Here is a 222,665-nt window from a genome sequence, read left to right as displayed (position 1 = left end):
TCGCGCTTCGCGGCGCACCACAGCAAGCGGGTCGACGACGTCGATCTCCTGCTGGATCAGGGAGTCGACGCCGACCTCGGGGAGCGGTGGAACGCGGTTGTCGCGGCCTCCGTCGCCCTGACCGACACGCCCAGCACCTTCGGCGCCGACGGGATCGCCCGGCTGCGGGCGGCGGGACTCGATGACCTCGAGATCGCCGACGTGATCCACGGTGCCGCGTTCTTCAATTGGGCGAACCGTCTGATGCTGTCGATCGGGAGGCCGGTCGCGCCCGCCTGATCGGTCGAGAGATCAGCACCGGCCCACCTCTGACGTGTCACCGTCGGGGGTGGGCTGGTGTCCTTTTGCGAGAGTATCGGCATACTTCTTGCTGTCTCCATATGACGACGTATCGCTTGCTAACGTCGACGCATGGCAGTCGCGGGCGGAGCATTCTACGAAGTCGATACCGACGTGCTGCGTGCGATGGCGTCGAAGGCACGTCGCATCGTCGGCGAGCTGGGCTCGTCCGATGCCGCGAAGCCTGCTGACGCCGGACACGAGTGGGTCGTCGCAGCCGCGACGCGTTTCAGCAGCGCATGGTCCGACGGGCTCTGCGTCCGTGTGGCCGACACCGAAGACTTCGCAGACAGGTTGAGCACGACCGCTCGGATCTTCGACGAAGGCACCGATGCGGCGAAGGTCGAAGTCGACGCGATGATCTGGGACGACTGATGGAGCTGGGGCAGACCCAGTCGGCGGCGGACCTCGTGCCGGGCTCGGTGTCCGAGGTCAGGGCGACCGCGGAAGCGTGGAAGGCTCGTGGCGCTGAAGCGACCCGTGTACGCGATGACCTCGCCACGCTGGATGACGACGGCACGTGGAGAGGCGCTGCCTACGACGCCTACCTCGACCGGTTCGAGCGGCAGCTGCTGCACTGGAAGCATGCGGGCGAGGCGCTCCGCGCGGGTGCGAGCGTACTGTTCACGTGGGCCGACGCGTTGCAGTGGGCGCAGGACGAAGCCGACCGTGCGATCACTCTCTGGAACGAGGCAGAGCAACAGGCTGCTGCGGCGCTGGCCGCCCACCGTGCACACGTGCGGGAGTTGCGCGTCGGGCAAGGGCTCCGGCACCCCGAGGCCGACGTGCCCTTCGTCGATCCGTCAGGTCCTGCACACGATGAAGCGCGGGAGGTCCTGTTCAACGCCCGGGCGACTCTCGAGGTCTATGCGCGCGACTGCGCGATCCGGTTGGACGATGCCGCGGATGCGGCGCGGATTCCGCTGACCGACGCGGAGGCCGCGACACGAACACAGCACGCGACGACCGAGGTGATCGTCAACCTCGCTGTCGTCCAGCCGTTCCGAGCCGCGATGGACATGCTCGCGATCTCGGCGCAGACGCTCTGGGAACACCCCGATATCATCCTCGAACTCCTGGGCGGCGCTGCAACCTTCCTCGGCGGCGCGGCGCTGGCAGCCGGAGGCGGCGCCATCACCGTCACCGGAGCCGGTGCGCTGGCAGGTTCGCCCGCACTGGTCGTCGCCGGAGTCGGAGTGGCCGGTGCAGGCGCGACGATGATGGGCGACGCCGCCGGCCGATGGCTCACCGAGAGCTACGGCGTCAGCGACCGAGTCCGCGGCCTCGACCGCGGCGATGGACGCGACGACGCGGGGACGTTCGCGAATGGCCAGAAGGATCCGCTGTGGGTTGATAAAGAGAAGATCGGCCTCACGGAGTATGCCCAAGACTTCGAAGTCGAGGTGATCCGCTCGAAGATCAAAGTCGACTACGAGGGTTCTCCGCAGAATGGGCGCTTCTACGACGGGCTTGTGAAGAATACCGACGGGCCGAATACCTATACGGGTGTGGAGGTGAAGTCCGGCAGTGCTATCGAGGCATACAACAGGCCAGGAAGCACGCAGCGACAGTTCGATGACGTTGTGAACGCGGGTACACCAGCGCACGGAAAGATGGACGGCGAGGACATCCTCCTCACACGGGTGGACAGTAAGGACATTCCATGAGAGCACCGTTTACGCACGGCGAGCAGTCTCCCAGCGGGATGCGGGGGTGGGTGACGGACGGTTATCGCCCGATCCCCGATCACCTGCGCCTCATGCTGGGACATCTTGACGGCGACGGTAAGTACACGTACATCATCTGGCCGGGCTCCGATCCTTCGAGCACCATCGGATTCCGCGTGCCGGCAGATGATTCGTTCATGCAGGCCGCAGGCTCCGCGGACGCTATGACTGTCGAGGTGCGGCTTCCCGGCCCCGACGGTGAGTCGCACCTGTACTCGGTCGGACGGCCCGAGCCCGCAGACGGCACGACCACCCTCATCCCCATCAGCGACGACCGCGCGGTGCGCGTGTTCTCGAACGAGATCTTCACCGCCGACGAAGCCGCAGTGATCTTCTACACGTACTACCTCACCGATGCCGTCTCGCAGCCCTACGTGCTTCGCGAGCTGGATCTCTCCAACGAACTCTCGGAGGAACGATGACGCTCTATGGACCCTTCGTCCAGGCCGCGAACGACGGTCGCACCGGCTGGCTGGCCGACGAGCATCTCACGATTCCCGAACGGCTCCGACGCACGCTGGAGTGGCTGGACGCCCGCAAGGACTACACGTACTCGATCTGGCGCGGCGCTGACCCCACAAGGATCGACGGCTACCACGAGCAGGCGAATGAATTCTTCATGCAGGCCGCGGGCTCGGCTGATGCGATGACGGTGGAAGCGCGGCTCCTCGGCGCCGACGGGGAGAGCCATCTGTACACGATCGGCCGGCCCGAGACCGCTGACGGCACGACCACTCTCATCCCTATGAGCGACGACCGCGCGGTACGAGTGTTCTCGAACGAGATCTTCACCGCCGACGAAGCCGCGGAGATCTTCTACACGTTCTACCTCACCGAAGCCGTCTCGCCGCCCTACGTCCTGCGTGAGCTCGACCTCGCACTGGAACTCTCGGAGGAACGATGAAGGTCGCTGTTCGTCACGATGCCGTGGCACAGACCGTCGCCGAGCTCGCGCTCACCGTGAAAGCCATCGAGCACGAACTCGACGCCCTCGATTCCGAGGCGACGCTACTGAAATCGACCTGGGACGGGGAAGCGCAACGGGCCTATGACCGTGCCCAGCGGGAGTGGTCGAACGCGCTCGAGAGCATGAGAGCATTGCTGACGGCGTCCACGGCTGCCCGCGTCTGGTCCTGAGCGGCCTACGGGATCAGCACGATCTTGCCCGAGGCGGCTCCGGACTCCATGAGCTCATGAGCGCGTGCCGCCTCGCTCAGCGGCAGTTCGGGGCCGAGCTCGATCGTGAAGTCGCCCGCCGCCAGCAGGTCGACGGTCGCGCCGAGGGCCTCCGCGCGCCACGCGAGCTCCTGCTCAGTGAGCGGCACGGGTGAACCGCCCGAGAACGCCCGGATGCCGAACGACGCGGCATCGGGGCCGCGGACGATCGTCGCGATGCGCTCGCGGTCGGCGACGAGCTCGAGCGACACCTCGATGGCCTCATCGGTCCCCGCGCAGTCGAGCGCGACCGTCACCCCGACGGGTGCGGCCTCGCGTACGCGCTCCAGCAGCCCGTCTCCGTATGCGACCGGGATCGCACCGAGGTCACGCAGCTGATCGTGTCTGGCCGGGCTGGCGGTCGCGATGACGGTGGCGCCCCAGGCGACGGCGAACTGCACGGCTGCCTGGCCGACCGAGCCCGAACCACCGTGCACGAGCAGCACGTCGCCGTCCGTGACTCCGAGCGAGCGGAGCGCCTGATAGGCGGTGCCGGCGGGGATGCCGATGCCGGCACCCTCCGCTGCGGTGACGGAATCGGGCAGCGCGACGAGCTTGTCGACCGGCACGGCGAGCATGCTCGAGTAGGTGCCGACCGTGTCGCGGATCGCGACGCGGTCGCCCACCGCGAATCCGTCGACGTCGTCGCCGAGAGATTCGATGACCCCGGCACCGTCGAACCCGACGGCACGCGGCTCGGTGATCGGCGGCGAGGGGCGCTTCGCGCTGCGCAGCTTGGCGTCGATCGGGTTGGCACCCGCCGCCTCGATGCGCACCACGGCCTCGCCGCTGAGCGCGATCGGATCGGGGATCTCGATCAGGTGCAGCACATCAGGAGAACCGAACTCTGTGTAGACGATCGCGCGAGCCATGGATTCAGGCTACCCCCGAGACGACAGCACCTTCATGATCCGCTGCGGAGAGACGGGCTGCGCGGTGCCGAGACGCTGCGCGAACACGCTCACCCGGTACTCCTCGAGCAGCCAGCGGGTCTCGACCAGGGCCGGCGGCGCGTCGGCGGGCAGCGGGATCGCGCCCCCGGCAGCCTCGAAGGCCTTCGCCATGCGCTCGAACTCGCTCATGCGGGTGCGGTCCTTGCCGGGCTCGTTCGCGAGCGTCTTCAGCCGCTCGAGCATCCCGTCGAGGTATCGCGGGAAGTGCGTGAGGCGCTCGACGCCTGCCGCCGAGACGAACCCGGGGTGCAGGAGTCCCGAGAGCTGCGTGCGGATGTCGTTCAGCGGCCCGAGCAGTGCGAGGGAGTTCTGCGAACGGATGCCGCGCTCGACATCGCGGGTCTTCGTGAGGATGCGAGCGACGAGCGACACGCAGGCGAAGAGGTCGTCGACGAGCGACGCCGACACCGCGTCGCGCACGCGCACGAACTCGGCCTCGGTGCGCACGAGGCCGCCCGGCGCCAGCCGATCGATCGTGCTCTGGACGACCGCGGCCCGGCAGTCCTCGATGAGCGCGGCGGCCGACTGGTAGGGCGACGCGGCGAGTGCGAGCTTCTCCTGGCTGGTGAGGTGCTGCTGCACGTACGACGAGGGCGAGGGCACACCGAGCAGCACGAGGCGCAGCACGCCCGCCCGCGTGGCGGTGGCGGCGGCATCCGCCGTGGACTCGACGCGCACCGAGACGGTCTTCCCCTGGTCGACGATCGCCGGGTACCCGCGCACCACTCCGCCGGCCACGCGGGTGTCGAGCACCTCGGGCAGTTCGCCGAACGTCCAGGCGGTGAGGCCGTCCTTCTCGATCGAGGTGGCGACGGCAGCGGGCTGCGGTCCCTTCGAGGGGCCGGGGCGGCGGGGCGGGGTCGCGATCGACCGGGCCACGCTGCTGCGCGCACGGTCGGCGAGCTCGGCCTGCAGCGCACTGAGGTCGCGGTTCGATCCCGCGACGCGCCCGCGCTCGTCGACGGCGCGGAAGTTCATCCGCAGGTGCGCGGGCACGCGATCGTCTTCGAAGTCGGCAGCCGAGACGAGCTGATTCGCGAGCGGCTGGATGAGGCGTGCCAGCGCCTCTTTGAGCGTGCGATGAGGAAGGCCGCCGTGCGACTCGGGGCCGTCTCCGGCGAGCTCGGCACCGAACTTGTCGGCCCAATCGGCCGCAGGCACCACGTGCCGTCGGATCGCCTTGGGCAGTGCGCGGAGCAGGCCGGTGACGAGTTCGGCGCGCAGCCCCGGCACCTGCCAGTCGAAGCCCCTGTCCTCGATCTGCGCGAGCAGAGGCAACGGGATCACGACGCTCACGCCGTCGTCGGCCGCCCCCGGCTCGAAACGGTACGCGAGCCCGAGCACCTGGTCGCCCTGCGTCCACCGGGTGGGGAACTCGCTCTGATCGGCCCTGCTCTCGTCGTCGAGCAGGTCGGCCTCGCGCATCACGAGCAGCTTCGGGGTCGCGGCCAGCGCGTCGCGCCACCATTTCTCGAACGAGCGCACGTCGAAGACGTCGGTCGGGATCCGCTCGTCGTAGAAGCGGAACACCGCTTCGTCGCCGGCCAGGATGTCGCGACGCCTCTCACGTTCCTCGAGCTTCTCGAGGCGCTTGCGCAGTTCGGCGTTGCTGCGCCAGAAAGCGCTGACCCGCTTGTCGATGCGCGTCGGATCCCATTCGCCCTCGACGAGGGCGTGTCGCACGAACATCTCACGCGACGCCGCCCGGTCGATGCGGGCGAACTGCACACGGCGCCGGGGGATGATCTCGACCCCGAACAGCGTCACCTTCTCGTACGCGACCGCCGCGCCGGCATCCTTCGACCAGTGCGGCTCGGTGACCTGGCGCTTCGCGAGATCGCCCGCGAGCGCCTCCGCCCAGGCGGGGTCGATCGCGGCGACCGTGCGGGCGTAGGTGCGTGAGGTCTCGACGATCTCGGCGGCCATGACCGCCTGCGGGGCCTTCTTGCGCAGGGCGGATCCGGGGAAGATCGAGAAGCGGATGCCGCGGGCGCCACGGTATTCCGCCATCCTCTTCTTCTTCGGATCGAGGCCCTTGCCGGTGTTGCGCTCGTCGAGGATGCCGATCTGCGACAGGAGTCCGGCGAGCAGAGCCCGATGGATCGCATCCGGATCCGCGGTCCCCCCGCGCGAGGAGTCCTTCTCCCGCACGAGCGACCGCAGCTGACGGTGCACGTCGAACCATTCACGCACCCGGACGTAGTTGAGATGCTCCGAACGGCACAGGCGACGGAAGGCGCTCGAACCGAGCTCGCGCTGCTGCTCCCGGAGGTGGTTCCACAGGTTCAGGATCGACAGGAAGTCGCTCGTCGGGTCGGTGAAGCGCGCATGCATGCGGTCGGCTTCGTCGCGCACGCTCTGCGGCGCCTCCTGCGACGGCCGCTCGCGCACGTCCTGGATCGACATTCCGGCGACGATCGCGAGCACGTCACGGGTGACGTCGGCGCCGCCGGGGCGTCCGGCCTCGATCAGCATGCGGGCGAAGCGGGGGTCGATCGGGATTCGGGAGATGTCTCGACCGATGCGGGTGAGTCGAGGTGCGTCTCCGCTGCCGGTGACGGCGCCCAGCTCGGTGAGCAGGTCGACGGCGGCCTTGACTCCCCGGGAGTCGGGCGGGGTGAGGAACGGGAAGGCGGTGATGTCGCCGAAGCCGAGCGACAGCATCTGCAGGATCACCGAGGCGAGCGAGGTGCGCAGGATCTCGGGTTCGGTGAACTCCGCGCGCTTGTCGAAGTCCTCCTCGCTGTACAGGCGGATCGCGATGCCGTCGCTCGTGCGCCCGGCGCGGCCCGAACGCTGGTTCGCGGAGGCCTGCGAGATCGCCTCGATCGGCAGCCGCTGCACCTTCGAGCGGTTGCTGTATCGCGAGATGCGCGCGGTGCCGGTGTCGATCACATAGCGGATGCCGGGAACGGTGAGGCTGGTCTCGGCGACGTTCGTGGCGAGCACGACCCGGCGCCGCACACCGGCGACGCGGCTCTTCTCGAACACCCGGTGCTGCTCCGCCGCCGACAGCCGGCCGTACAGGGGCAGCACCTCGGTGGGGGAGCGGTCCTTCGCGTACGCGCCGCGCACGGCATCGGCGGCATCCCTGATCTCTGCTTCGCCCGGCAGGAACACCAGCACGTCGCCCGGCTCCTCGCGGTCGAGTTCACGGAGGGCCGCGACGATGGCGGTCACCTCGTCGGACTCCTCGGTCTCCTCCGTCTGCTCGCGGTAGCGGATCTCGACGGGGAAGGTGCGGCCGGACACCTCGATCACCGGCGCGGGCACACCCTCGGGCGTCGCGAAGTGTCGGGCGAAGCTCTCGGGATCGATCGTCGCCGACGTGATGATCACCTTGAGATCCGGTCGTTCGGGAAGGATCCGCACGAGGTATCCCAGCAGGAAGTCGACGTTGAGCGAGCGCTCGTGCGCCTCGTCGATGATGATCGTGTCGTAGCGGCGCAGCAGCCGGTCGCGGTGGATCTCATTGAGCAGGATGCCGTCGGTCATCAGCGCGATGCGCGTGTCGTCGGACACCTTGTCGGTGAAGCGCACCTTGTATCCGACGAGGCCGCCGAGCTCGACCTGCAGCTCCTCGGCGACGCGCTCGGCGATCGTGCGGGCGGCGAGTCGTCGGGGCTGCGTGTGCGCGATGCGCTCGCGCCCGAGATCGAGGCAGATCTTCGGCAGCTGCGTCGTCTTCCCCGAGCCCGTCGCTCCGGCCACGATGACGACCTGGTTGTCGCGGATGGCGTCGGCGATCTCCTCCCGCGCAGCGCTGACCGGCAGCTCGGGAGGATAGAAGATCACAGGGGAAGGCATAGAACTCCCATCGTACGATTCATCCGTGAGCACTGTGTCGAAGCCTCCTCCCGCATCGCGGTGGTTCCACGAGTTCGGGCGGGCTCCGCGCATCCTCGGACTCGACGTCGCCCGAGGGCTGGCGATCCTCGGCATGGCCGGAGCGCACATCGGCGAGACCGAGGCGTTCGATCCCTTCGACCTGTCGACCTGGACCGACCTGGTGCACGGGCGATCGTCGATCCTGTTCGCCGTGCTCGCCGGCGTCTCGATCGCCCTGATGACCGGCCGCAGCGTGCTGCCCGATCCCGAGCGGATGCCGAGCCTCCGCCTGCAGCTGATCGGTCGCGGAGCGGTCATCTTCCTGATCGGTCTGGCGCTGGAGATGCTGAACACGCCGATCGCGGTGATCCTCACGCTCTACGGACTGCTCTACGTCGCCGTCATCCCGTTCCTCCGGTGGCAGCCGTGGAAGCTGCTGATCGCCGCCGGCATCCTGGCACTCGCGGCACCGGCGCTGCTCGCGTTGCTCGCCGCACTCACCCTGAACCCCACCGGCGCGGGCGTCAGCCTCGTCCTCTACGGCTCGTATCCGATCACCGCGTGGCTCGCGTTCGTCTTCGCCGGCATGGCGCTCGGGCGCCTGCGTGTCGAGAAGCTCGAGAGCGCGGCGATCACGCTGGGCGCGGGCGTCGGACTCATGGTCATCGGCTACGGACTGGGCCTCGTCGGAGGAGTCACCCGCCTCGGCTCCGGCTCGGCGATCTTCGGCGGCGAGCCCGCCGCGGGGTGGAGCACCTACTCCGACGCGCTGGCCGCAGCGGATCCGGCAGGGGCCGTCGTCCGAGCGATCTTCGCCGTCGAACCGCACTCCGGCGGAACGGCCGAGATCCTCGGCTCGGGCGGGTTCGCACTGTCGGTCATCGCGCTGTGCGTGCTGCTCAGCGGGCCGTTGCGTGCGGTGCTCCTTCCGCTCGCGGCGTTGGGGTCGATGCCCCTGTCGGCCTACAGCGTGCATGTCGTCTCGGTCGCGCTCGTGGCAGGACCCGGAGGCTTCTTCTCGAGCAACGCCTTCTGGTTGGCGACGGCCGTCGCGCTGCTTCTCGCGACCACGCTGTGGTCGATCCTGTTCGGGAGGGGCCCGCTCGAGAGGCTGGTCGGCTGGGTCGCCTCGAGGATGGCGGCGGTTCCTCCTGGTCGACCTGTCATCACAGGTCGTAGGGTGGATTCATGACGATTCCTGCACTCGAACTGAACGACGGCCATTCCATCCCGCAGCTCGGCTACGGGGTGTTCAAGGTTCCGGCCGACGAGACCGAGCGCGCCGTGAGCGAGGCGCTCGAGATCGGCTACCGCCACATCGACACGGCCGCCATCTACGGCAACGAAGAGGGCGTCGGGGCGGCGATCGCCTCTTCCGGCATCCCGCGCGACGAGCTGTTCATCACGACCAAGCTCTGGAACGACCGCCACCACGACGACGAGCCGCGTGCGGCGATCGGCGAGAGCCTCGAGAAGCTCGGGCTGGATGCCGTCGACCTCTACCTCGTGCACTGGCCCACTCCGGCGAAGGACGACTACGTGCACGCCTTCGCTCGGCTCATCGAGCTGCGCGAGGCAGGACTGACACGCAGCATCGGCGTCTCGAACTTCCTCGTTCCGCACCTCGAGCGCGTGGTGGCCGAGACCGGCGTGACGCCGGCGGTCAACCAGATCGAGCTGCACCCGGCCTACCAGCAGCGCGACGTCGTCGACTGGGCGACCGAGCACGGCATCCGCATCGAGTCGTGGGGCCCGCTCGGCCAGGGCAAGTACGACCTGTTCGGCACGCCGGCGGTGGCCGAGGCGGCGGCGGCGCACGGCGTCACCCCCGCGCAGGCGGTGCTGCGCTGGCACCTGCAGCGCGGATTCATCGTCTTCCCGAAGTCGGTGCGCGCCGAGCGCCTGCGCGAGAACCTCGACGTGTTCGGGTTCGAGCTCACCGACGCCGAGGTCGCGGCGATCGACGCCCTCGACCCGCTCGACGGCTCTGGTCGGGTCGGATCGCACCCCGACGACGTGAACTGACACGCTCCGTGTCGACAGATGACGCCCCGTGTCGCTTCCCGCGACACGGGGCGTCGTCGTGAGTAGCGTCGTCCGCATGACAGCTCCCTACCGCGTCGTCGCCGTCTCCGGATCTCTGCACGAGCCCAGCAAGACCACGGCGCTCATCCGTGCGATCGCCGGGGCGATCGCCGAGCGCGCCGAGGTCGAGATCGAGGTCATCGAGCTCACCGACATCGGCCCGTCGCTCGCAGGAGCGCTGCGTCGCGACCAGCTTCCGGCGCGCGTCGAGGAGAAGCTGGTGGCGATCGAGGCGGCAGACCTGCTGATCGTGGGCAGCCCCGTCTACCGCGCATCCTTCACCGGCCTCTTCAAGCACCTGTTCGACTTCGTGGGTCAGTACGAGCTCGTCGGCAAGCCGGTGCTGCTCGCGGCGACCGGCGGCGGCGAACGCCACGCGCTCATCATCGAGCACCAGCTGCGGCCGCTGTTCGCGTTCTTCCAGGCGCTGACGCTGCCCCTGGGTGTCTACGCCAGCGACACCGACTTCGACGGCTACGTGATCGCCTCCGACGTGCTCCACGCGCGCATCGCCCTCGCGGCCGAGCGTGCGCTGCCGCTCGTCGGCTATGCGGCATCCCGGCCGGCGGAGCTGCTCGTCTCCTGACCGTCTCGTCAGACGCCGATCGGCGTAGCGTGGACGTATGACGAACCGGCTCGCCGACACGCTCAGCCCGTACCTCCGCGCCCACGCCGACAATCCTGTCGACTGGTATCCCTGGGGCCCGGAGGCCTTCGCCGAGGCGCAGCGCCGCGATGTGCCGCTGCTGATCTCGATCGGGTATTCGACCTGCCACTGGTGTCATGTGATGGCCAGGGAGTCGTTCGCCGACCCCGACACGGCTGCGCTGATCAATCGCGACTTCGTCGCGGTGAAGGTCGACCGCGAGGAGCATCCCGACGTCGACGGCGCCTACATGGCGGCTGCCTCGGCGTTCACGCAGAGTCTCGGTTGGCCCCTCACCGTCTTCACGACGCCGCGGGGCCGCACGTTCTACGCCGGAACCTACTGGCCGCCCGAGGCGCGACAGCCGATGCCCGCGTTCCGTGACGTGCTCGCCGCGGTGCAGGAGGCGTGGACCCAGCGCCGTGCCCAGGCCGAGGAGTCTGCGGATGCCGTCACGGACGCCCTCGCCCGCGCAGGCGCCTCGACCCCCTCCGATCTTCCGGACGCCGATGCTCTCGCCGGCGCGGCGCGGACGATCGCGGCTCGGGAGGATCGCCGCTTCGGCGGTTACGGCGATGCGCCGAAGTTCCCGGTCGCGACGACCCTGAGGATGCTGCAGACACCGCTCGTGCGCAGAGAGGCCCCGGATGCCGCCGAGTCGGCCGACCGGGCGCTCGCCGCGATGGCCGCCTCCGATCTGCGCGATGCCGATGGGGGGTTCTTCCGCTACGCGACCCGACGCGACTGGAGCGTGCCGCACTACGAGCGGATGCTGACCGACAACGCGCAGCTGCTCGACGTGGCGCTCGACGCGGGTGACGACGCGACCGCACGCGGCATCGCCGACTTCCTCCTGGGCACGCTGCGCAGGGCGGGCGGCGGGTTCGGCGCGGCTCAGGACTCGGAGTCGTGGATCGACGGCGAACGCAGCGAGGGCGGCTACTACCTGCGACCGCCCTCCGAGAGGACCGGTCTCGAGCTCCCTGCCGTCGACGGCAAGGTCATCACGGGATGGAACGGTCTGGCCATCACCGGTCTCGCCCGCGCGGGAGCTTCTCTGGCGGAAGGGTCCTGGGTGCGGGCCGCGGCCGAGGCTGCCGAGTACGTGCTGCGAGTCAACAGGGATGCGACCGGGGCTCTCGTGCGGGCCTCGCTCGACGGGGTCGCCTCGGGTGCGGTCGCCACCGCGGCCGATGTCGCTCTCCTGGCCGACGGGCTGTTCGCGCTCGCCGCGGCCACGGGCGAGGCGGCGTGGGCGGTGGAGGCACGCACACTGCTCGACGCGGCGATCGAGGGCTTCGAGGGCGACCCGCTGCTCGCCGAGCACGGCATCGCCGCAGCGCCCGATCAGACCGACGGCGATCTGCCGTCGGATGCGGCGGCCGTGGCTGCGGCATCCCTCACCGCCTGGCGTCTCGGCGCGGGGGATCGGTATCGCGAGGCAGCCGCGGAACGCGTGCGCGAGCATGCCGCGCCCGCCATTGCACAGCCGTTCGCGCACGGCAGCCTGCTGCGCGTGGCAGCGGGTCTCGTCGATGCGCCGAGGCAGCTCGTCGTCGTCACCGAGACGCCCGAGGGCGCACTCGCCTCGGCAGCCCGCAGGGCCGACGCGGACGTCGTCGCGATCGTCACCCCGGAGCAGGCCCAGGCATTCGCGGATGCCGGCTTCGAGCTGTTCGACGGCAAGGGCGACGCGATGGAGCAGGCGTTCGACTGCCGCTCGTTCGTGTGCCGGCTCCCGGTGCGCGACCCCGCAGACCTCCCGCTCGCGCGGTGAGCTCAGGCTGCGATCCTGGACGGCGGGCGGAGCCGCGTAGGCTGAGCAGTCTGCTCATCGCACGCAGGAGGCACGCGCATGACCGAGGTTCCCACCACGACGACCACGACCAAAGGTCTGCACCCCGGGCTGACCCGTCGGCAGATCTCGATGATGGGACTCGGCGGGGCGATCGGCGCCGGACTGTTCGTCGGGTCGGGACAGGCGATCAGCATCGCCGGTCCTGCCGTGCTCATCTCGTACCTCGTCGCCGGCGGCATCGTCGTGCTGATCATGGCGATGCTCGCTGAGATGGTCGCCGCCCGCCCGAGCTCAGGAGCCTTCAGCTCATACGCGCAGAAGGCGATGGGCCGCAGCGCCGGCAGCGCGGTCGGCTGGCTCTACTGGATCCAGCTCGTCGTCGTGATCGCCGCCGAGGCCACCGGCGCCGCCGGGATCATCGCGGCCTGGATCCCCGGCATCCCGGCCTGGGTGTGGGTGCTCGTCTTCGTCGTCGCCCTGACCGCGGTCAACCTCTTCGGGGTGCGCAATTACGGCACGTTCGAGTTCTGGTTCGCGGCGATCAAGGTCGCGGCGATCATCGTGTTCCTCGTGGTCGGCGTGTGCGCGATCCTGGGCTTCATCCCCGGCGTGCCCGCGACCGGCATCGGCAATCTCGTCGACAACGGCGGCTTCGCCCCGAACGGCCTCACGGGCATCGCGGCGGCGCTCCTCATCGTGGTCTTCGCCTTCGGCGGCACCGAGGTCGTCGCGATCGCGGCGGCGGAGTCCGACGACCCCGCACGCAACATCCGCCGGATCGTGCGCGAGGTCCTCGTGCGCATCCTGATCTTCTACGTCGGCTCGATCTTCGTGATCGTGTCGGTGCTCCCGTGGAACGATCCCGCCGTCAAGGACGGTCCCTTCTCCGCAGTGCTCGACACTCTGCAGCTGCCGGGCGTCGGCCTCGTGATGGACCTCATCGTCGTGATCGCGCTGCTGTCGGCGATGAACGCGAACATCTACGGCGCGTCGCGGATGGCGTACTCGCTCGGTGAGCGCGGGCTCGCACCTCTCGCGGCGACGCGCACGACGTCGACGGGCGTGCCGGTCGTGGCCGTGCTCGCCTCCGTCGCGTTCGGCTTCATCACGGTCGGGCTGAACTGGGCGTTCCCCGATGTGGTGCTGCCGGCGCTGCTCAACGTGGTCGGATCGACGCTGCTCATCATCTGGACGGCGACGGCGGTCTCGCAGATCATCCTCCGCCGCCGTGCCGATCGTGAGGGTGCGGCGATGCCGATGCGCATGTGGGGCTTCCCCTGGCTGTCCTGGCTCTGCCTGGCGCTGCTCGCCGGAGTGATCGCGCTCACCATGATCGACGAGGCTGCGCGTGTGCAGCTGCTTCTCACGATCGGCCTCACTGCGGTGCTGCTGGTCGTCGCCCGCCTGACACGCGGTGTCTCTCGCCCGGGGGTGGCCGGCGAGCGCGACGGAGTGGTCGAGGGCTGACCGCGCGCACGTGCTGCCGCTGGTCGGGTCAGATCCAGCCGGGCAGCCAGTTGTGCAGGAGCCAGAACTGGTAGGGCACGCTCATGCCGGTCCACACCGGGTAGAAGAATGCGGAGACCAGCACCACGACGGCGAGGAAGACGATCACGGTGCGCTCGCCCGACTGCCGGCGGTGCAGCGGATCCTCCCGGCGTCCCGCGATCTGACGGAGAACGACCGCGAGTGCGAGCACGAGGAACGGCGCCATCGCGACCGTGTAGAACTGGAAGATCGTCCGCTCAGGGAACAGCAGCCAGGGCACGTACGTCGCTGCGAGCCCGACCAGGGGGAACGTGAGGGCTGGACCGACGGGGCGACGTTCGGCCCACCCGCGCACGAGGCGGTAGAGCAGGTAGAGAGCCGCGGCGACACCGGCGTACCAGATCAGCGGGTTGGGGATCGTCGAGATCACCGCGATGCAGTGATCGACGCCGCAGGGCCCGGGGTCGCTGCCCACCCAGACGGCTGTGGGGCGCAGCAGCAGAGGCCACTCCCACGCGGGGCTCGCGTACGGGTGGCCCTTGCTGAGACCGACGTGGAAGTTCAGGATCGCCTCGTGGTAGTTCCACAGCGCGATCAGCGGATTCGGATCGCTCTGCCGCGCATAGCCCCCGGCGGTGACGAGCCACCCCGTCCAGCTGGCGAGGTAGGTGGCGAGCGCCGGCAGCACGAGCAGCACGAAGGAGACCGGTCCCTGACGGAAGGCGGCTGCGGTGGGCCAGAGCACGACGCCCGCGCGGCGTCGTGCCAGGGCATCCGTCACCACGACGTACAGGCCGAAGGCCGCGAGCGCATAGAGCCCCGACCACTTCACGGCGCAGGCGGCGCCGAGCGCGACACCTGCGGCGATCAGCCACGGACGCCGCCAGAGCACAGGACCCCACATCGGCGCGGGGGAGTCGGAGTCGGTATCGGGGTCTGCGCGTTCCAGCACGGGGATCACCCGGTCGCGGTCGATCAGGATGAAGAGCGCGCCGAGCATGAGGAAGAACGTCAGAGGGCCGTCGAGCAGGGCCGTGCGACTCATCACGATGCTGAGGCCGTCGATCGCCAGCAGGGTGCCGGCGACCGTCGCCACCACGATCGAGCCGGTCAGGCGGCGGGCGACCAGATAGACGAGCAGCACGGTGGCGGCGCCCAGCAGTGCCGTCGCGATGCGCCAGCCCACCGTGTTGTCGGGTCCTCCGATGGCCATCCCCAGGGCGATCAGCCATTTGCCCAGGGGCGGATGCACGACGAACGACCCGGCATCCGACAGCGGCAGCTGCGGCAGTGTGATGAACGCCTCGTTCGCATCCTTGCCCCAGGTGCCTTCGTATCCGAGAGTCCACAGCGACCAGGCGTCCTTGACGTAGTAGGTCTCGTCGAAGGCGAGCTGGTGCGGATGGCCGAGGTTGACCAGGCGCAGCACGGCGGCCAGGGCCGTCACCACGAGCGGCGCGAACCAGCGCACCATGCGCCCCCAGTCGGGGTCCTGCAGCACGCGGTCGCGCAGTCGCTCGTAGCGCGTCAGTCGCTGCTCGGGCGGAGGCAGCAGAGGCAGGGGCGCGGTCACCGCACCAGCCTAGACACTCCGCCGATGGGCGCCGCCTAAGCTGGGCGGGTGATCATCCTCGCCGCAACACCGATCGGAAACCTCGGGGATGTCTCGCGTCGCCTCGTCGAGGTGCTGGAGAACGCCGAGGTCGTCGTCGCGGAGGACACGCGCACCACGCAGCGGCTCATGCAGGCTCTGCAGATCTCGAACCGCCCCCGGCTGATCGCACTGCATGATCACAACGAGAAGCAGAGAGCGGCGGAGCTCGCCGCACTCGCGGTCGAGACGGATGTCGTCGTCGTGAGCGACGCGGGGATGCCGGCCATCAGCGACCCCGGGTACGGGCTCGTCGCCGAGGCGGTCGCTCAGGGAGTGACGGTGACGGCGATCCCGGGGCCGAGCGCAGTGCTGATGGCGCTCTCCATCTCGGGACTGCCGACCGACCGCTTCACGTTCGAGGGGTTCCTGCCGCGCAAGCCCGGGGATCGGCGCTCGACGCTGCGGGCGCTCGCCGCAGAGCCACGCACCATGGTCTTCTTCGAATCTCCCGCCCGCCTGGCGTCGTCGCTCGCCGATATGGGCGCAGCCTTCGGCGACGACCGCCGCATCGCCGTCTGCCGCGAGCTGACCAAGTTCTACGAAGAGGTGCGCCGCGGCACCTCCGCCGAGCTCGTCGAGTGGGCCACGGCGGGCGTCAAGGGCGAGATCGTCGTGGTGGTCGAGGGCGCCGCGCCTCGTGAGGCGTCGGCGGAAGACGCTCTCGCGCAGGTGCAGCGACTCGTGGCATCCGGCGTGCGTCTCAAGGAGGCCTGCGCCGAGGTCGCCGCGGCGACGGGCCTGTCGTCGCGCGACCTGTATCAGGCAGCGCTCGCCGCGCGCAGCTGATGGAAGGCGCCTCGGACGCGGGCGTCGCCGCTGCCTACGACGCGCGGGCCGCGGAGTACGTGGAGCTCGCCGGTGCGATCGAGCAGATGGATGCCCGGGATGCTGCGGTCATCGAGGCCTGGCGTGACACGGCCCCCGGCCTGCTGCTGGATGCCGGCTGCGGGCCCGGGCACTGGACCCAGCTCCTGAGTCTCGGCGAACGCGTGGCGCAGGGGATCGACCTGTCGGAGGAGTTCATCGCGACGGCGAGGAAACGGCATCCGGGCATCTCCTTCGACGTCGGCTCGTTCCGCGACCTGCCGTTCGCGGCGGGGTCGGTCGGAGGCATCCTCGCCTGGTACTCACTGATCCACACCTCGCCTGCTGACATCCCCGGGATCCTCGAAGAGTTCGCCCGCGTGCTGGCTCCCGGAGGCCGATCCTGATCGGCTTCTTCGACGGCGAGCCGCGTAAGCCGTTCGCGCATGCCGTCGCGCCGGCGTACTTCTGGTCTGCCGACGCGCTCGCCGGTCTTCTCGCCGACGCGGGCTTCGAGGTCGTGACGAGTGACACCCGGGGCCGCGAACCCGGCGAGATCAGCGCCCGCCCTCACGGCTCACTCGAAGCACGCAGGCGGTGACTCGCTCGCCGGGTAGCCTGGTGCACACGCAAGCGGAGGAGGACCGAGCGTGAGCAAGAGGGCGACCGTCTACGACGTCGCAGACCGCGCCGGAGTGTCGATCGCGACGGTCTCCCGCGTGCTGCGGCAGCCGGATGCCGTGCGCCCCGCCACGCGGGAGCGCGTGCTCGACTCCGTCTCGGCGCTCGGCTACGTGCCCAGCGGCAGCGCGCGCGGTCTGGCCGAGCGCCGCACCGGCGTGCTCGGGCTGTACTTCCCCGGTTTCGATGCCTCGGAGGACGCGCCCGTCCTCGACGTGCTGGCCGATGACCAGGGCGAGGCGCCGCCGTTCACGGTCGAGCAGGCGTCCGCCGACGCGGGCGCACCGCATCCGACCATGCTGTTCCTCGACGAGGTGCTGCGCGGAGCGGAGCTCGAAGCCTGGAAGCAGGGTTTCGTGCTCATGATCGGCGTCGGCCGCGACGATCCGACGCGCGAGACCGTGCGGGACATCGCCGGACGCGTCGACGGGCTGATGGTGCTGGCGCAGAGCGTGCCCGACGACGTGCTCGCCCGGCTCGCTCAGCGGATCCCCGTGGTGGTGCTCTCGGGGCCGGCGCGCGGCGACAGCTACGACCACGTGACCGTCAGCAACGCCGAGGCGATGTCGGAGCTGACCAGACTGGTGCTCGCGCAGGCCGATCAGGGGACGCTCGCTTTTCTCGCCGGCCCCGAGGACTCGCCCGACGGCGCCCAGCGCTGGGAGGGTTTCGCCGCGGCGGTCGCCGAGGCGGGCATCGCGACGGATGCCGTGACGGTGCTGCGCGGCGACTTCACCCGCGCATCCGGGCGGCGGGCGGCTGAGCAGCTGATCGCCGACGGCGTCCCCGCCGCACTCATCGCCGCGAACGACCAGATGGCCCTCGGGGCGATCGACGCGTTCCGATCGGCCGGCATCCGCGTGCCCCACGATGTCCGGGTCACGGGCTTCGACGGCATCGAGGCGGCGGCGCTGTCGCGTCCCGCCCTCACCACCGTCCGCCAGCCGATGATCGATCTCGGGCGGGCCGCCGTGCAGCTGCTCTCGCGACGTCTCGAGAACCCGGACGGCGAGCCGATGACGGTGCGCCTGCCCGTGCAGATCCTCGTCCGCGAGAGCTCCCAGCGCCCCGACTGATACGGGGTGTGACACCGCTCCCACGCCGGTCGTCGCAGGGGAGTGGGGGCTCTCGGAGTCATGCGAGGGGGTTGCAGCGGTCAAATGTATGCGCTTACAATTGCTGATGCGGCTTCGGCCGCGGGGTGCCCCGACCCGTGGGACCCCCTTCATGACACAGACGACATGAGGTGGCAGTGTGGCGAAGACGCACATGCTCCGGCGCTGGCGGAGAGCCGCGATCGTGGGACTGGCGGCAGCGGCCGTCGTGCTCAGCGGTTGCAGCATCCAGATCAGTTCGCAGCCCGATCCATCGATCGGCGACGACACGATGCTCATCAACGCGGACAAGGGGAACCCGTTCTTCACGCGGAACTTCAACCCGTACCTCACCAACACGCGCACCGCGTCGCGGTGGATCTATGAGCCCCTGATCCTGGTGAATCCGCTCGACGGAACCGAGAACCCGTGGCTCGCGAGCGAATGGTCGCAGCCCGATGCCCGGACGGTCGTGATGACGATCCGCGATGACGTCGAGTGGAGCGACGGCGAGAAGCTGACACCCGACGACGTGGCGTTCACGTTCCAGCTGCTGAAGGACAACCCCTCCCTCGACATCAAGGGCGCCTGGCAGCACCTCGAGACCGTCGAGGTCGACGGCGACGACGTCATCATGCACCTGCAGACGGATGACGCGCCCTCGCTGCCGATCCTCGGCCAGACCATGATCGTGCCGGAGCACCTCTGGTCGGACGTGAAGGACCCGGGCACGTACCGCAATGAGAACCCGGTCGGCACCGGCCCGTTCGTGCTGGGCAACTACAACGACCAGCAGTACTCGATGGACAAGAACCCCGACTACTGGCAGGCCGACAAGATCGAGATCGAGCACATCATCCTGCCGTCGACCAACTCGCAGCTCGACACCGTCACCCGCGGCTACGACTGGGCGTACTCGTTCATCTCCGACGTCGAGGGCACGTGGGGTGCGGCCAGTGAGAACAACGACTGGTGGTTCCCGCCGGGAGGCGTGATCGCGCTGATGCCCAACCTCGAGGTCGCGCCGTTCGACGACGTGAACGTGCGCCGCGGCATCGCCCTCTCGCTAGACCGCGAGGAGATCGCCGAGACCGCCTCCGAGGGCTACATGGAGCCCGCAGGGCAGACCGGCCTCGTGCTCCCGAACCAGGAGGAGTTCCTCGACCCCGGCATCCCCGATCAGGGCATGATCACGCAGGACAGGGATGCCGCACTCGCGGCCTTCGCCGAGGCGGGGTACACCCTCGACGGCGACCGGCTGGTGAGTGCAGACGGCGAGCAGCTCGAGTTCGCGCTCACGACGGCCAACGGATTCTCCGACTGGACCCGCGCGGCGCAGACCGTGCAGAGTCAGCTCGCCGACGTCGGCGTCAAGGTGACGCTCAAGCTCCCGCAGCCGGCCGGATACCAGAGCGCCATCAGCAACGGCGACTTCGAGATGGCCATCGGCGGCATGGGCAACGGCGACGTCTACCAGGCATACAACAACCTGCTCTCGAGCGAGTTCTACGTGCCGTCCGGCGAGACGACCGCGAACAACTTCGAGCGGTATCGGTCGGATGAGGCCGACGCGCTGCTCGCCGAGTATCGCGAGACGGTCGACCCCGCCCGCCAGACCGAGATCGTGCAGGAGCTGCAGGCCATCGTCTACGAGGAGATGCCGGTCATCGGCCTCTACTACGGCGGCATCTGGGGCCTGTTCAACGACTCCAAGTTCACCGGCTGGCCCTCAGAGGATGACCCGTACATGATCCCGCAGAACTACGACTCGGCACCGCTGGGCATCTTCACCCGGCTCGAGCGCGTGAAGGAGGACGACCGATGAAGTACGTCTTCCAGAAGATCGGGCTGTTCGTCCTCACGCTGTGGGCGGCCATCACCCTGAACTTCTTCCTTCCGCGGCTGATGCCCGGCTCGCCTGCCGACGCCGCCATCGCCAAGCTCTCGCAGAACGGCCCGGTGTCCGATGCGACGCGCGCCGCGATCGAGGCGCAGCTCGGTGTGCCGACCGGCTCGATCTGGGATCAGTACGTCGCCTACCTCGGTCAGGTCGCACGACTCGACTTCGGTGTCTCGTACACGTTCTACCCTCAGACCGTGTCGAGCATGGTCTCGACCGCGCTGCCGTACACGATCGGCCTCGTCGGCATCGTCACGATCCTCGCGTTCGTGATCGGCACCCTGATCGGCACCGCCGCCGCCTGGCGCCGCGGCACGTGGCTGGACTCGCTGCCGACGCTGACCGGCTCCTTCCTCAGCACCTTCCCCTACTTCTGGACAGCGCTGCTGCTGCTGTTCTTCTTCGGGTACGTGCTGCACTGGTTCCCGACCACCGGCGCGTATTCGGCGACGACCACGCCGGGCTTCACCTGGGACTTCTTCGTCGATCTCGTGCAGCATGCGGTCCTCCCGGCGGTCACGATCCTGTTGACCTCTCTCGGCGGATGGATCATCGGCATGCGCAACGCGATGATCAACACCCTGGGTGACGACTACGTGACGTTCGCCGAGGCGAACGGCCTGCACGGTCGCACCATCGCCCTCCGCTATGCCGCACGAAACGCGATCCTGCCGAACCTCACCGGCTTCGGGCTCACGCTCGGCGGCGTGGTCGGCGGATCGATCCTCGTGGAGCAGGTGTTCGGCTATCCCGGCATCGGATACCTCCTCTTCAACGCCGTGATCGGGCAGGACTACCCGCTCATGCAGGCGCTCTTCCTGATGATCACCGTCAGCGTGCTCGTCGCCAACTTCCTCGTCGACATCCTGTACGGCGTGCTGGATCCAAGGACCCGCCGATGACCTCCACCATGAATGTCAAGGTTCCCTCCGACCGGATCGCGGCTCCCAGCCCGTGGCGCTCGTTCGCCCGGATGGTGGGCACCCTCTGGTCCAACGGCAAGGCCCGTCTGGGCCTCATCATCCTCGGTCTGTTCGTGCTGGTGGCGGTGTTCGCTCCGCTGCTCGCCCCGTACGGACCGAAGGAGAACACCTTCGAGCGCAACGCCGACGCGTCGGCCGCGCACTGGCTCGGCACCACCGCCGCCGGCGAAGACGTCCTGAGTCAGCTGATCTACGGCTCGCAGATCAGCCTCCTGGTCGGCATGGCCGCCGGCATCCTCTCGACGATCGTCGCAGTGCTGATCGGGCTCAGTTGGGGCTACATGCGCGGATTCCTGGGCGAGGTGGTCGGCTTCATCGTCAACCTCTTCCTGGTGATCCCCGGTCTGCCGCTGATGATCGTGATCGCCGCGTACCTGCAGAACGGCGGCATCCTGATGATCATCGCGGTGATCGTCGTCACCGGCTGGGCCTGGGGTGCGCGCGTGCTGCGCAGCCAGACGCAGTCGCTGCGAGGCAACGACTTCGTCACCTCGGCGCAGTTCTCGGGTGACAGCAGGGCGCGCATCGTGTTCCGCGAGATCCTGCCGAACATGACCTCGATCATCGCGGGCACGCTCTTCGGAGCGGCGACCGCGGCGATCCTCGCAGAGGCGGGCCTCGAGTTCCTCGGGCTCGGCGACTCGAGCATCGTCAGCTGGGGCACCATGCTCTACTGGGCGCAGAACTCCAACTCGCTGCTCACCGGGCAGTGGCTGCTGCTGTTCGCCCCTGGTCTCTGCATCGCCCTGCTCGCCCTGAGCCTGACACTGATCAACTTCGGCGTGGATGGGATCTCCAATCCGCGCCTGCGAGAGGGGAAGGGCCGATGAGCGCCATGGAAGCGAACATCCCCACGGATGACGTGCTGCTCGATGTCCAGGGCCTGTCGGTCGAGTACGCCTCGCCCGGCACCACGCCGGTCACCGCCGTCGAGGACGTCTCGTTCACGCTGCGTCGCGGCGAGTTCGTCGGTCTCGTCGGCGAGTCCGGCTCGGGCAAGTCGACGCTCGGCTTCGCGCTGACACGGCTCCAGAAGCCGCCGGCTCGCATCAGCGGCGGGCGCATCCTGTTCGACGGGCGCGACATCCGCGAGCTCGACGCCGAGGAGCTGCGCCGTCAGCGCCAGGGCGGGTTCGCGATGGTGCTGCAGTCGGGCATGAACGCGCTGAACCCGGTGCGCACGATCGGCAACCACTTCCGCGACATCTTCGCCGCGCACGGACACGTGGCCCGCGACGATCGGGATGCGAGGGCGCGCGAGCTGATCGGCAAGGTCGGTCTCGACCCCGCAGTGCTGGCCAGATACCCGAGCGAGCTCTCGGGCGGCATGCGGCAGCGCACCTCGATCGCGCTGGCACTGTCGCTCGAGCCGCAGCTGATGGTGTTCGATGAGCCGACCACGGCGCTCGACGTGCTCGTGCAGCACGCCGTCATGGACACCATCAAGGATCTCCAGCGCACCGAGCACTTCACCGCGATCCTCATCAGCCACGACCTGGGCATCGTGCTCGAGGCGACCGATCGGGTGATGGTCATGCATGAGGGTCGGATCGTCGAAGACGCGCCGAGCCTCGACATCCTGCAGCGTCCTCAGGACGAGTACACGCGGATGCTGCTGAGCCACTACGCCGATCCTCGGGCCGAGTCGATCTCGATCCCCGGGTTCGTCGACCTCGGCACGCGCCGTCGCGAGGGGCGCTCACGCACCGACCTGACCGAGACCCTGCCCACCGTGTCGCAGCGCGACACGCGCCGGGCGGACGCCGCGATCGTGGTCGAGGGCGTGTCGAAGCGGTATCCGGCTCCGCGTCGGGGCGAGCAGCCCGTCACCGCGGTCGACGATGTGTCGTTCCGACTCGAACCCGGCGAGGCCCTGGCACTCGTTGGCGCCTCCGGTTCGGGCAAGTCGACGATCGCGAAGCTGATCACCGGTGTCGAGAAGCCGACCGAGGGCACGGTGCGCTTCGGCGATGTCGACGTCGCGGCCCTGCGCCGTGCGGGCCTGCGCGACCTGCGCAAGGACGTGCAGATGGTGTTCCAGGATCCGTATGCCGCGCTCAACCCGCTGCACACGGTGGAGTACGCGCTGAGCCGACCGATCCGCAACTACACGCCGTTGCGCGGTGACGAGGCGAGAGCCCGCGTGCTCGAGCTCCTCGAGACCGTGGGCCTGACACCTGTCGAGCAGTTCGCGGCCAAGCTGCCGCATCAGCTCTCAGGCGGTCAGCGTCAGCGCGTGGTCATCGCCCGGGCGCTCGCGAGCGATCCGCAGGTGCTGATCGCCGACGAGCCGGTGTCGATGCTCGACGTGTCGCTGCGTGCCGGAGTGCTCGCGCTGCTCGAAGACCTGCGCGAGAGGTGGGGCATCAGCATGCTCTACATCACGCACGACCTGCTCAGCGCGCGGCTCGTCACCGAGAACATCCTCGTGCTCAACGGCGGTCGCGTCGTCGAGCGCGGTGAGACCTCTCAGGTCCTCCAGCATCCGGAGGACCCGTACACGGTGCAGCTGCTCGACGCCGTGCCCAACCCATCCCGAATCTCGAAATAGAGAGGAGCACTCGTGCTCACATTCCCTGACGGCTTTCTCTGGGGCGCTGCGACCGCAGCCCATCAGGTGGAGGGGAACAACACGACCAGCAACTGGTGGGCCATGGAGCATGCTCCGGGCTCGACGATGGTGGAGCCCTCGGGCGATGCCGCCGACCACTTCCACCGGTACCCGGAGGACATGCGGCTGCTGGCGGATGCCGGTCTGAACTCGTACCGCTTCTCGATGGAGTGGGCGCGCATCGAGCCCGAGCGCGGCTTCGTGTCGCGGGCGATGCTGGATCACTACCGCCGCATGATCGACACGGCCCGGGAGAATGGTCTGGACCCGACGGTGACGCTGATGCACTTCACGGTGCCGCAGTGGTTCCAGAAGGACGGCTTCTGGCGTGCGGACGACGCGGTCGACCTGTTCTCCCGCTACGTCGAGACCGTGCTGCCGATCCTCGAGGGCGTGACCTACGTCTGCACGATCAACGAGCCGAACATCGCGGCGATGCTCGCCGGGGGAGAGGACGCCTCGAACCTCGTCGCCTTCGGACTGCCGAACCCCGACCTCGCCGTCGCGGACACGCTGCTCGACGCGCACCACCGGGCCTCCGAGATCCTGCATTCCGTCTCGGGCGTGCAGGCCGGATGGACGATCGCGACGCAGGCCTTCCACTCGACCGGTGAGCCGGGGGCGGACGAGATGCTGGCCGAGTACGGCGACCCCCGCGACCACTGGTACCTCGATCAGTCGGCCGGTGACGACTTCGTCGGCGTGCAGGCCTACACCCGCACCTTCATCGGCCCCGAGGGTCCGCGTCCGGTCGCCGACGACGTCGAGACCACGCTCACCGGCTGGGAGTTCTTCCCCGAGGCACTCGAGATGGGCGTGCGCAGCGCGTGGGAGCGCAGCGGCGGCGTGCCGGTGCTCGTCACGGAGAACGGCATCGCGACCGGCGACGACACGCGGCGCATCGCCTATACCCAGGGCGCTCTCGAGGGACTCCACCGTGCCATCTCCGACGGCATCGAGGTCAAGGCCTACCAGCACTGGAGCGCACTCGACAACTACGAGTGGGCGAGCGGATTCCGCCCGACCTTCGGCCTGATCGGCTTCGATCACGAGACGTTCGAGCGTTCGCCGAAGCCCTCGCTCGCCTGGCTCGGAGAGGTCGCACGTCGCAACGGGCTCTGAGCCGCACGACCCCGGGGCCCAGCCCCGGGGTTACGCTCTGATCATGACCCACGCAGTCCGCGCGAAGCGCGGAGACAGGCTTCGATCGGCGGCCGCCGGCTTGAGCGCGGCCGTCGTCGCGGTCGGCCTGGCAGAGCTGGTCGCAGCGATCGTCGAGCCGAGCGCGAGCCCCTTCGCCGTGATCGGCAGCGGTCTCATCGATCTCGCCCCCAGCTGGGCGAAGGATGCGGCGATCGCACTGTTCGGCACCGGCGACAAGGTGGCGCTGATCACCGGGATAGCGGGGGTCCTCGTCGGGGTCGCCGCGCTCGCCGGCATCCTGGAATTCCGCCGCGCGGGCGTGGGATCCGCGATCCTCGCCGCTCTCGGCGTGCTGGCGCTGGTGGCCGCGATGATCCGTCCGGGCGCGGGCCCCTTCGCCTGGCTCCCCGGTCTCGTCGCCGGCGCGACCGCGGTCGTCGCGCTGCGGCTGCTCATGCGCAAGGTGCATCCGATCCCCTATCTCCGCGCCGAGCATGAGGAACGCCGCCAGTTCCTGCTGTGGACCGCCGGCGTCGCCGCGACCGGCGTCGTGGCGCTCGTCATCGGCAGCGCAGCCCGCGGCGCGACGAGGTCGATCGAGGCGATCCGCTCGACGTTGCGGCTGCCGAAGGCTGCCGCCCCCGCGCCGATGGTGCCGGCCGGTGCAGAGCTCGACATCCCCGGCCTGGCTCCTGTCGTGACCTCCAACGCCGAGTTCTACCGCATCGACACCGCACTGATCGTGCCGCGCATCGACCCGGCCGACTGGTCGCTGCGCATCCACGGGATGGTCGATCGCGAGATCGTGATCACGTGGGACGAGCTGGTCGCGCTGCCGATGCAGGAGTCGCACGTCACCCTCGCCTGCGTGTCGAACCAGGTCGGCGGGGACCTGATCGGCAACGCCCTCTGGCTCGGGCATCCGGTGCGCGATCTGCTCGCGAGAGCGGGAGTCGATCCCGACGCCGACATGGTGCTGTCGACCTCATCCGACGGGTTCACGGCCTCGACGCCGATCGAGGCGCTCACCGACGAGCGCGATGCCCTGCTCGCGGTCGGCATGAACGGCGATGCGCTGCCTCTCGAACACGGCTTCCCGGTGCGCATGGTGGTGCCGGGCCTCTACGGCTATGTGTCGGCGACCAAATGGGTGACGGACCTCGAGGTCACCCGGTTCGACCGCACGACCGCCTACTGGACCGACCGCGGATGGTCGGAGCGCGGACCGGTGAAGCTGCAGTCGCGCATCGACGTGCCCCGGCGGGGGACCAGGATCGAGGCCGGCGACGCCGTCATCGCGGGCATGGCGTGGCAGCAGCACGTGGGCGTCGAGGGTGTGGAGGTGCGGATCGACGACGGTGAGTGGCGTCGCGCCGAGCTCGGCGCCGCGATCTCCGACGACACCTGGGTGCAGTGGCGTCTCGACTGGGCGGCCGAGAGTGGAGCGCACACGATCGAGTGTCGCGCGATCAGCGCCGACGGGGAGACGCAGACCTCGGATCCGGCCGATGTCGTGCCCGACGGCGCCCAGGGGTGGCACCGCATCGAGGTGTCTGTCGCCTGAGCGTAACGACCCCCTGCATCCCACCTAGAATTGTCCCCATGCCCGCAGGCGAATCGTTCTACATCACCACGCCCATCTACTACCCCTCCGATGTGCCCCACATCGGTCATGGGTACACCTCGGTGGCGGTCGACGCGCTCGCGCGCTGGCACCGGCAGGGCGGCGATGACACCTGGATGCTGACGGGCACCGACGAGCACGGCCAGAAGATGCTCCGTGCCGCGGCCGCGAACAACGTCACTCCGCAGGAGTGGGTCGACAAGCTCGTCACCGAGGCGTGGTTCCCCCTGCTCGAGACGCTCGACGTCGCGAACGACGACTTCATCCGCACGACGCAGGAGCGCCACGAGACCAACGTGCAGACGTTCTTCCAGCGTCTCTACGACCGTGGCTACATCTATGCGGGCGAGTACGAGGCGCTGTACTGCGTGGGCTGTGAGGAGTTCAAGCCCGAGTCCGAGATCGTCGACGGCACCGGTCCGTTCGAGGGCCTCAAGGTCTGCGCCATCCACTCGAAGCCGCTCGAGCTGCTGCAGGAGAAGAACTACTTCTTCAAGCTGAGCGAGTTCCAGGACCGTCTGCTCGAGCTCTACAAGACCCAGCCCGACTTCGTGCGCCCCGATTCGGCGCGCAACGAGGTCGTCTCCTTCGTCAGTCAGGGTCTCAAGGACCTCTCGATCTCGCGCTCGACGTTCGACTGGGGCATCCCGCTGCCGTGGGACGAGTCGCACGTCATCTACGTCTGGGTCGATGCGCTGCTCAACTACGCCACCGCCGTCGGCTACGGCTCCGATCAGGAGACCTTCGACCGCCGCTGGCCCGCCTATCACGTGGTCGGAAAAGACATCCTGCGCTTCCACGCGGTGATCTGGCCGGCTCTGCTGATGGCCGCAGGGCTCGATGTGCCCAAGGGCGTGTTCGCGCACGGCTGGCTGCTCGTCGGCGGCGAGAAGATGTCGAAGTCGAAGCTCACCGGCATCGCGCCGACCGAGATCACCGACGTCTTCGGATCCGACGCCTACCGCTACTACTTCCTCTCGGCGATCGCGTTCGGCCAGGACGGCTCGTTCTCGTGGGAGGACCTCTCGGCCCGCTACCAGGCGGAGCTCGCCAACGGCTTCGGCAACCTCGCCTCGCGCACCACGGCGATGATCGAGAAGTACTTCGAGGGCATCGTGCCGCCGCCCGCCGACTACACCGAGAAGGATCTCGAGATCCAGAGGATCGTCGCGGATGCCGCCTCGAATGCAGATGCCGCGATCGAGCAGTTCCGCATCGACGAGGCCATCTCGTCGATCTGGACGATCGTCGACGCTCTCAACGGCTACATCACGGAGAACGAGCCGTGGGCATTGGCACGCGACGAGGCTCAGCGCGGCCGTCTCGGCACCGTTCTCTACACGTGCGCCGAGGGACTTCGCGCGCTCGCCGTGCTGCTCTCGCCCGTGATGCCGCAGTCGACGGAGAAGCTCTGGGTCGCCCTCGGCGCCGCAGAGAGCCTCGGACGTCTGCAGGACCAGCCGATCCGCGAGGCCGGAGCCTGGGGCGTGCTGCGTCCCGGCACCAGCGTCAACGGTCTCACCCCGCTGTTCCCGCGCGTGGAGTCCACCGCCTGAGCATGACGTACGTGCAGCAGCGAGACGGCGACGGACGCAAGGATCTCCGGTACCCCGCGGCTCCGGAGCCCCTTGCCGTGCCCGTCTACGACAATCACGCGCATCTCGAGATCCTCGACGGCGATGAGCCGCTCTCGTTGACCGAGCAGCTCGATCGTGCGGCGGCCGTGGGCATCGCCGGGGTGGTGCAGGCATCGGGTGACATCGATTCGTCTCGGTGGGCGGTCGAGGCCGCCGAGTCGGACCCGCGCGTGCTCGCGGCTGTCGCGATCCACCCGAATGATGCGCCCGCCTACGCCGAGGAGGGTCGTCTCGATGAGGCCATCGCGGTGATCGACGAGCTCGCGGCGCACCCGCGAACGCGGGCGATCGGCGAGACGGGTCTCGACTTCTTCCGCACCGAGCCCGAGCGCCGAGCGCCGCAGTTCGAGTCGTTCGAGGCGCACATCGCGCTGGCGAAGAAGCACGGCATCGCGATGCAGATCCACGACCGTGACGCGCATGACGCGGTGCTCGAGACGCTGAGTCGCGTCGGGGCGCCCGAGCGGACGGTCTTCCACTGCTTCTCCGGCGACGATGCGATGGCAAGGATCTGCGCGGATGCGGGTTACCACCTGTCCTTCGCCGGCAACGTCACGTTCAAGAACGCGCAGAACCTGCGCGACGCGCTGAATGTGACGCCCCTGGACCGCATCCTCGTCGAGACCGATGCGCCGTTCCTCACCCCGACGCCGCTGCGCGGTCGACCGAACGCCCCCTATCTCGTGCCGATCACGGTGCGGTTCATGGCGGCGGAGCTCGGCATCGAGGTCGACGAGCTGTCGACCCGGCTCGCCGCGAACACCCTGCGGGTCTACGGCTCGTTCACCGACTGATCCGCCGGTGCGGCACTGACGATCTGCGAGATCGGCTTCCAGACCAGGACAAGGGTCAGCGCGGCGCCCACGAAGGCGAACCACCACGGAGCCGTGAGACCCCAGACCTGGGCGATCACCCCGCCGAGGGCCTGGCCGATGACCATTCCGCCGAACACGCCGACCATGTTGACCGAGGCCACGCGGCCCTGCAGCTCGGCGGGGACCAGACGCTGACGGACGGTCGTCGAGATCGTGCCCCACACGAACGCGTAGGCGCCGAACACGAACATGATCACGAGCGCCACCCAGCCCGCGGTGGTGAGTGCGAACGCGAGGTGCATCAGCACCTCGAGCGAGAGGACGACGCGCATCAGCGTCGCGAACGACACGTGGCGTTCGAGCCAGCCGAAGCAGAGGGTGGCGAGGATTCCTCCGGCCGCCGAGGCGGTCGTCAGGGCGCCGTAGCCGACCGCGCCCATGTTCAGATACTCCGTGGCATAGAGCACGAGCACGCCCCACGGGGCCGCCCAGGTGACGTTGAAGACGAGGATGATCAGCACCAGCATCCGCACCGGCGGGTTCTGCCACAGCCAGCGGAGTCCCTCGCCGATGTCGGTGTGCACGTGCGACTTCACGCCGTCTCCCGTTGACCGGGGCGGCACGGGGGTGCGGGCCATGCGCGAGATCAGCACGACCGCGAGGAGGACGCAGAGGATCTCGAGCAGGAACGGCCACGCCGCGCCGGCGGCGAAGAGGAACGCGCCGAGCGGCGGCCCGGCGAACTGGTTCGCGACCAGATACCCGGCCTGCAGCCGCGCGTTGCCGATGCCGAGGTCGGCCGGCTTCACGAGCATCGGCAGCAGCGTGCTGCCGGCGGTGTCGACGAAGACCTCCGCCGTGCCGTAGAGGAAGGCCACGGCGAGCACGATCCAGATGTTCGCGGTTCCGGTGAGCAGGAACGCGCAGAGCCCCGCGAGCACCACGGCCCGTGCCGCGTTGGCGAACATCACGAGGCGCCGACGGTCGAACCGGTCGGCGATGGCTCCGGCGTGCAGCCCGAACAGCAGCCACGGGAGGAACTGCAGGATCGCCCCGGCCGCGACGAGGATGGGCGACGACGTCATCGACGCGATGAGCAGGGGAGCGGCCGCGAGGGCGACGCCGTCTCCGACGTTGCTCGTCCACGATGACGCGAGCAGCCAGCGGAAATCCCTGCCCATGCGCCGTGGTGCGATCAGTTCACCGAGGGAGGGCATCACAGCAGACTACTGGGCGGCTCGGACACCGGCGGGGGTGGGGGACAATGGAGCAATGACAGTCACCCTGCTCGGCGCCACCGAGATCCGCCGCCTCGCCGCTGAGCTCGACGTCACCCCGACCAAGAAGCTCGGACAGAACTTCGTCGTCGACGCGAACACCGTGCGCAAGATCGTGCACGCCGCCCGCGTCCAGCCGGGGGAGCGGGTCGTCGAGGTGGGCCCGGGGCTCGGCTCCCTCACCCTTGCGATCCTCGAGGCCGGCGCATCCGTCACCGCTGTCGAGATCGATCACCGGCTCGCCGCCCGGCTCGCCCAGACCGCCGAGGAGCATGGCGTTCCCGCCGACATGCTCACGGTCGTCGACGCCGACGCGCTGCGCATCACGGAGCTGCCGGGCGAGCCGACCGTGCTGGTCGCGAACCTGCCCTACAACGTCTCGGTCCCCGTGCTGCTGCACTTCCTCGAGAACTTCTCCTACCTGAAGCGCGGTGTCGTGATGGTGCAGGCCGAGGTCGCCGAGCGCATCGCGGCCAAGCCGGGCTCCAAGATCTACGGCACCCCGAGTGTCAAGGCCGCCTGGTACGGCGAGTGGAAGCTGTCGGGCACCGTGTCCCGTCAGGTCTTCTGGCCGGTGCCCAACGTCGACAGCCTCCTCGTCGGCTTCGACCGGTCGGAGGGCGAGCGCGGCACAGAGGACGAACGCCGACTCACCTTCAAGATCGTGGATGCCGCCTTCAACCAGCGCCGCAAGATGCTGCGACAGGCGCTGTCCGAGCTCTTCGGCAGCTCCGCCGCGGCATCCGAGATCCTGATCGCGGCCGGAGTCGCGCCGACCGCTCGTGGCGAGGACCTCACGGTCGAGGACTACCATCGTGTCGCTCAGCATGTCGCGCAGATCGAAGACGCCGCCGTCACCGGCTAATCTGGCACGGTGACCGAGTCCCCCCGCTTCCGTCCGAACGTCCCTGAGCTCCACCGGCCGTACGCCGCCGATGAGAGCCGCTACCAGCAGTTCGAGTACCGCCAGGTCGGCACCTCGGGGCTGTTCCTGCCGCCCATCTCGCTGGGCCTGTGGTGGAACTTCGGCGACAACATCCCACTCGACAACCAGCGCGCGCTGCTGCGTCACGCCTTCGACCGCGGCATCACGCACTTCGATCTCGCGAACAACTACGGCCCGCCCTACGGCTCGGCCGAGAAGAACTTCGGTCGCATCTTCGCCGAGGACTTCCGCCCCTACCGCGACGAGCTGATCATCTCGTCGAAGGCGGGCTGGGACATGTGGCCGGGTCCGTACGGCGACTTCGGCAGCCGCAAGTACATCCTCGCGAGCGCCGAGCAGTCGCTGACCCGCATGGGCCTCGACCACGTCGACATCTTCTACTCGCACCGCGCCGATCCCGTGACGCCGGTCGCCGAGACCATCGGGGCGCTCGACACGCTCGTGCGCCAGGGCAAGGCTCTCTACGTCGGCATCTCGTCGTACAGCGCCGAGCGCACGGCCGAGGCCGTCGCCGTCGCCACCGACCTCGGTACCCCGCTCGTCATCCACCAGCCCGCCTACTCGATCCTCAACCGCTGGGTCGAAGACGGCCTCACCGACACCCTCGAGCAGTCCGGCGTCGGCGCGATCGCGTTCACACCTCTCGCGCAGGGGCTCCTCACCGACAAGTACCTCGGCGACGGCACGGCCGCCCGTGCGCAGAAGCGCGGTTCGCTGCCGGATGCGCCGCTGTCGGATGCCGCCGTTCAGACCCTCCGCTCGCTCAACGCCATCGCCGAGCAGCGCGGGCAGTCCCTGGCGCAGATGGCGATCCAATGGACGCTGCGCAACCCGGTCGTCGCCTCCGCGCTGGTCGGGGCATCGCGTCCCGAGCAGCTCGACGAGAACATCGCCGCCGTCAACGGTCCGGCATTCACCGACGACGAGCTCGGCCGCATCGACGAGGCGGCCGGTGCCATCGACGTCGACCTGTGGGCGACGTCGACGGAGCTGTGACGGGAACACCGACATGAGCTTCGCCGCCCCCGTCGACTCCGTGCACGTGCGCGCGCCCGGCAAGATCAACGTCTATCTCGGTGTGGGCGGCCGCCACGACGACGGGTATCACGCGCTGGCCACGGTGTTCCAGGCGGTCTCGCTCTATGAGGACGTGATCGCCCGGCACGCCGACGACTTCTCGATCACCGTCTCGGGCGTCGACGACCCCGACACCGTGCCGCTGGACGATCGCAACCTCGCGATGCGCGCCGCCAAGCTGCTCGCGACCGCCGCCGAGTACGACGGCGGGGTGGCGCTGGAGATCCGCAAGAGCGTGCCTGTCGCCGGAGGCATGGGCGGCGGGTCGGCGGATGCCGCGGCCGCTCTCGTCGCGTGCGACGCACTGTGGGGCACCGGGTTCTCGACCGCCCGCCTGCATGAGCTGGCCGCCCGCCTCGGCGCGGACGTCCCGTTCGCGTTGCACGGCGGCACCGCCGTCGGAACCGGCCGAGGAGATCAGCTGAATCCCGCGCTGGCGAGGGGGCGGTTCGACTGGGTGCTCGTCCCGAGCGATGACGGGCTGTCCACGCCCGTCGTGTATGCGCGACTCGATGCGCTGCGAGACGCTGAGGGCTCGCTCGCCGACGATCCGCCGCTGTCGCTCGAGGTGCCGGCTCCCGTGCTGCAGGCGCTGCGTTCCGGCGATCCCGAGCTGCTGTCCGAGAGCATCTACAACGACCTGCAGGAGGCCGCCCTGTACGAGCGGCCCGAGCTGGAGACCACGATCCTGCGCGGCATCCACGCCGGCGCTCTGCAGGGCATCGTGTCGGGTTCGGGACCCACCGTCGCTCTCCTCTGCGCGAGCCCCGAGGGTGCGCAGGAGGTCCAGTCGCTGCTGCGTGAGCACGGACTCGAGTCGCTGCACGTGCACGGGCCGGTGCCCGGCGCGCGCATCCTCGCCTGACCCGGCCCGCCCGCATCCTCGCCTCGGCGAGGTGCGCTCCGCGCGCCTGGCATACATAATGAAGAGACGATGTGACCGTGCACATACAAGGAGGTCTGTGATGTCGACTGCCTCCGAGCGTGCCCGGATGCCGAGCATCCGCGACGTGGCGAGACTCGCGGGGGTGTCGCACCAGACCGTATCGCGGGTGCTGAACGACCACCCCAGCATCCGTCCCGAGACGAAGGCGAAAGTCCTCGACGCCATCGCCGTGCTGGACTACCGCCCCAACCTCGCGGCGCGGGCGCTCGTCACGAGCAAGTCCAACATGCTCGGCATCCTCTCGGCCACGGTCGGTGAGTTCGGACCGACGTCGTCGATCGTCGGCATCGAGGACGCCGCTCGCGAGGAGGGGTACTCGGTCTCGACCCTGAACCTCTCGGCCACGACGCCCGAGGCGATCGGCAACGCTCTGCGGCAGCTGGCACGCGAGCAGGTCGACGGCATCGTGGTGCTCGCCCCGCAGGTCCGGGCGTTCCATGTGCTGAAGGGCATGGCGGTCGAGATGCCGTTCGTCTCGCTGCAGACGGCCTCCGGCTCCGACGGGGTGACCCTGTCGGCCGACCAGGTCGCGGGCGCGCGCACCGCCACCGAGCATCTGATCGGGCTCGGACACAGCGACATCATCCACATCGCCGGGCCGCAGGACTGGATCGAGGCCGAGTCGCGCATGCGCGGATACCTCGATGCTCTGCGGGAGGCCGATCTGCCCACCTTCCCGCCGATCCGCGGAGACTGGACGGCCGACTTCGGCTATTTCGCGGGGCAGGAGCTCGCCCGACGGCGTGACTTCACGGCCGTGTTCGTCGCGAACGACCAGATGGCGATCGGGCTGCTGCACGGGTTCAGGGATGCCGGCATCCGCGTGCCCGAGGACGTGAGCGTCGTCGGGTTCGATGACATCCCGGTCGCGGCGCATGTCGCACCGACGCTGAGCACGGTGCATCAGGATTTCCCCGAGCTGGGTCGCCGCGCCGTGCGCATCCTGCTCGCGCAGATCCGTGGTGAGCAGGTGCCGCAGTTCGGGCCCCTGCAGACGACCCTTCGAACGCGGGAATCGTCCGCGCCTCGATAAGGCCACATTTTCGCGAGTGGTCTTGACACCGTCTCAGCGAGCGTAGACTATGTAATCCAATGTGAACGGTCACATCGAAGGTGACCGCCCGTCGCGAGGAAGATCTTGTGAGCACCACAGCAACGTTGCCGGTCGTGTCAGGCCCCATCCTGGAGATGCGCAGCATCACCAAGGAGTTCCCGGGTGTCAAGGCGCTGTCCGACGTGTCCATCACCGTCCGGGCCGGAGAGATCCATGCGATCTGCGGCGAGAACGGCGCCGGGAAGTCGACCCTGATGAAGGTCCTCTCCGGCGTGTACCCCTACGGCACGTACGAGGGGGAGATCCTGCTCTACGGCGAGGAGCAGCGCTACCGCGACATCGCGGCGAGCGAGCAGGCCGGGATCGCGATCATCCACCAGGAGCTCGCGCTGATCCCTGAGCTCTCGATCACCGAGAACATCTTCCTCGGCAACGAGATCCGCCACTTCGGCGCGATCGACTGGCGCGCCCAGCGTCAGCGCACGGTCGAGCTGCTGGCCCGCGTCGGCCTGCGCGAAGACCCCGACGTCGCCATCAAGACGCTCGGTGTCGGAAAGCAGCAGCTGATCGAGATCGCGAAGGCCCTCAATAAGGACGTCAAGCTCCTCATCCTCGACGAGCCCACCGCGGCACTGAACGAGAACGACTCGCAGCACCTCCTCGACCTGATCCTGGGTCTGAAGGCCAAGGGCATCGCGTCGATCATGATCAGCCACAAGCTCAACGAGATCGAGCAGATCGCCGACGAGATCACGATCATCCGCGACGGTCGCACGGTCGAGACGCTCGACATCTCGCGCGGCGAGATCAACGAGGACCGCATCATCCGCGGCATGGTCGGCCGCTCGCTCGAGAGCCGCTACCCCGACCGCACCCCCGAGATCGGCGACGTGTTCTTCGAGGTCAAGGACTGGTGGGTGCAGCACCCGACCGTGTCTGAGCGGATGGTCGTCAAGGGGTCGAACCTCAACGTGCGTCGTGGCGAGGTCGTCGGCATCGCCGGTCTGATGGGCGCGGGCCGCACCGAGTTCATGATGAGCATCTTCGGTCGCTCCTACGGCACGTTCCTCGGCGGACAGATCGTCAAGGACGGCCAGGAGATCACCATCCCCGACGTCTCCTCGGCGATCAAGCACGGACTCGCGTACGTCAGCGAGGACCGCAAGGTGCTGGGGCTCAACCTGCTCGACACCATCAAGCGGTCTGTCGTGGCGGCGAAGCTGTCGAAGATCTCGAAGCGCGGCGTCGTCGACGAGCGCGAGGAGTACTCGGTCGCTGAGCGCTACCGCAAGGCGCTGCGCATCAAGACGCCCAGCGTCGAAGAGGGCGTCGGCAAGCTCTCGGGAGGAAACCAGCAGAAGGTCGTGCTGGCCCGGTGGATGTTCACCGACCCCGACCTGCTGATCCTCGATGAGCCCACGCGCGGCATCGACGTCGGCGCGAAGTACGAGATCTACGCGATCATCAACGAGCTCGCCTCCCAGGGCAAGGGCGTCATCGTCATCTCCAGCGAGCTGCCCGAGCTGCTCGGCATCTCCGACCGCATCTACACAGTCTTCGAAGGTCGGGTCACCGACTGCATCCCGGCCGACCAGGCGACACCCGAGGCTCTCATGCGCAGCATGACCTCCGCGACTCAGAAAGCATCCGCATGACCACCGACCTCACGACAACGAAGCGCGGCTTCCACTTCGGCGACATCCGCAAGATGTTCGGAAGCAACGGCACCTCGTCACTGCGCCAGTTCGGCATCCTGGGCAGCCTCATCGTCATCATCGTCCTCTTCGAGGTGCTGACGCTGCTGCGCAACGGACCGAACGGCGCGACGCTGACGTCGGGCAACCTGATCAACGTCATCAACCAGTACTCGTTCATCCTGATCCTCGCGATCGGCATGGTGATGGTCATCATCATGGGGCACATCGACCTGTCGGTCGGCTCCGTGGCGGCCTTCACCGGCATCATCGTCGCGAAGTCGATGGCCGACTGGAACCTCCCTTGGCCGCTGGCGATCCTGCTCGGCCTCGGCGTCGGTGCCCTGGTGGGCGCCTGGCAGGGGTTCTGGGTCGCCTACGTCGGGGTGCCCGCGTTCATCGTGACGCTCGCCGGCATGCTCTTCTTCCGTGGCGCGCAGCAGTGGATCGGTGACGCTCAGACGATCCCGGTGCCCAAGGGCTTCCAGGTGATCGGCACCGGCTACCTTCCTGAGGTCGGGCTCCCGCTGGACTTCAACGTGCCGACCATGATCCTCGCGCTGGTCGCGGTGGCGTGGCTGGTCTTCTGGGAGATCCGCACCCGTCGCCAGCAGCACAAGATGGGCTCCGACAGTGCGCCCCTCTGGGTCAGCGTCGTCAAGGTCGTGCTGCTCTCGGTCGTCGTGCTCGCCGCTGCGTGGATGTTCGCGACGGGTCGCCCGGGCACGAGCTTCCCGGTTCCGGGTCTGATCCTGCTCGCCCTCGTGATCATCTACTCGTTCATCACGCGGAACACCGTCTTCGGTCGCCACATCTACGCCGTGGGTGGCAACCGCCAGGCCGCACGCCTCTCCGGCGTGAAGGACCGCTGGGTCGACTTCTTCGTCATGATGAACATGTCGATGATGGCCGCACTCGCCGGCATGATCTTCGTCGCCCGTTCGCAGGCATCCGGACCGAACGACGGCACCGGCTGGGAGCTCGACGCGATCGCGTCGGTGTTCATCGGTGGTGCTGCGGTCGCCGGTGGTATCGGTACCGTGATCGGCTCGATCATCGGTGGTCTGGTCATGGCGTTCCTCAACAACGGTCTCGCTCTGCTCGGCCAGGGTGCCGACGTCGTCTCGATGATCAAGGGCCTCGTGCTGCTGCTCGCGGTCGGCATCGACGTCTGGAACAAGCAGCAGGGCCGTCCGTCGCTCATCGGTCTCCTGACCCGCCGGTCGGGCCGCAGGAGCGACCCGGAGGCCACCGCGACCTTCGAGCCCAACAGGACTTACCAAGCCCCTCCCGTCGACAAGACGAGGGCCGAGTAAGCGGACTCTCCGCGCAGTGCTCGCACGCAGAATCCGTCACATCACACAGAAAGAGATCACATGAAGAAGATCATCGTCACAGCGACAGCGCTCGTCGCGACGGCTGCCTTCGCACTCACGGGCTGCTCCGGTGAGCGCGGCGGCGGAACCGACACGGGATCCGGCGAAGAGGCCGAAGCAGGCTTCGCCGCCGACTCCTCGATCGGTGTCGCCCTTCCCGACAAGACCAGTGAGAACTGGGTCCTCGCGGGTCAGCTCTTCACGGACGGCCTGGAAGAGGCCGGCTTCAAGGCAGACGTGCAGTACGCTCCGGCGAGCAACACGGTCGCCGAGCAGCAGAACCAGATCCAGGCCATGGTCACCAACGGCGCCAAGGTCATCATCATCGGCGCGAAGGATGGCAAGCAGCTCGCCACCCAGGTGCAGGCGGCCAAGGATGCCGGCGCGTACGTGATCGCGTACGACCGTCTCATCGAGAACACCGAGGCAGTCGACTACTACGTCGCGTTCGACAACTTCAAGGTCGGCCAGCTGCAGGGCCAGGCCCTGCTCGACGGTCTCGCCGAGCGTGCGGGCCACGAGGCTCCGTACAACATCGAGCTCTTCTCGGGCTCGCCGGATGACGCCAACTCGAAGGTCTTCTTCGACGGCGCCATGGACGTGCTCCAGCCGGAGATCGACAACGGCAACCTGGTGGTCGTGTCGAAGCAGACCGAGATCGCGCAGACCGCGACCGAGGGATGGCTTCCGGAGAACGCGCAGAACCGTATGGACACGCTGCTCACCTCGTCGTACAGCGGTGACACCGTGGTCGACGGCGTGCTGTCGCCGAACGACACCCTTGCTCGCGCCATCATCACCTCGGTGCAGCAGGCCGGCAAGCCGGTTCCGGTCGTCACGGGTCAGGACTCCGAGGTCGAGTCGGTGAAGTCGATCATGGAGGGCATCCAGTACTCCACGATCAACAAGGACACCGCACTGCTCGTCGAGCAGTCGATCAAGATGGTCGGCCAGCTGCAGAAGGGCGAGACCGTCGATGTCAACGACGAGGAGTCGTACGACAACGGCGCCAAGGTCGTTCCGGCGTACCTGCTCGACCCGATCATCGTCACCAAGGAGAACGCTGCTGAGGCGTACGCCAACGTGCCGAGCCTCCTCGAGATCGTGAAGTCGTACCAGTAAGCGACATCGCACTCACCGCTGACGAGCCGTCCGGACCTTCGGGTCCGGGCGGCTCTTCGCCATGTCGGGTCGACTTTTCACACCGCGCGCGGACGAGCCGCTGGCGGAAAGCGGACGTCCTGTCGGAGGACGTCCGCACACGGCGCTAGCCCCAGACGGGGTCGTCGGGATCGGGAGAGTCTGTGCCGTCGGCATCTGTCATGATGCGCGCTTCAGCGATCCACGACGTCAGAGGGCCATCGCGGAGGAGATGAGGCCGCGGTGTGTCGAGCAAAACGGAGGCGGCGACCTTGTCCAGCGGCTCATCGCTCGCGAAAATGACGACGTTGCCGAGTGGCCCTTCCGCATCTTCCGGCTCTGCATCGAGCACGACAGCGACGTGCTCGAACACGGTGCTCAGGGTCGCGGCCTGTCGTCGTGAGTATTCGAACGGATGCCCGTCGAGCAGGTTCACGGCGACCACGCCCGCTGCTGCGGAGCGCGCGGCGACCCGACGATAGAACTCCTGGCTGGCCACACGATGCCGGATGACGGCGGCATCCCAGAGATCGACGACGGTGAAGCACGCCTCCACCCAATCGGTGTCGATCGCGGTGCGATAACTCGCTGCGTCGTCAAGTCCGGGGGACGGAGATGACTGCACCGGCGATGTCTTCTCATTCGGAAAAGCGGCGTCCGCGACCGTCCGAGCGTCACCGAGGATGACTCGTATGTCAGACCCGTGAGGCAATGGCAGCGCGTCGATGACGGCGGCGTAGAGCGCGGGTTCGAACTCCACCACGAGCTGAGGTGATCCGGCGCGCGTCGCCTGGACGTAGCGTGCCAGCGTGAGTGCTCCGGCCCCCAGATGCACGGTGAACAGCGGCGCGTCAGGCTCGGCGGCGGCATCCATTGCGCGGGCGATGTGTTGGGTGTAGCTGTACTCGAGGTCGGTCGGCTCGGTCATCGAGACGACGGACTGCGCAATTCCATCCACGCTGAGCTCGAAGCGACCGGGTCGCCTTCTCGACTGCACCAGCTTTGCCGTGCGGTCGGCTAGTGAGAGCGAGAACACCCGGCGACTCCATGGCACCTGTCTAGTTTAAGCCGGAGGGGATCGGTCGGCGGCTGCCTCTGGAGGAGCAGAGCGCCGTAGGCGAAGTCGCTCTCGGAAGGCCGAGCCTCCTTGAGATCGTCGGGTCGTACGAGAAAGCGATCAGCCATCGGGCAGAAGAGGGCCGCTCGGACCTTCGGGGCCGGCGGCTCTTTCTTGTTGTCGTGCTGCTGTGGTGCGTTCTTCAGCAGCCGACGCCGGCCGGGTTCTCGTGGCAGGTGTGGGCGACGAGCGCGGTGCGGGCCTCGAGGATGCGGATCTCCTGCGTGGCGCCGCTGGTCGTGAGCTGCCCGGGAATGTCGATCCATCCGCCGCCGAGGTCCACCCGCGCGGTGAATCGGATGTCCACGCGGGCCGGGTACACGCCGGGTTCGCGGTAGACGTGGCTGGTCGGGGTCGGCGTGAACTGCGCCTGACCGAGCGCCTCCCACGTCTGACCCGGCGTGGTCACGGTCGCGGAGCTGCCGTCGCCGTACGTGTAGTCGTATCCGGCCGGGACAAACCGCACGCGCAGTGGCACGCCGAACAGCTCGCCGTCTTGGATCTGCGTGGATGCTGCGGCCGTGAAGTTCGTCGGCATCCCGGCGATCCCGACGTTGCCGGGTTCGGCGGTCGCACGGACTGATGCCGGTGCGAATCGCGCCAGGTCGGAGATGGTGATCGTCGGGGTGCCCGGCGTCGACGGAGCGGAGGCCGGGGGAGCGGGCCGGTTCGGGCGCGGCGCACAGCGCGTGGTGCCCGAGTCGTCCATGCATGCCGCGAGGTCGATCGCCTCCTGGCTCGGTCCCGACGGTTCACCCGGACCCGTACCGTCGCCCGGACCGCCATCACTCCAATTCGAATCGGTGCCGGGATCAGTGCTCGGCTGCTGCTGGGTGCCGGAGATGGTGAGGGAGGAACCATCCGTCGAGCCGCAGACTCCGACGGAGGCCAGTTCGCCGGTGCATGAGCTCATGTCGACCCGAGGCGCGGGGACTGAGACCGAAACGCAGATCACGGTGGCCATGCACAATGCTGCTCCGGCTGTCAGCACGTCGTCGTCTCCGCGGTCGCCTCGTGCGCAATAACGAGGGACATTGTCGAAACAACAAACTCAACCCTTTGGGCGACTATGTCGCCACGCTCGGGCGGAGTCACGTTCACACCGGCCTCGCTCATGAGCGAGACCCCAGAAACGTCAATGCAGACCAGACCTACTACACGCGGATGGTCGGTCTGAAGCTTGGCGGATTCCTCTGCGAACGAAGTCACCTCGGCAGTGCCTTCAATTCGAAGGCCCTCCGCGCGTAGGACATTTTGTCCGTCGATATCGCTCTCCAGTGCGACTCCGGTGAGGTACTGCTGCGGATCAGCGCCGGATACTCCTTTGCGCCGGTCGTTCAGCGCATCGTTGTACGCCCGGTACACCTTCTCCGCTGCAGCGAACGCCTCCTCCTCGTTGGCGAAGGCCGCGGTGGGCGTAGGGGCGGGCTCGGGTTCAGTGGTGCATCCCGCGAGAGCGCCAACCCCCAACGCCACTACGGCGACAGCAACTATGCGCGCGCCCAACCGTGGAACTGCCGCACCACGGCCTCTGCCGCGACGAATCGCAAGAACGGACAAGGGGCGCAATGGAGAAGGAGTCACCGCGCCACCGTAGTGAAATCGGCCAGGCTCGCGTCGCGTTTCTCCACAGGTCCGCGCCAGCGCGAACGTCTCCGCTCAGAACGGCGCGCGCACGGCATCCGATTCGGTGAAGGTCACCGTGTTCGGTGCAGGGGGAGTGTCGATGTACGTCCGCCCGATGGGACTCGTCCACTCCATGACCCCGCCGGGCTTCGGCTCGACGTGCCATGGCGTGTGATGTTTCAGAACGTGATGTCGGCGACAGAACGATGCCAGATTCGATTCGCAGGTCGCGCCACCCGTCGAGGCAGCATGGTGGTGGTCGAGGTCGCATTTCCGCGCCGCCACTCCGCACGCCGGGAAGCGACATCGCTGATCTCTTGCCCGTAGGTGCCTGCGCAGGTGGCGGCTCGGTCGGTATCGGTCGACGGCGAGGACGCGACCGGTGATCGGATGCGTCAGCACCCGTTCCCATCCCTTCGTCTGCCCGGCCAATCGGCGCGCAGTATCGACGTCGATCGGAATCACGCCGTCGAGCTCGGCGGGCGGCGCCGCCTCGGCATCCGGAGCACCCGACCCCTCGTGCGCATCGTCGTCCATCAGGGTCGTCACCGGAACGGTGATCTCGATGCGCGCACTGATGGCCGCCAGCAGTCCGTCTTCGCTGTCGTGCCCGGTCGGCTGGCCGCTGAGCACGAGGTCGGCGAGCAGGTCGGCGCGGATCTCGTCGACCGTCCGATCATCCGCCTCGAACTCATCGCCGTCGCGAGCCGCCCGCCGCTTCGCGCGAAGGTTCTCGACGCGCAGTGCGTGCGCCATCTGCGAGAGACGATCGAACATGCCGTGGACGAGCGCGGCAGGCGCGTGCGTGTGCAGCGTCGCCATCCCGTCTTCGCCATCCGTCACCCAGACTCGCCGCTGAGACCTGGCGCGACGATGCCGCTCCGACACTGTCGTCGGGGCGAACCGCTCAGCGACTCGCCGTGCCAGCGCGCGCAGTCGGTTCGGCGATTCCACCTCCGCCAGCGGAAGGATCACCGCGGAATATGCCTCGCGGTGATCGGGCGACTCGAGGCCCGAACCTGCGTCGACGATGACACGGGAGTGCGCGGCGCTGATCCGCCCCGCTCCCTGTGCGGCCCAGACGGCGGGGAACCGATCGACCAGCAGCTCCGCCGCCGCCATCCGGCGCTCGATGGTGCGATCGCTGACATGCTGCACGGCTCCGATCTCGGCCGCGATGGTCCTGATCGAATGGTCTCCCCGGTCCGGGTGATCCCCCTGCTTCGCGATGTCGACCGCGAGCCGACCGGCGATCGCCAGCAGCCCGTCGCGCGCGGCGCTCATGCTGCTCAATGTCGCCTCTGCGACTTGCAACGCGGCGACGAGATCGGCGAGATTCGCGATCTGCGTATCCGTCGCGTCGAGCAGTGCTGTCATGTCTCCGAGTAGATCACGGACCACCGACATTCGAACAAAGCTTCGAGACATTCCCGAACCGACATGATCCCGGAAGAGTGATGACTCATGCGACACTGACGTCATGCTCCTTCACGCCGTCGACGTCGGCGACGGCCCCCGTACGGTGGTTCTGCTCCACGGGATGATGGGCTCGGCCGACAGCTGGTGGCGTGTGATGCCGGTGCTCGCTGCACAGGGCTTCCGTGTGCTGGCGATCGATCTCCCCGGTCACGGTCTGTCACCGCGAGACCCGCGTCTGACGATCGAGCGGGCCGCATCGTCGGTGGTCGAGACCGTCCGAAGTCTCGCCCCGGGGCGGCCGCTCGCGGCCGTCGGACACTCCTTCGGTGCGAGCGTGCTCGCACAGGCGGCCCCGCTGCTCCGACCTGAACCGGGCATCTATGTCGATGCCGCACTCGTCCTCCCCGGCGGCAGCGACCGTGACGATCTCATCGAGCGGTACGCCCGCGATCGCGAAGCGCGACAGTCGCCGGAGAACCTCCGTGCCTCGCGTCCGTTCTACTCGGAGAGGGATGCCGAGATCGAGGCACTCGCCGCCCGCCGCTTCGACCCGACGACGATGGCATCCGTCTCCTGCGGCCGCGATCACATGTGGCTTCCCGACCCGGGGTCGATCATCGTCCGCGCCGACCCGAGCGACTGGGTGACCGCCGCCGACGTCGCCCGGTTCGAGGCGAACGGCATCGACGTGCGCAGCATCCCCGGAGCCGCGCACACTGTCTGGTACAGCCACTTCGAGGAGTTCACGGCGTCGCTCCCGGAGCTGTTCGGCCGGCGCGCTCGTGCGCAGGGTGTCGGATGACGAGGCAGCCGTGACAGGAAGCTGACCGGGCCACCCAGACCGCGCGACTACCCTGGGGAGTGACATGGCACATCTTCTCGGGGCAGAAGCCCTTCATCTCGAATATCCGACGAGGGTCGTCTTCGACTCCGTGACCCTCGGCATCGAAGAAGGTGACCGCATCGGCATCGTCGGCCGCAACGGCGACGGCAAGTCGAGCCTCCTCGGAATGCTCGCCGGCATCAAGGAGCCGAACTCGGGCCGCGTCACGGTGCGAGGCGGCACGACCATCGGCGTCCTCGACCAGGCCGACACCCTCAGCGACGACCTGACCATCAGCGCGGCGGTCGTCGGTGACACCCCGGAGTACGAGTGGGCCGGCGACCCGCGCATCCGCGACGTGATCGAGGGACTGCTGAAGGACCTGCCCTGGGATGCGGAGATCGGCTCCCTCAGCGGAGGCCAGCGCCGACGCGTCTCACTCGCCAAGCTGCTGACGGGGGACTGGGACGTCATCGCCCTCGACGAGCCCACCAACCACCTCGACGTCGAGGCCATCACCTGGCTCGCCGGACACCTCAAGAAGCGGTGGAGCCCGAACTCCGGAGCGCTCATGGTCGTGACTCACGACCGGTGGTTCCTCGACGAGATCTGCACCGAGACCTGGGAGGTGCACGACCGCATCGTCGAGCCCTTCGAGGGCGGCTATGCGGCGTACATCCTGCAGCGCGTCGAGCGCGACCGCATGGCGGCGGCGACCGAGGCCAAACGTCAGAACCTCGCCAAGAAGGAGCTCGCGTGGCTCCGTCGAGGCGCACCCGCGCGAACCGCGAAGCCGAAGTTCCGCATCGATGCGGCCAACGAGCTCATCGCCGACGTGCCGGAGATCCGCGACAAGGTCTCCCTGCAGTCGCTCGCCGTCTCTCGTCTCGGCAAGGACGTCGTCGACCTGCTCGACGTCGGAGTGACCTATCCGACCGCCGACGGCGGCACCCGCGAAGTCCTCCGCGACGTCGAGTGGCGCATCGCGCCGGGGGAGCGCACCGGCATCCTCGGTGTGAACGGCGCCGGCAAATCGACGCTGCTCGGCCTGATCTCGGGCACCGTCGAGCCCACTGTCGGCCGTGTGAAGCGCGGCACGACCGTGAAGGTGAAGACGCTCACGCAGCGCCTCGACGAACTCGAGGACGTCCGACGCGAGCCGGTGCGTGTCGTGATCTCGCGACTGCGCACCTCGTACACGATGGGATCCGGCTCGAAGGCGCAGGAGCTCACGCCGGGCCAGCTCCTCGAGCGGCTCGGCTTCGATTCGGCGCAGCTCTCCACCCCCGTGAAGGATCTCTCCGGAGGTCAGCAGCGCCGCCTGCAGCTGCTTCTCGTGCTCCTCGACCAGCCCAACGTGCTGATCCTCGACGAGCCCACCAACGACCTGGACACCGACATGCTCGCGGCCATCGAGGATCTGCTCGATTCGTGGTCGGGAACCCTGCTGGTGGTCAGCCACGACCGGTACTTCCTCGAGCGCGTCACCGACCAGCAGTTCGCGATCCTCGATGGCCACCTGCGGCACCTGCCCGGCGGCGTCGACGAGTACCTGCGCCTGCGCCAGTTGCAGACCTCGGCACCGGGCAGGTCGCAGACGGCCGTCAACACCGAGAAGAAGGCCCCCAGTCTCGACGGCGCCGCACTGCGCGCCGCCCAGAAAGAGGTCTCGTCGCTCGAGCGCCGCATCCAGAAGCTCACGCAGCAGGTCGACAAGGCGAAGACCGCTCTGGCGGATCACGACCAGTCGGACTTCGCCGGCCTCGGCGACAAGATGAAGGCGATCAGCGACCAGCAGGCCGAGATCGAGGAACTCGAACTCCGCTGGTTCGAGCTGACCGAAGAGCTCGACTGACGAGAGGTCTGGCCCTTCCGCCCTCGCGGGAATACGGTGGCAGTCGAATGCGCTGTGCTCTGGGCGGGGTTCGATGCCAGCCGGGATCGCACAGCTTGATCCTGCGGTACCCGGGAGGTTCAGATGGAAGGACTCGAGGTCACCGTCCTGATCGGACTCACGATCCTCGTGGGCACGTTGATCGCGCCGCGCGTTCGACTCGCGCTGCCGCTCGTCCTCGTGATCTTCGGACTCCTGCTCGGCTTCGTCCCGCAGCTCCGCGAGATCCAGCTGCCCCCTGAGACGGTCCTGCTGCTGTTCCTCCCGGTGATGCTGTTCTGGGAGAGCCTCACGACCTCGCTGCGATCGATCCGCCGTGACTTCCGCTACATCCTCCCGATGAGCACGGTGCTCGTCGTGGCATCCGCATTCGCCGTCGCGGGCATCGGTCTGCTCTTCGGGATGCCGTGGGAGACCGCGCTGATCCTCGGCGCCGCAGTGGCCCCTCCGGATGCGACGGCCGTGGCAGCCCTCGGCAGGCTGCTGCCCCGGCGCATGTTCATGAAGCTCAAGGCCGAGAGCCTCACGAACGACGGAACCGCGCTCGTGCTCTACGCGATCGCCGTCTCGCTGGCTCTCGGCGGCAACATCACACCCCTGTCGGTGACGATGTCGGTGCTCACCTCCTATGTCGGAGGAGTAGCGGCCGGTGTCGTGATCGCAGGCCTCGGCTACCTGCTGCTGCGTCGCACCTCTTCGACGATCGTCATCAACGTCGCGCTGCTGCTCATCCCGTTCAGCGCATTCCTCCTCGCGGAGATCGTGCACGCCTCCGGCGTGCTGGCCGTCGTCGTGGCCGGTCTCATCGTCGCCTATGTATCGCCCCGGGTGACGACAGCCTCGTCGCGGCGGCAGGCCGACGCCGCATGGCCGTTCGGTGTCTTCCTGCTCAACGGAGCGCTGTTCGTGCTGATCGGGCTCGAGGTGCAGTTCGTCGCACATGAGATCTCCGCGGCAGCGATCGGCCGGCTCGTGCTCATCACCCTCGCGGTGTGGGGGACGCTGCTCGTCGTCAGATATCTCTTCCAGCTGCTGAACGCGCCCTTCCAGCGACGCAATCCGGCGCTTCCGTCCCGTGGTGCCAAGGCGCGATCGATGGCGGTGTCGACGGTCGCAGGCATGCGGGGTGCCGTCTCGCTCGCGATCGCGCTGTCGGTTCCGGCCGCCAGCGCGACCGAGGGCGAGATCGCCGGACGCGACGAGATCGTGTTCGTCACGGCGGGAGTGATCCTGCTCAGTCTGCTCGTACAGGGGCCGCTGCTGCCGGCGATCGTTCGCTGGGCACGTTTCCCGGTCGATCACATGGAGGCCGAGGAGTACGAGCTCGCCGAGCGGACGATCTCGGGCGCGGCACTGGCCGCCCTCGACGACCTCGCCGTCGAGCACGGCGTCGGTCAGGAGATCCGAGACAAGGTGCGTGCCGAGGGCTACCAGATGCTCGAGTTCTCGAACGCGCGTGCGCTGGCGCGCGAGCAGGCGATCGTCGATGCCGAGGCCCAGGCGCTCGACGTCATGCTCGACGAGCCCGATCCGCTGGGCGGCGGCCAGCAGATGAACGGGGGAGCGGATGCCGGTGCCGCGGAGGCGTCGGTCGCGCTGCGACTGCCGGACGCGACTCGTGTCGGCGACGACGGTGAGCTCGCGGACGGCGAGGTCAGGACTCTGCAGATGATCGCCACCTCGGCCGACGTCGACGTCATGCAGCGGTCGCCGCTGCTGCGTCACGAGGAGCACACGCGCCTCAAGCTCGCGCTCATCGACCGCAAACGCGAGGTGCTGCTCGGATTGCGCAGAGAAGGGACGGTCGACGACCTCGTGGTCCGTCGGATCTCGGCACGACTCGACCTCGAACAGGTCCGGCTGCAGGGCATCGAGGACTACGACTGAGAGCTGTGACGCTCTGTGACACTCGATTGTCGCGCAGCGCGTCGCCCTGCCTAACGTATTCGAGTCCCCCAAGAGAGGAACCCGAACACTCATGTCCATCACAGCATCCCGTCGGACCACATCCGTCATCGCCGCGCTCGCCGCGGTCCCGCTCTTCGTCGCACTCGCAGGCTGCGCGACCGCATCGTCCGACGCCGGTTCCGGCGGCTCCGAGGACGAGACCGTCAAGATCGGTGTCGTCGGCAAGGGAGACGCACAGTGGGCTCCTTTCGTCGAGGCAGCCGCTGACGAGGGCATCACGGTCGAGCTCGTCGACTTCGGCTCGTACGAGCAGCCGAACCCCGCTCTGACCGAGGGTGAGATCGACCTCAACCAGTTCCAGCACATCGTGTACCTCGCCGAGTACAACACGGCATCCGGCTCCGACCTGACGCCGGTCGGCTCGACGGCGATCTACCCGCTGGGCCTGTACTCGCAGAAGTACGACGATGTCGACGACATCCCCGAGGGGGAGACCGTCGCGGTTCCCGACGACGCATCGAACCAGGCTCGCGCGCTGCTCGTGCTGCAGTCGGCCGGACTCATCGAGCTCAAGAGCGGCGGCACGATCTTCTCCGACCTCTCCGACATCGACACGGGCAAGTCCAAGGTCGAGGTCACCGCGCTCGAGGCCGCGCTGATCCCGACGTCGCTGCCCGACGTCGCGGCGGCGATCATCAACAACGACTTCGTCGAGGATGCGGGTCTGACCTTCGAGGATGCGATCGCTCAGGACGACCCTGAAGACCCGAACGCGCTTCCGTACGTGAACATCTTCGCGGCCCGCGCCGAGGACGCCGACAACGAGACGTACCTGAAGCTCGTCGAGATCTTCCAGACCAATGAGGACGTCCAGGCCGGCCTGCTCGAGTCGTCGGGTGACACCGCCGTGCCGCTGCAGACCCCGGTCGAGGATCTCGTCGCCTCGCTCGAGAAGGTCCAGAAGGACACCGAGGCCAACAAGTAGGACGACCGGGGTGGGTGACACCCCCGTCCGATGAGGGAGAATCGGGTGGCGCTTCGTGCGTCACCCGATTCTTCGTTCCCGAAGCAGACAGACCGGAGCACCGCATGCCGATCGTCACCCTGACGAATGTCTCGAAGACCTACCCCTCCCACACGCGCGACGAGTCCGAGGTCGTGGCCGTGGACGACGTGACCCTGTCGATCGAGAAGGGCGACGTCTTCGGGATCATCGGATACTCGGGCGCAGGCAAGTCCACGCTCGTACGACTGATCAACGCGCTCGAGCCGGCGACGAGCGGGACCATCACCGTCGACGACGTCGACATCACAGCTCTCAAGGAGAGCGAGCTGCGCAAGGTCCGCGGCGGCATCGGGATGATCTTCCAGCAGTTCAACCTGTTCTCCTCGCGCAGCGTCAAGGCGAACATCGCCTACCCGCTCAAGCTGGCCGGATGGTCGAAGCCGGACATCGAGAAGCGGGTCGCCGAGCTGCTGAGCTTCGTGGGCCTGGCCGACAAGGCGAAGGCGTACCCCGAACAGCTCTCCGGTGGCCAGAAGCAGCGCGTCGGCATCGCCCGCGCCCTCGCCACCGGCCCGGCCATCCTCCTCGCCGACGAGGCCACCAGCGCACTCGACCCGCAGACCACGCACGAAGTGCTCGACCTGCTCAAGCGGGTCAACCAGGAGCAGGGCGTCACGATCGTCGTCATCACCCATGAGATGGACGTCATCCAGACGATCGCCACCAAGGTCGCGGTCATGGAGAACGGACGGGTGATCGAGCAGGGCGATGTCTTCGACGTGTTCTCGGCCCCGCAGAATCCGGCCTCGCAGCGCTTCGTCGGAACGGTCGTGAAGGGCATCCCGTCGCCGTCTGAGCTCGGCGTGCTGCGGGAGCGCCACCGGGGCCGCCTCGTCACGTTCTCGTTCCGCGACGGCGACTCGTCGCAGGCTCAGGTCTTCCTCGACCTCGCCGGGGCCGGACTCGACTTCGAGCTCGTGTACGGCGGGATCAACGACATCCGGGGGCGCGCCTTCGGCCACCTCACACTCGCGATCCGGGGTGAGAGCGCCGTGATCGACCGCACGCTCGAGCAGATCGGCCAGCGCGTCGAAGTCACCGAGATCGCAGAAGAGGAGGCACGCTGATGGATCGTCTGAACGAACTGTGGCCCGACCTCTGGAAGGCCGCCCTCGAGACCCTGTACATGACGTCGTTCGCACTCGTGCTGGGCGGCATCCTCGGTCTCGCGATCGGCGTCATCCTGTATGTCACCCGTCCGGGCGGGCTCGCCGAGAACCGGGCCGTGTCGGTCATCGCGAACCTCGGGGTGAACTTCTTCCGCCCGATCCCGTTCGTGCTCTTCGTCGCCGTGGCGCAGCCGTTCGCCCGCGCGGTGGTCGGCACCGGCATCGGCACCACGGCCGGCGCGTTCATGATCGGTCTGGCCGCGGCGTTCGCCATCGGCCGCATCGTCGAGCAGCACCTCGTGTCGGTGTCGCCCGGCGTGATCGAAGCCGCGCGCGCCATGGGCGCAGGTCCCGCGCGCATCCTGTTCACGGTCGCGATCCCCGAGTCGCTCGGACCGCTGATCCTCGGCTACACGTTCATCGTGGTGGCACTGATCGACATGACCGCGATGGCAGGCCTCATCGGCGGCGGCGGCCTCGGCGCGTTCGCCCAGATCTACGGCTTCCGGCAGTTCGAGCCGGTCGTCATGTGGACGGCGATCGTCCTCATCGTCGTCTTCGTCCACCTCGTGCAGATGCTCGGCACGTGGCTCGCGCGCAGGATCATGCGGCGCTGACGGGAGCCTCCTGCAGCGTGCGCGTCGTGGTGAAGACCCGCGGCGCGCCGCTCAGCGGATCGACGAAGTGAAGCTCGCGCGCGAGCAGCTGCATCGGCTTCTCGAAGTCGTCGGGCTTCTCGCCACGCAACTCGGGGTAGAACGGATCGTTCAGGATGCCGAGCCCCAGCGCGGAGAGATGCACGCGGAGCTGATGCATCTTGCCGCTGTGCGGGTGCAGGAGCGTGTGCACGACGCGCTCGTCGGCATCGATCACATCGATCTGCGTCTCGGCGTTCGGCTCCCGCTCGTCGTCGACCTGGACCTTCAGCTCATTGCGGAGCTTCACGATGTGGTTGCGGTAGACGAGCGGGAATCGTGAGGCATCCCAGTCGGCCGGACGAGCCGACACGGCCTCGTACACCTTCTGCACCTGCCGCGTCTCGAAGAGCAGCTGATACGGCCCTCTCGTGGCCGGTCGCGCCGAGAACATCAGCACTCCTGCCGTGGCCCTGTCCAAGCGGTGGATGGGGGCGAGCTCGTCGTTGTCGAGAAGGTTGCGCAGTCGGATCAGCGCCGAGTTCTGCAGGAACTTCCCGCCGGGGATGGTGGGCAGGAAATGCGGCTTGTCGATGACCACCAGATCGTCGTCCTGATGGAGGACCTCGATCTCCACGGGGAGACGGGTCTCGACGGGCGGGTCGCGGTAGTACCAGATGAACTCCTCGACCCCCAAGGGCGTGTCCCGTGCGAGAGGGGTGCCGTCGCGGGCGACGATCTCACCGCGATCGAAGCGGCTGAGCAGCCCCTCGGGATCGAGGTGGAAGAAGCGCTCGATCATGTACGCGCCGACGGTCGGCCATTCGCCGCTCATCGGCACGTGCAGACGCGTCGCGCCGACGCCGTCGCGCACCGGAAGAGGGGAGAGCATGCCCATCCGTCAGCCCCTCACGCGTCGAAGCTCAGGCTCAGCTTGCGCAGCAGCGCAGCGAGCCGATCGCGGTCACCGCGGGACAGCGCCTGCAGCAGGTCGTCCTCGACGTCGACGAGGCGCGTGATCGCGGCATCCACCCGGATGCGTCCGTCGTCCGTGAGCGTCACGAGCACGCTGCGGCCGTCGGCCGGGTCGCCCTCCCGTCGCACGAAACGTCGGCCGACCAGACGGTCGATGCGATTGGTCATGGTGCCGCTCGACACCAGCGTCTGCTGCAGCAGCTGCTTGGGGGAGAGCTGGAAGGGCGCGCCCGCGCGGCGCAGAGCCGACAGCACGTCCCATTCCCAGGCCTCCAGGTCGCTGCGTCGGAACACATCTCTGCGAGCCCGGTCGAGCAGCCTGGTCAGGCGATCCATCCGCGACAGCACCTCGAGAGGCGAGAAGTCGAGGTCGGGGCGCTGGGTGTTCCAGGCGCCGACGATCCGATCAACCTCATCCGCCTCAGTCATCCGTCCATTATCGCCGGTAGCACGCAGGTGGACGTGGCAGACTTGATCCGCGGCGCCCTCGGGGGCCGCGGTCCGCCGTGGTGTAATGGCAGCACGACAGCCTTTGGAGCTGTTAGGTCTAGGTTCGAGTCCTGGCGGCGGAGCATGACTGGGAACAATCTCGCGATCATCGTCCTCGCCGCAGGCCAGGGCACCCGCATGCGCTCGCGTCTTCCGAAGGTGCTGCACCCGATCGGCGGGCGTCCGCTCGTCGGCCACGTGCTGACCACCGCGACGCGACTCGGCGCCGATCACATCGAGGTCGTCGTGCGGCATGAACGCGACCAGGTCGTCGCCGCACTCGAGAAGGACTACCCGACCGCGGTCTTCATCGATCAGGACGACGTCCCCGGCACCGGACGCGCAGTGCAGGTGGCTGTCGACGCGCTCCCTGCCGACTTCGACGGCGACGTGCTCGTGCTCTCGGGCGACTGCCCTCTCGCGGATGCGGACACGCTGGGCTCGTTCCTCGACGCGCACCGCGCCGCGCAGGCGGAGGCGACCCTCATGACCGCCGTGGTCGAGGACCCGACCGGCTACGGCCGCGTCATCCGCGACGCCGACGGCGGCGTCGATCGCGTCGTCGAGCAGAAGGATGCGACGACCGAAGAGGCTGCCGTCAGCGAGATCAACGCGGGCATGTACGTGTTCCGCGTCTCGACGCTCCGCAAGTACCTGCCGTCGGTGGGCGTCGACAACGCGCAGGGCGAGATGTATCTGACCGACGTGCCGGGGCTCCTCCGCCGCGATGGCAGCCGTGTGGCGGCATCCGTCGTCTCCGACGTCACCGTCACCTACGGCGTCAACGACCGCGCTCAGCTCGCGGAGGTCGGTCGTCTGCTCAACCGCCGCATCGTGCGGCGCTGGCAGCTCGAGGGCGTCACCGTGATCGATCCTGCGACGACGTGGATCGACGACGACGCGACCCTCGCGCCCGACGTCACGATCCTCCCGAACACGCACATCCTGCGGGCGACGACGATCGCCGAGGGCGCCATCATCGGACCGGACACCACCCTCGTCGACTGCGAGGTGGGAGAGGACGCGATCGTCCGCCGCACCGATGCGACGCTCGCGGTGATCGGTGCCGAGGCCACGGTCGGACCGTTCTCGTTCCTGCGGCCGGGCACCGTCCTGGGGGCCAGAGGCAAGATCGGCGCCTACGTCGAGACCAAGAACGCCGAGATCGGCGAAGGCAGCAAGGTGCCGCACCTGTCGTACGTCGGAGACGCGACCATCGGGCGAGGCGTCAACCTCGGTGCGAGCACGATCACCGCGAACTACGACGACGTGAACAAGCACCGCACGGTGGTCGAGGACGAGGTGCACACCGGCTCGCACACGACCCTCGTCGCGCCCGTTAGGCTGGGAGCCGGCGCCAAGACAGGTGCTGGCGCTGTCGTCCGCAAGGACGTCCCCGCCGGCTCCCTTGCCATGAGCGTCGCCCCTCAGCGCAACATCGAGGGTTGGGTCGAGAAGAACAGGGCAGGCACGGGCGCGGCAGACGCCGCAGCCCGAACCCGAGTGGCGGAGTAGGCAGAACGATGGCGCGCAAGAAGAAGACGGTCGATCTGGACAGGGACAACGGCATCGCTCCGGGTCTCGTTGCCAAGACCAAGAAGCGACTCGTGGTCGCAGGTGGTCGATCGCACCCCGAGCTCACCGCGGCGGTGGCCGCGTCGCTCGGAACAGAGGTCGTGCCGACCGAGCACCGCACCTTCGCATCCGGTGAGATCTACGCGCGGTTCGAGGTGTCGATCCGAGGCTGCGACCTCTTCCTGATCCAGACCTTCGGTGAGCCGGTCAACGAGTGGCTCATGGAGACCCTCATCATGATCGACGCGGCGAAGCGCGCGTCCGCCAAGCGCATCACCGTCGTCGCCCCGTACTATCCGTATTCGCGTCAGGACAAGAAGGGCCGCGGCCGTGAGCCGATCAGCGCCCGCCTCGTCGCCGACCTGCTGAAGACCGCTGGCGCAGACCGCGTGATGAGCGTCGACCTGCACGCCGCACAGATCCAGGGCTTCTTCGACGGTCCCGTCGACCACCTGTTCGCCAAGCCCGTGCTGCTCGAGTACTTCCAGCGCACGCTGAGCCCCGCGGACCGAGAGATCCTCACGGTCGTCTCGCCCGACATGGGTCGTGTCCGCGTGGCCGACACATGGTCCGACAGCCTCGGCGCCCCGCTGGCGATCATCCACAAGCGACGCGACCCGAAGGTCGCGAACCAGGTATCGGTGCACGAGATCGTCGGAGCGGTCGAGGGTCGCACCTGCCTGCTCGTCGACGACATGATCGACACCGGTGGAACCATCGTGAAGGCCGCGCAGGCGCTCAAGGCCAACGGCGCGCATCGCGTGATCGTCGCCGCGACGCACGCGATCTTCAGCGATCCGGCCTCGGAGCGTCTGCAGGACGCCTCGATCGACGAGGTCGTGATCACCGACACGATCCCGCTCACCGAGTCGCGTCGCTGGGACAAGCTGACGGTCCTCCCGATCGCCCCGATGCTCGCGCGTGCGATCCACGAGGTCTTCGAAGACGGATCCGTCACGAGCATGTTCGGCGGAGACGCGTAAGCGACTCATATATCGGGCACAGCCTGCACATAGACGGGCTCCCTACGGTCGAATCAACACATCGATCAAGGCCGGGAGGACCATCATGATCCGCACGACTGTACCGACTTCTGTTCGCAAGAGCGCCGCCCTGGTCGGCGTCGCCGGGCTCCTCGTGCTCGCCGGTTGCTCCGGCACCGCGGATGCCGAAGACCAGTCCACCGACTCCGGAACCGACACGAGCACCGAGTCGACGGATTCGGGCGCATCGACGAGCGGCGACTACACCGACGGCACGTACACGGCCGACGGTTCGTACCAGACCCCCGAGACGGTCGAGAAGATCAGCGTGACCCTGACCGTCGCCGACGGCCTGGTCACCGAGGTCGAGGTGACCGGTGACCCGCAGGCACGCGAGAGCGAGCAGTACCAGGGGCAGTTCATCGACGGGATCTCGGATGAGGTCGTGGGCAAGTCGCTCGACGAGATCGAGGTCAGTCGAGTGGCCGGATCGTCGCTGACCAGCGGCGGGTTCAACGAGGCCGTCGAGTCGATCAAGGAGCAGGCGGCCGCCTGAGGCGCCTGACCACGTATGGCGATCTGGCGTTTCGACGCGATCGGCACGGCCTGGGAGATCGAGACGTCGCACGAGCTCGACGAGCATGACCGTGAGCGAGTCGGGGCCGAGATCGAGCGGTTCGACCGAGAGTGGTCGCGGTTCCGTGACGACTCCTCGGTCACGCGGGTCGGCCGTGACGGCGGCTCGATCTCCTCGCCTGATGCGGGAACGATGCTCGATGCCTTCCGCGAGCTGTCCCGCGCGACCCACGGGGCGGTCAACCCGCTCGTCGCCGACAGCCTGTCGGCCCTGGGCTACGACTCGTCGTACTCGCTCGTCGCGCACGATCCCGTCGCTGCGCCCGGCGACTGGACGTCCCTGCTGGACTGGACGCCGGGGGAGGCCACGGCATCCGTTCCCGCCCTCCTCGATGTCGGGGCCCTCGGCAAGGGACGCCTCGTCGACCTCGTCGCCGCGGTGCTCTCCGACGTTCCCGGGAGTGTCGTGGTCGATGCCGGCGGTGACATGAGAGTTCGCGGTGATGTCGTTCGGGTGGGCCTCGAGCATCCATACGACCCGACGAAGGCGATCGGAGTGATCGAACTGCAGAATGCCGCGCTGTGCGCCTCGGCGGTCAATCGCCGTGCGTGGGGCGACGGACTGCATCACGTCCTCGACGCTCGCACCGGCGTGCCCGTGCGGACATGGGCGGCCACGTGGGCGATCGCCCCCGACGCGATGCGAGCGGACGCGGTCGCGACAGCGCTGTTCTTCGAGGGCGGGCCAGAGATCGCCGCATCGTGGGGCGTGGAGTGGGTGCGGATGACGACCGACGGGCGGGCGGAACGCTCGAACGGCTGCCCCGCTCAGCTGTTCACCACCCGCCGTTGAATCAACGAAGTAGGGAAGAGTAGACCTGTGATCACCTCCATCACCGCACTGCGGCAGCGGGTCCTTGCGTTGCTCGGCGGCATCTCGATGTATCGCCTGGTGCTGTTCGCGCTGCTGACGCTGGCGCTCATCGCTGTGGTGCTCTCAGCTCTCGGCGTGATCGTCTCACCCACGCCGGTCGAGATCCTCGCATCCTTCGTCGTCCTGGCCATGGTCATCTCGCTGGTGGACGCAGCGGCCCAGCGAATCCTGCGCCTTCCATGGCGTATCGAGTCGTCGCTGGTCACCGCGCTGATCCTGCTCTTCGTGCTCCGCCCCGGCATCGAGCCGAATGCCCTGCTCGGCCTCGCCATCGCCGGAGCCGTCGCGAGCCTCTCCAAGTACCTGATCGCGTGGCGAGGTCGGCACATCCTCAACCCGGCGGCGTTCGGCGCTGCCGTCGTGTCGATCCTCGGGTCGTTCGGAGCGTTCGCATGGCTCGGGACCTCGTCGTCCTGGTGGGTGGGCACCCCGTCACTCTTCATCCCCGTCCTGATCCTCGGGCTCGCCGTGCTGTGGCGCACCGAGAAGGTGCGGATCGTCTTCGTGTTCCTCGTCGTCGCCATCGCCGTCTCGGTCCTTCGTCAGGCCGTGCAGGCGCAGGAGTTCGCGATCGACTTCGACGCCGGCTCCGCCCTCTCGTTCGCGATCCTGCAGTCTCCGTTCCTGTTCCTCGGTGCGTTCATGCTGTCGGAGCCGTTGACTCTGCCGCCGCGCCGGTGGCAGCAGTTCTCGGTGGCAGTTCTCGTCGGCGTGCTCGCCGGCTGGCCGATCGCGATCGGCGGCCTCTTCACGCTCGGGCAGGAGCGTGCTCTGCTCATCGGAAACCTCCTGGCCTTCGCCTTCGCGCTGCGCGGATCCGTGCGTCTCGTGCTCGAGAAGCGGCAGTTCATCACGCCGACGGCTCAGGAGCTGACGTTCCACGCGAAGGGCACGCTGAAGTTCCTGCCGGGGCAGTACCTCGAGCTGGACGTGCCGCACTCCCGCCCGGATGCGCGCGGAACCCGTCGCGAGTTCAGCATCGTCTCGGCGCCTGCCGACCTCCCGACGCTGCGCATCGCCTACAAGGACGGCGATCAGAAGCATCCCTCGAGCTACAAGCGCGCGCTGGCGGCCGCCGAGCCGGGTGCTGCGCTCGCGGTGACCGGCACATGGGGCGACTTCCTGCTTCCACGCGCCGAGACCCCGGTGCTGATGGTGGCCGCGGGCATCGGCGTCACGCCGTTCGTGTCGCAGCTGCGACAGCTGATGCTGACCGAGCAGCAGCGTGACGTGGTTCTCGTCTACGTGGCATCCGACAGCTCGGAGCTCGCGTTCCGCGACGAGCTGGCCGCGACCGGTGCGCGCGTGATCGTGTTCACCCGGGACGAGCCTGTCGACCTGCCCTCGCGCTGGACCTGGGCCCAGGGTGTGCGCCTCGACGCGGCGGCTCTCGAGCACTACGTCCCGGACATCGGCGAGAGGCATTCCTACATCTCCGGCCCGCCGCGGCTGATCGCCGACCTCGCTCCCGCCCTGCAGAAGGCGCGGTCGCTCACGACAGACGCCTTCGCCGGGTACTGAGTCCGGTCTGTTCGGCGTCGCCCGGCGCCACGTGCAGGACGCCAGCACGTTCTGCGGGCCGGTTCTCCTGATTCCGTCCTGCATTCGTGCCTCGGTCCTGCAAGTGGTACAGGCTGTGCGTCGCCGAAGCGCGCCGTAGATCGCGGGGGTGGGTCGCCCTGTGCCGCCTGCAGGACCCAGGCACGTTCTGCGGGGCGGTTCTCCTGATTCCACCCTGCATTCGTGCCTTGGTCCTGCAACCGGTACGTCAGATGCGTGCGCGAAGGCGATCGACGGCCGCAAGGATGGCGGCTTCCACGACCGGCCAGTCGTGGACGATCATCGCGTAGTCGAAGCGCAACGTCTCATATCCCTGCCTGGATGCCTCCGCATCGCGCAGCAGATCTCGATGGCGGTGCGATGCGCTGTCGTGATTCTCCGCCCCGTCGGCTTCGAGGATGAGCAGCTCATGGAGCACGAAGTCCACGCGTCCGACCGAAGGTATGTCGACCTGACATTCGAGACGGATCCCGAGCAGGTGAAGCCGAAGACGAAGCAGCGACTCGAGGCCGCTGTCGGCATCCGTCCGAGCCAGATCGACCAGCCACCGAGCCTTCGCCGGCAGGCGGGATCGGATGCGGGCGCGCCCTGCCGCTCCGATCTTGCGCAGCTGCAGGGCCGACTCGATCGAGACGAAGAACGACTCATCGCCCTTGCAGAGATAGACGTGAATAAGGGCGTCCTCGAGGGGAGCGAGGCCGAGAACCGTCCGTCCGCCGAAGTAGTGGCCGGTGCACGTGCATGCGATGTGGTGGTTTCGGCCGTGAGTGCCGAGCCAGACATGCGGATTCGTATCGTCCTCGAGCGTCCAGATGCCGTGCATGCGCAGTGCACGAGAGCAGGTCAGCGCGCCTCCGTGCGCGGCAGCGGTGAGAACGTCGGCGGGAGCGGATGCGTCGCGAACACGCCGTTGCGGACGCGAGTGATCGTGCCGTCGCGAACGGCTGATGAGAGCATCCGTCTGCTCAGCCCGAACTGGCGAAGAGTCGTACCCCTGGCCAGATCACCCAGGTGAGAGAGGACGTGTGCGGCGGTCGGCATCTGATCGATCCTGCCCGTTCTGAGGCGGGGGACGGATCGGAATCGAGGGTCGTGGAAGGTATCGGCTGATAGCCCGACCTGTGCAGAAGAGAAGTCGTGGGTCCGTGCGGTCGTCTGCTTCACCGTCTGGAGGATGAGAGCACGGTTGCAGGATCGAAGTCGTCGGTTCGTCCTGCGAACGTGCCGCGGCCCCGCAACCGGCCCTGGGGGAGGGCCGGCGCAGAGAGGGGAGCGTGTTCCGTCTGCAGGATGAGAGCACGGTTGCAGGACCGAAGTCGTCGGTTCGCCTTGCAGAAGTGCCTCGGTCCCGCAGACGGCTCTGCGGGACCGAGGGGAGACGAAGGCGCCGTCAGTCCGAGGCGGACGCCGGATTGATCGGGAGCCGCACGCTGAAGGTCGTGTCTCCGGGCTCGCTGTCGACCGTGAGGTGACCGCCGTGTCCTTCGACGATCGCCTTCGCGATGGCCAGTCCGAGCCCCGTGCCGCCGGTCTGGCGGGCGCGGGAGCTGTCACCGCGGGCGAAGCGTGCGAAGAGCTCCTCTCGCACCCCGGGGTCGATGCCCGGGCCGTTGTCGTGCACGCGCAGCACGGCCTCGTCGCCTTCGCGGGCCACGCTGAGGGTGATCGACGTACCGGCAGGCGTGTGCGTCCGCGCATTCGCGAGCAGGTTCGCGACGACCTGGTGCATGCGGCCCGCATCGCCGACGATGACGATGGGCTCGTCCGGCGCCTCGATGTTCCAGTGGTGGTCGGCTGCGGTCGGGCGCGCATCGGAGAGCCCCTCCAGCGCGAGCTGTGTCAGATCGACGGTGCCGTAGACGAGTTCTCGCCCCTCGTCGAGACGGGCGAGCAGCAGCAGATCCTCCACCAGGCGCGTCATGCGCAGGGACTGGGCCTGGATGCGCTCGAGCGACGTCGTGGTGCTCTCGACGGCCGCCTCTCCGCCCTGCTGCCTCAGCGCACGCAGAGAGAGCTCGGAGTAGCCGCGGATCGACGACAGAGGTGTGCGCAGCTCGTGGCTCGCGTCGGCGACGAACCGACGCATCCGCTCTTCATTCTTCTGACGGGAGGCGAGAGAGGCGTTGACATGGTCGAGCAGCTTGTTGAGGGAGGAGCCGACGAGACCCGTCTCCGTCCGCGGATCGGCCTCCGCGGCAGGCACCCGCTCGGTGATCTGCACCTCTCCACGGTCGAGGGGCTGGTTCGCCACCCGCGTCGCCGTCGCGGCGACCGCACGCAGCGGTCTCAGTCCGACGCGAATCGTGATCGCCGTCGTGAGCGCGAGGAGGATCAGACCGCCGATCGTCGCGAGGGCGATCACGGTGAGCAGTGTGGCCAGCTGATTCTGGATCTCGGTCCGGGGGAGACCGGTGACCACATTCACACCGTTGGGCGCCTGCTTCGCGAAGACCATGTACGAACCGAAGTCGTCCAGGGCGACGGTGGCGCTGGGCTGGCCGGCAAGTGCCGCGTCGATCCGTTCGAGGTCCGCGCTGGTCAACTTCTGCGGGACGCCGCCCCACTCGTCCTTGGTGTCGGGGAAGAGCACGCCGCTGGTGCCACCCTCCGTGCTGGACACCGCCAGCAGGAGTCCCGGAACCCGCGCATCGTTGATCTCGAGGATGTTGTCCATGTTCGCGAACTGGGCCGGTACCCGGCTGACCCACTGCGTCACCTGATTCGAGTAGCTGTGCAGGCGATCCTCGAGCTGCCGTTCGAGCGTGCTGCCGAGCAGCGCACTGGTGATCACGGCGACGATCACGAGGATGAGCGAGACGAAGCCGATCACGGCTGTCATCAGCCGTGTCTGCAGACTCATCGGCCGTCTGGCCATCCCCGTGCTGCTCACTGAGGCGCCTTGATCATGTAGCCGACACCGCGCACGGTGTGCAGCAGCGGGGTGCGTCCGGCGTCGATCTTCTTACGGAGGTACGAGATGTACAGCTCCACGACCGAGGACTTGCCGCCGAAGTCGTAGCTCCACACGCGATCGAGGATCTGCGCCTTCGACAGCACTCTGCGCTCGTTGCGCATGAGGTAGCGGAGCAGCTCGAACTCGGTCGCGGTCAGCTCGATCTCGGTGCCATCGCGCATGACCTCGTGGCTGTCCTCATTGAGGGTGAGGTCGGCGACGCGGAGGATCGACTGACCGTCGTCGGCGGTCGCATGTCCCGTGCGACGGATGATCGCGCGCAGACGTGCGATGACCTCTTCGAGGCTGAACGGCTTGGTGACATAGTCGTCGCCGCCGGCGGTGAGGCCGGCGACGCGGTCGCCCACGGCATCCTTCGCGGTCAGGAACAGCACGGGCACGAGGCTGCCCGACTCGCGGAGGCGCCGCAGCACGGCCATGCCGTCGAGGTCGGGCATCATGATGTCGAGCACGAGAGCGTCGGGTTCGAACTCGCGCGCGACCTGCAGAGCTTCGAGGCCGGACGACGCCGTGCGCACCTCCCAGCCCTCCATCCGCAGAGCCATCGCGAGCAGGTCGGTGAGCATCTGCTCGTCGTCGACGGCGAGGATGCGCAGGGGGGAGCCGTCGGGGCGGCGCAATTCGGGAAGATCAGTGCTCATGAGTACATTCTGCGGAATCACCTATGGGGTTTCTATGGAGTGCGCTATGCGTCGCCTGTGAGAAAGCACCCATAGCCTTCTCATCATCGGTCCCTCGATATCGCAAAAGTCCGGTCTTTAGCGTCGACATCGGCCCCGCGAACGGCGCGGCAGAAGGAGACACATGTACGGGACATATCTACGGCGCGAGTTGGCGGGCCGCAAGAAGCAGACCATGATCGTCGCGATCGGACTCGCGATCGCGATCGCCCTGGTGATCATCGTGAACGCCCTCACGGCAGGAGTTCGGGATGCGCAGGCGCAGGCGCTGGAGTCGGTGTACGGCGTGGGCACCGACCGCACGGTCACCGGTGCCGCGGCGGAACCGGGGGAGGGCGGCGGGCAGCGCTTCGACTTCGGCTCGGAGGACGGCGCGACCGAGGGCGACACGACCACACTGAGCCAGTCGACTCTCATGACGGACTTCATGCGCGGCACGCTCGACGCGTCCGTGCTCGACACGGTGACCTCGACGGATGGCGTGACGGCGGCATCCGCTGCTCTCAGCCTCACGAACTCGACGTTCTCGGGCGAGCTGCCCAGCGGCGGGTTCGGTGAGCAGGACGCCACGACAGAGGGCACTGCGCCGGCCGAGGGTCAGGCGCCGCCGCAAGGTGGAGCGGGTGGCACGGGTGGCGGCTCGTTCGGCGTCGATTCATTCACCGTGCTCGGCATCGACCCGGCCGTGACGTCAGTGGGTCCGCTCGCCTCGGTCGAGGTCAGCGATGGCCGGGCTCTCGACACGGATGACGCCGGGGCACTCGTCGCGCTCGTCGACGCGACCTACGCGACCACGAACGAGATCGCCGTCGGCGACACCATCGACGTCGCAGGCTCCGATGTGGAGATCGTGGGGATCGTGGCTTCCACCGCGGACTCCGCCGACACCGCTGCCGACGTCTATCTGCCCCTCGACACGGCGCAGGATCTCTCCGGCGCCGGAGACGTCGTCTCCACGGTGTACGTGCAGGCCGAGTCCGCATCGTCGATCGACGCGGTGCAGGCGGCCCTCGCAGACGAGCTGCCCGACGCGACGATCACCTCGCAGTCCGAGCTCGCCGCCACCGTCTCCGGTTCGCTGTCCAGTGCCACGTCGCTGATCACGAACCTCGGCACCTGGCTGTCGATCATCGTGCTCGCCGTGGCCGTGCTGCTCTCGGTGCTGCTGACGCTGTCCGGCGTCTCGCGCCGCACCCGCGAGTTCGGCACGCTCAAGGCGATCGGCTGGTCGAACGGTCGCGTCGTGCGTCAGGTCGCGGGCGAGTCGATGGTCCAGGGACTGATCGGTGGCGTCGTGGGGCTCGCACTCGGAATCGCCGGCATCGTTGTGATCGATCTCGTGAAGCCGACCGTCGCGGCTGCTGCCGCGAGCACTGCGGAAGGTGGCCCCGGCGGGATGGGCGGCGGGCCCACCGGAGGTGGTGACATGTTCCAGACGCAACAGGCGGCCGACATCGTGCTGCACGCACCGTTCACACCGTGGGTGCTGGTCGCCGCGGTCGGTCTCGCCGTGCTCGGCGGTCTCGTGGCAGGAGCATTCGGAGGCTGGCGCGCGGCCCGCCTCAGCCCGGCAGAGGCACTGCGCTCCGTCGCCTGACGGACGCTCGATCACCCACCGCACGACAAGGAGATACGACATGACCATCGCAGACATCGCCCCTTCCGCGAGCGGCACGGATGCCGCGGCGCCGCTGTACCGCGCGCAGGGTGTCACTCGCACGTACACGCAGAAGGGACGCACGGTGAAGGCGCTCACGGGGGTCGACCTCACCATCCTTCCCGGTGAGTTCGTCACCATCCAGGGGCCGACCGGAGGGGGCAAGTCGACTCTCCTGCAGATGCTGGGCGCGCTCGACAAGCCCTCCTCCGGCTCGTTGAAGCTCGGTGACATCGAGCTGGCGTCGGCATCAGCGAGGGAGCTCAGCCGCATCCGTGCCCAAGAGATCGGCTTCGTTTTCCAAGGGTTCAACCTCATCCCCACGCTGACGGCGGCCGAGAACGTGGACATGGCCCTCGAGCCCACCGAGCTGAGCCGGACCGAACGGACGGCTCGCGTCGCCGAGGCTCTCGCTCACGTCGGGCTCGCCGACCGCGGCGACCACCTGCCCACCGAGCTGTCGGGCGGTCAGCAGCAGCGTGTGGCGATCGCGCGGGCGATCGTGAAGCGACCCCGCGTGCTGCTCGCGGACGAGCCCACAGGCAACCTCGACGAGAGCATGCGCGATGAGATCCTCACGCTGCTCCAGGGGCTGTGCGCGGAAGGGATCACCATGATCGTCGTCACTCACGACTCGGCGGTGGCGCGCCGGGCCACCAGACGCCTTCGGCTGGCGAAGGGCACGGTGCAGGACATCACCCGGTGAGACATGACGAAGGCCCCGGCGGAATCGCCGGGGCCTTCGTCATGTCTGCGACGCGCTCAGTGCGTGTCTTCGGCTTCGATCTCGGTGCGGTCGCCCGACCACTGCGTGTGGAAGGTGCCCGGCTTGTCGATGCGCTTGTAGGTGTGCGCCCCGAAGAAGTCGCGCTGGCCCTGCACGAGGGCTGCGGGGAGGCGGTCGGCGCGGATGCCGTCGTAGTACGACAGCGACGACGAGAACGCCGGAGCCGGGATGCCGGCCTGTGCCGCCGCGACCACGACGCGACGCCACGGCGCCTGAGCGCGCGTGATCGCCTCGGTGAAGTACGGAGCCGTCAGCAGCACGGGAAGACCGGGCTCTGCCGCGTATGCGTCGGCGATGCGGTTGAGGAACTGCGCACGGATGATGCAGCCGCCGCGCCAGATCTTGCTGATGGCGCCCAGGTCGATGTTCCAGCCGTATTCGGCAGCGCCCGCGCGGATCTCGTCGAAGCCCTGCGAGTACGCGACGATCTTCGATGCGTAGAGCGCGAGACGGACGTCCTCGATGAAAGCGGCCTCGTCGGCGACGACGAACTCCTCGTCCGGCCCCGGGAGGGCTCCGGCGACCTCGCGCTGCTCGGGGTGCGACGACAGCGAGCGGGCGAACGTGGCCTCGGCGATGCCGGAGACGGGAACGCCGAGCGACAGCGCGGTCTGGACGGTCCACGCTCCGGTGCCCTTGGCTCCGGCCTGGTCGAGGATGACGTCGACGAGCGGCTTGCCGGTCTCGGCATCGACCTGGCGCAGCACCTCTGCGGTGATCTCGATCAGGTACGACTCGAGCTCGCCCTTGTTCCATTCGGCGAAGATCTCGGCGATCTCGGCGGGCGACTTGCCCGTGCCGCGGCGGATGAGGTCATAGGCCTCGGCGATGAGCTGCATGTCGGCGTACTCGATGCCGTTGTGCACCATCTTGACGAAGTGTCCGGCACCGTCGTGTCCGACGTGCGTGACGCACGGCTCGCCCTCGGCGATCGCGGCGATCGACTTGAGGATCGGGCCGAGGGTGATCCACGACTCGTCCGAGCCGCCGGGCATGATCGACGGGCCCGTGAGTGCGCCCTCCTCGCCGCCCGAGATCCCGGCGCCGACGAAGTTGATTCCGGTCTCACGGACCGCCTTCTCGCGGCGGATCGTGTCGGGGAAGTACGCGTTGCCGCCGTCGACGATGATGTCGCCCGGCTCGAAGACCTCGACCAGCGAGTCGATCACGGCGTCCGTCGGGCCGCCGGCCTTGACCATGATGATCGCGGTGCGCGGCTTCTGCAGCGAGTCGGCGAACTCCTGGTAGGTCTGGGCGGGGATGAAGCCGGCCTCAGGGTGATCGGAGACGAGCGTCGCGGTCTTCTCGTAGCTGCGGTTGAAGATCGCCACCGTGTTGCCCTCGCGGCTGGCGAGGTTGCGGGCGAGGTTCGAACCCATGACGGCGAGTCCGACGACTCCGATGTTCGCTGATGCTTCGGGCACAGATGGCTCCTAGATCGAGAAGAAGGGGATGCTCCCAGATTATCGCGGCGTCCGGGGTGGTGCTCCCGTGTGACGGGTGGTGACGGACGCGAGGAGGTCAGTCCTTGCGGTATCCCGAGCGCCCCAGGGAGAACAGGGCCGCGAAGGTGAAGCCTGCGGCGCACACGGTCATCGCGCCGATGAGCCAGGCGATCGCGTGGGAGAAGAAGACGCCGTCGAGCATGAGAGAACTCCGTGTTCTGCAGAGAGGGGATCGGTGTTCTCAGCCTACCGGCTCATCCGGTACCATGAGAGGAGTACCTCGGCGAGGGATGCTTCTGCGCGTGCGCTGGCATCCGTTATCGACGCGGCGAAGCAAGCCGGTGGCTTTCCTCACGTGTCTGCGTTCGAGAACAATTCCAAGACCACCGCGTAGCTGTCGCTGCGTGCCCCGAAGGAGAACCCCATGTCTGAAGACACCAAGGTCAAGGCCGAGCTCCGCGAGAGCTTCGGCAAGGGCTTCGCCCGTCGTCTGCGCGCCGCAGGCAAGATCCCCGCCGTGATCTACGGCCACGGCACCGACCCGGTGCACGTCGCACTGCCCGGCCACCAGGTCTCGCTGATCATCCGCCGTGCGAACGCTCTGCTCGAGCTCGACATCGACGGCAAGGACCAGCTCGCCCTCGTCAAGGACGTCCAGCGCGACCCGGTGCACCAGATCATCGAGCACATCGACCTGCTCGTCGTCCGCAAGGGCGAGAAGGTCACGATCGACGTTCCCGTCGTCGTCACCGGAGAGTCGGCTCCCGGAACGATCGTCAACCAGGACGCGAACACGCTGTCGATCGAGGCCGAGGCCACGCATCTTCCGCAGAACGTCGAGGTCTCGGTCGAGGGTCTCGAGGACGGCACGCACATCACCGCCGCCGAGGTCAAGCTCCCCAAGGGCTCGACGCTGCTGACCGACCCCGAGGTTCTCGTCGTCGCGATCTCGATCCCGGCCGAGGAGTCGCTCGAAGAGGACGAGGCCGGCGCCGACGAGGCTGCCGCCGAGGAGGCTCCCGCCGCGGAGTGATCTCCGCAGGCGCAGCGCACAGCTGACTGCAACACAGAGGGGGCGCGAGCATATCGCGCCCCCTCTGTCGTATTCTGACCCGGGCACCGCGAAGGGCCCGCATTCCGAGAGGACGACCACATGGCATCCACCTGGCTCGTGGTGGGACTCGGCAACCCCGGCCCCCGATACGCGGATACGCGTCACAACATCGGCCAGATGGTCGTCGATGAGCTCGCATCACGCCGCGGCGAGAACTTTCGGGAGCACAAGGGCGGCGCGCGCGTCGTCGAGACCTGGCTGCGCCCGGGCGGCGACAAGCTCGTGCTCGCCAAGCCGAACACGTTCATGAACGTGTCCGGGACGCCGGTCGCCGCCCTGGCGCGGTTCTACTCGGTGCCGCCGGAGCAGATCATCGTCGTCCACGATGAGCTCGACATCCCGTTCGACACCGTCAAGCTCAAGACCGGCGGAGGCCACGGCGGGCACAACGGCGTCCGAGACATCGCCCGTGCCATCACCACTCCGGATTTCCCGCGGGTGCGGGTCGGCATCGGTCGACCGGTGGGGCGCCAGGACCCCGCGGACTGGGTGCTCTCGCCGTTCGGCAAGGACGAGCGCGCGAACCTGCCCATCCTCGTGTCCGACGCGGCGGACGCGGTCGAGCTGCTCGTCGAGGACGGACTGCTCGCCGCTCAGCAGAAGCACCACGCTCCACGGTGAGAGACGGGGCGGTGCACCCGTCGCGTGCCCCGCGGCTACGGCAGGAAGCCGGTCGCCGTTCCCGTCGACAGTGTCACCAGCAGCACGACCCAGAAGATGATCGGGCCGAGCACGGCGACCACGAGGGCGGCGATGCCCGCACCGCGCGCCTGCTTCTTGCGAATGGCGATGATGCCGATGACGATGGCGGCGATGCCGAGGATGGTCCCCGTCCAGAACGAGATCTCCGCCCACAGGACTTGGTCCCTCGCGGGAGAGAGGATCGACAGGAAGTCCGGTGCCGTCGTGTCGAGACCGCCCGGAAGACGACGTCCGATCTCGAAGCCCATGATGCCGGCGACGATCGGTGTGACCACGGCTGCCACGATCGCCAGGACCAGAGCGAGGATGCCGAGCAGCCCTGACTTCTTCTCCGCGATCACCGGTGCCTGGTATGCGCCCGCGGGCGCTGCGTAGCCTCCGACCGGAACCTGATAGGCGCCGGGAGGAGCCGCCTGCGGTGCGGGAGCGCCTTGGTACGAGGGCGGCGCACCCTGATAGGCCGGGGGAGCGCTCTGGTATGCGGGCGGCGCCGGGGGAGTCGACGAGTACGCAGCGGGCGCTGGCGGCACGGGCGGAGCGAAGTGCTGCTGCTCGTCGGCCGATCGGGGCGCGGGAGGCACAGGGGGGACGGCACCGGACGGGGGCTGCTGCGGATCAGTCACGCCCCCATCCTATGGCTGGCCAGGTCAGACGCGACGAAGCAGTCCGACCCGGTCGTAGACCGCTCCGAGAGTGGCGTCGGCGACGGCATCCGCACGTGCGGCGTTCTGCGCGAGGATCCGATCGAGTTCAGCAGGGTCGTCGAGCAGCTCGAGCGCGCGGGCACGCACCGGCTCGAACTCGTTCACGACGACCTCGGCGAGTCCCTTCTTGAAGTCCCCGTAACCGCGGCCCGCGTACTCATCCTCGATCGCCGGAACCTGACGTCCCGACAGCGCGGCGTAGATGGTCAGCAGGTTGGACACGCCGGGCTTGGTGTCGCGGTCGAAGCGCACCGATCCTTCGTTGTCCGTGACGGCCCGCATGATCTTCTTCGCCGACTTCGCCGGGTCATCGAGCATCCAGAGGACTCCCGCATCGCTCTCGGCGGACTTCGACATCTTCGACGTCGGGTTCTGCAGGTCGTAGATGCGCGCCGTGTCCTTCTGGATCACGGGGCGGGGCACGACGAACGTGTCCCCGAAACGGGAATTGAAGCGCTCGGCGAGGTCGCGGGTCAGCTCGACGTGCTGCTTCTGGTCGTCGCCGACCGGCACGACATCGGTCTGATACAGCAGGATGTCAGCTGCCATCAGCACCGGGTAGGTGAAGAGACCGACGCTGGTGGCATCCGCTCCGTAGCGCGCTGACTTGTCCTTGAACTGCGTCATGCGACCGGCTTCTCCGAAACCGGTGATCGTCGACAGGATCCAGGCCAGCTCGGCGTGCGCGCGGACGTGAGACTGCACGTAGAGCGTCGAGAGGGAGGGCTCGATGCCGGCGGCGATGTACTGAGCAGCGGTGCGGCGGGTCTTCTCGCGCAGCTCGGCGGGATCCTGTGCGACGGTGAGCGCATGCAGATCGACGACGGAGAAGTATGCGTCGTACGAGCTCTGCAGATCCCGCCACTGCAGGAGCGCTCCGATGTAATTGCCGATCTGAAGCGAGTCGGCGGAGGGCTGCATTCCTGAGTAAAGGCGAGGTTTCGTCACGACATCAATCCTAGGCGGCGCCGGTCGTGCCGGACCGCGCGAACCGGGTCCGTCCGAACCCGGGCGCCGCCTGCTGTTCAGTAGGTGTAATCGACGACCACCGGAGCATGGTCGCTCCAGCGCTCGTCATAGGCGGCCGCGCGGGCGACGTGATAGGCAGTGACCCGTTCGGCGAGAGCCGGAGTGGCGAGGTGGTAGTCGATGCGCCACCCGGAATCGTTGTCGAACGCCTGCCCGCGCATCGACCACCAGGTGTACGGCCCCTCGACCTCGCCGTGGAACACCCGGCCCACGTCGACCCAGCCGAGACCGGTGCCGGTCGAGCCGTCGACGCCCTCGACGGTCTCACCCGCCGCTCCGAGGAATCTGTCGAAGTACGCCCGCTCACGGGGCAGGAATCCCGCCTTCTTGCGGTTGCCGCGCCAGTTCTTGATGTCGAGTTCGCGGTGGCCCACGTTCAGGTCCCCGGTGACGAGCGCGAGTGCCCCGTCGTCCGCGCCGAGCTCCGCCAGCCGGTCACCGAACGCGTCGAGGAACTTCCACTTCTCCTCCTGCTTCGGAGTGTCGGCCTCGCCGCTGTGCACGTAAGCGCTCACGACCGTGAGAGGGCGGTCGCCGATCAGGAAGTCCGCTTCGATCCAGCGACCCTTCGAGTCGAAGTCGGCATCGCCGAAGTCGGTGCGCGAGGCGAGAGCCGGCAGCCGGCTGGCGATGGCCACGCCGGCGCGACCCTTGGCGGTCGCCTCGTCGTGCACGAACGTCCATCCGGGCAAGGCCGCTTCGAGATGCTCGTCCTGGCCGCGGACCTCCTGCAGAGTGAGGACGTCGACGTCTGCCGCGTCGAGCCACGCGCTCATGCCATTGCGAGCCGCCGCTCGGATCCCGTTGACATTGACCGTGGCGATTCGCAGATGAGGCATGGTTCCAGCCTAACGAGCGCCACCGACATCGCGTGTCCGCTGCAGCTCGGCGAGCAGCCGCTGCGCGAGTGGCGACGCGGTGTCGACGGGCGGGGGCGCGGACGCCTCCAGCTCCGCCAGTTCCCGCTCCGCCGCATGCACGGCTCGACGCGCGCCCCATACGCCGTACCAGGGTGCGGTGTCGCGTGCCGCGTGCGCGTCGCGGACGCGGATGCGGGCGGCCATGAGCAGGGTCTCATGCTCGACGATCCGACGCTCGGCCTCCGACTGAGCCAGCAGCGGCAGATCCCGGTCCTGGGCGGCGACGGCGATCCATGACGATGCCACGAGCATCACCACCCCGTTCACCCGGAACCACAGCAGCAGGCCGATGAAGATCGCGAACGTGGCCAGAAGCGGGTTGGAGGGCGTGTAGCTGAGGAGGAACCCTGCACCGTACTGCAGCACCGTCATCGCGGCGCCGCCGAGGATCGCGCCGGGCCAGATCGTGCGCCAATGGAGCGTCGTCCCCGTGAGGAAGCGCACCATCGCGGCCAGAGCGGCGGACATCAGGACGAACGACACGATGACCGTGCCGATGCGGATGCTGAGGTTCAGCCCGTCGGATCCCGAGTCCCAGCCGAGGAGGCTCAGGAGCCAGCTCAGCATCGCCGCACTGGCGGAGCTGAGGATCGACCCCACGATGAGCGAGACGCCGAAGATCAGCGCGGCGAGAAGATCCCGAGCCTTGAGGATCACGTAACTGCGAGTGTCCGGAGGGAGGCCGAAAATGTCCCTCGTGGCGCGACGTGAGAAGGTCACCCACCCGATCGCGGTCCAGATCACCGTGCCGAGGGCGATGAGACCTGTCACTCCCAGGAGGCTGGCCGTGCTCGCGGCGATCTCCTTCACCTGATCCGGGGTGAACACCCCGCCCTGATCGAGGATCAGATTGGGAACGTAGCTGTTGATGATGACGATCAGACCGTCGACCGCCTCCGTGCTGCCACCGAGCCAGATGCCGATGATGGCGAAGGCGAGGTACACAGCCGCGAAGATCGCGAAGAGGGCCTGATAGCTCACCCCGGCAGCGAGAAGGAATCCGTTGTGCTGCAGGAAATGACGCCAGACACGCACGGGGAACAGGCCCAGAGTGCGCTGGGTCAGAGCGGTCGCCCTCTCCACGGCCGCGTCCAGGCGACCGGGCTCGGGGGCGGCGTGGTGTTCGGACACGTCCTCACCCTATCCAAGCGACGAGAACGGGCGGGCACCCATCAGGGTGCCCGCCCGTTCTCAGGTCGGCGACGGGGTCAGGGACGACCGCGCAGGACTGCCTGCTTGACCTCGGCGATGGCCTTCGTGACCTCGATGCCGCGGGGGCACGCCTCGGAGCAGTTGAAGGTCGTGCGGCAGCGCCAGACGCCCTCCTTGTCGTTGAGGATGTCGAGACGGACCGCCGCATTGTCATCGCGGGAGTCGAAGATGAACCGGTGCGCGTTCACGATCGCCGCCGGTCCGAAGTACTGTCCGTCGGTCCAGAAGACGGGGCACGACGAGGTGCATGCGGCGCACAGGATGCACTTGGTGGTGTCATCGAAGATCTCGCGATCGGCGATGCTCTGGACGCGCTCCTTGCCCTTCTCGGGCACCGAGTTCGCGACGAGGAACGGCTGCACCTCGCGGTACGACGCGAAGAAAGGCTCCATGTCGACGACGAGGTCCTTCTCGAGAGGCAGACCCTTGATCGCCTCGACGTAGATCGGCTTCGAGATGTCGAGATCCTTGATCAGCGTCTTGCAGGCGAGGCGGTTACGGCCGTTGATGCGCATGGCGTCGGAGCCGCAGATGCCGTGGGCGCACGAGCGCCGGAACGTCAGCGACCCGTCGACCTCCCACTTGATCTTGTGCAGTGCGTCGAGGACGCGGTCCGTGGAGTAGAGCTCCACGTCGTAGTCGACCCAGTGCGGCTCGGAGTCGATCTCGGGATCGAACCGGCGGATGTTGAACGTGACGATGAAGGACTGGATGCCCGTCTCCTCCGTCGTGTCCGCGGGAGCTTCGGCGATGGCGTTCGACATGCTCAGTACTTCCTCTCCATCGGCGGGTAGTTCAACTCGCCCTGCTCGTTCTTCGTGAAGACGACCGGCTTCCAGTCGAGCTTGATGTGATCGCTCGGAGTGGAGGAGTGCGGGTCACCCGTCAGGTAGGCCATCGTGTGCTGCATGTACTTCTCGTCGTCACGCGTGGGGAAGTCGTCGCGCATGTGGCCGCCACGGCTCTCCTCACGGTTCTGGGCCGCGTAGACGACGACCTCCGCGATGTCGAGGAGGAAGCCGAGCTCGACAGCCTCGAGCAGGTCGGTGTTGAACCGCTTGCCCTTGTCGTCGACGTGCACGTTCTTGTAGCGATCGCGCAGCTCGGCGATCACGCCGAGGACGTGCTCGAGCGAGTCGTGCGTGCGGAACACCTGCGCGCCCTTGTCCATCTCGTCCTGGAGCGCCTTGCGCAGGACGGCGATGCGCTCGGTTCCCTGGTTGTTGCGCAGGCCCTCGAGCATGTCGGAGACGAATGCCGCGGGGTTCTCGGGCAGCGGCACGAACTCGGCGGTCTTGACGTACTCCACCGCGTTGCGTCCTGCGCGCTTGCCGAACACGTTGATGTCGAGCAGCGAGTTGGTTCCGAGCCGGTTGGCGCCGTGCACCGAGACGCACGCGCATTCGCCGGCCGCGTAGAGGCCGGGCACGACGGTGGTGTTGTCGGCGAGCACCTCGGCGGCGTTGTTGGTGGGGATGCCGCCCATCGCGTAGTGCGCGGTCGGCATGACCGGAACCGGCTCCACGACCGGGTCGACGCCGAGGTATGTGCGTGCGAACTCGGTGATGTCGGGCAGTTTGGTCTCGAGGACCTCTGCGCCGAGGTGGGTGCAGTCGAGCAGCACGTAGTCCTTGTGCGGGCCGGCACCGCGGCCCTCCGCGACCTCCTGGACCATGCAGCGCGCGACGATGTCACGAGGCGCGAGGTCCTTGATGGTCGGAGCGTAGCGCTCCATGAAACGCTCGCCCGATGCGTTGCGCAGGATCGCGCCCTCGCCTCGCGCTCCCTCGGTGAGGAGGATGCCGAGGCCGGCGAGACCTGTCGGGTGGAACTGGAAGAACTCGAGGTCCTCGAGGGGGAGGCCCTTGCGCCAGACGATGCCGACTCCGTCACCCGTCAGGGTGTGGGCGTTGGAGGTCGTCTTGAAGATCTTGCCGAAGCCGCCGGTCGCGAAGATCACGGCCTTGGCCTGGAACACGTGCAGCTCGCCCGTCGAGAGGTCGTAGGCGACGACGCCTGAGACCTGGGTCTTGCCGTCGGCATCCTTCACCGTGAGCAGATCGAGCACGTAGAACTCGTTGAAGAAGTTGATGCCGAGCTTGACGCAGTTCTGGAAGAGCGTCTGCAGGATCATGTGGCCGGTGCGGTCAGCGGCGTAGCACGCCCGGCGCACCGGGGTCTTGCCGTGCTCGGCGGTGTGGCCGCCGAATCGACGCTGATCGATCTTGCCCTCGGGCGTGCGGTTGAAGGGGAGACCCATGTTCTCGAGGTCGATGACCGCGTCGATCGCCTCCTTGGCGAGGATCTCCGCCGCATCCTGGTCGACCAGGTAGTCGCCGCCCTTGACCGTGTCGAAGGTGTGCCACTCCCAGCTGTCCTCCTCGACGTTGGCCAGCGCCGCCGCCATGCCACCCTGCGCCGCACCCGTGTGCGAGCGAGTGGGGTAGAGCTTGGAGATGACCGCGGTCTTCGCGCCGGAGCCGGCCTCGATGGCCGCTCGCATGCCGGCGCCGCCGGCGCCCACGATGACGATGTCGAACTGGTGGTAATGCACGCCGTCGCGCACGACGGAATCCTGGGTCTCGGTAGTCACTTCTCGTATGCCTTCTCTTCTACTTGCCCAGCGTCTGGCACTGTTCCCACAGTGTGCTCGACTCGGTCACGCCGAGGCACGGGTCGAAGGTGAAGACGACCAGGGTGCCGAGGATGATGAGCAGCGCCGCGGCCAGGCCGAGGGCCCAGGTCAGCGCCTTGCGAGCGGTGTTGTTCGTCACGTAGTCGTTGACGATCGTGCGCATGCCGTTGGCGCCGTGGATCAGTGCCAGCCACAGCATCAGGACGTCCCACCACTGCCAGAACGGCGTGGCGAACTTGCCCGCGATGAACGCGAAGTCGAGGGCATGGATGCCCTCGCCGACCATCAGGTTGATGAAGAGGTGGCCGAAGATCAGCACGACGAGCACGACGCCCGAGGCGCGCATGAACACCCAGCCCCACTTCTCGAGGTTGAAGCCGCGCTGACGGCGGATGGGCGCGGCGACGGTCTGAGCGGCCATCAGTGTCCTCCTCCGAAGCCGGCGAACGCGAGCATCAGGTGACGCGGCACGAAGCCGGCCATGATGATGCCCCAGACGAGGAGCACGCCCCAGAACAGCTGACGCTGGTACTTCGCGCCCTTCGACCAGAAGTCGACGGCGATGATGCGGAGGCCGTTCATCGCGTGGAACACGATGCCTGCGACCAGCACGACCTCGCCGAGGGCCATGATCGGGTTCTTGTAGGTTCCGATGACCGCGTTGTAGGCCTCGGGCGACACCCTGATGAGTGCAGTGTCGAGCACATGCACCAACAGGAAGAAGAAGATGGCGACTCCGGTGATGCGGTGAAGCACCCACGACCACATGCCCTCGCGACCCCGGTAGAGGGTGCCGCGCGGCGTCTTGGAAGTGGTTTCCGAAATCGACGGTGTCAAGCGAGCGCTTGTGGACACGGTCGTCCTCCCTGGATCGATGTGACTCGGTCGCGTGCGATGCGTCTTCCAAGCGTGAGCCTGCTGTCGTCAGGCACGGCCGATCGGACACCATCCTATTCCCGTGTGACGGGTGCGGGCGACGAAGGCGAGCCTAAGTGTCTCGATGTCGAGAGGTTTCGTCGGGATACCCTGACTCTGTGAGCGAACCTATCGAGGACTTCTACGCCGTCATTCCCGCCGGCGGCATCGGCAGCAGGCTGTGGCCTCTGTCCCGCGCGGACGCGCCGAAATTCCTGCACGACCTGACCGGCTCGGGGCACTCGCTGCTCCGGGACACCTGGGACCGGCTCGAGCCACTGGCCGGCGCCGATCGCATCGCCGTCGTCACCGGCCGGGCTCACCGGGCGGCGGTAGAGGCCGAACTGCCCGGAATACCGGATCTGAACGTCTTCCTCGAGTCCGAGCCGCGGGAGTCCGCCGCTGCGATCGGCCTCGCCGCGGCGATCCTGCACCGCCGTGATCCCGACGTCATCATCGGATCCTTCAGCGCCGACCATGTGATCCGCGGCACGCGGGTGTTCGAGTTCGCCGTGCGCGACGCCGTGGAGGTCGCGCGCGAGGGGTACATCTGCACGATCGGCATCTCGCCGACCGAGCCGGCCGTCGGCTTCGGCTACATCAAGAAGGGGCCGGAGCTGGTCGTCGACGGCGCGCGCGAGGCAGCCCTCGTCGAGAGCTTCGTGGAGAAGCCCGACCTCGCCACGGCTCAGGCGTACATCGCGGATCGCGGCTACCTCTGGAACGCGGGCATGTTCATCGCGAAGGCGAGCGTCCTCCTCGACGAACTCGCGGCCAACGAGCCGGAACTCCACGCCGGCCTGATCGAACTCGCCGAAGCCTGGGACGATCGCGATCGTCGGGGGTCTGCGGTCGATCGCATCTGGCCGGGACTGAAGAAGATCGCGATCGACTATGCGGTGGCCGAGCCGGCGGCACGTCGCGGACGCCTCGCAGTCGTACCTGGACACTTCGACTGGGACGACGTCGGGGACTTCGCCTCCCTCACCAAGCTCATCACGAACGGGCGCAAGAACGATCTGGCCGTGCTCGGCCCGAACGCCAGGGTGCTCTCCGACGCGGCCAGCGGCATCCTGGTCAGTCAGACATCGAGGGTGATCAGCCTCGTGGGCGTGCAGGACATCGTCGTGGTCGACACACCGGACGCTCTGCTCGTGACGACGGTGCAGCACGCGCAGCGCGTGAAGGGCGTGGTGGAGTCCCTGAAGCTGACCGGACGGGGCGACGTGCTCTGATGAGCAGGGGTCGCCGCTCATCGGCTGTCTTGGTTTCAGGTTTGTAACCATTCGTCAGCGCCTCGCCCTCGCACGTGCACAAAAGTCGAAACACTAGGTAACTTTGAGCGATCCGCGAGGGCCGCGGCACCGTTCAGGAGGCATGAGTTGACCATCTCCACCACCAAGAAGCTGCTCGGCGCAACCATCGCCGCTGGCGTCGTCTTCGCACTCGCCGGCTGCGGCCAGGCTCCGACCGAATCGGGCGGCACCGGCGGCGGCGAGGCTGAGTCCGACTTCCTTCCCTGCCTCGTCTCGGACGCGGGCGGCTGGAACGACAAGTCGTTCAACCAGTCCGCCAAGGAGGGCATGGACCGTGCCGCTGACGAGCTCGGCGTCAAGCCGCTCGAGTTCGAGTCGGCCAACGACAACGACTACGCGCCCAACCTCGAGACCGCCGTCTCGGAAGGCTGCTCGCTCATCGTCGCCGTCGGCTTCAAGCTGTCGGCCGCGACCGTCGAGTCGGCGCTGGCGAACCCGGAGATCAACTACGCGATCATCGACGACTACGCGGACAACGACTTCGACGGCACCACCGATGCCCCGAACATCAAGCCCCTCGTCTTCGACACCGCTCAGGCCGCCTACCTCGGCGGATACGCCGCTGCCGGCTGGTCGGCTGAGTCCGGCGTGAACAAGGTCGGCACCTTCGGCGGAATGCAGATCCCGTCGGTCGCCGTGTTCATGGACGGCTTCCAGCTCGGTGTCGAGAAGTACAACGAGGACAAGTCGGGCGCCGTCGAGGTCTTCGGCTGGGACACCGCCACGCAGAAGGGCTCGTTCACCGGTGGCTTCGACGCCAACGACACGGCCAAGCAGACCGCTCAGGGCGTGCTCGACCAGGGCGTCGACGTCATCCTTCCCGTCGGCGGACCGATCTACCAGAGCGCTGCGGCCGCTATCGCGGACAGCGGCAAGGACACGCTCCTCGTCGGTGTCGACAGCGACCTCGCCGTCGCCGATGAGAGCGTGGCGGACGTCACCCTCTTCTCGATCATGAAGGCCATCGACGTCGCGGTCGAGGATGCGACGATCGCCGCGTCCGAGGGCGACTTCGACCCGGCTCCCTACGTCGGCACGCTCGAGAACGAGGGTGTGAAGCTCTCGGGCTTCGGTTCCTTCGAGGGTGACCTGCCCGACGGACTGCTCGACGAGATCTCGGCTCTGCAGGAGCAGATCATCGCCGGCGACATCACGGTGGAGTCCCCGAACTCCCCGTAATTCATCGAGTTCCAGCGCGGGGCGAGTGGTGCACGTGGCCACTCGCCCCGCGCCGTGGACGGACCATGACGACTGTTCACGGTGCATCCGGGTGATCCCCGTGCGATGCGCCGGAGATTCTTCGGACTCCTCTGGATGACACTTCTGGATAAGGTGCAGATATGAAGCTCGAACTTCGCGGTATCACCAAGCGGTTCGGAACCCTGGTGGCCAACGACCACATCGACCTGGTGGTCGAACCGGGTCAGATCCATGCGCTGCTCGGTGAGAACGGCGCAGGCAAGTCCACCCTGATGAACGTGCTCTACGGCCTCTATCAGGCCGACGAGGGCGAGATCCTCCTGGACGACGTCGTCCAGCGGTTCCGAGGCCCCGGCGACGCCATGAACGCCGGCATCGGAATGGTGCACCAGCACTTCATGCTCGTCCCCGTCTTCACGGTCGCCGAGAACGTGATGCTCGGCCACGAGCAGACCAAGGGACTCGGCACCCTCGACATCACGAAGGCGCGTGAGCACGTCCGCGCCGTCGCCGCCCGCTTCGGCTTCGACATCGACCCCGACGCGATCGTGGGCGACCTGCCCGTCGGCGTGCAGCAGCGGGTCGAGATCATCAAGGCGCTCTCGCGCGACGCGAAGGTCCTGGTCTTCGACGAGCCCACCGCCGTGCTCACGCCGCAGGAGACCGACGAGCTGATGGGCATCATGCGTCAGCTCCGCGACGAGGGCACGGCCATCGTCTTCATCACCCACAAGCTCCGCGAGGTGCGCGAGGTCGCCGACACCATCACGATCGTCCGCCTCGGCAAGATCGTCGGCGAGGCGTCGCCGTCCGCGACCAACGCGGAGCTCGCCTCCCTCATGGTCGGACGCGCCGTCGAGCTGACGGTGCACAAGGATCCGCCGCGGCTCGGCGAAGGCGGCCTCGAGGTCTCGGGGCTCCGGGTGCTCACCGCCGCGGGAGCGATCGTCGTCGACGGCGTCGACTTCTCCGTGCGACCCGGCGAGGTGCTCGCCGTCGCCGGCGTGCAGGGCAACGGTCAGACCGAGCTGGTCGAGGCCATCGTCGGCCTCGCGGCGAGGGTCGAGGGATCGATCACCCTCGGCGGCGCGGAACTGGTCGGCAAGAGCGTGCGGGGCATCCTCGACGCCGGTGTCGGCTTCGTTCCGGAGGACCGCACGGAGGACGGGCTCGTGGCCGGGTTCTCGGTGGCGGAGAACCTGATCCTCGACCGCACGGGCGACGCCGACTTCAGCCGTGGTGGAACCATCCGCCGTGCCGCGCTCGACGACTTCGCCCGCGCGCGGATCAGCGAGTACGACATCCGGACCCAGGGACCGCACACGCCGGCCGGCACGCTCTCGGGCGGAAACCAGCAGAAGGTCGTGATCGCCCGCGAGATGAGTCGCGAGCTGAAGCTGCTCGTGGCTGCGCAGCCGACCCGCGGAGTCGATGTCGGCTCCATCGAGTTCATCCACAAGCGGATCATCGAGACCAGGGATGCGGGGATCCCCGTGGTCGTCGTCTCGACCGAGCTCGATGAGGTCGCGGCTCTCGCGGACCGCATCGCGGTCATGTACAGAGGCACCATCGTCGGGATCGTTCCCGGCGACACCCCGCGCGAAACGCTGGGACTGATGATGGCGGGCGCCGCCGAGGGAGAGGTGGCCGCATGAGCGGTATCACGCCACAGGGGAGTGGACCGGCGGGCGACGTGTCCGGTGACCAGCTCTCGCTGAACACGACCACGACGCAGCGCGACACGGGTGACGTCCCGCCGCCGCCGCGCGGCAACGTGATCCTCAAGGAGATGCTCCGCGGCAGCGCCGTCACGACGATCCTCGCGATCTTCCTCGCGCTGGTGGTCGGCGGCATCCTGATCGCCTTCACCAACGAAGACGTGATCGAGGCCTCCGGGTACTTCTTCTCGCGTCCGACCGACACGATCGCCGCCGCATGGAACGCCGTCTACAACGGCTATGAGGCGCTGTTCCGCGGAGCGATCTTCAACGCACGCGGTGCGGACTTCGCCGCTCAGATCCGTCCGCTGACCAACACTCTCGGCTTCGCGGCCCCGCTGATCGCCGCCGGTCTCGGTGTCGCCCTCGCGTTCCGCGTCGGTCTGTTCAACATCGGTGCCCGTGGCCAGATGCTGATCGGCGTCGCCGCGGCAGGACTCCTCACGTTCCAGCTCGACCTGCCGTTCTGGCTGCACATCCCCGTGACGCTGATCGCCGGCATCGCCGGTGGTGCGCTGTGGGGGGCGATCGCCGGTCTGCTGAAGGCACGCACGGGCGCCCACGAGGTCATCCTCACGATCATGCTCAACTATGTGGCGTACTACCTGCTGCTGTGGATGATCCGCACCCCCGGACTGCTCCAGAAGCCCGGAACGAACCAGGCGCTCGGCTATGCCACCCCTGAGAGCGCGCAGTTCCCCTCGCTCCTCGGCCCGCAGTTCCCTCTGCTCGACCTCGGATTCGTGATCGTCATCATCGCGACCCTGTTCGTCTGGTGGCTGATCGAGCGCTCCTCCCTCGGCATGCGGATGCGCGCCGTGGGCGAGAACCCGCACGCCGCGCGTGCGGCAGGCATCAGCGTCCAGCGCGTCTACGTCTACGCCATGCTCCTCGCCGGTGGTCTCGCCGGTCTCGCGGGCATGAACCAGGTGCAGGGCGCCGTCACGACCGGCATCACCGAGACGATCGACGCCGGCATCGGCTTCGACGCCATCACGGTCGCACTGCTCGGCCGCAGTCGCGCCTGGGGCACGTTCGCGGCCGGCATCCTGTTCGGCGCACTGAAGGCAGGCTCGTTCTCGATGCAGGCTCAGGACATCCCGGTCGACATCGTGCTCGTCGTGCAGTCGCTCGTCGTGCTGTTCATCGCAGCGCCGCCGCTGCTGCGCACGGTGTTCTTCCTTCCCAAGACCGACGCGGAGAAGGCGGCCAAGGCGAGAGCCAAAGCCGCGAAGAAGGCGGTGACCGCATGACCTCCCTCGTCCAGAGCGAAGCCGCCGACGGAACCGTGCAGCTCGCCACCGTGCGCGAGCGGCACCTGAAGGCGCCGATCGTCCTCGCCGCAGCCACGGTGCTGCTGGCGCTCCTCTTCCTGCTCGTGCCTCGCAGCGGCACCAGCAGCTTCCGGCTGAACGACCCGTCGTCGCCGTTCGCACTGCCCGATATCGCTCTGCCGACCGGGCCGACCAGCTGGGTCGTGATCGTGATCCTCGCGCTGCTGTCGGTGCTCGCGTTCCTTCGGGCGTGGTCGTATCGCAAGCCGTCGATCTGGCTGGTGATCGCGTTCAGCGTGCTCGCCGTCTTCGGGTTCCTCGTCTGGGCGGGCGCGGGTGGACTCGTGCCCGTCAGCAGCCTGCTCTTCGGAGCCGTCTCGCTCTCCGTCCCGCTCGTGTTCGGCGCGCTCGGCGGCGTCATCGGCGAGCGCGCGGGTGTGGTCAACGTCGCGATCGAGGGTCAGCTCCTGCTCGGAGCGTTCGCGGCCGCTCTGCTCTCGAGCGTCACGGGCAGCCCGTTCGTCGGACTCCTCGGAGCGATGCTGGGCGGCGTGCTCGTCGCCGCGGTGCTGGCCGCATTCGCGATCAAGTACCTCGTCGAGCAGGTCATCGTCGGTGTCGTGCTCAACGTGCTCGTCAGCGGCCTCACCGGATTCCTCTACGGCGCACTGCTCGCGCCGAACGAGGCCGCCCTCAACACGCCGGTGCGCTTCAGCCGCATCGAGATCCCGCTGCTGAGCGACATCCCCATCATCGGCCCGGTGCTCTTCAATCAGACCTTCATCGTGTACCTGATGTTCGTCACCGTCGCGATCGTCGCCTGGGGGCTCTACCGCACCAAGTGGGGACTCCGCGTCCGTGCGGTCGGCGAGCACCCGCAGGCCGCGGACACGGTCGGCATCAAGGTCAATGCGACCCGGTTCTGGAATGTGCTGCTCGCGGGCGCGATCGCCGGAATCGGTGGAGCGTACTTCACGCTGGTCTCGGTGCCGCAGTTCGGCAAGGACATGACCGCCGGCCTCGGCTTCATCGCCCTCGCCGCGGTGATCTTCGGCCGGTGGGATCCGATCCGCGCGACGCTCGCGGCGCTGCTGTTCGGCTTCGCCACGAACCTGCAGAACCTGCTGTCGATCCTCAAGACCCCCATCCCCGGCGAGTTCATGCTGATGCTCCCGTATGTCGTGACGCTGCTCGCGGTCGCCGGCTTCGCCGGTCAGATCCGCGGTCCGGCAGCCAGCGGCAAGCCGTACATCAAGTCCTAGGAGAGACATGACAGACATCGACTGGGACGAGCTCCGTCAGGTCGCGACCGACGCCATGACCAAGGCCTATGCGCCGTACTCCCGCTACCGCGTCGGAGCCGCCGCGCTCGTCGGCGACGGCCGCATCGTGGCCGGCTGCAACGTCGAGAACGCCTCGTACGGGGTGACGCTGTGCGCCGAGTGCGCGCTGGTGGGCGACCTGCACATGTCGGGCGGCGGCCAGCTGGTCGCCTTCGTGTGCGTCAACAACGACGGGCAGACCATCATGCCGTGCGGCCGTTGCCGTCAGCTGCTCTACGAACACGCGATGCCCGGAATGCTGCTGGAGACCGTCTCCGGCATCCGGACCATCGACGAAGTACTGCCGGACGCCTTCGGCCCCCGAGACCTGGAGGACGCCCGATGAGCGTTGAGCCCTTCGACGCCGTCGATGTGATCCGTGCCAAGCGCGACGGCGGTGCGGTGCCCGAGAAGGCGCTGCGCTGGATGGTCGACGCCTACACCCGCGGCTACGTCTCGGACGCACAGATGGCGTCGTTCGCGATGGCGATCTTCCAGCGCGGCATGGAGCGCGACGAGATCCGCGTGCTGACCGACGCGATGATCGCGTCGGGGGAGCGGATGAGCTTCGCGACCCTCGGCAAGAAGACGGTCGACAAGCACTCCACGGGCGGCGTCGGCGACAAGATCACTCTTCCGCTCGCTCCGCTCGTCGCGGTCTTCGGAGTGGCGGTCCCGCAGCTCTCCGGTCGCGGTCTCGGCCACACCGGCGGAACGCTCGACAAGCTCGAGTCGATCCCCGGCTGGCGCGCCGCGCTCAGCAACGAGGAGATGTTCGCCCAGATGCAGGGCGATGTGGGCGCCGTGATCTGCGCGGCAGGCTCAGGCCTCGCGCCCGCCGACAAGAAGCTCTACGCGCTGCGCGACGTCACCGGCACCGTCGAGGCGATCCCGCTGATCGCCTCGAGCATCATGTCGAAGAAGATCGCCGAGGGCACCGACGCTCTCGTGCTCGACGTGAAGTTCGGCTCCGGTGCGTTCATGCAGGACATCGACCGGGCACGCGAGCTCGCGCGCACCATGGTCGCACTCGGCACGGACTCCGGCGTCGCCACCACCGCCCTCCTCACGGACATGAACGTGCCGCTCGGTCGCGCGATCGGCAACGCGAACGAGGTTCGCGAGTCCGTCGAGGTGCTCGCCGGAGGAGGACCCGCCGACGTCCGCGAACTGACGATCGCCCTGGCGCGCGAGATGCTCTCGCTCGCAGGACAGCCGGATGCCGACGTGGAGGCCGCTCTCGACGACGGACGCGCGATGGACGGGTGGAAGGCCATGATCCGCGCTCAGGACGGCGACCCCGACGCACCGCTGCCCACGGCCCGCGAGACCCATGTGGTCACGGCTCCCCGCGACGGCGTGGTGTCGCAGATGGACGCGCTGCCGTTCGGCATCGCGGCGTGGCGTCTCGGTGCGGGGCGCGCGCGGGCTGAGGACCCGGTGATCTTCGAGGCCGGGATCGACCTGCACGCCAAGCCCGGTGATCGAGTAGCGGCCGGACAGCCCTTGTTCACGCTCTCGGCAGCCGACGAGGCTCGGTTCCCCCGCGCTCTCGAGGCGCTCGAGGGGTCCTGGGCGATCGGCGACGAGGCTCCGGCCGCAGGGCCGATCGTGCGGGAGCGCATCACGGCCTGATCCGCCGACCGCTAGCCTGAACAGAGCGAATCCGCGACCGAGAGGAATCCCCATGTCGATCGACGCGAACGGCGATGTCACCATCCAGGGGGCATCCCTGCGCAGCCTTCCCAAGGTGTCGCTGCACGACCATCTCGACGGCGCGGTGCGACCCTCGACGATCATCGAGCTGGCGGATGTCATCGGGCTCGAGGTTCCCGAATCGAAGCCGGCCGCTCTCGGCAGGTGGATCGCGAAGCAGGGCGACTCGGGCTCGCTGGTGGAGTACCTCAAGACCTTCGATCTGACCACGGCTGTGATGCAGACGCAGGAGGGCCTGACCCGTGTCGCTCGCGAGTTCGTGCAGGATCTCGCGCACGACGGCGTGATCTACGGCGAGGTGCGCTGGGCGCCCGAGCAGCATCTCACGCGTGGGCTCACCCTCGAGCAGACCGTCGAGGCTGTGCAGCAGGGGATCGAGGAGGGTGAGGACGCCGCTGATCGCGAGGGCCACAGCATCCGCGTCGGTCAGCTGATCACCGCCATGCGCCACACAGACCGCTCGCGCGAGATCGCCGAGCTCGCCGTCGGCTTCCGCGGACGCGGGGTCGTCGGCTTCGACATCGCCGGTCCCGAGGACGGATTCCCGGCGTCGAACCATCGCTCCGCCTTCGACTACCTCGCGGAGAACTTCTTCCCCGTGACCGTCCACGCGGGGGAGGCTGCCGGGCCGGACTCGATCCGCTCGGCGCTCATCGACGGGCGAGCGCTGCGACTCGGCCACGGCGTGCGCATCGCCGAGGACCTGCAGGTCATCACGCAGGAGGGCGACGAGGTGCAGGTCCAGTTCGGCGACCTCGCCCGCTGGGTGCGAGACCGAGAGATCCCGCTCGAGCTGTCCCCGTCGTCGAATCTGCAGACCGGCGCGATCGCGTCGTGGGGCAACACGCTCGCCGACCATCCCTTCGACCTGCTCTACCAGCTCGGCTTCGCCGTGACGGTCAACGTCGACAACCGCACCATGAGTGCGACCTCGCTCACCCGGGAGCTGTCGCTCCTGGTCGAGGCGTTCGAGTACGATCTCGACGATCTCGAGACCTTCCAGTTCAACGCGGCGGCCGGAGCCTTTCTGCCCGTCGAGGAGCGCGAGGAGCTTGTCGAGATGATCGCCGACGGATTCGACATCTAGATCATGGCTTCCGGGGGGAAGCGACGCCGTATCGGCGTCGCAGTGATCGTCAGCGCCGTCGTCATCGTCGTCGGCGGTGCAATCGCGGCCTTCTCATGGTCGACCCGAGTGCCCGAGGTGCTCGTGCCGCGAGCGGGCGGCGACGCCATCGAGCGTCCGCTGACACCCGCGCAGCAGCTCGTCGCGGATGCCGGCGACCCGCTCGCGTGCGCGGTGAGCTTCATCGGCGACGGTGCGCCGCAGGAACCGATGCTGCAGCGGCAGGATGCACTGTACGTGGCGCTTCCGATACCGGCGCAGGACGGTCGGGTGTTCGCCGGCTGGTACTCGACCGCAGCGGATGCCGCCGGGGGCACGGTCGCCGCGCGGATCAACGGAGCCGACCCCGTCGTGTGCGTCGATCAGCAGATCGAGCTCTTCGCGGCGTGGACGACTCCCGAGGCGAATGCCGCGGCGGACGTGCAGGTCCCGATCCTGATGTACCACCAGTTCACCTCGAACCCCGAGGGCGAGACCGGCTGGCTCCGCGGCAACTACGCGTACATCGGCGACTTCGAGGCGCAGATGAACCACATCGCGACGACGGGCTTCTACCTGCCGACCTGGGATGAGCTCAGCGCGTTCATCGACGGTCGACTGTCGCTGCCTGCTCGTTCGGTGATCATCACCGACGACGACGCCGACCAGAGTTGGTTCGACCTCGCGGTTCCGGTGATCGATGCGCACAGGCTGCTGTCGACCTCGTTCATGATCACCGCCGACCGCCAGGACCCCGCGCCGTCGATGTACGTCCTTCGCAGATCTCACACGCACGACATGCATCAGGCCGGCGACAACGGCAAGGGCCGGATGGTGAACTGGACGGCGGACGAGATCGCCGCCGATCTGAACGCATCCGCCGACGTGCTCGGGGCGCGCGAGGTGATCGCGTATCCGTTCGGTCACTTCGACGACACGTCGAAGCAGGGCGTCGCTCAGGCCGGGTTCGAGATGGCGCGGACCATCGAGCCCGGGTATGTCGAGATCGGCACGGACAAGCTCGCCCTGCCCGTCGTGCGGATCGACTACGGCATGGGGTTGGACTCGCTCATCAAGCGGATCGGCTGAACCGGGGTCTCGGACGGCAGGATGTACTCATGACCGCCACCGTCTTCATAGCCGGACCGGCATCGTGGAACTCGATCGTCGTGCTCGATCGATTGCCTGAGCCGGTGCCGCACATGCAGTTCGCCGAGGAGACCTGGGAGACCGTCGGCGGCACGAGCGCGGGGAAGGCCCTCACGCTCGCCTCGCTCGGGCGCTCCGCTCTGCTGTACGCCCTCACCGCGGCGGATGAACCGGGACACCGCGTGCGCGATGCGCTCGCACATGCCGGTGTGCGTGCGCGGTGGGGAACGGGCGACGCCACCGAGCGCCATCTGAACCTCATGACCCGCGAGGGCAAGCGAGTCTCGCTGTATCTCGCGTCCCCCTCGGCGACGGACGGGAGAGATGACTCAGCTCTGCACACCGCGATGAGCGGCGCTGAGGTGATCGTGCTCGACCTCGCAGCCGAGCCGCTGCGACTCCTCCCCGCGGCCGTCGCGACCGGGCGCCCGATCTGGGTCGACGTGCACGACTACGACGGCGAATCCGAGTTCCACCGTCCCTTCCTCGCTGCAGCGCAGGCCGTGTTCTGCAACGCCGACCGTCTGGCCGATCCGGTGCGCTTCCTCCGGTCATGCGTCGCTGGCGGCGCCTCGCTCGCCGTGTGCACCCTGGGCGCCGACGGGGCGGTCGCGATCGACGCAGACGGCACCGAACACCGTGTCGCAGCCGTGCCGGTCGATGTCGTCGACACCAATGGCGCGGGCGACGCGTTCCTGTCCGGCGTCCTCGATGCCCGGCTCTCGGGGGCCTGCGTTCCGGACGCCCTCGCTGCGGGCTCACGCGCGGCGGCATCCGTGCTGGGCACACGGCACCTGCATCCGCTGCTCGACCCCGTCATCGGCTGAGCGGAGCAGTCGACGCTGCTCAGCGCGCGGCGACGTCCGCCATGAAGGCATCGAGGATCTCAGAGACCTGTGCGTGCATCTCGTCGCTCGAGATCGTCGGCTCGCCGTCACCGGCCTGGGGCCCGTAGTCGCCGAACGACGCGTGCGACGCTCCCTCGATCTCGACCATCTCGGCGTCGGCCGGCAGGAGGTCACGAGCATCGGCGATCTTCTCGGGCGTCGACAGTCCGTCCTCGCTGCCCGAGATGCTGAGAACGGCGAGATCGGTGTCCGACACGTCCGTCGCGCAGTAGGAGCCGAACAGCACGAGTGCCTCGGCATCCGCGGCGAGCTGGCACGCGCGCACGCCGCCCAGCGAGTGTCCGCCGACCGCCCAGTCATCGATGTCGGGGGCCGCAGAGGTGAAGGAGTCGAGACCGCGCAGATCGAAGAACGCGAGGTTCAGCCACGGGCGGGTGATCACCACCGTGACGCCCTCTTCGGCGAGGCTCTGCAGGATCGGTGCGTACGCCCACGGATCGACCTTCGCACCGGGCACGAACACCAGGCCGAGGTCTGATTCGCCGTCGGCCGGGGTGAGCACGATCCCCTGCTCGGTGTCCTCGACATGGATGGCGGAGTTGTCCTCGACGCTGGCGAGCGGATCCTTCTCGGCCGACATGACGCCGATCTGGCTCCAGGCGAGTATTCCGACGATGCCGATCACGAGGACGCCGACGACTCCCCAGAGGATCACTTTCAGGACCCGACGACCACGCTTCTTCTGCACTCGCCCCACGTTACGGGGTGCGGATGTGAGCGAGCTCGGGGTGCGGCCGCTCGAGCGCCGACCGCTCGCGTCGCACCGCACCCCGATATGCGTCCTTGTTCACGTAGTAGGCCATGCGGTCGAGGCGCAGGTATCGGTAGCCGCCGGTCAGATCGGGCCACGGCTCGGAGGTCACCCGATCGCGGAATCGCACGGCCCGAGGCGGATCGTTCTCCGCCGCGTCCAGGTATGCGGCCAGCAGCTCCGCCTGCTCGTACCGCCCCTGCCAGCCGATGCCGGACGCCTCGATCATGCCCATCACGAAGAGACCGTTGAACGATGCGGGGAAGACGTGGAGGAACAGCCGTGGTGCCGCGCCGCTCCAGTGCAGGTGCTGTGGGTCGACGAACGGGTAGTCGAGCCGGTATCCGGTCGCGAGCAGGAGCAGATCGTAGTCGTCGGACGTCCCGTCCCGGAAGCGCACGGTCGTGCCGTCGAGGCGCTCCACATCGGGGCGGATACGCAGGTCCCCCTGCCCGAGGTGATTGAGGATCATCGTGTTGACGATCGGATGAGCCTCGTAGATGCGGTAGTCGGGCTTCGGGAAGCCGAAGCGCGCAGGGTCGCCGGTGAACGCCCGGAGCACCCGGCTGTCGACCGCCTGCTTGACGCGCGCGGGCAGGGGACGGCGCTGATTCACGGTGTCGCTCGGCCTGCCGAACAGATAGCGCGGGACGAAGTAATAGCCGCGGCGGACGCTCATGTCGACCGAGGAGGCGTGGTGCACGGCATCCACCGCGATGTCGCACCCCGAGTTCCCCGCCCCGATCAGCAGCACACGCCGGCCGGTGAGCTGTGCGGCCGACCTGTACTCGCTCGTGTGCATGAGCTCGCCGCTGAATTCTCCGGCGAAGGTCGGCACGTTCGGTTCGGCGAGCGTGCCGTTCGCGAGCACGACGCCGGCGTACCACCGGGTCTCTTCGCCGTCGGGCCCCGAGCTCGTGAGATCCCAGCCGTCGTCCCGCGGCTCGAGCCGCGTGACGGTCGTCTCGAACCGGAAGAGCCCGGTGAGACCGAAGTGCTCGGCATAGTCCTCGAAGTACTGTCGCAGCGTCCGATGGCCGGGGTAGTCGACGGTCGAACGCATGGGGTACTCGGCGAACTCGGTCGTCGTGCGCGACGAGATCAGATGCGCGGACTCGTACATCGTGCTGCGGGGGTTGTCGATGTCCCACAGGCCGCCCACGCCGGTCGAGGCCTCGTATCCGTCGATCCCGATACCGCGCTTCGTCAGCGCCCGAGCGGCGGCGAGGCCCGACGGACCTGCACCGATGACGGCGTATCTGTTCATGCTGCTCCCGCACCTCGCTGTGCTCGCCACTGCGCCCTCCGCCGATCGTATCGGCAGAGGGCGCAGAACACGGCGTGCGACGTCGTCAGGAGGCGTTCAGTGCTGTCTGACGGGAGACGACTGCGTCGCGGACCCCCGGGAACAGCGGATGCTCGGGGTCGAGCCCCGTTGCGGACGAGGTGAACGCCAGCGCATCCTCCGTGTGCAGGAGCTGCTGCAGCTCGACCGCCTGCTCGTCATCGGGATCCTCGAACTCGAGGGCTGCGGTGACCGCGCCGACCAGCGCGATCGTGGAGAGCCCTCTCTCGGCAGCCATCGCCGCCGGTCCGATGAAGCGCTCGTGTCGGGAGATCTTGCGCAACGGCTGACGGCCGACCCGCTGCACGGTGTCGACGAGCGCCGGATTGCGGAACCGCTCGAGGATCGTCGCTCGGTACGCGGCCAGTTCGGCCGGGTCGAGCCCGTGTTCGGCGACCAGCACCGCGGAGGTCTCCTCGAGAGCGGCCGAGACGCGTGCGACGATGTCGGGGTCGGCCAGGGCGTCGGAGATGCGCTCGATGCCGGCCCGTGCGCCGAAGTAGGCCGTGGCGGCGTGGCCGGTGTTCACCGTGAAGAGCTTGCGCTCGATGTACGGGGCGAGATCGTCGACGAAATGAGCGCCGGGAATGTTCGGCAGCGCGCCGCCGAAGGCCTGGGATTCGATCGCCCACTCGAAGTACGGCTCGACAGTGACGTCGACGCCGCCGTCTGCGGGCTGACCGGGGACGATGCGGTCGACGGCGGTGTTCGCGAACACCGCACGCGACAGCAGCTCCTCGGCGTCCGCGCCCGCCGCCTTCTCGATCTCCGCCCGGAGGGTGTCCGTCGCCCCGATCGCGTTCTCGCAGGCCATGACCTGCAGGGGAGCGGCTCCGGCAGGGCGCAGGGCGAGGCCCGCGACGATCGTGGGGGCGACGAAGCGCAGCACGGTCGGTCCGACCGCCGTCGTGACCACGTCGGCGGTCGCGACCTCGTCGGCCACGGCATCCGGATCGGTCCTGCTGTTGACCGCCCGGAAGCCGGTCACCACGTGGTCGGTGCCGCCGGGTCCGGCCTCGTGCACCGTGTACGAATCGACGGCGTTGATGGCGTCGACGAGAGCGTCGGCGACATCGGAGAACACGACCTCGTATCCGCCCTCGTGCAGGAGCAGCCCCACGAATCCGCGGCCGATGTTGCCCGCGCCGAAGTGCACGGCCTTCATCAGTCGTTCACCGTCGAGAGCAGGGCGTACAGCTCGTCGGGCGTCTGCGCCGCGTTGAGCTTCGCGACGTCGTCCTCATCGGAGAACAGGATCGCGATCTGCGAGAGGATCTCGAGGTGCTCGTCGCCACGGCCGGCGATGCCGACGACGAACGTCGCGGCCTCCCCGTCCCAGTCGACTCCGCCGTCGTAGCGGACGACAGACAGCGCGGATCCGAGGATCGCATCCTTGGCGTCGTTCGTGCCGTGCGGAATCGCCAGACCGTTGCCCATGTAGGTCGAGACCGTCTGCTCGCGCTGACGCATCGCGTCGACATAGGCGGGGGTGACGGCGCCTGCCGCGACGAGGATGTCGGTCGCCTCCTGGAGGGCTTCCTCCTGCGTGCTGCTTCCGGAGTGGATGCGGACCTGATCGAGGGTGAGAACGCTCATGGTGATTCCTTCCTTCTGAGTATGTGGAGGCGGGGCGGATGCCGCAGCACCCGCCCCGCCTGGTCTGTCACGCGTCGGTGTCGCGCTGTTCGCGCACCATCTCGACGACCTCTTCGTACTTCGGAGAGTTCATGAAGTTGTCGACGGACACATGCACCGAGTTCGGCGACTGCGCCTTCGCCCGGTCGGTCAGCTGCTGCTGGGTGATGACCAGGTCGGCGCTGCCGTCGAGGTTCGCGATGGCCTGGTTCGTGACGGTGACGCCCTCGACCCCCGCCTTCTTGAACTTGTTGCGCAGCACGCTCGCGCCCATGGCCGACGATCCCATTCCGGCGTCGCAGGCGAACACGATGTTCTCGATGCGACGGTCCGTGGCGACGCCCGTGCCAGCCGCAGCGGCTGCTCCGGCAGCTCCCGTACCCGACGAGGCGCGAAGGGCGTCCATCGCGGCGGACGACTTGCCCTTGTTCGCCTCGGTCTGTGCGATCGCGTCGCCGAAGCTGTCGCCTTCGGCCTCGAGGTCGCGCTTGCGGGAGGCCCGCAGGATGACGCCGGTGATGAGGAACGTGACGACCGCGGCGATGATCACCGAGAGGTAGACCACGAGCAGGTTCGGGACGCCGGGGCCGACGGCGGCCGCGGTCACGGCGATGATGCTGCCGGGGGCTGCCGGGAACGCCAGGCCGCCTCCGAGCACCATGTTGGTCGTGACACCGGCCGCGCCACCCGCGATCAGGGCGAGGATGGTGGTCGGCTTGCTCAGCGCGTACGGGAAGTAGATCTCGTGGATGCCGCCGAAGAACTGGATGATCGCCGCACCGGGCGCAGACGCCTTGGCCGCACCGACGCCGAAGAACGAGAACGCGAGCAGCAGACCGAGGCCCGGACCGGGGTTCGCCTCGATCAGGAAGAGGATCGACTTGCCGGTCTCGGCCGCCTGCTCGATGCCGAGCGGAGTGAACACGCCGTGGTTGATGGCGTTGTTCAGGAACAGCACCTTCGCGGGCTCCACGATGATCGACACGAGGGGCAGCAGGTTCAGCGCGACCAGCCAGTCGACGGCACCGCCGAGAACCGCGCTGATGCCGAGCATCACGGGACCGAAGGCGAAGAATCCCACGATCGCGAGGATCATGCCCAGGATGCCGGCCGAGAAGTTGTTCACCAGCATCTCGAAGCCGGGGCGGATCTTGCCGTCCCACATCCGGTCCATCTGCTTGGTGATCCAGGCCGCGAGCGGCCCCATGATCATCGCGCCGAGGAACATCGGGATGTTGGTGCCGACGATGACACCCATCGTCGCGATCGTCGCGACGACTCCACCGCGCTCGCCATAGACCATGCGGCCCGCGGTGTTGGCGATGAGGAGCGGCAGCAGGTACGTGACCATCGGTCCGACGAGGCCCACGTACGCGAAGATGTTGCCGTCGGCGCCTTCGGCCACCGCGGTCATGGCGCCCTGCCAGCCGACCACTGCGGAATCGCCGCCGCCGCCGATGGTCTCGGCGACACCGGCCCAGTGCCAGCCGAACGGGCTCTCGGACCCGAAGAATCCGGCCGGGATGAAGAGCATCGTGATGAATCCCCACGCGATGAACGCGGCGATGTTGGGCATGATCATGCCCGAGAGGAACGTGCCGAAGCGCTGCACGCCCGTTCGGAGGCCGCCTGCCTTCGTGGCGGCGGGTGACGTCGTCGTCATGATGTCGTCTCTTTCTGGTGAGGGGGGAGGGGTGCCGCGGCGTCAGCCACGGCGAGGCGAGCACCGGCGGCGTCGTCCGCCGCCAGTGCGAGTTCGGCGAAGTTGCGGGCTTCGTCGAGAGTGTGCTGCGACAGGGTGTGACGCACGTCCGCCAGGGCGGACGGCGCCATGGAGAGGCTCGTTGCGCCGAGCCCGACGAGCACGACGGCGAGCATCGGATCGGCGGCGGCCTCACCGCAGATCCCGACCGGCTTGCCGAGCCGGGCACCTGCCGTGCCGACCTCACGGATGAGACGGAGCACGGCGGGGTGCCACGGATCCTGGAACGCCGCGACGGAGCCGAGCAGACGGTCGGCGGCCATCGTGTACTGCGTGAGGTCGTTCGTGCCGATCGAGGCGAAGTCGGCGTGCGCGAGGATCCGGTCGGCGAGCAGCGCACTGGACGGGATCTCGACCATGACACCGGCGGTCTTCAGGCCGTACTCCCGGGCGAGCGAGGTGAAGTACTGCGTCTCCTCGACGGTCGCCACCATCGGCGCCATGACCCAGAGGTCCGCCTCGGTCGCGGCATCCGCTTCGGCGAGGGCCGTCAGCTGCTCGCGCAGGATGTCCTCGCTCGCCCGCAGAGCACGCAGCCCCCGCAGGCCCAGGGCCGGGTTCTCCTCGTGCGCGTCGTTGAGGAACGCCAGCGGCTTGTCGGCGCCGGCATCCAGCATCCTCACGACGACCTTCTTGCCGGGGAAGGCCGCGAGCAGCTCCCGATAGGACTCTCGCTGCTGCTGCACCGTCGGCGCCTGCGCCGACGACAGGAACAGGAACTCGGTGCGGAACAGCCCGACGCCCTCGGCCCCGCGTTCGACGGCATCGGATGCGTCTGCAGGCTTCCCCAGGTTCGCCAGCAGCGGGATCGGCGTGCCGTCGGCGAGGGCGCCGGGAGTGAGTGGTGCGGCATCCGCCGAGCGGCGGGCGGCGGCGCGCTGCTCGGCGCGCGCCTTCTCGTCGTCGGTCGGATCGACGGTGACGATTCCGGCTGCGGCGTCGACGATGACCGGGCTGCCGGTCGCGAGCTCCGAGGCTGATGCCGCTCCGACGATCGCGACGATGCCCTTCTCGCGGGCGAGGATCGCGGTGTGCGAGGTGGGTCCGCCGTCGAAGGTGACGAGGGCGAGCACCTGATCGAGGTTCAGCAGCGCGGTGTCGGCCGGGGCGAGGTCGCGAGCGACGAGGACGAAGGGATGCCCGGGGTCGGGGACCCCTGGCGCATCCACGCCGCGAAGTCGGGCGAGCACCCGCTGCGCGATGTCGTCGAGATCGGCGGCGCGCTCGCCGAGGTAGCCCCCGACGGCCTCGAGCGTCGCCCGGAAACCGGCGAACGCGTCATGCACGGCCCATTCGGCCGTCGCGCCGTCGTCGATGCGTGCGTCGACCTCGTCCTGCAGCGTCGGGTCCTCGGCGATCATCGCCTGCGCCTCGAGCACCTCCTGGGCCGAGCCGCCGGCGGCCTCGCCGCGGGCCGTCAGCTCCTGTGCGACGGCCGTCACGGCCTCGCGGACACGTGTGCGCTCCGTGTCGGCTCCCTGACCGCTGGGGGTGTTCTCCGGGGCGGGCAGCGCCTCGGTCATCCGGACGACGACGCCCTGGGCGACTCCGAGACCGATGCCGACTCCACGCAGTTCGCTCATACTCCGGCGTCCTGATCATGGTCGGTCGTGAGCAGCTCGGTGAGCGTGTCGAGCACGCCTTCCGCGCTGTCGCCGTCGGCCGTCAGCGTGACGTAGTCGCCGTGCTCGATCGCCAGTGCGATCACGCCGAGGATGCTGGCCGCGTTGACCGCCTTCCCCGAGTCCTTCGCGATGGTCACGGGAATCCCCGAGTCCTTCGCCGCCTGTGCGAACAGCTTCGCCGGACGGGCGTGGAGTCCATGGGATGAGCCGATGCGGACGGTGCGAGAGACGGTCATGATGTTCCTTTCGGGGTGTTCCTGGCGCTGGAGACGATCGACTGTGCGAGTGCCAGCGTGCGGGTGCCGTCCCGATCGGCGAAGACGTCGTCGGGGAGCACGGCCACCTGAGCGGGCGCCGCCTGGCGGATCGCCTCGAGGCGATCGGCGAGATGAGGGCCGATGAGGATGAGGTCGTGGTCGCTGCCGGCGACGGACTGCTCCATGCCGGCTGCGGCGTCCCAGTCGAGGCCGGCTTCGGAAGCCGCCCGGCGGAGTCGTTGCGCGACGAACGTGCTCGACGCGCCAGCGCCGCACACCACGAGGATCTTCATCGATGCTCACCTTTCCTGAGAACAGTCTGGGAACAAGGGGGGTGTGCTCGCCAACAGGTTCCTTTCCGCCCCTGCGGAACCTCGGTTTCGGAGCACCGCCCCCCGCTTGCTGACATCATGGAAGTCACGTCAGGACAGTGCGGTCGGCACGGAGGAGGGAGCATCATGTCGCGACAGCGTCAGGATCAGCTCCTGTCGTCCCTGCTCCGTCAGGGCGAGTGGGTGACGGCCGCCAGTCTCGCCGATCAGCTCGGGGTCACCCCGCGCAGCATCCGCTCGTACGTCGCCGCGCTGAACGCGAGAACCGGTGGAGCGGACGCCGTCGAGTCGGGCCCGGCGGGATACCGCGCCGGGTCGGGGGCTCGCGACGCACTGCGCGCGCGGCAGAGCGGCGACTCCGCCCCGCGTGACCGACTGCACGGTCTCGTACGCACCCTGCTCGATGTGCCGGACGGGGTCGACGTCTTCGCCACGGCCAGTGCGCTCCATGTGAGCGAAGCCACTCTCGAGGCGGACCTCGCCCGCGTCCGCACACTGCTCGACGGCACCGATCTCGCACTCGAGAGAGACCGCGAGATCGTGCGACTGCGAGGCAACGAGGCGGCACAGCGTCGTCTGCTGTCGCGACTCGCACATGACGAGATGGATGCCGCGTCGTTCCACCCCGAGACGTTCCGCCGAGCGCTCGCCGGAGGAGTCATCGCCGCCGACGCCGTCGGGCCGTTCAAGTCCGAGCTCGTGCGCGAACTTGGAGAACAGGGCTACTACGTCAACGAGCTCGCGATCTCCGATGTTCTTCTGCACATCGCGATCGCCGCCGAGAGGGTTGCGGCCGGCCACGCGCTCGAAGCCGGTCCTGCCGGTGCGCGGGAGGAGATCCCGCGGGTCGGGGCTGTGATCGCCCGGCTCGCCCAGCAGCACTTCTCGGTCGCGCTGGGCGACGGGGACAGCGGGCATCTCGCGTCCCTCGTCCTCACGCGCATCGTGGCTCCGGGGGAGGACGCTGCGGGCGATGTCGCCCGCAGCGGCGTGGACCCGGGTGTCGAGGCGGCCGTGCGTGCGGAGATCGCGAGGGCGGCGGAGGATTTCCAAGTCGACCTGGTCGACGAGACCTTCGTGCTGCGCCTCGCCCTGCACGTGCAGAACCTGATGCGTCGCGCCGAGGAGAGCGCGCTGACCCGCAATCCGCTCACCCGCTCGCTCAAGACCTCGTATCCGATGATCTTCGAGGTCGCGGTCTCGATCGCCAGCGGACTGCACGATCGCCTCGGCACGCCGATCCACGACGACGAGATCGCCTACATCGCGATGCACGTCGGCGGACGACTCGAGCGCAGCCGCAAGGCCGAGTCGATCCTCACCGCGACCATCGTGTGCCCCGGGTATTACGAGCTGCACGAGCTGCTCCGATCGAGCGTCGACCGCTCGCTCGGGTCCGCGATCGAGGTGACCAGCGTCATCACCAAGGTCGACCCGGACTGGGCGTCGTTCGACACCGACCTGGTGCTCAGCACGATCGAGCCGGGCGCTGCCGGCGATCGCTTCGTCCGCATCCAGCCGTTCCTCACGGATGCCGATGTCGACCGGATCCAGCAGGCCGCGGCACGCGTCCGGCGGGGCCGACGCCTCACCAGGCTCCGTGGCGAGCTCGCACGATACTTCGATGCCGACGCCTTCGTCTATCCGCTGCCCGATGCGGGGGAGGAGGCGATCATCCGGCGACTGGGCGGTCTCCTCGTGGATGCGGGGCTGATCGGCGACGACTACGTCGAGAACACCATCCTCCGCGAACGGATGTCGTCGACGGCGTTCACAGACGCGCTCGCGGTGCCGCACGCGCTCCAGATGACCGCCACGCGCACCGCGATCGCGATCGGCGTGACGGACGGGTCGGCAGCGTGGGGTGAGGGCCGCGTGCAGGTGGTCGCTCTCGCCGCCTTCAGCGAGAGCGACCGCGCCGCGTTCCAGACGGTGTTCGAGCAGCTCGTCGAGGTGTTCAGCGAACGGGAGAGCGTGCAGCGAATCCTCCGCCGGGGCACCACCTTCGAGGCGTTCCTCGACGAGCTCGTCGCCGTCATCGACGGGTGACGGCCGGGTCAGCCCTGAGGGTCGAGGACGCCGGCGAGGGTGTCGAGCACGGCGTCGGCGCCGGCCGAGTCCGCCGTCTCGAGCACCACGGCATCGCCGGGCGCGAGCGCGAGGTCCATCAGCGCGAGAACGCTGCTGAGGTCCACGACCGCGCCCGACGACGTCCGCAGGGTCACCGCGTGCGAATGCGCCTGCACGAGCCGCACGAGCTCGGCGACGGGGCGCGCGTGCACCCCGTTGTGCGCGCTGATCACGACATGTCTTCTCGGCATGCGGCCTACGAGCGTTCTTCCAGGAGCAGGCGCACCGCGGCCTCGAGCTCGGCGACGGTCGCGGTGGCGCGCTCTGCGGAGTCCGCGGCCGCGTCGATGTAGACCTTGAGCTTCGGCTCGGTGCCGCTCGGACGGACGATGATGCGCGAGCCGTCCGTGAGCCGATACCGCAGCACGTCGCCCGAGGGCTGCCCTGCGTCGGCGTGCAGCAGATCCTCCGCGGAGGCGATCGCGTGGCTGCCGAAGTGCGTCGGCGGCAGCGTGCGCAGCGAGAGCATCACGGTGCCGATGACCGAGAGGTCCTGCACGCGGACCGACACCTGACCGCTGGCGAAGTGACCGTACGTGTCACCGAGCTCGGACAGCAGGTCGGCGAGAGAGCGTCCGCGCTCGTGCGCCTCGGCGGCGAGTCCGAGGATCGCGACGGTCGCCGAGATGCCGTCCTTGTCGCGCACGGTCTCGGGATTCACGAGGTAGCCGAGTGCCTCCTCGAAGCCGAAGACGATGCCGGGGGCGCGGGAGATCCATTTGAAGCCCGTGAGCGTCTCGTGGAAGTCGAGCCCGTGATGGGCGGCGACGGCGCCGAGGCCGGGCGATGAGACCAGGGAGCACGCGAGCGATGCACCCGGCGTGCCCTCGGCGGCCCTGGCGGCGCGAGCGCCCAGGAGGAGCCCGACCTCGTTGCCGGTGAGTCGCCGCCATCCGCCCTCCGACGACGCATCCGGGATCGCCACGGCGAGTCGGTCGGCATCCGGATCATTGGCGATGATGAAGTCCGCCTGCACGCGGCGGGCCCGGGCGAAGGACAGGTCCATCGCCCCCGGCTCCTCCGGGTTGGGGAACGACACGGTGCGGAACGTCGCGTCGGGTTCGAGCTGCTCTCCGACGACCATCGGCTGAGGGTATCCGGCGGCCGCGACGATCTTCGACAGCGTCTCCCAGCCGACCCCGTGCATAGCGGTGTAGACCCAGCGCAGATCGGACGCGCCGGCTGGTGCGGGAGCGACCGCCGCTGTCGCGGCGACGTACGCGTCGACCACGGCTTCGCCGGCCGTCTCATAGTCGGTGGAGCGAGGCGACGACGTGACGTCGTCCGCATCGGCGACCCGCTGGATGTGCGCGGCGATCTCGGCATCGGCGGGTGCGACGATCTGCGAGCCCTGATCGGCGCCGCCCAGATAGACCTTGTATCCGTTGTCGTTCGGCGGGTTGTGCGACGCGGTCACCATGACACCGGCATCCGCGCCCAGGTGACGCACCGCGAACGCGAGCACGGGCGTGGGCAGCAGTCTCGGCAGCAGGATCGCGCGCAGCCCTGCTCCGGCGAACAGCTCGGCGGAGTCGGTCGCGAACACGCGGGAGTTGCGGCGTCCGTCATAGCCGATCACCACGGTCGGCGTGCGGCCGTGCGACTTCTCGCGCAGGTACGAGGCGAACCCGGCGGCCGCCTGCGCGACGAGCACGCGGTTCATGCGGTTGCTGCCGGCCCCCAGGGCTCCGCGGAGACCGGCGGTGCCGAACGCGAGTCGGGTGCTGAAGCGATCATCGAGGTCGGCGGCGGCCGACTCGTCGCCATCGGCTGCCCGCGTGATGACCACGGCCAGCTCGTCGCGGGTCTCGTGATCGGGGTCCTGTCTCATCCACGCGCGCGCCTGCGCGAGACGCTCGTCGTTCACAGCGCCTCGACCACTCGGGCCAGCAGCGCCGAGATGACCGGTTCGGCCTCTCGACCGGCCTCGATGACCTCAGCGTGGCTGAGCGGCGTCTTCTGGATGCCGGCGGCGAGGTTGGTGATGAGCGAGAACCCGAGGATCTCCATACCGGCCTCGCGAGCGGCGATCGCCTCGAGCGCTGTCGACATTCCCACGATGTGTCCGCCGATGTGCTTGGCCATCTGCACCTCGGCCGGCGTCTCGTAGTGCGGGCCGCGGAACTGCGTGTACACGCCCTCGTCGAGAGTGGGGTCGACGCTCCGGGCGATGTCGCGCAGACGTGTCGAATAGAGGTCGGTCAGGTCGATGAACGTCGCGCCCTCGAGAGGGGAGTCCGCCGTGAGGTTGATGTGGTCGCTGATCAGCACGGGCTGGCCGGGGGTCCAGGTCTCGCGCACTCCGCCGGCGCCGTTCGTCAGCACCATGATCTTGGCGCCCGTGGCCGCGGCGGTGCGCACCGAGTGCACGACACGGCGCACGCCGTGGCCCTCGTAGTAGTGGGTGCGGGCACCGATGACGAGGACGTTCTTGCCATCGGGAGTGCGGATGCTGCGCAGGGTGCCCACGTGGCCCTCGAGAGCGGGCTTCGAGAAGCCGGTGACCTCGGTGGCGGGGATGGTCGCCGTGGTCTCGCCGATGATGTCGGCGGCCTTGCCCCAGCCGCTGCCGAGGGTCAGGGCGATGTCGTGCTTCTCGACTCCGGTCAGGCGCGCGATGTCGGCGGCTGCGTCGGCTGCGACCTCGAACGGGTTCGCATTCGGGTCGTCGAGGGGGTTGCTGTGTGTTTCAGACATGGATCCACTCTAGGAAGGTGCAGGCTCCGTGGCCAGGATTGCGGAAGAATGGAGATCATGTCTTCCACCCCTTTTGAGCGCACACAGCGCGTCGCCGTCCTCGGCGGCGGTCCCGGCGGTTATGAGGCGGCCCTCGCGGCCGCTCAGCTCGGAGCCGAGGTGACCCTGGTCGAGCGTGTGGGCGTGGGAGGAGCGGCAGTGCTCACCGATGTCGTCCCCTCGAAGAGCCTGATCGCCACGGCGGATGCCGCGGTCGCGATCTCGGAGGCCTCCGACCTCGGAGTGCAGTTCTACGCCAAGGGCGAGCACGGCAAGCCGCTCAAGCCCGAGATCGCCATCAACCTCGCCGCGGTGAACAAACGTCTGATCGCGCTCGCGGGCCAGCAGTCCGAGGACATGCGCACGACGCTGCTCGAGGCCGGCGTGCGCATCCTGTCCGGCCACGGCCGTCTGGAGGGACCGACGGCGATCGTGGTCTCGACCGGGCAGAAGGGCACCGACTTCGACCGCGTCGAGGCCGACACGATCATCGTGGCGGTGGGCGCGTCGCCGCGCGAGCTGGATTCGGCCAAGCCCGACGGCAAGCGGATCCTCACTTGGACGCAGCTGTACGACATGAAGGCGCTTCCCGAGCACCTGATCGTGGTCGGCTCCGGTGTGACGGGCGCCGAGTTCGCGTCCGCCTACATGAACCTCGGCGCCAAGGTCACGCTGATCTCCAGCCGCGAGCAGGTGCTGCCGGGTGAGGACCAGGATGCCGCGCACGTTCTCGAGAAGGTCTTCAAGCGCGGCGGGATGACGGTGCTCTCCAAGGCCCGCGCCGAGAAGGTCGAGGTCACCGAGGACGGCGTGCGCGCGACGCTCTCCGACGGCCGCACGGTCGAGGGGAGCCACTGCCTCATGGCGGTCGGCTCGATCCCGAACACCGCTGGCATCGGTCTCGAAGACGCGGGAGTCGAGCTCGACGAGACCGGGCACGTGCGGGTGAACCGCGTCGCGCGCACCTCTGTGCCCAACGTCTACGCCGTCGGCGACTGCACGAACTTCTTCCCACTCGCCTCCGTCGCGTCGATGCAGGGCCGCACGGCCGTGTTCCACGCGCTGGGCGACATCGTGATCCCTCTGGAGCTGATCAAGATCACCTCCAACATCTTCACGGCGCCCGAGATCGCCACGGTCGGCTATTCCGAGAAGGACGTCGAAGACGGCGTCGCGGACGGCCTCGTCTACAAGCTGCCCCTCGCCGCGAACCCTCGGGCCAAGATGATGGGCATCAAGGACGGTTTCGTGAAGCTGATCGCACGCAAGGGGTCCGGCACCGTGATCGGCGGCGTGATCGTCGCGCCCAAGGCCTCCGAGCTGATCTACCCGATCGCGGTCGCCGTGGAGCGTCGTCTGACGGTCGACCAGGTCTCCCGCGTCTTCGCGGCTTACCCGTCGCTGTCGAGCAGCATCACCGACGCGAGCAGGGCGATGCACCTCGTCAACGCGAACATCTCGTAGATCGCCCCGGCGCGGATCAGACGAGAAAGGCGCCCCGCAGCAGCGGGGCGCCTTTCTCGTGTGCGAGGGCGGTCAGCTGATCGTGAGCAGCTGGTGTCCGGCCGAGACCGTCGCACCGGCGACGGCGCCGATGTTGCCGATCGTGCCATCCTTGTGAGCCTGCAGCGGCTGCTCCATCTTCATCGCCTCGAGGACGACGACCAGATCGCCCTTGACGACCTGCTGCCCCTCTTCGACGGCGACCTTGACGACGGTGGCCTGCATCGGCGACTTGACGGCGTCTCCCGATGCGCCGGCGCTGACCGAGGTCGCGTGGCTGCGGCGGGACGGCGGAACTGCGGCCGGTCGTCCTGCGGTGCCGGCCGCCACCGCGACGCGATCGGGAAGGCTGACCTCGAGGCGCTTGCCGCCGACCTCGACCACGACGGTGTGCCGGTTCTCGCCGGCGGAGGGCGACTCGAGCTCGCCGTCCCAGGCGGGGATGTCGTTCTCGAACTCGGTCTCGATCCAGCGGGTGAAGATGCCGAACTCGCCGTTCTCCGCGGTGAACGCGGGGTCGTTCACGACCTTGCGGTGGAACGGGAGCACGGTGGGCAGGCCCGCGACCTCGAACTCCTCGAGGGCGCGGCGCGAGCGCTCCAGGGCCTCGGCGCGGTCCTTGCCGGTGACGATGATCTTCGCGAGCAGCGAGTCGAAGGCGCCCGAGACCGAGTCGCCCGCGGTGACGCCGGAGTCGAGGCGGATGCCGGGTCCGCCGAAGGTCTTGAAGACGTGGATCGGACCCGGCTGCGGGAGGAACCCTCGACCGGGGTCCTCGCCGTTGATGCGGAACTCGATCGAGTGTCCGGTCGGCTTCGGGTCGTCGTAGTCGATCGTGCCGCCGGCGGCGATGCGGAACTGCTCGCGCACCAGGTCGATGCCGGTGACCTCCTCGGAGACGGGGTGCTCGACCTGCAGACGGGTGTTGACCTCGAGGAACGAGACGGTGCCGTCGGCGCCGATCAGGAACTCGCAGGTGCCTGCGCCCACGTAGCCGACCTCCTTGAGGATGGCCTTCGACGCGGAATAGAGCAGGTCGTTCTGCTCGTCCGTGAGGAACGGCGCGGGTGCCTCCTCGACGAGCTTCTGGTGGCGGCGCTGCAGCGAGCAGTCGCGCGTCGAGATGACGACGACGTTGCCCTCGGCATCCGCCAGGCACTGGGTCTCGACGTGCCGCGGCTTGTCGAGGTACTTCTCGACGAAGCACTCGCCGCGTCCGAAGGCGGTGACCGCCTCGCGGGTGGCGGATTCGAAGAGCTCCGCGACCTCGTCGAGCTCGCGGGCGACCTTCAGACCGCGACCTCCGCCGCCGTACGCGGCTTTGATCGCGATCGGCAGACCGAACTCCTTCGCGAAGGCGACGACCTCGTCGGCTCCGGAGACGGGCCCCGGCGTTCCGGGAGCGAGCGGTGCGCCGACCTTCTCGGCGACGTGGCGGGCGGTGACCTTGTCGCCGAGCGCCTCGATGGCGTCGGGGGAAGGCCCGATCCAGGTCATCCCCGCACCGATGACGGCGCGGGCGAATTCGGCGTTCTCGGCGAGGAAGCCGTACCCGGGGTGCACGGCGTCGGCGCCGGCGCGGCGGGCGACCGAGAGGATCTTCTCGATCTGCAGGTAGGTCTCGGCGCTCGTGGCGCCGCCGAGGGCATAGGCCTCGTCGGCGAGGCGGGTGTGCAGAGCGTCGCGGTCCTGGTCGGCGTACACGGCGACGGAGGCGATCCCCGAGTCGCGAGCGGCACGGATGATGCGGACGGCGATCTCGCCGCGGTTGGCGATGAGCACCTTGGCGATATCAGGCATGCTTGCCAGCCTAGCGAGAAGGCTCCCGTTCGCTTTGACGACTCTCCACAAGAAAGAGGCAGAAACGTCGACGAGACTCTACGACCAGAGGTCGGTCCACGTGACGCCGAGATCGGCGGCGAGGCGGCGCACGGTCGACAGCGACATCCCGACCACCGTCGACGGGTCGCCGTCGACGCGGGTGATGAAGGCGCCGCCCAGACTGTCGACCGTGAACGCACCGGCGACGAGCAGGGGCTCACCCGAGGCGACGTAGGCGGCGATCTCGGCATCCGTGACGTCATCGGCGAAGGTCACCGAAGCCTCGGCCGTGGCGGTGGCCTCGACCGGGTCGGTGCCCGGCGAGACACGGAAGACCGAGTGCCCCGAGTGCAGGATGCCGGTGGCCCCGCGCATCTCCTGCCAGCGTCTGGTCGCCTCCTCGGGCGTGTAGGGCTTGCCGTACACGCGCCCGCCGAGTTCGAACATCGAGTCTCCGCCGATCACGATGCCGTCGAACTCGCCGTCCGCAGAGAGGCGCTGCGCGACGTCCGCCGCCTTCGCCCGGGCGAGCAGGAGCACGAGGTCCGCCGGTGTCAGCTCCGCGCCCCGTTCGGCCGCGGCAGCGGCGGCGACCGCATCCTCATCCACTCCCGGCGACTGGGTCAGAGGCTCGATACCCGCCTGACGCAGCAGCATGAGGCGGGCGGGAGAGGTGGAGGCCAGGCAGACGCGCATGTTCACCACCGTATCCTCGAAGGATGACTTCCTCCCCAGTCCTGCTCGATCTGGACATCACCGGCATCGCGCACGGCGGCACGTTCATCGCCCGACACGAAGGCCGGGTCGTCTTCGTCTCCGACGCCATCCCCGGTGAGCGGGTCCGAGCGCGGCTCACCGAGGACTCCACGGGTGAGTCCAAGAGCTTCTGGCGTGCCGAGACGGTCGAGGTCCTGGACGCCTCGCCGCATCGTCGCCCCCACATCTGGGCGGAGGCCGACGTCTCCCGCGCGCCCGAGAACCGGCCGGGGGGCGCCGACCTGGGGCACATCGATCTCGCGCATCAGCGCGTGCTCAAGCGTCAGGTGCTCACCGAGGCGCTCGATCGTTTCGCCGGACCCGGTCTCGAGGCTCCCGAGATCGAGGCCGTGGACTCGACCGCCGGAACCGGCTGGCGCTCCCGGGTGACCCTGCACGTCGACGACCAGGGGCGCGTCGGTCCCTACGCCGCTCGCAGCCACCGGGTGATCCCGGTCAGCTCCCACCCGCTCGCGCGTCCGGCGGTCGCACAGGCGGCCCTCCGTCTCGCGGGCGGCGAGGCGGGCAGCGTCGACCTGGTCGAACCGGGCGACGGCCAGGTGCGGGTCATCCGACGAGATCGCCTCGACGAGCGACCGGCCAGGGGGCAGCACCGCCGCCCGGCGCCCGAAGTCGTCTACGAGCAGGTGGGCGATCGCCGGTTCCAGGTCGACGCCGGTGGATTTTGGCAGGTGCACCCGCGAGCCGCATCGGTGCTCGACGGCGCCGTCTACGGCATCCTCGACGGGCACGTCGATCCGGAGGCGACGCACTTCGACCTCTACGGAGGAGTCGGGCTCTTCGCCGCATCGCTCGCAGACCTCGGTGGCACCGACATCGTCACCGTCGAGTCCAGCAGGCGGGCGACGACTCACGCGCAGCAGAACCTCGCGCCCCTCGCCGTGAATGCCGTCACAGCACGGGTCGACCGCTATCTCGCCGGTCTCCCCTCCGACACGCGAGCAGGAGCGGTCGTACTCGATCCGCCGCGTGCCGGTGCCGGACGCGCGGTGGTCGATGCACTGAACTCTCTGGCCCCCGAGGCGATCGCCTACGTCGCCTGCGACCCTGTGGCGTTGGCGCGGGACCTCGGAACCTTCCGCGAACACGGGTGGAACGTGGGGACGCTGCGCGGCTTCGACCTGTTCCCGCACTCGCATCACTTCGAGGTCGTCGCGCTGCTCACCCGGTGATCGTGATCTGCGGGGGCTGAGTACTCAGTAGGCTGGGCGGATGAGCAGGGTCGCACTCATCGACGATCACGAATCCGTCCGCCTCGGTCTCGAGGCGGCGTGCGCTCGTGACGGAGAGCAGACCGTCGTCTTCTCCGGCAGCACCGTCGTGTCCTACCTCGAGTGGAGGTCGACGACGTCGTCGCAGCCTGCCGACGTGGTGGTGCTCGACCTCACCCTCGGAGACGGCACCACGGTGACCGAGAACGTCCGGTCGCTCGTCGCCGACGGCGCGAGCGTCGTGATCCACAGCGTCGCCGATCGACCGGCGGCCGTGCGCGAGGCCCTCGCTGCCGGTGCCGCCGGCGTCGTGAGCAAATCCTCTGCGCTGGACGACGTGCTCGACGCCATCCGCACTGTCGCGCAGGGCGAAGCCCTCAACAACGTCGAGTGGGCGAGCGCTGTCGACGGGGATCGCGACTTCGCGGACGCCCAGCTGTCGACACGCGAGCGGGAGGTGCTCCGGCTGTATGCGACCGGCCTGCCGCTGAAGGCCGTGGCCGAGCGCCTCGGCGTCGCGTACTCGACCGCCAAGGAGAACATCACCCGGATCCGGGTCAAGTACGTGGAGGTCGGGCGACCGGCCCCGACGAAGGTCGACCTTCTGCGGCGAGCGATGGAGGATGGGATCGTCGCCGCAGACGGGGCGCCGAGTGGCCGCTGACCCGCTCAGCATCCGGGAGGCATGGAGCAAGATCCCTTCGCCCGGCAGCGTGGAGACCGAGTTCGAGCGCTTCACCGGCAAACGCATGGAGCGCATCCTCGCCACGGTCGTCGCGATCGGATCGGGTGTTCTCGGCGCACAGGCACTGATCGCGGGGGTCACGACGACGGGATCGGATGCCGCGCGCATCACGATGCTCCTCGTGGTCTTCGTGCCGCTGATCGTCATGCTCGTCGCGTGCGTCATCGGACGTGGCGTCAGGACCGCGTCCGGCGCGTTCGCCATCGTGTACACACTCGCGCTCGCCGCCTGGCCGAGTCTGGTCGACCCTGTGGGCAGAGCCGCCGACCAGCCGTGGATCTTCTTCCTCGTCAACGTGGGCGTCGTGGCTGCGATGCTCGCCTTCCCTCTGTGGCTGCAGTTCGTCTGGGCGGTGTGCCTGCCGTTCGTCTACGGCTATGTCCGCCTCGTCGAAGGCGATTTCTCGCGAGACTTCTGGGTGACGACGGCGTTCGACGTGTCGTTCACCCTGATCCTCGGATGCGTCATCATCGCGTTGGGATGGATGTTCCGCTCGGTCGCCGCTGGTGTCGATGAGGCCCGGGCCCGAGCCGTCGCGTCGTACGCGGGGGCCGCGGCAGCCGCCGCAGCCGAGGAGGAGCGTGCGGCGATGTCGGCGCTCATGCACGACAGCGTCCTCGCAGCGCTGATCGCCGCGGAACGGGCCGAAGGTGATCGGGCGCAGGACCTCGCCGTGGGGATGGCCCGGGAGGCTCTCACCCGCCTGGCGAACACCGAGGCCGCGGTGGCCCAGGAGGGCAGCGACGAACCGGTGGGCGCCGCTCAGATCGTCGTCGAGCTCCGTCGTGCCCTGTCCGAGCTCGGGGCGGATGCGATCGTCGAGGAACGGGGAGGGATCGGCCTGATCCCCGGGCGCGCCGCGAGAGCACTCGTGCTCGCCGCCAGACAGGCGCTCGGCAACGCGGTCACCCATGCGGGTGGGCGCGGGCTGCACATCCTCGTCGAGGGCCGCGGTGACGAGGGGATCACGGTGACGATCACGGACACCGGCCCAGGATTCGATATCGGGGCGATCGGCGCCGACCGCCTCGGGATCAGAGCGTCGATCTTCGCACGGATGGCCGGGGTGGCGGGCACCGCCGAGATCGATTCGAGAGAGTGCGGCACCACCGTGACGCTGGGCTGGGAGCGGCCATGAATCGCACGGTGCGCAGTGTCGCGACGTCACTCGCGGTGGGCTTCGCGATGTACTTCGCCGCGAGAGGGGTGTGGTGGATCGAGCAGCCCTCCGCGCCGCTGCTGATGGTCGCGGCGATCGCGCTGTACCTCGTCGTCGTCAACGTCGCGATCCTCTGGGACTCGGCGATCTCGGTGCGGATGCCGCTCTGGGCGGCGCTGCTGACGCTGGTCTCGAGCGTCCTCATTCCGATTCTCGTGACGCTGTCACTCGATCCGCTGACACGCACGGCGCCGTTCGCCACCTGGTACATCGGTGCGCTCGGTCTGATGGGCGTGGTGTGCATCGTCCGGCGCCGCTTCGTGATCGGCTGGCTGGTGGTGCTCGTCCTCGTCGCCACATCGTCGGTGTATCTGGGTGTCTTCGTGGCGCTGTCCCTCGGCCTGGTGGGCTCGCTCGTGTGGGTCGCGATCGCTCACCTCCTGGTGATCTTCTGGGACAGAGCCGTCCGCGACACCGAGCGCCTCGCCGGCATCCAGCAGGCGGTGTCCGCCTGGCACGCGACCCAGCAGGTGCGCCAGAAGGAACGTCGTCTGCGCACGCAGTTCGCGCTGGCGGTCGCGGGGCCGGTGCTCAGTCGCACCGTCGCATCGCGTGGCGCGCTGAGCGAGGAGGAGCGTCTGCAGGCGCGTCTGGCGGAAGGTCGCCTGCGCGACGAGCTCCGGGGAGCCGATCTGCTCAACGATGCGGTGCGGGATGCGATCGAGGACGCGCGTCGCCGCGGTGCCGTCGTCACCGTCTTCGACGAGGGCGGCTTGGACGACGTCGATGAGGGACGACGCGCGATGATCCGCGACGAGCTCGCCCGGGTGCTGCGCGATGCGGATGCGGAGCGGTGGATCATCCGAGCGGCCAGGGATGCTCACACGGCCGTGACGGTGGTCGGCCGGGCCGGCGCCGGCGGGCAGAGCGACGACGATGCCGTCGACGTGTGGCACGAGATCCCGAGAGACGCTCCACGCCAGTGAGGCCCCTGTCCTCGGCTCTGGCCGGGGGAGGGGGTCAGAGTCGAGGTCAGACAGAGTGGGCGAGGGGCGGCGAATCCGCCAGCCCCTCGCCATGCGGACCAGTTACCCGAAAACCGTCCGCTGGTGGCCGGTCTGCGTCTATCTACCCTGGGACAGAGAGACCAGCCGAACGCGAAGCGTCTTACTCAGTCTCATGGTTAGTCAAGTCGTTGTCTGTAGGTATTTTGGGGGACACGGAATCGACGCCGGTGCGAGATGATGAGGCATGGGAATGCGTCGCGGAACCAATCTCCCCCGCATGGGTGACTTCAACCAGTCCGTCATCCTCGAGGCCATCCGCCGGTCCGGAGAGGGACTCAGCCGGATCGAGCTCGTCGATGCGACCGGCCTCTCGGCGCAGACGATCACGAACATCACCCGTCGCCTTCTCGACGAGGGGCTGATCACCGAAGCAGGGCGGACCATCAACGGGCCCGGCAAGCCGCGAGTCACGCTGCGCCTGGTCGCGGAGAGTCGTTTCTCGGTGGGGGTGCATCTCGACCCGTCGGTGATCACCTTCGTGCTGCTGAACATGTCCGGTGCGGTGATCGCACGACGAGTCGTGCGCACGCACGACCGCGACCCGCACCGCATCGTCGAGACGATGGCGCAGACGATCGATGGCCTCGTCGACGAGGCCGGCATCGATCGCGCACTCGTCGCCGGGGTCGGCGTCGCTGCCCCCGGTCCGCTCGACGCGGCGAAGGGCACGGTGGTGGACCCCCCGAAGCTCGACGGATGGCATCGGGTGCCGCTGCGTTCCGTTCTCGCAGAAGCGACGGGCTTCGAAGTCACGCTGGAGAAGGACACCACTGCCGCCGCAGTGGGGGAGCTGTGGACCGGCTCCGCGACAGCCGAGGACTCGTTCCTGTTCGTCTACCTCGGCACGGGGCTCGGGGCCGCCGCAGCGCGTGAGGGGGTCGTGGTCACAGGCAGCACCCACAACTTCGGCGAGATCGGCCACATCATGGTCGACCCAGACGGGCCGCCCTGCGCGTGCGGCTCGCGAGGATGCGTCGAAGTGGTATGCACCCCGCAGGCGATCGTCGAGCAGGCGGAGGCGGCCGGGGTGTTCCGCGATGAGCCGGACGACGGAGGTGCGCGCGGAGTGGAGGAGCGGTTCGCCCGTCTGTGCGAGCTCGCTTCCGCGGGCGAGATCCGCGCACTGGGCGTTCTGCGTCGCTCTGCCGAACATCTCGCAGTGCTGATCTCGGTGCTCACGAACATCCTCGATGTCGATCGTGTGGTGCTCGGCGGGCCGTTCTGCACCCCTCTGTCCGAGGTCTATCTGCGGGAGATCCCAGAGCAGCTGAACCGTCGCAGTGCGACGAGGTCGGTTCGGGCCTTGCGCGTCGACAGCGCGGTGGTGGGAGAGGATGTCGGTGCCGTGGGGGCCGCCTGCGTCGTGCTCGACGCGGTGCTCACGCCTCGAGCATCCGACCTCTACCTCGAGGATTGAACGGAGCCATCAATTCGCATACCGGTATATCGGTTGAAGCGCCCTCAGTGATTACTCCAGTCGATGTATTATCGAAGAGATGCGCCGTCTGGGGTTTACAGGTGCCAGGGGCGACGGCCCCGCATCAATCGGAGGGTCGTCTGCGTGGCCCGGTAGCTGGGGGGCTCCGGGTCTCGCAGACTCTCCGATGCGAGGGCGTCAGCGTGCGAAGCGGCCCCACGGGATGTCTCGTCGCAGTGCGCGTCGCAGCGGTCGCTGGGTGCGGGCCCACGCCGATACGCGAGGCTCCTCGGCCACGGCATCCGCCGCCTCCTGCGAGTAGGCGTCGCTCACCACGGCGATGAGAGCGGCGAGCTCCTCCTCGGTCGCAACGCCCCGGGTGATCTCCATCGTCGGGAGCTGGCGCTCGTCCGACGTCGCGGGCTCGGTCACAGCGGGATGTTCCCGTGCTTCTTGGGGGGCAGCTCGGCGCGCTTCCCGCGGAGGGCTCGGAGCGCCTTGGCGATCGAGACTCGGGTGTTCGCCGGTTCGATGATGCCGTCGATCTCGCCGCGTTCGGCGGCGAGGAACGGCGAGGTCACGCTGTAGGTGTACTCGTTCGCGAGCCGCGTGCGCACGGCGGCGACGTCCTCGCCGGCCTCTTCGGCACGCTTGATCTCGCCGCGGTAGAGGATGTTGACCGCACCCTGGCCGCCCATCACGGCGATCTCCGCCGTCGGCCAGGCGAGGTTGACATCGGCGCCCAGCTGCTTCGATCCCATCACGATGTAGGCGCCGCCGTAGGCCTTGCGCAGGATGACCGTGACCAGCGGCACGGTCGCTTCCGCGTAGGCGTAGATGAGCTTGGCGCCGCGGCGGATCACGCCGGTCCACTCCTGATCGGTACCGGGGAGATACCCGGGCACGTCGACGAGCGTGACGATAGGGATCGAGAACGCGTCGCAGAACCGCACGAATCGGCTGGCCTTCTCACCCGCCTCGATGTTGAGCGTTCCGGCCATCTGGGACGGCTGGTTGGCGATGATCCCGACCGAGCGCCCTTCGACCCGGCCGAAGCCGATCACGATGTTCGGCGCGAAAAGCGGCTGGACCTCGATGAAGTCTCCCGCGTCGACGACGTGCTCGATGACCGTGTGGATGTCGTACGGCTGATTGGGGGAGTCGGGGATGATCGTGTTCAGAGAGCGATCGGCATCCGTGGTCTCCCACTCGAAGCCGCTCTCGTACGCGGGGATCTCCGCCATGTTGTTGTCGGGGAGGAAGCCGAGGAGCGTGCGGGCGTAGTCGATCGCGTCGTCCTCGTCCTCGGCGAGGTAGTGCGCGACACCCGAGCGAGTGTTGTGCGTGAGGGCTCCTCCGAGCTCCTCCATGCCGACGTCCTCGCCGGTGACCGTCTTGATGACGTCCGGACCGGTCACGAACATCTGGCTGGTCTTGTCGACCATGATCACGAAGTCCGTCAGAGCGGGGCCGTAGACGGCTCCACCGGCGGCCGGGCCCATGATGATCGAGATCTGCGGGATGACCCCCGACGACCGAGTGTTCAGGCGGAAGATCTCGCCGTACTTGCTGAGGGCGAGCACGCCCTCCTGGATCCGGGCTCCGCCGGAGTCGAGGATGCCGATGATCGGCATACCGCCCGACAGCGCGAACTCCATGATCTTGATGATCTTGTCGCCGGAGACCTCGCCGAGAGATCCGCCGAACGTGGTGAAGTCCTGCGAGTACACCGCGACCGTGCGGCCGTGGATCGTGCCCACACCCGTCACGACGGAATCGCCGTAGGGCCGGTTGCGATCCATGCCGAACGCGGTGGTGCGATGGCGCACGTACTCGTCGAACTCGACGAAGCTTCCGGGGTCGACGAGCAGTTCGATGCGCTCGCGGGCGGTCATCTTGCCCTTGGCGTGCTGCTTCTCCTGCGCGACCTTCTCGGCGTCGACAACGGCTTCGTTGTAGCGAGCGCGGAGGTCTGCGATTCTGCCGGCGGTGGTCGAGAGTTCGGGCTTGTCCGTCACGGATTCCACCCTATCGTCGCGGTGGCCCCGTCCGTTGGATGCTCGCTACAACGGGTCGTCAGATCCTTTGGCGGCTCTCGTGAACCCCGCGTGTCCCGAGGGCGGCCGTCACTCGCGGTGTTCGGCACCGAGCGTGCCCGGCAGGTCGTGGGTGCCGGCCTGCTCGATCTCGCCGACGTCCTTGTTGCGGCCACGTCCGACCGACGCGATCTTGCGTCCCGCCCAGCCGACGCCGCGGACCGCCGATCCGGCCGCTCCGGCCACGGCGCCCCCGACGAACTGGGCACCGTGCAGCATTCGCAGCTCCATCTTCTCTGCGCCGGCGACGGGCTCCAGCTCGAGCGGCATGTCCAGAGGTGCCGCTCCGAATGCGTGGTGCGACGTCGTCAGCACGCGGCGTCCGAGAATGTGGTTGCCCGCGCCTCCGACGGCAGCGCCGACGCCGAACGGCAGTGCCTTCCCGATGAACGAGGCACCGCCCTTCGCCGCGAACTGCTTCACGAACATGCTCTTCAGTCGATCCACGAGGGGGCCGACGGCAGCGCGCGGCAACGACTTCGTCACCATCTCGCCCCAGTACGACGACCTCGAGCCGCCGCGGCCGGTGGCCTCGCCTGCCAGCTGTCCGACGAGGGCCACGCCCTCCTTGCCGAGCATGAGGGTCATCACCAGCGCGCGGGCCCGGTCGGGGTTCGACACCGCGATGCCATGGACCTCTGCGACGGACTGCGCGAAGAGCGCCGTCGATTCGACGAAGCCCACCGTCTCGACTCCGGAGAGGGCGAGCGTGATGCCGGTGCCGATCCCCGGCACGACGGCGGTCGCTCCGACCGCCGCGCCGCCCGTGGTCACCGCCGCGAGATAGCGCCGCTCGAGGATGCGGATGATCTGCTCGGGCGAAGCGTGCGGGTTGCGCAGGCGGATGCTGCGGATGTGCGCCAGCACGAGCGGGCGCTGGATTGCGAGAACGCGGTCCAGCCCGCGGACCATCAGCGGATGCTCGGCCGAGCCGACGGGCGGCCCCCCCCTGTCCCACGCGGCGTCGTCGGGGAGGGAGTGGATCTTGTGCACCTTGGGGGCCATGGATCGATCCTAGGAAGCCAGGCCGCGAAAAAGCCGAAAGCCCGGCTCCCTTGACGGGGCCGGGCTTTCGTGGAAGGCGATCAGACGAACAGGTTCGCCCGCTCGAGGTCCTCGGCGAAGTCGACCTCGACCGCGTAGAGATCGGAGACGTCCATCGGCTCGAGGAGCAGGCCGTCTTCGGCGATCGCGAGCTCGAGGCCGCGCTCGAAGTAGTCCTGGTCTTCGACGCGCTGCAACTGGCGCATGAACGCCTTCTTGTCTGCGGAGGAGATGTAGTTGATGCCCACAGCCTCACCGAGACCGCCCTTGACGGTCTTCGACAGCTCGTTGATGAAGCCCTCGGCCGTGACCGTGTACTTCACCTCCTCGTCGCTGACTTTGGAGGTGTTCACCGTGACGAAGGACTGGTCGCGCTCGATGTAGGCCGCAGCGCGGCCCAGGATCATCGGGTCGAACACCACGTCGCCGTTCATCCAGAGCACGCCCGACTTGCCGGTGGCGCCGAGAGCGCGCAACAGGCTCTTCGACGTGTTGGTCTCGTCGTAGCGCTCGTTGTGCACGTAATTGACGTTCGGGAACGCCTCGATGATGGTCTCTGCGCGGTACCCGACGACGGCGGTGATGCGGGCGTCCGATCCGAAGGCGGCGCGGATGTTGTCGTGCTGCTGGCGCATGATCGTGCGGCCGTCGCTCAACTCCGTGAGCGGCTTCGGCAGCGCGCGGCCGAGGCGTGAGCCCATGCCTGCTGCGAGGATGACGGTCTGAAGAGTCACGAGTGCTCCTAAATGAAGTATGTGTTCATGGTCGGTTCACCGACCGGACACTTCGTCGTGCCGAGAGCCATGCTAGCGATCCCGCCTGAGAACCCGCGGGGGTTGACATCGCTGTGGCCAATTCGTGATCCAGTACACACCCAACACTCAGATTCGTCCAGATCCGGAGTGAAATGTCCAACGGGCTCACCAGGTCGGCGAAATGTTGCGGTGACCCGAAGAAATCCTGCCCCCGTTGATACCGTAGGACGGTGACTGCTTCTTCCCCCGACGATCCCGCTGCTCAGGCGGTCGACGCCACGCCCGCCGCCCCGAAGAAGACTTCCGCTCGCACGACGCCTGCCAAGAAGACGGGTGGAGCGCGCGTTCCCTCCAAAGCTGCGGCGGACAAGGCCGCGGTCACCGTCGAGGTGGTCGCTGAACCGGCGCTGAAGATCGACCGGACCACCGAGAGCGGCGCTCCGCGATCGGCGGCATCGAAGAAGACCACCGCCGCTCGCACGACTGCCGCCAAGAACGCGACCCGCGACACGACCGCCCGCGCGGCTGGGGCGAAGACGTCATCGGCGCGATCCGCTGCTGCCAAGACCACCGCTGCGAGGACCACCGCCGCGAAGACGGCTGCGGCGAAGACCGCTGCTGCGAAGACCTCAGCCGCGCAGGGATCCACTCCGGCAGCCAGGGCGGCCGCGGCGAAGACGGTCGCCGCCAAGGCTGCGGTGGAGAAGAGCGCGTCGGCGAAGTCCGCAGCACGCACTTCCGCGGCGAAGACCACGGCGGCCAAGGCCGCGGCCGCGAAGTCCGCTGCGGCGAAGACAGCTGCCGCGAAGGCTGCTGCGGCCAAGGCCAAGGCCGAGGCCGAGGCAGAGGCGGACGCTCAGGTCGAGAGCGAAGCGGCGATCGAGATCGAGATGCCGGCTCCTGCCCACGTTCAGGGAGACGAGCCTGAGGCTGCAGCCGAGGGGGCGAAGACAGATCTGCCCGCTCCGGCGGAGGAGACCCCTATGAACGACGCCGCACCGGTTGTCGACGCCACGCCGGTCGACAACGCCACGCCGGTCGACGACGCCACGCCGGTCGACGACGCGACGGCGGACGTCGCCGACGCCACCGAGTCTGCAGAAACGGCATCCGCCGACGAGAGCACGACATCCGAGGTCTCCGAGCCGGTGTCCGATGCGGACGCGACCGAGGAGGCTGTCACCGGAGTCGAGGCGGCCTCCGGTGCGGAGGCCATCCGCATTCGGGGCCTCGTCAAGAACTTCGGGGATCACACCGCGGTCAACGGCATCGACCTGACGGTGCCTGCAGGTTCGTTCTACGGCATCGTCGGTCCCAACGGCGCCGGCAAGACGACGACCCTGTCGATCGTCGCCGGGCTGCTGCGCGCCGATGCAGGCGACATCGTGATCTGCGGCATCGATCAGTCGGCGAAGCCTCTTGCCGCGAAACGCATGATGGGTGTGCTGCCCGACCGGCTCCGCACGTTCGATCGACTCACCGGGCGGCAGCTGCTCTACTACTACGGGCTCCTGCGGGGGCTCGCCTCGGCGGTCATCGAGAAGCGCGTCGCCGATCTCGCGCGCGCATTCGATCTCGGAGAGGCGCTCAATCGCGTCGTCTCCGACTATTCGGCCGGTATGACCAAGAAGATCATGCTCGCGGGAGCCATGATCCACTCGCCGAGGGTCCTGGTGCTCGATGAGCCGTTCGAGGCCGTCGATCCGGTGTCCTCCGCGGTCATCCTCGACATTCTGCGCGCCTATGTCGCGCACGGCGGAACGGTGGTGCTCTCGAGCCACGGGATGGATCTCGTCGAGCGGGTCTGCTCGCGCGTCGCGATCATCGTCGGGGGAGAAGTGCTCGCCGAGGGCACCATCGACGAGGTCCGCGCAGGCCAGACGCTCGAAGCGCGGTTCGTCGAGCTGTCCGGTGGCATCGGCGAGGTGGAGGGGCTCGAGTGGCTGCACACGTTCTCCGACTGAGAGCCGCGCTCCTGATCGGATCGCTCCGCGGCGAACGTCGGGTACGGACGCTCATCATGCTCGCCGTCGTGGCGATTCTCACGGGTGTGGTCTGCGCGGCGATCCTCAGCCTCGACGACGCACCCGTCGCTGTCGCGCGCACGGTCATCGTCCTCGGTAGCGCGGCACTGCTCCTGGGATTCCTGGTGGGTCCCATCCTCGTGGGTGCCGTGGATCAGCTGGATCCCCGCAGATTCGCCGTGTTCGGGGTCGACGAGCGGCAGATGCCATGGATCCTCGCGCTCGCCTCACTGGTCAGCGTTCCCAGCCTGGCTCTCATCGCTGTGAACATCAGCGTGTGCATCGTGGCGATCAGGCTCGGAGCGCCGTGGTTCATCGCGGTGCTGATGAGCGTCGTCTGCCTGTTCTCGACGGTGCTTGCGGCGCGTATCGGCATGGCGGTGAACGCGCTGCTGCTGCCGGAGCGTCGATCGCGCGAGCTCACCGCCCTCTTCGCGCTGGCCGTGATCGTGATCGCATTCCCCGTGGCCGTGTTCCTCGCCTCGCTCAAGTGGGACGGGCAGGTCCCCGCCGCAGTGGGGGCACTGACGGCGACGATCGGGTTCACCCCTTTCGCCGCATCGTCGAGGTTCCTGTTCTCGTTCGCGACGGATGACGATGCCGGCAACTGGATCAGCGGGATCGTGGCCCTCCTCACCGCGGTGGTGCTCTGGGCGGTGTGGTCGTGGCTGGTTCGCAGACTGCTCACCACGACCGAGCGTCCTGTGGCCTCTCGCGAGCGCTCCGGTCTCGGCTGGTTCGGACTGCTTCCGTCGAACGCCTTCGGTGCGATCGCGTCTCGCAGCCTCGTCTACTGGCTGCGTGACCGCCGCTACATCATGAATCTCATCGTGGTCCCGATCGCCGGCGTGCTGTCCGTCCTGCCACTCCTCGTCGCGGGCGTGCCGCTCGAGATCGCCGCTCTCGTGCCCGTTCCGGTGATGGCCCTGTTCTTCGGCTGGCTGCCGCACAACGATGTCGCCTACGACTCCACCGCACTGTGGACGCACGTGGCGAGCGGCGTGCGCGGCATCCCCGATCGTCTGGGCCGACTCGTCCCGGTGATGCTCGTGGCCGTTCCCGTGCTCGCGATCGCTGTGCCTCTCACGATGCTCTGGATCGATGACTGGCGTCTCCTTCTGCCCCTCACCGGCCTCGGGGCCAGCCTGCTGCTGTCGGCGCTCGGCTTCTCGAGCATCGTCTCTGTCATCGCGCCGTACGCCGTGTCGCGTCCCGGAGACAGCCCGTTCCAGCAGCCTCAGCGGCCGACGTCGCGTGGCGCGTACGGTCCTGCTGCGGCGTTCCTCGGAGCGATCCTCGTGAGCGTGCCGACCATCTGGCTGCTCGTGCTCACGATGCTCGAGGGATCGCAGTTCGCCCCCGCGACGTTCTGGGCCGGACTCGCGACAGGGGTGGCGCTCTTCGCGATCGGTGTCGGCGTCGGCGGGCGGATCTTCGAGCATGAGGGCGAGCGACTGATGGAGTTCGTCGAGACCGCGTGACGACCGCCCAACCGGGTGCGTCCGAGGCTAGACTCTCGGCATGAGTACTCCGCTGGACAGCCCCGATCAGGGCGGCGTGGCAACGCTTGATCGCGAACTGGAAGAACTCCTCCGCGAGGAGAATGTCGAGCCGGGCGACCACGAGCGCTTCTCCCATTACGTCAAGAAGGACAAGATCCTCGAATCGGCGATCACCGGTAAGCCGGTGCGTGCGCTGTGCGGCAAGAAGTGGACGCCGGGCCGTGATCCGGAGAAGTTCCCGATCTGCCCCACGTGCAAGGAGATCTACGAATCGATGGTCGGCTGAACTGAACCGCCTCGGCCGCGTCAGCTCGCGTCGACGTAGACGGTGGGGATCGCCGGGTCGGACTTGCTCAGGGCGAGCGCTCTGACCGGAAGCTCCTCCCGCACCCGCAGATGGTGCGCTCGGGCGGAGGCCGTTCCCTCGGGTCCTTCGAACGAGTCGTCGATCTCGCCGTTCTCGACGAAGGTCGTCTGCAGCGCCCGCCCGTCCGAATGCTCGGCCGGGGTGTCGAGTTCCTCGAATCCGTCGGAGACGACGACGGTCTCTGCCTCCGCCACCCCGTCGACGAGGGTGCGGAACGCTGCTTTGCGCCCGCCGTGAGATGCCTTGTCGGTCGACGCCTTCGCGACGCCGATCCATGCGCCGTCCGAGTCCTGTCGCGCCACGAGCTTGTAGACCATGCTCGCGGTGGGGTATCCGGATCCCGTGACCACCGACGTGCCCACGCCGTAAGCGTCGACGGGCGACGCGGCCAGCGCGGCGATCGCATACTCGTCGAGATCGCTCGTGACCGTGATGCGTGTTCCGGTCGCACCGAGCTCGTCGAGCTGCGCCCGCACTTCGGCGGCGACGATCGGCAGGTCACCCGAGTCGATCCGCACGCCGCCGAGTCCCGTACCTGCGACGCGGATGGCCGTCTCGACCCCGGCGCGGATGTCGTAGGTGTCGACGAGCAGGGTGGTGCCGGTTCCCAGAGAGTCGATCTGCGAGCGGAACGCCTCCTCTTCGGTCTCGTGCAGCAGGGTCCAGGAGTGCGCGGCCGTGCCCATGGTGGGGATACCCCAGCGTCGTCCGGCCTCGAGGTTGCTCGTGGCCCGGAAACCGGCGATGTAGGCCGCGCGCGCGGCTGCGACGGCGGACTGCTCTGCGGCACGTCGAGAGCCCATCTCGGCCAGCGGACGCTCGCCCGCCGCGATGCTCATACGGGAGGCGGCGGTGGCGACGGCGGAGTCGTGGTTGAGCACGCTGAGAGCCAGGGTCTCGAGCACGACAGCGTCGGCGAAGCTGCCCTCGACCGTGAGGATGGGGGAGCCGGGGAAGTACAGCTCGCCCTCGCGGTAGCCACGGATGGAGCCGGTGAAGCGGTAGTTCTCGAGGTAGGTCAGGGACTCGGCATCCACCACCTGGTTTTCACGCAGGAATCGCAGTTCGTCATCCTCGAAGCGGAACTGTCGCAGCAGCGTGAGGAGCCGACCGGTACCGGCGACGACTCCGAAACGTCGTCCTCCCGACAACCTGCGTGAGAACAGTTCGAACACGCTCGGCCGTGATGCGGTGCCGTCGCGCAGTGCGGCGGCGAGCATGGTCAGTTCGTAACGATCGGTCAGAAGCGCCGTGGACGTCGTCATCCGCTCAGCTTAGTGAGGGGAGCCGTCCGGGTCGCTGAGCGTGACGCGCGCCGCACGCGGGTAGGCTGGGTAGTCATGAACGACGCCCCGATCGGAATCTTCGACTCCGGTGTCGGCGGACTCACGGTGGCCCGGGCCATCCGAGCCCAGCTGCCCCGGGAATCGTTCGTCTACATCGGCGACACGGCTCACTCGCCCTATGGCCCCAAGCCGATCGCGGACGTGCGGCGCTACAGCCTCGAAGTGCTCGATTCCCTGGTCGACCAGGGCGTCAAGATGCTCGTGATCGCCTGCAACACGGCATCGGCGGCCATGCTGCGCGACGCCAGAGAGCGCTACGACATTCCGGTCGTCGAGGTGATCGGCCCGGCAGTGCGACGAGCCGTGTCGACGACTCGCAACGGCCGCGTCGGGGTCATCGGCACCGTGGGGACGATCGGCTCCCGCGCCTACCAGGACATGCTCGAGGTGAACGAACGGCTCGAGGTCTTCACCGCGGCGTGCCCGCGCTTCGTCGAGTTCGTCGAGGGGGGCATCACCGGCACGCCTGAAGTGCTCGCCACCGCCGAGGAGTACCTCGCGCCGCTCCGCGAGGCGGATGTCGACACACTCGTTCTCGGCTGCACCCACTACCCCTTCCTGCGTGGCGCGATCAGCTACGTGATGGGGGAGGGGGTGACGCTCGTCTCGAGTGATGACGAGACCGCCGGGGATGTCTATCGCCAGCTCGTGCGAGGCGATCTTCTCGCGTCTCCCGACGCCACGGCCACGTACGTCTACGAGGCGACGGGGGACTCGACGACCGAGTTCACCGCCCTCGCCAACCGCCTGATGGGCCGGGAGGTGCGCGACGTGCAGCTCGTGCAGACCGGTGTCATCACGCTTCCGGAGCCTGTCCCCGGACAGTAGCCCGACCGCAGCATCCGCTTCATCCGCCTCCACCGAAGGAATCCCATGACCAGCATCGTCCGCGCCGACGGCCGCTCCACCGACCAGCTCCGCGAGATCACGATCGAGCGCGGGTGGAGCAGCCACGCCGAGGGCTCGGCTCTGATCAGCTTCGGCGGAACCAAGGTGCTGTGCACGGCATCATTCACGAATGGCGTTCCTCGCTGGCTGACCGGCAAGGGCAAGGGGTGGGTGACGGCGGAGTACTCGATGCTGCCCCGTGCGACCAACAGCCGCAACGACCGGGAGAGCGTCAAGGGGCGCATCGGCGGGCGCACGCACGAGATCTCGCGGCTGATCGGCCGTGCTCTGCGCGCAGTGGTCGACACCAAGGCGCTGGGTGAGAACACGATCGTGATCGACTGCGACGTGCTGCAGGCCGACGGAGGCACCCGCACCGCCGCGATCACCGGAGCGTACGTCGCCCTCGCAGATGCGATCGAGTGGGGACGCGAGAAGAAGTTCATCGGCAAGAACGCGACGCCGTTGCTCGACTCCGTGGCTGCGATCTCGGTCGGGATCATCGACGGCGAGCCCATGCTGGATCTGGCATATGTCGAGGACGTCCGCGCCGAGACCGACATGAACATCGTGGTCACGGGCCGCGGGCTCTTCGTCGAGGTGCAGGGCACGGCTGAAGGAGCGCCGTTCGACAAGCGCGAGCTCGACGCCCTGCTCGACCTGGGCGTCGCGGGCTGCGCCGACCTGAAGGATCACCAGCTGAAGGCGCTCGCGGGCTGATGAAGGTCGTCCTCGCCACGCACAATCCGCACAAGGTCGCGGAGTTCCAACAGATCGTGGCATCCGCTCGCCCTGATCTCGAGATCATCGCGTATGACGGACCGGAGCCCGTCGAGGACGGCGTCACGTTCGCGGAGAACGCGCTGATCAAGGCTCGCGCCGCGTCGGCGCACACGGGACTCGCGGCGCTCGCCGACGACTCCGGCATCTGCGTCGACGTGCTGGGCGGGTCGCCCGGTGTCTTCTCGGCCTATTGGGCGGGGCAGAAGAAGGATGCCGCGGCGAACCTCGAGCTGCTGCTCGACCAGCTGCGCGACGTCGCGGATCCTCACCGCGCTGCTCACTTCAACTCGACGATCGCGCTCGTGACTCCGGACGGAGCCGAGCACGTGGTCGTCGGGAACTGGCCGGGACGTCTCGCGCGCGAAGCATCCGGAGGCGGCGGATTCGGTTACGACCCCATCTTCGTCCCGGACGGACAGCCCGAGGGGGCGGAGCGCACGGTCGGCGATCTCACTGCCGGCGAGAAGCAGGCGCAGTCGCACCGTGCGCGCGCGTTCGCGGAACTGCTGCCGTTGCTCGCCGCTCTCTGAGTCGGCGGCATTCACTACGGTTGACGTACTTCATGCGTAGTGGTTACTCTGACGACATGCGAGAACTCACCTACTACGTCGGCGTCACGCTCGACGGATTCATCGCCGGCCCGGACGACGAGGTCGATTTCTTCCCCGTGACCGCTGCGTTCGCCGACGCTCTCGGCACGGAACTCCCCGACATCCAGCCTGCGCATGTGCGCGCGGCGCGGGGCGGCGCAAGCGCAGCGGTCACCCGCTTCGACACCGTCGTGATGGGGCGTCGGACCTACGAACCCGCACTGCAGGTCGGCATCACAGACCCGTACTCGCAGTTGCGGACCGTCGTGTTCAGTCGCTCGCTGGACGATCCGGGCGAAGCCAACGTCGAGATCGTGCGCACCGATCCTGTCGCGCGGGTCCGCGCGCTCAAGGCGGAACCCGGCCTCGGCATCTACCTCGCGGGTGGGGCCGGGCTCGCCGGGGTGCTCCTCGACGAGATCGATCGCCTCATCGTCAAGAAGTACCCGACGATCGCGGGGTCCGGCATCCCGATGGCGAGCCACCCCTTCGCCCCGACCCAGTTCCGTCTCGACGAGGTGCGCTCGTTCGACAACGGGTGCGTCGTGCTCGAGTACTCTCGCCAGCGCTGACGGCCCCGCGGTTACTGAGAATCATCACCATTCCCGACTGGGCTGAGACCCGCCGGCGGGTGTGCGAGCCGGTCTAGCCTGGAGACATGCACGATCATGCGCCCGCCGCGGGCGGCATCCGCTCCGCGAACCATCGCCGTCTTCTGGCGATCTCGCTGACACTGACCGCGACGATCATGGTCGTGCAGATCGTGGGTGCACTGCTGACCGGTTCTCTCGCGCTGCTGGCGGATGCGGCTCACATGTTCACAGACGCCTCGGCTCTGGTGATCGCGCTCATTGCGGCGGCCGTCGCCGCCCGACCTGCCGACGACCGCCGCACGTTCGGATACCAGCGCGCCGAGGTGTTCGGGGCGCTCATCAACGCGATCATCCTGATCCTCCTCGCCGGGTGGGTGGGGGTGGAGGCCATCGGTCGTCTGATCAACCCGGGGGAGACCGAGGTGGTCGGCGGGCTGATGCTCATCGTCGCCGTCGTGGGTCTTGTCGCGAACGCCATCTCGATGTGGCTGCTGAGCCGCGCGCAGCGCACCAGCATGAACGTCCGCGGCGCCTACCTCGAGGTGATGGGCGACCTGATCGGGTCGGCGATGGTGATCATCGCAGCGATCGTGATCGTCACGACCGGATGGATGCCCGCCGACGCGCTCGCGTCGATCATGATCGCCGTGCTCATCATCCCGCGAGCCATCGCGCTGCTCCGCGAGGTGTTCTCGGTGCTCTCCGAATCAGCGCCCCAGGGCACTGCGGTCAGCGAGATCCGACAGCACCTCCTCGACTACGACGGAGTCGTCGGCGTGCATGACGTGCACGTCTGGCAGCTCACTCGCGGTGCTCCGGTGTTCAGTGCGCACGTCAGCGTCGACCCGGCTCTCCTCGCCGATGGACGTTCGGCGAAGCTGCTGAGCGACCTCCAGTCGTGTCTGTCGCACCACTTCGACGTCGCTCACTCGACCTTCCAGATCGAGCCCGCGGAGCAGTCCGACTGCCAACCGCACCACGCCTGACGGTCAGGACTCGACGATCACCTCGTCGGGAGTCTTATCCGGCCGGAGGCCCCGCCAACGGGAGTGACGCAGAACGCCGTCCGGGGTCCAGTTCGCGAACTCGACCTCGCCGACGAGCTCAGGTCGGACCCAGAGCGCATCCGACGCATCGAGCGCGGGCACGTCCTCGAGGGGCGCGGAGTCGGTGCGCAGGGGAGCGAGCCGGCTCAGCAGGTCGCGCAGCATCCGGTCGGTGAATCCCGTGCCGACGCGACCGACATAGCGCAGCCGTCCGGACTCGGGGACCGCGAGCAGCAGGGAGCCGAACGTGCCCTCCCGGTCGCCCTTGCCGGGGCGGATACCGACGATCACGACCTCCTGTATGCGGGTGTGCTTGATCTTCAGCCAGGCCGGTGAGCGCTGGCCCGGACGGTACCGCGAGGACGGATCCTTGACGACGACGCCCTCGAGGCCGAACTCGTCGCTCGCCGCGAGAGCGGCGTCGAGATCGTCGAACACGGGCGGGACCTGCACCGGCGCATCGAGGTCGGCGACGACCTCCTCGAGGAGGGTCCGTCGCTCCGACAGCGCCATGGTGCTGAGGTCGTGACCGTTCAGGCGCAGCAGATCGAAAGCCATGTAGACGATGGGCGTGCGCACGACCTCGCGTTCGATCTCGCGGGGCCGGGTCAGGTGCATGCGGTTCTGCAGCATCGAGAAGCTCGGCCTGCCCTGCGCATCGAAGGCGACGATCTCGCCATCGATGATCGCATCGGACACGGGCAGGAACGGCGCGCCGTCGGCAGTCAGCTCGGGGTAGCGGGCCGTGATGTCGGTGCCGCTGCGGGCATGCAGCAGCATCCGTCCGTCCGCCCAGGTGCCGATGGCCCTGATGCCGTCCCACTTCACCTCCACCCACGACGGCGAGCTCAGAGTGCGGGCGATCGCCGGCGTGCCGTTCTCGGCCAGCATGGGGGAGACGGAGGGGGGAGACGACGAGGGCAGTGGTGCCGCACCGGTCGTCCGCGGGCGGTGGCGGCTCGCATGCGAGTTCGCACCGTGTGCGTCGACGCGGGGGCCCGGCGCAGAGGTGGTGTCCGGGGGGCCCTCCTGGGCGGCGAGAAGCGGAGCGATGGGGTCCTGCCTGGAACCCGCACGCTCGAGCACCGTCGCGAAGTCGAGCTGCGCGAGGTCGGGGTCGTCGAGTTCGTCCCAGGTGCGCGGAGCCGCCACCCAGGGGTGCGCGCGACCACGCATCGAGTACGGCGAGATCGTCGTCTTCTTGCCGTTGTTCTGGCTCCAGTCGAGAAAGACCTTGCCGCCGCGCGCGGCCTTGGCCATCGTGCTCGTGGCGAGATCCGGATGCTCGGTCTCGATCAGACGGGCAATCTCCTTCACGACCGCGGATATCTCTGCGCTCGTCTGCTGCCCGGGGAGGGCGGCGTAGAGGTGGATCCCTTTGCTTCCGCTGGTCACGGGCACCGGATCGAGTCCGATGTCGCTGAGCAGGCTGCGTGCGATCCGTGCGACCTCGGCGCACTGGGCGAGCCCGACCCCCGGGCCCGGGTCGAGATCCAGGACGAGCCGATCCGGCTTTCCCGGCATGCCGTCGGAGGCGAAGCGCCACTGCGGCACGTGCAGCTCGATCGCGGCGACCTGCGCGAGCCAGACCAGCGTGGGAACGTCCTGGACGAGGGGATACTCCTTGGGACCGTCCGAGTGCCGGATCGGCTGTCGGGGGATCCATTCCGGAGCTCCCGGCTCGAGCTGCTTCGTGAAGAACGCGTCGGCGGGAGCATCCGCGGTCCCCACCCCTTCCACCCAGCGCTTGCGGGTCACGGGGCGGCCCGCGAGCAGAGGGAGGAGGTGCGGCGCGATCGCCGTGTAGTAGGCGATGATCTCGCCCTTCGTGGTGCCGGTCTCGGGGTAGACGACCTTGTCGAGGTTCGTGATGCGCAGCCGGCGGCCATCGATCTGCACGTTCTGCGCCTCTGCGACCATGACGCCAGCGTAGTCAAGGTACTGGCCGTGAGCCGCGCGGCTGGTGTTCACTGGGGTCATGAGAACGATCTGGAAAGGTGCGCTCACCTTCGGCCTCGTGAACGTGCCCGTCAAGGTGTATTCCGCCACCGAGGACCATGATGTGCCGCTGCACCAGGTGCACGAGAAGGACGGCGGCCGGATCCGGTACCAGCGCACCTGTGAGGTGTGCGGCGAGACCGTCGCCTACGCCGACATCGATCGCGCCTACGTCGAGGAAGGGCAGACGGTCGTGCTCACGAAGGACGATCTGGCGGCGCTGCCGGCGGAGAAGAGCCGCGAGATCGACGTCGTCGAGTTCGTGCCCTCCGACCAGGTCGATCTGCTGACCCTCGACAAGCCGTACTACCTCGAACCGGACTCCAAGTCACCGAAGGCGTATGTGCTGCTGCGCAAGACGCTCGAACAGACCGACCGCACGGCGATCGTGCGCTTCACGCTGCGACAGAAGACCCGACTGGCCGCACTCCGTGTGCGTGGCAAGGTGCTCGTGCTGCAGACGCTGCTGTGGGCCGACGAGGTGCGTGAGGCGGCGTTCCCGGTGCTCGACGAGGATGTGAGGATCTCGAAGAAGGAGCTCGAGCTCTCGGCATCCCTCGTAGACAGCTATTCGGCTGACTTCGATCCTGAGTCGTTCGTCGACGAGTACCAGAAGGAGTTGCGCACTCTGATCGATGCGAAGATCGAGGCGGGCGACACGTTCGATGTCGCGGACACCTTCGGCGAGGCCGAGGGCGATGCCAAGAGCGGTGAGGTCATCGACCTGATGGAGGCGCTGCGCGCCAGTGTGGCTCGCACCAAGGCCGCTCGGTCGGAGTCGACCGGCGACAAGGCGAGCACGAAGAAGAGCCCGAGCAAGAAGAAGGCGGGCTGAGACAGCGCGCCTTCTTCTGCACCGAGATCAGTGCTTGCCGTCTCCGTCGAAGTCCGGAGCACGGTCGAAGACCTCGGGGTCGAGGGCGAGTTCTTCGGCCTCGGTGGCGTCTGTCTCACCCTCGCCGGCCGCGGCTTCCTTCTTCGCCTTGTGACGCTCGGACAGGTAGTGCCAGAGCGTGATGAGTGCCGTGCCGCCGACGGCAGCGAGCAGGATCAGGTCGATGTAGCTCTCGACGAAGTGCGCGACCGGCGGGATGAAGCCGATGGCGTACCCGAACATCGTCAGACCGAAGCCCCAGAGGATCGCACCGATGAGGTTGTACAGCGTGTAGCGGCGCCATGGCATGTGGCCCACGCCGGCGGCGACCGGGGCGAAGGTGCGCACGATCGGCACGAAGCGGGCGAGGATGACGGTGATGCCGCCGAAACGCTCGAAGAAGGCGTTCGTCCGCTCGACGTTCTTCTTGCTGAACAGGCCCGATTCCTTGCGTTCGAAGACTGCGGGTCCGCCCTTGTGGCCGATGAGGTAGCCGACCTCACCGCCGACGAACGCCGAGAGCCCGATGAGCAGCGCGACGATCCACACGTTGATGCCGAACACCCCGTGCTCCGAACCCGCGATCGGGTGCGACAGGAGTCCTGAGATCACGAGCAGCGTGTCGCCAGGAAGCAGGAACCCGACCAGAAGGCCCGTCTCCGCGAAGACGATGAAGCACACCACGAGAAGCGCCCAGGGGCCGGCCGAGCCGATGATCGTGGCGGGGTCGAGCCAGGGGATGAGAGCGGCGTGATGCATGGATTTCCCGTCGTCGTGCGCTGTGCGGCGGTCAAGTCGTCTATCGCAGGGGGTGCGACAGATCGGTGCGGAAGGTGGGACTTGAACCCACACGCCCTAGGGCACAGGAACCTAAATCCTGCGTGTCTGCCAATTTCACCACTCCCGCGCGCTGGGATAAGTCTACTGATCGGGGGATCGTGCGTTGCTGGGGATCCGCCCGCAGGAGCACCGCCGCCGCTGTGGATAACTCCGGCGCGTGTCACCCGATCCTTGCGAGGATGCTCGGGTGATCCAGCCCTCCGTCCTCGTCGCCGAGCGCGTTCGTCAGCGGCTCCGCGCCGAAGGAACGGACCCGACGTTCGAGTCCTCGGCAGCGCGCTCGGTCACGCTGGCCGAGGTGCGCAAGTTCAACGATCTGGCGCTGGCGCGGGGCGCGGCGGTGATCGACGACGAAGCAGCATGCGTGCGTGACGTGCTCGCGGCGGTCAGCGGCTTCGGGCCGTTGCAGTCGCTCCTCGACGACCCTGAGATCGAGGAGATCTGGCTCAACGGCCCCGAGAGCATCCACGTCGCACGCGGAGGGGTCGCCGAGCGGATCGAGATGCGTCTCACGGAATCGTCGTTGCGCGATCTCATCGAGCGGATGCTGCAGTCGACAGGGCGCCGTGTCGACATCAGTCAGCCGTTCGTGGATGCGTCTCTTCCTGATGGCGCGCGACTGCATGTCGCGATCGCGGATGTCGTCCGCGGATCGTGGTCCGTCAACACGGGCAATAACTAACTACGAGTCCGCTCCCGCACCCGACGCGCCGTGATCGGATCGGATGCGATGCCGTCCGCCGACGCTGCCGCGCGCACCAGCAGCTGGTAGTAACGGGCCTCGGACAATCCGAGCGAGTGTCGAATCGCGGCGTTCTTCGTCGGTGTGTGCCGTGGGTAGGCGGATTCAAAGGCGAGGAGATCAGCAGGCGTCACGGTTCCGATCCTCTGACGGACCACCGACACTCGATCGTGTCCGCGCGAGCGCGTACACTCGACAGGTCTCGGCCGGAGAAAGACTCCCGGCCATGCCCCGACGACTATCGCCCGACGTGCTGCTCAGCATCACCCTCGACGCAATCTGCTCCCGCAATCGGTACTGCACCGACCCGGCACCCGTAATCGCTGAGCTTTACGCGGCGGTCGGAGATCGGCTCGACCTCCTGACAGAGTCGGTCGGGACATGGGTCGGCTTCTTCGAAGACGCAGAGACCCGCACTCTGTGCACCGCACTGCGCCAGCTCCCCGGATTGGAGCCGTGGATTGCGGTCGGCGCGAACCGCCGCGCGCAGCCCGACCACCGCACCCCTATCGCCCACCCCGGTGCATCGTGGCCGAAACTCGGGCCGGGGCGAGACCAAAGAGTGTCGCCCGTCGGCTCTGGCCCGAACTCAGCCGACGGGCGACCAGAGCAGGGTGAGGAGTGCCCCAGCACCTCGCCCATAGTGCTCTTCAAGGCAGGATACGACCGCCCGCGTGGAGTGTCCACAGCTGGGGTGGTTATCCGGGCCAGCGAGGCATAGCCTGTTAGGACGTTGCCCGGACCCTGTAACGGACCCCGGTCGAGTCCCCAGTTCGGCCGGTGACAGAAAGCCCCCGGCAACTTCCCCAGAGTGGTCGGGGGTTCTTCCTGAGCAGCTGAACCCCCGCTGCGATCGACTTACGGCTATGGTTGCGACGAGGCCTTGATCGTTTCGGTCTCATGTCGGCGGAGTCCCCAGCGATGCCGGTAGGTGTCCCGGCGAGTCACCCCAGGTTAGTCCAGGCACCATTCCATCGTTCGCAGGTGGCGCATCACGGTCGCGAAGGAGATGACATGGGTAAGTTCATCTACGAAGGCAGCGTCAAGGTCGACATCGACGACCGGGCGCTCAGGCACCTCCAGATGGTGATTACCGCGAAACTGCGTCGAGGCGAGCCCTTCGCTTTCACATGGAAAGACGACATCAGCACAGGAAATGGCCGGGTTACGGTCTGGGTGCACGGCGCAAGCTCGATCGTGTACAGGTACACGGATGCGCCCCAGCCCGAACTCAACCGTGCATGGACCGACGCTCTCGCTATGACTGCCAGCTCCCCGACTGGCCTATATCTCGTTCCGGAACCTGCCGAGCGGCCCGCGGATGGAGCACAGGAGGTCATCCTCGCGTAGCGTCTGCTCGAGCTACATGCAAGCCCCTCAAATTCGCCAGTATGACGCGGATACCGTCGCCGGTGGCTGAGAGGACAGAGCAGGTGTGGACCCAGATCGAGATCGACAATAGACACTATTTCTTGCACGCAGATCAAGACGTCGACATAGTCAAGTCGATGATTGAAGCTGCAGTCGTGGCGGCACCGGCCTTCGTCACGCTTACCGGCGTAGAACAGACCATCAGCGTCCTAGTTCAACCCACCACCCGCGTCGTCATCGCGCATGACCACTACACGCATGTAGAACCCGATGTTTCCCCTCCGGTCTCGCCCTACGAGGACTGGGAGTTCTAAGCGGTGCGATCTAGCTTTCGATCCTTATTCTGACTCGGGAGTCTCGATCATCTCGTCGACGAGCATGATTCCACCCGTGGAGCTCGCGGACTGCATGAGCTCCTCGATCCACCTCATGTTGAGCTGCGGAGCCTCCGGGTCTTCGAACGTGAAACGAAGCGGGATTGACGGGTGGATCCAAATCGTCGACCGCCCCACCGGGTCGCCCTCGGGATGCACCCATGACAGCGTGAAGCTCTCGTTTCTGCGGAGCTTCGTTGCGATTACGACCTTCAGGTGCGCTAGCGCACGATCGTCGATGTGCACCGGATCATTCGCTGCACCGTAGTGGAGAGTCGCCATAGCACTCACCATAGTGCGGAGTATCGGTGCCCAGAGAGCGAGCGACAGCCCGCCCCGATCGCATGTCAGCTTGCGTCGTCGCGCTTGTGCGTGCCGGTATATTGGCGTGCATGGATCTCGTTTGCGCCCAATGTGGTTCGGAGCTCGTGTACGTGGAGTTCAACGGTGCTCACGTTCCCAAGCGGTGCTCGAACGACCGCTGCCCCAACTCTGACGACGACGCGGACTTTGTGTGGACAGCGAAGCGAGCCGATTGGCAGCCTGACCTCGTCGACTGAGGCCCGCACGATATCCCCGCGGCTCGGCGAATGACTGACCCGAGCCTGTCATATGCTTGCCGGAGCGCCGCGTCGTCGCGGGTGCAATCTGAGAGAGCCTGCGTCGGCTCAAGACGCTCACGGGGGAGCATCGTTGTCGAACTACATATTCATCGTTGCGAACGACGCTGCCCAGCCGACGGTCCACGGTTGGCTTGAGAAGCACCGAAGTACCGTCGGGGCTCCAGAAAACGAAGTCCGCAGCCAAGCGGTCGCTCCCGGCATTTCTCTGACGATCGTCAGCCACGACCTGGGCAATAGTCTCGACGTCTCGAGCGCCACCTTCTTCAAGGGGCACATGATCGACGAGCGCACCGGCTCCGTAGTGTTCGGGCTCACGGGGTGGAAGGCCTACGCCGCGAAGCACCTGATCGCCCCAGCGGCCTACGGCGGCCAGTTCCTCCGCGCCCGGTGGGATCAACGAAACGTCACGTTCACCCGCGACGCGTTCGGGATGCTGCCACTCGTGCATACCCAGGGGAATGGATACGTTGCCGTGTCCGATTCCATGCTCGCGCTCACCGATCTCCGCCAGCACATGGGTGATCGGATCACGCCTCACGAAGAGGTGCTTCTCTCGCGGGCTTTGCTGGCCGTGTACGGCGGTCAGCAGCTCAGCCCCGACACCTACGTCGAGCAGATCAAATTCGTTCCAGCGCGTCAGACGCTTCGTGTGAGCTTGGGCCAGACGCCAGCGGCGACCGCGTCCGGTGGCGCGATGGACGGGTTGCACCTGAACTCAGGCGAGACCTACCGGGATGCTCTCCGCACGAGCGCCGAGAACATCGCACGGACCATGGCGACGTTCATGGAACTCGGCGACTGGAAGCCCGCGCTCAGCTTCTCAGGCGGCTACGACTCGCGAGTGCCTCTCGCAGGCGCGATAGCGGCTGGCATCGCGGGCGACATGCAGATCAACACCCAGAACACGCAACCACACCACGCCGACGACTTCGCGGTCGCGACGCTCGTCGCGGAGCGATTTGGGCTGACCCTGAACGGCCGCTCCACCGCCGGCAGGCTTTCCGATCGCACCTACAAGGCCACGCCGCTGATGATGTGGGGTCTCGCAGACCTTGGCATGTACGACTACATGACCCGGCCAAAGTCCGTGCGGAACCCGATCAAGCACATCAACCTGACGGGGATGGGCGGCGAGGTGACTCGAGGCAACTACGGGTGGCGCTCCTGGCCGGCGATCGTCGAGGCCTTCACAAACCCGCACCCAGCGGTCGCCGCCGCGCTCTACGAGCAAGGCGTCAGTGGACTGAAAGCCGTCGGTGCCGACCCGACGATCAGGCGTGCCTCGGAACTTCACTACGGGAACTACCGCTTTGCCCTGCATGGGGGCACCGGAAGACCTCTGCAGATGCTGGGGTTCGCGCCGCTGCTGCAGAACAAGCTCGTCGCACTGGCGCACTCCGCGAAGAACGAGCTCCCCTATCCGACCAGCTACCAGCCCTCTATCGTCAACGACGTTTGCATCGCGCTGAACCCTGAGCTGGCAGCAATGCCCTACGACAAGGGGAAACCGGGGCGGGCGACAAAGGATCTCTCGCCGGCCTACATCGAGGGGCGGCTCAAAGTCCTGGGCGGGCCGATCGACGCGTCGAATCTGTCACCGTATGCAGTGTTCGGCACGCCTGATGACGTGCCCGCGGGTCCACCAGAGTTCATGCTCAACATCGCTCGCACCCGCGGTCTTGACCGGCCGATGAATAACGCGACCGTCCTCGAGATGGGCGCGAAGGGCGTTGATCTACTCGAGTCCGAACCGCTGCGATCGATCTACGCGCGCATCTATGCCAACGGAAAGTGGCGACTCGAAGAGAAACGATTCTCGCTCATCGGTGCGGGGAAGGACTCCCCTGTGAAGGGTGTTGTCCTACAGACGCTTTTCGGCTCTTGATGAACCGTCTCTCCGGCACTAAAGCACGAAATCCCAGCTCGAACACGGCTAGACCGAGTACGTGGTGACGTACTACATGGAGGCATGATGGAACAACATCACGCGGAACTCTACGCCCTGGAGGTCCAGCGCCAGTACAGCTTTGCCAGCATCGCCTATCAGTCATTGCGATCGGAGCTTCTTAACCGTGGCCCAGACTGGCAGTTGCGTGCATTCGCTGCCGCGCAAGCAATTCTTACCTCTGCAGCGCAGACCTCGAAGCTGTTCTGGCCGTTCCCGCCGGATTCAGACCAGTCGGATCGTGTCAAACGTGCGATCGCGCGAGGCGAGTACTTGCAAGAGATAATCGGACCCGATCCCGTGCTGATGAGTCGCAACGTCCGTAACTCGGTTGAGCACTACGACGACCGGCTCGACGCGTTCTTCTCGAAGGACACCACTTCGGGGCTCTACGAGAGCCTGATTGGCTCGAAAGCATCGAAATACGCCCACGGAAAAGTGGTGTGGCTCAGACACCTTGACCCGGAGACGATGGTTTACTCGTTCCTGGGCAAGGAGGTCCATCTCGAAAAGCTGGTGGTGGCCATGCGGGAGGCATCCGCCGCGGCCAATCGCTGGATCGATGGGCCCTCGCTCACGGCTCTCCTTCAGGAGGAAGCGGCAAGAGTCGCCCAGCTCGACGAATAGTAGAGAACCGTCCGTCCTGAATGACGAAAGACCCCCGCCCGGCCCGAAGGCTAGGTGGGGGTCTTTTCGCGTGGCGCGTGTGATCAGATCAGATCGCGGCGAAGCTTCTCGCCGACGACGCTCGCGATCTCTGAGGCGTCGCCGTTCTCGGCGTAGACGTTGACGACGACGGGCTGCAGCTTCGGATCGCGATTCTCCGGCACGACGATCGCATTCGGGTCGAAGAGCTCCTGAGCCTTCTCGGCGGCGCCGACCGGCTTCCAGAGACCGTAGTGCAACCCGACAGCGACAAGGAACGTCGGCAGCGCGAGGAGGAGACCCTGGCCGATGTCGTAGGTCGTGCCTGCCGTCATGGCCGCGCCAAGCTCGACGAGCAACGACGTGAGCAGCGAGAAGGCGGCGAGCAGCACGGCCCTCACCCCTGGGCGGGTGACCGTCTTGGTGACGAGACCGACGAGCAGCGGGAGAACGGTGGAGACGAGAAGCTGAATCACCAGCGCCACGTCGAGATTGAATTCGATCATGATGACCTCCTAGGTCAGCTGGCCCGGCGGCGAATCCACGCGGGCGGGATGGTGTCTTCGATCTCCGCGATGTCTGCGGGGTCGAGGTTGGGGGTGTCGCCTCCCGGCCACTGGTCGAACAGCGCTCGGAGGATGCGAGCGACGGCCTGCATCTTGCGGGTGTCTTCCTTGCGCACTTCGGTCAACTGGTTCTCGATGCCGGAGAGCTTCTCGTCAGTCGCGGTGAGATCCGCGCGCAGGCGTCGGTTCTCGTCGACCAGCTCCTGCCAGCCGGGGAACTGCTTCTCGAGGCGCGCGGCCTCAGCAGCGGCGTCGGCGGCGACTCGCTCGCGGCGTTTGCCTGCGAGAAGGAACCACCCGCCGAGGAGCGAGACGATCGTGCCTGGCAGAACGTACTGGAAGATCAGCTCAAGCATCGGACCCCCCTCGACGGATCAGGGTCACTATCCGGGTCGTGGGGAAGACGAGGAACCCCAGAGCGATCACCGAGTAGGCGAGGCGTTCGATGTCACCGCCGAAGATCAGCACGACGGGAGCGAACGCGTAGACGGCGAGGAGCGCAACCACGCACGTGGCGCCGGCGAACTCGATCCGCCACCACTTCTTTCGCGTGGAGCCGATCGTCGCCACGGTGCCGGTCAGCACCATGCCGAGCGCCCAGAACGATGAGTACGAAGCCGAAGTGACCTGATCCAGCGTCGGGGCAGTGGCGATCGCGACCGCAAGCCCCAGGAGCGTGGTGAAGACGTACTTCGTCACCATCGATCCTCGGGGTATCACGATCGGGTCGTCGGCCCACCGCCGCAGCCGCTCACGCATCAGCTCGCGAGCTCTGCGATGTACGCGGCCGTCTCCGCCGAGGTCACCTCGACGCGAGCGATCCTCGATCGGCCGGCGTTGGTAGCCGACCAGAGTGCACCAACGGACACGATGCCCGTGAGCGGGTCGAGGACGACGAACGATCCGCCGCGGATGTCCCAGATGTGCAGATCGCACGCGAAGCTGCGGAGCACGGAGGGCAGTCGCTGAATCGGGATGTCGGTCCATCGGTCGTCGGCGGTGCAGACGTTCTTCATCCACTCGGGGTCGTCGGCGTCAATCAGGTGCCGAAGGTGACCGTTTCCGATGATGGCGTGGTGCTTCACGCCGTTGCCGTCAGTGATTCGTGCGGCGATCATGTCGTCCTCCTCGGGGACAGGTGCAGTGTTGGCACCGCCGGCGGATGCCGGGGCGCCGATCGTTCCGAGCGGACCCCAGAAGGTCCAGTGCCACCACTCGCGGAAGCCCATGCCCTCGCAGGTGATGTTGTGACGCTTCGCGAGCACCTGGGCTCGCCGGTGCGCGGCGGTGTTCGAGCTGTACGGCGCGCGGAGGTCGTTCGCGCGCCGCTTCTCGTGGTTGCTGGTGTCGGGGATGCCGACCGAATCCGGATGGATCTGGTACCAGGTGCGGCCCTGCCAGCGCTTCGTGCCGTACACGCGGCGATTCCCCGGCGTGAGCGTCATCCGCTCGTACCAGATCCGCAGCTGATCGGCCGGCTCACGGTCGCCCGACCGCGAGGTCATCGGCGGGTAGCCCTCGGCGACCAGGTCGTCAGAGAGCGCGCCGAAGGCGTCGCGGGTGCCGGATGCGAGGTTGTACGCGCCGTCACTGAATTGCAGAGTCATCGGGCGCCTCTCACTGGATGAACGAGTAGTGGGTCTTCATCGCGTTGTGGAACTGCGTGAAGTGGGAAGCGACGAGGCCCTCGTTCCACAGCGCGAGCTCGAACACGTTGCCGAGCCAGTTGACGCCGGAGCCGATCGTCCCGAGGAAGAACCGGGCGAAGCCGCCGATATCGCCCGCGCCGACGGCGAAGTTCACGCCGTTGAGCATCGCTACGGCCCCGGCGGTGCGCTGGGAGAACCCGAAGGTGAAGAACTGGCCCGGGAGGATCGAGTCCGCCGAGGCGACCTTCACGTCCGCAGTCCCGATGCGGTCGAACAGCATCTTGCCGCTCGTCTCTTTCGAGATCTTCCCGTCCGACACGTTGACGCTCGACGACAGTGCGATGAGCCCGTAGCGCGTCGCCTCGAGCGCCGCCGGAGAGAGACGCGCCACGCCGCAGATCGTCCCGCGCGAGGACGGGAGGGGCGAGCCGGACGCGATCTGCAGGCCGTTGGACCCGTCGAAAGCGACCGACTTGTACCCGGCGACCGTGGCAAGGGATGCCCCGCCGCCTGTGAGGTTGCCGGCGCCGTTCGTCTCGCGCCACGTGGTGACCAGGGATCCTGCTTCGCCCGTGAGATCGTCGGCGAGCCACCGGTAAGGGGTTTCGCCTCCCGCCGGGATCACGCCGACACCGTGAGGCATCGTCGGCAGGGTGGGGTCGGTGAAGGTGATGTCCAGCTTGTTGTCGATCGTCATTTCGGCCTCCTAGCCGGTCACCACTGCGGGCATGGTTGAGCCCACCGCGTTGGTCACGGTGATGCGGAATGCCACGGCTGTTGCCGTGGGAACGGGTGCTGTGGCCCGGGAGCCGTGCATGGTGTCGACCGTCGCGGCTGTCCATGTCGCTGCGGTCGGGTTGGCGGGGTCGTAGTTCGTGGAGAACTCCGCGAGCAGTGCTGTGACTCGGCACATCGGGCGATCCCACTCGACGGTGGCCGTGCCACCGCTCCGGCTGACGCGCATGTGCAGCGGGGCGACCGGCTCGTTGGTGGCCGTGTTCGCGAGAGCTTCCATGAATCCCTCGCGTGCCATGCGGCCAGCGCGTTCAATCTGCCCCGCGTAGGAGTAGTGCACGGTCTGGTTGTAGCGGTGACCGTTTGTCGGCCCCCACACGAACCCGACCCGCTCCAGGCGGCGAGGGGTGTCTGCGAGCGCACGGGCGATGTGCTCGAAGTCGGGGTGATCGGAGTGCATCTCGGGCGTCATCGAGCCGACGATCACGGGAAGCGTGGGCGTGTTCCACGCGGTCCGTGCTGCCGTGATCAGATCGTCCAGCTTCGCCGCGTACTGCTCCTGAGTCAGACCGCCGTCGGCCTCGCCCTGCGACCAGACGAGCGCGACGATCCGAGAGCCTGGGCCCGCCGCAGCCAGTGCAGCGTTCGCTGCAGAGACCATCATGCTGAACCGGTTCTTGGTGTCCGCGGTCAGCGTCCTGTCCCATGTGCCGTTCGCGAAGTAGCGATAGCCCTCGGGTGCCGGCTGGATGCTGGTCGTGGTGAAACCGATCGAACCCACACCCGTCGGGACGAGAAGGACGCGGCGGCCTGTACGAGCTGCATGCTTCGCGTATGCGCGGACGAACTCCGCCCCGAGGAAGACCTTGCTCGCCGCGAGCGGAACGATCTGCCCGCCTTCCCACACGAACAGTCGCGAGTCCTCCTCGCGGAAGGCTGGCAGCACGAGGTAGCCGGCCTCGTCAGCGTTGGACTGGCCGGCGCACACGCCGAGGTCGTAGCCCGCGACGCTCGTGCCACCGCCACCGACGAGAGAAGCGATGCGATTGATGACGTGGGGCAGGAGACGGCCATCTTCGCCGATCGCGAGATCCGACATGCGGCCGAGGGCGTCCGTGATTGCCCACGCGACACCTGACCCCCGGGCGCCGATCTTGGTGACGAAACGTTGATTGCCGAGCATGAGCTGATCGATGCGCGCGAGGGGCAGGTGCTGTGTGCCGTCCTTCGCGAGGATGCCGCGGGACATACGACCGAGCCGATCGGTCTCGCGCAGTGCGTACGCGGAGTCTGCCGGCCACTGGTTCGGGGAAGGGATGAACGGGTCGACGAACCGGGCAATGCCCGCCTCGGAGAGTGCCTCTCCGACGAGCTCTTCGGACTGCGCCTCGAGCGCAGCGATGATTGCGGGGTTGTCCGCGATCACCCCGGCGGCGACGGTGCCGAGCACCGTCTCGAGAGCAGCGCGGAAGGCGGAGTTCGATGCCTTGGTGATCGTCGCCATTGATTCGTCGGTGGCGAACCGGACGCGGGGTGCCTTGACCAGGACCATTTTCAGACCTCCACGAGCGTTCCTTCGGGCACCCACGGCTGCCAGAAGCCGTCAGCGCTGCCCGAGATGTCGACGTACAGCACGTCATTTCGGATGAGCAGGAAGATCGGCGGGTCGCCGAATCCGTAGTAGTAGGCGCCGAACGCCGGGACGACGCCCGGGAGTTCGTCGATGGGTCCGCCGTTGGCCGGGTGGAAGGGCGCCCACTCGCACGTTTCGCGGGCGCGGTTCGTCGGCTCGTCGGCACCGTCGTCGATGAGCCAGTCCATGAAGGGCTGGTAGATGAGGCCCGGCACCGATTCGAGCTGCACGGACCCGACTCCCGTGACGGGGTCGAGGGTGCCCCACACCTCACGGTCGGTCATCAGGCCGCTGTCAGTGCTGGTCGTCAGCGGGCGAAACCCGACCCTCGGTTGCGCCGAGGCGGGCACAACCTTGCGGTTGTTGTCCCAGGCGGTGTAGGTCACGGTGACGAGCGTCATTTCCCCTCCTGGGGTCTTGTTTTGTATTTACGTTTGTATGTACACTTGAGGCATGGTGAAGCAGCCGATGGTCCCGCGACAGGTCCGAGTTCCAGAGAAGCTCTGGGACGAAGCGAAGGACGCGGCCGAGAAGAACGATGAGACGATCAGCGACGTCATCCGACGCGCGCTCGACAACTACGTCCGGAGGAACCGATGAAGAACCGAATTGCCGCACTGGCACTGCTCGCCGCGCTCGCCCTGACGGGATGCGCCGGAACCGCAGCACCCGGGGAGGGCGAGAGCGCCACGTCCGCCGAGGGCGCAGCGCCGCTCGTGGCGGAGGCCCCGGAAGTTGACGCGAGCGCTGCCGAAGTCGCTTTCCTTAAGGCCTTCCGGGAGATCCAGGGGACTTACGCCTCGGTCATTCCGGACGCGACAGACGAGCAGCTGCTCGACGCGGGGTACGAGGCGTGCGAGCGACTCGCTGCGGGCGAGGCATCCACCGATATCTCCGTCATCGACGGCGAAGAACGCAACACCCAGAGTGAGATGTATCTCGACAGCGTGTCGATCGTCGGCGCGGCTGTCACAAGCCTCTGCCCGTAGGTCACGCCACGATTCGGAACAGGTCGCCGGACGCGTTCGATACGACGTCGCCGACTTGCCGTCCGGGCCAGTTCGCGATCGGTGCCGTGGGGAGATCCGCCCTGATGCCGCTCGAGTTGATCGTGATCGACCGCGTGCCGATGGTCAGCTGGATGAAGCTCGCCTGTGCGGAGATTTTCACTGCCCCGATCTGCATCTGGATTCCGTTGCCGACATCGGCTCGGAGCTGCGCACCGCCGGGGAAGGTGACCTTGCCGCCGTCGGCCGGGTCGATCGTCATGCCGCCGACAGTGATGGTGCCGGCTGCCCCGTTGATGACGATCTGTGATGCGCCCGCGCCGACGTAGATATTGCCGTCCTCGATGCGGATATCTCCGGCAATGAGCTTGCCAATGAGAGTGAAGATCCCGCTGAGGTCGACGTCGCCTGCAAGGTCACCGTCTCCGGTGAAGTCCCAGTCGCCGACCTGTGTCCACACACCCTCGGAGTACACGTCGCCGGTGATTGCCCCCGGGCCCTTGAGCCGCCACTGACCGATGAGGTCGAGAAGCGCGCCAGAGTCGAGTCGCAGGATCCCGCCGATGAACCGGAGGCGGCCGCCGCGCACAGACGAGTTCTCCAGACCGCGGCTCGACAGAAGACGTCGCACGTCGTTCTGCAGGTTGCGGATCGCGGTGACGAGCTTCGCGGTGACGTCGTCAACCATAGATATGCACCTCCGGCGTGACCTTGAAGCTCATGTCACCGGAGAGCCCGATGCTGCGGAGGTGGTGCACGCCGTCGGGGATGCGGTCGCTGCCGAACGTGTGCACGTCGAGGAGACGGCCGACGTCGGCGATCGCGGGGCCGTAGGTGTTGATGTGCAGCTCGAGGCCCCACTGGCGGATCGGGTTGTTGCGTCTGCGGAACTCGGCATCTACGGCCCGCTGCAGGCGAGTCTGGTCGTGGATGTCGGGGAAGCTGATCTGGACGTCTTGGACGGGCATGTCGCGGATGCCGTCGCCGGTCTGAGGTGCGTACGCCCAGAGGCGGTCTGCACCCCATCCGTTGCCGAAGCCGAGCACGCCGGTGCGCTGCACCTCGACGTCGTTGCCGGGTTCGAGGTTCGTGATGATCGAGCCAGGCGCCCGCGACGGGAGTAGGAACGGCGTCCCGACGTTGATCGTCGACTGGACTCGCGTCTCATAGCGGAGGTAGTCGCCCTCGGCGAGGTAGGGCGCGAGGTCGGTCTCGGTGCCGTCATCCTCGACCTGCTTGAACATGTCACCGATCGACAGGCCCTCCTCGTACAGCCACTCGGCGGAGAACCCGCCAGCGGCGTCGGCGGGGAGGTCGATCGGCAGCTCCCACCCGGCGACGAGGCCACCCTTCGTGCCCTTGTCGAGGATCGCCCCGACAGCGCCCGCCCAGGACCGGTTCGTGAGGGTCAGGACAGCGCCATTCGGGGTGTACTCGTTGACACCGTGGGGGAGGCGACCCGCGAACAGCGCGGCCCGGATCTCCTTCGAGCGGAGGGGAAGGATCGGCGAGTTATCCGGTGCGCGGTCGTCGCGGATGACGCCCGCGTAGGCGCAGTGCCGACCCCAGCGCTGCACGATCGTGTACTTGTTGCCGCGGGTGATCTCGTTGATCAGAGATTTCGGCAGGCCGCTCCCTCGAGTCACGAACGCGTGCGTCGCTGACCCGAGGGAGCCGAGCCGGCGGTTCCAGCTCGCCGCCGAGACCGGGATGCGCCGCTCAGGCGACCCCGACCGGGTGTTGTGGATCCACACCTCCCACATGCGGACCCCCTATGTCGACGTGTACGGAACCTTCGTGGCGAGCGTCCCGGTCCCCGAGGCGGGTGCGAGGGTCATGGGGAAACCCGTACCGGGCGGGACGAGCCACGTCTCAGCGCGACTCACGGCCGTCGCAGGCTGGAGCGCCCCGTTGCGGTACAGGTAGCCGGTCTCGAAGTCGATCCGGTGGGTCTGGCCGGCGCCGAGCGCCTGCGCGACGTCGTAGTGCTTCCCACCAGGGCCCTGGATCGAGTACCCGGAGGGCATGTTCCCTGTCACCGTGACGTCGGGCGCGGCGTCGGCGTTGCCACGGTGGAAGACAGTCTCACCCGAGGAGAACACTCGCTCGCTCTTGCCGTACTTCCGCGGATCGGCCATGTACAGCGAGAGTCGGAATCGTGCCTCTGGGGCGAAGCCGTGATCGTCAAACGCGACGGCGCGCACCTCGGCGTCCGCCCAGGTGGTCAGCCCTGGCTCCTCGACGGTGACGCGCACGATGCGCCGACGGAGCCGGTTCAGTTTGTTCTTCTCCTTGAGGAGGAGGCTGTGCGACTTCGCGACGACGAACCCCGGCATGTTGAGATCCCGAGATTCGAGGTACGTCTCCGAGGGGAAGTTGCCGTGTGCGAGCGGACGGGGGACGTCGTCCGCTCGCACGTCGGGCTGGTCGTTCCAGTTGAAGTCCTCGAAGTGCCACCCGATCCCTCGGTAGTAGTCCCCGTAGATGATGAGACCACTACCGAGGTGGACGATCGCGCCTGCCTGCACCATCAGGAGCCTCCTCCTACCTCGAAGCCGAGGTTCTGCGTCGGACGCTGGACAGCGATTTCGATGTACTGCAGGAGGTCGATGCCGCCCTTCTGCGACACGATGACCTGGATCGGCGGAAGCGCATTGGACGCGCCGGCCACGGGTGCCGGCGTGGAGCCCGGCGAGTATGGTGCCGACGCGGTAGAGCCACGTCTTGCACCGACTTCGCCCCGCCCGGCGCTCACGGGGACGTCGCCGCCGCGGCTCAGACTCTGCCGCCACATCTCGACGCCCCGGTGCCCGCCAGCGGCCTGGACCTCGGCGGCCGTGATGATGTGCTCGCCGTTCGACAGGCGTCGGATGATGGAATCGGACGTTCCCGTTCCAGGTCCGACCACCGGCCCACCGGAGGCATGTCCGGGGAGCAGCACCGTGCCCTGCCCCACGACCTCCGTCGCGACGGGAATGTTCCACGTCGATCCTGCGAGGCTGTTCAGGCTCTCCCACAGCGCGCCGATCTTCGACTGGGCCTGCGAGGTCTCCGCGAGAACCTGGATGGTCTTCGCGTCGGGCATGCTCAGCAGAGTGTCGCGCAGGTAGGCGGCCTCGTCATCACTGGCACCCATGGCGATCGCGGCGTCGTAGAGCTTCTGCCGCTGAGCCTCGAGCGTTGCCGTGAACGCCGCCGTGTCGCCGTCGAGCTCAAGCTGAGCGGCGGCGGCATCCCAGGCGTCCTGGGAGAGCTGCACGAGCATCGCCTTGTTCGCGGCGCCCGCCTCTGTGGTGATATCGAGGCCGCGGGCGAAGCCCTCGACGCCGTCCGCGATGTTGCGGATCTGCTCGTCGATGTCCCGGACGGTGTCCTGATAGTCGATGTTGGCCGAGACAGCGTCGCGGTTCATGCCGTTGGCTGCGCCGATCGTGTCGATCAGGTCGCGCAGCTGCGCGTTGAGATCCTGCACCGAGTCGGCCTCGTCGAGATACACCTCGGCGGCGGTCTTGGAGACCTCCGTGCCTTCCTCGGTGATCTCGTTTTTCTGCGCGGCCTGGCGGGTGCCGTTCTTGTACGCCTCGGCCTCGGCGTTCAGGTTCTCCTGGAGAACGGAGGCGGCCTCGGCGAGCTCGAAGTTCGCGTCCTTGGCGGGCTTCCAGTTCTCGTCGAGACCCTTCTGGATCGCGGCGTTCACCTCCTCGAGCGCCTTCGCGTTGCCGGTGGCGGCGTCCGCGACGGTGTCGAGGCTGACCCCGAGCTTCTCGGCGGCGTCGGCCGCCGAGCCCCGGTTGATCCAGAGGAACGACTTCTCCGCGACGAGGTTGTCCGCGGCGAGGCTGCGGACGGCATCGGCGCCCTGCTCGAGCGCGTCAGCGTAGGACTCCGCCTTCTGGCGGGCCTCGGCCTGTGCGGCCATGAGCAGGCCGACGATCGTGATGACGCCAGTCAGAGCGATGCCGACAGCGCCACCGATCGCGGCGGTCTTCCCCATGCTGACGGACGTCTTGTCGAGAGCATCCTTGAGCTCGAGAAACTTCGCCCGAGCGCCAACGGCACCGCCAGCGAACAGCAGCACGGCCGCTGCGGCGACCCCGAGCACCGTCGCCGTCGCCTGGATCGGAGCTGGCGCTTCGCCGTACATATCAACGAGCTCGGTGACGGTCTGCGTCATGCCGCGGAGAACGTCGTTCGCAGCGGATCCGGTGCGGATCAGCGCCGTGTCGAACGCGCCGCCGAGCTTCTCGATGTCGCCCGCGAGGTTGTCCTGACGCATCGACGCCTGACGGGCGGCATAGCCGCTGTCGTCGACCGCGTCCGTCCACTCGTTGACCTTCGCCGCGCCGCCCTCGTACAGCAGAGTCGCGGCGTTGAGGGACTCGTTGCCGAAGATCCGGCCGAGCGCGGCGAGCCGCTCCTGCTCCGTGAGGCCGCCGAGGCGTGTGCGGAGCTGCTCGGCGATGCCAGCCATCGAGAGCATGTTCCCGTTGCCGTCGAACATGCTGATGCTGTACTTCTCCATCTCGGCCGCGGCGGCGGCGGATGGGGCCTGCAGCGAGGCGAGGACGCCGCGCAGCGACGTACCGGCCTTCTCGCCGATGATGCCCTGCGTCGCGAAATACGCGATCGTCCCAGCCGTCTCGTTGAGCGAGAACCCGACAGACCCGGCGAGGGGGCCGACGTATGAGAGTGCGAGGGCGAGGTCATCGACGGAGCCCTGCGCCTTGCCGGCACCGCTGGCGAGCACGTCCGAGACATGCGCGGCCTGCTCCGCGGGGAGGCGGAACTGGGTCAGCGTGGTCGCCATGATCTCCGCCGAGCGCGCGACCTGCAGCTGACCGGCAGCGGCGAGGGCGAGCGCACCGTTCAGCGATCCGCCGATGATCTGCGAGACAGTCTGGCCCGCCTTCGCGAGCTCCTCCTCGGCCGCGGCGGCTTCGGATGCGCTGTAGGCGGTGTCCGCGCCCGCGTCGAGGGCGGCCTCGCCGAGAGCCTTCTGCTCGCCAGCGGTCGCCATGGTCGCGGCGCGCACGTTCGACATGGCCGCGCCGAACTCGGTGTTCTTCGCGACGGCGAGCGTGACCATCGCGGCGGCGGCCGTGCCCGCGAGTAGCAGGGCCGTGGAGAGTTCTTTCGCTGCGGCGGCCTGCTGCTCGGTGGTGACCTTCTGCTGCTTCTGCTTCTTGTCGGCCTTCTCGGACTCGTCGCCGACCTTCTTGGTCGAGGTCGCCTGCTCGTCCTGAGCGGCCTTCGTCTTGCGGGCTTTCTTGCCCGTCTCGTCCGTGGACGTGCCGAGCTTGTCGACCTTCGCCGCGGACTCCGCAGACGCCTTGCCGGTCTTCTCGACGGCAGCGGCGGCCTCAGCCTGATCCTGGTTGAAGGCCTGCTTCCCGATCGTGATCAGCTTGAAGACCAGCGCGCCGGCGTCGAACATCGTCTACCGCCTTCCGCAGCCATGAGCCGTCGATGTGGAGGAGCCGTTCGACCGCGCTGCGGACGAAATGCCAGGTGTGCGTGTCGAGAGCCCGATCGAGGTCGGGGATCAGATGGTGCTGCGCGAGGTCGAGTTCGACCTCGCCGAAGAGCTCCGGGAACGCGAGGCCCCAGAGCTCTTTCGACGTGACGGAGGTCGCGGCGGCGACCTTCTGGGTGACCGCCTGAGCGCGTTCGGCTTTCCACTCCGCCGAGTACACGTACTCGGGGTAGATGCCGTTCTCGTCAGGCTTCCCCAGGGGGGTAATCAGTCCTCGTTCGACGCCTCGGGCGATGTCCGCCGGACCAAGAGGCCCAGACGTGCGGTCAACGCCCGAACTGCTTTTAGGGTGCCGGCGAGGCCCTCACCGCCCTCGATGTACGTCTTCACGCCGTCGAGGCCGAGGACCGTCTGCCAGAAGAACGCGGGCATGATGATCAGCTCGGCTTCGTCCTGGGAGAGTTCCATGCCGATGCGGTTGAAGTTCGTCTGCTCGGCGTCGGGTCGCGGCACCCAGCGGTCGCCGTCGAGGACCGCGCCGTCGACAGCCATCTGCAGCGCCGCGGTGAGTTCTGCGGCAACCCCGCCACCGCTGGTGACCGTGAGGTACGTGTCGGTGATCTGGCGGCCGGCGTGCCCCGGGAGGGGGCGGATCACGAACGGATCCACCCCCTCCATGGTGAGCACGAGGTTCCGGCCGTCTTTCGTTGCGTCGATCATCACGATCCCTGCTTCCTTCTGATCAGGCCGCGGTGTACGGCAGGGCGTCGGATGCGCCCACGGCGTTGGTGATGACGATCGGCGCGGAACCGGCGACAGTCGCGGGGATTCGGAGGACGATCGCGTTGTCGTCGATGACGCTGAACTCCGTGACTTCGGCGCCGTCGATCGTGGCGGACACCGCCGAGGCGACGTTGTAGCCGCGGACGACGATCAGGTCACCGACCGTCTGTTCGGTGGGCGATGCCGTCTCGAGAACCGGCTCGCCGGTGCCCGCGATGGGCGACTCGGTGAGTCGGCGCACGACGCCGTCGTTGTTGAGCGTGAACGTGAGCAGCGCCTTGTCGGCGTAGCCCGTGTTCGCCTCGGCGACAGCGACGGAGAACGTGCCCTCGAAGGCGGGGAAGCGCTCGTCCAGGGCGTCGGTGATGATCTGGAACTCGCGCTTGTTCAGGCCGCCCTCCGAGTAGGCAGCGTTGATCAGGTCGAGCAGCCACGCCTGCGCGGCGACGATCATGCCGGTGACCGGGTCGCGGACGACCTCGACGTTGAACGTCGGCGCGAAGTTATAGCCGATGATCTCGGTGGAGCCACGGCCCTTCGTGCCGAACACCTCGCGCTGGACGGGGATGGGGCTCGGATTCAGGGCGAGGTTGTTGATGTCGCCCGTGACGTTGACGAACACGCCTGCGAGCTTCTGGCGCAGCAGGCGCTGGTGGGCGAGCGCGAGGGAACCCTGGGAGGGCGCCGTCGTGTCGTAGAGAGTGCGATCTCCCATGGGAGTCTCCTTCGGTTGTGATGGGTGCCGGCGCTTCCGGCGGTTCTACGGGCGACGCCCGCGGAAGTGATAGGTCGCTGCGGTCGCGGAGCGGCCCTGCGAGTCGGGATCGAAGTCGGTCGCGGAGAACTCCCACGCCCACGAGATGCCGAGCACGGCGGGCGTGTACTCCTGCTGGTCGAGGAGCGCCCGAAGATCGGCGGCCCACGAACGAACGGCGAGCGGCGAGCCGAGGCGACGCGTGAAGATCTGCGCCCGGTAGGTCATGTCGGCGCGGCCGTCAGCGATCGGGCGTAGCGGGGTGAGGAGGGTGAACTCGTTCACGGTGGTCGGCATGATGCCGTCGAGGCGGATGCCGCGCTCGACGATCGCCCCGCTCGGCTTGTAGACCGCGAGGTTGTGATCCTGGAGGAGCTGCGCGAGCGCGCGGTTGAGGATGATCTCGGGAGCGTCAGCCACCGCGCACCTCCGTACGGATGATGTCGCCGAGCTCGGCCTTGTTCTCGACCATCGCGTTCTCGACCCACTTGCCCTCAGCGCTCGGGTTCGCGTCGGTGGAGAAGTCATACTCGGGGTGCTCGTGGAGGCGCGTCGCGTACGGGGTGTCGACGATGATCGCCGCGCCCTCCTGAGAGTCCGTCGCGGGTTCCACCGTGTGTGCACCGGCGAGGGTGCCCTGATCCCAGGGGGAGCGGTCGACCGCGAGTGCCATGCCGCGCTCGGCGGCCTTGTTCTCGCCCGCGACGAGGCGGCGTTCGATCTCCTCGGTGACGGCACCGAAGTTGTTCGTCATCGTGACGGTCGCGCGAACGCCCATGGTGACCTCACTCCAGCCAGAGTTCGATGTGCGACGGGGCGCCGGGGTACTCGAAGCGAGCGGAGTCGATGACCGCGGACGTGCGCTCGCGGGGCGTGCCGGCCCACACGGTGACCTCGGAGCGTGGCTCCGTGTCGTCCTCGAGCAGCAGCACGACAAACGCCGTGGCGGTGACCTCCTGGCCCTTTGTCGGGGAGTTGCCGCGACGGTCAACGACGAGGCGCGTCTTCTGCTCCACGTACGCGGGGCGGTCCTCGCGAACCTCGCCCCAGATGTCACCCTCCGCGCCGTCGCCCGCGTGCGGCTTGATGCTCACCCGGTGGGGGAGATGCTTCGCGCGCAACCGTGCCACGGCGACCTCCTAGGTGTGAGCGATCGCGCCACCGATGAGACCAGCGTTCGCGAGAATGTCGAAGGCACGGTCGCCGATTCGGCGGAGCAGCTTCTGGTGGTCGGTGAGCCCATCGGAGGAGGACGACGTCGTGCCGAGCGAGACGGAGCCGATCTTCACCGCACCCGCGGCGGCTTCCGCGCCCGTCGGGTCGTCGGTGATGCTCCAGTGCTCAGCGATCGCGCACGTCGCCTCGGTGAACGCCTCAGAGATCCCCGCGTCGGTGGCGTACCCGTCAGTGTCGACGTCATAGATCGCGCGGCGGGTGAGCTTCTCGACCTCGATCGACGCCGAGCGAAGGCGCTTCTTCAGCACCTCGGGCTCGCCGTCCCAGTCCTCCTCGGCATACTTCGTGTAGTCCGAGGGGGTGGCGTAGGTGCGGGTCGCCATGTCAGTCCGACTCCTGACCCGCCGCGATGAAGGCGCCGATGATCTCGTTGCGCGAGGCATCCGGTGCGATGTCGAGTCCCTCGAGCAACGCTGCGTCGCGCAGCTGCTCGTCCGTGAGCTCGAAGAACGGCGTGCCGTCGACGGGATGCTCGCCGAGAGGCGTTGCGGTGCTGTCGGCAATCGGCGCGGCAGGCTGCCGAGACAGGATCTCGACGATCTCGGCCTTGAGCGCCTTCGCGGGCAGGTCGACGCCCTCGACCTCTGCGATCTCGCGCAGCTGCGGGATCGTGAGGGAGGTCAGGTCGATGATCGGTTCGCCTAGGCCCGCCTGGAACGGCGCCTCGACCTCGAGGTCAGCCTCGATCGTGAACCCGTGCTGACGGAGAGCAAGCTCGCGCTCAGGGTGCAGGCTGTCGACGGTGGCGACGCCGTCGCGGAAGTCGACGCCGAGGGCGTGCTGACGGCCAGGCTGCGGGGTGGGGTGAGTGATACGCATGGTGGCCTCCTCAGGCGGTGATGTGGATCTGGTCGACACGGCAGGACTCGAACCTGCGCACCGTGGCTCTATCCGCTGAGCTACGTGTCGGTGGTGCTCCCGGTACGGCGGGCGAATACACGCCGCACCGGGAGCGGTGACGTCACTGGACGGGGAGGGTTCCCTGGTCCTTGACGGTCTGGTCCTCGGGGTCGGTGCTGTCGGTGACGAGCGCCTCTCCTTCGGGGGTGGTGACTCCCTTGTAGGGGGTGCCGCCGGGCTGGATCGCAGCCCAGATCTCGTCCTTCTTCTTGACGGACGCCTCGATCTGGATGCCGCGGTCCTTCGCGTACGCGAGGAGCTGCGGGATCGTCCACTTGTCGGAGGGGTCGCCGAGCGGGTAGTCCCGATCTGCGTCCTCGTCGACGTGGCCGCCGACCACGTAGCCGTGGCGCTCGAAGTAGGAGATCGCGCTCTCGTTGTCGGTCTCGCCGACACCGTCCGAGAATGCGACACCGACGACGATGCCGTTGAAGCCCTCGACGGGCGTCTTGATGGTCTTCTTCGCCATGATCCAGGTCTCCTTACTGGACGCGGATGTTGCGGAGGACCGCAGCAGCCTTGGTCGACTTGAGAGCGACGACGACGGGGCCGAGTTCGACCTCGCCCTTCTTCACGGCACCGGAGGTGCTGAAGTCGGGGAGCCAGGTCTGGACGATCTGACCGCCTGCGGTCGAGACGCCGTGGAACCCGTCCATGCCGATGCGAACCGCGTAGAGGTCCGTCAGGCCGCCGGTGGAGACGGTCGCGACGGTACGGGTCTCGATCGGGATGATCGGGTCGTTGGTGCCGGCCTTCGCGCCCGGGTCCATGAAGACGATGTCGCCGTACTGCTCGCGAACGATCGGGCGGCCGTTGGGGCCGGCGAGGTTCTCGAGCGGGGAACGGACGTACATGTCTGCGCGGCGGGCGGCGGCGCGGATCTTGGCGAGGGCCTTCGCGTTGCCGAAGATCACCGTCGGCGCACCGTCGAGGGACGACAGGAACTCGTCGATGACGTCGAGCGCGGCGTGCTGCGCGTCGGCCGTGGCGAAGCTGCGCCAGTCGGTGACGACAGCCGGGTTGATCTCGGTGGTCGAGCCGGTGAGGGCCTTGTCGAGACCGTCGAAGCCGTTGGCCTCGACTGCGGTGTCACCGTTGATCACGGCGTCCTGGAACTTCGTGACCGTGCTCTTCACGGTCTGCTGGAGGTTCAGGGCGACGGAACCGCTGGCGGCGGGGCCGATCTTCGCGAGCACACGGTCGACCTCGAACGATCCACCGAGCGGGGCCAGCGTGACGCTGACCTTCGTGGTGGTGACGTGCTCGGGCGTGTACTCGGTGTTGTAGGCGCGGAACGCTGCGGAGCGCTGCGTGGCCAGACGGCGGTAGCCGTAGTCCAGCGTGGCGCCGCCGCCGACGGGGTTGACCGCGTCGTCGAAGATCAGTTCGTCGAGGATCGCGGACTCCTTGCGGAACTCGTCGATCACCGCGACGTCGAGGTCTTCGACAGCGTTGCTCTTGGCCTCATTGAGGGTGACGGGCATGATTCATCTCCCTTCCGGGGAGCTAGCCACCGAGGCGCGCCTTGACGGCGCCCTCGATGGTCGGGGTGGTGGTGGTGCCGGATCCGCCCTGATGCCCGCCACCGCTTGTGCCGGGGAGAGCGGGTCCTGCTTTGAACGCCGAGTTCCTCTCGAGCGCGCCTTCGATCGCCTCCTGGACCTTGGCTTCGTCAGCCAGGTCCACGTCAGCGAAGGTCTTCATGAAGCTGCTCGAGTCGAGCAGGAGGTCCGCGCGGGCTCCGAACTTCGGTGCGTTGAGGAGCAGCGCCTTCTCGCGATTGAGCGCGTCACGCTCTGCCGCGATGCTGTCGCGCTCCTGCTGAGCCGTGGCGAAGTCCGTCGCTGCCTTCTCCGCGGCGAGGCGATGGTTCTTCGCCTCCTCGCGCAGCTCGCGCACGTACTCGTCCGGGTTGCCCTGGTAGTTGATGGGCGCAGGCGGCGTCGGAGCAGGCGGAGGCGTCGGCGCGGGCGGCTGAGGAGCCGGGGACGTCGGCGCGGGAGGGGCCGGGGGCGCGGACGGTGCCGGATCAGCTGCGGGCGGTGCGCCCGCGGGGTCGTCTGCGAAGCGAATGCCGCGCAGCTCGAACAGAGTCGGGCCGATCTGCGCCATGCCGTCGCGGTTGATCGCGACCGGGTGGCGGTACTTCGCGGGTGTTGCCATGGTGAGCCTCCTGCTCATTGGTGACCTCGACGCCCTGCGCGTGAGGAGATAGGCCGTGCCGTCGCAGTGCAGGGCCGACGACGGCACGGGGCATGTGGCACATTTGGTGCATGGCGGAGAAGAAGCACGGAAAACGCTCAGGAATTCGCGGTCGTGTCATCAAGAAGGGCGGTCGAGGCGATCGGACCGGTAGGTGGAAAAGCGTCCAGATACAGGTAGATCGGCTCTCCTCGCAAATGCGAGCGGCGGAGCGAGCGGTCAGTGAGCAGAAGGCTGAGATTGCGGAGCTCGAGCACGGACTGCGTGCTGTGAGAACGGACGGCGGTGACGGACTGGGCACGATCGAAGGGCGCATTTACATCGGCACTGCCGACGCATTCCACGCCTTCCAAGCTTTCGCTGCTGTGCAACGACTTCTGCGAGACCTAGGCGCCACGTCGATCGAGATTGATCAGGTGAGCGAGGGATCGGTCTTTCTAACCGTGAAGTCCTGGTTCTCGGAGTGGGCGGCAAGGCGCGAGGTGAGGCGCATCGCGAGCCAGCTCGTGCAAACCGCTGAGGCGATGACCGTAGACAAAGCGCACGCAGAGAACGCGGCGGTGCAGATGTCGGCGATCGCTGAGATGGTGACTGCGGGTGCCAACGCCGGTGCGATCTCGATCGACCTCGGAACACTGCAGTACGTTCAAGTCGTCGATGAGGACGGTAAGACGCAGGTCGCGGCCCGCTCGATCTCTTCTCGGGAACTCGCCGACAAGCGAATCGACGAGGCTACGCTCCGTGATCCGAAGGCGATGTTGGAGGAACTGCGACGGGATGCCGATGAATCCGACGGGCCAGTGGCCGTGTGATCCCGGCGGGGGGCAGGTCTACCTAGCGCCGAAAGGTGGACGCAGTGATGAGCAGCCTTCGCGCCACAGATATGCGCGTTGACCCCTGCCGGGATGGTCTAGCCGCCACCCAGGTGGGCGGGGTAGGCTTGTGGAGAACGCGGCAGGCAGTCCACTAGGACAGCCGGGCCGCGTTCTCTTATTCCTTGGTGAGCCAGGTCACACGGCCCGCGCGGTCGATGAAGATCACGTCGGTGAACCAGTCGTTCCCGGCCAGTCGTCGGCGGGCCTCAGCGAGTGCGGCCGCTTCGTCGATCGGGCTCCGCGCGAGGTCGAGCACGAGGCGGTGAACGCCCTGTTCCTTCGCACGCGCGAACTGATTCGAGATCGTTGTCTTGCCTGCACCCTCAGGGCTCTTGAAGTCCCACGCGTGGCCGTCGATCGTGACGTCCGGGTTCTTCACGCCGTGGGTGAAGTCCTCAACCCGCCACTCTGCGCTGATGCCCGCCCGTGCCAGACGCTCGCCGGTTGCGAGCTCGTGCGGGCGAGGGAACGCCCCAGTCGGTACGGTCTGTGTGCCGCGGTTCGATGGGCGGACGTCGCCGAGCGTGCGTGCTGAGACCCGGTCGCCAGCGATGAGTGGCGCAGGCGGCGTCGGGGGAGTCGGAGTGCTCGCGCGTCCGACCGGGCCGCGACCGTCAGCGAACCCGAGCTGCTCACGGTACGACTGGCGCTTCCGGCCGGTGTCGCGGATGAAGTCCCGCATATCGGCCTGAGCGGCACGCACGTCCTGTGCGGCCTTCCGCCGGTCGGTGTCGGTCATCGCGGACGCCTCGCGGCGCTTCGCTGACCGGATCTCCCGCTCGAACGCCCGCTGCTGCGCGCGTTCCTTCTCGGCGACCTCGTCATACGTGGTGTCGTCCTGCGGGACTGTGAGGCCGGGGGAGTAGGCGACGAGGCGGCACCGGCAGTTCGGGTGTCCCCAGCCTGCAGCGCGGGCCTCAGCGACCGTTCCGGCGACGTCGACCGTGACCGTCTGATCGCGGGTCGAGTGCGGCAGAGCGCGAGGCCCTGCCGGCGAACCGTCCGTGGCGAGGATCTTCCCCGCCCACGACGCGCACTTCCTGCACGAGTCGAGACCGCGGACGACGGTGACGAGGTTGATGCCTGCCTGGCCCATCCGCCAGATACCGGCGTCGTTGAACGCCCGGTTCACGGTTGTGCGGCCGGCCATTTCGGCGTACGCGCCGATCGTCCAGCGGCGGTCAGATCGGTCGACGAACCCGGTGATGCCCTCGGAGAGGAACCGCTGCACGGCGGATGCCTGCTGCACGCGCGACGTCGTCACGCCGAGGAGCGTGTTCGGCGAGTACAGGGCCACGATCCGCTGGTACGCGTCCTGCGGGTATCGGGTGAGGCGCTGATTCAGCACCTCGAGCCGCGACTCCAGCGACAGGGCCACCATCGCGACAGCCTGCGACGAGGTGCCCGCGATCGGTGCGACGGTGTTGACGCCGGCGAACCGGAGAGCGGCGGCAGCGGCGGCCTCGCCCTCGGTCGCCGCGATGCGGATGACGCGGTCGGCGAGATCCTCGGCGCGGAGATCGGAGACGATCTGCATGGCGACGGCCTGCAGCTCACGAGCTGCCGCGGCACGGTGTGCGTTGAGCTCCGCGTTGATGCGGTTCCAGTGACGCCGCTCGGTCGCTGTCATCCCCATGCCGCCCGGGGCGGTGGGGAGCAGCGATGCGAGCTGGAAGTCGCGGATCGCCTGCTTCGCGACCTCGCGGATCAGCGTGTCCTCAGCGTCCCTGTACCGCTGTGCGAGGTACCGGGAGAGATCTTCGATCAGCTCCTCGACCGACTCGCGCTCAGGGTTCGGGACGAAAAGGGCCACCCTTCACCTCCGCAGACTGGACCGATACGATCGCGGCATGGCAGAAGCAGAAAGACGAGAATGCCGCCACTGTGGCGCGCTAATCGCGTTGGGCAACCACGGAGTGCACCGCGAATGGCACCTCAAGGTCGAGCCCGATCTTGAACGGCCCACGTCCGAGTTCGGATTCTGGGACCCGAACGGGCGGTGGAATCAGAACTCACGCGACTGGTAGATCGTCCTCCTGTGCGTCGCCGCCGTCGAAGGTGGCCGGGTCGGGCGCGTTGCCACGCTCGGCACGGATCTTCGCGACCTCCTCGCTGATCGCGTCGTCTTCCCAGTCGGGGTTCGCTCGGCGCACCTTCTGCTCGAGCGAGATCGCCGCGGCGGTGTCGAGGAGCGTGAGGGTGCGGGCGAGCTTCTCCGGGTCTTCCTGCGACACGTCGGGGAAGATCACCGTCGGCTGGTCGCACCGGCCGCCACCCTTGCCCGGGAACACGAGGCCGTCGATCTCGAGCGCCACCGAGGCGGCACGGCCGATCGCGACGCGCTCCTGCAGGATCTTCTTGTCCCGGGTGCGCTCGGACGCCTTGTCCTTCGCGTCGACCTCCGTCGCGGTCTGCTGTGCCTCTCCGGCGTAGTCGCCCCACGCGGACTGGGAGAACCCGGCCTTGCGGAGGATCTCGCGGTAGATGCCGAACGCCGTCTTCTCGTGCTCATCGACGCGGATATCGAACTGCACCTTGTCGAACGCGACCTTGCCGGGCTCTCCCGGCATGTTCAGACCGGCGAAGATCTCGCGGCCATTGTCGAACGACGCACCCTGGCCGACGATGCCGTAGTCCAGCGCCGCATCAGGGACGAGGATCTTGCCGGCGCCGAGACGCAGGTCACGCATCCACGAGGAGAACGTCTCGTCGAGCCAGTCGAACAGGCCGTGCAGCTGCGCGAAGTCGGAGCGGCCCGTCGAAGCGAGGACGCCCTTCTTCCGCCATGCCGCGGTCGGCATGTTCTTGTTGTACACAGCGGTCAGACGGTCGATGTTGGTGAGGATCCGGGAGTCCTGGTTGACGATCGCGGCGTACGTCTGCGTCTCGGGGATCTCAGCCAGTGGCACACGGCGGCCAAGGTTGTCGGCGGAGCCCGCGAACAGGGCATGCTCGATCATGCCGACGGCGTGGTGCTCCAGGTGCCGGTAGTAGACCGAACCCTTCACGTACTCGGACCACATCGTGCACTCGACGAGACGGCCCATGCGGAACGTCGGAATGATGACGTCGGCCGCGGACGGCTCCAGCCACACATGATCAGCGACCTCGGTGTCCCAGCGAGTGACGAGGGCGACGGCACCGAGGGCGGACTTGAGCTCGCCCATCTGGTTGAACGTCGCGTGTGCCTCGTCACCGTTCGCGATCAGGTCGAGGCGCGCCTGAGCCTTCCCGTCGCGGCGGAGCTTCGTCTCACCGGGGGACTCGAGGCGCACCTCGGGCGGCTCAGCGAACACGAGATCCGACGCGAGCGTGGCGAGGTCAGCCGGGGCGGGGACGTGCAGGCGTGCACGGTTCTCGTTCGCCGGCACCGGGCGACCCCAGAACATGCGGGACGCGGCACCGACGAGACCACCCTGCATCGGCTGACCGTTGCGGACGTGCGTCGAACGGGTCTTCGTCGTGTTGCCGTACATCTTCGCGAGCGCGTCGGTGTCGCCCGTGTACCAGGCGTCGTTCTCGGCGAACGCCTTGTAGGCGAAGTCCCACGGGGCGGGCAGCCACGGTGAGTTCGGTTCGGGGATCGGCATGGCTCCCCTTCCGGGTGCGTCAGGCGGCGAGCTGTGGCCGCCAGTAGTTCTCGGTCGAGTGGGTGATGTAGCGGCCGCCGTCGAGCGAGTGGTCGTCTTCCTTCACGACGACGTCCTCGCCGGCGTCGGTCGCTTTCGCGTCCCAGCGGTACTCGGTGACTTCCTCGATCCAGCCGGCGCACCGGTCGGTGACGATCATGTCGTCGTTGTCGAGAAGGTTCGCGACGGTCTTGATCCCCGGGAGGACGTCGTTCACGGCAGGCCAGGGGGAGAGGCCCGTGCCGCGGAGATCCTGCTGCATCTGCATGTGCATCGACGCGGCAGCCGGGTCGAGCATCAGGAACCGTGGGGCGATGGTCAGCGGGTACGGCGTGTGATCCTCAGGGAGCCATGCCCGGAACCGCTGCGACAGGGCGGCGTCGGTGAGCCGCTGGTCGCCGTGGTCCTTCGGGTTGTACCGCCACTCGTCCATCATCACGAGGCGAGAGTGAGGGACGGTGCGACCGTACTTGTCGACCTTCGTCTCGTCGGTCACGCCGAGCATGAGAGCCGCGGTTGTGTTCGTCGTGCCGTAGTCCATGCCGATACCCATGACGTCGCGCAGGCGGGGCATGTCGTCGAAGCGGATGACGTGACGGTCGGGATCCCACATCGGGTAGACGGCGCCCTCAGCGTTCGTCCACTCGCCACGGATCATCCGGTCGTAGAACACCCCGGAGAAGGACCGCTCCATGTCGGCGATGTACTCGGCCGGCAGGTTCGGGTTGTCCTTCATCGTGAAGTGGAACGAGACGAGGTTCTTCGCCGCGCCGGGGACGATCCAGTTCTTGCGGATCCAGTGGTTCCGCGAGGCCGGGTTCATCGTCGCGAGCAGACGGGCGCCCTCGACACGGAGTCGAGAGACGAGCATGTTCCAGAACGCCTCGGGGAGCAGCGCCGCCTCATCGACGTACGCGAGCGCGACCGTCGAGCCCTGGATGCGGCCGACGGCTTCCTTGTTGTGCGCGCCGATGACCATGACCTCGCGGCCGAGAATGAGAGCCGACGACGCACCAGGCGTGTAGTGGATCTGCGACGCGATGACCGTGCCGAAAATCGCCGTGTTCTGGAACAGCACGAACACGTTCTGGTAGACGGTCGTCATCGTGCGGCCCACGATCACGATGATGCCCGTGCGAGGCGCCATGCGAACAGCGAGCAGGAACGCCCACAGGCTGATCACAGTCTTCCCCGACGACACCGCACCGAACCACAGCGCCAGCTTGAACCGCATCGCATCGACGAGGGACAGGATCTGCGCACGGGACGCGGACCGTTCGATCTCGTCAAGCCTCATTCGGTGTCTCGCCTCGGTATATGTCCGCTGCTGCCCGGAATCCCTCGGCGAGAGTGTCGAGAACGCCGACAGCCTGCTCGAGGCCGGTGTCCGACTTCTCCACGATGCGGGTCAGCTTGTCGAACGTGATGCCGGCCGTCGTGATGATGTTCCGACGCACCTCGACAGGGGCAGAGTCCAGCACCCGCGACTCGAACGTGTTGTCCTTCCCGCCGAAGTTGTACACCTCGTACGGGCCGTCGATCACATCGAGCATGCCCTCAGACGCCGCGAGCATCTTCTCCGCCAGACGGATACGCCCAGCAGCCAGATCCACGGCACGAGCCTCGGTCGCCTGTTTGGTCTCTGACCGGTCAAAGGTCAGACCGGCGTCGCGGCAGATGTTGGTGACTGATCCGGCGGCGATGTTGACACGGCGGGCGATCTCGTTGCGGGCGACACCTTCGGCGTGGAGTGCGAGGACTTGAGCCTTTTGGTCTTCGGAGATCGCCATGGGTGTTCACCTCGACTCGGGCCTCTTGCCCTGTGCGGGATGCGTCAATCGGACGCGGTCTGGGATGCTGTGGGAATGGATGAGATTCCCTGGGGTCAGCTGTTCACAGCCGTCGCTGCGCTCGGTGGTGCGGCGATCGGTTCGTGGGGTACTTCGTGGGGAGCGGTACGGCGGGAGCGGGAGCAGCGTGACGCCTCCGCTCGGGCCGCAGAGGAAACGCGAAAGCGAGCGGCGGAAGATCAGAGGCGCGAGGCGCTGGTCAACTTCACGGAAGCGTATGCGGCCGTAGTCAACTGGGGAGACACCGAAACTGTGAGACGGCTCCACCGCGCGCGTGCCGAGTTCCTCTCGACTTTGCGACCCGGGGAAGCGGGAGTGGCTGAGTACACCCGTCGGCTCGTTTCAGTTCCCTTCGCCAACGTCTCGGAGGCAGACGCCGCAGACAACGTCAATGAGCTCTTTGAGTGGGCGAGGGGGGAGCGGGAACTCGGATGAGCGAAGCCCCGGTGTCCCTCGCGGAGGGGCCGGGGCTTCGGTCTGGGCGGAGTGCTCCACCATCTACGATCTATCGTGCATCAATTGCGGCTTTTGCGTATTTTCTAGACGCGGATTCGGTCAGCGTGTCGTGGGTTTCCCGCGGGGTCTGCCCCGGCGGATCGTAGGCTCGACGCGTATGACGGCCTTCGACAGCACGATCATGCGGTTCTGGTCGTCGCGGCGGACGGCGAGACGGTCATCCTCGATCCACTCGTAGATCGTGCGGGGCTTCTTCCCGGCGAGGAGCGCCGCCTCCTGCACGGTCACCCATTCTTTCGGCTCAGGCATGCGGTTCCTCTCGTTCAGTGACCGATATGTTGCTGTCATGACCTTTCCCACGACTCCGCCGCAGGCTGGTTGGCATTTGAACGCTCAAGGCCAACGTCAATGGTGGGACGGGGCCGCGTGGGGACCGCTCGCCCCAGGGGAGGCGCCCGCACGCACGGGGAGCTATAGCCCTCCAGCCGTCGTGAAGTCGTTGACCCCCGCGTACTGGTTGGCAGTTCTTCTCGGGGCGTTCGGTGCGCACCGGTTCTACACCCACAAGTTCGCCACTGCATGGGTTCTCGTGGTGATCTCTGTTGTGTCGCTGCTGTTCCGCATCGATCCGGACCCGATGTCCGCTGTCATCGGCAACCTGCTTCTGGCCGTGGTAATCCTGTGGGTGCTGAGCGATCTCTTTCTCATCCCGTCCATGGTGAGAGCTGCGAACATCAATATTGCGGCGGCGGCGCGCCAGAGCTGACGCTCTGCCGCTCATCGCGCACTCCGAGCAGCGGCTACACGACGGGCCGCCTCGGCGCGTCCCGCGACGACGGCAGCGCCCCAGGGACCGGGCTGGTCGTCGATGTAGTCCACGCCGTCTCGGAAGCCCCGCGCGAGCAGCTGCGCATCTGGCGCTTCGCCCTGCGACTCCGCGGACTGGCGGGCTCTGATCTTGTAGACCAGCGCACCCGCTGTCTTTCGGATCTCCGTACCGTGCTCGCCGGGTGCAACGCCAGCGGCCACGAGGAGGCCCTCGAGCATGTCCACCGTCAGCTCGTACGTGTCGTCGCTCGGCTCCGTGACCTCAGTGGTGCGAAGCACGGTCGCGGCGTCGTGCAGGAGACGAATCACCGTGGAGGTGACGTTGTACCCGCCGATTGCATACCCTCCGGCGAGGTTCCTCGCGGCGCTGTCGAGATAGTCGGCATCAGCCAGACGCTCGGGGACACCGGCGGGGCCGTACGGAACGTGCGGGCGTGGGATCTCGATGGTGTCGGTCATGCTGCGGTCCTTTCGGGGGTGGGTTCGATGGTGTGTGCGTCCTGGATGATCCAGTCGGCGCGGTAGCCGGGTGCGGCGGTGTGCTGGTCGGCGTCCCAGAGCGCCTGAACGCCGCCGGGGCGGGACTGGGCGCCGAGGAGGTGGCAGTCGCACGGGCAGTCGACGTTCGCGCAGTCGGCGTGCAACTGGTGCTCGCAGGTGGCCGAGCCCTTCCAGCGCGTGATGTCGGGGCGGATGCGTGCTCGTTCGACGCCGCAGAATGAGCAGGTCACGACGGTTGCGCCGCGCTCCTCGTGCGTGTTCGCGATCGTCAGGGCGTCGCAGGATGGGCACCGTTCCCGGACGACGGGCTTCTCGCGAGTCTCGATCTCGAGTGTGTTGAATGCTCGTTCAGCGCTGATCGCGAACTGGATCGCGTCGGCGGCACCGTCCTCGTCGTGCACCCACAGGTCGACGGTCTTATCGGCTCGGGACACGAGGTGCGCTTCACATTCGCTGACCGTCAGGAACGTGAGCGTCAGGTTCGAGTAGCCCCCCGGGGTGCTGCCAGCGATTCCGCCGGTGTCCGCGGTGACGAGGCGACCCTCCGCCGCGTCGACCGCTCGGCGGAAGTCCCGCCAACCGGCGACCGCAGCCACCGCACGCTCGTAGCAGTGCGAGCACAGGAAGCCGCGATCGGCGCCTCGGGGGAGGCAACCCCAGCACAGCCCGGGGCGGAGCTCCTCAGCCCAGCCTGGGTGATCCGGACAGGTGACACGGTGGCCGCGCGGTTCCATGCAGGGACGGATGCCGGGGAGGCCGAGGTGGGTGATGCAGAGGATGGTCACTGTGGGACTCCTGTCGTGCTCGACTTGCGGATGATCGCGGTTTCCGCGTCTACGTGGGTGAGGGCGATGCATCCGGAGTGCCCCTCAACCCAGACGACAGGCGTGTGCCCGCTGAGGAGCTGCGCGGTAGATCGAGTGACGGAGACCCGGCCCTCGCCAGCGCGCGCACCGGTCCAATACCGGACCGGCGAGCCGACCGGTGTCGTGCGGTTGAACTCCTCGACCGCTCGCCGGTTCTCCCAGTCCTGCTCCTGGCGACGCCACTCGGCGACGCATTTCTGCTGGCATGTCCAGTAGTCCTGCCACCCGTCTTCGTGCTCGCCGGAGCGGAACCAGACGTGCTTCATGAAGCGGCCGCATATGTCGCAGCGCTCAGACATCGTCGTCTCCCGTCTCGGAGTCAGCGTGTGGCCATGGCACGAGCGGGACGTCGTCCCAGTGCTCAGGGTCGCGGCCGTGGCCGTCGGCTTCCATGCAGTCGACGCACACCTCGAACGCTGGGACGGGGCTGCAGGCTGACATATCGTCCGGCTCCCCGTCTTCGTCGACGTGATCGCACTCGCCCTCGAGGCAGTCTTCGCGGTATGCGGTCGCGACGGTGATGTGCTCGACATGTGCGGCGGCTTCGACCGCAACCACCTCGGCGAGTTCAAAATGGCGTGTCGTCTCCAAAGCTCCCACCTCCCCACGCGGGTGCCTCAGCGCTCGGAGTAGCCCACGGCTCCTCCGATGCCGCCGGGGCGGCGTTCGTGCGCTGAGCCCCACCGGACGCCGCGGCACGGGTGACCTGTGCGGTCGCGTACCGAAGCGAGGGGCCGATCTCGTCGACCTCCAGCTCGATCGCGGTGCGCTGGTTGCCCTCGCGGTCCTGGTAGGAGCGCTGACGCAGACGGCCCTGCGCCATGACGCGCATGCCCTTGGTCAGCGAACCCGCCACGTGCTCGGCGAACTCGCGCCAGACCGACGCGCGGAGGAACAGCGCTTCGCCGTCCTTCCACTCGTTGGCGGCGCGGTCGAAGTTCCGAGGCGTCGAAGCGATGGTGAAGTTCGCCACGGCCAGTCCGTTCTGCGTATAGCGCAGCTCGGGGTCGGCGGTCAGGTTCCCCACCACCGTGATTACTGTTTCGCCGGTCATCGGACCAGTCCTTCCTCTCGGAGCTTTGCCTCGGCGAGCGAGACTCGTTGGAATGTGGCGGAGTCGCCACCGGTGTCGGGGTGTGCGCGGCGCTGTGCTGCGCGGATGACCCGAGGCATGTGCGCCTCGGGAGGCTCGTAGAGGTCGGCGGGGATGCCGCTGACCTCGCGCAGATACCGGAGCGCCTCAGTCGCGGTGGAGAAGCCGCTCGGCGCCGCGGTCGCTTCGATCGCGAGGAAGCCGCGGTACTGCTCGCCGCGCTTCGTCACGCCGTAGCGGTCGACCTTGCGGAGCGCCTCGAGAGCGAGGGCCACAGCGCGCAGGTTGTCCTGCCACGTCGTGAACGTGTCGCACGGGTACGAGAGCGAGCCGTGCTTCGACTCGAGCGAGAAGATCACGCCCGGGTGCTCGGCGGCGGCGTGCGCCCGCGGGCGTCCGTCCTGACGCCAGAGAGCGCCCGCTGGGATCGCGATCAGCAGCTCGGCCGACTCACGCTGTGAGCGGGTGTCGCACAGGTGCCAGATCTCTCGGTCGAGCAGATCGAGAGTGTCGACGAGTCCCGCTTTGAACAGCGAGCGGGAGCGGTTGCGGCTGAGTTCTCCCGGCCACTCGCGGATGGGGGCCACCTTCATCGTGTCGGGCCAGGTGCTCATGATGCTTTCCTTTCCGCGCGATCCCGCGCGTTCTGTTCTCTGACTTCGTTCATGTACTTCGTGTGCCAGTCCTTCGCCGTGTGCCCGTCAATGCCGAGCCCGCGGCCGATCTCGTTCCACGACTTCCCGAACCGGCGATCTGTGCTGATCTCCTCGCCAGCGCGGGACGTGTACGCGGACGGGCGACCGGTGCCCGGGCCGCGGCGGCGAGTGATCGGAATGTAGGAGGGCCTCGGCTCGAGCGTCACGATCTGCGCGATGCGATCGGCGACATCGATGCCCTGGGCGTCGGCCTCTGCGTTCAGGCGCCGGTAGTCAGCGAGCGGGACGTTCACCTTCACGGGCAGGTAGCCGTCCATCAGGCGACCTCCGCCCGGTAGGTGCACATCGTGCAGGTGCCGTCGGCGAGCAGCTTGTGCATCCCGTCGAGGCAGATCGTGCCGGGGAGGACCGTGAACGGGACCGGCGCGGACTTCGTCTGCTCCGACCGCTCCGCCCGCTCGAATGCCTTGCGAGCTGTGCCACAGGGGCCGCACCGATCCTCGGTGCCATTCGGATGCTTGGAGCAGAAGGGGGAGAGCGCCGCTCGCGTCCCCTCTACGTCAGTAGAGGGGAGGTCGGGTCGGGTCGGGTCGGGTCGGGTCGGGTCGGGGAACCCGCACTCACACCGTTAGTCACACCGTCTGTCACGCCGTTACTAACGCCGTCGTCACGCGTCTCGCCCTTCTGTCGCTGCCTCCAAGACCTCTGTCGTTCCGCGGCTTTCGCCCGATCCGCCTCGACCTCGGCACGCGTCGGCTGATAGTCAGCCCACGAGTGGAACTCGATACCGTCCGAGCCGTGGTCAAGCCACAGCCGAGCCTCGACCAACGCTCGGCGGAGCCTCGGCGTCGCCCCGAGCTCGGCGAGGACAAAGCTCGGCACCCGTCCGTCGGTCAATTCACGCCCCGACCAGTTGCCCGCCAGCGTCCACAGACCGACCGCTGCGAGGCGGCACGTACGCGGGATGCTGAGCACCTTCTTCGACGTGTAGAACCCGTCGTCGACCTTGAACCACGTCATGGTCAGGGCCTCCCTTCACTGATGTGTCGCCGCTCAGTCGCGGAGACGAGATAGTGCTGCTCGCCGTCGAGGTACTCCACCGGCGTCGCAATGCAGCGCTCGAGGGTCTTCGCGTTCGTCGAGTCCTTCCGCACGTACAGGCCGCGCTCCTCGAGCTCCATGAGGACGAGCGACCCGGCATCGGCCTTCGCTCCGTTGCACCTCCAGCACGCCGCCACGAGGCAGCGCGGGTCGTTCAAGACACGGGAGCCGCCCGAGCCCCGGTTCGCACGGTGATCGGTCGTCGTCGCCTCTCCCTCACACCCAGGGAGCGCGAGGAGGCAGAAACCCCCATCACGGGCGATGACGTCCTGCTTCATATCGACGGGCGGGTGGTTGATGCCCTTGCGGCGGTTCATCGCTTCTCCTCTCAGTGGCATTGGCATGCGCGTTTCTTGCCGCACATGTACGGGGTCCAGCAGCAGTCGGTCTTGCAGGGCGTCCGCTTCTCGCGGGGCAGGGGATCCGGGCAGGCGCCGGGAGGGAGGTTCTTCACGGCAGCGCCTCGGCCTTCTTCTTCGGCACGGGGATCCCGCGGCGTTGCAGATGCGAGGCAGAGACCTTCGAGCAGAGGCCGAACGCATCGAGACGGTTCACCGTCTGACCGCACAGCCGGCACTTCGGCCAGACCTCGTGCATCATGTCGACGATGCGAAGACGCTCCAGCGTCACCTCACGGTTCGGCTCCCAGACCTTCTCCTCGACGGCCGCGAGCGACCGGGCGATGTTCGCCTCCAGCACGGCGGTCATGCCGCATCCTCGATCAGCTCGGCCTCACGCTGCGCCGCCCACTGCTTCTCGAACATCGCGAACGTGATCCGCGGATGCGACGCCCAGTGCTCGACGAGCTCCTCCGACGCGTACGCGAGCGCGCGCGTCTCGTTCCCCATGAACAGCGAGAACGGATCGATGCCCTTCTCCCGGCCGCGAGCATTCAGCATCGCGCCGCGCGTAGCCTCCTCCGCCGCCTCATACTGCGCGTACAGGGTGCCGTCGTACTCGGCGCGGCACTCCCGCCACGCGTCGAACGCCTCGCTGATGATGCTCACGCGGCACCTCGCGCTCGCAGCTCGGACTGTTCGAATGCCCCGAGCCCCAACTCCTCGCGGATCCGCTCGACGGTCTTCGACGCGCAGCCGATCGTTTCCGCGATCCGCCCGTCCGACCAGCGCTCGCGGTGCAGGCGCAGGACGCACTCGCGACGCTCCAACGGAGTCAGCCGCACAGGCTCGCCCTGCATCGCGAGGACGACAGCGGTCTCGTCGATGGAGTCGATCTCGTCAGGGACGGGCGGCTCCACATCGGTGTCGATGTCGTCCCACGCCAGAGCCGGGAGCCACCGACGAGCCTTCGCGAAGTTCTTCGACCGCGAGTATGCGACTTTGTCGGGCCAGGACTCGTGGGGCGGCTCCTGATTCCAGAGCTCCTCGAATAGATCCCGCGCGGCGAGGTGCGTCGACACCATCACCTGATCGCGGCGCAGGAGTGTGGTGAGCTCGGCGTTCCCCAGGCCCATGCGGGTGGCGAGCTTTGCCTGAGACCATCCGCCGACGACGAGCGCCTGCAGTCGCCGGTGCGTGCCAGTTGCTGGCACCTTCTGGCCGGGCGCAAGGTTCTCAAACACGGGCTGTACCGCGAGGATCTTCTCGGCGGTTTCGCGCTTGACGCGCTTGAGCATCTCACCGTGACGCGGGCCAGGATCCTGGCGACCCCAGATGATGTTCCGTGCCGGGGTGATGCCGACGCCCGCGAGCATCGCGACCCGCTTGTAGCCGATCCCGAACTCACCGAGTGCGAGCATGTGCTCCCGCACCGGTGCGACATCGACGAGGCCGCTGTCGTAGCGCCCGTAGGCCTTCTGCTTCTTCCGATCCAGCTCGCGGGCGTTGTGCGCCTCCACGCACGGCGTGCAGCGGCACTGGTGCTGGATGAAACATGTCGACGCGACCGCGTGCTTGTGCGCCTCAGGGCAACGTATGGGCGCCTTCTCGCGCGGCGGGAGCTTCACATGCTGCCCGAGATCGCCGGCCTTCCACGCAGCCTGATAGTGGCGACGGCAGAGGCGCCGAGCGACGGTGCGGCCCCCGCATCCCTCCTGAGTGCAGACCTGCGGCTTGCCGGTCATCGGGTCACCCCCGATAGAGTGCGCTTCGTGACAGAGACCATGACGAGTTGCATCGTCTTCTTGCCCGCGATCTGCGCCGAGTTCTCAATCGCATTGCCAGTTTGGGAACTACTAGCCACGGTGCTCGTGACGGGCTCGGTGACCTTTCTGACGATCTTTTGGAGTCTCCGTGCTGCTCGTGCGGAGACTACGCGCGCGATCGCGGCTGCGAAAGAAACCGAACGACGCGAGCGAGAGGAACGCCAGGCAGCTTCTGACGCGGATGAACGGCGACGCGTTCGACGCGAGCGAATCGCTCTCGGTGAGTCGCTGTTTCGAGCTGCGCATGACCTGTACGCAGTGAGGAACGAAGACCCGAAGAGTCCCCGCCGGCTAGCAGCGCGGGCGGCCTGGACATCGCTCGGCATACCGTTCGGAGCAACCGCGGTTGTCGACGCAAACCGGGTGTATGAGTACGCGACGATCCTGATCGACCGCGGCATGAATCCCCCAGGGCCGTCGGACGCCGAGGAGACCTTCCCTGAGTGGCTGCCTCGGACGGAGTTCCTGCGCCCTATTGAGGATGCTGTCTTGGAGTGGGCGCGGGATGGAGCGCTTTCTTCGACGAACCTGAAGGTCATTGAGGAAGTCGAGGCGGCGCATATGGCCGCCAACGAACAGCGGAAGGCGCAGACGCTGCTTTGGCTCGATTTTCTGGCCTCAATAGATGAGGGGCGAATGGACGAGTCTGAATGATCACACGATTGCTCGATAGGGCCACCGATGAGCGACGCGCCTCTGTCCTCCGCAAGTGTGCCGCTCATGCTGCTGCTCCGATGGTGTGGGCGCGACGGTATTTCGCGACGCGGGCACGGATGCAGATCCGGCAGTCGCGGCTTCCGTCGGGGCGGGTGTAGGTGTTCTCGGGCGTGTAGTCGTGCCCGTTGATGCACGTCACGAGCGCAAGCGCGCGGCGGCGGGCGTTCTCGGCGCGGGTGACCGGCTCGAGGTGGTCGGGGTTCACGCACAGAGGCACCCTGCAGAGGTGGTCCAGCTCGAGGCCGGTCGGGATGGTGCGGCCAAGGGCGAGCCAGACGTGCCGGTGCGCGGTGGTGCCGCCCGACTTGCCATAGCCCTTCCACACAGGGCCGGTCCACAGCCAACACTTCGCGGTGACCTGGATGCGGTGCCACGGCACCCGACGGCGGCCAGCCGACCGCGACGGGGTAGGGATCTCGACGAGAGTCATCGCTGCCCCATCCCGAACGCGGTCGAGATCCGCTTGCCGATGTTCATGAGACCGAAGGACCGGTTCTGGACCGCCTTCTGCATCTCCTCGGCGTAGCGGAGCTTCTCCTTCGCGAGGTTCAGCTCGTGCCGCTCCTCGCGCGTCTTCGAGATCGCGAACTGACGGGCCAACTGCGCGCCCTCCGAGGCGTGCATGACCATCAGGTCCGAGAACCGGCCCTCGTACTTCTCCTCGGCGCGGTGTCGGTCCTCATAGAGCACGACGATCACCTGTGCGATGTGCTCGATCAGATCCGCGATGTCGGTAACCTGCTGGTCGATCGTGGCCGGGGTGATCGGGACGCCGTAGATCCCGGACGGGATCGCGAGCATCTCGCGCACTGCAAGCTCGGCGGGGGAGAGGCGCAGCTCTCCCGTAGCGCCGTCGGTGATGTCGCCCATCAGAGCGCCGCCTTTCGTGCCGTGAGCGCGGCCATGAGGTCGGGCGTAGCCCAGCCCTCGGCGACTGCCTCGGCGTGAATGTCTGAGAGCCCGGCGATGTCGACGGCCTGGGCGACACGCTTGCGCCAGGCGGGCTCGGGCTTCGTCTCGGGTGCTGCGTCGTCTCCGCGCTCGACAGAAGCGTCGTGCAGGTCGCCCTTATGCCAGAGGTCGAGGGCGGCTCCGAAACGCATTCCGGCGTTGCGGAGAGCGTCACCGATCGCCTCCTTGACCGCGTTTCCGCCTCGCTTTCCCTGCGCATCCCCGTACCCGAGGCGGGTGACACCGCACACAGTGAGTCGAATCCACAGCCCGCCGTTCGCGTCAAAAACCGGCGCGCCAGTGGTTGGGTCGGTGGCGACGAACTCCCACGACCACTCAGGGTCGGCGTCCAGCAGACGATCGGTCAGCGCGGCATGTCCGACATAGTCGAGATGCACCGCGGGGAGTCCGTGGTATCCGCCGCACTCGTTGCACTTCCCTTTCGGGGAGTCCGCCTTGTACGGCTTGGGGAGCTTGTTGATCTGGTTCGCGTCGAACGGCTCGCGCAGACGCGCAAGCCCCGTCTTCTCGGTCATGCCGCTTGCCTTTCGTCAGATTCGAGCAACCGCATCGCAGTCGCCTCAAGTTGGGTGATGATCGTTTCGTCGCGCTCCACCCACCACGTGAGTGGTTCGAGCAGCCCGGGCATGAACACGCCGTTGACCTCGGTGCGCGGCATGAATGCGTACAGGCACCGTTCGGCGCCCGTCGTCCGGAACTGCCACTGGATCTGGCGAACGTGAGGGAGTGGGGGCTTCGTGGGCGTCTTCCCGCCCGTCTTGATCTCCGCGATCACTGTGTGATCGAGCGACAGGCCGTCAGGGGTGGACAGCAGCCGCGGGTCGTCCTCGGCTGCGATCAGCCAGTGGTTCGGCATGATCCCGAATTCGCCCTTGACCCACATGGCGATCCAGTTCTCGTTCTCGCGTCCGAATCGCATGTAGTCGTTGTCCTCGACCTCGATTGGGTTGCGGAGGTCGCTGAGCGCCTCGGTGAATCCGGAGGGGGTGGCCGCTTTCGCGACCTGTGTGGCTGTCACGCCGCCGCGCCGCGCGGCCAACCAGGCGGGTCGGTCGTCCGATGGGGCAATGAACCGGTCAGCGGTAATCATCTGGCGACCTCCCACATCGCCCGTGCGTCATCGACCGAGATCGTGTGGGCGGCGAGCCCCTCGCACAGATAGACAGCGAGATCGTCTCGACGAGAAGGCATCATGTCGGAGCGCTGGGTCTCCGAATCGCCGACCGGGGCGTTGAGTGAGATGTGGTGGACGGATCGGTCCTCAAATCCGATGGTCGGGCGCTTCCCAGCCGGGAACGAGCATCGGATCTCGTCGGCTATTGCGCGCCGTTCTCTCGCGCTGACTTCGCGGCCGGTTACTTGCTCGTGATGAGCGATCCTGGCGTTGAGCATCGCCCGACCTTTGATGTCCCGGTGGTGCACCCCCGGCGCCTTGTGCTTTGACGCCATAGATCGCGTCGCGTATAGCAGGAACGCGGTGGACGGAAGGTCTGCCGTGCCGCGCCCCTCCTGCTCAAGAATCATCACGAGGGTGTCGCTCGCGATGTCGTCGGCGTCCGTTCCTGGGGCCGCGTAGTGCTTGGATGCCCGCTGCACGGTTCGGAGGACCTCTGCAGCCAGTGCCGGGGTCATGCTGCGCCTCCGAGGTCTTCCTCTTCGGCGCGGTACAGCGCTTCCTCGGCTTCGTCGCGGCGGCGAATGGCGGCGGTCAGTGCTTCCTCAGCACGGATCACGGCGGTGCGTGCGGCAGCGAGGCGGTTGCGGGCGGAATCAACGGTCATGTCGGAGTCCCTTCGTCGTCGCTGGCTCGGACGGTCCAGCAGAAAATGAGAATGAAGATGAGGAACAGAAGGGCGAGGATGCTCGAGCCGAGCCCTCGCGGGATGAAGAACAGGAGCACGAGGCACTCGACCGCGAGGAAGAACGAGGCGAGCTGGACGGCGATCACTGGATGCGCTCCGTCCACCGGTGCCCGCAGTCGCCGTGAGGGCACGCGACGTCCACGAACACGGGATCGGGCCCATCGATGACGAGCGCGCCGACATGCCGGCCACACTCCGGGCAGTCGGTCTCGAGGATCGCCGTGTCGAACCGGCGCGGGTTGAACTCGGCCCGGTCCTCCTTGACACGCGTCGCGTCCCCGAGGTAATCCGGGATCTCGTCGACGTGCGCCAGATCGGCGCTCACGCCGCGGCTCATCGTCGGCTCCCGCGAGCGACCCGGAGGAGGTGGTCGCGGGTGTGGAGAGGGGACTCGACCTGGGCTGCCGCCCCAGCGGAGCCCAGGTCGGCCGTGCCGGAATCCCCAGCCGGCGAGTCGACCCCCACGGTCGACTGGTTTGCGATGTGGCTCGCCGCAGGACGCGGGACGGCCTCAGAAGGTAGGATCTGGGTGAGCATCTCGAGTGCTCCTTTCATTTCGTGATTCGCCCCCGTTGCCGCGGGGGCGTTTCCGTTTGGTCAGGCCGCAGCAGGCGTGGCGGCTTCGGTCATCGCGACCTCGGCGAGGTAGTCGGCCAGCTCGGCGAGGCACTCCTCGCGAGTCATGCCGCCACCAGCGTCGGGAGCTCCGCGCCGAGCGCCTCGGCAGCCGCCAGAGCGGTGTCGAGCTTCATCGGCGTGGTCTTGTTCTTGACCTCGGCGAGGATGCGCTTGTACGGAATCCCGGTGGTCCGCGAAAGCCAGAGCCAGGTGCGTTCCTGCTGTTCCATGAGGCGGGTGATGTTGCTCACCGCCGTTTCGCTGTTTCCCATAACAAGAACGATACTTCCCACATTTGGGAAACGTGAGTTAAGAACAGATGTTCTATGTTTCCCACAACTGGGAAGTGGGTTCTCCACAAGTTTGCCGAGAATATGCATCGCGTTCCCAGAAATGGGCACTAGTCTTTCCGTTATGGGAAACGAACTCGCTGACGCCATCCGTTCGCAGCTCCGGCTCGCGCTACTGGGCGAGTACGGCACGCTCGAGGTCGCAGCGGAGGCGCTCGGCATGTCTTACAAGACGCTGTATCGCCACCTGACGCCGACCGGGAAGGACCGTACGGCGCGCGTCTCCCTCGACTTCGCCCTGGACGTGTCGAACCACCTGTCGTCGGTCGCCGGCATTGACTTCGCCGAGATCTACCGCCGCGCGCAGATTCGCGCCGATGTCCCAGCCCCCGACCAGGATCAGGAGAGCTATGACCTGGCCGCGCGTCCGCGGGCTACTGACCGGGGGGAGGACATGGAGTGACGTCCACGCTGTACCAGATCGCCGCCATGCTGGGGGTGACCGTCATCTTCGCGGACCTCACTCACCTGGGCCGCGACGGCGACTACAACGCCAAGACGAACACGATCCGGCTGCAGGAGGGCATGTCGCGCCGCCTCCTCCGATCGGTCTTCGCGCACGAGCTCTGCCACGCAGTGTGGGGCGACGTGCCGTCCAGGTTCGGGCCTGTGAATGCGAAGCAGGAGCGGCGAGCCGACGAGTGGGCGGCGCTCCGCCTGATCGACCTCGACGACTACCGCGAGGTCGAGTACCTCCGCGAAGGCAACGTCGCGCTCATGGCCCAAGACCTTGAGGTCATCGACGACATCGTGCGCGCCTACCAGCGCATCCTGCAGCGCTTCGGGAACACCATCTACGTCGCGCCGAGAATGGGCGTCGGTCAGTGGATAGACAAGGTCGAGGCGCTCGTATGAGAACGCTCCGCGGAGCCGCTGCTCCGAGCCCTCGTCGCCGGGGGATCGGAATGATCCGCGTCTCCAAGGAGCGCGAGGGCATGACCTCGCCCGAGATGCAGCGAACCGCGATCCAGCAGTGCGCCGACGCGAACGGCGTCGAGATTGTCGACTGGGTAGAAGGCATCGACGAGTCGGGATCAGACCGCAAGTCGGCATGGTGGCCGCGCCTTGACGAGTCGATCGCCCGGATGGAAGCGGGGGAGTACGAGGTCATCCTCGTCTGGCGCTTCTCTCGCGTCGGCCGTCAGCGCCTCCGGTGGGCGATCGCGCTCGACCGGGTCGACACTCTCGGCGGGGCTATCCTCTCGGCCACCGAACCGATCGAGTCGGCCACGGCGTCGGGCAGATTCGCTCGCGGCATGCTGGGCGAGCTGAACGCCTATCAGTCCGAGCTCATCGGCGAGCAGTGGAAGGAAACCCACGAGCGCCGCAGACGCGCAGGACTGCCCCACGGGGGACACCAGCGCTTCGGCTATCTGCTCGTCGAGGGGCGGTTCGAGCCCGACCCGGTCACCGGGCCGATCCTCGCGGAGGTCTACCGTCGGGCGATTCGCGGAGACGGATCCGGGCGGATCACGCGGTGGCTGAACGAGGAGGGCATCCTGACGACCTCCGGGCTCCCGTGGCTGAACACGAACCTCTTTCAGATGCTCGACGGCGGCTTCGGCGCCGGCCTCATTGTTCACAGGCCCGGGTGGAAGAACAAGCGCCTCCCGAAGGCACAGTGGAAGTTCTACCCCGGCGCGCACGATGCAGTGATCAGCGCAGACGAATGGGCCGCATACTGGGCGCGGCGCCTCGAGCGTTCCGAGCCGTCCCGAACCATCGAAGCGCGGCACCTCCTGACAGGGCTCATCTACTGCGCCGACTGCGGCGGACGCATGCACTACTCGCACCACCGCTACGTCTGCACCACCGCGACCCGGTACAAGGGACTCGGACGCGCCGTCGTGACCGTCAGCGCGGAGATCGCCGAGGCGGCCGTCGGCGACTGGGTGATGACACTTGCAGAGGACACGGACGCGCTCCTCGCTGCACGCGTGGCGACGACTAAGAAACGCGTGCGCTCCGTGAACGACGCCGAAGCGATCGACCGCCGTGTGGCGCGCATCGATGAGCGCATGGCAACGCTGACGATCCAGGCACTCGACAAGACGATCCCGGAGGCTGCCTATCAGGCGACGATCCGCAAGCTCGACGCCGAGCGCGCGAGCCTCACCTCGCGGCAGAAGTCCCTCGAGCTCGTCAACGCGCAGCGCGAAGCCGACGTCCGAGAAGTGGCCGTGACGCTCAGTAGCGCGTGGCGTTCACTCGAGACCCATGCCCGCCGTCAAGCTCTGCTCAAGGTCGCCGCCGCCGTGCTGATTCGTCCGGGCAGAGGAGCGCAGCGGGCACTCGTGATCCCGCGGTGGGATCTACGTAGTTAGTTATTGCCCGTCAACATCCGCAAGTTCCTGCCCCGGTATCGAAGCCTCGAGGCGCTCGTCGACCACGGGGCGCTGACTCCGGACCTGGCCGCGATGCTTCGTGACGCGATGCGCGCGGGCAGGAGCGTCGTCGTGTCCGGTGCCACCCACGCAGGCAAGACCACCTTCCTCGGCGCGCTGCTCGACTCGTGCGCCGACCGTCAGCGGATCATCACCGTCGAGGAGACCTTCGAGCTCGCGGTGCAGGGACCGGATGTCGTGTCCTTGCAGGGGCGTCAGGCGAGTCTGGAGGGAACGGGGGAGATCACGCTGCGCAGGCTCGTGAAGGAGGCGCTGAGGATGCGACCCGATCGCCTCGTCGTCGGCGAAGTCAGAGATGCGGAGGCGCTCGACCTCGTCCTCGCACTCAACACGGGGGTGCCGGGTGCTGCGACCGTGCACGCGAACTCCGCGGGGGAGGCGCTCGACAAGCTCACGCTTCTGCCGCTCCTCGCGGGACGGAACATCGATCGATCGTTCATCGCGCCGGCCCTCGCAGGCGCGGTCGATCTCGTGGTGCACTGCGTGCGTGACGACACCGGAGTGCGACGGGTGCACGAGGTCATCGCGCCGACGGGCGCGGTGGTCGACGGCCGGATCATCACGCGAACCGTATACATCCGCGGCGACGAGGCGTCCACTGAACAGACGGCGTGGCGTCGCGGAGGCACTCTGTGACGGTCCTGCTCGGTGCGATGCTCGCCGCCGGTCTGCTGCTGTGCGCATCGCCGTGGCTCTGGCCTCCGCCTCAAGATGGAGGAAGGGTCCGGCACCGCGGCCGTCTGACTCGCCTTCTCGAAGAGGGCGGCATGGCGTCTGTCAGCCCGCGCACGCTCCTGCTGGTGATGCTGACGGTCGCGCTCGCCGCCGCTTCCTCTGTCTGGCTCTTCACAGCCATCCCGGTCCTCGCGGGCTTGGCAGGCGCGACCGCGGCCGTCGTGCCGATCGTCTTCGTGCGTTCCCGACGCCTCCGGCTGCGCAGACTTCGTCGCCAGCTCTGGCCCGACGTCTGTGACCTGCTGATCGCATCCATCCGTGTCGGACTGTCACTGCCGGACGCCGTCGCGAGTCTGGCCGAGTCATCGCCGACGATGATGCGGCCGGCCTTCGCCGTGTTCGCCAGAGACCTGCGCGCCACCGGCCGCTTCGAGACGAGCCTCGACCGGCTGAAGGCAGCGTTGGCTGATCCCATCGCCGATCGGATCATCGAGACGCTCCGTATGGCGCGACAGGTCGGCGGCACCGAGCTCACAGGCGTCCTCCGCGCGCTGTCGTCGTCGGTGCGCGCAGACGCCGTGCTGCGCGGCGAGGTCGAAGCCAGACAGTCATGGATCCGAGGCGCTGCCGTGCTCGGTGCCGTCGCGCCCTGGGTGATCCTCGGCCTGCTGGTGCTGCGCCCTGAGGGCGCGGCCGCCTACGGCACCGGTGAAGGGATGCTGGTGATCTGCGGGGGAGCTGCCGTGTCGGTGATCGCCTATCGCTTGATGATCCGTATCGGTCGGCTCGCCGAGCCGGGGCGGTGGTTCGGGTGAACCCGATGTCCGCGATCGCCGTCGCCGTGCTCGGCGGCGGAACACTCGGCATGGGGTTGCTCTGCATACTCGCGTCGCTTCCACGGTGGTCGGCAGCGCCGCTGGCTCTGCGCATCGCGCCCTATGTGCGCGATGCGGTCGCCGATGAAGACCTGCCCGGGAACGCGCTCCCGCGAGTCGGCGTGCTCTCCGCGGGTGACCGCGCATTCTGGCTTCGGTCACGTGTGCTCTTCGAACGCCTTGTGGGCGGCGGCGATGCTCTGCATCGGAGGATCGAGCAGGCGGGGATTCCTCTGGAGCAGGGGGCCTTCCGCGGGCGTCAGCTCGGCTGGGTGCTCGCCGGCATCGTCATCGGCTCGATCGCTGTGATCGTGTTCGCGATCACGGGCCGGATGAGCCCGCCGATCGCCCTGCTGCCCGGGATCCTCGGAGCCGCAGCCGGGTTCGCATACGACATGCGGCTCACGGCTCGCGTCGCTTCGCGTCGCGCCCGGTTGACCGACGAGCTGCCAACCACTCTCGAGTTCCTCGCGCTGTGCCTGTCGGCGGGTGAAGGCTTCCTGGACTCGCTGCGTCGGGTGGCCGCGGTCGGCTCCGGCGAACTGACCGGTGAGTTCCGCCGCGTGGTGCTCGCTGTCGGCACGGGGTCGCCGCTCGCCGACGCGCTCACGGAGATGGCCGCGCGACTGCAGCTTCCGGGGCTCTCCCGTGCGATCGACCAGGTGACCGCCGCGCTCGAGCATGGCGCGCCGCTCTCGGCCGTCCTGCATGCGCAGGCGGGGGACGCTCGCGAGGACGCCAAGCGGGTCCTCATCGAACAGGCCGGTCGGAAGGAGATCCTGATGCTCCTCCCGCTCGTCTTCCTGATCCTCCCGCTGTCCGTGCTCTTCGCCATCTACCCCGGTCTCTTCATCCTGCGACTCGGCATCGGCTGAGCGACCACGAAAGGACGACATGCACACCTCTCGACCACGCAGCACCACCAGGGATGCCTCGCTCACCCCCGATCTCATGGACGATCTCGTCGGCGACGAATCGGGGGACGTACCCGGATGGGTGCTGGTCACACTGATGACAGCCGGTCTGGTGGTGCTCATCTGGGCGGTCGCCGGCCCGGCGCTCAGCGCACTGTTCGAGCAGGCCATCCAACGCGTCTCCGGTCTCTGACAGCGCTCCCTGATGACCGTCGATCCACCGCGGCGCCTTCTCGGCGATGAACGCGGATCGAGTCCCGTGGAGTTCGTGCTCGTGGGCACGCTCCTCACCCTTCTCACTCTCGCTGTCATGCAGCTCGCGCTCGCCGTCTACGTGCGCAATGTCGTGCACGACGCGGCGGTCGAAGGGGCCTACTACGCGGCCCTGGCAGACACGCCCATGGAACAGGGCGTGGAGCGCGCCCGCGCGGCGATCACCCTCGCGGTCGGGGCCGAGTACGCCCACGATGTGACGGCCGTTCGATCGGCGGCACTGGATCGCGCGACGATCGAGGTGCGCGTCCGAACGACGCTCCCCGTGATCGGGCTGCTCGGGGTGCCCTTCGCGTTGGAGGTGCAGGCGCATGCGCCGGAAGAGTCCTTCGATGATCGATGACGAGGGTTCGGCGACACTCGAATTCATCACGGTGGGCGTCATCCTGCTTGTGCCGTTGGTCTACCTGATCATCGCGCTGGGCGCGATTCAGGAGCAGACACTGGGAGTCGGGGCGGCCGCGCGCCACGTCGCGCGCACGATCGTGCTCGCACCGGATGCCGCCACTGCAGCAGTGCGGAGTGAGCTCGTGCTCGCCGACGTCACCGATCAGTACGGCATCGATGAGGAATCGACCGAGGTGTCTGTGGCGTGCGTGCCCGTCGGGACGGAGTGTCCGTCGGCCGGCGCGGTCGTGACCGTCACGGTCACGGCGTCGGTGTCCCTGCCACTGATGCCGGCGGTCTTCGGATCGGACTCGGCGGCCGCGATCCGAGTCGAGGGGTCGGCGGTCCAGAAGGTCTCTCGCCTGTGGGGCACCGGATGAGAGCGTCGGGTGACGACGGAAGCGTGCTGCTGCTGACGCTCGGCTATGCCCTGCTGGCGCTCGCACTCATCTTCGTGAGTGTCTGCGCGACCGACCTCTACATCTCGCAGAAGCGGCTGGATGCGATCGCTGACGCCGCAGCGCTCGCCGGAGCGGACGGCTTCACCCTGGCTGTGGACGGAACGACGGCACGGGCGAACCTCACCGATCAGGGGGTCAGAGAGCAGGTCGACGCACTGCTCGCCGCGCTGCCGTCACCCGTGGACCTCGATTCAGCGTCGAGCCCCGACGGGCACTCAGCACGCGTGACCGTCTCGACCCTGTGGCATCCGCCGCTCGTGTCACTGTTCGTGACCGACGGGGTGCGCCTCGAGGCGACGGGGACGAGTCGCACCGCTCTGGGGTGATCGTTCGCTCGGGTCGACCTGCACGAGGGCGACCTCCGCCGGATGCGACGTCAGCTCACCAGACGATCGCGCAGTCGTCGCACCCGCCCGGCGAAGCCCTGCGGCACCTGCGACGGCAGCGCGTCGATCGCCCACCAGCGCACGTCCTCCGACTCGTCGCTCACGATCAGGTCGGCATCGTCGCTGATGACGACGCCGATCCCGATGTCGAGATGGGATGCGCACCGACCGAACGCCGAGGACAGCGCGTGATGATCGAGGTCGTACACGAGCGGTTCCGCGCTGGCGGAGACGTCCACACCGGTCTCCTCCCGCAGCTCGCGCAGAGCGGCATCCGCCACAGAGGTGTCGTCGGGTTCGAGATGTCCGCCTGGCTGCACCCAGAACTGCCCCTTGGCGTGGAAGACGAGCAGCGTGCGAGTGAGTGAGCGGTCGAACACGAGCGCCGAAGCGGTCGCGTGATCGGGACCGTCGTCGCGGGAGACCGGCCCATGATCGTCGGCGAAGAACGTCGCGAAGTCGGCCGCGACATCGCGATCGTGATCCGTCGACGACGGAGCCGCGACGACCAGCCGGCGCACGTCTGCGCGGAGGGCAGCGGTCATGACTCCTCCTGTGTGCTGCGCGGAACGAAACGCGGGATCCAGCGGATGAATCCACCCGCGCCGATCAGGCCGATCGCACCCATCGCCGCTGCGGCGATCGGCAGTGACGCGATCGCGACGATCGCCGACACCAGCAGCGGAGCGGCCGCTCCGCCGGCATCCGTCAGCGTGCGCCACGAGCCGAGGAACGCGGCGGGCTCCTTCTTCGGCGCGACGTCGGCGCCGAGTGTGAGCAGAATGCCGCTCGAGAGCCCGTTGCCCACCCCGAGCACGGCGGCGAACATGCCGAACCACAGGACCGCGGCTTCCAGGTCGTGCGTGAAGGAGAGGGCGAGGAACCCCGCGCCCATCAGCACCATCGCCGGCATAGCCGCCCACAGACGCCCGAACCTGTCCATCACCTGGCCGCTGGCGTAGAACAGGGCGAAGTCGATCGCTCCCGAGATTCCGACGACGAGGGCGATGGTCGAGGCGTCGAGTCCGAGTGAGAGTCCCCACAGGGGAAGCACGACCTGACGTGCCGATCGCACCGCGGACAGCGACGCGGCGGCGAGTCCCAGTCGTCCGAGCACGCTGCGCTGTTGCCACATCGTGCGGAAGATGCCCGCGCGCGCGGTCGTCGGAATCGAGCCCGTGACCGGTTCGCCGGAATCATCCGCGAGTGCGGCGGTGCGCACAGGGGTCGTCGGGGCGATCGTCTTCTCGGGATCGGGGCCCAGCAGCACGAGCAGCACCATCACGACGAGACAGCCCAGGAAGAACCAGATCGCGGCTGATTCCGAACCGAACAGCTGCAGGAGCCCAGCGGCGACGAACGGCCCGATGAAGATTCCGAGGCGGAAGCTGCCACCGAGCAGCGAGAGCGCGCGAGCACGGAACGCGAGGGGAACCCTCGTCGTCATGAACGCATGACGCGCCAGGCCGAAGGCGGCCGCGCAGAACCCCAGGAGGAACACGGAGGCGGCCAGCACGCCCAGCGAGGGGGCGAACACCATTCCGACGCCGGCGACGATCGCTATCGCACCCGCGATCACCATCGTGAAGCGCTCGCCGATGCGCGCGACGGCCCAGCCCGCAGGAAGGTTGCCGCACAGCTGACCCACGACGAGGGCGGATGCCACCAGGGCGGCGAAGGCGACGTCGGCACCCATCCGCGCAGCGATCACCGGGATCAGAGGGATCACCGCGCCTTCACCGAGCGAGAACAGCACGGTCGGGAGGTACACCATCGGTCCGAATCGCCTGAGGACCGTGGATGCGCTGCTCACCCGATTCACGCTACTCCCGTTCGAACGCCGTCCCCGCCCGCAGGGGCGGCACGTTAGGCTGGACGCGACATGCTCGAACTCGATCTCTCCGCCGACATCCAGGCCCTGCGACTCACCTACGGTGACATCCGCGAGGTCATCGATGTCGAGACCCTCCGCTCCGACATCGCGCGCCTCAGCGAGGAAGCCGGCGTGCCGGACCTCTGGGACGACCCCGAACGCGCCCAGAAGGTGACCAGTGCTCTGAGCCACCGCCAGTCGGCGCTCGCCAGAGTCGAGGGCATCGGTCGTCGACTCGACGATCTCGAGGTTCTCGTCGACCTGGCGAACGAGATGGGCGATGAGGACTCCGCCGTCGAAGCGCGCGCCGAGCTCAACGCGCTCACCGAGATCATCAATCAGCTCGAGGTGCAGACGCTGATGGACGGCGAGTACGACGAGCGCTCCGCCATCATCACCATCCGCTCGGGTGCAGGCGGCGACGACGCCACCGACTTCGCCGAGATGCTCATGCGCATGTACCTGCGCTGGGCCGAGCGCCACAAGTATCCCGTCAAGGTTCTCGACACCTCGTACGCCGAGGGTGCCGGCATCAAGTCGGCGACGTTCGAGATCGACGCTCCCTACGCATTCGGAACGGTGTCGGTCGAGGCAGGGACGCATCGCCTCGCCCGCATCAGTCCGTTCGGCTCGGCGGACAAGCGGCAGACGTCCTTCGCCGCCGTCGAGGTCATCCCTCTCATGGAGGAGGCGACCGAGGTCGACATCCCCGAGAACGACATCCGAGTCGACGTCTTCCGCTCGTCGGGTCCCGGCGGGCAGTCCGTCAACACCACCGACTCCGCCGTGCGCCTGACTCACCTTCCGACCGGCATCGTCGTCTCGATGCAGAACGAGAAGTCGCAGATCCAGAACCGTGCTGCCGCGATGCGCGTGCTTCAGACCCGACTCCTGCTGCTGCAGAAGGAGGAGGAAGCCGCGAAGAAGAAGGAGCTGGCCGGAAACATCACGGCGAGCTGGGGCGACCAGATGCGCTCGTACTTCCTCTACGGTCAGCAGCTCGTGAAGGACCTCCGCACCGGACACGAGTCGGGCAACCCGGCCGCCGTGTTCGACGGCGATCTCGACGGGTTCATCTCGGCCGGCATCCGCTGGCGCAAGCGCAAAGACGAGGACTGAGCGACGCTCGTCTCAGCGGTCGGCGCCTTCGAGGGTGCCCGTGATCTCGTCGTAGCTGATCACGATGCACTGGACTGCGCGGTCGTTCATCCGCTTCCATGACGACTCAGTCGGTACGAACCAATAGTTGTCGAGCTCCGAATCGGCATAGGGGATGCCGACGAACTCCTCGAAAGCGACGTCGCACCTCTCGGCCGCGATGGTCTGCAGTTCGTCGTCCCCGGGGAATTCGCCCTCTGGCACATCGAAGATGAAATAGACCTCGTCGGTGTGCGGCGCGTCACACGGAACGATCGGAAGCTCGTACACCTCTTCCTCCCATTCGATGAGCGGAATGCAGTGACCGACCTCGAGTTCGTTGACCGTCACGGTCTCGGTTCCCGCGCTGCCGGGAGAGCCTTCGGCGGTGTCGTCGGGTTCTGTGCTCTGGGTCGCCTGAGGGGTCGAGGTGGACGTCGGCACGATCGACGACAGCCCCGAGGCGCCCAGGGTCAGCAGCATCATGGCGATCGCGACGACACCACCCAGCACGGCCACCGCGATGCCCGCCGCTCCCGGCCACTTCGCACCCCGGAGGAACAGGGAGATCAGCGAGAGCACGAATCCGATCCCGAGCAGAACCCCACCAGCCATCGAGATCGGCGGGATGCACGAGAGGACCACGCCGAGCGCGGCCATGCCGAGACCGATGATGCCGAGCACAGAGACCTTCGTGTTCGCCTTCGGGGGCACAGGGCCGTACGACCCGAACCCTGCCGTCGCATCGTGGGAGGCGACGACGCCTGCCGAGGTCGCGGGCATCGACGCGCGCCCGTACTGCGGCACTTCTGCGGAGGCCCCGGGGGAGGGATTCGACGACTGCCAGGCATAGGGCGGTTCGAAGATCGGGTCCGCTGACGCGGCGACCGTGGGCTCCTCCGTGGCATGCTGGCCGTGCCCCTGTGGCGTGTTCGCCACGGACGACGTCTCGGTGGTCACGGTGTGCTCAGTCCAGACTGCGCCGTCCCACCAGCGCTGTCGGCCCGCTCCGTCGTCGTACCACCCTGCCGGCACCGTCATGATCGCCGTTCCGCTCGGGTCTCAGCCGGCCGACGGAGCGACGTCGATGCGCGCGATGTCGCGTCCGGCCTCGTCAGTGACGACGAAGACGTAGGACTCGCTCTGGGCGATGTCGAAGGTGATCGGGCCGCTGACCGTCTGCCCCGGGTCGAGAAGCTCGTTCGGTGCGCCCGTCACGAAGAAGTCGACCTGACCCTCGACTCCCTCTGCCGTCTCCAGAGAGGTGAACAGCGGGTTCGCGGCCGTCGTGCCCTCGACACCGGTCCACGTCGTCTCGAGGGTCACGTAACCGCCGTTGGTCGAGGGGACGCTCGAGCCGTCGCTGGTCGCCCAGCGCGCCTCGGTGACAGTGATCTCGCCGCTCCCGCCCAGGAAGGTGAGTGCGACGGTGTCGCCGATCGTGCCCTCTTCGACCTGCGCGGACCCCGTGCCGTCGTCGGTCGTGCCGTCGTCGATTCCGGTGTCGGAATCGCTCGACGGCGGCGCGGACGGCAGATCGCGCACGGCCTCGGACACCGTCGCGAAGACGATGACGAAGAACATGACGACCGCGATGATCGCGCCGATGATCGAGAGGATGAGTCCGGAGATGCCGGGCCACTTCCTGCCCTTGAGGAAGAGCGAGATGAGCGAGACGATGAAGCCCACGCCGAGCAGGAGCCATCCGAGCCAGAAGATCACCGGGATGCACGACAGGATCGTTCCGAGCGCCGCGAGTCCGAGCCCGACGAGCCCGAGGACCGACGGGCGGGCCGGAGCCACCGGGGTCGTGGCGCCGTATGCGGGCGGGTATCCGGCGGGCGCACCGTACTGCTGTCCGGCGGGAGCGTACGCGGCGGCGCCGGGGTACGAGGGTGAGGGTGCCGCCGAACCCGGGTATGCGGGCGCGACCGGGTAATCCTGGGGATACGAGGGGGCTGCGGTGCCCGGGTAGGAGGGTGCACCACCTTCGGAGGGACCCGCGGTGTTCGCATACGGGGGCACGATGTCGTCGGTCGGCGTCGGGGACTCCGGAGAGGTGGAACCCTGCTCATGCGTGGTGCCGGCGTCGTCGACAGGGGCATCGGTCATGGGCGCGCCGTATGAGGGCGCGGCGCCCGCGTCCTGGTGGGCGGACGGCTCGGCCGGAGTCTCCGCGTCGGCGCGGGAGTCGGAGGGTGCGGGCGTGTTCCACGACTGGCTCTCGACCGCGGAGACCGACTCGATCGCAGCGGCCGTCTCCGCGGCTGCTGCCGAATCGGGAATCGCGTCGGACGAGGAGTGGCCCGATACGTCAGCCGACTCGGAACCCCGGTCCGTGGTCGCTTCGCCGGTCAGACCGCCGGCCGACTCGCCTGCTGCAGACGGGGCGGATTCCACGATGGGGGCGAAGTGCTCGGTCCACTGGGTGCCGTCCCACCACCGCTGACGCCCGGATCCGTCGTCATACCAGCCTGCAGGCGTCGTCATGGTTCCCCCTCGGAGTATCGTCCATGCTGACGGCACGGATCGGCACCTCCATGTATAGCAGTGGAGTGCGACACGCAGGGGGGTCGAGCGGGGTGTCGCTCGCAGGCAGACGAGGGTGCGCGCTTAGGCTCGAACCGCCATGATTCGGTTCGAGAACGTCACGAAACGCTATCGCGGGACCTCGCGGCCCGCTCTGTCCGATGTCGACTTCGAAGTGCAGCGCGGGGAGTTCGTCTTCCTCGTCGGCGCGTCGGGGTCGGGCAAGTCGTCCTGTCTGCGACTCATCCTCCGCGAGGACGTGCCGACGACGGGTCGAGTCGCCGTGCTCGGCCGCGATCTGCGTTCGCTTGCGAACCGGAAGGTGCCGTACTTCCGCCGCCACATCGGATCCGTGTTCCAGGACTTTCGACTGCTGCCGTCGAAGACCGTCTACCAGAACGTCGCCTTCACTCTGCAGGTGACGGGCTCGTCGCGCGGCTTCATCCAGCAGGCCGTGCCCGAGGCGCTCGCGCTGGTCGGACTCGACGGGAAGCAGAAGCGGATGCCGCACGAGCTCTCCGGCGGCGAGCAGCAGCGCGTCGCGATCGCACGGGCGCTCGTGAATCGCCCCCAGGTCCTGCTCGCGGACGAGCCGACCGGAAACCTCGACCCGGCGACGTCGGTCGACATCATGCAGCTCCTCGCCAGGATCAATGCCGGAGGCACCACAGTGCTGATGGCGACACACGAGGCGGGCTTCGTCGACCAGATGCAGCGTCGGGTCATCGAACTTCGCGATGGCGAGATGGTGCGAGACGAGGTGCACGGCGGCTACGGAGACACGTCGAACATCCCGCGTCTGGTTCCCGAGGAGGTGCGCGGCGCCGCCGCGGCCGCTGCACTCACTGCTGTGCAGGAGGTGCAGCGCCAGACCGCCGACCTCTCGCTGGTCCGCGCCGCGCTCGCTGAGGAGCTCAGCGCGCAGCGCAAGGCGGAATCGGCGTCCGCAGACGCCGTCCCGACCGCATCCGAGACTCCCGAGGCTCAGGCGGCGCCGATCGAGCCGCCGGTGATAGACGAGCAGCCGGCGGTCGCCCTCGCGGCGCGGACGCATCCCATCGTGCTGCCGCAGGTCGACGTCGCCGAGCTCGGGGTGGCCGATCGACTCGGTCTGTCCGACGACGGCACGGAAGAAGTGGGGCCGACGTCGTGAGAATCGGACTCATCCTCGCGGAGGCCCTCGGAGGGCTTCGTCGCAACATCTCGATGGTCATCTCCGTCGTGCTCGTGACATTCGTCTCGCTGACCTTCGTCGGCGCCGCGATCCTGATGCAGGCGCAGATCGGCACGATGCGCGGCTATTGGACCGAGCGGGCGCAGGTCGCCGTCTACATGTGCTCCGACATCTCGGAGCAGGACACCTGCGTCGACGGCGGCGCATCGGAGGAGCAGGTCGACGCCGTGCGAGCACAGCTCGACGGCGAGGCGCTCGCTCCTCTCATCAGCGAGGTCAGCTTCGATTCCAAGGAAGACACCTACGCCAAGCTCGTCGATCAGCTCGGCGAGGACCAGGCGAGCGTGATCTCGCCCGAGCAGGCGTTCGAGGTCTTCTTCGTCACCATGAAGGATCCCGGCCAGTCGCAGGTCATCTCCGAGGCGTTCAACGGTGTCGCGGGGGTGGAGCAGGTCCAGGATCAGCTCCAGTACCTCGAACCCCTGTTCTCCGCCTTGACGGTCGCGACCTACATCGCGGTCGGTATCGCAGCGCTCATGCTGATCGCCGCCATCCTCTTGATCGGCACGACCATCAGGCTCTCCGCGTACGCCAGACGCAAGGAGATCGGGATCATGCGCCTGGTGGGGGCGTCCAACCGCTTCATCCAGACGCCGTTCGTCCTGGAGGGCGTCTTCGCTGCCTTCCTCGGCTCGGCCCTCGCAAGCGCGGCCGTCGTCGCCGGCGTCCACTTCGGCGTCGACGGCTACCTCCGAGGACGCGTGCCGTTCATCACGACCTGGGTGTCGATGCAGGACGCTGCCGTCGTCGTCCCGGTGCTGATCGGCATCGGCGTCGTGCTCGCCGCGCTGTCGGCGGGTTTCGCGATCCGTCGCTGGCTTCGCACCTGACCCGCGCGCCGGTATAGACTGACAGGCTGTCGTGCGCCCGTGACGGGCACCGGAACCATTGCGCGACGCGGATCAGGAGAGAATCATGCCCAGGGAACGCGGGGAGAAGGTCGTCGCGACCAATCGTCGCGCACGTCACGACTACAACATCGAGAAGTCGTACGAGGCGGGGATGGTGCTCACCGGCACCGAGGTGAAGTCACTGCGCCAGGGGCGCGCGAACCTGAGCGACGGATATGCGTTCGTCAAGGGGAACGAGGTCTTTCTCGACTCGGTGCACATCCCGGAGTACTCGCAGGGCCACTGGACCAACCATTCGGCGAAGCGCGTCCGCAAGCTGCTGCTGCACCGTGAGGAGATCGCGAAGCTGCAGCACGCGGTCTCCGCCGGCGGCTACACGCTGATCCCGCTGAAGCTGTACTTCTCCGACGGTCGCGCCAAGGTCGAGATCGCTCTCGCCAAGGGAAAGCGCGAGTTCGACAAGCGCCAGACCCTCCGCGAGCGTCAGGACACCCGCGAAGCCGAGCGCGCGATGCGCCTGCGCAACCGCGTGGGGGAGTGATCAGCGCGCGGGCGTGAATCCGAACACGCGTCCGAGGAAAGCGAGCTCCCTCTCGAGGGCGTCGATGATCGTCTCGCTCGACCGGAAGCCATGGCCCTCACCCGGGTACAGCACGTACTCGTGCTCCACACCACTCGTCGCCAGCGCATCGCGGATCGCCTCGGACTGTGCCGGTGGCACGACACGGTCGTCCGCACCCTGCATCAGCAGCACCGGCACGTCGATCCGGTCGGCGTGCGTCAGGGGCGAACGCGCGATGTAGAGTGCCTCCGCCTCGGGCAGCGGACCCACCAGCCCCTCGATGTAGTGCGCCTCGAAGTCGTGGGAGTGCGCGCTCAGCATCCGCAGGTCGACCACTCCGTATCGGCTGATCCCCGCGGCGAACGTCCCTCCCCGCACCAGCGACGAGAGCACTGTCCAACCGCCCGCCGAGCCGCCTCTGATCGCGATGCGGGCGGGATCCGCGAGCCCGGCATCGGCGAGGCCGCGGGCCGCTGCGATCACGTCGTCGACGTCGACCACGCCCCATCCGCCGTCCAGCCGTTCGCGGTACGCACGGCCGTAGCCCGTCGATCCGCCGTAATTGACGTCGAGCACGCCGATGCCGCGGCTCGTCCAGAACGCGACGGCGGCGGACGCCGCGCCGGTCACATGCGCGGTCGGGCCGCCGTGGACGAGCACGATGTAGGGCGGGAGCTCGTCATCCGCGGCCGGAGCGTGGGCCGAGGGATTCGTCGGCGGGTACGCGAAGGCATGGACGGGCCCGTGCGAGCCGTCGACCAGGACCTCGGATGCGGGCGGCATCCACGCAGGATCGGTCGGCGCAGCTCCCGCGACGGCCTCGACGCGACCCGTGTCGACGTCGACGCACCAGACCCCGGGTTCTGTCGTCGAGCTGCTTCCGGAGAGCAGCACGCGGGAGCCCGCGACATCGTCGACACTCACGTGGCCGTCTGCGGGGAGGGGAATGCGGTGGGCGCTGCCGTCGGGGTCGATGACGACGACCCGGTCGCGACCGTTCGTGCGCACAGCCACGACGCGACCGTCGGCGAGCGGGCGGTACCAGCGATTGCCGAGCACCCAGAGGCCGTATCCCGTGTCGGCGTCGTCGTCGATGATCTGCTCCGCCGTGCCGACCGCCTGGGCTCCGCTGACACGCTGTCGGTGCAGAGCCCAGCGGCCCGAGGGATCGTCGGAGTACACGATCTCGTCGTCAGCCGTCCACTCGGGCTGCAGCGCGGCGCGAGTGGACAGCTCTGTGCGCGCGGTGCCGTCCGAGATCACCAACGACGCTCGCTGCCACGGCATCCGATCGCCGGACCACTCGACCCACGCTGCACGAGAACCGTCGGGAGACAGTGCCGGATGAGCGTAGAACGACTCGCCTTCGACGAGGGTCTTCAACAGCGCAGGCCGGTCGGATGCCGACCCGTCGGTCGGGATCTCGACGATGGCGCGTCGGTGAGGGGAGACGGACAGATCCTCCCGCACGGCGAACAGGCGGCCGCTCTGCAGACGCAGACCGCCGTGCGCCGGGCCCGGGGGTGTCAGAGGAACGGGGACACCGCCGCGGGGCATGCGGTGCACGCGCTGATCCTTGGCATCGACGAAGTACAGCGTGCCGTCGGCATCCGCGGTCCACGCCCCGCCGCCGTACTCGTGGACGCGAGACCGAGCACTCCATGGCGCGGGAAGGATCTCGGCACCCGTCGAACTTCGCACGGTCAGGCGACCGCCCTCGGCAGGGATCGACTCACCCCACCAGATCTCGTCGGCCACGAAGGCGCTGCCATCGATCCGCGGAGACGACGCGGCGATCCGGTCGGGGGTGAACGGAGAGGTCCAGGTACCGAACGGCGACGACATGGTTCGAGCCTATGGTGCGTCGACGCCCGCCGTCACCGGCAGGGTGGGAGGGGAGTCAGACCGCGCGCAGCACGGCGACGATCTTGCCGAGGATGACGGACTCGTCGCCGAGGATCGGCTCGAATGCGGAGTTGCGAGGCAGCAGCCAGGTGTGACCGTCGCGTCGACGGAGAACCTTCACCGTCGCCTCGCCGTCGAGCATGGCGGCGACGATCTCGCCGTTCTCGGCGCTGCTTTGCGACCGCACCACGACCCAGTCGCCGTCGCAGATCGCCGCATCGATCATCGATTCGCCGGACACCTTGAGCATGAACAGGTCGCCCTTGCCGACGAGCTGCCGGGGGAGCGGGAAGATCTCCTCGACCTGCTGGTCGGCGGTGATCGGGACACCTGCGGCGATGCGGCCGACGAGCGGCACGAGCGCCGCATCGCCCACGGGGGTCGCCACATCGGCGGGATTCTCTCCGCTGGTGCCGGGGAGGTCGATGAGCACTTCCATGGCACGGGTCTTGCCGGGGTCACGTCGCAGATATCCGCTCAGCTCGAGCTGGCCGAGCTGGTGGGTCACGCTGGACAGCGACTTGAGGCCCACGGCGTCGCCGATCTCTCTCATGCTCGGCGGGTACCCGTGACGGCTGATCGACGTCTGGATGACCTCGAGGATCGCCATCTGCTTGGGACTCAGGCTCTTGCGGCGACGGGTGCGCGGGACGTCGGCGTCGGGGGCGGAGATGTCGCTCATGGTGCTCCTCAGGTGTGCGATTCCGGCGTCTCAGTTCGAATGTCGGAGGCCCGTGGTGGGGTGTTGACATCGAAACCGTATCCGAGAATCGCGCCGAAGTGGAAGATCTGTTCGAGCGTGTCGGCCGATTCCCGGACTTCTGTTTCGAAGAACGCTTGACAGATGTTCGAATTCGAAGATAACTTCGGAACGTAGCTTCGCATTCACGGCTCCCGGCCGAGGCGCGAATGCGAACGCTACGCCAACTTCACCGCCCACGCGGTAGATGCAGAGGAGCACGACATGAGCACCATCACCTTCAGCAGTGCAGCAGTCCTTCCGGCTCGTCCGGCGACGCGGCTCAAGCTGACGGCGCGCGGTCGACGTGTCGTTCTCGCTGTCGCGGCCGTGCCGCTCGCAGCCGGGATCGCATTCGCGGCACTCAGCGGCGGCAGTGCGATGGCCTCAGGCGAGCAGACTGCCACGGCATCGTTCGCGACGGTGACGGTGATGCCCGGCGACACGCTGTGGTCGATCGCTGAGAGCGTGGCCCCCGGCGCGGATCCGCGCGACGTGATCGGCGACATCACGCGTCTGAACCTGCTGCGCGGCGGCGAGCTGCAGATCGGCCAGGAGCTGGCGATTCCGGCGCAGTATTCGGAATGAACCCGTGAGGGCCGTTCGATCGAGCGGTGCGGCGCGGATGCGCGTTCACACTCCGTCACCACGGGCGTCTGTGTAGCGAAGGCGGCCTACCATGGGAAGGGTGACTGCATCACTCGCCGACCTCCCTCTTCGCGACGACCTCCGAGGGCTCACGCCCTATGGAGCGCCGCAAGCGCCTCTTCCGATCGCACTCAACGTCAACGAGAACACCCATCCGGTTCCCGACGCGGTCGCCAGTGACATCCTGGACGACATCGCGGTCGCGCTCCGCGATGTCAACCGCTACCCGGATCGCGAGTTCACCACGCTCCGGGAAGGGTTCGCGGAGTATCTCGGTCATGGTCTCGAACCGGCTCAGATCTGGGCGGGCAACGGGTCGAACGAAGTCCTTCAGCACATTCTGCAGGCGTTCGGAGGGCCGGGCCGCACGGCGTTCAGCTTCGCCCCGACCTACTCGATGTATCCGCTGATCTCGAAGGGCACCGGAGCGCGCTGGGTCGCCGGCACCAGGCAGCCCGACTACACGATCACCCCCGAAGAGGCGGCAGCGCAGGTGCGAGATGTCGATCCTGACGTCATCCTGCTGTGCTCGCCGAACAATCCGACAGGCACGCCGCTCGGCCTCGACGTCGTCGAAGCCGTGTACGAAGCGTCGAACGGAATCGTCGTCGTCGACGAGGCGTACCAGGAGTTCGCGCCGCACGACGCGGCATCGGCTCTGACCCTTCTCGAGGGACGACCGCGGCTCGCCGTCTCCCGCACGATGAGCAAGGCCTTCGCCTTCGCCGGTGCCCGCGTGGGGTACCTCGCCGCGGATCCTGCCTTCATCGACGCTCTGCGGCTCGTGCGCCTGCCGTACCACCTCAGCGCTCTCACGCAGGCCGCAGCCGTCGCCGCTCTGCGCAACTCCGACGTGATGCTCGGCATGGTCGAGGAGATCGTCGAGCAGCGGGATCGTATCTCCGCGACACTCGAGGCGCTGGGGTACACCCCGCATGAGTCCTGGTCGAACTTCGTCCTGTTCGGGGGTGTCGCAGAGCCCCAGAAGGTCTGGCAGCAGCTCTATGAGCAGGGTGTTCTCATCCGCGACGTCGGGATACCCGGGCACCTCCGCGTCACCGCGGGCACCGAGGCGGAGACCACGGCATTCCTCGATGCCCTCGCCTCGATAGGATCGGCTTCATGAGCAGCCCCGCCCAGACCCCGCGCACCGCCACGCGTGTGCGCAGCACGTCGGAGTCCACCGTCGAGCTCGAGCTGAACCTCGACGGCACCGGTGCGAGCCGTATCGACACGTCGGTGCCGTTCTTCGATCACATGCTGACGGCTTTCGCGAAGCACTCGCTCACGGACCTCACGGTGCGCGCCTCGGGGGACACGCAGATCGACGCACACCACACCGTGGAGGACATCTCGATCGTTCTCGGTCAGGCCATCCGCGAGGCGCTGGGCGACAAGTCCGGCATCTCGCGATACGGCGACGCTCTCGTGCCGCTCGACGAAGCGCTCGCTCAGGCTGTCGTGGACATCTCGGGGCGTCCCTATCTCGTTCACACGGGGGAGCCTGCCGGTTTCGAGCACCACCTCATCGGCGGCCACTTCACCGGTTCGCTCGTGCGCCACACGTTCGAGGCCATCACCTTCAACGCGGGACTCACGGTGCACGTACGCGTTCTCGGGGGCCGCGACCCCCACCACATCGCCGAAGCCGAGTACAAGGCATTCGCTCGGGCGTTCCGCCAGGCCAAGGCCCTCGACCCCCTGGTCGACGGCATCCCGTCGACGAAGGGCGCACTGTGAGCAGGGCTCCCCGGGTCGCCGTCTTCGATTACGAATCCGGCAACGTCCACTCGGCTGTCAAGGCGCTCATCGCAGCCGGTGCTGATGCGGTGCTGACGCGCGACCGCACGGAGGCCCTCGAGGCCGACGGTCTCGTGGTGCCCGGAGTCGGCGCGTTCCAGGCCGTGCGCGATGCGCTCTACGCGCACGGCGGCGACGAGATCATCGATCGCCGGCTCGCAGGCGGGCGCCCGGTGCTCGGCATCTGCGTCGGCATGCAGGTTCTGTTCGCGCACGGTGTCGAGCGCGGGCACGATTCCGAGGGTCTCGGCGAATGGCCGGGAGCGGTCACGGAGCTCAACGCGCCGGTGCTGCCGCACATGGGGTGGAACACGGTCGAGCCGGGCGCTGAATCGGTGCTGTTCAAGGGCATCGAGAACGAACGCTTCTACTTCGTGCACTCCTACGCCGCGCAGTCGTGGGAGCTCGATGTCATCCCGCCGTTCCCTCAGCCGGTGCTCACGTGGTCGACGTACGGCGATCCGTTCCTCGCCGCGGTCGAGAACGGGCCGCTCTCCGCGACGCAGTTCCATCCCGAGAAGTCCGGAGAGGCCGGAATCCAGCTGCTCCGCAACTGGGTCGACAGCCTTCGGTCCTGACGCGTCGGCAGCCCGCTGAGCCGCCGTCGATCCGAACCTCGGACGACCGGTCCGTCGGGTCCTCTGCCGAACGGCTCAGAAGCCTCGGGCGACGGCGGCCGCGGCAGAGAGCCACGACCGCTGCGTCGGCGCCGCAAGTGCACGAAGACGGAGGTGACCGTCGACCATCTCCCGATCGAAGGGGATGCCGACGACTTCGCGCGCGAGCGGCTGATATCCGGCGATGACGTCTGCGACTTCGGCGGGGGATGCCTTCGGGTCCGCCTGGCTGACGACGACCACTGACTCGCGAGCCAGCCGTGCGGATCGCTCGTCGCGGTCTTCGAGTGCCTCGAGCAGCAGCGCCCCGGCCTCGGCATGGTCGTCACGTGTCGTCGTCGCCACGACGATCTGGTCGGCGAGGTCGATCATCCGCAGCCACATCGGATCGGACTCGTCGTTGCCGGAGTCGATGATGATCAGACGGTAGAACTTGGCCGCGATCGCGTGGATGGAGTCGACGTCACTGGGCCGGAGCCGATTCTCGTGGGCCAGTCGGACGGGCTTCGACCGCAGGACGTCGTACTTCTCCTGCGGCTGGTGATGCACGAAGTGCGCGAGGTCGGCTGACTGTCCCTGGGCTCCCAGCAGGCGCTGGGTCTGCGGAAGCAGTTCGAGCAGCGTGCGATCGTGCGCCCCCGTCTCGGTGCGCCAGCCGAGGGTGCCGCGGGTCTGGTTGTTGTCCCACGCGAGAACCCCGGCGCCGCCGTACTGCGCGAAGACCGCCGACAGCAGCACGGTGGCCGGTGTCTTTCCCGCCCCGCCTTTCCCGTTGACGACAGCGACGGTGCGGGGGCCCGGCCAGTGGCGGCTCACCGCGTGCTCGTCGTCGCGGACGGCGCGTTCGCGAGCGCTCGGGCCGAGGGTGAACCCGACGCGGTTGAGCAGCCCGCGTCCGCCCTGACGCGCTGGCTCCTCACGGCGCTCCTCCTGAAGGAACGAGCGACGCCCCACGCCCTGCTCGCGCTGCTGACGACGCGAGGATGCCGAGGACGCCGACTCTGCAGCGGCGGCGTTGGGCGCGGACGGGGCCGAGGCGGGCACCGGCAGCGGCGGAGCGGGCGGTACGTCGGAAGACTGGGGGCGCGGTGCCGTGGCCGCCGGAACGGCGGGCCGGACGGTGCTGTCCTGAGTCGGAGAGCTCTGCTGTTCCGACCACGCGGTCGGAAGCAATCCGGTCGCAGCGGGCGCTCCGGAAGGTGCCGGCGTCGTCGGTACCGCAGGGGCTGCGGGCGATGCGGCTGAGGGTGCGGGCGGTACTGCAGGGGCGGCGGGTGGCGCAGCGGGGACCGAAGGCGGTGCGGAGATCGGCACAGCGGGGGTGGCCGGTCGCGCATCATCGGAAGGAGGAGCTGCGGCCGAGGCTGCTGCCCATGCCGCTGCGGCTCGCGTTCCCGGCGCGGGGGCGGGCTGGGGTGCCGGTCGGGGGTGCGGGGCTGTGGGCTCCGCGTCGGGTCCAGCCGGCATCTGAGCGCGCTCATCCGGAGTCTCGGGAGGCAGCGCATTCCCGCGTCGCAGGGGTCCGCCTCCTCGCGCTTCCGCATCGCGCACCATGGAACATCTCCTCACACACCGAAACAGGGGCGTCATCGAGGCTACCGCGTGGCACGGGAGGTTCTCTGCTGTCATCGTTTTGGAGCGGGCCGATACGCGGGCTAGTGTCGATTCTCGTGCCGACGAATCGGTCTCTCCATCTCACCTGAGGACGTCATGAACGACTTCGCGCAGTCTCCCGCTCTCACCCTGCTTCCCGCCGTCGATGTCGCCGGGGGCAAGGCCGTCCGCCTCACTCAGGGTGAGGCCGGCACCGAGACCAGCTACGGCGACCCGCTCGACGCCGCGGGGGAGTGGGTCGCACAGGGGGCGAAGTGGATCCATCTCGTCGACCTCGATGCCGCTTTCGGACGCGGCAGCAACGCGCCGATCCTCCGCAAGGTCATCAAGCAGTTCAAGAACGTCAACGTCGAGCTGTCCGGCGGCATCCGTGACGACGCGACGCTCGAGGCGGCTCTCGAGAGCGGCGCGACCCGCATCAACCTCGGCACGGCCGCGCTGGAGAACCCCGAGTGGGCCGCCGACGTGATCAGCCGTTACGGCGAAGCGATCGCCGTCGGGCTCGACGTCCGCGGTACGACGCTGGCCGCTCGCGGGTGGACGAAGGAGGGCGGCGACCTCTGGGAGGTGCTTGAGCGCCTCGAGGATGCCGGCTGCAGCCGTTACGTCGTGACCGACGTCACCAAGGACGGGACCCTCAAGGGGCCGAACCTCGAGCTGTTGCGCGAGGTCACAGCCCGCACCCCGAAGCCCGTCGTGGCATCCGGAGGCATCTCGAACCTCGATGACATCGTGGCGCTCCGCGAACTGGTGCCGCTGGGCGTCGAAGGCGCCATCGTCGGCAAGGCACTCTACGCCGGCGCGTTCACGCTGGCTGAGGCGCTGGATGTCGCAGGGGACTGACGACGCCGGGGACCACGGTCCCCACGACCGTCATGGGTCGCACGAGCACCCGTCCAGCGATCGGGGCGACTCGGCCGGTGTGCCCTGGGAAGGCCGCAGCTTCCAGTCGAACCCTCATGCCGCCGACGACGGATCGGCCGACCCGGTTCTGCTCGACGCGCTGCTGCGTTTTCGGGCGGGCGACGGTGCTCAGACCGAGGTCGTCGACGCGTTCCGTTCGGCGCGGGTCCTGATCCCGCTCATCGCCGAGAAGGGCGAGGAGGGCGTGGCGCCGAGCGGTCTCGCTGTCGACAAGACTCAGGAGCTCTCGATCGTGACGGTCGCGGCTCCCGACGGTCGTCGCGTGCAGCCGGTGTTCTCGTCGGTCGAGGCGATGCAGCGCTGGGACGCGACGGCCCGTCCGATCCCGGTGGAAGCCGTGCGCGCCGCTCTCGCAGCGTCGGCGGAGGAGACGGATCTGATCGTTCTCGACCCGACGTCCGACACCGAGTTCGTCCTCCGTCGTCCCGCGGTGTGGGCGGTCGCGCAGGGTCATCGGTGGGAGCCGAGCTTCCTCTCGCCCGAGGTCTTCACTGCTCTGCAGGAGAGTGTCGCGCATGAACTCGCCGTGATCGACGTCGCCGTCGCGGCCGGAGACCCGGACGCCCGTCTGCGCGGACCAGAACTGATCGTCATCCTCGAGCTGGTCGACGGGCTCGAGCGCGAGGTGCTCGACGCCGTGCTCGCGCGCCTGGCGCAGCGGTGGGCGGCGGATGATCGTATCGCGGTGCTCGCCGACTCTCTCACCGTGAAGCTGCGTCGCTCGGCCTGACCGGCTCGGTGCTGCCACCGACCGGTCAGCCGCAGCGGCCGGCAGTCCCTAGTTGACCGGGCCTGTCCACTTCTCGCCCGGACCCTTGCCGATCGGGTCGGGAATGGTCGACGCCTCGCGGAACGCGAGCTGCAGCGAGCGCAGCCCGTCTCGGAGGGACCGCGCGTGCATGTCGCTGATCTCCGGTGCGCCGGCGGTGATCAGCCCGGCGAGGGCGTTGATGAGCTTGCGCGCCTCATCGAGGTCGAGCTGCTCCGCCGCGTGCGGGTCGTCGGCGAGGCCGAGCTTGACCGCCGCGGCACTCATGAGGTGGACGGCTGCGGTCGTGATGACCTCGACCGCCGGCACATCGGCGATGTCCCGCGTGGCGGAGGACGCCGCCTCCTCCTGCCGTGCCCAGCGCTCTTCGCGCTCGCGTGCAGCCTCATCCGATGCCTGGTTCGTCACTTCGCCTTGCCTTCTGTTAGACTTTGTCGGGCTCCGGAGCGTCATGCTCCGGTACGAAAGAGGATTCACTTCCCACCCGCGCTTGCCGTTCCAGGCTACCGGGTCTTGCACTCCACCGGATCGCGTCGTCAGACGGGGTCCGGCAGGCAGGGTGCGGAGCCGGCGTCTGAATGCCGGTGGGTGGGACGATTCTGATTTCGCCCGGGGTGCTGACAGCATCCTGGTGGCCGAATCCCATCGTCTAAGGAGCTACGCATCAGCGATCCCCGCACCAATGAGCGCATCCGCGTCCCCGAGGTCCGCCTCGTCGGTCCCGCGGGTGAGCAGATCGGCGTCGTCCGCATCGAGGCGGCGCTGCGCCTTGCGCAGGAAGCAGATCTCGACCTCGTCGAGGTCGCGCCCAACTCGAAGCCGCCCGTGGTCAAGATCATGGACTACGGCAAGTTCAAGTACGAAGCCGCCCAGAAGGAGAAGGAAGCTCGCCGCAACCAGGCGAACACCATCCTCAAAGAGGTCCGCTTCCGACTGAAGATCGAGGCGCACGACTACACGACGAAGCTCAAGCGCGCCGAGGGCTTCCTCAAGGCCGGCGACAAGGTGAAGGCCATGATCCTGTTCCGTGGTCGCGAGCAGTCGCGTCCCGAGCAGGGCGTCCGTCTCCTCCGCAAGTTCGCCGAGGATGTCGCCGAGCTCGGAACCGTCGAGTCGAACCCGACCATCGACGGCCGCAACATGGTCATGATCGTGGCTCCGCTCAAGAGCAAGTCCGAGGCGAAGCAGGAGCAGAATGCGGTTCGCGACGCCCAGCGCGCAGCGAACAAGCAGGCCGCCCGCGAAGCCAAGACCGACGCCGACGAGCCGGCCGAGGCCGCAGCGGAGTAACTCCCGCCCCCAGACTCCCGCACCGCGGGTTGACACCGTCGCCTGAGAAGGCGCCATACGAAGGAAGAGAAGATGCCGAAGCAGAAGACCCACTCGGGTGCTAAGAAGCGCTTCAAGATCACCGGCAGCGGCAAGCTGAAGAAGCAGCAGGCCGGAATGCGCCACAACCTCGAGCACAAGTCGAGCCGTCGCACCCGCCGCCTCAACCAGGACCAGGTGCTGTCGAAGGCTGACACCAAGGTCGCGAAGAAGCTTCTCGGTCGCTGACGCGCCCGAACGCACGATAGGAACACAGGAAAATGGCAAGAGTCAAGCGGGCGGTAAACGCCCACAAGAAGCGTCGGGTCATCCTCGAGCGCGCCTCCGGCTACCGCGGTCAGCGTTCGCGCCTCTACCGCAAGGCCAAAGAGCAGGTCATCCACTCGCTGGTCTACTCGTACCGTGACCGTCGCAAGCGCAAGGGCGACTTCCGTCGTCTCTGGATCCAGCGCATCAACGCCGCTGCACGCCAGAACGGCATCACGTACAACCGCTTCATCCAGGGCCTCGGTCTCGCGGGCGTCACCGTCGACCGTCGCATGCTCGCCGACCTCGCGGTCAACGATGCAGCGACCTTCACGACGCTGGTCGAGACGGCGAAGAAGGCTCTGCCTTCCGACGTCAACGCTCCGAAGTCGGCTGCGTAAGCAGCTCTTCACCACAGAGGACGCTCTCCTTCGGGAGGGCGTCCTCTGTCGTTCGCCCGGCGTTTGCGCAGGAACGGTCCTGCCGTTCTCTAGACTGTGAACGTGCTGGAGAACCCCCGTTCGCCCCGAGTCCGTGCCGTCGCCAAGCTGACCAAGCGCAGCGCGCGCGCAGAGACAGGGCTCTACCTCCTCGAAGGTCCCCAGGCGGTTCGCGAGGCGCTGACCTACAGTCCTCAGGCGATCGTGGAGCTGTTCGCGACCCCGACCGGCTGGGAGAAGCATCCGGACATCCGCGCGAAGGCATCGGACGCCGGCATCGAGGTGGAGTACGTCACGGAGTACGTGCTGAACGCGATGGCCGACACGGTCACTCCGCAGGGGCTGGTGGCCGTCGTCCGGCAGGCGCCCACGTCGGTGCAGGACATCTTCGCGGCATCCCCCCGTCTGGTGGCGATCTGCGAGGAGATCAGGGACCCGGGAAACCTCGGCACGATCATCAGGGCCGCCGATGCGGCGGGAGCCGACGCCGTCGTGCTGACGGGCCGCACGGTCGACCCCTACAACCCGAAGGTCGTGCGCGCCACGACAGGTTCGCTGTTCCATCTGCCCGTATCCGTGGGCGCAGAGCTCTCTGATGTGGTCGAGAAGGCTCACGCCGCGGGACTCCGGATTCTGGCCGCGGACGTCAAGGGCGAGGATCTTCTTCATGCGCGGGCGGACGGAGTGCTCGCCGAGCCCACGGCGTGGCTGTTCGGCAATGAGGCGCGCGGTCTCGAGGACGAGGCGCTCGCGCAGGCCGACCAGGTGCTGAAGCTGCCGATCTTCGGCCGCGCCGAATCCTTGAACCTCGCCACGGCAGCGAGCGTCTGCCTGTACGAGAGCGCGTTCGCGCAGCGGGCGGCATCCTCGGCCTGATCTCCGGCGGACGAGCGGCCGCCCGTCCTGCTGGTAGGTTTGTCCCTGCTCGAGCGGAGAAGGGGACCCAGGGTCGATGCAGATTCTGATCGTGGAGGACGACGAGCGTGTCGCCGCTGCACTCGAGGCCTTCCTCGCGCGATCCGGGTACGCCACCGTGCGAGCCGCGGACGGAGCCTCCGCGCTGCAGCAGCTGGGTGCGGACACCGAGGTGGTGCTCCTCGACCTCGGTCTGCCCGATGTCGACGGCATCGATCTCTGCCGTCGGATCCGCGCACGCTCCGAGGTGCCGATCGTGATCGTCACCGCACGCAACCAGGTCACGGAGCGCATCAGAGGGTTGCGTGCCGGCGCTGACGATTTCGTCGTCAAGCCCTACGACGTCCACGAGCTCCTCGCCCGGATCGAGGCGGTCACACGACGCTCTCGACCCGTGCGGCCGGAATCCGAGGCGCGCGTACGTCTGCAGGATGGCGAGATCGAGATCGACCTCGTCGCCAGGCAGGTGATCATCGCACGCGCTCCCATCGAACTCACTCGCAAGGAATTCGACATCGTGGCGGTGCTCGCCCGGTACCCTGGCGTCGCCGTGCCGAAGGAGAGACTCATCCGCGAGGTCTGGAACACCGACTGGCGGGGCTTCGGGCACTCGCTCGAGGTGCACGTCGGCGCGATCCGCAAAAAGGCGGGTCAGCGGCATCTGATCGAGACCGTGCGCGGTGTCGGCTATCGGTTGGCCGGGTAGCGTTCGATGCGCAGACGTCTCGTCGTCGTCTTCCTGGTGCCGCTCGTCGCCATCCTGCTGTCGTTGGGCGGCGCCACGGCGTGGAGCGCGACCCGCAGCATCCAGCAGGCCTTCTACACCGAGCAGCTCGGTGACCTCGGGTATTTCGTGACCAGCGCGCGGCAGGCGCTGCGGTCGGGCAGCGCGACGGTGATCGATGCGGAGGTCGCCCGCTTCCACGAGGTGTACGGGATCGATGTGATCGTCTTCGATCTTTCCGGTGGGGTGTGGTCAGCGCGCGACGGCGGCGGCGAAGTCCTGTCAGAGGACGATGCCGCACGGGTCGGCCTCGCGCTCTCGGGGCGCCGCGCCGAGGCGCCCGAGCCGGTGTTCCCCTGGATCGCGGCAGAGTCCTCGCTCGTCGAGCCGGTCTTCGACGACGGCGACGTGATCGGCGCCGTGATGCTCTCCGCGGACGTCGAGGCGCCACGGACCCAGATCCTGCAGCAGATTCTTGTGCTGACGGTCGTGTCGATCGTCTCGATCGGACTCGGCGTGCTCCTCGTCTTCCAACTCGCCCGGTGGGTGCTCTCTCCGGTCCGACGTCTCGATGAGGCGATGATCGCGATCGAACGCGGCGAGATGGATGCGAGGGTCGCGGAGGACACGGGGCCTCCTGAGCTACGCCGGATGACGCGCGTGTTCAACGGCATGGCGGATGAGATCGAGCGCGTCATGACGCGTCAGCAGGAGTTCGCCCTGAACGCCTCGCACGAGCTCCGCAATCCCCTCAACGCGCTGCTGCTGCGTGTCGAGCACCTCTCGACCGGTCTCGGAGCCGACTGGAAGGACGACGTCGAGGAGACGAGGGAGGAAGGGCGCCGGATGGCTCGCATCCTCGAGACGCTCCTCGGACTCGCGCGCGGCGGGCGCGCCGACACGATGATCTCAGCCGTCGATCTGACCACGCTCGCCGCCCGCCGCGCAGACGCCTGGAGCGAGGTCGCGTCACAGCGACGCGTCCGGATGCTCTCGACAGGAGTGGGCCCGGTGATGAGCATCACCGACCGCACGATCGTCGAGAGCGCGCTCGACGCCGTCATCGACAATGCGGTGAAGTTCTCGCCCGCCGAGTCGGCCGTCGAGGTCGACGCGCACCGCAGCGGTGGACTCTGCGTGCTGACAGTCCGCGACCACGGCCCCGGCCTGACGCGAGAGGAGGCCGCGAACGCCGCCGACCGATTCTGGCGCAGCGACGACAGCGGCGGGGTTCCGGGGTCAGGGCTCGGCCTCGCGATAGCGACCGACCTCTTGGAATCGATCGGCGGCGAGCTGCGGGTCGATACGCCGGACGACGGCGGGCTGCTGGTGTCGCTGATGCTGCCGGACGGAGCCGAGGGATGAGCGGGCGGGAGAGCCGCCGCGCATGGTGGCGCAGAGGGGTGGCGGCGGCATGCGTGCTGCTGCTCGCCGCCACGAGCAGCGCGTGCAGCGCTCGATCGACGGAGTGGAACGACTCTGCCTACGAGATCGCCGGCGGGGGATCCAACGGGGTCTATTACGCCTACGGCGACGAACTCGCTCGGGAGCTGTCGGAGTCCTTGGGCATCCGCGTGTCGGCGGCCGAGACCGCCGGGTCCGTCGACAACCTCCTGCGGGTGAGCTCGGGGGAGGCCCTCCTCGGGTTCGCGCAAGGGGATGCCGCGGCCGACGCCGTCGCCGGAGTGGGAGCGTTCGACGAGCCCATGCCGGTGCAGGCTGTCGCTCGCCTGTACGACGAGTACCTCCACGTGGTCGTACGCGCGGATTCGGACATCGCCGCCCTCGGCGACCTTGCGGGCAGGACGGTGTCGCTCGGGGCCGAGAATTCCGGCGTCAATGTGATCGCGGCGCGAGCACTCGACGCCGCCGACGTCGACGTCGCGACGATCACGGATCCCCGGCTAGATCTCGGTGAGTCGATCAGCGCGCTCGAGAGATCCGAGATCGACGGATTCTTCTGGGTCGGCGGCATCCCGACACCGGGCATCGCGGAGCTCGCGACGACGACGCCCGTGCGGCTGGTGCCGATCGAGCAGACATGGGTCACCGCGATCAACGCTCGATACTCCGATGCGTATCGGCCGTCCGACTTCCCCGTCGCGCTCTATGGACTCGACGAGTCCGCGCCCACGATGGCGGTGCCGAACTATCTGGTCACCTCGTCCGACACTCCGGACGGCGTCGTACGGGACGTCCTCACGAGCCTCTTCACGGTCCGCACCGATATCGCGCAGCGGGTTCCGGTCGCGTCCCTGCTCGACCGCAGGCAGGCGATCTTCACGGGGCCGGTCGACCTGCATCCGGGGGCCGTCGAGTACTACCGGGACCAGCGGGACTGAGGCCTCAAGAAATCCTCAAGAAGTCTCATACCGGCATGTCACTCTGCCAATGTGGGGGTCGATCGCGCTCGATTCAACGGAGAATTCAGATGCCACAGAGCCCACGCCCCTCATTGAGGCGCGGACTCGGCCATTCTCCGGAGTCGTCCTGCGATCGGATCCGGTCGGAGGCTTGCTGCCACGTTCTACTCGGGGGAGGAACGGAGCAGCAGGGACGCCCCCACGGTCCGCGGGGGCGGACCGTGGGGCACTCCGGTTCTCGGGCGGGATCGGCCCCATCGCGTGGTTACGAACGTGTAAATGTCGACGCATCACTGTGGAGCCACGTGAGCGACCTGGCTAGTTTGGAGAAATGATGACCACCGGTAAGCCCCTCGTCGTTGTCGACAATGTCCAGAAGCACTACGGCGACTTCCAGGCGCTCACGGATATCGACCTCACGGTGAACGCCGGCGAGGTCGTCGTGGTGATCGGTCCCTCAGGCTCGGGCAAGTCGACACTGTGTCGCACGATCAACCGCCTCGAGACGATCACGAGCGGCACGATCAGCATCGACGGCAAGGCGCTCCCCGCTGAGGGAAAGGGCCTCGCGCATCTGCGCGCAGACGTCGGCATGGTGTTCCAGTCGTTCAACCTCTTCGCGCACCTCACGATCCTCGAGAACGTGACGCTCGGCCCGATCAAGGTCCGCGGCATGAAGAAGGCCGATGCCGACAAAGAGGCGATGATGCTTCTCGAGCGCGTCGGCGTCGCCCAGCAGGCCTCGAAGCTTCCCGCACAGCTCTCCGGCGGACAGCAGCAGCGCGTCGCGATCGCCCGCGCTCTCGCCATGCAGCCCAAGGTCATGCTCTTCGACGAGCCGACCAGCGCGCTCGACCCCGAGATGATCAACGAGGTCCTCGACGTCATGGTGGAGCTCGCCCGTGACGGCATGACGATGATCGTCGTGACCCACGAGATGGGCTTCGCTCGCAAGGCCGCCAACCGGGTCGTGTTCATGGCCGACGGCAAGATCGTCGAGGAGGCGACGCCTGAGGAGTTCTTCACGAACCCGAAGAGCGACCGCGCCAAGGACTTCCTCTCCAAGCTCCTCACGCACTGACGAGCCTCACAGACCTTTGCACACACAGCACACGAAGGAGACGCACATGCGACGCACACGGACACTGGCAGGAATCGGGATCGCGACGGTTGCACTGTTCGCGCTGACGGCCTGCAACAGCGGCAGCCCGTCCAGCCCCGGCGCCGGAACCGGCGGCGAAGAGAGCGAGGACTCCACCTGGTTCGAGGTCGCTGACGACGTCCAGCTCGAGGGCAGCCCGACGTTCGACGCCATCCAGGAGCGCGACAAGGTGATCGTCGGCGTCAAGGAGGACCAGCCCGGGCTCGGCTACCTCGATGTCACGACCGGAGAGCGCACCGGCTTCGACGTCGACATCGCACGGTGGATCGCCGCATCCCTGGGCTACGACGAGGACAAGATCGAGTTCAAGCCGATCGCTTCGGCGAACCGCGAGCAGGCGATCACCAACGGTGACATCGACTACTACGTCGGCACCTACTCGATCAACGACAAGCGCAAGGAGCTCATCGACTTCGCGGGTCCCTACTTCATCACCGGTCAGGGACTCCTGGTCGCCGCCGACGCGGACGACGCCGAGGCTCTCGAGGACTTCAACGGCAAGACCGTCTGCTCGGCGACCGGCTCGACGCCGATCCAGAACATCAAGGCGAACTTCCCCGAGATCAAGACGCAGGAGTACGACCTGTACTCCGCCTGCGTCCAGGACCTCATCGACGGCAAGGTCGACGCCGTGACCACCGACCAGGCGATCCTGATCGGCTACGCGGCCCAGTACCCGGATGACGTCAAGGTGACCGGCGGCCTCTTCACCGAGGAGCGCTACGGTGTCGGCCTCACGAAGGGCGACGACGCGCTGCGCACGCACATCAACGAGCTCTTCACCGACGGTGGCGACATCTGGCAGGCGATCTTCGACGCGAACCTCGGTTCCAGCGGCATCGAGGTCGAACAGCCCGAGGTCGACGCGTACTGATCGACATGGGCGGCCCCCTCAGGGGGGCCGCCCATTCACTCTGAAGAAGGGAGGGTGGCGTGGACGTCATCTTCGGCAACCTCGACCTGTGGGGACAGGCGATCAGCAACACGCTGATCGTGTTCTTCGCGGGCGGGATCATCGCACTGATCCTGGGTCTGATCGTCGGGGCCATGCGTGTCTCCCCGGTGCCCATCGCCCGCGGCGTCGGCACGGTGTACGTGAACACCGTGCGCAACACCCCGCTCACCCTCGTGTTCTTCTTCTTCATCTTCGGGTACCCGCAACTCGGGTTGCCCGAACTGTCGAACCTCGTGCTCGGCATCCTCGCCATCGGCATCTACACGGCGACCTATGTGGCCGAGGTCCTGAGGGCGGGTATCAACACGGTGCCCGTCGGTCAGGCCGAGGCCGCGCGGGCCATCGGACTTCCCTTCGGACAGGTGATGGGTCTCGTGATCCTGCCGCAGGCGTTCCGCTCGGTCGTCCCGCCGATGATGAGCGTCTTCATCGCGCTCCTGAAGAACACGACCGTCGCAGCCGGGTTCTCGGTCGCCGAGCTCGCGGCTCTCCGGTCGACCATCAACGATTCGGCCGACCGTCCGGGCAACCCGATGGAGGTCCTCCTCTGGGTCGCCGTCGTGTTCGTCGCCCTGGTGCTGCTGTTGAGCTGGCTGCAGCGATATCTCGAGAACCGTTGGAGGATCGCGCGATGAGCTCTGTACTGTACGACGTCCCCGGACCCCGGGCGATCGCCCGCAACCGGATCATCGCGGTCGCCACCGTCGTCCTCGTCCTGGCCGCCATCGGCTTCATCGTGCTCCGCATGGTGGAGACAGGCCAGTTCTCGGCGGAGAAGTGGTACGTGTTCACGTTCTCCAACGTGTGGATGGGTATCTTCAAGGCCCTGGGCAACACGCTCGCAGCCTTCGCGCTCGCCGCCGTCCTCAGCGTCGTCCTCGGCTTCGTGCTGGCCATCGGGCGGCTCTCCGAGCACGCGTGGGTGCGGATCCCCGTGACAGCCGTCACCGAGCTCTTCCGTGCCGTTCCGGTGCTGGTGTTCATGATGCTGCTCTACTACGGGCTCCCCGTGGTCGGAATCAAGATGGATCCCTACTGGGCCGTCGTGATCGCACTGATGGCCTACAACGGCTCCGTGCTCGCCGAGGTTCTGAGGGCCGGCATCGAGTCCCTGCCTCGGGGGCAGAAAGAGGCGGGCTACGCGATCGGACTCCGCAAGAGCGGCGTGATGCGTCTCATCCTCCTGCCGCAGGCGATCCGGGCGATGCTCCCGGTGATCGTCGCGCAGCTGGTCGTCACGATGAAGGACACCGCTCTGGGCTTCATCATCACGTACCCCGAGCTGCTGTACTACGCGAAGCAGCTGACGTCGCAGCAGGGTCGCCCGATCCTGCAGTCGGCCTTCGTCATCGGCGGCATCTACATCGTCATGTGCCTCATCCTGTCGGGCATCGCGAAGTGGGTGGAGATCCAGACCCGTCGCTCGCCGAAGGTGAAGGCGATCCACGCGGCAGAGGATCCCCGCCAGCACGGCGACGGCACCGACACCGAGCTCATCACCCTGCAGCGCGGGGGCAGCGGCTTCGGCGGCACCGGTGGTGTAGGCGGGCTGGACAGCTCCGATCCGAAGTGATGTCCACCGGCGCGGGGCGACCGCCTCGCGCCGGTAGACTCCTGTCTCGTGTCTGAGTCTCCCGAAATCACCCCGGAAGCGGTCGAAGCCGCCGTGGCGGCCGCGCTCGAAGCGATCGCCGCAGCCGCCGATACGACCGAACTGAAAGCCGCTCGCGCCGCGCACGTCGCCGACGGATCGCCGCTCGCTGTCCTGAACGCCTCGATGCGTCAGGTCGCCCCCGAGAACAAGGCCGCCTTCGGCAAGCTCGTCGGCCAGGGCCGCGGTCAGGTCACCAAGGCCCTCGCCGCCAAGGAGGAGGAGCTCGCCGCCGCGGAGGTCGCTGAGCGCCTCGAGGCCGAGCGGCTGGACATCACGGCGATCCCCTCGCGCACGCGCGTCGGCGCCCGGCACCCGCTGACCCTGCTGAGTGAGCAGATCTCGGACATCTTCGTGGGCATGGGCTGGGAGATCGCGGAAGGACCCGAGCTCGAGCACGAGTGGTTCAACTTCGACGCTCTGAACTTCGACGTCGACCACCCCGCCCGTCAGGAACAGGACACCTTCTACGTCGACCCGCCGTCGCGCCACCTCGTCATGCGCACGCACACGAGCCCCGTGCAGGTGCGCTCGATGCTCGACCGCGAGGTGCCGATCTACGTGCTCTGCCCCGGCCGCGTGTACCGCACCGACGAGTTCGACGCGACGCACCTCCCCGTCTTCACCCAGTTCGAAGGACTCGTCGTCGACAAGGGCATCTCGATGGCGCATCTCAAGGGAACGCTCGACCACGTCGCGCGTCAGCTCTTCGGCCCCGAGGCCAAGACGCGCTTCCGCACGAACTTCTTCCCCTTCACCGAGCCGTCGGCCGAGCTCGACCTCTGGCACCCCACCTTCAAGGGCGGCGCCCGTTGGATCGAGTGGGGCGGCTGCGGCATGATCAACCCGAACGTGCTCCGTGCGGCGGGGATCGATCCCGACGTCTACAGCGGCTTCGCGTTCGGAATGGGCGTCGAGCGGGGACTCATGTTCCGCAGCGATGTGCAGGACATGCGGGACATGGCAGAGGGCGATGTCCGTTTCAGCGAGCAGTACGGGATGGTGGTGTGATGCGCGTCCCGCTTTCGTGGCTGCGTGAGTACGTCGATCTGGCAGCGGATACGACACCGGAAGACGTCCTCGCAGCGCTCGTGACCGTCGGATTCGAGGAGGAGGACGTCCACCGCTTCGAGATCTCGGGTCCCGTCGTCGTCGGACAGGTCGTCTCGCTCGAGGCCGAGCCGCAGTCCAACGGCAAGACGATCAACTGGTGCCAGGTCGATGTCGGTGAGGCGAACGGCGGAATCCGTGGAATCGTCTGCGGCGCGCACAACTTCGTCGCGGGTGACAAGGTCGTCGTGACGCTTCCCGGTGCGGTGCTGCCGGGGCCGTTCCCGATCGCCGCCCGCAAGACCTACGGGCACGTGTCCGACGGCATGATCGCCTCTGCGCGTGAGCTGGGGCTCGGCGACGAGCACAACGGCATCCTCGTCCTCGCGGACCTCGGTATCGATGCCCCCGTCGGCACAGACGCCATCAGCCTGCTCGGACTCGACGATGTCGCGGTCGAGATCAACGTCACGCCCGACCGCGGGTACGCGTTCTCGCTGCGCGGTGTCGCCCGTGAGTACTCCCACGCGACCGGAGCACCGTTCCGCGACCCGGCCGAGCGCGACTTCGCCGAGCTCCAGCCGGGCGCCGGTCACACGGCGATCGTCGACGATGCAGCCCCCGTACGCGGCCGCGTCGGCGCCAGCGAGTTCGTCACGCGCGTCGTCCGCGACGTCGACCCCGCGCGGCCGACCCCGCCGTGGATGATCGCGCGGCTGTCGCTCGCCGGCATGCGCTCGCTCGGCATCCTGATCGACATCACCAACTACGTGATGCTCGAATTGGGGCAGCCGCTGCACGGGTACGACCTCGACAGGCTCTCCGGTGGCATCACCGTGCGTCGTGCGACGGCCGGTGAGACGATGACGACCCTCGACGGCCAGGAGCGGAAGCTCCACGTCGAGGACCTCCTGATCACCGACGAGTCGGGTCCCATCGGTCTCGCCGGCGTCATGGGCGGCGGCACGACCGAGATGAGCGACACGACGCACAACGTGCTGATCGAGGCTGCGACCTTCGACCCTGTGACGATCGCCCGCACCGCACGCCGTCACAAGCTGCCCAGCGAGGCATCCAAGCGGTTCGAGCGCGGTGTCGACCCGCTCGTGCCGTTCGTGGCCGCCCGCCGTGCAGCCGACCTGATGGTCGAATTCGCCGGCGGCACGCTCACCGACGAGGGCGGCGCTCTGTTCGCCGAGGTCTTCGTCGCGGACATCGACCTCCCGCGCGGATTCGTGCAGGGGCTCATCGGCGTCGACTACTCCGACGACGAGATCGCCGGCGCGCTCACGACCATCGGCGCAGAGGTCTCCGGGTCGGATGCCGGGTGGACCGTGATCCCGCCGACCTGGCGTCCCGACCTCACCGACAAGTGGTCTCTCGCCGAAGAGGTCGCTCGCATCCACGGTCTCGACCGCATCCCGTCCGTACTGCCGACGCCGCCGTCCGGCCGCGGTCTCACCTCACACCAGCAGGGTCGTCGCCGCGTCGCGGACGCGCTGGCGGCTGCCGGTCTCGTCGAGACGCCCTCGTTCCCCTTCACGACGGAGGCGGAGAACGACCTGCACGGCTCGGCGTCGGGAGAGCATCTGCCCAGCATCCGGCTCGCGAACCCGCTCGACGGCTCCGCTCCGTTCCTGCGTCGATCGCTGATCCCCGGGCTTCTGCAGACCGCGCACCGCAACATCTCGCGCGGCCTCACGGACCTCGCGCTGTTCGAGACCGGAGTCGTGTTCCTGCCCGAGCCGGGTGTCGAGTACGGCACGGACGAGGTGCCGCCGCTCGGCGAGCGTCCGTCGGACGACACGCTCGCCGAACTGAACGCGTCGATCCCACCGCAGCACCGTCATGTCGCGGCGCTGTTCACGGGCAACGTCGTGACCAAGCAGCCGGGACGCGCCGCGGAGCCCTACGGGCTCTCCGAGGCGCTCGACGCCGCCAGAGTCATCGCGGCTGCAGCCGGAGTCGACCTCGATGTGGTGCAGGGGCAGCGCGCGGCACTGCACCCCGGACGCGCTGGCGTGCTCTCCGTCGGCGACGTCGAGATCGGCTACGTCGGCGAACTCCACCCCCAGGTCGCCGCCGGAGCAGACCTTCCCGGTCGTGCCACCGTGCTCGAGCTCGACCTCGACGAGGTCATCGCGCTCGGCGGGAACCGTGCGGTCGCCGCCTCGCTGTCGACGTTCCCCGCTGCGACACAGGACGTGTCGCTGGTGGTCGGCGCTGATGTGCCGGCGGGCGACGTGCGCGCTGCGCTCACCGAGGGCGCCGGTGCGCTTCTCGAGTCGATCCGCCTCGTCGACGACTACCGGGGGGACGGCGTCGCGGATGGTCAGAAGAGTCTCACCTTCGCGCTGCGCTTCCGCGCGGACGACCGCACACTCACCGCAGCCGAGGCGACAGAGGCGAAGCTCGCGGGTGTCTCTGTCGCAGCTGAGCGCTTCGACGCGACCCTGCGCGACTGAAGCTCCGCCTGAACCGACCCGCACGCGGACCGCACTCGAACGGTGCGGTCCGCGTGCGCGTGTGCTCTCAAGATGCTGCCGACGCCGCCGAGCCGACCTGAGCGCGGTGGACCTGCGAGGTACCGTGTCGGGATGAGCATCCTGCCCCACAGCACTCCCGCGGCGGTTCCCGATGGTGTCCGACCGATGGGTGAAGCGCCGTTCCTCGAACCCGGCGACCAGATCTCCTGGCACTACCGCAAGCCCGGCTGGCAGCCCGGCGATGCGTCGACCATCACGCCCATGCGGGTGGTCCGCGACGATGAACGCGGTCTGGTGGCATGGCTCGCTCCGGGCACGCTTCAGGAGGGGCAGGGCACTCCGGCGGGCGAGCGCATCCGGACCGTTCCGCTCGAGCGTCGGTGGCTCGATCCGCGTACCCGGATCGTGGAGGAGTGGTGGGGCAACGGCATCCTCCGCATCGCTCCGGCCGGTGCGGCGTGGTCGGTGTGGCTGTTCTGGAGCGATGTGAGCGGTCCCGAGTGGGAGTTCGCCGGGTGGTACGTGAATCTCGAGAACGCGCATCTGCGCACCGACCGCGACACGTATTCATCGGATCACATCCTCGACGTGGAGATCCAGGCGGACGGTCAGGTGCACCTCAAGGACGAGGACGAGGTGATCGCGGCCGTCGAGCAGGGACGTCTCACCTCTGAGCAGGCCGCGCAGATCGAACGACACGCGGACGCGGCGATCGAGTCCTTCCATCACGGTGACTGGCCGTTCGACGCCGAATGGCGCGACTGGCGCCCGGATCCCTCGTGGACGGTCCCGGAACTGTCCGGCCTGTCGGATCTTCGCACGAGCTGACCGGCATCCGCCCTGAGCGGAAGACCCTTCCCCTCGCGCGGCGAAGATGGTGGCATGGGGTCATGACGGATGTTCTGATCCTCGGCGGCACCGGCTGGCTGTCCGGCCGCATCGCCAGACGGCTGCTCCTGAGCGGGGCGACGGTGATGTGCCTGGCGCGCGGAGGACGCCCGTCTCCGGAGGGCGCGAGCCTGGTGCTGGCCGATCGTGACGCGGCGGACGCCTACGATACGGTGTCCGGTCGGGAGTGGGATCACGTGATCGACGTCTCGTCGAACGCGGCCCACGTCTCCGCTGCGGTCGCGGCACTCGGTGAGCGAGCGGGCCGCTGGACGTACGTCTCGTCGATGTCGGCATACTCCGACGAGGAGACCGTCGGTGCAGACGAGTCGGCGACGCTGCATCCGCCGGCTGAGAGGGGAGACGACGAGTACGGCCGGCAGAAGGTGGCCGCCGAGGACGCCGTGCGTGCACTCGGCGACCGCACCCTGATCGTGCGCCCGGGATTGATCGTCGGGGCGGACGACCCGAGCGATCGTTTCGGGTACTGGGCTACCGCTTTTCTGCGTGCCGAGGACGGCCCCGTGCTGCTTCCGCCTGTCGAGGAGCGAGACGTGCAGGTGATCGACGTCGACGACCTGTCCGAGTTCGTCGCCACCACGAGGGCCACCGGTGTGATCAACACGATCGGCGATCGGCATCGGCTGGGCGAGGTCCTCGACGCCGTGCGCAGACGTGCGGGGCACCGGGGAGACACGGTCGCGGCATCTGACGCCGGGCTCGTCGAGCACGGTGTGGCGTATTGGGCGGGGGAGCGGTCGCTGCCGCTGTGGCTGCCGAGCGAGATGACCGGATTCATGACCAGGTCGAACGCCCGCTACCGCGCGGCAGGAGGTCGGCTTCGTCCGCTCGACGAGACGATCGCCGCCGTGGTCGATGACGAGCAGGCGCGCGGCATGGATCGGGACCGGCGGGCAGGGCTCACTCGCGGCGACGAACTCGCGCTGTTGCAGCTGCTCGACTGATCGGGGCCTCGCTAGACTGCGATCAGTGACACGGGGTGCCGCATCCGCGGCTGAGAACAGACCCGTCGAACCTGATCTAGTTCGTACTAGCGAAGGGATGTCGCGTTGAGCGATCGTCTGCGTCCTGATTCCGAATCGACCTTGGCCACCTCGGCGGCTGAGCTCCTGACAGGGCTGCGCGACAGCCCACCCTTGACCCATTGCATCACCAACAGCGTCGTCACGGGCTTCACCGCGAACGTGCTGCTCGCCCTCGGCGCGGCGCCGGCGATGGTCGACATCGTCGGTGAGGCGGGGATGTTCGCCGGGGTGGCCTCCGGGGTGCTGATCAACCTCGGTACGCCGACTCCGGAGCAGCGTGCGGCGAGCCGTGAAGCCGCGGCAGGAGCCCTCGCCGCAGGTACTCCGTGGGTGCTGGATCCCGTCGCGATCGGCGCGCTGCCGGTGCGCACGGCACTCGCGCACGAGCTGGCCGACGCACGCCCCACGGCGATCAGGGGGAACGCCTCGGAGATCCTCGCCCTCGCGGGGCTCAGCGCTGGGGGGCGCGGCGTCGATGCGACGGACACGACCGATGCCGCGGCCGAAGCGGCACTCGCACTCGCTTCGCGGCACGGCGCGGTGGTCGCGGTGTCGGGACCGGTCGACCTGGTGACGGATGGAGCACGATTGCTCCGCATCGCGAACGGTCATGAACTGCTCACCCGTGTCACCGGCGGCGGATGCGCGCTGGGTGCTGTCATGGCGGCGTTCCTCGGTGCGGCGCGCTCGACCGCTGCGGATCCGCTCACCGCCGTCTCGGCGGCGAGCCTCGTGTACACGATCGCCGCCGAGCGCGCCGCGGCGCGGGCCCCGGGCCCCGGCAGCTTCGCCGTCGCACTGCTCGACGCGCTCGCCGCCGTGCAGCCGGAGGACCTCGCCGTCGCCGCGCGTGTGCAGGAGCACGCGCTGTGATCGCGGACCTCTCCCTCTACCTCGTCACGGATCCCACCCTCTGCGGCGCGCGGGGCGTCGTGGAGACGGTGCGACTCGCCGTCGACGGGGGCGTGCGCATCGTCCAGCTGCGCGACAAGGACGCGACGGATGCCGAGACCGCCGATCAGTTGATCGAGCTCTCACGGGTGATCGACGGCCGTGCACTGCTCGTGGTGAACGACCGCGTCGAGGCGGCGCTGATCGCTCGCGCCAGGGGAGCGCGGGTCGACGGCGTGCACCTCGGCCAGGGCGACGTATCGGTGCTGCGGGCACGCGAGCGGCTGGGACCCGAGGCGATCATCGGGTTGACGGCGAACACGTCGGAGCATCTCGACGCCGTGGCCGCGCTGCCGGCGGGAACGGTCGACTATCTCGGCGTCGGCGTGATCCGTCCCACCGCCACCAAGCCGGATCACCCGCCGGCCCTGGGAATCGACGGCTTCGGTGCGCTCGCCGCGAGGACCGCACTGCCATGCGTCGCCATCGGCGGCGTGGGAATCGACGACATCGAGCGCCTTCGGGATGCGGGTGCGGCGGGGCTCGCCGTCGTCTCCGCCATCTGCGCCGCCGTCGATCCGACGAGGACGGCCCGGGCATTCCTCAGCCGATGGAGGGCTTCGGGCACACCTCGCGTGCTCAGCATCGCGGGGAGCGACCCGTCGGGCGGGGCGGGGATCCAGGCCGATCTCAAGTCGATCGCCGCGAACGGGGGCTATGGCATGGCGGCTGTCACGGCGCTCACGGCGCAGAACACCAGGGGAGTCCGAGCGGTGCACGTGCCTCCTGCCGAGTTCCTCCGGCAGCAGCTCGATGCCATCTCGGACGACATCGTCATCGACGCGGTGAAGATCGGGATGCTGGCGAACACGGAGGTGATCGCCACCGTCGCCGCCTGGCTCGACGCCGTCCGTCCGCCGATCGTCGTGCTCGACCCGGTCATGGTCGCGACCAGCGGTGATCGCCTGCTCGATGAGGATGCCGAGCGCGCACTCTGCGGCCTCCTCGAGCGCGCTCATGTCGTGACGCCCAACCTCGCCGAGCTCGCCGCGCTCTCCGATCGTCCGATCACGGGGTGGGACGACGCGCTCGAGGCCGGGGCCGAGCTCTCCGCCCGCATCGGCGGGGCGGTGCTCGTCAAGGGAGGGCACCTCGACGGCGACGACGTTCCGGACGCGTTGATCGATGTCGCCGGAGGCGTCAGACACGGCTATCCCGGGTCGCGCATCATGACACACAACACGCACGGCACCGGATGCTCCCTGTCGTCGGCCCTCGCCACCCGCCTCGCCGGAGGGGAGTCCCCTGTCGACGCGGTGGAATCGGCGAGGACCTGGCTGCGGGAATCCCTGAGGCAGAGCGATGCGCTCGACATCGGGAGCGGTCACGGACCGGTGAACCACTTCGGCGGCCTCTGGCGACGAGGGGGACTCGAGGCCGCACCCGAGCGTGCCGACCTCCGCGATCGGTGGTGGGACCGGATCGCGCACGTGCGGGCCGACATCGACGAGCTGTCCTTCATCCGCGCTCTGGCCGACGGGACTCTCGACCGCGAACGGTTCCTCTTCTACCTCCGACAGGATGCGCTGTATCTCCCGGAGTACGCCCGAGTGCTCGCAGCGGCCGCGCGGATCGCGCCCACACCGCACGAGCAGGCGTTCTGGGCTCAGTCGGCGCAGGGGGCGATCACCGGAGAGCTCGAGCTCCATGCATCGTGGCTGGCGCCGGGCGCGGGAGTGGAAGCGGCGACCTTCGCCGTCGATCCGGCGCCTGCGACCGTCGCGTACCTCGACCACCTGCGCTCCGTGGCCTTCGGCGGCGACTACGCCGAGCTCATCGCGGCCGTGCTGCCGTGCTTCTGGCTGTACACCGATCTCGGAACCCGCCTGCACGCGGGGGAGTTCGACGCGTACGCCCGAGACCCGCAGCATCCCTACGCGTCGTGGCTCGCGACGTATGCCGACCCCGCGTTCGAGAAGGCGACGGAGCAGGCGATCGACCATGTGATGCATGCGGCGACGGAGTCGGATGCCGCGGGGCGGCGACGGATGCTCCGCGCTTTCGAGGTCTCCAGCGCGCACGAACTCGCCTTCTTCGCGGCGCCGGCACTCCACGCGTCCGGCGGATGACGGACCCGATTTGCGCATGCCGCGACGAGCGCGCTATCGTCGCGGCATGCCTTCGGCCGCCACCGCTCCTCTGACGCTCGTTCCGAGCGTCATCGCCGTGCGCCGACGCCGCAGCGGCCGCCGACTCTAGGCGACCCTGCGCTTCTGCCTGCGTACGCACGGCGGTCGAGTGCCGGTGTCGCCGCCCCGGTTCCCGACACTGCACCCCGCGTTCGCCGAGGGGTCCGACCGTTAAGGTAGAAGAATGACGTACTCCGTCGCCGTCTCCGGCGCATCCGGCTACGCGGGCGGCGAGATCCTGCGCCTCCTCGCGTCTCATCCCGACATCGAGATCCGCACGGTGACAGCGCACTCGAACGCCGGTCAACCGCTCGTGCAGCATCAGCCGCACCTGCGGTCGCTCGCACACCTCGCCCTGCAGGACACCACGCCCGAGACGCTCGCCGGGCACGACATCGTCTTCCTCGCTCTGCCGCACGGGCAGTCCGGGCAGTACACCGACGCGCTCGGCGACACCCCGCTCGTGATCGACGCGGGAGCGGACCACCGACTGACGTCGCAGGATTCCTGGGACGCGTTCTACGGCGGCGACTTCCACGAACCGTGGGCCTACGGCGTTCCCGAGCTGCTCGTCGGCGGTGTCAAGCAGCGCGAGACGCTGCGCGAGGCGACGCGCATCGCCGCTCCCGGCTGCAACGCCTCGACCGTGAGCCTGAGCCTGGCCCCCGGGGTCGCCGCAGGGGTGATCGACGCGGGGGACATCGTCTCGGTGCTCGCCGTCGGCCCGTCCGGAGCGGGGAAGAGCCTCAAGACCAACCTGCTCGCCGGCGAGATCCTCGGCACAGCCAATCCCTACGCGGTCGGGGGCACGCACCGGCACATCCCGGAGATCCGCCAGGCGCTCGCCGCGGCATCCGGCTCCCCAGCCGACGGCATCCGCATCTCGTTCACGCCTGTGCTGGTTCCGATGTCGCGGGGCATCCTCGCCACCTCGACCGCGCCGATCGTCGGCGATGTCAGCGATGCGGAGATCCGCGCCGCCTGGGAGGACGCCTACGGCGACGAGACCTTCGTGCAGTTGCTGCCCGCCGGTCAGTTCCCGCGCACGGCCGATGTCCTCGGTGCGAACACCGCCCTGATCGGTCTCGCGATCGATCGCGCGGCGAACCGCGTGACGGTGGTCACCGCGGTCGACAACCTCGTCAAGGGCACCGCCGGCGCTGCCGTCCAATCCATGAACCTCGCGCTGGGGCTGCCCGAGTCCCGCGCCCTCTCAGTGAACGGAGTCGCGCCGTGAGCGTCACCGCCCCCGCAGGATTCGAAGCGGCCGGAGTCGCCGCAGGTCTCAAATCGACCGGAAAGCCCGATGTCGCCGTCGTGGTCAATCGTGGCCCGCGCAAGGTCGGTGCGGCTGTGTTCACCAGCAACCGCGCCAAGGCGAACCCCATCATCTGGTCGCAGCAGGCCGTCGCCGATCGTGTGGTCGAGGCCGTCGTGCTGAACTCCGGAGGCGCGAACTGCTTCACCGGCAGCTTCGGCTTCCAGACGACGCACCAGACCGCAGAGAAGGCGGCCGAGCTGCTCGGCGTCGGCGCCGGCGACGTGCTCGTGTGCTCGACCGGCCTCATCGGAGTCGGTGACGAGGTGTTCCGGGGCAAGGTCCTCTCGGGCACCGAACAGGCGATCGCCGAGCTGTCGACAGACGGCGGCGATGTCGCGGCCGAGGCCATCATGACCACCGACAGCGTGTCGAAGACCGCCGTGGTCAGCCGAGACGGCTGGACCATCGGCGGGATGGCCAAGGGAGCGGGCATGCTCGCTCCCGGGCTCGCCACGATGCTCGTCGTCATCACGACGGATGCCGTGCTCGAGCCTCTCGAGGCGGATGCCGCGCTGCGATTCGCCACCGGCACGACGTTCGACCGCCTCGATTCGGACGGATGCATGTCGACCAACGATCAGGTCACACTGCTCGCGAACGGCGCTTCCGAGGTGGTGCCCGACCTCAAGGACTTCTCCGCCGCGCTGGCAGAGCTGTGCCAGCAGCTCGCGGTCAAGCTGCAGGGCGACGCCGAGGGGGCCAGCCACGACATCACCATCGAGGTGCAGCACGCCGCGACCGAGGCGGAGGCGGTCGAGGTCGGCCGCTCCGTCGCGCGCAACAATCTCTTCAAGGCCGCCATCTTCGGCAACGACCCCAACTGGGGGCGGGTGCTCGCAGCGATCGGCACCACGAACGCCCAGTTCGACCCGTACGACGTCGACGTCTGGATGAACGGCGTCCGGGTGTGCAGCGAGGGCGGCCCCGACCGTCCGCGCGAGGAGGTCGACCTCACCCCGCGTGCCACGCATCTCGTGATCGATCTCAAGGTCGGCGATGCCACCGCGACGATCCTCACGAACGACCTCACCCACGATTACGTGCACGAGAACAGCGCCTACGCCTCATGACCGACATTCAGGACACCACCCCGGACGTCGCCGCCGTGAAGGCCGCGACGCTCATCGAGTCGCTCCCGTGGCTGAAGAAGTTCCGCGACCAGATCGTCGTCGTCAAGTACGGCGGCAATGCGATGGTCTCCGACGAGCTGCAGGAGGCGTTCGCACAGGACATCGCGTACCTGCGCTACGTCGGCGTGCTGCCGGTCGTCGTGCACGGCGGCGGACCGCAGATCTCCGACATGCTCCAGCGACTCGAGATCCCGAGCGAGTTCAAGGGTGGCTACCGGGTCACCAACACCGAGGCGATCAGCGTCGTGCGCATGGTCCTCACCGGCCAGGTGAACCCGCAGCTCGTCTCGAAGATCAACTCGCACGGTCCGATCGCCACCGGGCTGAGCGGGGAGGACGCCGGCCTGTTCGGCGGTCGTCGTCGCGGTGTCGTGATCGACGGCGAGGAGATCGACCTCGGACGCGTCGGCGACGTCGTGGAGGTCGACCCGACGCCCGTGCTCGATCACCTCGCAGCGGGACGCGTGCCTGTCGTCTCGAGCATCGCGCCCGACCTCGATCACCCCGGCCAGTCGCTCAACGTGAACGCGGATGCCGCGGCGGCGGCCCTCGCCGTGGCGCTCAACGCTCGCAAGCTCGTCATCCTCACCGACGTGCCGGGGCTCTATGCCGACTGGCCCAACCGCGACTCGCTCGTGTCGCACCTCACCTCGGAGGCTCTCATCGAGATGCTGCCGACACTCGAATCCGGCATGATCCCGAAGATGAAGGCCTGCCTGGATGCGATCGAAGGCGGCGTTGATGCCGCCGCGATCATCGACGGACGCGTGCCGCACTCGGTGCTCGTCGAACTCTTCACCAGCAAGGGAATCGGAACTGAAGTGGTCTTGGGAAGCGCAGGGATGAACGCATGAGCAACTGGCAGGATGACGCAGCGAGCGATCTGGTCCTCAACGCGGGCCCGCGCCTGGCGATGCTGACACGAGGAGAGGGGTCCTACCTCTGGGACTCCGAGGGCAAGCGCCACCTCGACTTCCTCGCCGGCATCGCGGTGACCTCGCTCGGTCACGCGCACCCGGTGTTCGTCGAGGCCGTGTCGAGACAGGCCGCGACTCTCGCGCACGTGTCGAACTACTTCGCGACGCCCTGGCAGCTCGCGCTCGCCGCACGGCTGAAGCGCCTTGCGGGCGCCGGGATCGACGGCCGCGTGTTCTTCTCGAACTCCGGCGCCGAGGCGAACGAAGCGGCGTTCAAGCTCGCCCGACTCCACGGGGGAACGGACAAGCCGCGCATCCTCGCGCTCGAGAACGGATTCCACGGGCGCACCATGGGGTCACTCGCGCTGACGGCCAAGGCCGCGATGCGCGCGCCGTTCGAGCCGATGCCCGGAGGAGTGGAGCACATCCCGGCGACCGTCGAGGCTCTGGAAGCCGCGATCGACGACCGGGTCGCCGCCGTCATCGTGGAGCCGATCCAGGGCGAGGCCGGCGTGGTCGAGCTTCCGGACGGCTATCTGCAGGCCGCCCGTTCGCTCACGCTGAAGCACGGGGCGCTGCTCATAGTCGACGAGATCCAGACGGGTGCCGGACGCACGGGGGCCTGGTTCGGCTTCAGCCACGAGGGCATCACTCCTGACGCGATCACGCTCGCGAAGGGCATCGGCGGAGGCTTCCCGATCGGCGCTCTCGTCACCTACGGTGCGGCGAGCTCGCTCTTCACGCCGGGTTCTCACGGATCGACGTTCGGCGGCAACCCGCTGGCCACCGCCGTGGCCGACGCCGTGCTCACCGAGATCGAGAACGCCGGACTCGTCGAGAACGCTGCGCGTCGAGGCGAGGAGATCCGACAGATCATCGCGGACATCGACTCGCCCCTCGTCACGGGAGTGCGTGGCCGCGGGCTCCTCATCGGAGTGGCACTCGGCGCCCCCGTCGCGAACGACGTGGTCGCCGCTGCTCAGGAGCGCGGCCTCATCGTGAACGCCGCCAACCCCGAGACGGTGCGCATCGCCCCGGCTCTCACGATCGGAGACGCTGAACTCGCCGAGTTCCGCAAGCTCTTCGCCGATTCGCTCGCTGACGTACAGACATCCCTCGCCGAATCCGGAAAGGCCCTCGCATGACCCGCCACCTGCTGCGTGACGACGATCTGACCCCCGCCGAGCAGGCGGAGATCCTCGATCTCGCCATCGAGCTGAAGAAGGACCGCTGGGCGAACAAGGCTCTCGCCGGTCCCCAGACGGTCGCGGTGATCTTCGACAAGTCGTCCACCCGCACCCGCGTCTCCTTCGCGGTGGGCATCGCCGACCTCGGCGGCACGCCGCTGATCATCTCGACCGCGAGCAGCCAGCTCGGCGGCAAGGAGACGCCGTCCGACACCGCGCGGGTTCTCGAGCGCCAGGTCGCGGCGATCGTCTGGCGCACCTATGCGCAGGCGGGGCTCGAGGAGATGGCCGCCGGCACCACGGTGCCAGTCGTCAACGCCCTCTCCGACGACTTCCACCCGTGCCAGCTCCTCGCCGACCTGCTCACGATCCGAGAGCACAAGGGCGAGCTCAAGGGGCTGACCCTGACGTTCTTCGGCGACGGGCAGAGCAACATGGCGCACTCCTACGCACTGGCCGGTGTCACTGCCGGCATGCATGTGCGCATCGCGTCACCTGCGGAGTACGCCCCGCGCGCCGACGTCGTCGAGGCGGCCGACCGCCGGGCTGCGGAGACCGGCGGCTCGATCACGCTGTTCACGGATGCGGTCGAGGCTGCGGCCGGCGCCGACGTCGTGGTCACCGACACCTGGGTGTCGATGGGCAAGGAGGAGGAGAAGCTCGCGCGCATCCGCGATCTCGGCGGCTACAAGGTGACCCCCGAGACGATGGAGATCGCCGATTCCGAGGCCATCTTCATCCACTGCCTTCCCGCCGACCGCGGCTACGAGGTGGACTCCGAGGTCATCGACGGACCGCAGAGCGTCGTCTGGGATGAGGCCGAGAACCGTCTCCACGCGCAGAAGGCCCTGCTCGTCTGGCTGCTCGGCAAGAAGGACGCGTGATGGTCGACTCGAAGAACGAAGGCACGAACGAAGGCGCACTGTGGGGCGCCCGCTTCGCGAGCGGGCCGTCGCCCGAGCTCGTCGAGCTCAGCAGATCGACGCATTTCGACTGGATCCTCGCCCCGTACGACATCGCGGGCTCGCATGCGCACGCGACGGCGCTCGCGGCTGCCGGCTACCTCGAACCTGCTGAGGCGGCCAGGATGCATGAGGGGCTCGATGCCGTGGCGCGCAAGGTCGCCGACGGCACGCTGCAGCCCGTCCCCTCCGATGAGGACGTGCACGGTGCGCTCGAGCAGGCGCTGATCGCCGAGCTCGGTCCCGAACTGGGCGGACGCCTGCGTGCCGGACGCAGCCGCAACGATCAGATCGCCACTCTCGTGCGCATGTACCTGATCGATCACGCTCGAGTGATCGCGCGCGACATCCTCCGTGTCATCGACGCGCTCGTCGCGCAGGCCGAGGCCCACCCCGACGCGATCCTCCCCGGCCGCACGCATCTGCAGCACGCGCAGCCGGTGCTCCTCGCGCACCACCTCCAGGCCCATGGCTGGCCGCTCGTGCGCGAGCTCGAGCGTCTCGTCGACTGGCGTCGTCGCGCAGGCGTCTCGCCGTATGGCGGGGGAGCGCTCGCGGGCTCGACCCTCGGACTCGATCCTGCGCTGGTCGCATCGGAACTCGGACTCGATCGACCGGCGGAGAACTCGCTCGACGGCACCGCGGCACGCGACGTCGTCGCCGAGTTCGCCTTCATCGCGGCGATGACGGGTGTCGACATCTCGCGTCTGAGCGAGGAGATCATCCTCTGGAACACACGTGAGTTCGGCTTCGTCACGCTGCACGACGGGTACTCGACGGGGTCGAGCATCATGCCGCAGAAGAAGAACCCCGACATCGCGGAGCTCGCTCGCGGAAAGTCGGGGCGCCTGATCGGCAATCTGTCGGGGCTCATGGCGACGCTCAAGGGCCTCCCGTTGGCCTATAACCGCGACCTGCAGGAGGACAAGGAGCCGGTCTTCGATTCGGTCCAGACCCTCGAGGTCGTCCTTCCCGCGTTCGCCGGCATGATCGCGACGCTGCGCTTCGACACCGAGCGGATGGCGGCGCTCGCCCCCCAGGGATTCTCGCTCGCGACCGATGTCGCCGAGTGGCTCGTGAAGCGCCGGGTGCCGTTCCGCGACGCGCACGAGATCTCCGGCGCGCTCGTGCGGGCCTGCGAAGAACAGGGGATCGGTCTCGAGGACGCTTCCGACGAGCTGCTGCTCTCGGTCTCTCCGCATCTGGTCCCCGAGGTACGTGAGGTTCTCACGATCGAGGGTTCCGTGGCATCGCGCACCGGAGCCGGGGGAACGGCTCCCGTCCGAGTCGCCGAGCAGCGTGCCGAGCTCGTCGCCAGAGCGCAGGCCGCGGCGCACGCCCTGGGCCTGTAGTCGGTTGTGCACCGCCGGTCGACGCGATGTGCGGCGACCGGCGGGGCTCCTCAGTGCAGCGCGACGTCGGCGGTCGACCTCGTCCACCGGGTGAAGCGCACGACGAGTCCCGCGCGCGTCGGACCGGCGAGGAACGGGCCGGCGGATGCAGCGGCGTCGCCGGTGAACGGAGCGACGCGAACCAGTCGCCAGTCCTCGTCGTCCGCGCGTGCGCGCACGATCACCGCGTCCGGCCACCGGCTCACGCGGACGGTGATCTCTCGGCCGTGCCAGTCGTCGACGTATCCGACGGACCAGTCGGAGCGGATGTCGGTGACGACGGCGCCGAGTCCGAGGTGCTCGTCGGCGTACTCGATGCCCGCTTTGATCCAGTGCTCGTCGTCGATGCGCACGAAGACTCCTGCCTGGTCGAACTGGCCGTCCCATGGCGCGCGGAATGAGACGTCCATCGCCTCGCCCACGGCCAGGGGAGCCAGCAGCGCGTGCTCGGTGTCGTGGACGAATCCGTACGCCGTGTGTCGCCAGGCGTCGCTGCCTTCCGCGGCGGTCACGTCCAGGTGCTCGACCCCGTCGGCGGAGATCGTGGTGAGTGCGGCGGGTGAGTGGGTCCAGGAACCTTCGTCCCACCGGATGATGTCTGATTCAGGCATGTTCCGAGCATATAACCTAATAGGGCATAAATAGCAGTTATTCGTGATACGGTTATCACATGGTCATCGCCGTACTCGCCGACATCGTGGGATCGCGCAAGCTCGACGATCGCACGGCGGCGCAGCGCGTGCTCGATGACACGATCGCTCGGGTGGAGGCCGACCTGCCTCTGGCACATCACCCGCTCACCCCCACGGTGGGGGATGAGCAGCAGGGTGTCTATCTTCGGCTCGAAGACGCTCTGGTGTCGCTTCTCATGATCCAGCTCGCTCTTCCCGACGGCATCGCCTTCCGTTTCGGCATCGGGATCGGCGAGGTGCGCACCGTCGACTCCGTCCACGGCGAGCTCGCCGACGGGCCGGGGTGGTATGCGGCGCGCGCGGCGATCGAGACCGTCCACGCGAGAGAGGCACGCACCGTGCCGCGCACCCGGATCTGGATTGTCGGAGCCCCGGGGCAGGATGAGGTCATGGAGAGCGTGATCGCAGCATCGAACGCCTACCTCCTCGTCCGTGACGAGCTGGTCGGCGCCATGAACGAGCGCGAGCGCCGCCTCACCTACGGACGGATGGTCGGCAGATCGCAGCACGACCTCGCCGCCGAAGAGGGCATCTCGCAGCCCAGCGTCTCGAAGTCGTTGCGCAACGCCGGCAGCGCCGCACTCATCGAAGGTGCGGTCGCACTGAGGGGAGCGAGCGCATGATCGTCGCCGGATTCATCCTGCTCGCGGTCGGATCCGCCGATCTCGTCCGCCAGTTCGCTCCGCATCGATGGGCCGGGTACCTGACGGTGGCCGTGATGTTCCTGCTGCTCGGCAGCGTGAGCGACGCGCTGCTGCCCATGCTCGCAGGGCTCGTGGTCGGAGCGATCTGGGTCTGGTGCATGCCGTCGGAGCGCCGCGCACCGCTCGGGTTCTGGCCCGCGGTGCTGCTCGGTCTCCTGAGTATCGGATCGGTCGTATGGCTGGGGGCGCGCACTGATGCCGGCCTGATCGGCACCGTGTGGAACCTCCGTTCACCGTTCGGCGACGTCCCGTTCGATCTTGCGATCCTGACGCTCGGCACCGGGGTCTTCCTCCTCGAGTCGGCGAACCTAGTGGTGCGCGCGGCGCTCGACGGTGAGCACACCTGGCGACCGGCTGAACTGCGTCGATCGGCGATGCGCGACGAGGTCGACGCGGAACCTGCGGCGCCCGAGGCCACCACGCCCGGCGACGCGATCGGCGGCAGGGAGTCGACCGACGCCACGATGGCGGACAAGCCGGGCCGACCGGATGAAGCCACGGCTCTGCGCGACCCGCGCGCGGGATTCAAGGGCGGTCGACTGATCGGCCCGCTCGAGCGCATCCTGGTGATGCTGCTCACCCTGGCTGCGGCGTATCCGATCCTCGCCGCGATGCTGGCGGCGAAGGGGATCGTGCGCTTCCCTGAGATCTCCCGCGACGGTGAGACAGGTGCCAGGGCCGAGTACTTCCTCGTCGGCAGTCTCGTCAGCTGGGTCATCGGGTTGGGCGCGGCGTTCCTCGTGTGGTGGGCGGCGCACACCTGATCCACGGCGGCCCGGCGATTCACCGACCCTCACCGCTGATAGCCTGGGGCGCGTGTCGAATTCCGCTCTGACGACCGCCCCGCCGGCGATCGACCCCACGTTCGAGAACGTGTGGGACGAACTGCTGTGGCGCGGCCTCGTCCACGTGTCCACTGACCAGGAGGCGCTGCGCGCCCTTCTCGCCGGGGACCCGATCACGTATTACTGCGGCTTCGATCCGACTGCTCCCAGCCTGCATCTGGGCAACCTGGTGCAGCTGCTGACGTTGCGCCGCATCCAGCTCGCCGGCCACAAGCCGCTCGGTCTCGTCGGCGGCTCCACCGGTCTGATCGGCGACCCGCGCCCCACGGCCGAGCGCACGCTCAACACTCGCGAGACCGTCGAGGAGTGGGTGGGACGCCTGCGGACGCAGGTCGAGCGCTACCTGAGCTTCGAGGGCGAGAACGCCGCCCGCATCGTCAACAATCTCGATTGGACGGCGCCGCTGTCGGCGATCGACTTCCTGCGGGAGATCGGCAAGCACTACCGCGTCGGGACCATGCTCAAGAAGGATGCGGTCGCCGCGCGACTGAACTCCGACGAGGGCATCAGCTACACGGAGTTCAGCTACCAGATCCTGCAGGGGATGGACTTCCTCGAGCTCTACCGTCAGTACGACTGCGTCCTGCAGACCGGCGGCTCCGACCAATGGGGGAACCTGACCAGCGGCACCGACCTCATCCGTCGTGCCGAGGGTGCGTCGGCGCACGCGATCGGCACACCGCTGATCACGAACAGCGACGGGACCAAGTTCGGCAAGAGCGAGGGGAACGCCATCTGGCTCGACCCCGAGATGTGCAGTCCGTACCGGATGTACCAGTTCTGGCTGAGCACCGCGGATGCCGACGTGATCGGCAGGCTGAAGGTCTTCACCTTCCTCACCCGCGCCGAGATCGAGGAGTACGAGGCGCTGGTCGAGTCCGAGCCCTTCCGTCGCGCCGCACAGAAGCGTCTCGCGCTCGAGGTCGTCGCCACCGTGCACGGCATCGATGCGGCCGCTGCGGTGATCGCGGCATCCGAGGCACTGTTCGGACAGGGCGACCTGACTGCTCTCGACGCGTCGACGTTGCGCACGGCGCTCGAAGAGCTGCCGAACGCGACGGTCGATTCCGGGTCATCGGTGGTCGATGCGCTCGTCGCCACGGGATTGGTCTCCAGCTCGTCCGAAGCGCGACGCGCGATCAGCCAGGGTGGAGTGTCGCTCGACGGATCGCGTGTGGAAGACGATGCAGCCACCGTCAAGGGATCTCTGCCCGGTGGGGTTTCTGTGCTCCGCCGCGGCAAGAAGACCCTCGCAGGTGTCTTCCTCGCGTGAACATCCGACCCTGATCGCCTGACGGCGGTCGTCTGAGAGTCCTCGGACGGCCGCCGTCACGCTTCCACCGTTCACACTCGACAGGAGCCTGCCGATGCCGTTCACGCCGAGTCATGCAGTGGTCGCCCTCCCGTTCATCCGCACGCCGCTCGTGCCCGCTGCGATCGCGATCGGCGCCATGACGCCCGACCTTCCGCTGTTCATCCGCGGGGTCGGCCTGCCGTACTCGTTCACCCACTCATTCGGCAACGTCGTGTGGACCGCGCTGGTCGCTTTCGTGCTGTTCCTGCTGTGGCGCGTCGTGCTGCGCCCGGCCGTCGGTGAGCTCTCTCCGCTCTGGCTGGCTCGCCGGGTTCCTGTCGACTGGTCGCAGTCCGGCGTCGAAGCGGCCCGAGCCGCCGTCGGCGTCGGTGCTCGAGATCGGCTGTACCCGGCGATGCTCGCGGCATCGCTGGTGCTGGGAGTGCTGTCGCACATCGTCTGGGATCTCTTCACGCACGAGGGGCGTTGGGGCGTCGATGTGCTTCCCGCGCTCGACGATGTGTGGGGGCCGTTCATCGGATACAAGTGGCTGCAGTACGGCTCGAGCGTGATCGGCCTGCTCGTGATCGGTATCTGGGGGATTCTCCGGGTGAACCGCGCTGTTCCCCGCGAACGAGTGGATCGCGTGCTGCCGTCGGGCGTCCGAATCGCCTGGTGGCTGTCACTTCCCGTGGTGCTGATCACGGCGTGGGCCCTCGGCTACGCCGGCTACGGGCCGTTCACCGAGGAGTTCACCTACCAGCATCTGGCCTATCGGATGCTGCCGCCGGCGTGCGCCCTGTGGGGTGTGCTCACTCTCGTGCTCTGTCTGTCGCTGCCGGTGTTCCGACGCATTCACCAGCGCGGCTGATCGGATCCCCAGCGATGGGGGGCGGCGAGCTCGAGGCCGGGAAGCGCCGATCGCGCCGTGGTGATCGTCTGCCCTGCGACGTCGAACGTCGCGGTGTGGGCGGCGAGGTCCAGCACCCGTTCCCGCTCCGACCCCGATACCGATCGCGATCCCGAGGACCGTGGCATTCCGAGAAGCTCGGCGGCCACTCGACGCAGCGAAGTGCGCACCACCCAGCCACCACCTTCTCGACGGCGCCGCTCGAGCAGCGAGATGATCGAGGCTGCGAGCAGGTACCCGGCACTGTGATCGAGGGCCTGCGCTGGGAGGACCCCCGGGCGGTCGCCGTCCGGCGTCTCGATCATGGCGATCCCGGACTCCGCTTGCACCAGACTGTCGAACCCTGCGCGAGAGGGGTGGTCGTCGCCCCACGCACTGAGCTCCGCGATCACCAGACTCGGGTGCCGCTCGATCAGGGCGGATGCGGAGAGGCCGAGTCGCGCGAGGGCTGCCGGTCGGTACCCGAGGACGACGACGTCAGCCTCGGCGAGCAGCTGGTCGAAACGCTCGGTTCCGGCGTCGAGCAGCGTCGATCGCTTCCCGTGACCGGTGTCGAAGTGCTGCCACTCGGGCTCGGGCAGCTGCGGGGGATCGACGCGCAGCACGTCTGCTCCCAGCAGTGCGAGCGTGCGGGTGCAGACGGGACCGGCGATCACCCGGGTGAGATCGAGCACGCGGGTGCCGGTGAGTGGTGCACGACGATCGTCGCCGTCTCGCCGGCGCGGCTCCTCGCCGCTCGGGGAGGGCATCCGATCGACCTGGAGCAGGGGAGCGGACCGCAGCTGAGCGTCGTGGATGGGGTTCTCCGGCAGCACGGGCACGGCGAGTCCGCCCGCATCGACGATCCGATCGACAGCGTCGGCGGCCGACTGAGTCAGGATGGCCGCCCGGACGTCTTCGCCCGCTGCGTCGATTCCGAGCCCGAGACCGGTCAGAAGGCGCATCGCGTGGTGGGGGTAGTTGCCATGGGTGCGGATCCACCCGTCGGACGCCCGGAAGAATCCCGAGTACGGGGACCAGACATCGGGGGCGCGTCCGTCGACGGTGAGCACCCGATCGCTCCGGTACGCGACGGCGATGCGATCGGGGTCGGGGAGGGAGTCGACGCCGGCCGCCAGACACACGGCCCGAACGCTCGCCCAGGCCAGATCCGCCGTCGCGAGGCGCGACTCGAGAGGCACGGCGTGAACGAAGGGGGCGCCGGAATCGACCTCCACCGGCGCGAGCCCGAGGGCGGACCACACGCGGTCCAACAGAGCAGCGGAGGGGGTGCGATTCGGCAGCTGGGTCACGCTGCGATCGTACTCGTGGCGGCGATCTCCGCGGAATACCGGCGCTGGACTGGGAAAAGTGTTGACACCCGGTGCGGCGACACGCCCGGGGGTGGTGGCCCGATTTGCCAGAACCCCAGAACCCACGTAACTTATTACTTGTTCGCCCCACAGGGAAGCGGAGGAGCCGAGAGCTTCACCCCCCTCAAGCGGAGAACCACCTCCCGATCCACTCACTTGTGAGAACAGACGCCTGCGTCTAGGATGGGAGATCCACCCCATCTGCGGCTGTCAAGAGCTACGCAGCGGATCCAAGATCCGCGCGGCGCGCTGATTTGACAAGCGGGATGGGATGGCTAAGATAGAGAAGTTGCCCTTCGGGCCTGGTTGTGATGACTGGGTCGTGGGAGCATCCGATCCTTGAGAACTCAACAGCGTGCACTTGTCAAATGCCAAATAACCTCGATTCAGCTTCGGCTGGATGAGATTCCTTTGGATCAAAGACCAACCTCCTTGTGGGGTTGGCAACGGATAAAGTCAGCAATGATTTGTCTCTTTGGTCAGCATCAAACTCGCTGCGTCACCGTTTTCCCGGTGTCGTATGCATTTCTTTTTTACGGAGAGTTTGATCCTGGCTCAGGATGAACGCTGGCGGCGTGCTTAACACATGCAAGTCGAACGGTGAACACGGAGCTTGCTCTGTGGGATCAGTGGCGAACGGGTGAGTAACACGTGAGCAACCTGCCCCTGACTCTGGGATAAGCGCTGGAAACGGCGTCTAATACTGGATACGAGTAGCGACCGCATGGTCAGTTACTGGAAAGATTTATTGGTTGGGGATGGGCTCGCGGCCTATCAGCTTGTTGGTGAGGTAATGGCTCACCAAGGCGTCGACGGGTAGCCGGCCTGAGAGGGTGACCGGCCACACTGGGACTGAGACACGGCCCAGACTCCTACGGGAGGCAGCAGTGGGGAATATTGCACAATGGGCGCAAGCCTGATGCAGCAACGCCGCGTGAGGGATGACGGCCTTCGGGTTGTAAACCTCTTTTAGCAGGGAAGAAGCGAAAGTGACGGTACCTGCAGAAAAAGCGCCGGCTAACTACGTGCCAGCAGCCGCGGTAATACGTAGGGCGCAAGCGTTATCCGGAATTATTGGGCGTAAAGAGCTCGTAGGCGGTTTGTCGCGTCTGCTGTGAAATCCGGAGGCTCAACCTCCGGCCTGCAGTGGGTACGGGCAGACTAGAGTGCGGTAGGGGAGATTGGAATTCCTGGTGTAGCGGTGGAATGCGCAGATATCAGGAGGAACACCGATGGCGAAGGCAGATCTCTGGGCCGTAACTGACGCTGAGGAGCGAAAGGGTGGGGAGCAAACAGGCTTAGATACCCTGGTAGTCCACCCCGTAAACGTTGGGAACTAGTTGTGGGGTCCATTCCACGGATTCCGTGACGCAGCTAACGCATTAAGTTCCCCGCCTGGGGAGTACGGCCGCAAGGCTAAAACTCAAAGGAATTGACGGGGACCCGCACAAGCGGCGGAGCATGCGGATTAATTCGATGCAACGCGAAGAACCTTACCAAGGCTTGACATATACGAGAACGGGCCAGAAATGGTCAACTCTTTGGACACTCGTAAACAGGTGGTGCATGGTTGTCGTCAGCTCGTGTCGTGAGATGTTGGGTTAAGTCCCGCAACGAGCGCAACCCTCGTTCTATGTTGCCAGCACGTAATGGTGGGAACTCATGGGATACTGCCGGGGTCAACTCGGAGGAAGGTGGGGATGACGTCAAATCATCATGCCCCTTATGTCTTGGGCTTCACGCATGCTACAATGGCCGGTACAAAGGGCTGCAATACCGCGAGGTGGAGCGAATCCCAAAAAGCCGGTCCCAGTTCGGATTGAGGTCTGCAACTCGACCTCATGAAGTCGGAGTCGCTAGTAATCGCAGATCAGCAACGCTGCGGTGAATACGTTCCCGGGTCTTGTACACACCGCCCGTCAAGTCATGAAAGTCGGTAACACCTGAAGCCGGTGGCCTAACCCTTGTGGAGGGAGCCGTCGAAGGTGGGATCGGTAATTAGGACTAAGTCGTAACAAGGTAGCCGTACCGGAAGGTGCGGCTGGATCACCTCCTTTCTAAGGAGCATCTGACTCTTCGGAGTCCAGAACCCAGATCGAAGACGTTCGTTCTTCGCTGGGAGCTCATGGGTGGAACATTTGACATG

Annotated in this window: 232 protein-coding genes, 3 tRNA genes, 1 rRNA gene and 1 riboswitch (1 of these 237 running past the window's edge); of the genes, 130 read left to right on the top strand and 106 right to left on the bottom strand. The window is 67.8% G+C overall.

The features are described from left to right. From BEP68_RS15640 to BEP68_RS15615, 6 genes are all read left to right on the top strand, one after another. Positions 1–279, top strand: partial view of an alkylhydroperoxidase domain protein gene (locus BEP68_RS15640; protein ID WP_072591572.1) — the end only. It extends 318 nt beyond the left edge of the window; only the last 279 of its 597 coding nucleotides appear in the window; the start codon falls outside the window, past its left edge; the stop codon is at positions 277–279. A 132-nt stretch (positions 280–411) separates the two neighbouring features. Continuing rightward, positions 412–714 (top strand): hypothetical protein, encoded by a 303-nt coding sequence (locus BEP68_RS15635; protein ID WP_187250526.1) that lies wholly within the window; start codon positions 412–414, stop codon positions 712–714. Next, entirely contained in the window at positions 714–2,006 is a 1,293-nt protein-coding gene (locus BEP68_RS15630) for a putative T7SS-secreted protein (RefSeq protein ID WP_187250525.1), read from the top strand. The genes BEP68_RS15635 and BEP68_RS15630 overlap by 1 nt, the downstream gene beginning before the upstream one ends. Continuing rightward, on the top strand, positions 2,003–2,488 hold the full coding sequence (locus tag BEP68_RS15625; RefSeq protein WP_187250524.1) for a hypothetical protein: 486 nt from the start codon (positions 2,003–2,005) through the stop codon (positions 2,486–2,488). Before BEP68_RS15630 ends, BEP68_RS15625 begins: the two co-directional genes overlap by 4 nt. After that, positions 2,485–2,970 carry a hypothetical protein gene (locus BEP68_RS15620; RefSeq protein WP_072591568.1) on the top strand — a complete coding sequence of 162 codons (486 nt, stop codon included), beginning with the start codon at positions 2,485–2,487 and terminating at the stop codon, positions 2,968–2,970. The genes BEP68_RS15625 and BEP68_RS15620 overlap by 4 nt, the downstream gene beginning before the upstream one ends. Next, positions 2,967–3,203 carry a WXG100 family type VII secretion target gene (locus BEP68_RS15615; protein ID WP_187250523.1) on the top strand — a complete coding sequence of 79 codons (237 nt, stop codon included), beginning with the start codon at positions 2,967–2,969 and terminating at the stop codon, positions 3,201–3,203. Before BEP68_RS15620 ends, BEP68_RS15615 begins: the two co-directional genes overlap by 4 nt. 5 nt (positions 3,204–3,208) lie before the next feature. Here the strand turns inward: BEP68_RS15615 and BEP68_RS15610 are convergent, their stop codons facing one another. After that, entirely contained in the window at positions 3,209–4,153 is a 945-nt protein-coding gene (locus BEP68_RS15610) for a zinc-binding alcohol dehydrogenase family protein (protein WP_072591566.1), read from the bottom strand. Between the two features lie 9 nt (positions 4,154–4,162). After that, positions 4,163–8,041: an ATP-dependent RNA helicase HrpA gene (hrpA, locus tag BEP68_RS15605; protein WP_187250522.1), complete on the bottom strand. Its 3,879-nt coding sequence runs from the start codon at positions 8,039–8,041 to the stop codon at positions 4,163–4,165. A 25-nt stretch (positions 8,042–8,066) separates the two neighbouring features. Here hrpA and BEP68_RS15600 point away from each other — a divergent pair, with 25 nt between their 5' ends. From BEP68_RS15600 to BEP68_RS15580, 5 genes are all read left to right on the top strand, one after another. Then, positions 8,067–9,254, top strand: coding sequence for a heparan-alpha-glucosaminide N-acetyltransferase domain-containing protein (locus BEP68_RS15600; protein ID WP_315985321.1), 1,188 nt, complete (start codon positions 8,067–8,069; stop codon positions 9,252–9,254). Next, a complete protein-coding gene (locus BEP68_RS15595) occupies positions 9,251–10,087 on the top strand; it encodes an aldo/keto reductase (protein WP_187250521.1) in 837 nt (278 codons plus the stop codon). The genes BEP68_RS15600 and BEP68_RS15595 overlap by 4 nt, the downstream gene beginning before the upstream one ends. A gap of 76 nt (positions 10,088–10,163) precedes the next feature. Beyond that, a complete protein-coding gene (gene msuE, locus BEP68_RS15590) occupies positions 10,164–10,733 on the top strand; it encodes an FMN reductase (protein WP_053099190.1) in 570 nt (189 codons plus the stop codon). A 37-nt stretch (positions 10,734–10,770) separates the two neighbouring features. Then, positions 10,771–12,570, top strand: coding sequence for a thioredoxin domain-containing protein (locus BEP68_RS15585; RefSeq protein WP_187250520.1), 1,800 nt, complete (start codon positions 10,771–10,773; stop codon positions 12,568–12,570). A gap of 78 nt (positions 12,571–12,648) precedes the next feature. Beyond that, complete coding sequence (locus BEP68_RS15580; protein ID WP_053097123.1) at positions 12,649–14,058, top strand: amino acid permease; 1,410 nt, start codon at positions 12,649–12,651, stop codon at positions 14,056–14,058. Between the two features lie 28 nt (positions 14,059–14,086). Here the strand turns inward: BEP68_RS15580 and BEP68_RS15575 are convergent, their stop codons facing one another. Then, positions 14,087–15,652, bottom strand: a complete 1,566-nt coding sequence (locus BEP68_RS15575; protein ID WP_187250519.1) for a dolichyl-phosphate-mannose--protein mannosyltransferase — start codon at positions 15,650–15,652, stop codon at positions 14,087–14,089. Positions 15,653–15,700: 48 nt separating this feature from the next. Here BEP68_RS15575 and rsmI point away from each other — a divergent pair, with 48 nt between their 5' ends. The 11 genes from rsmI (at position 15,701) to BEP68_RS15520 (ending at position 29,004) form a co-directional block, all read left to right on the top strand. Further along, positions 15,701–16,519: a 16S rRNA (cytidine(1402)-2'-O)-methyltransferase gene (rsmI, locus tag BEP68_RS15570; RefSeq protein WP_056279993.1), complete on the top strand. Its 819-nt coding sequence runs from the start codon at positions 15,701–15,703 to the stop codon at positions 16,517–16,519. Continuing rightward, the gene (locus BEP68_RS15565) at positions 16,519–16,944 is read left to right on the top strand and encodes a class I SAM-dependent methyltransferase (protein ID WP_261987885.1); all 426 of its coding nucleotides are present in this window, start codon (positions 16,519–16,521) and stop codon (positions 16,942–16,944) included. The genes rsmI and BEP68_RS15565 overlap by 1 nt, the downstream gene beginning before the upstream one ends. 243 nt (positions 16,945–17,187) lie before the next feature. Continuing rightward, entirely contained in the window at positions 17,188–18,294 is a 1,107-nt protein-coding gene (locus BEP68_RS15560; RefSeq protein WP_072591560.1) for a LacI family DNA-binding transcriptional regulator, read from the top strand. 178 nt (positions 18,295–18,472) lie between these two features. Continuing rightward, entirely contained in the window at positions 18,473–20,137 is a 1,665-nt protein-coding gene (locus tag BEP68_RS15555) for an ABC transporter substrate-binding protein (RefSeq protein ID WP_232224459.1), read from the top strand. Further along, positions 20,134–21,114: an ABC transporter permease gene (locus BEP68_RS15550; protein WP_187250518.1), complete on the top strand. Its 981-nt coding sequence runs from the start codon at positions 20,134–20,136 to the stop codon at positions 21,112–21,114. Before BEP68_RS15555 ends, BEP68_RS15550 begins: the two co-directional genes overlap by 4 nt. Continuing rightward, entirely contained in the window at positions 21,111–22,025 is a 915-nt protein-coding gene (locus BEP68_RS15545; protein WP_053097105.1) for an ABC transporter permease, read from the top strand. The genes BEP68_RS15550 and BEP68_RS15545 overlap by 4 nt, the downstream gene beginning before the upstream one ends. After that, complete coding sequence (locus tag BEP68_RS15540; protein WP_083569357.1) at positions 22,022–23,746, top strand: ABC transporter ATP-binding protein; 1,725 nt, start codon at positions 22,022–22,024, stop codon at positions 23,744–23,746. The genes BEP68_RS15545 and BEP68_RS15540 overlap by 4 nt, the downstream gene beginning before the upstream one ends. Before the next feature lie 12 nt (positions 23,747–23,758). After that, positions 23,759–24,928 carry a glycoside hydrolase family 1 protein gene (locus BEP68_RS15535; RefSeq protein WP_053097102.1) on the top strand — a complete coding sequence of 390 codons (1,170 nt, stop codon included), beginning with the start codon at positions 23,759–23,761 and terminating at the stop codon, positions 24,926–24,928. A gap of 43 nt (positions 24,929–24,971) precedes the next feature. After that, positions 24,972–26,513 (top strand): molybdopterin-dependent oxidoreductase, encoded by a 1,542-nt coding sequence (locus tag BEP68_RS15530; protein ID WP_187250517.1) that lies wholly within the window; start codon positions 24,972–24,974, stop codon positions 26,511–26,513. 38 nt (positions 26,514–26,551) lie between these two features. After that, on the top strand, positions 26,552–28,129 hold the full coding sequence (metG, locus tag BEP68_RS15525) for a methionine--tRNA ligase (RefSeq protein WP_187250516.1): 1,578 nt from the start codon (positions 26,552–26,554) through the stop codon (positions 28,127–28,129). Between the two features lie 2 nt (positions 28,130–28,131). Next, complete coding sequence (locus tag BEP68_RS15520; RefSeq protein WP_187250515.1) at positions 28,132–29,004, top strand: TatD family hydrolase; 873 nt, start codon at positions 28,132–28,134, stop codon at positions 29,002–29,004. Here the strand turns inward: BEP68_RS15520 and BEP68_RS15515 are convergent. Beyond that, positions 28,983–30,242: an MFS transporter gene (locus tag BEP68_RS15515; protein WP_187250514.1), complete on the bottom strand. Its 1,260-nt coding sequence runs from the start codon at positions 30,240–30,242 to the stop codon at positions 28,983–28,985. The two genes, BEP68_RS15520 and BEP68_RS15515, sit on opposite strands and share 22 nt — an antisense overlap. Positions 30,243–30,297: 55 nt before the next feature. Here BEP68_RS15515 and rsmA point away from each other — a divergent pair, with 55 nt between their 5' ends. The 7 genes from rsmA to BEP68_RS15480 all read left to right on the top strand — a co-directional run bounded on the left by rsmA (position 30,298) and on the right by BEP68_RS15480 (position 38,517). Continuing rightward, positions 30,298–31,167, top strand: coding sequence for a 16S rRNA (adenine(1518)-N(6)/adenine(1519)-N(6))-dimethyltransferase RsmA (gene rsmA, locus BEP68_RS15510; RefSeq protein ID WP_187250513.1), 870 nt, complete (start codon positions 30,298–30,300; stop codon positions 31,165–31,167). 9 nt (positions 31,168–31,176) lie between these two features. Continuing rightward, positions 31,177–32,244, top strand: a complete 1,068-nt coding sequence (gene mgrA / locus BEP68_RS15505) for an L-glyceraldehyde 3-phosphate reductase (protein WP_072591554.1) — start codon at positions 31,177–31,179, stop codon at positions 32,242–32,244. Positions 32,245–32,257: 13 nt separating this feature from the next. After that, positions 32,258–33,190 carry a 4-(cytidine 5'-diphospho)-2-C-methyl-D-erythritol kinase gene (locus BEP68_RS15500; RefSeq protein ID WP_053097087.1) on the top strand — a complete coding sequence of 311 codons (933 nt, stop codon included), beginning with the start codon at positions 32,258–32,260 and terminating at the stop codon, positions 33,188–33,190. Positions 33,191–33,290: 100 nt separating this feature from the next. Next, a complete protein-coding gene (locus tag BEP68_RS15495; protein ID WP_053097086.1) occupies positions 33,291–34,304 on the top strand; it encodes a LacI family DNA-binding transcriptional regulator in 1,014 nt (337 codons plus the stop codon). Between the two features lie 155 nt (positions 34,305–34,459). Further along, a complete protein-coding gene (gene mmsA, locus BEP68_RS15490; protein ID WP_222839478.1) occupies positions 34,460–35,980 on the top strand; it encodes a multiple monosaccharide ABC transporter ATP-binding protein in 1,521 nt (506 codons plus the stop codon). Further along, a complete protein-coding gene (gene mmsB, locus BEP68_RS15485; RefSeq protein ID WP_053097084.1) occupies positions 35,977–37,335 on the top strand; it encodes a multiple monosaccharide ABC transporter permease in 1,359 nt (452 codons plus the stop codon). The genes mmsA and mmsB overlap by 4 nt, the downstream gene beginning before the upstream one ends. 60 nt (positions 37,336–37,395) lie before the next feature. Continuing rightward, positions 37,396–38,517: a sugar-binding protein gene (locus BEP68_RS15480; RefSeq protein ID WP_053097082.1), complete on the top strand. Its 1,122-nt coding sequence runs from the start codon at positions 37,396–37,398 to the stop codon at positions 38,515–38,517. A 145-nt stretch (positions 38,518–38,662) separates the two neighbouring features. On the opposite strand, the gene BEP68_RS15475 is transcribed toward BEP68_RS15480, so the two are convergent. The 4 genes from BEP68_RS15475 to BEP68_RS15460 form a co-directional block, all read right to left on the bottom strand. Further along, the gene (locus tag BEP68_RS15475; protein ID WP_187250512.1) at positions 38,663–39,493 is read right to left on the bottom strand and encodes a hypothetical protein; all 831 of its coding nucleotides are present in this window, start codon (positions 39,491–39,493) and stop codon (positions 38,663–38,665) included. 301 nt (positions 39,494–39,794) lie between these two features. Continuing rightward, entirely contained in the window at positions 39,795–40,565 is a 771-nt protein-coding gene (locus BEP68_RS15470; RefSeq protein WP_187250511.1) for a hypothetical protein, read from the bottom strand. A 71-nt stretch (positions 40,566–40,636) separates the two neighbouring features. Further along, positions 40,637–41,158, bottom strand: coding sequence for a hypothetical protein (locus tag BEP68_RS15465; protein WP_187250510.1), 522 nt, complete (start codon positions 41,156–41,158; stop codon positions 40,637–40,639). A gap of 153 nt (positions 41,159–41,311) precedes the next feature. Beyond that, positions 41,312–42,655 (bottom strand): HNH endonuclease signature motif containing protein, encoded by a 1,344-nt coding sequence (locus BEP68_RS15460; protein WP_187250509.1) that lies wholly within the window; start codon positions 42,653–42,655, stop codon positions 41,312–41,314. A 103-nt stretch (positions 42,656–42,758) separates the two neighbouring features. On the opposite strand from BEP68_RS15460, the gene BEP68_RS15455 reads away from it, so the two are divergent. The 6 genes from BEP68_RS15455 (at position 42,759) to BEP68_RS15430 (ending at position 50,114) form a co-directional block, all read left to right on the top strand. Next, positions 42,759–43,499 carry an alpha/beta fold hydrolase gene (locus BEP68_RS15455; RefSeq protein ID WP_187250508.1) on the top strand — a complete coding sequence of 247 codons (741 nt, stop codon included), beginning with the start codon at positions 42,759–42,761 and terminating at the stop codon, positions 43,497–43,499. Between the two features lie 64 nt (positions 43,500–43,563). Next, complete coding sequence (locus BEP68_RS15450; RefSeq protein ID WP_056280025.1) at positions 43,564–45,375, top strand: ABC-F family ATP-binding cassette domain-containing protein; 1,812 nt, start codon at positions 43,564–43,566, stop codon at positions 45,373–45,375. A 123-nt stretch (positions 45,376–45,498) separates the two neighbouring features. Then, positions 45,499–47,301, top strand: coding sequence for a Na+/H+ antiporter (locus tag BEP68_RS15445; protein WP_187250507.1), 1,803 nt, complete (start codon positions 45,499–45,501; stop codon positions 47,299–47,301). A 91-nt stretch (positions 47,302–47,392) separates the two neighbouring features. Further along, complete coding sequence (locus BEP68_RS15440) at positions 47,393–48,307, top strand: MetQ/NlpA family ABC transporter substrate-binding protein (RefSeq protein WP_053097067.1); 915 nt, start codon at positions 47,393–47,395, stop codon at positions 48,305–48,307. A gap of 104 nt (positions 48,308–48,411) precedes the next feature. Further along, a complete protein-coding gene (locus tag BEP68_RS15435) occupies positions 48,412–49,455 on the top strand; it encodes a methionine ABC transporter ATP-binding protein (protein WP_187250506.1) in 1,044 nt (347 codons plus the stop codon). Then, complete coding sequence (locus tag BEP68_RS15430; protein ID WP_053097064.1) at positions 49,455–50,114, top strand: methionine ABC transporter permease; 660 nt, start codon at positions 49,455–49,457, stop codon at positions 50,112–50,114. Before BEP68_RS15435 ends, BEP68_RS15430 begins: the two co-directional genes overlap by 1 nt. Here BEP68_RS15430 and BEP68_RS15425 read toward each other — a convergent pair. Together BEP68_RS15425 and BEP68_RS15420 are read right to left on the bottom strand one after the other, a co-directional pair. Continuing rightward, a complete protein-coding gene (locus BEP68_RS15425; protein WP_222839477.1) occupies positions 50,101–51,024 on the bottom strand; it encodes a pseudouridine synthase in 924 nt (307 codons plus the stop codon). The two genes, BEP68_RS15430 and BEP68_RS15425, sit on opposite strands and share 14 nt — an antisense overlap. A gap of 17 nt (positions 51,025–51,041) precedes the next feature. After that, positions 51,042–51,536, bottom strand: a complete 495-nt coding sequence (locus BEP68_RS15420; RefSeq protein WP_053097060.1) for a MarR family winged helix-turn-helix transcriptional regulator — start codon at positions 51,534–51,536, stop codon at positions 51,042–51,044. Positions 51,537–51,607: 71 nt separating this feature from the next. Here BEP68_RS15420 and BEP68_RS15415 point away from each other — a divergent pair. The 6 genes from BEP68_RS15415 to BEP68_RS15390 all read left to right on the top strand — a co-directional run bounded on the left by BEP68_RS15415 (position 51,608) and on the right by BEP68_RS15390 (position 57,185). Beyond that, a tRNA-Gln gene (locus BEP68_RS15415) sits at positions 51,608–51,679 on the top strand. A 1-nt stretch (position 51,680) separates the two neighbouring features. Then, a complete protein-coding gene (glmU, locus tag BEP68_RS15410) occupies positions 51,681–53,111 on the top strand; it encodes a bifunctional UDP-N-acetylglucosamine diphosphorylase/glucosamine-1-phosphate N-acetyltransferase GlmU (protein ID WP_072591547.1) in 1,431 nt (476 codons plus the stop codon). 8 nt (positions 53,112–53,119) lie between these two features. Further along, positions 53,120–54,154 carry a ribose-phosphate diphosphokinase gene (locus BEP68_RS15405; protein ID WP_053097056.1) on the top strand — a complete coding sequence of 345 codons (1,035 nt, stop codon included), beginning with the start codon at positions 53,120–53,122 and terminating at the stop codon, positions 54,152–54,154. An 85-nt stretch (positions 54,155–54,239) separates the two neighbouring features. After that, positions 54,240–54,710, top strand: coding sequence for an FMN-binding protein (locus tag BEP68_RS15400; RefSeq protein ID WP_187250504.1), 471 nt, complete (start codon positions 54,240–54,242; stop codon positions 54,708–54,710). Positions 54,711–54,725: 15 nt separating this feature from the next. Next, entirely contained in the window at positions 54,726–55,583 is an 858-nt protein-coding gene (locus BEP68_RS15395; RefSeq protein ID WP_187250503.1) for an FAD:protein FMN transferase, read from the top strand. Between the two features lie 27 nt (positions 55,584–55,610). Further along, a complete protein-coding gene (locus BEP68_RS15390; protein WP_187250502.1) occupies positions 55,611–57,185 on the top strand; it encodes a flavodoxin reductase in 1,575 nt (524 codons plus the stop codon). 247 nt (positions 57,186–57,432) lie between these two features. Here BEP68_RS15390 and BEP68_RS15385 read toward each other — a convergent pair whose 3' ends face one another. The 4 genes from BEP68_RS15385 to BEP68_RS15375 all read right to left on the bottom strand — a co-directional run bounded on the left by BEP68_RS15385 (position 57,433) and on the right by BEP68_RS15375 (position 60,839). After that, a complete protein-coding gene (locus BEP68_RS15385) occupies positions 57,433–58,047 on the bottom strand; it encodes an endonuclease domain-containing protein (protein WP_261987884.1) in 615 nt (204 codons plus the stop codon). A gap of 20 nt (positions 58,048–58,067) precedes the next feature. After that, entirely contained in the window at positions 58,068–58,265 is a 198-nt protein-coding gene (locus tag BEP68_RS18275) for a type IV toxin-antitoxin system AbiEi family antitoxin domain-containing protein (protein WP_261987883.1), read from the bottom strand. Positions 58,266–58,614: 349 nt separating this feature from the next. Next, complete coding sequence (locus BEP68_RS15380) at positions 58,615–60,084, bottom strand: ATP-binding protein (protein ID WP_187250501.1); 1,470 nt, start codon at positions 60,082–60,084, stop codon at positions 58,615–58,617. 26 nt (positions 60,085–60,110) lie between these two features. Continuing rightward, complete coding sequence (locus tag BEP68_RS15375) at positions 60,111–60,839, bottom strand: response regulator transcription factor (protein ID WP_056280043.1); 729 nt, start codon at positions 60,837–60,839, stop codon at positions 60,111–60,113. 163 nt (positions 60,840–61,002) lie between these two features. Between BEP68_RS15375 and BEP68_RS15370 the strand changes: the two genes are divergently transcribed. Together BEP68_RS15370 and BEP68_RS15365 are read left to right on the top strand one after the other, a co-directional pair. After that, positions 61,003–62,475 (top strand): ABC transporter permease, encoded by a 1,473-nt coding sequence (locus BEP68_RS15370; protein ID WP_187250500.1) that lies wholly within the window; start codon positions 61,003–61,005, stop codon positions 62,473–62,475. 40 nt (positions 62,476–62,515) lie between these two features. Further along, entirely contained in the window at positions 62,516–63,241 is a 726-nt protein-coding gene (locus tag BEP68_RS15365; protein WP_187250499.1) for an ABC transporter ATP-binding protein, read from the top strand. Between the two features lie 56 nt (positions 63,242–63,297). Here the strand turns inward: BEP68_RS15365 and gndA are convergent, their stop codons facing one another. Together gndA and BEP68_RS18270 are read right to left on the bottom strand one after the other, a co-directional pair. Next, positions 63,298–64,746 (bottom strand): NADP-dependent phosphogluconate dehydrogenase, encoded by a 1,449-nt coding sequence (gene gndA / locus BEP68_RS15360; RefSeq protein WP_053097041.1) that lies wholly within the window; start codon positions 64,744–64,746, stop codon positions 63,298–63,300. 97 nt (positions 64,747–64,843) lie between these two features. Next, complete coding sequence (locus BEP68_RS18270) at positions 64,844–64,969, bottom strand: hypothetical protein (protein ID WP_256381367.1); 126 nt, start codon at positions 64,967–64,969, stop codon at positions 64,844–64,846. A 222-nt stretch (positions 64,970–65,191) separates the two neighbouring features. Here BEP68_RS18270 and BEP68_RS15355 point away from each other — a divergent pair, with 222 nt between their 5' ends. Next, the gene (locus tag BEP68_RS15355) at positions 65,192–65,800 is read left to right on the top strand and encodes a 50S ribosomal protein L25/general stress protein Ctc (protein WP_053097039.1); all 609 of its coding nucleotides are present in this window, start codon (positions 65,192–65,194) and stop codon (positions 65,798–65,800) included. A 120-nt stretch (positions 65,801–65,920) separates the two neighbouring features. Further along, positions 65,921–66,502, top strand: a complete 582-nt coding sequence (gene pth, locus BEP68_RS15350; RefSeq protein ID WP_187250498.1) for an aminoacyl-tRNA hydrolase — start codon at positions 65,921–65,923, stop codon at positions 66,500–66,502. A gap of 35 nt (positions 66,503–66,537) precedes the next feature. Here pth and BEP68_RS18060 read toward each other — a convergent pair whose 3' ends face one another. The 8 genes from BEP68_RS18060 to sdhC form a co-directional block, all read right to left on the bottom strand. Continuing rightward, a complete protein-coding gene (locus BEP68_RS18060; protein WP_222839457.1) occupies positions 66,538–67,206 on the bottom strand; it encodes a hypothetical protein in 669 nt (222 codons plus the stop codon). Between the two features lie 24 nt (positions 67,207–67,230). Further along, positions 67,231–68,235, bottom strand: coding sequence for a tryptophan--tRNA ligase (gene trpS / locus BEP68_RS15340; protein WP_072591541.1), 1,005 nt, complete (start codon positions 68,233–68,235; stop codon positions 67,231–67,233). A 77-nt stretch (positions 68,236–68,312) separates the two neighbouring features. After that, complete coding sequence (locus BEP68_RS15335; RefSeq protein ID WP_072591540.1) at positions 68,313–69,155, bottom strand: exodeoxyribonuclease III; 843 nt, start codon at positions 69,153–69,155, stop codon at positions 68,313–68,315. 9 nt (positions 69,156–69,164) lie between these two features. Further along, positions 69,165–70,367, bottom strand: coding sequence for a YihY/virulence factor BrkB family protein (locus BEP68_RS15330; protein ID WP_053097031.1), 1,203 nt, complete (start codon positions 70,365–70,367; stop codon positions 69,165–69,167). Between the two features lie 77 nt (positions 70,368–70,444). Then, positions 70,445–71,212: a succinate dehydrogenase iron-sulfur subunit gene (locus tag BEP68_RS15325; RefSeq protein ID WP_053097029.1), complete on the bottom strand. Its 768-nt coding sequence runs from the start codon at positions 71,210–71,212 to the stop codon at positions 70,445–70,447. A gap of 2 nt (positions 71,213–71,214) precedes the next feature. Next, the gene (gene sdhA, locus BEP68_RS15320; RefSeq protein WP_053097027.1) at positions 71,215–73,041 is read right to left on the bottom strand and encodes a succinate dehydrogenase flavoprotein subunit; all 1,827 of its coding nucleotides are present in this window, start codon (positions 73,039–73,041) and stop codon (positions 71,215–71,217) included. Positions 73,042–73,060: 19 nt separating this feature from the next. After that, positions 73,061–73,504 (bottom strand): succinate dehydrogenase hydrophobic membrane anchor subunit, encoded by a 444-nt coding sequence (locus BEP68_RS15315; protein WP_053097025.1) that lies wholly within the window; start codon positions 73,502–73,504, stop codon positions 73,061–73,063. Continuing rightward, positions 73,504–73,938 carry a succinate dehydrogenase, cytochrome b556 subunit gene (gene sdhC, locus BEP68_RS15310; protein WP_072591539.1) on the bottom strand — a complete coding sequence of 145 codons (435 nt, stop codon included), beginning with the start codon at positions 73,936–73,938 and terminating at the stop codon, positions 73,504–73,506. The genes BEP68_RS15315 and sdhC overlap by 1 nt, the downstream gene beginning before the upstream one ends. Positions 73,939–74,117: 179 nt before the next feature. Between sdhC and BEP68_RS15305 the strand changes: the two genes are divergently transcribed. From BEP68_RS15305 to BEP68_RS15260, 10 genes are all read left to right on the top strand, one after another. After that, positions 74,118–75,233, top strand: a complete 1,116-nt coding sequence (locus tag BEP68_RS15305) for a mannose-1-phosphate guanylyltransferase (protein WP_053097023.1) — start codon at positions 74,118–74,120, stop codon at positions 75,231–75,233. 147 nt (positions 75,234–75,380) lie between these two features. Beyond that, positions 75,381–76,493, top strand: a complete 1,113-nt coding sequence (locus tag BEP68_RS15300; RefSeq protein WP_053097021.1) for a BMP family protein — start codon at positions 75,381–75,383, stop codon at positions 76,491–76,493. A 161-nt stretch (positions 76,494–76,654) separates the two neighbouring features. Next, entirely contained in the window at positions 76,655–78,169 is a 1,515-nt protein-coding gene (locus BEP68_RS15295; RefSeq protein WP_053097019.1) for an ABC transporter ATP-binding protein, read from the top strand. Then, complete coding sequence (locus tag BEP68_RS15290) at positions 78,166–79,485, top strand: ABC transporter permease (RefSeq protein ID WP_053097017.1); 1,320 nt, start codon at positions 78,166–78,168, stop codon at positions 79,483–79,485. Before BEP68_RS15295 ends, BEP68_RS15290 begins: the two co-directional genes overlap by 4 nt. After that, a complete protein-coding gene (locus BEP68_RS15285) occupies positions 79,482–80,768 on the top strand; it encodes an ABC transporter permease (RefSeq protein WP_187250497.1) in 1,287 nt (428 codons plus the stop codon). Before BEP68_RS15290 ends, BEP68_RS15285 begins: the two co-directional genes overlap by 4 nt. A gap of 7 nt (positions 80,769–80,775) precedes the next feature. Then, on the top strand, positions 80,776–81,174 hold the full coding sequence (locus BEP68_RS15280; RefSeq protein ID WP_042536471.1) for a cytidine deaminase: 399 nt from the start codon (positions 80,776–80,778) through the stop codon (positions 81,172–81,174). Beyond that, on the top strand, positions 81,171–82,463 hold the full coding sequence (locus BEP68_RS15275) for a thymidine phosphorylase (RefSeq protein ID WP_053097013.1): 1,293 nt from the start codon (positions 81,171–81,173) through the stop codon (positions 82,461–82,463). The genes BEP68_RS15280 and BEP68_RS15275 overlap by 4 nt, the downstream gene beginning before the upstream one ends. Positions 82,464–82,515: 52 nt before the next feature. After that, positions 82,516–83,631, top strand: coding sequence for an adenosine deaminase (locus BEP68_RS15270; RefSeq protein ID WP_187250496.1), 1,116 nt, complete (start codon positions 82,516–82,518; stop codon positions 83,629–83,631). 3 nt (positions 83,632–83,634) lie between these two features. Further along, positions 83,635–84,738, top strand: a complete 1,104-nt coding sequence (locus BEP68_RS15265; RefSeq protein ID WP_187250495.1) for a polysaccharide deacetylase family protein — start codon at positions 83,635–83,637, stop codon at positions 84,736–84,738. Between the two features lie 29 nt (positions 84,739–84,767). Further along, the gene (locus BEP68_RS15260; RefSeq protein ID WP_187250494.1) at positions 84,768–85,625 is read left to right on the top strand and encodes a carbohydrate kinase family protein; all 858 of its coding nucleotides are present in this window, start codon (positions 84,768–84,770) and stop codon (positions 85,623–85,625) included. Between the two features lie 19 nt (positions 85,626–85,644). Here the strand turns inward: BEP68_RS15260 and BEP68_RS15255 are convergent, their stop codons facing one another. From BEP68_RS15255 to BEP68_RS15220, 8 genes are all read right to left on the bottom strand, one after another. Next, the gene (locus BEP68_RS15255; RefSeq protein WP_082297854.1) at positions 85,645–86,394 is read right to left on the bottom strand and encodes an alpha/beta hydrolase; all 750 of its coding nucleotides are present in this window, start codon (positions 86,392–86,394) and stop codon (positions 85,645–85,647) included. A gap of 10 nt (positions 86,395–86,404) precedes the next feature. Continuing rightward, entirely contained in the window at positions 86,405–87,724 is a 1,320-nt protein-coding gene (locus BEP68_RS15250) for a flavin-containing monooxygenase (protein WP_187250493.1), read from the bottom strand. 85 nt (positions 87,725–87,809) lie between these two features. Beyond that, positions 87,810–88,967 carry a mannitol-1-phosphate 5-dehydrogenase gene (locus tag BEP68_RS15245; RefSeq protein ID WP_187250492.1) on the bottom strand — a complete coding sequence of 386 codons (1,158 nt, stop codon included), beginning with the start codon at positions 88,965–88,967 and terminating at the stop codon, positions 87,810–87,812. Next, positions 88,967–89,398, bottom strand: coding sequence for a PTS sugar transporter subunit IIA (locus BEP68_RS15240; protein ID WP_187250491.1), 432 nt, complete (start codon positions 89,396–89,398; stop codon positions 88,967–88,969). Before BEP68_RS15240 ends, BEP68_RS15245 begins: the two co-directional genes overlap by 1 nt. A 67-nt stretch (positions 89,399–89,465) precedes the next feature. Beyond that, positions 89,466–91,100, bottom strand: coding sequence for a PTS mannitol transporter subunit IICB (locus BEP68_RS15235; protein WP_053096997.1), 1,635 nt, complete (start codon positions 91,098–91,100; stop codon positions 89,466–89,468). Further along, positions 91,097–92,782 (bottom strand): phosphoenolpyruvate--protein phosphotransferase, encoded by a 1,686-nt coding sequence (gene ptsP, locus BEP68_RS15230; protein WP_072591533.1) that lies wholly within the window; start codon positions 92,780–92,782, stop codon positions 91,097–91,099. Before ptsP ends, BEP68_RS15235 begins: the two co-directional genes overlap by 4 nt. Next, a complete protein-coding gene (locus BEP68_RS15225) occupies positions 92,779–93,060 on the bottom strand; it encodes an HPr family phosphocarrier protein (RefSeq protein ID WP_053096995.1) in 282 nt (93 codons plus the stop codon). The genes ptsP and BEP68_RS15225 overlap by 4 nt, the downstream gene beginning before the upstream one ends. Next, a complete protein-coding gene (locus BEP68_RS15220; protein ID WP_053096993.1) occupies positions 93,057–93,374 on the bottom strand; it encodes a PTS sugar transporter subunit IIB in 318 nt (105 codons plus the stop codon). The genes BEP68_RS15225 and BEP68_RS15220 overlap by 4 nt, the downstream gene beginning before the upstream one ends. Before the next feature lie 165 nt (positions 93,375–93,539). Here BEP68_RS15220 and BEP68_RS15215 point away from each other — a divergent pair, with 165 nt between their 5' ends. Beyond that, positions 93,540–95,462: a BglG family transcription antiterminator gene (locus tag BEP68_RS15215; RefSeq protein ID WP_187250490.1), complete on the top strand. Its 1,923-nt coding sequence runs from the start codon at positions 93,540–93,542 to the stop codon at positions 95,460–95,462. Positions 95,463–95,470: 8 nt separating this feature from the next. Here BEP68_RS15215 and BEP68_RS15210 read toward each other — a convergent pair whose 3' ends face one another. The 3 genes from BEP68_RS15210 to BEP68_RS15200 are packed head-to-tail and all read right to left on the bottom strand — an operon-like array spanning position 95,471 to position 98,240. Next, positions 95,471–95,734 carry an HPr family phosphocarrier protein gene (locus BEP68_RS15210; RefSeq protein WP_082297852.1) on the bottom strand — a complete coding sequence of 88 codons (264 nt, stop codon included), beginning with the start codon at positions 95,732–95,734 and terminating at the stop codon, positions 95,471–95,473. Between the two features lie 5 nt (positions 95,735–95,739). Beyond that, positions 95,740–97,374 carry a phospho-sugar mutase gene (locus BEP68_RS15205; protein ID WP_187250489.1) on the bottom strand — a complete coding sequence of 545 codons (1,635 nt, stop codon included), beginning with the start codon at positions 97,372–97,374 and terminating at the stop codon, positions 95,740–95,742. Positions 97,375–97,406: 32 nt separating this feature from the next. Further along, positions 97,407–98,240 (bottom strand): purine-nucleoside phosphorylase, encoded by an 834-nt coding sequence (locus BEP68_RS15200; protein ID WP_053096984.1) that lies wholly within the window; start codon positions 98,238–98,240, stop codon positions 97,407–97,409. A gap of 48 nt (positions 98,241–98,288) precedes the next feature. Here BEP68_RS15200 and BEP68_RS15195 point away from each other — a divergent pair, with 48 nt between their 5' ends. Beyond that, complete coding sequence (locus BEP68_RS15195) at positions 98,289–99,743, top strand: NAD(P)H-quinone dehydrogenase (protein WP_171821928.1); 1,455 nt, start codon at positions 98,289–98,291, stop codon at positions 99,741–99,743. Between the two features lie 72 nt (positions 99,744–99,815). Here the strand turns inward: BEP68_RS15195 and BEP68_RS15190 are convergent, their stop codons facing one another. Next, the gene (locus tag BEP68_RS15190) at positions 99,816–101,582 is read right to left on the bottom strand and encodes an acetyl/propionyl/methylcrotonyl-CoA carboxylase subunit alpha (protein ID WP_056280083.1); all 1,767 of its coding nucleotides are present in this window, start codon (positions 101,580–101,582) and stop codon (positions 99,816–99,818) included. Positions 101,583–101,660: 78 nt separating this feature from the next. After that, complete coding sequence (locus BEP68_RS15185; RefSeq protein ID WP_053099183.1) at positions 101,661–102,299, bottom strand: Maf family protein; 639 nt, start codon at positions 102,297–102,299, stop codon at positions 101,661–101,663. A 23-nt stretch (positions 102,300–102,322) separates the two neighbouring features. Between BEP68_RS15185 and BEP68_RS15180 the strand changes: the two genes are divergently transcribed. From BEP68_RS15180 to BEP68_RS15160, 5 genes are all read left to right on the top strand, one after another. Beyond that, positions 102,323–103,552, top strand: coding sequence for a class I SAM-dependent RNA methyltransferase (locus BEP68_RS15180; protein ID WP_187250488.1), 1,230 nt, complete (start codon positions 102,323–102,325; stop codon positions 103,550–103,552). Between the two features lie 40 nt (positions 103,553–103,592). Then, a complete protein-coding gene (locus BEP68_RS15175; protein ID WP_053096978.1) occupies positions 103,593–104,255 on the top strand; it encodes a response regulator transcription factor in 663 nt (220 codons plus the stop codon). Next, a complete protein-coding gene (locus BEP68_RS15170) occupies positions 104,245–105,474 on the top strand; it encodes an ATP-binding protein (RefSeq protein WP_056280093.1) in 1,230 nt (409 codons plus the stop codon). Before BEP68_RS15175 ends, BEP68_RS15170 begins: the two co-directional genes overlap by 11 nt. Next, on the top strand, positions 105,471–106,481 hold the full coding sequence (locus BEP68_RS15165) for a hypothetical protein (RefSeq protein ID WP_053096976.1): 1,011 nt from the start codon (positions 105,471–105,473) through the stop codon (positions 106,479–106,481). The genes BEP68_RS15170 and BEP68_RS15165 overlap by 4 nt, the downstream gene beginning before the upstream one ends. Before the next feature lie 298 nt (positions 106,482–106,779). Then, complete coding sequence (locus BEP68_RS15160; protein ID WP_187250487.1) at positions 106,780–107,979, top strand: ROK family transcriptional regulator; 1,200 nt, start codon at positions 106,780–106,782, stop codon at positions 107,977–107,979. Positions 107,980–108,177: 198 nt separating this feature from the next. Here the strand turns inward: BEP68_RS15160 and BEP68_RS15155 are convergent, their stop codons facing one another. The 4 genes from BEP68_RS15155 to BEP68_RS15140 all read right to left on the bottom strand — a co-directional run bounded on the left by BEP68_RS15155 (position 108,178) and on the right by BEP68_RS15140 (position 111,853). Continuing rightward, positions 108,178–108,411, bottom strand: a complete 234-nt coding sequence (locus tag BEP68_RS15155; protein ID WP_308418038.1) for an acyl-CoA carboxylase subunit epsilon — start codon at positions 108,409–108,411, stop codon at positions 108,178–108,180. Next, positions 108,408–109,997 (bottom strand): acyl-CoA carboxylase subunit beta, encoded by a 1,590-nt coding sequence (locus tag BEP68_RS15150; protein WP_372984169.1) that lies wholly within the window; start codon positions 109,995–109,997, stop codon positions 108,408–108,410. Before BEP68_RS15150 ends, BEP68_RS15155 begins: the two co-directional genes overlap by 4 nt. A 108-nt stretch (positions 109,998–110,105) precedes the next feature. Continuing rightward, entirely contained in the window at positions 110,106–111,080 is a 975-nt protein-coding gene (locus BEP68_RS15145; protein ID WP_187250486.1) for a hypothetical protein, read from the bottom strand. Positions 111,081–111,160: 80 nt separating this feature from the next. Continuing rightward, positions 111,161–111,853 carry an NTP transferase domain-containing protein gene (locus tag BEP68_RS15140; protein WP_053096968.1) on the bottom strand — a complete coding sequence of 231 codons (693 nt, stop codon included), beginning with the start codon at positions 111,851–111,853 and terminating at the stop codon, positions 111,161–111,163. A 251-nt stretch (positions 111,854–112,104) separates the two neighbouring features. Between BEP68_RS15140 and BEP68_RS18405 the strand changes: the two genes are divergently transcribed. From BEP68_RS18405 to BEP68_RS15125, 3 genes are read left to right on the top strand one after another with little or no spacing between them, the layout of a single operon-like run. Next, positions 112,105–113,838, top strand: coding sequence for an ABC transporter ATP-binding protein (locus BEP68_RS18405; RefSeq protein WP_315985320.1), 1,734 nt, complete (start codon positions 112,105–112,107; stop codon positions 113,836–113,838). Continuing rightward, positions 113,814–115,379, top strand: coding sequence for a hypothetical protein (locus BEP68_RS15130; protein ID WP_053096967.1), 1,566 nt, complete (start codon positions 113,814–113,816; stop codon positions 115,377–115,379). Before BEP68_RS18405 ends, BEP68_RS15130 begins: the two co-directional genes overlap by 25 nt. A 40-nt stretch (positions 115,380–115,419) precedes the next feature. Continuing rightward, entirely contained in the window at positions 115,420–115,686 is a 267-nt protein-coding gene (locus BEP68_RS15125; protein ID WP_053096965.1) for a DUF3039 domain-containing protein, read from the top strand. A 20-nt stretch (positions 115,687–115,706) separates the two neighbouring features. Here the strand turns inward: BEP68_RS15125 and BEP68_RS15120 are convergent, their stop codons facing one another. Continuing rightward, a complete protein-coding gene (locus tag BEP68_RS15120) occupies positions 115,707–117,032 on the bottom strand; it encodes a nicotinate phosphoribosyltransferase (protein WP_187250485.1) in 1,326 nt (441 codons plus the stop codon). A 75-nt stretch (positions 117,033–117,107) separates the two neighbouring features. On the opposite strand from BEP68_RS15120, the gene murI reads away from it, so the two are divergent. The 5 genes from murI to BEP68_RS15095 all read left to right on the top strand — a co-directional run bounded on the left by murI (position 117,108) and on the right by BEP68_RS15095 (position 120,953). Continuing rightward, positions 117,108–117,941, top strand: a complete 834-nt coding sequence (gene murI, locus BEP68_RS15115; protein WP_053096961.1) for a glutamate racemase — start codon at positions 117,108–117,110, stop codon at positions 117,939–117,941. 45 nt (positions 117,942–117,986) lie between these two features. Then, positions 117,987–118,721 (top strand): ribonuclease PH, encoded by a 735-nt coding sequence (gene rph / locus BEP68_RS15110; protein WP_042536503.1) that lies wholly within the window; start codon positions 117,987–117,989, stop codon positions 118,719–118,721. Continuing rightward, on the top strand, positions 118,721–119,314 hold the full coding sequence (rdgB, locus tag BEP68_RS15105) for an RdgB/HAM1 family non-canonical purine NTP pyrophosphatase (RefSeq protein ID WP_187250484.1): 594 nt from the start codon (positions 118,721–118,723) through the stop codon (positions 119,312–119,314). The genes rph and rdgB overlap by 1 nt, the downstream gene beginning before the upstream one ends. Positions 119,315–119,370: 56 nt before the next feature. Continuing rightward, positions 119,371–119,946: a dihydrofolate reductase family protein gene (locus BEP68_RS15100; RefSeq protein WP_187250483.1), complete on the top strand. Its 576-nt coding sequence runs from the start codon at positions 119,371–119,373 to the stop codon at positions 119,944–119,946. An 86-nt stretch (positions 119,947–120,032) separates the two neighbouring features. Beyond that, positions 120,033–120,953 carry a cation diffusion facilitator family transporter gene (locus BEP68_RS15095; RefSeq protein WP_053096956.1) on the top strand — a complete coding sequence of 307 codons (921 nt, stop codon included), beginning with the start codon at positions 120,033–120,035 and terminating at the stop codon, positions 120,951–120,953. Between the two features lie 3 nt (positions 120,954–120,956). Here BEP68_RS15095 and ligD read toward each other — a convergent pair whose 3' ends face one another. Then, entirely contained in the window at positions 120,957–122,933 is a 1,977-nt protein-coding gene (ligD, locus tag BEP68_RS15090; RefSeq protein WP_187250482.1) for a non-homologous end-joining DNA ligase, read from the bottom strand. Between the two features lie 58 nt (positions 122,934–122,991). Between ligD and BEP68_RS15085 the strand changes: the two genes are divergently transcribed. After that, positions 122,992–123,846, top strand: a complete 855-nt coding sequence (locus tag BEP68_RS15085; RefSeq protein WP_072591524.1) for a Ku protein — start codon at positions 122,992–122,994, stop codon at positions 123,844–123,846. A gap of 27 nt (positions 123,847–123,873) precedes the next feature. Here the strand turns inward: BEP68_RS15085 and BEP68_RS15080 are convergent, their stop codons facing one another. After that, positions 123,874–124,644: a DedA family protein gene (locus tag BEP68_RS15080; RefSeq protein WP_187250481.1), complete on the bottom strand. Its 771-nt coding sequence runs from the start codon at positions 124,642–124,644 to the stop codon at positions 123,874–123,876. Between the two features lie 66 nt (positions 124,645–124,710). Next, positions 124,711–124,792, bottom strand: a tRNA-Leu gene (locus tag BEP68_RS15075). A 120-nt stretch (positions 124,793–124,912) separates the two neighbouring features. On the opposite strand from BEP68_RS15075, the gene BEP68_RS18400 reads away from it, so the two are divergent. Then, positions 124,913–125,407, top strand: a complete 495-nt coding sequence (locus BEP68_RS18400; RefSeq protein WP_187250480.1) for an ATPase, T2SS/T4P/T4SS family — start codon at positions 124,913–124,915, stop codon at positions 125,405–125,407. On the opposite strand, the gene BEP68_RS18455 is transcribed toward BEP68_RS18400, so the two are convergent. Then, positions 125,404–125,601 carry a DUF3263 domain-containing protein gene (locus BEP68_RS18455; RefSeq protein ID WP_187250479.1) on the bottom strand — a complete coding sequence of 66 codons (198 nt, stop codon included), beginning with the start codon at positions 125,599–125,601 and terminating at the stop codon, positions 125,404–125,406. The two genes, BEP68_RS18400 and BEP68_RS18455, sit on opposite strands and share 4 nt — an antisense overlap. 880 nt (positions 125,602–126,481) lie before the next feature. Between BEP68_RS18455 and BEP68_RS15060 the strand changes: the two genes are divergently transcribed. After that, positions 126,482–126,817 (top strand): ATP-dependent DNA ligase, encoded by a 336-nt coding sequence (locus BEP68_RS15060; RefSeq protein ID WP_187250478.1) that lies wholly within the window; start codon positions 126,482–126,484, stop codon positions 126,815–126,817. An 83-nt stretch (positions 126,818–126,900) separates the two neighbouring features. Next, entirely contained in the window at positions 126,901–127,152 is a 252-nt protein-coding gene (locus BEP68_RS15055) for a hypothetical protein (RefSeq protein ID WP_187250477.1), read from the top strand. Between the two features lie 24 nt (positions 127,153–127,176). Here BEP68_RS15055 and BEP68_RS15050 read toward each other — a convergent pair whose 3' ends face one another. Further along, on the bottom strand, positions 127,177–127,494 hold the full coding sequence (locus BEP68_RS15050; RefSeq protein WP_187250476.1) for a hypothetical protein: 318 nt from the start codon (positions 127,492–127,494) through the stop codon (positions 127,177–127,179). Between the two features lie 411 nt (positions 127,495–127,905). Between BEP68_RS15050 and BEP68_RS15045 the strand changes: the two genes are divergently transcribed. Continuing rightward, a complete protein-coding gene (locus BEP68_RS15045) occupies positions 127,906–129,720 on the top strand; it encodes a hypothetical protein (RefSeq protein ID WP_187250475.1) in 1,815 nt (604 codons plus the stop codon). Between the two features lie 87 nt (positions 129,721–129,807). After that, a complete protein-coding gene (locus BEP68_RS15040; protein WP_187250474.1) occupies positions 129,808–130,407 on the top strand; it encodes a hypothetical protein in 600 nt (199 codons plus the stop codon). An 83-nt stretch (positions 130,408–130,490) separates the two neighbouring features. Here the strand turns inward: BEP68_RS15040 and BEP68_RS15035 are convergent, their stop codons facing one another. Genes BEP68_RS15035 through BEP68_RS15005 form a run of 7 tightly spaced genes read right to left on the bottom strand, consistent with a single transcriptional unit; the run spans position 130,491 to position 135,409 of the window. Beyond that, a complete protein-coding gene (locus tag BEP68_RS15035; RefSeq protein WP_187250473.1) occupies positions 130,491–130,931 on the bottom strand; it encodes a hypothetical protein in 441 nt (146 codons plus the stop codon). 14 nt (positions 130,932–130,945) lie between these two features. After that, positions 130,946–131,347 (bottom strand): hypothetical protein, encoded by a 402-nt coding sequence (locus tag BEP68_RS15030; RefSeq protein ID WP_187250472.1) that lies wholly within the window; start codon positions 131,345–131,347, stop codon positions 130,946–130,948. Then, positions 131,340–131,690, bottom strand: coding sequence for a hypothetical protein (locus tag BEP68_RS15025; protein WP_187250471.1), 351 nt, complete (start codon positions 131,688–131,690; stop codon positions 131,340–131,342). The genes BEP68_RS15030 and BEP68_RS15025 overlap by 8 nt, the downstream gene beginning before the upstream one ends. A gap of 59 nt (positions 131,691–131,749) precedes the next feature. Beyond that, positions 131,750–132,598 carry a hypothetical protein gene (locus BEP68_RS15020; RefSeq protein ID WP_187250470.1) on the bottom strand — a complete coding sequence of 283 codons (849 nt, stop codon included), beginning with the start codon at positions 132,596–132,598 and terminating at the stop codon, positions 131,750–131,752. Between the two features lie 10 nt (positions 132,599–132,608). Continuing rightward, the gene (locus tag BEP68_RS15015; protein WP_187250469.1) at positions 132,609–133,337 is read right to left on the bottom strand and encodes a hypothetical protein; all 729 of its coding nucleotides are present in this window, start codon (positions 133,335–133,337) and stop codon (positions 132,609–132,611) included. Between the two features lie 9 nt (positions 133,338–133,346). After that, positions 133,347–134,927 (bottom strand): sialate O-acetylesterase, encoded by a 1,581-nt coding sequence (locus tag BEP68_RS15010; protein ID WP_187250468.1) that lies wholly within the window; start codon positions 134,925–134,927, stop codon positions 133,347–133,349. Between the two features lie 2 nt (positions 134,928–134,929). Continuing rightward, positions 134,930–135,409, bottom strand: coding sequence for a hypothetical protein (locus BEP68_RS15005; protein ID WP_187250467.1), 480 nt, complete (start codon positions 135,407–135,409; stop codon positions 134,930–134,932). A gap of 52 nt (positions 135,410–135,461) precedes the next feature. Between BEP68_RS15005 and BEP68_RS15000 the strand changes: the two genes are divergently transcribed. Both BEP68_RS15000 and BEP68_RS14995 read left to right on the top strand, forming a co-directional pair. Further along, entirely contained in the window at positions 135,462–135,608 is a 147-nt protein-coding gene (locus tag BEP68_RS15000; protein WP_187250466.1) for a hypothetical protein, read from the top strand. Further along, on the top strand, positions 135,605–135,997 hold the full coding sequence (locus tag BEP68_RS14995) for a DUF732 domain-containing protein (protein ID WP_187250465.1): 393 nt from the start codon (positions 135,605–135,607) through the stop codon (positions 135,995–135,997). The genes BEP68_RS15000 and BEP68_RS14995 overlap by 4 nt, the downstream gene beginning before the upstream one ends. Position 135,998: 1 nt before the next feature. On the opposite strand, the gene BEP68_RS14990 is transcribed toward BEP68_RS14995, so the two are convergent. The 16 genes from BEP68_RS14990 to BEP68_RS14915 form a co-directional block, all read right to left on the bottom strand. Next, entirely contained in the window at positions 135,999–136,703 is a 705-nt protein-coding gene (locus BEP68_RS14990) for a hypothetical protein (RefSeq protein WP_187250464.1), read from the bottom strand. Further along, positions 136,696–137,778 (bottom strand): hypothetical protein, encoded by a 1,083-nt coding sequence (locus BEP68_RS14985; protein ID WP_187250463.1) that lies wholly within the window; start codon positions 137,776–137,778, stop codon positions 136,696–136,698. The genes BEP68_RS14990 and BEP68_RS14985 overlap by 8 nt, the downstream gene beginning before the upstream one ends. A 9-nt stretch (positions 137,779–137,787) precedes the next feature. Beyond that, a complete protein-coding gene (locus BEP68_RS14980) occupies positions 137,788–138,546 on the bottom strand; it encodes a hypothetical protein (protein ID WP_187250462.1) in 759 nt (252 codons plus the stop codon). Then, positions 138,546–141,449 (bottom strand): phage tail tape measure protein, encoded by a 2,904-nt coding sequence (locus tag BEP68_RS14975; protein WP_187250461.1) that lies wholly within the window; start codon positions 141,447–141,449, stop codon positions 138,546–138,548. Before BEP68_RS14975 ends, BEP68_RS14980 begins: the two co-directional genes overlap by 1 nt. Next, positions 141,376–141,708: a hypothetical protein gene (locus BEP68_RS14970; protein WP_187250460.1), complete on the bottom strand. Its 333-nt coding sequence runs from the start codon at positions 141,706–141,708 to the stop codon at positions 141,376–141,378. Before BEP68_RS14970 ends, BEP68_RS14975 begins: the two co-directional genes overlap by 74 nt. 47 nt (positions 141,709–141,755) lie before the next feature. Beyond that, on the bottom strand, positions 141,756–142,211 hold the full coding sequence (locus BEP68_RS14965) for a hypothetical protein (RefSeq protein ID WP_187250459.1): 456 nt from the start codon (positions 142,209–142,211) through the stop codon (positions 141,756–141,758). A 19-nt stretch (positions 142,212–142,230) separates the two neighbouring features. Beyond that, a complete protein-coding gene (locus tag BEP68_RS14960) occupies positions 142,231–142,986 on the bottom strand; it encodes an IPT/TIG domain-containing protein (protein WP_187250458.1) in 756 nt (251 codons plus the stop codon). Positions 142,987–143,031: 45 nt separating this feature from the next. Further along, a complete protein-coding gene (locus BEP68_RS14955; protein ID WP_187250457.1) occupies positions 143,032–143,445 on the bottom strand; it encodes a hypothetical protein in 414 nt (137 codons plus the stop codon). Further along, a complete protein-coding gene (locus tag BEP68_RS14950; RefSeq protein WP_187250456.1) occupies positions 143,438–143,803 on the bottom strand; it encodes a hypothetical protein in 366 nt (121 codons plus the stop codon). The genes BEP68_RS14955 and BEP68_RS14950 overlap by 8 nt, the downstream gene beginning before the upstream one ends. Before the next feature lie 7 nt (positions 143,804–143,810). Further along, complete coding sequence (locus BEP68_RS14945) at positions 143,811–144,155, bottom strand: hypothetical protein (protein ID WP_187250455.1); 345 nt, start codon at positions 144,153–144,155, stop codon at positions 143,811–143,813. Between the two features lie 9 nt (positions 144,156–144,164). Next, on the bottom strand, positions 144,165–144,584 hold the full coding sequence (locus tag BEP68_RS14940) for a hypothetical protein (RefSeq protein WP_187250454.1): 420 nt from the start codon (positions 144,582–144,584) through the stop codon (positions 144,165–144,167). 1 nt (position 144,585) lies between these two features. Beyond that, entirely contained in the window at positions 144,586–145,080 is a 495-nt protein-coding gene (locus BEP68_RS14935) for a hypothetical protein (RefSeq protein ID WP_187250453.1), read from the bottom strand. A gap of 29 nt (positions 145,081–145,109) precedes the next feature. Then, a tRNA-OTHER gene (locus BEP68_RS14930) sits at positions 145,110–145,170 on the bottom strand. Between the two features lie 52 nt (positions 145,171–145,222). Next, positions 145,223–145,630, bottom strand: a complete 408-nt coding sequence (locus BEP68_RS14925) for a hypothetical protein (RefSeq protein WP_187250452.1) — start codon at positions 145,628–145,630, stop codon at positions 145,223–145,225. A gap of 13 nt (positions 145,631–145,643) precedes the next feature. After that, positions 145,644–146,645: a major capsid protein gene (locus BEP68_RS14920; protein WP_187250451.1), complete on the bottom strand. Its 1,002-nt coding sequence runs from the start codon at positions 146,643–146,645 to the stop codon at positions 145,644–145,646. A gap of 22 nt (positions 146,646–146,667) precedes the next feature. After that, positions 146,668–147,324, bottom strand: coding sequence for a hypothetical protein (locus BEP68_RS14915; RefSeq protein WP_187250450.1), 657 nt, complete (start codon positions 147,322–147,324; stop codon positions 146,668–146,670). A gap of 110 nt (positions 147,325–147,434) precedes the next feature. Here BEP68_RS14915 and BEP68_RS14910 point away from each other — a divergent pair, with 110 nt between their 5' ends. Then, complete coding sequence (locus BEP68_RS14910) at positions 147,435–148,175, top strand: hypothetical protein (RefSeq protein ID WP_187250449.1); 741 nt, start codon at positions 147,435–147,437, stop codon at positions 148,173–148,175. A 178-nt stretch (positions 148,176–148,353) separates the two neighbouring features. On the opposite strand, the gene BEP68_RS14905 is transcribed toward BEP68_RS14910, so the two are convergent. From BEP68_RS14905 to BEP68_RS14890, 4 genes are all read right to left on the bottom strand, one after another. Continuing rightward, positions 148,354–150,051, bottom strand: a complete 1,698-nt coding sequence (locus BEP68_RS14905; RefSeq protein ID WP_187250448.1) for a phage minor capsid protein — start codon at positions 150,049–150,051, stop codon at positions 148,354–148,356. A gap of 199 nt (positions 150,052–150,250) precedes the next feature. After that, positions 150,251–151,828, bottom strand: a complete 1,578-nt coding sequence (locus tag BEP68_RS14900) for a hypothetical protein (protein WP_187250447.1) — start codon at positions 151,826–151,828, stop codon at positions 150,251–150,253. 19 nt (positions 151,829–151,847) lie between these two features. Then, positions 151,848–153,164: a PBSX family phage terminase large subunit gene (locus BEP68_RS14895; protein WP_187250446.1), complete on the bottom strand. Its 1,317-nt coding sequence runs from the start codon at positions 153,162–153,164 to the stop codon at positions 151,848–151,850. Then, a complete protein-coding gene (locus BEP68_RS14890) occupies positions 153,154–153,657 on the bottom strand; it encodes a hypothetical protein (RefSeq protein ID WP_187250445.1) in 504 nt (167 codons plus the stop codon). Before BEP68_RS14890 ends, BEP68_RS14895 begins: the two co-directional genes overlap by 11 nt. Before the next feature lie 75 nt (positions 153,658–153,732). On the opposite strand from BEP68_RS14890, the gene BEP68_RS14885 reads away from it, so the two are divergent. Beyond that, a complete protein-coding gene (locus BEP68_RS14885; protein WP_187250444.1) occupies positions 153,733–154,152 on the top strand; it encodes a hypothetical protein in 420 nt (139 codons plus the stop codon). 120 nt (positions 154,153–154,272) lie between these two features. Here the strand turns inward: BEP68_RS14885 and BEP68_RS14880 are convergent, their stop codons facing one another. Next, a complete protein-coding gene (locus tag BEP68_RS14880) occupies positions 154,273–154,482 on the bottom strand; it encodes a helix-turn-helix domain-containing protein (protein WP_187250443.1) in 210 nt (69 codons plus the stop codon). 37 nt (positions 154,483–154,519) lie between these two features. Here BEP68_RS14880 and BEP68_RS14875 point away from each other — a divergent pair, with 37 nt between their 5' ends. Then, positions 154,520–154,939: a TM2 domain-containing protein gene (locus BEP68_RS14875; RefSeq protein WP_187250442.1), complete on the top strand. Its 420-nt coding sequence runs from the start codon at positions 154,520–154,522 to the stop codon at positions 154,937–154,939. Positions 154,940–154,950: 11 nt separating this feature from the next. Here the strand turns inward: BEP68_RS14875 and BEP68_RS14870 are convergent, their stop codons facing one another. The 12 genes from BEP68_RS14870 to BEP68_RS14815 form a co-directional block, all read right to left on the bottom strand. Continuing rightward, positions 154,951–155,460, bottom strand: a complete 510-nt coding sequence (locus BEP68_RS14870) for a hypothetical protein (protein ID WP_187250441.1) — start codon at positions 155,458–155,460, stop codon at positions 154,951–154,953. After that, positions 155,457–156,098 (bottom strand): hypothetical protein, encoded by a 642-nt coding sequence (locus BEP68_RS14865; RefSeq protein WP_187250440.1) that lies wholly within the window; start codon positions 156,096–156,098, stop codon positions 155,457–155,459. The genes BEP68_RS14870 and BEP68_RS14865 overlap by 4 nt, the downstream gene beginning before the upstream one ends. A gap of 185 nt (positions 156,099–156,283) precedes the next feature. Next, on the bottom strand, positions 156,284–156,634 hold the full coding sequence (locus BEP68_RS14860; protein WP_187250439.1) for a hypothetical protein: 351 nt from the start codon (positions 156,632–156,634) through the stop codon (positions 156,284–156,286). A gap of 25 nt (positions 156,635–156,659) precedes the next feature. Continuing rightward, the gene (locus BEP68_RS14855) at positions 156,660–156,959 is read right to left on the bottom strand and encodes a hypothetical protein (RefSeq protein WP_187250438.1); all 300 of its coding nucleotides are present in this window, start codon (positions 156,957–156,959) and stop codon (positions 156,660–156,662) included. Further along, positions 156,937–157,422: a single-stranded DNA-binding protein gene (locus BEP68_RS14850; protein ID WP_187250437.1), complete on the bottom strand. Its 486-nt coding sequence runs from the start codon at positions 157,420–157,422 to the stop codon at positions 156,937–156,939. The genes BEP68_RS14855 and BEP68_RS14850 overlap by 23 nt, the downstream gene beginning before the upstream one ends. After that, entirely contained in the window at positions 157,419–158,075 is a 657-nt protein-coding gene (locus BEP68_RS14845; RefSeq protein WP_187250436.1) for a molecular chaperone DnaJ, read from the bottom strand. The genes BEP68_RS14850 and BEP68_RS14845 overlap by 4 nt, the downstream gene beginning before the upstream one ends. After that, complete coding sequence (locus tag BEP68_RS14840) at positions 158,072–158,434, bottom strand: hypothetical protein (protein ID WP_187250435.1); 363 nt, start codon at positions 158,432–158,434, stop codon at positions 158,072–158,074. The genes BEP68_RS14845 and BEP68_RS14840 overlap by 4 nt, the downstream gene beginning before the upstream one ends. 238 nt (positions 158,435–158,672) lie before the next feature. Continuing rightward, positions 158,673–159,137 (bottom strand): hypothetical protein, encoded by a 465-nt coding sequence (locus tag BEP68_RS14835; RefSeq protein ID WP_187250434.1) that lies wholly within the window; start codon positions 159,135–159,137, stop codon positions 158,673–158,675. 2 nt (positions 159,138–159,139) lie between these two features. Continuing rightward, complete coding sequence (locus BEP68_RS14830) at positions 159,140–159,535, bottom strand: hypothetical protein (RefSeq protein WP_187250603.1); 396 nt, start codon at positions 159,533–159,535, stop codon at positions 159,140–159,142. 133 nt (positions 159,536–159,668) lie between these two features. Further along, a complete protein-coding gene (locus BEP68_RS14825; protein ID WP_187250433.1) occupies positions 159,669–159,926 on the bottom strand; it encodes a hypothetical protein in 258 nt (85 codons plus the stop codon). Then, on the bottom strand, positions 159,923–160,225 hold the full coding sequence (locus BEP68_RS14820; protein WP_187250432.1) for a hypothetical protein: 303 nt from the start codon (positions 160,223–160,225) through the stop codon (positions 159,923–159,925). Before BEP68_RS14820 ends, BEP68_RS14825 begins: the two co-directional genes overlap by 4 nt. Further along, positions 160,222–161,076, bottom strand: coding sequence for a helix-turn-helix domain-containing protein (locus BEP68_RS14815; protein ID WP_187250431.1), 855 nt, complete (start codon positions 161,074–161,076; stop codon positions 160,222–160,224). The genes BEP68_RS14820 and BEP68_RS14815 overlap by 4 nt, the downstream gene beginning before the upstream one ends. Before the next feature lie 108 nt (positions 161,077–161,184). Between BEP68_RS14815 and BEP68_RS14810 the strand changes: the two genes are divergently transcribed. Continuing rightward, positions 161,185–162,036, top strand: a complete 852-nt coding sequence (locus tag BEP68_RS14810) for a hypothetical protein (RefSeq protein ID WP_187250430.1) — start codon at positions 161,185–161,187, stop codon at positions 162,034–162,036. Between the two features lie 64 nt (positions 162,037–162,100). On the opposite strand, the gene BEP68_RS14805 is transcribed toward BEP68_RS14810, so the two are convergent. The 9 genes from BEP68_RS14805 to BEP68_RS14765 form a co-directional block, all read right to left on the bottom strand. After that, positions 162,101–162,529, bottom strand: coding sequence for an HNH endonuclease signature motif containing protein (locus tag BEP68_RS14805; protein WP_187250429.1), 429 nt, complete (start codon positions 162,527–162,529; stop codon positions 162,101–162,103). After that, positions 162,526–162,969, bottom strand: a complete 444-nt coding sequence (locus BEP68_RS14800; RefSeq protein ID WP_187250428.1) for a hypothetical protein — start codon at positions 162,967–162,969, stop codon at positions 162,526–162,528. Before BEP68_RS14800 ends, BEP68_RS14805 begins: the two co-directional genes overlap by 4 nt. Then, positions 162,969–163,586, bottom strand: coding sequence for a hypothetical protein (locus tag BEP68_RS14795; protein ID WP_222839456.1), 618 nt, complete (start codon positions 163,584–163,586; stop codon positions 162,969–162,971). Before BEP68_RS14795 ends, BEP68_RS14800 begins: the two co-directional genes overlap by 1 nt. Next, entirely contained in the window at positions 163,583–164,161 is a 579-nt protein-coding gene (locus tag BEP68_RS14790; RefSeq protein ID WP_187250427.1) for a YqaJ viral recombinase family protein, read from the bottom strand. Before BEP68_RS14790 ends, BEP68_RS14795 begins: the two co-directional genes overlap by 4 nt. Beyond that, positions 164,158–164,703, bottom strand: coding sequence for a hypothetical protein (locus BEP68_RS14785; protein WP_187250426.1), 546 nt, complete (start codon positions 164,701–164,703; stop codon positions 164,158–164,160). The genes BEP68_RS14790 and BEP68_RS14785 overlap by 4 nt, the downstream gene beginning before the upstream one ends. Then, positions 164,700–164,852, bottom strand: coding sequence for a hypothetical protein (locus BEP68_RS14780; protein ID WP_187250425.1), 153 nt, complete (start codon positions 164,850–164,852; stop codon positions 164,700–164,702). Before BEP68_RS14780 ends, BEP68_RS14785 begins: the two co-directional genes overlap by 4 nt. Next, positions 164,849–165,019, bottom strand: coding sequence for a hypothetical protein (locus BEP68_RS14775; RefSeq protein ID WP_187250424.1), 171 nt, complete (start codon positions 165,017–165,019; stop codon positions 164,849–164,851). The genes BEP68_RS14780 and BEP68_RS14775 overlap by 4 nt, the downstream gene beginning before the upstream one ends. Then, positions 165,016–165,258, bottom strand: a complete 243-nt coding sequence (locus BEP68_RS14770) for a hypothetical protein (RefSeq protein ID WP_187250423.1) — start codon at positions 165,256–165,258, stop codon at positions 165,016–165,018. Before BEP68_RS14770 ends, BEP68_RS14775 begins: the two co-directional genes overlap by 4 nt. A gap of 355 nt (positions 165,259–165,613) precedes the next feature. Then, positions 165,614–165,823 carry a hypothetical protein gene (locus BEP68_RS14765; RefSeq protein ID WP_187250422.1) on the bottom strand — a complete coding sequence of 70 codons (210 nt, stop codon included), beginning with the start codon at positions 165,821–165,823 and terminating at the stop codon, positions 165,614–165,616. A 142-nt stretch (positions 165,824–165,965) separates the two neighbouring features. Here BEP68_RS14765 and BEP68_RS14760 point away from each other — a divergent pair, with 142 nt between their 5' ends. From BEP68_RS14760 to BEP68_RS14715, 10 genes are read left to right on the top strand one after another with little or no spacing between them, the layout of a single operon-like run. After that, positions 165,966–166,304 (top strand): hypothetical protein, encoded by a 339-nt coding sequence (locus tag BEP68_RS14760; protein ID WP_187250421.1) that lies wholly within the window; start codon positions 165,966–165,968, stop codon positions 166,302–166,304. Next, a complete protein-coding gene (locus BEP68_RS14755; RefSeq protein WP_187250420.1) occupies positions 166,301–166,756 on the top strand; it encodes an ImmA/IrrE family metallo-endopeptidase in 456 nt (151 codons plus the stop codon). The genes BEP68_RS14760 and BEP68_RS14755 overlap by 4 nt, the downstream gene beginning before the upstream one ends. Beyond that, positions 166,753–168,225 carry a recombinase family protein gene (locus tag BEP68_RS14750; protein WP_187250419.1) on the top strand — a complete coding sequence of 491 codons (1,473 nt, stop codon included), beginning with the start codon at positions 166,753–166,755 and terminating at the stop codon, positions 168,223–168,225. The genes BEP68_RS14755 and BEP68_RS14750 overlap by 4 nt, the downstream gene beginning before the upstream one ends. A 3-nt stretch (positions 168,226–168,228) precedes the next feature. Beyond that, a complete protein-coding gene (locus tag BEP68_RS14745) occupies positions 168,229–168,942 on the top strand; it encodes a CpaF family protein (RefSeq protein ID WP_187250418.1) in 714 nt (237 codons plus the stop codon). After that, positions 168,939–169,796, top strand: coding sequence for a type II secretion system F family protein (locus BEP68_RS14740; RefSeq protein ID WP_053096949.1), 858 nt, complete (start codon positions 168,939–168,941; stop codon positions 169,794–169,796). The genes BEP68_RS14745 and BEP68_RS14740 overlap by 4 nt, the downstream gene beginning before the upstream one ends. Positions 169,797–169,801: 5 nt before the next feature. Further along, positions 169,802–170,731: a type II secretion system F family protein gene (locus BEP68_RS14735; RefSeq protein ID WP_222839455.1), complete on the top strand. Its 930-nt coding sequence runs from the start codon at positions 169,802–169,804 to the stop codon at positions 170,729–170,731. 19 nt (positions 170,732–170,750) lie between these two features. Then, entirely contained in the window at positions 170,751–170,963 is a 213-nt protein-coding gene (locus tag BEP68_RS14730) for a hypothetical protein (protein ID WP_187250602.1), read from the top strand. A 12-nt stretch (positions 170,964–170,975) separates the two neighbouring features. Beyond that, positions 170,976–171,386 carry a TadE/TadG family type IV pilus assembly protein gene (locus BEP68_RS14725; protein WP_187250416.1) on the top strand — a complete coding sequence of 137 codons (411 nt, stop codon included), beginning with the start codon at positions 170,976–170,978 and terminating at the stop codon, positions 171,384–171,386. Beyond that, positions 171,376–171,810 carry a TadE family protein gene (locus BEP68_RS14720; protein WP_261987881.1) on the top strand — a complete coding sequence of 145 codons (435 nt, stop codon included), beginning with the start codon at positions 171,376–171,378 and terminating at the stop codon, positions 171,808–171,810. The genes BEP68_RS14725 and BEP68_RS14720 overlap by 11 nt, the downstream gene beginning before the upstream one ends. Further along, the gene (locus BEP68_RS14715) at positions 171,807–172,217 is read left to right on the top strand and encodes a hypothetical protein (RefSeq protein WP_187250414.1); all 411 of its coding nucleotides are present in this window, start codon (positions 171,807–171,809) and stop codon (positions 172,215–172,217) included. Before BEP68_RS14720 ends, BEP68_RS14715 begins: the two co-directional genes overlap by 4 nt. A 50-nt stretch (positions 172,218–172,267) precedes the next feature. Here BEP68_RS14715 and BEP68_RS14710 read toward each other — a convergent pair whose 3' ends face one another. Beyond that, on the bottom strand, positions 172,268–172,822 hold the full coding sequence (locus BEP68_RS14710; RefSeq protein WP_053096941.1) for an NUDIX hydrolase: 555 nt from the start codon (positions 172,820–172,822) through the stop codon (positions 172,268–172,270). Next, positions 172,819–174,051 (bottom strand): MFS transporter, encoded by a 1,233-nt coding sequence (locus tag BEP68_RS14705; protein WP_187250598.1) that lies wholly within the window; start codon positions 174,049–174,051, stop codon positions 172,819–172,821. Before BEP68_RS14705 ends, BEP68_RS14710 begins: the two co-directional genes overlap by 4 nt. A 108-nt stretch (positions 174,052–174,159) precedes the next feature. Here BEP68_RS14705 and prfB point away from each other — a divergent pair, with 108 nt between their 5' ends. Then, positions 174,160–175,269 (top strand): peptide chain release factor 2, encoded by a 1,110-nt coding sequence (gene prfB, locus BEP68_RS14700; protein WP_053096937.1) that lies wholly within the window; start codon positions 174,160–174,162, stop codon positions 175,267–175,269. A gap of 12 nt (positions 175,270–175,281) precedes the next feature. Here the strand turns inward: prfB and BEP68_RS14695 are convergent, their stop codons facing one another. Further along, positions 175,282–176,328, bottom strand: coding sequence for a DUF2510 domain-containing protein (locus BEP68_RS14695; RefSeq protein WP_187250413.1), 1,047 nt, complete (start codon positions 176,326–176,328; stop codon positions 175,282–175,284). Positions 176,329–176,349: 21 nt separating this feature from the next. Continuing rightward, positions 176,350–177,777, bottom strand: a complete 1,428-nt coding sequence (locus BEP68_RS18265; RefSeq protein WP_261987880.1) for a DUF2510 domain-containing protein — start codon at positions 177,775–177,777, stop codon at positions 176,350–176,352. A gap of 139 nt (positions 177,778–177,916) precedes the next feature. Here BEP68_RS18265 and ftsE point away from each other — a divergent pair, with 139 nt between their 5' ends. The 3 genes from ftsE to smpB all read left to right on the top strand — a co-directional run bounded on the left by ftsE (position 177,917) and on the right by smpB (position 180,442). Continuing rightward, positions 177,917–178,969, top strand: a complete 1,053-nt coding sequence (ftsE, locus tag BEP68_RS14685; protein WP_053096931.1) for a cell division ATP-binding protein FtsE — start codon at positions 177,917–177,919, stop codon at positions 178,967–178,969. After that, positions 178,966–179,880, top strand: coding sequence for a permease-like cell division protein FtsX (gene ftsX / locus BEP68_RS14680; RefSeq protein ID WP_056280135.1), 915 nt, complete (start codon positions 178,966–178,968; stop codon positions 179,878–179,880). Before ftsE ends, ftsX begins: the two co-directional genes overlap by 4 nt. Positions 179,881–179,965: 85 nt before the next feature. Further along, the gene (smpB, locus tag BEP68_RS14675; protein WP_053096927.1) at positions 179,966–180,442 is read left to right on the top strand and encodes an SsrA-binding protein SmpB; all 477 of its coding nucleotides are present in this window, start codon (positions 179,966–179,968) and stop codon (positions 180,440–180,442) included. Here smpB and BEP68_RS14670 read toward each other — a convergent pair whose 3' ends face one another. After that, positions 180,443–182,308, bottom strand: a complete 1,866-nt coding sequence (locus tag BEP68_RS14670) for a prolyl oligopeptidase family serine peptidase (protein WP_187250412.1) — start codon at positions 182,306–182,308, stop codon at positions 180,443–180,445. 55 nt (positions 182,309–182,363) lie between these two features. Then, positions 182,364–183,050 (bottom strand): transcriptional repressor LexA, encoded by a 687-nt coding sequence (gene lexA / locus BEP68_RS14665; RefSeq protein WP_056280140.1) that lies wholly within the window; start codon positions 183,048–183,050, stop codon positions 182,364–182,366. Between the two features lie 282 nt (positions 183,051–183,332). On the opposite strand from lexA, the gene BEP68_RS14660 reads away from it, so the two are divergent. From BEP68_RS14660 to hisH, 4 genes are all read left to right on the top strand, one after another. Further along, on the top strand, positions 183,333–183,695 hold the full coding sequence (locus tag BEP68_RS14660; protein ID WP_053096921.1) for a LysM peptidoglycan-binding domain-containing protein: 363 nt from the start codon (positions 183,333–183,335) through the stop codon (positions 183,693–183,695). A gap of 91 nt (positions 183,696–183,786) precedes the next feature. Beyond that, positions 183,787–184,881, top strand: coding sequence for a histidinol-phosphate transaminase (locus tag BEP68_RS14655; protein ID WP_171821927.1), 1,095 nt, complete (start codon positions 183,787–183,789; stop codon positions 184,879–184,881). Beyond that, entirely contained in the window at positions 184,878–185,495 is a 618-nt protein-coding gene (hisB, locus tag BEP68_RS14650; protein ID WP_053096918.1) for an imidazoleglycerol-phosphate dehydratase HisB, read from the top strand. Before BEP68_RS14655 ends, hisB begins: the two co-directional genes overlap by 4 nt. Further along, a complete protein-coding gene (gene hisH, locus BEP68_RS14645) occupies positions 185,492–186,133 on the top strand; it encodes an imidazole glycerol phosphate synthase subunit HisH (protein ID WP_056280145.1) in 642 nt (213 codons plus the stop codon). Before hisB ends, hisH begins: the two co-directional genes overlap by 4 nt. Before the next feature lie 75 nt (positions 186,134–186,208). Here hisH and BEP68_RS14640 read toward each other — a convergent pair whose 3' ends face one another. Continuing rightward, positions 186,209–187,216, bottom strand: coding sequence for a MinD/ParA family protein (locus tag BEP68_RS14640; protein ID WP_053096914.1), 1,008 nt, complete (start codon positions 187,214–187,216; stop codon positions 186,209–186,211). Between the two features lie 666 nt (positions 187,217–187,882). Between BEP68_RS14640 and priA the strand changes: the two genes are divergently transcribed. Both priA and BEP68_RS14630 read left to right on the top strand, forming a co-directional pair. Continuing rightward, the gene (gene priA / locus BEP68_RS14635; protein ID WP_053096912.1) at positions 187,883–188,629 is read left to right on the top strand and encodes a bifunctional 1-(5-phosphoribosyl)-5-((5-phosphoribosylamino)methylideneamino)imidazole-4-carboxamide isomerase/phosphoribosylanthranilate isomerase PriA; all 747 of its coding nucleotides are present in this window, start codon (positions 187,883–187,885) and stop codon (positions 188,627–188,629) included. Further along, a complete protein-coding gene (locus BEP68_RS14630) occupies positions 188,613–189,440 on the top strand; it encodes an SseB family protein (RefSeq protein WP_053096910.1) in 828 nt (275 codons plus the stop codon). Before priA ends, BEP68_RS14630 begins: the two co-directional genes overlap by 17 nt. A gap of 48 nt (positions 189,441–189,488) precedes the next feature. Here BEP68_RS14630 and BEP68_RS14625 read toward each other — a convergent pair whose 3' ends face one another. Beyond that, a complete protein-coding gene (locus tag BEP68_RS14625) occupies positions 189,489–189,887 on the bottom strand; it encodes a DUF1844 domain-containing protein (protein WP_053096908.1) in 399 nt (132 codons plus the stop codon). Between the two features lie 231 nt (positions 189,888–190,118). On the opposite strand from BEP68_RS14625, the gene infC reads away from it, so the two are divergent. From infC to argH, 23 genes are all read left to right on the top strand, one after another. Beyond that, on the top strand, positions 190,119–190,769 hold the full coding sequence (gene infC, locus BEP68_RS14620) for a translation initiation factor IF-3 (protein WP_072591506.1): 651 nt from the start codon (positions 190,119–190,121) through the stop codon (positions 190,767–190,769). A 72-nt stretch (positions 190,770–190,841) separates the two neighbouring features. Continuing rightward, positions 190,842–191,036: a 50S ribosomal protein L35 gene (rpmI, locus tag BEP68_RS14615; protein WP_017828564.1), complete on the top strand. Its 195-nt coding sequence runs from the start codon at positions 190,842–190,844 to the stop codon at positions 191,034–191,036. Positions 191,037–191,068: 32 nt separating this feature from the next. Further along, positions 191,069–191,455 carry a 50S ribosomal protein L20 gene (gene rplT / locus BEP68_RS14610; protein ID WP_045252681.1) on the top strand — a complete coding sequence of 129 codons (387 nt, stop codon included), beginning with the start codon at positions 191,069–191,071 and terminating at the stop codon, positions 191,453–191,455. Positions 191,456–191,557: 102 nt separating this feature from the next. Next, positions 191,558–192,370 (top strand): TrmH family RNA methyltransferase, encoded by an 813-nt coding sequence (locus BEP68_RS14605; RefSeq protein ID WP_187250411.1) that lies wholly within the window; start codon positions 191,558–191,560, stop codon positions 192,368–192,370. Positions 192,371–192,446: 76 nt separating this feature from the next. Next, complete coding sequence (locus tag BEP68_RS14600) at positions 192,447–193,115, top strand: response regulator transcription factor (protein ID WP_072591505.1); 669 nt, start codon at positions 192,447–192,449, stop codon at positions 193,113–193,115. Positions 193,116–193,121: 6 nt separating this feature from the next. Further along, on the top strand, positions 193,122–194,498 hold the full coding sequence (locus BEP68_RS14595; RefSeq protein ID WP_187250410.1) for a sensor histidine kinase: 1,377 nt from the start codon (positions 193,122–193,124) through the stop codon (positions 194,496–194,498). Beyond that, complete coding sequence (locus tag BEP68_RS14590) at positions 194,495–195,475, top strand: TAXI family TRAP transporter solute-binding subunit (RefSeq protein ID WP_187250409.1); 981 nt, start codon at positions 194,495–194,497, stop codon at positions 195,473–195,475. Before BEP68_RS14595 ends, BEP68_RS14590 begins: the two co-directional genes overlap by 4 nt. A gap of 352 nt (positions 195,476–195,827) precedes the next feature. After that, positions 195,828–196,577: an amino acid ABC transporter ATP-binding protein gene (locus tag BEP68_RS14585; protein WP_372984152.1), complete on the top strand. Its 750-nt coding sequence runs from the start codon at positions 195,828–195,830 to the stop codon at positions 196,575–196,577. 46 nt (positions 196,578–196,623) lie between these two features. Next, positions 196,624–197,532 carry a glutamate ABC transporter substrate-binding protein gene (locus BEP68_RS14580; protein WP_053096898.1) on the top strand — a complete coding sequence of 303 codons (909 nt, stop codon included), beginning with the start codon at positions 196,624–196,626 and terminating at the stop codon, positions 197,530–197,532. Between the two features lie 59 nt (positions 197,533–197,591). After that, complete coding sequence (locus BEP68_RS14575) at positions 197,592–198,248, top strand: amino acid ABC transporter permease (RefSeq protein ID WP_053096897.1); 657 nt, start codon at positions 197,592–197,594, stop codon at positions 198,246–198,248. Next, on the top strand, positions 198,245–199,186 hold the full coding sequence (locus tag BEP68_RS14570; RefSeq protein ID WP_053096895.1) for an amino acid ABC transporter permease: 942 nt from the start codon (positions 198,245–198,247) through the stop codon (positions 199,184–199,186). Before BEP68_RS14575 ends, BEP68_RS14570 begins: the two co-directional genes overlap by 4 nt. A 48-nt stretch (positions 199,187–199,234) precedes the next feature. Continuing rightward, positions 199,235–200,275: a phenylalanine--tRNA ligase subunit alpha gene (gene pheS, locus BEP68_RS14565; RefSeq protein WP_053096893.1), complete on the top strand. Its 1,041-nt coding sequence runs from the start codon at positions 199,235–199,237 to the stop codon at positions 200,273–200,275. After that, positions 200,275–202,779, top strand: a complete 2,505-nt coding sequence (pheT, locus tag BEP68_RS14560; protein ID WP_187250408.1) for a phenylalanine--tRNA ligase subunit beta — start codon at positions 200,275–200,277, stop codon at positions 202,777–202,779. Before pheS ends, pheT begins: the two co-directional genes overlap by 1 nt. Positions 202,780–202,911: 132 nt before the next feature. Continuing rightward, complete coding sequence (locus BEP68_RS14555; RefSeq protein ID WP_187250407.1) at positions 202,912–203,628, top strand: DUF402 domain-containing protein; 717 nt, start codon at positions 202,912–202,914, stop codon at positions 203,626–203,628. 62 nt (positions 203,629–203,690) lie between these two features. Continuing rightward, on the top strand, positions 203,691–204,653 hold the full coding sequence (locus tag BEP68_RS14550; RefSeq protein ID WP_187250406.1) for an NAD-dependent epimerase/dehydratase family protein: 963 nt from the start codon (positions 203,691–203,693) through the stop codon (positions 204,651–204,653). A gap of 21 nt (positions 204,654–204,674) precedes the next feature. Beyond that, positions 204,675–204,768: riboswitch (TPP riboswitch) on the top strand. Then, positions 204,759–205,607, top strand: a complete 849-nt coding sequence (gene thiM / locus BEP68_RS14545; protein ID WP_187250405.1) for a hydroxyethylthiazole kinase — start codon at positions 204,759–204,761, stop codon at positions 205,605–205,607. It overlaps the preceding riboswitch by 10 nt. After that, complete coding sequence (gene thiD, locus BEP68_RS14540; protein WP_187250404.1) at positions 205,604–207,754, top strand: bifunctional hydroxymethylpyrimidine kinase/phosphomethylpyrimidine kinase; 2,151 nt, start codon at positions 205,604–205,606, stop codon at positions 207,752–207,754. Before thiM ends, thiD begins: the two co-directional genes overlap by 4 nt. A gap of 244 nt (positions 207,755–207,998) precedes the next feature. Continuing rightward, a complete protein-coding gene (gene argC, locus BEP68_RS14535; protein ID WP_187250403.1) occupies positions 207,999–209,051 on the top strand; it encodes an N-acetyl-gamma-glutamyl-phosphate reductase in 1,053 nt (350 codons plus the stop codon). Beyond that, on the top strand, positions 209,048–210,205 hold the full coding sequence (argJ, locus tag BEP68_RS14530) for a bifunctional glutamate N-acetyltransferase/amino-acid acetyltransferase ArgJ (RefSeq protein WP_187250402.1): 1,158 nt from the start codon (positions 209,048–209,050) through the stop codon (positions 210,203–210,205). Before argC ends, argJ begins: the two co-directional genes overlap by 4 nt. Further along, positions 210,202–211,119, top strand: coding sequence for an acetylglutamate kinase (argB, locus tag BEP68_RS14525; protein WP_053096875.1), 918 nt, complete (start codon positions 210,202–210,204; stop codon positions 211,117–211,119). Before argJ ends, argB begins: the two co-directional genes overlap by 4 nt. After that, complete coding sequence (locus tag BEP68_RS14520; RefSeq protein ID WP_053096873.1) at positions 211,116–212,327, top strand: acetylornithine transaminase; 1,212 nt, start codon at positions 211,116–211,118, stop codon at positions 212,325–212,327. The genes argB and BEP68_RS14520 overlap by 4 nt, the downstream gene beginning before the upstream one ends. Next, entirely contained in the window at positions 212,324–213,253 is a 930-nt protein-coding gene (argF, locus tag BEP68_RS14515; protein ID WP_056280178.1) for an ornithine carbamoyltransferase, read from the top strand. Before BEP68_RS14520 ends, argF begins: the two co-directional genes overlap by 4 nt. Then, on the top strand, positions 213,253–214,683 hold the full coding sequence (gene argH / locus BEP68_RS14510) for an argininosuccinate lyase (RefSeq protein WP_187250401.1): 1,431 nt from the start codon (positions 213,253–213,255) through the stop codon (positions 214,681–214,683). Before argF ends, argH begins: the two co-directional genes overlap by 1 nt. Positions 214,684–214,733: 50 nt before the next feature. Here argH and BEP68_RS14505 read toward each other — a convergent pair whose 3' ends face one another. Next, on the bottom strand, positions 214,734–215,333 hold the full coding sequence (locus BEP68_RS14505; RefSeq protein ID WP_053096868.1) for a DUF1349 domain-containing protein: 600 nt from the start codon (positions 215,331–215,333) through the stop codon (positions 214,734–214,736). 59 nt (positions 215,334–215,392) lie between these two features. Between BEP68_RS14505 and BEP68_RS14500 the strand changes: the two genes are divergently transcribed. The 4 genes from BEP68_RS14500 to BEP68_RS14485 all read left to right on the top strand — a co-directional run bounded on the left by BEP68_RS14500 (position 215,393) and on the right by BEP68_RS14485 (position 219,128). Next, positions 215,393–216,037: a SatD family protein gene (locus BEP68_RS14500; RefSeq protein ID WP_053096866.1), complete on the top strand. Its 645-nt coding sequence runs from the start codon at positions 215,393–215,395 to the stop codon at positions 216,035–216,037. After that, complete coding sequence (locus BEP68_RS14495) at positions 216,034–216,882, top strand: hypothetical protein (RefSeq protein WP_187250400.1); 849 nt, start codon at positions 216,034–216,036, stop codon at positions 216,880–216,882. The genes BEP68_RS14500 and BEP68_RS14495 overlap by 4 nt, the downstream gene beginning before the upstream one ends. 52 nt (positions 216,883–216,934) lie before the next feature. Then, positions 216,935–218,236 (top strand): tyrosine--tRNA ligase, encoded by a 1,302-nt coding sequence (tyrS, locus tag BEP68_RS14490; protein ID WP_082586687.1) that lies wholly within the window; start codon positions 216,935–216,937, stop codon positions 218,234–218,236. A gap of 94 nt (positions 218,237–218,330) precedes the next feature. Beyond that, positions 218,331–219,128 carry a DUF4184 family protein gene (locus BEP68_RS14485; RefSeq protein WP_187250399.1) on the top strand — a complete coding sequence of 266 codons (798 nt, stop codon included), beginning with the start codon at positions 218,331–218,333 and terminating at the stop codon, positions 219,126–219,128. Here BEP68_RS14485 and BEP68_RS14480 read toward each other — a convergent pair. Next, positions 219,113–220,459, bottom strand: a complete 1,347-nt coding sequence (locus tag BEP68_RS14480; RefSeq protein WP_315985319.1) for a CoA transferase — start codon at positions 220,457–220,459, stop codon at positions 219,113–219,115. The genes BEP68_RS14485 and BEP68_RS14480 overlap by 16 nt on opposite strands. Positions 220,460–221,051: 592 nt before the next feature. On the opposite strand from BEP68_RS14480, the gene BEP68_RS14475 reads away from it, so the two are divergent. Continuing rightward, a 16S ribosomal RNA gene (locus BEP68_RS14475) occupies positions 221,052–222,576 on the top strand. Positions 222,577–222,665 lie beyond the last annotated feature (89 nt).

Origin of the sequence: Microbacterium sp. 4-7, assembly GCF_014332665.1 — a bacterium.
In the GTDB taxonomy this organism is placed as follows: domain Bacteria; phylum Actinomycetota; class Actinomycetes; order Actinomycetales; family Microbacteriaceae; genus Microbacterium.
The sequence above is the reverse complement of the archived record's forward strand: the minus strand, read 5'-3'. Positions and strand labels throughout refer to the sequence as shown.

Coding starts and splice junctions, on each gene's coding strand:
- BEP68_RS14590 (WP_187250409.1), top strand. CDS start 194,495: ATGAGCGGGCGGGAGAGCCGCCGCGCATGGTGGCGCAGAGGGGTGGCG.
- BEP68_RS14925 (WP_187250452.1), bottom strand. CDS start 145,630: ATGGCGAAGAAGACCATCAAGACGCCCGTCGAGGGCTTCAACGGCATC.
- BEP68_RS14810 (WP_187250430.1), top strand. CDS start 161,185: ATGCTGCCCGAGATCGCCGGCCTTCCACGCAGCCTGATAGTGGCGACG.
- BEP68_RS14885 (WP_187250444.1), top strand. CDS start 153,733: ATGGATGAGATTCCCTGGGGTCAGCTGTTCACAGCCGTCGCTGCGCTC.
- BEP68_RS15190 (WP_056280083.1), bottom strand. CDS start 101,582: ATGCCTGATATCGCCAAGGTGCTCATCGCCAACCGCGGCGAGATCGCC.
- BEP68_RS14715 (WP_187250414.1), top strand. CDS start 171,807: ATGAGAGCGTCGGGTGACGACGGAAGCGTGCTGCTGCTGACGCTCGGC.
- BEP68_RS15385 (WP_261987884.1), bottom strand. CDS start 58,047: ATGCACGGCATCTGGACGCTCGAGGACGATACGAATCCGCATGTCTGG.
- BEP68_RS15125 (WP_053096965.1), top strand. CDS start 115,420: ATGAGTACTCCGCTGGACAGCCCCGATCAGGGCGGCGTGGCAACGCTT.
- BEP68_RS14520 (WP_053096873.1), top strand. CDS start 211,116: ATGAGCAACTGGCAGGATGACGCAGCGAGCGATCTGGTCCTCAACGCG.
- BEP68_RS15545 (WP_053097105.1), top strand. CDS start 21,111: ATGACCTCCACCATGAATGTCAAGGTTCCCTCCGACCGGATCGCGGCT.
- BEP68_RS15060 (WP_187250478.1), top strand. CDS start 126,482: ATGGGTAAGTTCATCTACGAAGGCAGCGTCAAGGTCGACATCGACGAC.
- BEP68_RS15265 (WP_187250495.1), top strand. CDS start 83,635: ATGGCTTCCGGGGGGAAGCGACGCCGTATCGGCGTCGCAGTGATCGTC.
- BEP68_RS15530 (WP_187250517.1), top strand. CDS start 24,972: ATGACCCACGCAGTCCGCGCGAAGCGCGGAGACAGGCTTCGATCGGCG.
- BEP68_RS15375 (WP_056280043.1), bottom strand. CDS start 60,839: ATGAGCACTGATCTTCCCGAATTGCGCCGCCCCGACGGCTCCCCCCTG.
- BEP68_RS14900 (WP_187250447.1), bottom strand. CDS start 151,828: ATGCCGATCCCCGAACCGAACTCACCGTGGCTGCCCGCCCCGTGGGAC.
- BEP68_RS14735 (WP_222839455.1), top strand. CDS start 169,802: ATGTCCGCGATCGCCGTCGCCGTGCTCGGCGGCGGAACACTCGGCATG.
- hisB (WP_053096918.1), top strand. CDS start 184,878: ATGAGCAGCCCCGCCCAGACCCCGCGCACCGCCACGCGTGTGCGCAGC.
- BEP68_RS15425 (WP_222839477.1), bottom strand. CDS start 51,024: ATGCTCTCCCCTCTTCCGGTGCGCGACGGCGTCGGCGCGACGCGTCTG.
- argB (WP_053096875.1), top strand. CDS start 210,202: ATGACCGACATTCAGGACACCACCCCGGACGTCGCCGCCGTGAAGGCC.
- BEP68_RS14960 (WP_187250458.1), bottom strand. CDS start 142,986: ATGGGAGATCGCACTCTCTACGACACGACGGCGCCCTCCCAGGGTTCC.
- BEP68_RS14600 (WP_072591505.1), top strand. CDS start 192,447: ATGCAGATTCTGATCGTGGAGGACGACGAGCGTGTCGCCGCTGCACTC.
- BEP68_RS15015 (WP_187250469.1), bottom strand. CDS start 133,337: ATGACGATCGACAACAAGCTGGACATCACCTTCACCGACCCCACCCTG.
- BEP68_RS15610 (WP_072591566.1), bottom strand. CDS start 4,153: ATGGCTCGCGCGATCGTCTACACAGAGTTCGGTTCTCCTGATGTGCTG.
- BEP68_RS15315 (WP_053097025.1), bottom strand. CDS start 73,504: ATGGCCGCTCAGACCGTCGCCGCGCCCATCCGCCGTCAGCGCGGCTTC.
- BEP68_RS14850 (WP_187250437.1), bottom strand. CDS start 157,422: ATGACCGGCGAAACAGTAATCACGGTGGTGGGGAACCTGACCGCCGAC.
- BEP68_RS14895 (WP_187250446.1), bottom strand. CDS start 153,164: ATGAGGCTTGACGAGATCGAACGGTCCGCGTCCCGTGCGCAGATCCTG.
- BEP68_RS15435 (WP_187250506.1), top strand. CDS start 48,412: ATGCCGATCGTCACCCTGACGAATGTCTCGAAGACCTACCCCTCCCAC.
- rplT (WP_045252681.1), top strand. CDS start 191,069: ATGGCAAGAGTCAAGCGGGCGGTAAACGCCCACAAGAAGCGTCGGGTC.
- BEP68_RS15240 (WP_187250491.1), bottom strand. CDS start 89,398: ATGAGCGTTCTCACCCTCGATCAGGTCCGCATCCACTCCGGAAGCAGC.
- BEP68_RS14495 (WP_187250400.1), top strand. CDS start 216,034: ATGATCGTCGCCGGATTCATCCTGCTCGCGGTCGGATCCGCCGATCTC.
- BEP68_RS15635 (WP_187250526.1), top strand. CDS start 412: ATGGCAGTCGCGGGCGGAGCATTCTACGAAGTCGATACCGACGTGCTG.
- BEP68_RS14835 (WP_187250434.1), bottom strand. CDS start 159,137: ATGACGTGGTTCAAGGTCGACGACGGGTTCTACACGTCGAAGAAGGTG.
- BEP68_RS15185 (WP_053099183.1), bottom strand. CDS start 102,299: ATGCGCGTCTGCCTGGCCTCCACCTCTCCCGCCCGCCTCATGCTGCTG.
- BEP68_RS15520 (WP_187250515.1), top strand. CDS start 28,132: ATGACGTACGTGCAGCAGCGAGACGGCGACGGACGCAAGGATCTCCGG.
- BEP68_RS15450 (WP_056280025.1), top strand. CDS start 43,564: ATGGCACATCTTCTCGGGGCAGAAGCCCTTCATCTCGAATATCCGACG.
- pth (WP_187250498.1), top strand. CDS start 65,921: ATGGCATCCACCTGGCTCGTGGTGGGACTCGGCAACCCCGGCCCCCGA.
- BEP68_RS15495 (WP_053097086.1), top strand. CDS start 33,291: ATGTCGACTGCCTCCGAGCGTGCCCGGATGCCGAGCATCCGCGACGTG.
- BEP68_RS15515 (WP_187250514.1), bottom strand. CDS start 30,242: ATGCCCTCCCTCGGTGAACTGATCGCACCACGGCGCATGGGCAGGGAT.
- BEP68_RS15245 (WP_187250492.1), bottom strand. CDS start 88,967: ATGAAGGCCGTGCACTTCGGCGCGGGCAACATCGGCCGCGGATTCGTG.
- BEP68_RS15195 (WP_171821928.1), top strand. CDS start 98,289: ATGGAGATCATGTCTTCCACCCCTTTTGAGCGCACACAGCGCGTCGCC.
- BEP68_RS15630 (WP_187250525.1), top strand. CDS start 714: ATGGAGCTGGGGCAGACCCAGTCGGCGGCGGACCTCGTGCCGGGCTCG.
- BEP68_RS14595 (WP_187250410.1), top strand. CDS start 193,122: ATGCGCAGACGTCTCGTCGTCGTCTTCCTGGTGCCGCTCGTCGCCATC.
- BEP68_RS15550 (WP_187250518.1), top strand. CDS start 20,134: ATGAAGTACGTCTTCCAGAAGATCGGGCTGTTCGTCCTCACGCTGTGG.
- BEP68_RS14980 (WP_187250462.1), bottom strand. CDS start 138,546: ATGGTGCAGGCAGGCGCGATCGTCCACCTCGGTAGTGGTCTCATCATC.
- BEP68_RS15000 (WP_187250466.1), top strand. CDS start 135,462: ATGGTGAAGCAGCCGATGGTCCCGCGACAGGTCCGAGTTCCAGAGAAG.
- BEP68_RS14670 (WP_187250412.1), bottom strand. CDS start 182,308: ATGTCGTCGCCGTTCGGTACCTGGACCTCTCCGTTCACCCCCGACCGG.
- BEP68_RS14570 (WP_053096895.1), top strand. CDS start 198,245: ATGAGCTCTGTACTGTACGACGTCCCCGGACCCCGGGCGATCGCCCGC.
- BEP68_RS14795 (WP_222839456.1), bottom strand. CDS start 163,586: ATGACCGAGAAGACGGGGCTTGCGCGTCTGCGCGAGCCGTTCGACGCG.
- rdgB (WP_187250484.1), top strand. CDS start 118,721: ATGAAGGTCGTCCTCGCCACGCACAATCCGCACAAGGTCGCGGAGTTC.
- metG (WP_187250516.1), top strand. CDS start 26,552: ATGCCCGCAGGCGAATCGTTCTACATCACCACGCCCATCTACTACCCC.
- BEP68_RS15625 (WP_187250524.1), top strand. CDS start 2,003: ATGAGAGCACCGTTTACGCACGGCGAGCAGTCTCCCAGCGGGATGCGG.
- BEP68_RS14580 (WP_053096898.1), top strand. CDS start 196,624: ATGCGACGCACACGGACACTGGCAGGAATCGGGATCGCGACGGTTGCA.
- ftsE (WP_053096931.1), top strand. CDS start 177,917: ATGATTCGGTTCGAGAACGTCACGAAACGCTATCGCGGGACCTCGCGG.
- ptsP (WP_072591533.1), bottom strand. CDS start 92,782: ATGAGCGAACTGCGTGGAGTCGGCATCGGTCTCGGAGTCGCCCAGGGC.
- BEP68_RS18275 (WP_261987883.1), bottom strand. CDS start 58,265: ATGCCGACCGCCGCACACGTCCTCTCTCACCTGGGTGATCTGGCCAGG.
- BEP68_RS15445 (WP_187250507.1), top strand. CDS start 45,499: ATGGAAGGACTCGAGGTCACCGTCCTGATCGGACTCACGATCCTCGTG.
- BEP68_RS15355 (WP_053097039.1), top strand. CDS start 65,192: ATGTCTGAAGACACCAAGGTCAAGGCCGAGCTCCGCGAGAGCTTCGGC.
- BEP68_RS15500 (WP_053097087.1), top strand. CDS start 32,258: ATGAGCTTCGCCGCCCCCGTCGACTCCGTGCACGTGCGCGCGCCCGGC.
- BEP68_RS14840 (WP_187250435.1), bottom strand. CDS start 158,434: ATGGACGGCTACCTGCCCGTGAAGGTGAACGTCCCGCTCGCTGACTAC.
- BEP68_RS14785 (WP_187250426.1), bottom strand. CDS start 164,703: ATGACCCCGGCACTGGCTGCAGAGGTCCTCCGAACCGTGCAGCGGGCA.
- BEP68_RS15370 (WP_187250500.1), top strand. CDS start 61,003: ATGTACGGGACATATCTACGGCGCGAGTTGGCGGGCCGCAAGAAGCAG.
- BEP68_RS15100 (WP_187250483.1), top strand. CDS start 119,371: ATGCGAGAACTCACCTACTACGTCGGCGTCACGCTCGACGGATTCATC.
- BEP68_RS15260 (WP_187250494.1), top strand. CDS start 84,768: ATGACCGCCACCGTCTTCATAGCCGGACCGGCATCGTGGAACTCGATC.
- argH (WP_187250401.1), top strand. CDS start 213,253: ATGGTCGACTCGAAGAACGAAGGCACGAACGAAGGCGCACTGTGGGGC.
- mmsB (WP_053097084.1), top strand. CDS start 35,977: ATGACCACCGACCTCACGACAACGAAGCGCGGCTTCCACTTCGGCGAC.
- lexA (WP_056280140.1), bottom strand. CDS start 183,050: ATGAGCGACATCTCCGCCCCCGACGCCGACGTCCCGCGCACCCGTCGC.
- BEP68_RS18265 (WP_261987880.1), bottom strand. CDS start 177,777: ATGACGACGCCTGCAGGCTGGTATGACGACGGATCCGGGCGTCAGCGG.
- BEP68_RS15580 (WP_053097123.1), top strand. CDS start 12,649: ATGACCGAGGTTCCCACCACGACGACCACGACCAAAGGTCTGCACCCC.
- BEP68_RS14695 (WP_187250413.1), bottom strand. CDS start 176,328: ATGACGGTGCCGGCAGGGTGGTACGACGACGGAGCGGGCCGACAGCGC.
- BEP68_RS15235 (WP_053096997.1), bottom strand. CDS start 91,100: ATGACGACGACGTCACCCGCCGCCACGAAGGCAGGCGGCCTCCGAACG.
- msuE (WP_053099190.1), top strand. CDS start 10,164: ATGACAGCTCCCTACCGCGTCGTCGCCGTCTCCGGATCTCTGCACGAG.
- BEP68_RS15165 (WP_053096976.1), top strand. CDS start 105,471: ATGAATCGCACGGTGCGCAGTGTCGCGACGTCACTCGCGGTGGGCTTC.
- BEP68_RS15420 (WP_053097060.1), bottom strand. CDS start 51,536: ATGACTGAGGCGGATGAGGTTGATCGGATCGTCGGCGCCTGGAACACC.
- BEP68_RS14940 (WP_187250454.1), bottom strand. CDS start 144,584: ATGGCGACCCGCACCTACGCCACCCCCTCGGACTACACGAAGTATGCC.
- BEP68_RS15220 (WP_053096993.1), bottom strand. CDS start 93,374: ATGAAGATCCTCGTGGTGTGCGGCGCTGGCGCGTCGAGCACGTTCGTC.
- BEP68_RS15285 (WP_187250497.1), top strand. CDS start 79,482: ATGACCTCCCTCGTCCAGAGCGAAGCCGCCGACGGAACCGTGCAGCTC.
- BEP68_RS15145 (WP_187250486.1), bottom strand. CDS start 111,080: ATGGCCCCCAAGGTGCACAAGATCCACTCCCTCCCCGACGACGCCGCG.
- BEP68_RS15460 (WP_187250509.1), bottom strand. CDS start 42,655: ATGACAGCACTGCTCGACGCGACGGATACGCAGATCGCGAATCTCGCC.
- BEP68_RS14750 (WP_187250419.1), top strand. CDS start 166,753: ATGAGAACGCTCCGCGGAGCCGCTGCTCCGAGCCCTCGTCGCCGGGGG.
- BEP68_RS14975 (WP_187250461.1), bottom strand. CDS start 141,449: ATGTTCGACGCCGGCGCGCTGGTCTTCAAGCTGATCACGATCGGGAAG.
- BEP68_RS15295 (WP_053097019.1), top strand. CDS start 76,655: ATGAAGCTCGAACTTCGCGGTATCACCAAGCGGTTCGGAACCCTGGTG.
- BEP68_RS15180 (WP_187250488.1), top strand. CDS start 102,323: ATGACTTCCTCCCCAGTCCTGCTCGATCTGGACATCACCGGCATCGCG.
- BEP68_RS15035 (WP_187250473.1), bottom strand. CDS start 130,931: ATGATCGAATTCAATCTCGACGTGGCGCTGGTGATTCAGCTTCTCGTC.
- BEP68_RS14765 (WP_187250422.1), bottom strand. CDS start 165,823: ATGGGAAACAGCGAAACGGCGGTGAGCAACATCACCCGCCTCATGGAA.
- BEP68_RS14485 (WP_187250399.1), top strand. CDS start 218,331: ATGCCGTTCACGCCGAGTCATGCAGTGGTCGCCCTCCCGTTCATCCGC.
- BEP68_RS14915 (WP_187250450.1), bottom strand. CDS start 147,324: ATGGCAACACCCGCGAAGTACCGCCACCCGGTCGCGATCAACCGCGAC.
- BEP68_RS14880 (WP_187250443.1), bottom strand. CDS start 154,482: ATGCCTGAGCCGAAAGAATGGGTGACCGTGCAGGAGGCGGCGCTCCTC.
- BEP68_RS15470 (WP_187250511.1), bottom strand. CDS start 40,565: ATGAGCTCATGCACCGGCGAACTGGCCTCCGTCGGAGTCTGCGGCTCG.
- BEP68_RS15615 (WP_187250523.1), top strand. CDS start 2,967: ATGAAGGTCGCTGTTCGTCACGATGCCGTGGCACAGACCGTCGCCGAG.
- BEP68_RS15040 (WP_187250474.1), top strand. CDS start 129,808: ATGGAACAACATCACGCGGAACTCTACGCCCTGGAGGTCCAGCGCCAG.
- BEP68_RS15430 (WP_053097064.1), top strand. CDS start 49,455: ATGGATCGTCTGAACGAACTGTGGCCCGACCTCTGGAAGGCCGCCCTC.
- BEP68_RS15480 (WP_053097082.1), top strand. CDS start 37,396: ATGAAGAAGATCATCGTCACAGCGACAGCGCTCGTCGCGACGGCTGCC.
- BEP68_RS18270 (WP_256381367.1), bottom strand. CDS start 64,969: ATGCTCGACGGCGTCTTCTTCTCCCACGCGATCGCCTGGCTCATCGGC.
- BEP68_RS14555 (WP_187250407.1), top strand. CDS start 202,912: ATGAGCATCCTGCCCCACAGCACTCCCGCGGCGGTTCCCGATGGTGTC.
- BEP68_RS15380 (WP_187250501.1), bottom strand. CDS start 60,084: ATGAGTCTGCAGACACGGCTGATGACAGCCGTGATCGGCTTCGTCTCG.
- BEP68_RS14655 (WP_171821927.1), top strand. CDS start 183,787: ATGGGAAGGGTGACTGCATCACTCGCCGACCTCCCTCTTCGCGACGAC.
- BEP68_RS14660 (WP_053096921.1), top strand. CDS start 183,333: ATGAGCACCATCACCTTCAGCAGTGCAGCAGTCCTTCCGGCTCGTCCG.
- BEP68_RS15080 (WP_187250481.1), bottom strand. CDS start 124,644: ATGCATCACGCCGCTCTCATCCCCTGGCTCGACCCCGCCACGATCATC.
- BEP68_RS15455 (WP_187250508.1), top strand. CDS start 42,759: ATGCTCCTTCACGCCGTCGACGTCGGCGACGGCCCCCGTACGGTGGTT.
- smpB (WP_053096927.1), top strand. CDS start 179,966: ATGCCCAGGGAACGCGGGGAGAAGGTCGTCGCGACCAATCGTCGCGCA.
- BEP68_RS15050 (WP_187250476.1), bottom strand. CDS start 127,494: ATGGCGACTCTCCACTACGGTGCAGCGAATGATCCGGTGCACATCGAC.
- BEP68_RS14805 (WP_187250429.1), bottom strand. CDS start 162,529: ATGACTCTCGTCGAGATCCCTACCCCGTCGCGGTCGGCTGGCCGCCGT.
- BEP68_RS15020 (WP_187250470.1), bottom strand. CDS start 132,598: ATGACTCTGCAATTCAGTGACGGCGCGTACAACCTCGCATCCGGCACC.
- argF (WP_056280178.1), top strand. CDS start 212,324: ATGACCCGCCACCTGCTGCGTGACGACGATCTGACCCCCGCCGAGCAG.
- BEP68_RS14800 (WP_187250428.1), bottom strand. CDS start 162,969: ATGGGCGACATCACCGACGGCGCTACGGGAGAGCTGCGCCTCTCCCCC.
- BEP68_RS15250 (WP_187250493.1), bottom strand. CDS start 87,724: ATGAACAGATACGCCGTCATCGGTGCAGGTCCGTCGGGCCTCGCCGCC.
- BEP68_RS15325 (WP_053097029.1), bottom strand. CDS start 71,212: ATGTCGAACGCCATCGCCGAAGCTCCCGCGGACACGACGGAGGAGACG.
- BEP68_RS15205 (WP_187250489.1), bottom strand. CDS start 97,374: ATGAGACAGGACCCCGATCACGAGACCCGCGACGAGCTGGCCGTGGTC.
- priA (WP_053096912.1), top strand. CDS start 187,883: ATGAACGACTTCGCGCAGTCTCCCGCTCTCACCCTGCTTCCCGCCGTC.
- BEP68_RS14950 (WP_187250456.1), bottom strand. CDS start 143,803: ATGGGCGTTCGCGCGACCGTCACGATGACGAACAACTTCGGTGCCGTC.
- BEP68_RS14890 (WP_187250445.1), bottom strand. CDS start 153,657: ATGGCGATCTCCGAAGACCAAAAGGCTCAAGTCCTCGCACTCCACGCC.
- rsmA (WP_187250513.1), top strand. CDS start 30,298: ATGACAGTCACCCTGCTCGGCGCCACCGAGATCCGCCGCCTCGCCGCT.
- BEP68_RS15280 (WP_042536471.1), top strand. CDS start 80,776: ATGACAGACATCGACTGGGACGAGCTCCGTCAGGTCGCGACCGACGCC.
- BEP68_RS15595 (WP_187250521.1), top strand. CDS start 9,251: ATGACGATTCCTGCACTCGAACTGAACGACGGCCATTCCATCCCGCAG.
- ligD (WP_187250482.1), bottom strand. CDS start 122,933: ATGGTCGCAGAGGCGCAGAACGTGCAGATCGATGGCCGCCGGCTGCGC.
- BEP68_RS15585 (WP_187250520.1), top strand. CDS start 10,771: ATGACGAACCGGCTCGCCGACACGCTCAGCCCGTACCTCCGCGCCCAC.
- BEP68_RS14910 (WP_187250449.1), top strand. CDS start 147,435: ATGGCGGAGAAGAAGCACGGAAAACGCTCAGGAATTCGCGGTCGTGTC.
- BEP68_RS14935 (WP_187250453.1), bottom strand. CDS start 145,080: ATGCGTATCACTCACCCCACCCCGCAGCCTGGCCGTCAGCACGCCCTC.
- BEP68_RS15565 (WP_261987885.1), top strand. CDS start 16,519: ATGGAAGGCGCCTCGGACGCGGGCGTCGCCGCTGCCTACGACGCGCGG.
- BEP68_RS15290 (WP_053097017.1), top strand. CDS start 78,166: ATGAGCGGTATCACGCCACAGGGGAGTGGACCGGCGGGCGACGTGTCC.
- BEP68_RS14920 (WP_187250451.1), bottom strand. CDS start 146,645: ATGCCCGTCACCCTCAATGAGGCCAAGAGCAACGCTGTCGAAGACCTC.
- BEP68_RS14990 (WP_187250464.1), bottom strand. CDS start 136,703: ATGGTTGACGACGTCACCGCGAAGCTCGTCACCGCGATCCGCAACCTG.
- pheT (WP_187250408.1), top strand. CDS start 200,275: ATGCGCGTCCCGCTTTCGTGGCTGCGTGAGTACGTCGATCTGGCAGCG.
- BEP68_RS15120 (WP_187250485.1), bottom strand. CDS start 117,032: ATGACGACGTCCACGGCGCTTCTGACCGATCGTTACGAACTGACCATG.
- BEP68_RS15620 (WP_072591568.1), top strand. CDS start 2,485: ATGACGCTCTATGGACCCTTCGTCCAGGCCGCGAACGACGGTCGCACC.
- rph (WP_042536503.1), top strand. CDS start 117,987: ATGACCAGCATCGTCCGCGCCGACGGCCGCTCCACCGACCAGCTCCGC.
- rpmI (WP_017828564.1), top strand. CDS start 190,842: ATGCCGAAGCAGAAGACCCACTCGGGTGCTAAGAAGCGCTTCAAGATC.
- BEP68_RS14505 (WP_053096868.1), bottom strand. CDS start 215,333: ATGCCTGAATCAGACATCATCCGGTGGGACGAAGGTTCCTGGACCCAC.
- BEP68_RS15225 (WP_053096995.1), bottom strand. CDS start 93,060: ATGACCGTCTCTCGCACCGTCCGCATCGGCTCATCCCATGGACTCCAC.
- hrpA (WP_187250522.1), bottom strand. CDS start 8,041: ATGCCTTCCCCTGTGATCTTCTATCCTCCCGAGCTGCCGGTCAGCGCT.
- BEP68_RS14845 (WP_187250436.1), bottom strand. CDS start 158,075: ATGAGCACCTGGCCCGACACGATGAAGGTGGCCCCCATCCGCGAGTGG.
- BEP68_RS14585 (WP_372984152.1), top strand. CDS start 195,828: ATGATGACCACCGGTAAGCCCCTCGTCGTTGTCGACAATGTCCAGAAG.
- BEP68_RS14830 (WP_187250603.1), bottom strand. CDS start 159,535: ATGAACCGCCGCAAGGGCATCAACCACCCGCCCGTCGATATGAAGCAG.
- BEP68_RS14790 (WP_187250427.1), bottom strand. CDS start 164,161: ATGATTACCGCTGACCGGTTCATTGCCCCATCGGACGACCGACCCGCC.
- BEP68_RS14710 (WP_053096941.1), bottom strand. CDS start 172,822: ATGACCGCTGCCCTCCGCGCAGACGTGCGCCGGCTGGTCGTCGCGGCT.
- glmU (WP_072591547.1), top strand. CDS start 51,681: ATGACTGGGAACAATCTCGCGATCATCGTCCTCGCCGCAGGCCAGGGC.
- BEP68_RS14720 (WP_261987881.1), top strand. CDS start 171,376: ATGATCGATGACGAGGGTTCGGCGACACTCGAATTCATCACGGTGGGC.
- BEP68_RS15005 (WP_187250467.1), bottom strand. CDS start 135,409: ATGACGCTCGTCACCGTGACCTACACCGCCTGGGACAACAACCGCAAG.
- BEP68_RS15440 (WP_053097067.1), top strand. CDS start 47,393: ATGTCCATCACAGCATCCCGTCGGACCACATCCGTCATCGCCGCGCTC.
- prfB (WP_053096937.1), top strand. CDS start 174,160: ATGCTCGAACTCGATCTCTCCGCCGACATCCAGGCCCTGCGACTCACC.
- BEP68_RS14995 (WP_187250465.1), top strand. CDS start 135,605: ATGAAGAACCGAATTGCCGCACTGGCACTGCTCGCCGCGCTCGCCCTG.
- BEP68_RS15160 (WP_187250487.1), top strand. CDS start 106,780: ATGGGTGACTTCAACCAGTCCGTCATCCTCGAGGCCATCCGCCGGTCC.
- BEP68_RS14860 (WP_187250439.1), bottom strand. CDS start 156,634: ATGAAGCACGTCTGGTTCCGCTCCGGCGAGCACGAAGACGGGTGGCAG.
- murI (WP_053096961.1), top strand. CDS start 117,108: ATGAACGACGCCCCGATCGGAATCTTCGACTCCGGTGTCGGCGGACTC.
- BEP68_RS14725 (WP_187250416.1), top strand. CDS start 170,976: ATGACCGTCGATCCACCGCGGCGCCTTCTCGGCGATGAACGCGGATCG.
- BEP68_RS14780 (WP_187250425.1), bottom strand. CDS start 164,852: ATGACCGTTGATTCCGCCCGCAACCGCCTCGCTGCCGCACGCACCGCC.
- BEP68_RS14825 (WP_187250433.1), bottom strand. CDS start 159,926: ATGACCGCCGTGCTGGAGGCGAACATCGCCCGGTCGCTCGCGGCCGTC.
- BEP68_RS14875 (WP_187250442.1), top strand. CDS start 154,520: ATGACCTTTCCCACGACTCCGCCGCAGGCTGGTTGGCATTTGAACGCT.
- BEP68_RS15175 (WP_053096978.1), top strand. CDS start 103,593: ATGAGCAGGGTCGCACTCATCGACGATCACGAATCCGTCCGCCTCGGT.
- BEP68_RS15365 (WP_187250499.1), top strand. CDS start 62,516: ATGACCATCGCAGACATCGCCCCTTCCGCGAGCGGCACGGATGCCGCG.
- BEP68_RS14705 (WP_187250598.1), bottom strand. CDS start 174,051: ATGGTGTACCTCCCGACCGTGCTGTTCTCGCTCGGTGAAGGCGCGGTG.
- BEP68_RS15095 (WP_053096956.1), top strand. CDS start 120,033: ATGCACGATCATGCGCCCGCCGCGGGCGGCATCCGCTCCGCGAACCAT.
- BEP68_RS14730 (WP_187250602.1), top strand. CDS start 170,751: ATGCACACCTCTCGACCACGCAGCACCACCAGGGATGCCTCGCTCACC.
- BEP68_RS15210 (WP_082297852.1), bottom strand. CDS start 95,734: ATGCCGAGAAGACATGTCGTGATCAGCGCGCACAACGGGGTGCACGCG.
- BEP68_RS14760 (WP_187250421.1), top strand. CDS start 165,966: ATGGGAAACGAACTCGCTGACGCCATCCGTTCGCAGCTCCGGCTCGCG.
- BEP68_RS15200 (WP_053096984.1), bottom strand. CDS start 98,240: ATGTCTGAAACACACAGCAACCCCCTCGACGACCCGAATGCGAACCCG.
- argC (WP_187250403.1), top strand. CDS start 207,999: ATGACGTACTCCGTCGCCGTCTCCGGCGCATCCGGCTACGCGGGCGGC.
- BEP68_RS15400 (WP_187250504.1), top strand. CDS start 54,240: ATGATCCGCACGACTGTACCGACTTCTGTTCGCAAGAGCGCCGCCCTG.
- BEP68_RS15395 (WP_187250503.1), top strand. CDS start 54,726: ATGGCGATCTGGCGTTTCGACGCGATCGGCACGGCCTGGGAGATCGAG.
- BEP68_RS14500 (WP_053096866.1), top strand. CDS start 215,393: ATGGTCATCGCCGTACTCGCCGACATCGTGGGATCGCGCAAGCTCGAC.
- BEP68_RS14630 (WP_053096910.1), top strand. CDS start 188,613: ATGTCGCAGGGGACTGACGACGCCGGGGACCACGGTCCCCACGACCGT.
- BEP68_RS14985 (WP_187250463.1), bottom strand. CDS start 137,778: ATGTGGGAGGTGTGGATCCACAACACCCGGTCGGGGTCGCCTGAGCGG.
- mmsA (WP_222839478.1), top strand. CDS start 34,460: ATGCGCAGCATCACCAAGGAGTTCCCGGGTGTCAAGGCGCTGTCCGAC.
- BEP68_RS15030 (WP_187250472.1), bottom strand. CDS start 131,347: ATGCTTGAGCTGATCTTCCAGTACGTTCTGCCAGGCACGATCGTCTCG.
- BEP68_RS15270 (WP_187250496.1), top strand. CDS start 82,516: ATGTCGATCGACGCGAACGGCGATGTCACCATCCAGGGGGCATCCCTG.
- BEP68_RS15335 (WP_072591540.1), bottom strand. CDS start 69,155: ATGCCTCATCTGCGAATCGCCACGGTCAATGTCAACGGGATCCGAGCG.
- BEP68_RS15275 (WP_053097013.1), top strand. CDS start 81,171: ATGAGCGTTGAGCCCTTCGACGCCGTCGATGTGATCCGTGCCAAGCGC.
- BEP68_RS15215 (WP_187250490.1), top strand. CDS start 93,540: ATGTCGCGACAGCGTCAGGATCAGCTCCTGTCGTCCCTGCTCCGTCAG.
- BEP68_RS14870 (WP_187250441.1), bottom strand. CDS start 155,460: ATGACCGACACCATCGAGATCCCACGCCCGCACGTTCCGTACGGCCCC.
- BEP68_RS15540 (WP_083569357.1), top strand. CDS start 22,022: ATGAGCGCCATGGAAGCGAACATCCCCACGGATGACGTGCTGCTCGAT.
- BEP68_RS15010 (WP_187250468.1), bottom strand. CDS start 134,927: ATGGTCCTGGTCAAGGCACCCCGCGTCCGGTTCGCCACCGACGAATCA.
- BEP68_RS15405 (WP_053097056.1), top strand. CDS start 53,120: ATGGCGCGCAAGAAGAAGACGGTCGATCTGGACAGGGACAACGGCATC.
- BEP68_RS14550 (WP_187250406.1), top strand. CDS start 203,691: ATGACGGATGTTCTGATCCTCGGCGGCACCGGCTGGCTGTCCGGCCGC.
- BEP68_RS15085 (WP_072591524.1), top strand. CDS start 122,992: ATGAGAACGATCTGGAAAGGTGCGCTCACCTTCGGCCTCGTGAACGTG.